Source organism: Mesorhizobium sp. B2-3-7, from assembly GCF_006442695.1.
GTDB lineage: Bacteria > Pseudomonadota > Alphaproteobacteria > Rhizobiales > Rhizobiaceae > Mesorhizobium.
In genome coordinates, this window is sequence record NZ_VFVV01000005.1 from 170,299 (window position 1) to 372,737 (window position 202,439).

The window sequence follows — 202,439 nt, forward strand, 5'->3', positions numbered from 1 at the left end:
ATTACCGTTTTCAAGCTATGATGAAAAGCGTCATTCTTGGAAACAATATGAAAAAAAACTTCAAAATTGAACCGGCGACCACTAAAGATGTCGCCGCCATCGCCCATCTGCTGAGTTGCGCCTTCGGTTTCAGCAAGGCACGATCGCAGGAATACCTCGCCAATATCGGCCTCGAAACGTTGCGGTTCATCCGCGGCGAGGACGGTCGTCCAGTGGTCTGCGCGGGGCTGCTTCAAACGGCGCATGTCTTCCATCGCAAGCCTGTGAAGGCAGCTAACATCGTGCATGTCGCGGTCGCGCCGGAGCGGCGCGGGCAGGGGCTCGCGGTCCCCTTCGTCGATTCGCTCTGCGACGAGGCGGCGAAGAACGGTGCGGCCATAGCCACGCTCTTTGCGTCGACGCGCCCGGTCTACCGCAAGGCCGGCTTCGAGCTTGCCGGCCACGAACTCGTTTACGAGGCCGAGACGGCAGCGTTGCCTTCTACGAGCCGGTTAGCCTTCGGGCGCGTCGAACTTGATGATCCGCGCCTCGTTACCGCCTACGCCGAAAAGACGTTGCGTGAAGCCGGATTGCTTGTAAGAGACGCCGCACATTGGAACGAGCTGCGGCGCGCCCCGACCGACGCGCTCGCCGCCTATCTGGCCGAAGGCGAGACCGCCTATCTCATCCTCGACATGGGCGACAAGGCGCGGCTTGTGATCCGCGACTGGTTTGCCGCTTCGTCCGAGGCCGCCCTCGGCCTGCTCTCCTTCCTTGCCCGCTTCCGCTCCGTTTATCCGGTAGTGCGCTGGCACGGCGCTCCGCATGACGATCTGGTGGCGGCGATGCCGGACAAGGGCTGGCGGCTTGCCCACCAGGAGGAGTGGCTGTTGCGGGTGCTTGACCCCGCCGCCGCCTTGCGCCAGCGCGGCTACCACGTCGACCACGCAAGGCTCACGTTCCGCATCGGCGAGGCGGCTCTTCAGGTTGAAGTGAGTGGCGGCGCAGTCGAAGTGCGCAAGGCCGGCACATCCGGCCCGGCGGTGTCAGTGCAGCCAACAGGTTTCGTTCAGCTTTTCACAGGCTTTCGCAGCGCCTCGAAACTGGCGCACTATGGCCTTCTTGCCGGCGACTCAGCTGACATACGCCGCTGTGATCAGCTCTTCGCCGGACCGCCGCCTTGGGTGGCGGAGCATTTCTGAGCACAACGCACGAACCAGGAACGGTTATGACACATGCGCTGATAGCCTCGCTGAGAGCGGCGGCCGGAGACATGACGCCGGCGCTGGCGCGAGTCGCCGAGACGGTGTTGGCGCAGCCAGACGCCACGCTGCGCCAGAGCATCACCGAGCTCGCCGAGGTGTCAGGATCGTCGGAGGCAAGCGTCATGCGCTTCTGCCGCGACCAGGGCTTTACCGGCTTCCAGGATTTCAAGCTGGCGCTGGCCAAGGAACTGGCGACCGACGAGCGGGCGCGGGACATTGGCTCGCCATCCGACGACATCCAGCGGCTGGTGGAGACCGCGATCATCTCGCTACGCGAGACCGAGCAGCTGATCGTCCGCAAAGATGTCGCTACCGCTTCGCGAAAGCTCCTCGACGCCTCCGTAGTCGAGTGTTTCGGCATCGCCGCTTCCGCCGTCACGGCGCAATACCTTGCCTACAAGATGACCCGCATCGGCAAGTTTTCCCGCGCTCTGGGCGACGCGCATCTGGCGGTCATGGCGGCGGGAACCGCCCAGTCCGGCACCGTGCAGGTGGTGATCTCGAGCTCGGGCTCGACCATCGATGCCGTGCGCGTTGCCGAGCTCGCTCGCTCGAAGGGCGCCTTCGTCATTGGGATCTCCAACCGCTCGAAGAGCCCGCTGATCGCTGCCTGCGACCTGGCGCTGATCGCTTCCTGGCCGGAGACCCCGCTCACTGGAGGCGCCTTCCCGTCAAAGATCAGCCAGCTGCTCATCGTCGATGCGCTGGTCGCCGAGATGACCAGGCAGGATCCGAAGCGGCTCGTCGAGCTCAGCCGCACAGCGGAGGTTGTGAGTGACCGTAGCTTCTGATTTGTCGGTGCTCGCAGTCGACATCGGCGGCACCAAGATAGCGGCAGCGGAAGTCAGCGGCGAAAGGATCGCCAAACGGTGGCAGGCGCCGACACCACGTACCGGCAGGGGCGACGATCTGATCGCGGCCATCGCCGAGCTTGCGCCGAAAAGCGGTTTTGGCGCGGTCGCCGTCGCCACCACCGGCATCGTGCGCGACGGCGCGCTGACGGCGCTGAACCCTCAGACCCTACCGATCGAGGACGGCTATCCGATTGCCTCAGCGATCGAGCGCGCCTTCGGCATGCCGCCGCTCGTCGTCAATGATGCGCAGGCTGCTGCCTGGGCCGAATTCAGGCTCGGCGCCGGCAGAGGTTTTCGCAACTTCGCCTTCTTCACCGTTTCGACCGGCATCGGTTGCGGTCTTGTCGTCGACGGCCGGCTGGAAAGCGGCGCCACCGGGCTCGCCGGCCATGTCGGGCACGCGATGTCGGATCCCGGCGGGATCCCGTGTGGTTGCGGCCGGCGCGGCTGCCTGGAGACGGTTGCCTCGGGTACGGCCCTGGCGCGGGTGGGCAGTCAGCGCCTTGGCCGCAAGGTCGCGGCGCCCGACCTGTTCAAGGCCGCTGCGGAAGGCAACGGCGTTGCCGCCGAAATCATCACCGCCGCAGTCGTTGCGCTAGCCAACGCCTTTGCCGACCTGACGGCTGCGGTCGATGTCGACTGCTTTGCCGTCGGCGGCGGCGTCGGTCTGGCCGATGGCTTCATCGAGGCGCTGCAAGCGCGCTCGCTCGACCTGCCGCGCGTGTATCGTCGTCCCATCGTTGCCGCGCTAGCCGGCGCCGATGCAGGCCTGCTTGGCGCCGCCTTCTTGGCTCGCCAGTAATTCTGACGAAAATTTTCATCAAAAGTAATTTATTGACAAAAACTTTCATCTGCGATTGGTTAAAGGGGTAATGCTCTTCTAGGAGATGCCCCCGGTGCAGGCCAAGCAGGGCGATTTGCTCGCCACACTCGATGGAACAATGGTCGTGTCCTGCCAGGCCGAGCCCGGCCTGCCGCTCGACGCTCCCGGCCACATCGCCGCTATGGCCCGTTCCGTCGTTCTGGGCGGCGCGTCCGGCGTGCGCATCGAGGGTGCAGCGAACATCACCGCCGTCCGCGCGGCGGTCGACGTCCCCGTTATCGGCCTGATCAAAGCAAAGCGCGCCGACACCGACGTCTATATCACGCCGACGCTGGACGACGTCGCTTCAGTCATCGTGGCTGGCGCTGACATCGTGGCAATCGACGCCACCGGCCGGCCGCGTCTCGCAGAACTGAAGGCAATGTTTTCAGCCGTCGCGGCGAGGGCACGGCTGTCGATGGGCGATGTCGCGACGCTCGACGAAGGTAGGCGCGCGCTGGATGCCGGCGCCGACCTCATCAGCACCACCATGGCCGGCTATACGGACTATTCCAGCGACCAGCACGGCCCCGCCTTCGGCCTGATGGAGGAATTCGCTCGAGCCAGCCTTCCCTTTGTCGCTGAGGGCCGCATCTGGACGCCGCAGGAGGCCGTCCGCTGCTTCGAGCTCGGCGCCCGCTTCATCGTCGTCGGGGGCGCTATCACCCGGCCCGATGCCATCACCCGCCGCTTCGCAGACGAGGTCGCCGCCTGGAGCGCCCGTCCGCAACTGAGAAGGAATCCGAGATGATCAAGCGCCGCCGTGTCGCCGTCATTGGTGCAGGCTTCATGGGCTCCATGCATGCCGGCATCTTCGCCACCATGGTCGGCTCAGAGCTCGTGGGCATCGTCGATCCCAACCGCGCGCTGGCCGAGGCCGTGGCGGCCAAGGCGCCGGGCTGTAAAGTCTATGACAGTCATCAGTCGCTGCTTGCCGCCGAGCGCGATCTCGACCTCGTCTCGATCTGCACGCCCGACAATCTGCACCTGGCGCCAGCGGTTGCGGTCGCCGAAGCCGGCATCAATGTCTTCGTCGAAAAGCCGATCTCATCCAAGGTCGAGGACGCGAAAGCGATCATCGCCGCCTGCGAAGCCGCCAAGGTCAAGCTCGGCGTTGGCTATCTGCTGCGCTTCGACCCGCGCTATGCAGCCGCGAAGGAACTGATGACGTCGGGAAGGATCGGTGAGCCGATCCACATCTATGCGAGGCGCAACAGCGCCCGTACTGAAGGCCCGAAGCGGTATGGGGGCAAGCTGCCATTGGCTTTGCATGTCACCGTCCACGACGTCGACATGGTGCTGTGGATGCTGGAAGGCCAGCAGCCGATCTCGGTCTACGCGCAGCAGACCGACAAGCTGCTTGGCGCCTCGGGCACGCAGGACAGCATCGCGGCCATCGTGCGCTTTTCCCGCGGCACAGTCGTCAATTTCGAAAGCGCCTGGTCGCTGCCGTCCGGCGCACGCCACATGATCGACGCGCGCATGGAACTCCTCGGCACGGACGGATCCTTTGAGGTCCAGTGCGGCGACAGCGGGCTCTACGTGGCAAGCAATGAGGGGTCGCGCGAGATCGACACCCAGCACTGGCCTCTGCTCAACGGCCGCATAGACGGCGACCTCGCGCGCCAGCTCAGCGGCCTCATCGACTGGCTGGACGGCGCTGCGATGCCGATCGCTACCGGCCGGGAAGCCCTTCGTTCGCTCGAACTCACCCTTGCCATGATGCAGTCGGCGGAGAGCGGCGAAATCGTGCGCCTCGGTTAGGCGCGAACTGAACGAGGCCAGACGGCCCAAGAATGGGAGACGAAAACATGCTGAATAGACGCAATCTACTGATGCTCGGTGCGGCCGCCGCTGCGCTGTCACTGCCCTCGCTGGCTTCCGCTGAGGACAAGCCCTTCAATGGCGTGCAGATATCGGTGCTGCTCGAGGGCCATCCGACCACCGACGCTATCCAGAAGATGCTGCCCGAATTCAAGGAAAAGACTGGCATCGACGTCGCGATCGAGGTCGTGCCCGAAGCCGACATCACCGCCAAGGAACTGCTTGAGTTCTCCTCCAAATCCGGCCGCTACGATGTCGTCCAGAACAACATCATCTACCTGCCGGGCTTCGTGAAGTCCGGCTATATCGTGCCGCTCGACGATTTCTTGGCCAAGCACAAGGAGAATTTCGACAAGGCCGATTTCGTGCCCGGCTACTTCAACACCAATGTGCTCGACGGCAAGGTCTACGGCCTGCCGGTCTATGGTGAGAGCACCTTCGTCATGTACCGCAAGGACCTGTTCGAGCAGTACGGGCTGGCAGCACCCAAGACCTTCGAGGATATCGAAAATGCCGCCAAGACCATCTCGGAAAAGACCAACAAGCAGGTCGCCGGCATCACCATGCGCGGCCAGCAAGGCATCCAGGGCGTCTATGTCTGGGCGGCCTATCTCTGGGGCTTCGGCGGTTCTTTCTTCGATGCTGGCGGCAAGTCGGCGCTGGCGACACCTGAAGGCATCGCCGCGCTCGACGCCTTCACCAAGGTGCTGAAGGACTACGGCCCGGTTGGCGTCGCCAACTTCGGCTGGGAGGAAAACCGGCTGCTGTTCCAGCAGGGCAAGGCGGCCATCACGCTCGATGCCACCGTCAACGGCGCCTACAACGAGGACCCCAGCGTCTCGACGGTGGTCGGCAAGGTCGGCTACGTGCCGGTGCCGATGAAGTCGGCCTCGCCCAAGGGCGGCTCGTCGTCGCTCGCCGTGCATTCCATGTATGTCTCGGCTGAATCGAAGAACCAGGAAGCGGCAACCCTCTTCGCCGCCTGGGCAACCGCCAAGGAGCAGCAGCTGAAGTCGATCGAGACCGATCCCAACTCCGGCGTGACATCGCTCTCGGCGCTCAACAGTGACAGCTTCGGCAAGCGTTACGGCGCCTTCAAGGAAGGCATGATCGCGGCCATCAACGCCGGCAATCCACAATATTTGCCGACGGTCGAGAAGGCGAATGAGATCATCAACAACACCGGCATCGCCGTCTCCAAGGCGCTTGCCGGAACCGCCAGCGCGGCCGACGCCTTGAACGAAGCCGACGAAGCCAACAACGCCGCGCTCGCCCGCTAGGGTCGAGTGGCGTGCCCTGCCGCGTGCGCTCCCTGTGCGCGGCAGGGTGAAATCCTTTGAGAATTCCCATGAGACCCATAGCTGTAGCGTCTGATCCCACCAAACATTTCTTCCAGCCGATCATCGTCTGCCTGACGGTGGCATCGGTGGCGCTGACGCTGTTCGTCATCTGGATCTCGTTGCATGATCTCTCGCTGATGCGGGCAGGGCGGGAGAAATTCGTCGGGCTCGACAACTACATCCGCTTCCTCGGCGATCCGCGCGCCATGGCCGCACTTTGGCGCACGGTGCTCTTCACCACACTGGCGACTGTGATTGAGATCGCACTTGGCCTTGCCGTCGTGCTTTTCCTGGACCGCGATTTCGCAATGAAGCGGCTGGTCAGGACGTTGCTCCTGGTGCCCATCATCATGACGCCTGTGGTCGTCGGACTCACCTGGCGCTTCCTCTTCGATCCCGCCACCGGCATGGCGAACTATCTGTTGTCGCTGGCAGGCGCTGCCCAGGTCGACTGGCTGGGGAGCCCGCAAATCGCGCTGTTTTCAGTGCTGATCGCCGACATCTGGCAGTGGACGCCTTTCGTCATCCTCCTGGTGATGGCCGCGCTTGAATCGGCGCCCACCGATCCACTCAACGCCGCCCGCGTCGACGGCGCACGCGAATGGCAGGTCACCTGGTATGTGCTTCTTCCCATGCTGCGCCGCGCGCTCGCCATCGTCGCGCTGATAAGGGCGATCGACAGCATCAAGGCTTTCGACCTGTTCTACATCATGACGCGCGGTGGGCCGGCACTGTCGACTGAGACGTTGAACTATTACGGCTACATCGTCGCCTTCACCAATTTCGACATCTCCTACGCATTGGCGATCGCCGTCATCCTGACGGTCTTCACCAATGTCGCGCTGCTGACCATGTACAGCGTGCTCTTTCCGAAGACGGGAACCCGCTGATGGCGAGGCGAGCGCTGTTCTATCTCGGACTGGTCCTGCTTCTGCTGGCGGTGCTGTTCCCGCTCTACTGGGTCGTGGTCACGTCCTTCAAGACGACGCGCGACGCCTTTGCCATTCCACCGGTCTGGCTGTTCAGCCCGACGCTCGACAATTATCGCACCGTCTTTGCCAATCGCGTCTTCCTCAACGCTTTTGCCAATTCCTTCATCGTCTCGATCCTTTCCAGCGCGCTGGCCGTCGCCGTCGGCTCCGTCGCTGCCTATGGCCTGGCGCAGCAGCCGGCGGAGCTGCGTCGAGCGCGTGAAAAATTCATCCTCAGCCTGCGCATCGCGCCGGCGCTGCTCTTCGTCATTCCGATGTATTATCTGGCGACCCGCATCGGCGCGCTGAACAAGCACTGGCTGCTGATCGCCGCCTACGCCTTCGTCAACGTGCCCTTCGCCATCTCGCTGCTCATCACCTTCTTCGACGACATCCCGAAGGAGCTGCGCGATGCCGCCCGCGTCGACGGCGCACCCGAATTTAGGGTCTTCTGGCACGTCTATCTGCCGGCCGCGCGCGGCGGCATCATAGCCACGCTGATCCTGTGCGTACTGTTCACCTGGAACGAATTTTTCGTGGCGCTTGTGCTGACCGGCCGCGACACCCAGACGCTACCGGTCTCGATCACCTCTTTCCTGACATTCCAGGGCATCCAGTGGGGCGCGCTCACCGCGGCCGCCACCCTAATCATGCTGCCGATGATCGTGCTCGGCATCCTGGTGCAGGGGCAGGTCGTGCGCGGCATGACGCTTGGCAGCGTGAAAGGCTGAAGATGGCGCAACTGTCGATAAGGTCGGTATCGAAATCCTATGGCGCGGTCAGCGTGCTCGACGACATCTCGGTCGAGGTGGAAGAGGGCTCCTTCGTCGTGCTGCTCGGGCCGTCGGGCTGCGGGAAGTCGACGCTGCTCCATGCGGTGGCCGGCCTTAACCCGATTGATTCCGGCACCATCGTCATTGGCGATCGCAACGTCACCAATCTTCCGGCGCGGGAACGAGATGTCGCGATGGTGTTCCAGTCCTACGCGCTATATCCGACGATGACGGTCGCGCAGAACATCGCCTTTCCCCTGAAGATGCGCGGCCTCGACCGCAGGACTTCCGACGAGAAGGTTACCGGCGTGGCGCGCCTGCTGCAGATCGAGCCGCTCATGTCGCGCCTGCCGCGCGAGCTTTCCGGCGGCCAGCGCCAGCGCGTCGCCATTGGCCGGGCACTGGTGCGCGACCCGCGCCTGTTCCTGTTCGACGAGCCGCTCTCCAATCTGGATGCCGCCCTGCGCACCGAGCTCAGGGCTGAGATCAAGCGCCTGCACCAGTCGATCCGCCGCACCATGGTCTATGTCACGCATGACCAGACCGAGGCGCTCACGCTCGCCGACAAGATCGTCGTGCTGAAGGCGGGCCGTAGCGAGCAAACCGGCACACCGCTGTCGCTCTACGACGACCCCGACAATGCCTTCGTCGCCGGCTTCATCGGCACGCCGCGTATGAATTTCCTGAAGGCGACGGTGGTTGATGACGGCAAGGCGCTTATCGTCGGCGAGGCAAAGGTGGACATCTCGCATTTGAACACAAAGCTGGAGAACGGCAGGGCCGTAACGCTCGGCATCCGGCCGGAACATCTCGATGAGAAGGAGGGCGTGGCGCTTCCGCTCGCCGTCGACGTCACCGAGCGCCTCGGCTCAACCTCCTATGTGCATGGCGCGCTGCCTAGTGGCGAGACCGTAGTCGCAGAACGCCGCGACGACCAGCCGCACTTCGGCGAGACTATCATGCTGCGCTTCCAACCCAAGCGCGCCCGCGTCTTCGATGGAGAAGGTAGCCGCATTCGCTGAGCCATGGCGGTGGTTTGCGGAGAGCCGATTCGCTAGAAGGGCGAGTTTCCAGTCTGACCCATCCGAAACCGGACTGTCTGCTCGCGTGATGAGTTTCGGGCGCCGGCAGGCGTACGAAAGTCCCCGAGGAAGGAACCCGCGGGCCACAGGCGATGGCTATGGGGATTTCGGATTTCGGCAGATGTCGGCGATGGCGCGACCGCCGTCGGGAAGCGGCGGGTTTGACACGGCCGGACCGCTTCGGCTCGCCTCCGCGCGGTGTTGTCCACTGGCGGTACGGCAATGCGATATGGAGCTCGATAAGCGAATCTGGGAAGCTTGTCTCCGATGGCAGTGTGCCAAACGCCTTGAGAAGATGGGCCTTACGCCCAGCTACGCAGCTATCGACATTGACCGCACTCCTTGCTTTGTCTGATTGCTATGGAACACCGCTTCACCCGCCAGGAACTATATGACCGCGTTTGGTCCAAGCCGATGTCGCATTTGGTTGCCGAGCTGGAGACGACGGTGGGAATTCTTACAACGCTACTGCGCCGTGCCGACATCCCGACGCCTTCGGCCGGGCATTGGATGCGAAAGGAGTTCGGGAAGCCAACCGAACAGCCGTCGTTGCCGCCAGCACCAGGTGGATGTGTCGAACCGCTAATTCTGGACACCGAGTCGCGAGGGACTAAGCGCAATCTTAAGCAAATCAAAACGGAGCTCGAAGTGGCTCCCGCTGCAAGGCCAGACGTCCAAGCCGCCGAGAGTGAAAATAAGCCTCCTCAACCACCGAAGCCGCGTCCGAGCAAACCGACAACGATGACGCGCGAGGATCTCTATCGCGCGGTGTGGACGACACCGATGTCGAGATTGGCCGAGGAGTATGGAATTAGCGGCAATGGCCTCGCCAAGATCTGTGGACGCGAGGACATTCCATACCCGCCCCGTGGCTATTGGGCGAAGCACGCTGTCGGCAAAGCGCCGAAGCAGACGCCGATGCCGAAATCGAACGGCGCGCGAACCATCATCATCCGTCCGACGCCGTTGCCGCCACCGCTAGTCGAATTGCCGCCTGAGGTTAAACAGCACGCAGACAGAGCGCGTGCCAATGCAATTGGACTCGCAGTGCCGGAGCGTTTGGTGAGACCGCACGCAGTGATCGCGTCATGGCTCGCTGAGCATGAGGAGAAAAAGCGGCGGGCGCGACAGGAACGCGACCCGTGGAGGCGCGATCTGTATCGGCCTAGTGAGTTCACTGAAACGGATCGTCGCAAGCATCGCATTTTGGATGCGCTGTTCAAGGCAGTCGAGCGTCAAGGCGGAGAGGTTAGGCAGGGGGAGCGGGGAATGATCCTCGCCGAAGTCTCGGGCGAGAAATTTGAGTTTCAGGTTCGCGAAAAGCAGAAGTAGGAACGCCGGCCGTTGACCGAGGATGAAAAGCGGTGGCGCTCGCCGGGAGAGAAAAACTGGAAGCAGGAGCTGGTTTCCACGGGACGGCTCGTTATTGAGGTCAAGACTTGGCAGTGGCCGACCGGTCTTTCGCGCCAATGGATTCAATCCGAAAAGCATCCGATGGACACCATGCTGCCCGACATTGTTGCAACGTTCATTGCAGCCGGACCGCTCCTTGTGCAGCAACGTAAGGATCGAGAGGCGGCTGAACGCGAGCGGCAACTTGCCGAACAGCGCCGCTACGAAGAAGAGCGACGGCGCAAGCGCGACGCGAACCGTTGGCGGCGTCTCAAGGAGATGGCGCAGGATTGGCGTGAGCTTGCAACGGTTCGTGATTTTCTTGCGACACTAAGGTCGATGAACGTCGACCCGTCTACTGAGATCGAAGGGCGGAGCGTGGCTGAATGGATTGCGTGGGGCGACAATTGGCTTGAACGTGCCGACCCCACGGTCAACGGCGTCGATAGCGTATTCAGGCAGATCGCTGCCATTACCGATTGGACCTACCGAGATTGATCAGAACGGGTGCGCAGCGAGTTCAGAAGTGATGCGCCCAGGCAGAAAGCTAGTCCCTTTCTTGATCTTTAGGTTCGCCGGGCCATACGAGAGAATACGAAGGAAATGGGTTGGCGAACCAGCTGCTAACATATTGATTTTCTGTAGAAAACGATGGCCCTCCGGGCCCACCATTGTCAAAAATATCAAATACTTACCGGGAAATCTTCTCAGGTAAGTTCATTTATATCGGCTAAGCTCAATGGCGTTCGAAAAAAAGCGCGGCAACTCTCCTTCTCATCGAAGACACTCGTCACACATAATACAGAAATTCTGGCGTCGAAAGGTTGCTCAAGTCCTGTGCGGTGATCGGCGGCAACGACGTGCAAATGGGATGGTTTGAGCGATTGATCGAGAATGCCGCGACGGCCAATTAGCTGGCGCGAAACCGCACTACCACAATCTGCATTGGCGCCTTTCGGCCGGATTGTGGTGCGGTCCTCAGCTCAATGCGTGGCCGGCCAATCCATAAACCCACGGTCCGTTTTCTTCCCGGTTCAGGAATCGGCGTCCTTTGGACATGGTCGTAACGGTCTCGGCAAGGCCAAGGCCGCACTGCTCGAGAAACATGGCAAACACGCCATCCTTTTCCCGGGTATCCACTCGGACGAAGCGTCCTGCAAGATTTCTAAGATGGACGGCAGTGAGATGGACCGCGTCCAGATCGCTGAGCGCGACCATCGGGCCGATCACATAACCACGCCCGAACTCGCGACACATGGAATAGCCGACGATCTCGCCGCCACGGCTCAAAGTTTGGATTGAGGCATTCGCCGAAAGCTGTGCGAGCAGCCTCTCGCGGTCTATCCCAAATGCACGCTTGTCGAGCGCCATGATTGCTGTCAGCCGGTCGCTCGGCAGCGCCTGCAATTCGCCCTCCATGGCCGGCATGGCCGGGAGTGCCGGAGGAACCTCCCCCTGATGCATATATACGATCGCCTCGCTCGTGAAACCGAGTGAGACATAGAGGGGATAGGCGGCATGGGTGGCATTAAGCGCCAAATTGCGATCGCCACACTGCTCAAGCACCTGGTCCATGAGCCATCGGCCCCCCCCTTGCGCTTGCGTGCGGGGCGTCGTGATCACGACGCCGATGGTGGCGAAATCGTCCCCTTGCGGAAACCACATCGCGCTGCCGAAAACCCGGCCAATGCCGTCTACGGCGACGATGCCACGGCCGGCACGGCGCAGAAACTCCCAATCCTTGGGCCGATGCGGCCAGCGGACTGAGATCGACAGCGCGTGGAGCAGCTCGACTTCGACTTCGTCGATGTCCCGCGCGACCAGTTCGAAAGACTTCAGGCGCACTGATCTCTGCATTTCAGTCGACCCGCTCCTTATCCAAGTCCCGTGCTCGCGCCCACGTCCTGACGCCGCTGACGGTTCCGCAGCCGTCTTTTGCCCTATGATTGCATCCGAAAGCCAGCAGGTTTCGCTGGTTACGGACCGATATTCGAAATCTTCGGCCAAAGCATAGCTTCATTCGGCACGGAATGCTCTCGCCTGCTGCCACACTTGTTGCATCCAGCGAACTGCGAGTGGAGCGGCGCCCTGTGAATGTCGAAGAAATTCTTGCGAGGCTGATCGCGTTCCCCTCGGTCGTGGGCTCGCCCAATGGCGCGATCGTCGACTGGGTGCGTGAATATTGCCAGGCGGCCGGAGCAGAAGCGACCGTCCTTCGCGGCCCCGAAGGCGATCGATCCAACCTGTTCGTCACAATCGGACCTCGGCGCGCCCGCGGCTACATCTTGTCGGGCCACATGGATGTGGTGCCGGCCGGGGAACGGGAATGGAACTCGGATCCCTTTGTGCTGCGCCAAGACGGCGCCAGGCTGCATGGTCGCGGCACGTCCGACATGAAGGGCTTTCTCGCTTGCGCGCTGGCCGCCCTGCCGCGGCTTGCGGCGATGGACTTGCAGCGGCCAATTCATCTCGCATTCTCCTATGACGAGGAGGCAGGTGCCCGTGGCGTGCCGCATCTCATCGCCGTCCTGCCAAGCCTGTGCGAGAGGCCGCTTGGCGCGATTATCGGTGAGCCGAGCCGGATGGAAGCCGTGCGAGGGCACAAAGGCAAGGCGGCTGCGCGGCTCGAGGTGATCGGACGGTCCGGCCATTCTTCACGGCCTGAGCTCGGGCTGAATGCCGTGCATGCAATGGCAGGTCTCGTCACGCAGGTGGTGGCCTATGGCCAGACCCTTGCGAACGGACCGTTCGACACGGATTTCGCGCCTCCATACTCGTCATTGCAGGTCGGTGTCATCGCCGGCGGCCAGGCCGTCAACATCATCCCCGATCGCTGCACCGCCGACATCGAGGTCCGTGCGGTGCCGGGCGTTTCCCCATCATCCCTGATCGAGCCGGTAAAGGCCAAGCTAGCGGCTCTACGTGACAGCGGCTTTGAGGTGGCGTGGCATGAATTGAGCGCGTATCCGGGGCTTTCGCTCGCGCAGGAGAGTGACTTGGCAGCCCTTCTGGTCGAGTTGACGGGGCGGGAGCCCCTGTCTGCAGTGAGTTATGGGACGGAGGCTGGCCTCTATCAGCAGGCCGGCATCGACGCGATCATCTGCGGTCCCGGCGATATCGGCCGGGCTCATCGTGCCAACGAATATATCGAGATCGGCGAACTTGCTGCCTGCCAGAGCATGATCGAGCGTCTCGGCTCGCGCCTTGCCGCGTAGCGGGAGAGGGTGGGGTCATGGCTTTTCTTTTCAATTCCGACCCGGTGCGCGCAGCGGTCTTCCGCAAGGTTTTCGCACGCGAGCTCCCGGACGTCGAACTGTTCCACAGCAGCGAATGTGTCGACCCGGAGAAGGTGCGCTACCTCCTGACCTGGACGGCACCAGATGACATCGCGCGCTATCGCAATCTCGAAGTGCTGTTTTCGCTTGGCGCCGGCGTCGACCAGTTCAAGCGTGAAAGCCTGCCTCGGCGGGTGAAACTGGTGCGCATGGTCGAGGACGGCATCATTCGCATGATGCAGGAATATGTCGTTCTTGGCGTGCTCAGCCTCCATCGGGATATGGTGGCGTATCGTGAACAGCAGAAGCGCCAGGCATGGCTCGGTCTTGCCGCTCCGCAGGCGACCGAACGCCGCGTAGGGTTTCTTGGCCTCGGCATGCTGGCGCAGGCGGCTATCGAGCGATTGCTGCCGTTTCGCTTTCCCCTCGCTGCCTGGAGCCGAAGCAGGAAGGAGATCGACGGCGTCACCTGCTTCCATGGCGCGGATCAGCTTGCCGGTTTTCTCGCGCAGACGGATATTCTCGTTTGCCTGCTGCCGCTGACGGAAGAAACCCGCGGCATCCTTGATGCGGAACTCTTCTCCCGGCTGCCAGCCGGGGCGAGGCTGCTGCATGTCGGCCGCGGGCCGCAGTTAGACCAAACCGCCCTGCTCCAGGCTCTCGACAACGGTCACCTCGCCGCCGCGATGCTCGATGTTACCGATCCCGAGCCGCTGCCGGACGACCATCCACTCTGGCGGCACCCGAAGGTGGCGATCACGCCGCACATCGCTTCCGTGACGCAAGCAGATTCCGCGGCGCAATCCGTCGTGGACAATATCCGGCGCCACCGCGCCGGAGAAGAACTGATCGGCCTCGTCGATCGGACACTCGGCTACTAACCAGGGAAACATGACATGTCACTTCTGATCACGATCGACACAGATCCGGCCTTCGCGCCCAAGCAGGCATTACCGGCTCCGGAGCGGCTCATCTCCGGCAATCCATCCTTCAAGACTTGGGCGCAGGACGCTTCGAAAGGCGAAAAGGTCCTGACCGGCGTCTGGGAGGCGACGCCTGGCGAAACGCATTCGATCAAGGGCACGACCTGCGAATTCTGCCACATCATTTCGGGTCTCATCGAGATCGAGGAGAAGGGCGGTGAGACCAAGACTTACCGCACCGGCGACAGTTTTGTGATGAAGCCCGGCTTTGTGGGCGTATGGCGCACGATCGAAACTGTGCGCAAGATCTACGTCAGCGTTTACGACTGAGCTCAAGGCTCAAGGTTCGGCCGAATAGCGCGCGCAGCGGTTCCAGAACAATCGACTTTCCAAGTCCCGCCCGACGCGATTCGACGCCGTCGGGCGGCTCATCCTCGACGGAAAATGCGGCGCGCTGTCGACTATTGTTCCGATGAAACCCGGTACGAGATGCCGAATGTCGCTGCCGTGTTGAGCAAGCTGCGACCTTCGGTGCCCGTCGGTCTCCAGGAGGACCTCAATGAAGGCTTACACGATAGCGCACATCCCAGGCGACGGCATCGGCAAGGAGGTGACCGAGGCGGGATGGGAGGTGCTGCAGGCTGCGGCAAAGCGAGGCGGTTTCGCCCTTGAGAATACAAGGTTCCCATGGTCGTGCGCCTACTACCTGGAAACCGGTGCGATGATGCCCCCAGACGGCGTCGAGATCCTACAGAAATTCGATGCGATCTACCTCGGCGCCGTGGGGTGGCCAGCGAAGGTGGCCGACTCCGTATCGCTTCACGGACTGCTCCTGCCGATCCGCAAAGGATTCACGCAGTATGCCAACATACGGCCGCACAGGCTGTTGCCAGGCGTACAGGGGCCCCTTCGCCGTGATGGTTTCGATATACTGTGCATCCGCGAGAACACGGAAGGCGAATATTGCGGCGCCGGTGGGCGCATTCATACCGGCACGGCCAATGAGGTCGCGATCGAGACGGCAATCTTCACGCGTACGGGTGTCGAACGAATCCTTCGTTTCGGTTTCGAACAGGCGCGGACGCGCCGCAAGAAGCTTGCATCCGTCACCAAATCCAACGCGCAGAAACATTCCATGGTTTTCTGGGATGAGGTCACGCGCGAGGTGGCGAAGGACTACGCCGATGTGGAGGTCTCGCAATACCACGTCGACGCCATTGCCGCCCGCATGGTCCTGGCGCCTGAAAGCCTCGACGTGATCGTCGCCTCCAACCTTTTTGGCGACATCCTCACGGATATTGGAGCGGCCATTCAGGGCGGGCTGGGTTACGCCGCCTCCGCCAATATCAATCCCGATCGCAGCGCGCCTTCGATGTTCGAGCCGGTCCATGGTTCGGCACCCGATATCGCAAATCTCGGTATCGCCAATCCGATCGCCGCGATCTGGTCCGGCGCCATGATGCTCGGGCATCTGGGCGAGGGGCAGGCGGCAGCCGAAGTGATGTCGGCAATCGAGTCCGCAACCGCACGCGGGATAGGCACGATTGCAGGCAAGGACAGGACTGAAGCAATCACGCAGGCCGTGCTGGCCGGATTAAGCTGAAAGAGCAGAGGAAAAGAACCATGAACGCAATAACGAAGATTGGTTTCCTGAAGGATGCGGACCTGTTTCGCCAGCGGGGACTCATTGGCGATGTCTGGCAGCATGCGCACAGCAACGCGACTGTCGATGTGATCGATCCGGCCAGTTTGGAAGTGCTTGGAACCGTACCCGACATGGGCCGGGATGAGACAAGGGCTGCAATAGATGCAGCGCAGGCAGCGTTCAAGGACTGGAAAGCAAGGACCCATGCCGAACGCGGAGCGCTTCTGGAACGCTGGCACGGTCTGATACTGGAAAATGAAGAGGACCTGGCGTTGCTGCTGACGCTGGAACAGGGCAAGCCTCTGGCGGAGGCGCGCGGTGAAATCCGCTATGGCGCCTCCTTCGTGAAATGGTTCGCCGAAGAAGCACGCCGGATCGGTGGCTCGACCATTCCGTCGCCCACGCCAGATCGCCGCATTCTGGTGCTGAAGGAGGCCGTCGGCGTCTGCGCCATCATCACGCCATGGAATTTCCCCAACGCAATGATAACGCGCAAGGTGGCGCCGGCGCTGGCCGCGGGTTGTACGGTTGTCATCAAGCCGTCGGAATTCACGCCATTCTCGGCACTAGCGCTCGGCGTTCTGGCGGAACGGGCAGGTATCCCTGCCGGCGTGATCAACATTGTCACCGGCATGCCCACTGAGATCGGCAACGAACTGATGGCCAACGAGACGGTGCGCAAGATCTCGTTCACCGGCTCGACCCGCGTCGGAGCGCTGCTCATGCGTGGCGCGGCCGATAGCATCAAGCGCCTCAGCCTCGAACTCGGCGGCAACGCGCCCTTTATCGTCTTTGACGACGCTGATCTGGGCAATGCAGTCGAGGGGGTGATCGCATCCAAGTTCCGCAATGGCGGTCAAACCTGCGTCTGCGCAAACCGGATTCTCGTGCAGGCGGGCGTTTACGACGCTTTCGCAGAAAAACTGAGCCAGCGCGTATCGCGAATGAAGGTTGGCGCAGGGACCGACGAGGGCACGGAGATCGGCCCGATGATCAATGCGGCAGCGATCGACAAGATCGAGCGTCACATCGCCGATGCACAGGCGAAAGGCGCGCGGATCATCGCCCAGAGCGAGACGGTGCCGGACGGCAAGCAATATGCACGGCCCATCGTGCTGGGAGGAGCTAAGACCGAGATGCTCCTGGCGTCGGAAGAGACCTTCGGCCCGGTGGCGCCGCTTTTTCGCTTCGAGACGGAAGAAGAGGCCATCGCGATCGCGAACGGTACGCCCTTTGGCCTTGCCGCGTACTTCTACACCGACAACCTCAACCGGTCATGGCGTGTCGCCGAAGCGCTGGAGTTCGGCATGGTAGGGCTCAACACAGGCATGATCTCGACCGAGGTTGCGCCTTTCGGCGGTGTCAAGCAGTCAGGGGTGGGGCGCGAAGGATCGCAGCTCGGCATCGAGGAATATCTCGAGGTCAAGACGCTTCATGTTGGCGGGCTTAACTAGGCAGTAGGTGGCAGCACCTGCAGCTTCCAAAGCGTTGGAACAACAAGAAAGGGGCGGTGAAAACCGCCCCTTTCTTTGTATTGCGACCAGTGATCATTAACGTGGTGGGGAGCGCCTCAGCCTGGCGCGACTGCACTGGCAATAGACGTTCAGGCGAATTCGCGAACGGGCTCCAATCCGACGGCGCCGGCCAGCCCGCCGATGTCCTTGATTTCGGTGTATTCGTAGAAGGGGTTCGCGGGTTCGTGGCCACGATTCACCCACACCTTGCTCTTGATGCCAAGATCATAGGCGGTCATGAGATCGTAGCGGAATGAGGACGACACGTGCGTGATGTCTTCCGGGCCGCAGCCGAGCTTGTCGAACATATACTCGAAGCCCTTCATATGCGGCTTGTAGGCGCCGGTCTCCTCGGCCGTTATGATCGTGTGGAAAGGTGCGCCAAGTTTCTCAACGTTCGACATGATCAGGCTCTTCATGGAGTTCGACAGGATCACCAACGGAATCTCCTTGGCGACCCTGGCCAGCCCCGCCGGGACATCCGGGTGCGGACCCCATGTCGGTATTTCTGCATGGATGCGCTGGGCATCTTCGGGGCGGAACGTCACATTGTTGCGCTTGCAGGCGCGCTCCACGGAATTGTGCACGACCTCGCTGTAGGGCTTCCAGGCGCCAAGAACCTCATCGAGGCGATAGGCCGAGAAGTCCTTGATGAACTGCGCCATCACGGTTGGGGAGAGTTGCGCACCGTAAACTCGTCTCGCCGCGCCGGCCATGTCGAAGTTGGTCAGCGTACCGTAGCAATCGAAGGTGATGTATTTCGGTCTGAAACGCGTCATTGGCGTCTATCCTTCCAATCTTGGCGGCACCGCGTGCCTTTAACGACAAGTATCATAGTGAGAGCCGGATAAGACTAGTCACCGCATTCGATGCGCCATGAAGCAGATTGTTTTGTATCGCGCGAGAGCTTTGGCAGAGAGTTGCGCCCGAGTTCGTTTCGAGCTCGGCGGGAGCGCGATCTTTCAGCCGTGCGTCCGCATAACATGCGGTGCCAGCGGCAAAGGAAAGTCAAAACGCCTATCGCTCACGTTCTGGTCGGGAGGAACTGCTGTCGGCCGCAGCTTATCTTGGGCCTAGGAAAATTCAGGCCCGGAATGAACCATGACCGCGCAGCAGATCACGCTGGAAACGATGACATGGCGCATCCGAGCGGTGCGGTCGAACTCACCCGTCGCAGGCTGACTCACCTCGGCGGTGGCATAACGATGCGACGAACCGCAGGCGAGTTGAAGGACGAAACCGCGCCACACCGAACCTATGCGCTCGTCAGTCGGGCGCTACGCTGAAATCGGAGGAAGAAATGCTTGCAAACTCCCTGATCGAACTCGATCGCGCACATCTGGTTCACCCGTTTTCATGTTATCGGAGCCACGAAGAGACGGGCGTGCGGGTGCTCAAATCCGCCAAGGGCGCGACGGTGACCGAGGCAAGTGGGAAAACATTGCTGGACGGGTTCGCGGGTCTCTGGTGTGTCAACATCGGCTACGGGCAAGAAAGCGTCGTCGAAGCAGCGGCCAAGCAGCTAAGAGAGCTTCCTTACGCGACGGGATATTTCGGGCTGGGGTCGGAGCCGGCCATTCGTCTCGCAGCGCGGCTTGCCGAACTGGCGCCTGGCGATCTGAACCATGTCTATTTCACACTGGGCGGTTCCGACGCGATAGACAGCACCATCCGTTTCATTCGCTATTACCACCATGCCAAGGGGGCGCCGCAAAAGGACCAGTTCATCTCGGTCGAGTATGGCTACCATGGATCCTCGACGGCAGGATCAGGTCTGACCGCGATCCCGGCTTTCCATGCGGGTTTCGGCGTACCATACGACTGGCAGCACAAAATTCCTTCGCACTACGCCTATCGCAATCCGGTCGGTTCCAACCCGCAGGCGATTGTCGATGCATCGGTCGCGGCGCTGCGGGCCAAAATCGCTGAACTCGGCGCCGATCGCGTCGCGGCCTTCTACGCTGAAACTATCCAGGGTTCGGGCGGTGTCCTGGTTCCGCCGGCAGGCTGGCTAAAGGCTTTGCACGCCGTGTGCAAGGAACACGACATTCTGTTCGTTGCCGACGAAGTCATCACTGCCTTTGGCCGCACTGGCCCCCTTTTCGCGTGTGAGGAAGACGAGGTCGTGCCGGATTTGATGACCACGGCGAAGGGACTGACGTCAGGCTATGTGCCGATGGGCGCCGTCTTCATGGCCGACCATGTCTACAATACGATCGCGGACGGAGCCGGCAAAGCGGCTGTCGGCCACGGTTATACCTACTCAGCCCATCCGGTGAGCGCCGCTGTCGGGCTCGAGTGCCTGCGTCTCTATGAAGATGGCTTGCTCGAGAACGGCCGGAAGGCCGGGAAGCGCCTGATGGAAGGCCTCCGCTCGCTTGCCGATCACCCGCTGGTTGGAGATGTTCGCGGTCGCGGCATGCTGGCTGCGATCGAGCTGGTCACGGACAAGGCGCGCAAAACGCCGCTGCCGGCGGCGGCCGATCCGGGGCGCCGCATCTTCGAGCGCGCCTGGGAGAACGGCCTTGTCATCCGCGCCTTCAACAGCGGCATCCTTGGCTTTGCGCCGCCGCTCTGCTGCACAGACGACGACATCGATGGTATCCTCGAACGCACCCGGATGACGCTGGATCAAACCCTCGAAGACAAGGATGTGCGGGAAGCGATGAAGGGGTGATCGTCGCCATCGCCGAAGCGAACTTGGCAATTGTCAGGTATGTGGAACGTCCTGCCGTTGCACAAGCGTGGCGAAAACTGCAAGTGGGCGCAGTTGTGTGCGGGCTCTCAGCTCCAGGACCGCGCCGCGCGCCTTTTCATCTGTCGAAAATGATGTCGAGAGGCAAATGGGATTTCACGATCGGTGACTTCAGCACGACGAAACTGAAATATTTGTCGATCCCGATATCCAATTCGAGCATGCGCTCCATGATCGTCTGATACTCGCTGATGCCCGCTGTCACGAACTTCACAAGGTAATCGTACCCGCCCGAAATCAGATGGCATTCGATGACGGAATCGACTTTCTGAATGGCGGTGAGAAATCTCGCGAAGTCGTTTTGTTGATGGTGCTTGAGCGTAACCTCGGTGAAGATCGTTAGAGTCTGTCCGAGCTTGGACACATCGATCTGGGCGGAATAGCCGGTAATGAAGCCTTCCGCCTGAAGCTTCTTCACCCGCATCAGGCAAGGGCTCGGCGAAAGGTTGACCAGGTCGGCAAGCTCGACGTTGGTAACCCGCCCGTTCTTTTGCAGTTGGGATAAGATCTTGATGTCGATCTTGTCGAGCTTCATTGGAAACCTGTCACACGTTCGAACCGCGGATCGTCCGGCAGACGGCGTCCGTCACGTCCTGCGTGGTCGCTCTGCCACCCACGTCCGGCATCAGCACGCCTTCACTCGTAACCGCTTCCACAGCGCTCATCAACCGGAGGGCGGCTGCGCTTTCGCCCAGATGTTCGAGCATCTGGGCCGCGGTCCAGAAGGTCGCGACAGGGTTGGCGATACCCTTGCCGGCAATGTCGAAAGCCGATCCGTGAATTGGCTCGAACATCGAGGGATAGCGCCGCTCGGGATCAATGTTGGCGGTCGGTGCAACGCCGAGACTGCCCGCCAGCGCGCCTGCAAGGTCCGACAAAATATCGGCGTGAAGATTGGTGGCTACGATCGTATCGAGGCTGCGAGGTTTCAGTGTCATGCGCACCGTCATAGCATCAACCAGCATCTTGTCCCACGCGACGTCAGGGAACTCTTGCGCCACCTCGGCTGCGATTTCATCCCACATTACCATGCCGTGACGCTGCGCGTTGGATTTCGTAACGACAGTCAGGAGCTTTCGCGGCCGTGACCGCGCCAGCCGGAATGCATAGCGCATGATGCGGGTGACACCGACGCGCGTGAAGATCGCGACTTCGGTTCCGACCTCCTCGGGGAGACCGCGGTGGGCGCGGCCGCCATGGCCGGAATACTCACCCTCTGAATTCTCCCTCACGATCACCCAATCCAGATCGCCGGGCCCAACGCCCGCCAGCGGCGAAACGATGCCGGGCAAAATCCTGGTCGGCCGCACGTTCGCGTATTGATCAAAGCCTTGGCAGATCGGCAGCCGGAGACCCCAGAGCGTGATGTCGTCGGGCACATCGGGAGCGCCGACCGCACCGAAGAAGATGGCATCGAAGCGCTTCAGTTGCGCTACTCCATCTTCGGGCATCATCCGACCATTGGCCTTGTAGTAGTCCGAGCCCCAGTCGAAGTGCTGGACGCGCAGCTTGAAGTCGCCGCAGCGCTGCTGCAGCGCCTCAAGCGCCTGGAGACCGGCGGCGATCACCTCTGGGCCGATCCCGTCGGCAGGAATGGCGGCAATCTCGTATTCGCGCATCGTCACTTCTCTGTTTTCAGCACTGGCTGCTCGAGCCTCAATCTCGTGTGCGACCGATTGTGCGTTGGCAAGCCGATTTTCTCAGAATTCAGCGACCTTGCCCCACGCAGCGGTCTTCAGGCGTTCGGGCCTATAAGGACGCGGATCGACAATAGGCTCGCTGCCTGTGATGATGTCGGCGATCATATGCCCCGCGCCGGGGCCAATCCCGAAGCCATGACCACTGAATCCCGCCGCCAGGATGAAGCCCGGAATCCCCTCCACTTCGCCGATCGCGGGAATGCCGTCGGGCGTGCTGTCGATATAACCCGCCCAGGCATCGGAGATCGCGACGCGCTGGAGTTCGGGGATCAATTCGCAGGCTCTTCGATATGTCAGCCGAATCTGTCCCATGTCGGGCTTCGGGTCGAGAATCCGGTTCCGTTCCATTGGCGTAATATCGTCAAGGCCCCATTTGCGCAGGCTTTCATGGCCCTGACGCCAGCCCTCGAAGGCGCCCGGGGCGAGATTGCGCCAGCGGCGGGCGAACATCGGTATAAACTCGCGGCTGAACCTGAACTGCTGCGGCGTCAGGTCAACGCGAGCCCGCCCGCTGATCGCCAGCGTGTATCCACCGTTGCTGCGCCGCGTCAGCGAGACGTTCGCGGTATGCAGGGCATCGGGCAGGCCGCTTGCGCCTGGCGCCACGGCTAGAATGGACTGACGCACGGCAGCTTGCGGGAAGCGCATACCAAGCTGGTTGCAGAAGGAGGAAGCCCACGCGCCTCCGGCCATGACCACGGTCTTCGTACGGATGGTTCCCGCTTCCGTCACGACGCCGCTGACCCTGCCGGCGCTCAACTCCAGTCCACGCGCCGCGCAATGCTGATGCACGGTACCGCCCGCCGCCATGATACCGCGCGCGGCAACCGGCACTGCCTTGGAGGGATCCGCCGTTCCGTCAGTCGGTGAGAAAACGCCGCCCTTCCATTTGCGCCCGGTCGCCTTGCCCTTCTCGGTGGCTTCCTCTGCGCTCAGAACATGCGTCGTAACGCCCGCCGTCGTGGCGAAGTCACGCCATTTCGCCCAGCCCGCCAGCTCATTTTCGTCCTGTGAGAGATAGAGGAGCCCGCAACGGCGAAATCCAGTATCCCCGCCAGTCTCCTGCGCCACCTTCTCCCAGAGATCGAGGCTCTTGGTTGCCATAGGCAACTCGCGCGCATCGCGATTCTGCTGGCGGCACCAGCCCCAGTTTCGACTGGACTGCTCGGCGGCCACCCGCCCTTTCTCGACCAGGGCGACGCTGACGCCGCGGCGCGCGAGATAATACGCCGTGAACACTCCCACGACGCCGCCGCCGATGACGACGACCTCCGCCTCGCGGGGCAGGGAAGGGCTGCACTCGATGTGCATTAGCGGCGCGCGCATCTGCGGAACTCCGGTAACTTTGAAGCATTCTAACCCGCGCCGAGAATAGACAGGCTGCGGAGTTGCGTGCCTGGACGGAATATCCTGCGGTTAGCGGCCCTTAGGATATGCAATTGTTGCGTGAAAAGTTCGCTGGCATCCTACCCACAGAGGGGAGGTAGGCTGAAGCTTCAAAGCCATCTCATGTGAAGGGGCGTTGCGTTGCGTGTGCGGCCTAAAACTCAGCGACCTTGCTCCATGCCGAGTTGTTGAAGCGTTCCGGTCTATACGGAACGGGGTCGACGATCGGTTCGGCTCCGGTGGCAAGATCCGCGATCAGGTGGCCGGCGCCGGGGCCAATCCCGAAGCCGTGCCCGGAAAAGAAGACGTTGTCGCTGCGGCATTGCGGGGCCGGGCCAAGCAAGGCTTCGGCCGGCAGCGAAGCAGACGGCCTGAAGTCGGCGTCGAGCGCGGTCATGATTGCTCCTGCGCGTTGCGCCATGATTTTACTGAAAAACCTAGCGGACGGCACCGTCGCTCCAGGCAGTCAACCGGGATCGCTCAGAGTGAGCGAGATCAGTTCCCGCGGGTGGGTAGGAGGGTAGAGCGGTTGACGTCGCCAGCAACACTTCACATCCTTCCTCGCCCAAGGCCACCGCACTGTGCTCAACGCCATATGGCACGACGATGAACTCTCCGGGTTCGATGATCTCTTCACGGTCACGAAATTTCATGAGCAGGCGTCCGCGGTGAACAAAGAACAGTTGATCGTCGTGCTGCCGAAATGACCAGTTAGAGGCTCCCTTGAACAGGGCGACCTGGATTTGCATGTTGTTGACATGCACCTCGACTTTAGGCTCCCAAGGCGCGTGCAGCCCGGCAAACTCAATTGACAAATTCTTCTTGTGAACTGGGGAAAGGTGCTTGTTCAGCGCAGCGACGTCGCGAATGATTGCATTGAGTTGGCTTGGTAGGTCATGCCCATTGGCCGGGTACTTGCCATCCAAAGCCGCAGTCCCAATCGTAAAACCAGCTGCGCCGGCGCTTTGGACGACTGCAATTCGTTCTGGGGTGTCGATCGAACCTGCAATGTAGACAGGCTTGTTGACTGCAGCGCAGACGGCCTTCATCAACTCGGGCACGTTCTCCGCCGAACGGTATGCCAACAGGTCCAGGCCATGGACCCCATCTCGCTCTGCAATCGTCTTGGCACTTTCGACAATTTCGTCGATGGCGCCTTCAAGCACGCTCGGATGACCGGCAATCCGACCCGGGAACGGGAAGTACTGGATGCCGGTGTCCCTGAGGATAGGCAGCACATCGTCGACCCGCGTGCCACCAAGAAGAACGTCAACGCCGATTGCGGCAGCTGCCTTTGCCGAAGCAATTTCGCTTTCGCGGTCCAATGACACGACTTCCAGATAGGAAGTTGCACCGCCCGTCCTGATAGCTGCATTGAGGCCTTTCAGCTGTTCCAGCGGCAAGCCGATGTCCTTGAACCCGATGTGCCGCACGCCGAGGCCGAGCGCGGTTTGAAGTTGCTGCGAGGCGTCCGAAACCGTTCGGTCGTTGCGCGTGAGCATGAAGATGAAGCGTAGCCCCATTGGTGTGGTACCTTTCGTATCTAGTTCGTCTTGGTTTGTGCCGCCACAAGGCGCTTGGCGTAGGCAAGTGCTGTTTCCAAGCTGGCCTGGTCTGCAATCCCCCGGCCCGCGATGTCGAACGCCGTGCCGTGATCTGGGCTGGTACGGACGAACGGCAGGCCAAGCGTGATGTTCACGCCCTTTTCCAGCCCGAGATACTTCACAGGGATCAGCCCCTGGTCGTGGTATTGAGCTACCACAACATCGAATCGGCCTTGACGTGCTTGCATGAAAACGGTGTCGCCCGGATAGGGACCAGTGGCATCGATCCCCTCAGCACGGCATGCGTCGATTGCAGGTCGTATGATCCGGATCTCCTCGTCGCCGAAGATGCCACCTTCACCTGCATGCGGGTTGAGACCCGCTACGGCGATACGCGGGGTCGCGAAGCCGAGAGCCTTTCCACCCTCATGGGCAAGCCGGATGGCGGATAGCTGAGCGTCGAAATCACCTTGTTCGATCGCCTTGCTCAGCGACGTGTGGATCGTGACGAGCACCGTGCGGATGTCATCGTTCGCAAGCATCATCGCCACGCGCTTGGCGCCGCCGTAGTCGGCCAGAATTTCGGTATGGCCGGGGTAGCCGATTCCCGCGCTGGCCATCGCCTCTTTATTGATCGGCGCCGTGACGATGCCGCTCACTTCTCCGGACTTCGCAGCTGCGATCGCCGCAACGATGGCGTCGAAGGCCGCCTGTCCAGAGATCGCGCTGATACGCCCGATTGGAGGAGGCTCAGTAATCCGGGTGGTGTCGATGACTTCAATTGCCTGCGGCTGAAACTGAGCTGCATGGGCCGCATTGATGCGTCGCACCTCGACGTTCAACCCGAGCCGCCGCACGATGTCCTGCATGACAACATAGCTGCCGAACACGACGACGCGTTCGCCGCCCTTCGCAAGCAGCTTCGCCACGATCTCCGGCCCAATGCCGGAGGCGTCGCCCATTGTGAGAGCAAGCGGGGGAATGTTCTTCATTGGGTTGCTCCACGTATCCGCGCGACGGCGCGCTCCAGGGCGTCGTCACTGCCAAAGCCACCCGCCTTCATAGCGAGCAAGAGCGAGCGCCCATCGCCAAGCCTGGCGAGACCAAGCGGGAATCCGGGATCGAGTTCTTGCAGGATCTCGAACTCACGGACGTTGAGAAGGTCCAGGATCGCTTCCATCGTGTCGCCGCCGGTAGCGATCAAAGCGCCGAAGCGTGGGCTTTGAAGCTCTCGCGCTGCGTCTTGTGCGATGCGGCGCAGCACTGCTGCCGAGTCCCGCTCGCGCGCCCTTGGTCCGCGCAGCAGCATGACGCCGCTGACCTCCTGGAGTTGATCTGCTTGCTGATGACTGCACATATTTGCGCTCCCAATAACCACCAAGACATCGCTACTGATGCCATCGAGCAATGGCGGTAGGGCCTTCGCCGGCACAAAATGCCGCGATAGCGCTGTAGCCATTCCAGGAGAGCCAACCCAAAGGATCGACGCTGGATCCTCGATGGCAGCAATCTGCGAGTCGAGTTCTTCCTGCGTTACTGCATCAAGCAGCGTGACATTCTTGATGCAGCTCGGGACCAGGTCGACTAGTGCCGAATGCCGCGCGGGATGCACAGGGTCATGGCCATACGAACTTTCCGAGACCGGAATGCCGTCAACAAGCTGAATGCCCCTCACTGTCGTACGACCGGCCTCCGGGAACGCCGGTGCAAACACCAGTGCTCTGCGGCCGCTCGCCGCAAAACATGCTTCAAGCTCCGCCGTTATGTGACCGCGAAGTGTGGAGTCCACCGTTTTATAGAGCACGGTATGGCCGGCAAGTCGGGCGGTTAATCGAGCGACCGCCTCGAACGCTTGCGACCGAGTCGCAGACCGCGAACCGCTATCGATTGCAATTATCGCTGCCGCTTCCGCTTGGCGCGGAAGCTGGCCCCTGCCGATTGACGCAGTCAAGCCACTGGCGACGAAAGGTGCTGCACCATCTGCCGCGCTGGTGAGGTCATCGGCGAGGACCGCTATACTGGGTTGATGATTGGTGCGCATGCATCAACTAACAAAACCTCACCAAGAATGAATAGCGATAGTTTCTGACAAAATCGGTGATAGATTGTCACGGATGGATCGCTCAGACATACCATCGCTCGACGACCTGCGAGCGTTCGAAGCAACAGCGCGGCTAGGCTCGGTCCGGCTTGCAGCAGACTCGCTTGCGCTCACGCACGGCGCCGTCAGTCGCCGTATCACCAAGCTCGCCAACGACATCGGGGTCAGGTTGTTTGAAAAGAATGGGCGAGGCCTGCGGCTCACCCCGGCCGGCGAGACACTCAACCTCACCCTCAGCAGGTTCTTCGGTGAGTTGGCCGCCACGGTACAAAGCCTGCGTGCTGCCAATGCCGGGAGGAGTGCTCTGGTGCTCTCCTGCGAGCCTTCCGTTGCCATGCGTTGGCTCATTCCGCGGCTGGGGGCGCTTCAAGTGGCGCATCCGAACATGGCCCTCCACCTTTCCGTAGGTGGAGGGCTTGTGGACTTTCGTAAGAAAGAGGTCGATCTCGCTATTCGACGGCTGGACTTCGCTGTGCCTGAGACGTGGAACGTCCGGCCCCTTTTTCCCGAAAAGGTTGGGCCTGTCATGAGGCCGGAACTAGTGCCAGCTTTCGGGCGTGGCGACTATCTCGCTCTCGGGTCGAAGACCCGACCTGACGCGTGGGCGCAATGGCTGAAGACCCATCCGTCGGCGCGTCGACCCACAGAAATCCGGTACTTCGACAATCACGCCCTGATTGTCGAAGCTGCATCTGCAGGCCTGGGTGTAGCCCTCAGTCCGCTCGTCCTCGCGATTGACGATGTGGAACGAGGAAGCCTGGAGGCACCTGCTGGCTTTGACCCTGACGGTAGTCAATATGGGTTGATATGGTTGGGGTCGAGTGAACTCCAAGGTGTGGAGTTTGAACTCGCAGAGTGGCTCCAAGCGCAGTTCAGCCGCTTGGGCCCAAATCACCTTTGAAAGAGCGCCCTGCGAGCTTCGCCTAGCTGAATGTGGCCGACCCGGCGTCGAAAAGCAGCAACTGGGCATTGATGGGCAGGGTAGAGTTCCTCGATAAGCGGCACAGTTTGCCGTGCTTGCTTCCGCACTAGCTTTTATAGGCATCCAGATGAGGCATCGCATGGGCGCATCACGGGCTTCGTGCAGGTGACGCCGGTTGTTACCTGCCTTCAACACCTGGATGGGCGCGATCCATTTCAAATGCAGAAAATTCCGGCGCGGCGGATCGTGCAAATTTCCTGTGGCAAGGAATGCCGTGCCCGCCTTGGACAGGTCGGCACGGCCGCTGGCGTCATCGCTCATTCATTTTCGGGCAATCACTCTCAGACTCTCACCTATCCCACGCTATCATCAGCAGGCCAAACAGAGTGAAATGCCAATTGAGCCGTTCTTTTCAGAAGTTCCTGCCGCCCGAGGCTCAACTTTCGAAGACTCTGCGGAAACAGAACAGTCAAACTGGCTGGAAGAACGGGGCACCCTTCCTTACGGCAGGCAAGCTCCAGAGGACCTCCGATAGGCAGAGCTTGCCCGTTTGGAGGGTTCTCCAAGAAAGGGGAACAATGTCCGGTACGGGGACCGGACTTCAAAAGGGAGCCGCCAGGATGAGTAGTATCCGTCTCTTGCAGCCTCAGGGCGCGAAGCGCCGAAATGGCCAGGCTACGGAAGCTAGGGTCACGCGTTGCTGCTCAAGGAGCGATGATGGGATCCGCAACAGGGTGGATCCGCTTCGATGGAATGGGAGGTGATCCAGATGGTCGCAAGCATCCAGGCTGTAGCCTCTCACGATGTGGCGCTTTCGGTGCGCGACCTCACGGTGAATTTGCCGAAAGGCATGGAGCGAACCTATGCGGTCGAGAACATTTCCTTCGATCTGAAACGCGGCCAGATCCTGTGCATCATTGGCGAGTCCGGATCGGGTAAGTCGGTGACGGCAAACGCGATCATGGGCCTTCTGCCAAAGGTGATCCGCGTCTCCTCGGGTGTGATCCAGCTGGAGGGAATGAACATCGTCGGGATGTCGCCCGACAAGCTGCGCAACCTGCGTGGTCGGGTCGTGTCGATGATCTTTCAGGACCCACTCTCGGCGCTCAACCCCCTGATGACGGTGGGCGCGCAGATCGACGAGGTCATGGCCGCGCATGGCTTCGGCACGTCACAAGCCTGTCGAAACCGCGCCATCGAGTTGCTCACCGAAGTGGGGTTGCCAGATCCCGAACTCATGTATCACCAATATCCTTTCCGGCTTTCGGGCGGGCAGCGGCAGCGCGTAATGATCGCCATGGCCTTGGCGCTTGAGCCAACGGTGCTGATCGCCGATGAGCCGACCACCGCCCTCGACGTCACCACCCAGGCACAGATCCTGGAACTGATCAGAGACATTCAGCGCCGCAAGGGGATGAGCGTGATGTTCATCACCCACGATTTTGGCGTGGTGGCCGAGATCGCCGACAGTGTCGTGGTGATGGAAAAGGGTCACATCGTCGAGCAGGGCAGCGCCGAACAGGTGTTGAAGGCGCCCAAGCATCCTTACACCCAGCGCCTGATCGCGGCCGTACCACATCTGATCGGCGAGGATCGCCCTCGTGCGGAGCCTGCCAGCAAGGAGCCAATCCTGAAGGTCGAGGGTCTAGTGAAGACCTATCATGGCGGCGGCGCGCTGTTCGGCGCGCAGCGAATTGTGAAAGCTGTGAACGAGGTTTCGTTCGAACTGGCGCCTGGCCGAACGCTGGGGGTCGTAGGCGAGAGCGGTTCGGGAAAATCCTCGCTGGGCCGGCTTCTGATCAAATTGCTAGACAGCGACGGCGGCGAGATTTTGTTCGAGGGATCTGACATCGCCAAGCTTTCCGAAGCGAAGTTCCGCCCGCTAAGACCACGGATCCAGATGATCTTCCAGGATCCCTTCGCGTCCCTGAACCCACGCTCAACGGTCGGCCACATCATCACGGTAGGCCCGGTGGCACACGGGATGCCTTATGCCCAGGCGCGCGAAGAAGCGCGGACGCTTCTGGCCCATGTCGGTCTCGATGCCGGCGCCTTCGACCGCTATCCGCACGAGTTTTCTGGTGGGCAACGCCAGCGAATCGGTATCGCTCGGGCTTTGATGTTCAAGCCGAAGCTTTTGATTGCCGACGAGGCGGTCTCCGCGCTCGACGTGTCGATCCAGGCGCAGATCCTGCAGCTCCTGGATCAGATCCAGCGAGAGACCGGCGTGTCGATGGTCTTCATCACGCACGATTTGCGTGTCGCCAGCCAGATCTGCGACGAAATCGCTGTGATGCAGAAAGGCCGGATCGTCGAGCGCGGACCGCCCTCGCAGATATTCCTGAACCCGCAAGCGGCCTACACGCGCCAACTCGTGGCGGCAATTCCAGGAGAGAGGCCGGGCAATGCCCGTCCAATTGCAGCAAACGCATGAAAAATAACAAGAGAGGAACTACCATGACCAAAGATTCAACGACTACATCCAACTACTCGAGACGCCAGGCGCTGCGGCTGATGGCGCTAGGTGGAGCTGCAGGCTTGATCGCGCCCAATCTGCTGGGCAAGCCCGCTTTTGCCAAGATCCCTGCCGGAGGTCCGGCCGGTCGCGTCGTCGTCGGTCTTTCACAAGAGCCGACCGTGTTCAATCCGTTGATGGCGCACATCGAAGTCGATGACGCGGTCCATTTCTCGGTTTTCGATGCGCTGGTCCGGATGGACGCCAAGGGAGTCTTTCAGCCGAATCTAGCGGCCGAGGTGCCAAGCCAGAAGAACGGCGGCATTTCGCCGGACGGTCTCAACTGGCGCATCCGGTTGCGTGACGATGTACGCTGGCACGACGGCGAGCCCTTCACGGCCGAGGACGTGAAGTACACCCTGGAACTCATCACGAACCCGAAGTTTCGCGCTTGGCGCACGAGCGGTCACACGCTCGTCCAGGACATCACAGTGGTTTCACCCACCGAGATCACATGGCGGATGAAGGAGGCTTTTGCGCCCTATCTTTCGTTCCTGGCCGAGACCTTCATGGTGCCCAAGCACATTCTGGGGAAAGAGGCCGATCCGAATGCAGCCGGGTTCAACCAGGCGCCGGTCGGCACCGGCGCATTCAAATGGAGCCAGCGCGTCGCGGGCGATCATATCGAACTAGTCGCCAATCCTGAGTATGCCGGCGAAGGTCCGTATATCGAACAGCTCATCTTCAAATACATTCCCGATATGACGGTGCTCTACACTCAGTTCAAGAGCGGCGACGTTGACCTGGTCGATCAGTCGTACATCACTCCCGACCACTACACTGAAGCCCACGAACTGCCCGACCGTTTGGTGACACTCGAGACCGGGTCGTCCCTGGAGTCGTTCTTCCTGAATTTGGGCCGCCCGCAGTTCAAGGACGTGGCCGTGCGCCAGGCGCTCTACGCGGCCCTGGACAGGAAAGCGATTGTCGACACGATCTACTACGGCGTGGGCACTCTCACCGAGAGTTTCATGCCGAAGGAGTCCTTCTATTACGACCCGAACCTGCCGGCTCAGGAGTTCAATCTGGACCGGGCGCGCCAAATCCTCGATGAGGCCGGCTGGAAGCCGGGGCCGGATGGAATCCGCGCCAAGGATGGAGTGCGGCTGGCCTTCTCCAACTCGACAACTTCTGGCAACAACCTGCGCGAGCAGACTCAGCAGTTCATGCAGCAGACGTTTGCCGAGATCGGCGTCGAGATGACGATCTCAAACTTGCCGGCTGCCGTCATGTGGGGGGATTTCTGGCTGAAGTCGCAATTCGACACCGCCATGTCGGGCGTCACCTATTTGATTGCCGCGGACCCCGACGCCACAAACCGGCTGCATACGAAGGCAATCGCGGCTCAAGGCGGACACGGTTCGAACACGGCGCAATATTCCAATCCTGAGGTCGATGCCCTGCTCGACAAGGGTGCTCGCAGCTTCGATCCGGAAGAGCGGCGTGGGATCTACAATCGCGTGCAGGAGATGGTGCGCCATGATCTGCCCTTCCTGCCGCTGTTCGCCTACACAAACGTCCTCGGGCGCAAGAAGGGGCTGGGCGGCTTCGAGCCCAATCCCAACACGCGCACCGCGTCGTGGCATGCTGCAGTCTGGCAGTGGAAGGCCTAAATCCACGCCGTTGCCGCCGCCCAGTTTCACCACGGCGGCGGCAACAAACTGAAATCGTCAACCTACAACGGAGGACTCAGAATGCGCGGCTTCCTGCTCAATCGCCTCTCGCAGAGCCTGGTGCTGCTTGTGATCGTTTCGATCATCGGCTTCGGCATTCTGAATCTTCTGCCCGGTGGCCCGATGGCACAATTCGGGCTCGATCCCGGCATGACCCAGCAGGATATCGAGCGTCTCAAGGGGCTGCTGGGCCTTGATCGCCCTATATGGGTCCAATATCTGGACTGGGCATGGCGGCTGCTGCGGGGCGACTGGGGTCACTCCTTCCGCGACGGAGCGCCGGTATTGCAGATCATTGGCAGCCATGTGTTCGCCACGCTGCTGCTGATGGGATCCTCAACCGTGATTGCGATCTCCATCGGCGCCTGGATTGGAATCCGCGGCGCCACACGCCGCTACTCGCTGTTCGACTATCTCGCAACCGTTGGCGCCATGGTCGCGTTGTCGGTTCCTACCTTCTGGTTCGGACTCGTCGGCATCTACATCTTTTCCCTGAAGTTGGGCTGGCTGCCGGCTGGCAATATGTCCGAGATCGGCGATAGCTCGATCCTGGGCTATCTCCATCATCTGATCCTGCCAAGCATCGTGCTGTCGCTGGTCCATGTCGCGATCTGGAGCCGCTACATGCGAACGGCGACCCTCGACGCCATCAGCCAGGACTTCGTCAAGACGGCTCGGGCCAAGGGCTTGAGTGAACGCCGGATTTTGATGAAGCATGTCGTGGGCAACGCTCTTTTGCCGATGATTACCTTGGCCGGGATGCAGCTTCCTAGCGTCCTGACCGGCGCGCTGGTGACCGAAACTGTCTTTACCTGGCCAGGAATGGGACGTTTGTTTCTCGATAGCCTTGGTTACAGCGACTATCCGGTTGTGATGGGGTTGCTGATGTTCTCGGCCATCCTCGTTCTGCTTGGAAACCTGATCGCCGACATTGTCGTCGCTATCGTCGATCCGCGTATTCGTCTGGCTTGAGCGCGCAACTTCCCCGACAGGAGACAGCCGATATGACCGCTCTCACCGCAAATGCAGCTCCAAGCCGATGGATAAACAACCGCGCGGCGCTTCGTTTCATGCGGCATCGCCTGGCGCTGCTCGGCTTGGCGATGATCATTTTCCTCTGCCTCGCTTGCGTCGTCGGCCCGCACCTCCTGCCTTATGACTCACTGTATATCGATCTGCGGGCCCGCTTTGCCCCCCCGCTTACGGGGCACCACTTTCTGGGCACAGATCCGCTGGGTCGGGATCTTGCGGCAAGGCTCTTGATGGCGGGACGAATCTCGTTGCTGGTAGGCTTTTTCGCAATGGTGTTGTCGACGCTGATCGGCACGCTCGTCGGGGTAATTGCTGGATACCGCGGCGGCTGGATAGGAGCGTCGCTGATGCGCATGGTAGACGGCTTTCTGGCCTTCCCGTCTATCTTCCTTGTGCTGGCCCTTGCCGCAGCGCTGAAACCCAGCCCGATAATGATTACCGTCGTCATCGCTGCGACCAGCTGGATGGAAGTAGCCCGAATTGTAGAGGCCGAGGTCCGCTCGCTCCGCGAGCGCGAATTCGTCCAGGCCGGGCGAATGCTGGGGCTGAGCGGCACACATATCATGTTTCGGGAGATCCTTCCCAACGCCATCGGTCCAATCATCGTTGCTTCGACCTTGACCGTCGCGCGTGCCATTCTCATGGAAGCCTATATCAGCTTCGTCGGCTACGGGATCCAGCCGCCACTGCCCAGCTGGGGGAACATGCTCAATGGCGCCCAGCAATATCTGGGCACCGCACCATGGCTGGCAATCATTCCCGGAGCGGCAATCACCATCGCGGTGACCAGTTTCAATTTCATCGGCGACGGACTGCGTGACGCTCTGGATGTGCGAGATGACCATATTTGAATACCGCGACCCGTCACATTCCTAAACGCTGGAACATCAAGAGAAGTCAGTCACGTGCAAGAGCCCGAAGTCGCCGAAAAGAACACGCCCTACTGGTGGGAAGCGGCGCCCGTCATGCCGCTGTCGCGGCAGCCGCTGGCAAAGAAGCTCGACGTGGTGATTGTCGGCGCCGGCTATGCCGGGCTTTCGGCCGGGCTTGTGCTGGCGCGCGAGGGGCGCTCGGTTGCCGCTTTTGATGCGATGCATCCGGGCGAGGGTGCTTCAACGCGCAACGGCGGGATTACCAGCGGGAGCATTCGGCCGGATTCTGCCACGATCACCAGGCGCTTCGGTGAAGAGAAGGCCATGGCGATCGAGGCCGAGGGCAAGGTTGCGCGCGAATTCCTCTACGAATTCATCAAGACCGAAGGGCTCGACTGCGACTTCCGCCTGGTCGGCCAGTTCAAAGGCGCTTTCGGATATGAACAGTATGAGAAGATGGCGCGCGGCGCCGAGAGGCTGGCGAAGAAACTGGGGATTGAGTCCTACGCCGTTCCGCATGCCGAGCAGCGGAACTATATCGGCACCGATTTCTACCGCGGCGGAACCGTTCGGACGGACATTGGCGGGCTACACCCGGCAAAGTTCCACGCTGAACTCCTGCGGGTGGCGCTCGCATCCGGATTGACGGTCCATTCGCATACGGCGGTCAAGTCGATCGAGAGGAATGGTTCGGGGTTTCGTGTCGTGACTTCGGCAGGGACGGTGGATGCACGGCAGGTTCTGGTCTGTACCAATGGATATACCGACGGCGCCGCTCCCTTTCTGCGCCGCCGCCTGGTTCCGGTCCGCAGCCGGATCATCGTGACAGAGGAACTCGCGCCCGATGTCATGGCGCGACTGATGCCGAGGCTGATGACGATCACCGAGGGCCGGCAACTCGGTTTCTATTATCGTCCATCGCCCGACGGAAAACGCATTCTGCTGGGAGGGCGCGACAGTTCTCGCGTCGGCGATCCGATTGCCCCGAAACTTCTCCTGCGCAAGGGCCTCGTGAACCTTTTCCCGGAATTGGAAAACGTGCGCCTCTCGCATTGCTGGTTCGGCAACGTCGCGATGAACCGCGACATGCTGCCCCGCATCTTCGAGAAGGGTGGTGTGGTCTATGCCACCGGCTTCTGCGGTTCAGGCGTGGTCTGGGCGCCATGGATCGGAATGCGTGCGGCCCACAAATTGATGGGGCATGGGGAGCAGTCGCGCACGGCGTTCGACTTTCGACCGCCCTCGGCCATCCCGCTCTATCGCGGCAATCCTTGGTTCATGCCGGCGATTATCCAGGGCTATCGGTTGCAGGACCGCATCGCCTTCTGGCGCGCCAGCCGCTGACCGGCAAAGGTGACGGGGCGCACGCCTTCGAATATGCCTGCGCCACGAACGACATCGAGCACCGTACGAGTGGGGCCAAGCATCATCGGACCAATGGACAGGTCGAGAGGATGTACCGCACGATCAAGGACGCCTCCGTCAAACGCTTGTCTACGAGAGCCACGATCAGCTCGGGTAACACCTCGTCGACTTCGTTGCCACCTACCACTTCGCACGCAGGCTCAAGACCCTCAAGCGCGATCCAACGGACTCGCGAGCAGGTTACGCCGCTCTGCGCCGAACTGGAACTCGGTCGGGCTTGAGCAGTTCGTATCGATCAAGGGATCAAAAACCCGCACATCTGGCGAAGTCCTAGATGATTTCGGCACATTCTTTCGAGCGCACGATGCGATGAAGGGCTGATCGGAACTTTGCTTCCGCATTCTTGGCAGCCGAGGTTGGTTGGAACATGTCGCCCCGAGTCGAACGTATTCACAGCGATGAGCGTCTCCCGGCCGAAGTCGACGTCGTCATCGTCGGCGGCGGCATCCTCGGCTCTACGGCCGCCTATTTCCTGGCGAAGCGTGGCCTCTCTGTGGCTCTGCTCGAGAAGGGCCACGTCGCCTGTGAACAATCGAGCCGAAACTGGGGTTGGTGCCGCCAGCAGAACCGCGATCGGCGCGAACTGGCGCTCTCGGTGATCTCCATGCGACTGTGGGACGAGCTGACGCGCGATATCAATCGCGACCTTGGATTTCGACGCTGCGGTCTCGTCTCTGCGACTCACGACGAGGCTGTGCTCGCCGGTTGGGAAAGGTGGCGCGAGGTCGCCAGGGAGTACGAGGTCGACACCCGCATGCTGAGCCGGGCGGAGGTGGCCGAGCGCGTCCCCGAAGCGCGCGACAAATGGGTCGGCGGGACCTATTCGGGCCGGGATGGCAAGGCCGAACCTGCGCTCGCCGCGCCGGCTATCGCCGAGGGGGCCAGAGCTCTGGGCGCCACCATCCACCAGGAATGCGCCGCGCGGGCGCTCGACTTGGCCAATGGCAAGATTGCGGGCGTACACACGGAGAAGGGCTACATCAGAACCAGCGCGGTGCTGTGCGCCGCTGGCGCCTGGTCCTCGCGCTTCCTTAGGCCGCTCGGGATCAGTTTCCCCCAAGCGAGCATCCGGCAGACCGCGCTGCGTTCCACCCCCACAATCAACATAGGCGAGGCGATCTCCACACCCTACTGCACGATCACGCGCCGACTGGACGGCAGCTATACGCTTGCGATCAGTGGCAAGGCGAACCTCGAAATCACGCCCCAGGCTATCCGGTATAGCCGCGAATTCATGCCGCAATTCTTGCGTCGCCTAAAGAACGTCAGGCTCGGCATCGGCCAATCGTTCCTTTCGGGGCCGGATTCTATGCCGGCGCTGCTGACCAGCGACGATCGGATCTTCGAACAGAATCGGGTGCTGGATCCTCCACCCTTAAAATGGCTGGTAAGCCAAGTGGTGGAGAGTGTCCGGAAGACCTTCCCCCAACTCGGCGATATAGAGATCGATAGTGCCTGGGGCGGCTTCGTCGATTGCACGCCGGACGCAGTGCCTGTGGTGTCGCAGGTGGACGGGGTAAAAGGCCTCGTCCTCGCGGCGGGCTGCTCGGGCCACGGCTTCGGTTTGGGCCCGGGGCTTGGTTATCTGGCCGCAGAGCTTGTCGTAAACGACACGCCTTGCGTCGATCCTACACCGCTCCGCCTGTCGCGTCTGGTCGACGGCTCGAAGCTGGACATCGCCGCTATCTGAAGATCAGCCGGAAGTCAGGCGTGACGCGCACCAACAATCGCCGCTATGGCCTGCAGGACAAGATCGCCTGGTGGCCGGCCCGACGCTGACGGCTGAGGGTGGCGGCCCATTGACCATGCAGCGCTGCGGCCCCGGCTGAACGAGCGCGCCGATAAGGAGGAGCATCACATGCACTACATCTCGACGCGCGGCCACCCCGAACGCAGGAAGTTTTGCGAGATACTGCTTGAAGGTCTGGCGCCGGATGGCGGGCTCTATGTGCCCGAGACGTACCCGCTCGTGGATGACGCCATGCTGGATCGGTGGCGGAGGCTGTCCTATCCGGACCTCGCCTTCGAGATCCTGTCGCTCTACATCGACGATATTCCGCCCGCCGATCTTAAGACCATCTGCGCGAAGACCTATACGCCCGAGGTTTTCGGGACCGCCAGGATCGCGCCGGTGCGCGCGCTTGAGACTTGTCTCCACGTTGCGGAACTGTCGAACGGCCCCACGCTGGCGTTCAAGGACATGGCGATGCAGTTGCTTGGCAATCTCCTAGGGTATGAACTGGCGCGGCGGGGTGAGGAACTGAACATCCTCGGGGCCACCAGTGGCGACACGGGCAGCGCGGCGGAATATGCCATGCGCGGCAAGAAGGGGGTGCGGGTCTTCATGATGTCGCCGCACGGACGCATGAGCACCTTTCAGCAAGCCCAGATGTTCAGCCTGCAGGACGAAAACATCCATAACATCGCCATCGAAGGGGTCTTTGACGATTGCCAGGACATCGTGAAAGCCGTGTCCAGCGATGGTGATTTCAAGAGGCGCCACCGGATAGGCGCCGTCAATTCGATCAACTGGGCCCGGCTGGTGGCTCAGGTCGTCTACTACTTCTCCGCCTACTTCCAGGTCACCGCGGGGAACACATCAGAGGTCGACTTCACTGTTCCTTCGGGGAACTTCGGAAACATCTGTGCTGGTCACGTTGCGCGCATGATGGGACTTCCCGTATCCCGTCTCGTCATTGCAACCAACGAGAACGACGTGCTCGATGAGTTTTTCCGCACCGGCGTCTATCGCGTGCGGGGCCGAGCGGACACGCATGAAACATCAAGCCCATCGATGGACATTTCCAAGGCCTCCAATCTCGAGCGTTTCGTCTTCGACCTGCTCGGTCGCGATGCGGGCCGGACGAAATCAATGTTCGACGACCAACTCAGGGAACGAGGATCGTTCGATCTCAGCGGCGATTCCGCCTTCGCTCAGGTGGCCGCTCGTTTTGGCTTCTGCAGCGGCAAGAGCACGCACGCCGACCGGTTGGAAACGATCCGTGACACTTGGCGCCGCTTCAACACGCTGGTCGACCCACACACAGCTGACGGCATCACGGTCGCACGCAGGCACTCCGTTCCGGAGATGCCGATGATCGTGCTCGAGACGGCCCTGCCGGTCAAATTTGCTGAGACCATCAGGGAGGCTTTGGGCCGCGAGCCAGATCGCCCAGAACGGTTCGATGGAATAGAAGATTTGCCGAGACGATTTAAAGTCCTTCCCGCCGATGCACAGACCGTAAAGACCCACGTCGCCGAAATCGTGCAGGGTGCGGCCTGCTGAAGAGCTGCTTCAGCAGTCGGAGACCGTTATTTTCGCCATGGCTGTATATACGGAGCTATCAGTCGACGAAGTCGCAGCGTTCTTTGGAGCGCTGGGTCTAGGCTGGCCGCGTTCTGTTCGCGGCATCACGACCGGAATTGAGAACACGAACTACTTCGTAGATACCGAAACCGGAGAGTATGTGCTCACCTTGTTTGAGCGCCTCACATTCGAACAATTGCCTTTCTACCTCCATTTCATAAAGCACCTTGCGACGCGGCGAATGCCGGTCCCGGATCCGGTTGCCAACGTCAAAGGCGAAATCCTTCATTCGCTGAAAGATCGACCTGCGGTGGTCGTCAACCGGCTCCCGGGCGAGAGCGTGACAGCGCCTTCTGCGGAGCACTGTCGCGCCATTGGGGCGATTTTGGCCCGATTGCACTTGGCCGGAAGTGACTACCCACGGCGACAAGCCAATCCGCGGGGGCTCGAATGGTGGAACGAGGTGGTGCCGGTGGTCGGCCAATACGTGTCCGATGGACAACGGTCGCTGCTCACCAGCGAACTGACCTTTCAAAACCAAATTGCTGTGTCTTCCACCTACGAACAACTCCCCAGCGGGCCGGTGCACGCCGATCTCTTTCGTGACAATGTGTTGTTTGCCGGCAGTCATCTGACCGGCGTCTTTGATTTCTACTTCGCCGGATGCGACGCCTTCCTTTTCGATATTGCCGTGTGCCTCAACGACTGGTGTGTCGATGACTGCACCGGCCGCCAAGACAGTGAGCGAGCAGCCGCTTTCTTAGGCGCTTATGAGTCCGTTCGAGTGCTTACTCCAGCCGAACGCATATTGCTTCCCGCGATGCAACGCGCTGGAGCATTTCGCTTTTGGCTATCGCGTCTGTGGGATCTGTACCAGCCTCGGGAGGCTGCAATCCTCAAAGCGCACGATCCAAGCCACTTCGAGCGCATGTTATGCGTGCACAGGGGAGAAATCGTATGAGCAAGGCTGCGAAGATCATCAGTGGAAGCGAAGACAGGATGGCATCGTCTCTCAACAACCACGTTCGCGAGCTGCTTTCGCAGATCGAGACGGAGGGCCTGTACAAACGCGAGCGCGTCATCACCTCGCCCCAGTCGTCCGAGATCGAGGTTGGCGGCCGCAAGCTGCTCAATTTCTGTGCCAACAACTATCTCGGCCTCGCCGACAGCGAAGAGCTGCGTGAGGCGGCGAAGGCGGCGCTCGACCAATACGGCTACGGCATGGCCTCGGTGCGCTTCATCTGCGGTACACAAGAGGAACACAAGCAGCTCGAGGCAAAGATATCGAGCTTCCTGGGCATGGAAGACGCGATCCTCTACGGTTCCTGCTTCGACGCCAATGGCGGCCTGTTCGAGACGCTGCTTTCCGAAGAGGATGCGATCATCTCCGACGCACTCAACCATGCCTCGATCATCGACGGCGTGCGGCTCTCCAAAGCGAAACGCTTCCGCTATGCCAACAACAACATGGAGAGCCTCGAGGAAGAACTGAAAAAGACTGAAGGCAGCCGCTTCAAGCTCATCGCCACCGACGGCGTCTTCTCGATGGACGGCATCATCGCGAATTTGGTGGGCGTCTGCGACCTCGCGGAAAAATATGATGCAATGGTGATGGTGGACGACAGCCACGCTGTCGGCTTCGTCGGTGAGCATGGCCGTGGCACGCTGGGCAAGGCGCTGGGGGGTGCCTCGGGTGGCTATACGGCGGCGAGCAGGCCGGTGGTTGACTGGCTGCGCCAGCGATCGCGGCCTTACCTCTTCTCCAACACACTGATGCCAGCGATCGCGGCAGCATCGCTCAAGGTGTTCGACATCATCGAGAGGGGCGACGGGCTGCGTGAAAGTCTCTACGAGAACGCGCAGCGCTTCCGCTCCGGCATGGAAAAGCTCGGCTTCACATTGGCCGGAGCTGACCACCCGATCATTCCGGTGATGATCGGCGATGCCGCGCTGGCTTCGCAGATGGCCGACATGCTGCTTGAGCGCGGCATCTATGTGATCGGCTTTTCCTTCCCGGTGGTGCCGAAAGGCCAAGCGCGGATCAGGACGCAGATGTCGGCCGCCCATTCGACAGCCGATATCGACCGGGCAATTGCAGCGTTCGGTGAGGTCGGCCTCGAACTCGGAGTGATTGGCTGATGTCCAACATGATGCGCGCACTCGTCAAAACTCGCGCCGAACCCGGTATCTGGATGGAAGAGGTGCCGGTGCCGGAGATCGGCCCCAACGACGTGCTGATCAAGATCAAGAAGACGGCGATCTGCGGCACAGACGTCCACATCTACAATTGGGATCAGTGGGCGCAGAAGACGGTGCCGGTGCCGATGGTCACCGGTCACGAATTTGTCGGCACGGTCGCCGATTTCGGTGCGGCGGTGACCGAATACAAGGTCGGCCAGCGTGTTTCCGGCGAAGGCCACATCGTCTGCGGCCATTGCCGCAATTGCCGCGCTGGGCGAGGGCATCTCTGCCGCAACACGCTCGGCGTCGGCGTCAACCGTCCCGGCGCCTTCGGTGAATATCTGGCGATACCGCAACACAATGTCGTGCCGATCCCCGACGATGTGCCCGACGAGATCGCCGCAATCTTCGATCCCCTGGGCAATGCCGTCCACACCGCTCTGTCCTTCGACCTTGTCGGCGAGGACGTTCTGGTCACCGGCGCGGGGCCGATCGGCATCATGGGCGCGCTCGTCGCCCAATGTGTGGGTGCGCGAAAGGTCGTCATCACCGACATCAACCCGGTGCGGCTGGCGCTGGCCAAAAAGCTCGGCGTCCAGCATGTCGTCGATGCGTCGAAGGAAAAGCTGCGCGATGTCATACCGGCGTTGGGCATGACCGAGGGTTTTGACGTCGGTCTCGAAATGTCAGGCGCAGCCCCCGCCTTCCGCGACATGATCGACGCCATGAACAATGGCGGCAAGATCGCCATTTTAGGCATCGCGCCGACCGGCTTCGAGATCGACTGGAACAAGGTCATCTTCAAGATGCTGCACTTGAAGGGCATCTATGGCCGTGAGATGTTCGAGACCTGGTACAAGATGATCGCTTTGGTACAGGGTCCGCTGGATGTGTCGGGTCTGATCACACACCGCATTGGGATCGACGATTTTCAGGTGGGGTTTGATGCGATGCGCAGCGGTAGTTCGGGTAAGGTGGTGATGGACTGGTAGGCGGCGGTCGGGACTAGCCTCGAGAGGCGCGATCTACGGCATGAACTTCCGGGGCAACGCGGTTTCCGATTCCTGAGGTGGATGATGATGTCGCTTTCCCACCCAGGGGCTGCCGTGTGTGGTTGGCGGTAGGCTGGCGGACTTGCGCTCATGCGGGGCCGCAGAGCTCCGCCGTTTGTTCCAGTGCAGCCGCACCATCGCGGCGGGGACTTGTCGCTGCGAAACTGATCAGCGGTGGGGCGTCTTGGCGCGGATCAGCGCGTCAGCCATGTAGAGGTCCTGGAGGGAGATACCGGAGCTGTCGAAGACAGTGATTTCGGTGTCGGAGAGGCGTCCGGACACACGCTTGGCAATGACGTCGCCGATTGGTGTTACTGCAAGCACGCCGGCGTCGATCTCGTCGCGCACGTGTTGGAACTCGCCGATCTGAACGGACTGGGAAAGCAGATCACAAAACAGATGTGCGTTGGGAAATAGTGCGCTCGGCAATTCGCGCTTGCCTGGAGCGTCCGACCCCATGCTGACGATATGGGTTCCGGGTCCCACCCAAGCGGCATCGAAAAGCGGTTCGCGTGAGGGTGTCGCCGTGACCACGATGTCGGCCGCACGCACGGCTTCTTCGGGCATGACAGCGCGCGCCTGCAGGCCCAATTCGCCGATCTGATCGACAAAAGCGTCGCGCCGCGGCGAAGGCGGGGCCACCACCAACACGCTTTCGATTGCGCGGATGCGTGCCAGCGCTCTCACTTCGAAGCCCGCCTGGTTGCCGGCGCCGAATATCGCCAGAACCTTGGCCTGCTTGCGCGCAAGAAGATCAGCTGCAACCGCGTCGGCTGCGGCCGTCCTGTAGGCGTTCACCTTTCCGGCCTCGATTACGGCGCGGAGCCGTCCTGTATTCTGATCAAGCAGCACGATGGTGGAGTTGTGGCGGGGAAGGCCACGTGCCGGGTTGCCCGACCAGAAGGAGCCGATTTTCACTCCGGTCAGGTCATCCGACGAGCCGGATTTGATAGAGAAGGTATTGCTCGCCTCCTGCGTGCGCCCGATGACAGCAGGGAAGACCCAGCTCTGCCCCGATGCTGCTGCCACGAGCGCCTCCCGCGCCGCCTCGAAGGCAAGTTCATGCGTGACAAGGGCGGCTGACTCGTCTTCGCTGATGTAGATCATCCGAAATTCCTTCTGAGCATCAAGTGCTCATCGCTGAGACGTGTCGCGGCTATGCCATCGTGGAGGCTGAGAACGCATCCGTTTGGATGGGTGCGGAGGACACGCCGAGCGAGGGTAATCACAAACGGGGACTCAAGCTGCCCGATATTCTTCGCCCGATTTGTGCAACTTTGCGTGCCGAGGAACTGCCGAAAACGAATGATCTCGCTTATTTGAAAGGGCAAAACAGCAGAGAAATCTGCTGTTGGAGCGCAATTCTAAGGTCCGACTTCAATTCGACAGTGATCAAGAGACGGCACCTCCCATGGCCCCCCAACTCGAGCGAGACATCGTCATCCCTAGCGAACTGATGAAATTGGAAACCCGTCATTTGCCGGGCGCGCTGAAGCTGTCGCAGGAGATGGGCTGGCCCTATCGCCTGGAGGATTGGGAATTCGCCGCCACTGTCGGCAGGGGGCTGGTTCTCGAGCAGGCAGGGCAGGTGATTGGCACCGCCATGTCGTGGATTTACGGCAAGGCTTTTGCCACCGTCGGCATGATCATCGTCACTGGCCCTGCGCAAGGCGGTGGCAACGGTTCGCGGCTGTTTGATGGATTGCTTGAGGCGGCGCAGGGTCGCAACGTGTTGCTCACGTCCACCGAAGAGGGGCTCGCGCTTTACAAGCGCCGCGGCTTCACTGCCTGGGGCACGGTGCTCCAGCACCAAGGCCTGCTGACCACTGCGGTGACGCGGGGGACCGGTGACGGTGTGCGTCAGGCGACGATCTCCGACCTCGCCGCGATCCAGGCGTTCGATGAACGGGCCACGGGCATGCCGCGACCATCGATGGTCGCGGCACTCGCCGATGTGGGCAAGGTCGTCGTAGTCGAACGCGACGGGCGGATTGCCGGCTACGCCATCAGCAGGAGGTTCGGCCGTGGCTATGTCATCGGCCCCTGTGCGGCCGAGAGTGACCAGGATGCGCGGCTTTTGATCTTGGCGCAGCTTTCTAAGCTTCATGATCAATTCGTTCGCATCGATATCTATGCCGAAGATGGATTGGGCGATTGGCTCGAGAGCCTCGGCCTTCAGCAGGTCAGCTCGGCGACCGCCATGGTCAAGGGGCAGCGGCCTGTCTCCGAGGGCTCAGCCCATATGTACGCGCTGGCAAACCAGTCGTTCACCTAGGAAACGAGATGATGAACAAGATGGCGGCAAACCTGGCAGCGAGCGAGACGACTGAGACGATCGACGCCTTGATTACCCCAGCGCTGCTTTTGGATCGCGGACGGCTCGAGCGCAACATTCAACGGCTGGCTGAGCGTGCCAAGAAGCTTGGCGTGGTGCTGCGCCCGCATATGAAGACGGCCAAAAGCATCGACGCCGCCCGATACGCTTTCCCTCGCGAGCCCGGTCCGATCACGGTCTCGACGATCGCCGAGGCGGAATATTTCGCGGACCACGGCTTTCGCGACATCACCTATGCGGTTGGCCTCTCGCCGGCTTCGGCAAGGCGCGCCATGGAGCTCTGTCGCCGTACCGGCGCTGATGTGAAGCTGTTGCTCGATACTGTGGAGCAGGCCGATGTCTTGGCCGACGCGCGCCAAACCACCGGCATGACGCCGTCGGTCTTCATCGAACTGGACTGCGATGACCATCGCGGCGGATTGAAGCCGGACGACCCGGGATTGCCCGACGTGGCCAGCAGGGTCGTCGCTGCCGGTGCCAAGCTCGTCGGGGTTCTCGCTCATGCAGGCGAATCCTATGGCTTGAACACGCCCGATGCGCTGGTCAGGGCAGCGGAGAACGAGCGTTCGGCCACCGCGCGCGCTGCTGAAATCCTGCGCGCCCATGGCCATGCCTGTCCGATCGTCAGCGTCGGCTCGACGCCAACCGCGCATTTCGCCCAGAATCTCGAGGGTGTCACGGAATTGCGCGCCGGGGTCTACATGTTCTTCGATCTCGTTCAGCACGGGGTTGGCGTCTGCAACCGCGACGACATCGCGATTTCCGTATTGGCCACGGTGATCGGCTCGAAGCCGGAAAAGGGATGGGTGCTGGTCGACGCCGGGTGGATGGCGCTTTCGCGCGATCGGGGCACCGCAAACCAGCAGATCGACCAGGGTTACGGCGTGGTCTGCGACGAAAAGGGGCGGGTGCTGGAAGATGTGATCGTGGTCCAGGCCAGTCAGGAACACGGTATCCTCGCCATTCGTGCCGGTTCTGGAAAGTCCATGCCCGACTTGCCGCTCGGCTCTCGGGTGCGGATCTTGCCCAACCACGCATGTGCGATGGCCGCCCAGCATGATTTCTATACCGTCGTTAACGGGGACAGCCCCAGGATTGAAGCGCGTTGGGAGCGGATGCGCGGCTGGTAGGCGCGCAACTATGCCTTGCATGCCGCCCCAGTCAAATCAGCATTGGTGGTCCAGAAAATGAAGTTTACCTCTTACGGGCTGGATATGTCGACGCTGATAGGCCGCACCTTGACTGATGTCATGGATGGGCGCCCCGACTTGAATCCCTGGAAGGATTTCGACTGGCAGGCGATCCCCGGCTATTTCGGGCGCCCCCGGTTCCTGCCGATTCTGGGTGCCTACTACCGCATAAAGGATCTTGTCGCGTGATGACGCCCCTCGAACATCTGTCGCGCAGCGGCCACCTGGACAAGTTCTTCATCGACGGTCAATGGGTCGAGCCGAGCGGCACCGCCAAGGGCGTCGTGGTGAACCCCTCTACCGAAGAAGTTGTCGCTCGGTTTCCGCTCGGAAACAGCCTTGACGTGGATGTGGCCGTTGCTGCGGCCCGCCATGCATTCGCCGCCTGGAGCCGGACCACGCCGGAATACCGTGCCGGTCTGCTCGATCGCCTCCAGGCGCTGCTCGAGGCGCGCGGTGAACTCCTGGCTCAATGCCTCACCCTCGAAATGGGTGCGGCGATCGGCTATGCACGAAGCGCGCAGGTGCCGCTGGCGATCGCGCATATCAAGGTCGCTCGCGATGTGCTGACAGCCTTTCCGTTCGTCAAGCAGCGGGGGCAAACTGCCGTCACCCACGAACCGATCGGTGTCTGCGCCTTGATCACTCCGTGGAACTGGCCACTTTACCAGATCACCGCCAAGGTTTCGCCGGCGCTCGCGGCAGGCTGCACGGTCGTGTTGAAGCCGAGCGAGCTTTCTCCCCTGGACGCCCTGCTGTTCGCCGAAGCGATCGAGGAAGCCGGCTTTCCTGCCGGGGTGTTCAATCTGATTCAAGGTGATGGTGCATGCGTGGGTGCTGGTCTCGCATCCCATCCGGCTGTCGATATGATCTCGATTACCGGGTCCACCCGGGCGGGCATCGCGGTGGCCCAGGCGGCAGCGCCGACGGTCAAGCGTGTGGCGCAGGAACTCGGCGGCAAGTCCCCGAACGTGATCCTGCCGGACGCCGATCTCGACCGCGCCGTTTCCCTGGGCATAGCCGCCGCCTTCCGCAATCTCGGCCAGTCATGCAGCGCCCCGACGCGCATGATCGTGCCACGCGAGCGGCTGTCCGAGATCGAGGCAATCGCCAAGAGAGTCGCGGCCCAGATCGTCGTCGGCGATCCTCTTTCGGAGGCCACCACTCACGGTGCGATCGCCAATCGTGCCCAATTCGATCGCATTCAAACCATGATCGACGTCGGCATATCGGAAGGCGCCAGGCTCATCATCGGCGGACCGGGTCGTGCACACGATCTGAACGTCGGCCTCTATGTGAAGCCGACGATCTTTTCGGACGTGCGCACCCACATGCGCATTGCCCAGGAAGAAGTTTTTGGGCCAGTCCTCTGCATCATCCCCTATGATACAGTCGAGGAGGCCGTCACCATCGCCAACGACACGGTGTACGGCTTGGGGGCCCATGTGCAGGGTGAGGACTTGGAGGTCGTCAGGGACGTCGGGTCGTGCATTCGTTCCGGTCAGGTTCACCTCAACTACCCGGCCTGGGATCCGCATGCCCCGTTTGGCGGTTTCAAGCAATCTGGAAACGGACGCGAATATGGGATCGAGGGTATGTTGGAGTATCTCGAGATCAAATCCATCCTCGGCTACTTCTAGGTGGCATCCTAGCCGTGGCGCTGAGGCCGCGGCGGCGCCATCTAGAGAAGGCCCACGAGTGTTCCATGTTAACCCAGACGAGATGACTGTTTTGCACCGCAAGTTGGTCATTGAACTTACCATGTCCGCCGTCCAGAAGCGGACATCCGAGCGGCTAGCCGCAATGGCACCTTCCCGCCCAACAGCGGCGACCCACCTCTTGATGGTGCACCCGCTTCTATTGGTTACAAGCATCGGAGCGGGCGGGACAGACTGCTACGCGCGTTAGCCGAGCTGCGAGCCTCGAACTCGATGCGGGCTTATTTGGCGAAACGGCTTCGGAATTCGGTAGTGGTGTTGCTGTGAGGGAAGGTTTCGGCCGGGATCGGCACGCTGAGAAAGGCGCACAGGTTCGGCCAGCCTTCGGCCACCTGATAGACCAGCAGGCGCGACGGCGGGAAAGCCGAGACCACTTCGGCGTTGTGGGCTGCGAGCACTTCGATAGCATGGGTTTCGTCGTCGAGCCGACCGCCGAAAATTTTCGTCTCTATGACGACGCGGCCAAAACTTTGCGGGTCGGAGGTCTCGCCCATGGTGTTGAAGATCGTGGCGCGTGCGCTCCTGTACCAGTCCTCGGGGTTGCGAACGGTGAGGATTAGCTTGGCGTCGGGGAAATACTCGGCGAGTTCGCGCCAGAAATAGGCCGTCGGCCAGTCGACTGCCGACTTGTAACCGAGATAGACGAGGTCCCAATCCACCGGCTCGCCGCGCCCGGCCGCGCGGATCAGGTCGCGGTGCTCGGGGTTAGAGTTGACGTCCTCCATGTGATGGCACGGCCCAAACCCGAGCATTTCAAGCGCCAAGTTCAGAGTGTGCGTGCCGGTGCGGCCGAACCCACCCCCGATAACAGACAATGCCATGCGATCCTCCTGTGGCGGGAGCGGATCATAGATTGCAAAGGTTGAGAAGGGAGGATGGTCTTTGCGCTCACCCTGAGAGACCGTGTCGAGCGATGCTCCGACCTCGCTCTGCCCGAAGGCTACATAGCGGGCCGGCCAGTTACAGCGTCGATAGCGATCCGAGCCGCAGGAGCTACGCGGCAGCTTTCGTTTCGAGCATCATAGCCCGACAAGGTGAAGGTCGGCAGTCGGCCCCAATCGAGACGCTCCTTGCTCGTCGAAGAACGTCGTTAATGGTGCTATCGCGACTTTCCAATGAGAGACTGAATACCGTCACGATCCTTCTTCGCGTGATAGGGCGAGTGAGGCGTTCGTCCGAAATGCAGCGTTGTAGGTGGGACAAGAACATCGAAAAACATTGGAGCAGATTTGAATGGTTTGCTGTCCCACTATTTCCTAACTGCTTGATTTAGCTTCTTTTCCATACATCCTCCGGGCCCACCATGACCATTGATTTTGCGTCGAAAAAATGCCCTAGTTGGACCGGTGACGGTACTTTTCGGGACGACTTGGGTGCGCAATCGAACGCCGCAAAGTGCAGAAAACGCCCGATTGGTCTCGATAGTTGGTGAAACCTCAAAATATTTTTTGCGGCGATTTTCCCTTTAAAATCAAAAGCGTAACTTTTTGACGGACCATGCGTCGGCTTTCGAGGGCAGCAAGAAGGAAAAAGCCCAGCTAGATCAATGACCTAGCTGGGCTAGAAACAATCGAGTGGGAATGATTCAGGCCCACTCAAACGCCGCCGAAAATACGCCAATCCGCGACTTAAGTACGTCGGAGCAATGAGGCTCGTGACGGTGTTTTTTGCCTAAGGCATAGAGGAAAAAGGAATTTCCTGCCACGAGCCTCCAAATTGTACTGACGGTACTTTTCAGGACGCAGTAGGGTTGTTGACGGATGCCGCCCTTAAGGCGCTGGAACCACAGAATATCTACAAGATTGCTGGCCGAGATGGCCTATATGTCCGGGTCATGCCCGGTGGGGCGATCTCATTTCGGCTTGATTACAGGCGCCGCCTGAACGACGCCAAGAGTTTTGGCGAGTAGCCTAGGTCATCCCGAACGCGGCAGATCCGCTATCGACCGGGTGTTCTCGCGCCTCCTGTCTGGCGTGGATATCGGCTCCGCCGGGGCCGAAAGCGTGCCGCGCCAAGCACGCGCACTCAGGCCTCTAGTGGTCGAAACGCTTCATCCATCCGAACGAATCGGTGACGGGGCGATATTCGGCGCCGAATGCACCATCATAGCCGGCGTCCGCGATTGCGCGCAGGAGCCAGCCATAGTCCACCTCGCCGTGATCGGGCTCGCTACGATCCGGTACGGCGGCGAATTGGATATGGCCGATCTTGTCGGAAAATTGCCTTACCGAGTTAAGCAAATCGCCTTGAATGATCTGCATGTGATAGCAGTCGAACATTACCTTTACCGCACCGTCTGTCGCATCGATCACACGCAATGCGGTGGAAAGGTCGGAGAGGAAATAGCCCGGCGCATCGCGCGGGTTCAGGGGCTCGATCAATATGCCGATGTTGTGCCGTGCCGCCGCCTTCGAAGCGTACCGCAAATTGCCGGTGAACGTCGCGAAGGCTTCGTCACCGATTGCCTTTCCTGCCATCACATGGATGTTGCGACAGCCTGTTACGGCTGCCCATTCAATCGCCTGGTCGATCGCCGCGCGCGCTTCCGTTTCACGGCCCGGCAGCGCGGAGAGGCCGAAATCGCCCGCCCCGACATCCCCCCGGGCCGTGTTGATGCCAAGCAGCGGAAGACCGGTTTCGGCGAGCAGCGCCGCGACCACCGATGCGTCGGTATCGTACGGCCAATGCATCTCGACCGCCGCGAAACCGCGCCGCTTGGCCGCGCGGATCGCATCCGGAAGCGCTAGGTTACGAAAGAGAAATCCCAGATTGGCCGAAAGTTGCATCAGTCGTCCCACTCCACGTCAAAGTGTTCCACCAACTCGCGAATTTGCGGAGCCGCGAGGATCTTGGGCCGCAAGCCCTGGGTGAGAAGCGTGAGCTTGGCCGTTTCCTCAAGTTCCTCCATCGCGTAGGCGGCGGCTTCGAGATCCTTGCCGGCGACGACGGGTCCGTGGTGGGCCAGCAATACGGCCGACCGTTTCCCGGCGAGTCCGCGCACGGCGTCTCCCATCGCCGGGTCGCCGGGCCGGATGTAGGGCAGCAGTTTCACCTTTCCCAGCCGCATGATCGAATAGGCCGTCAGCGGCTTGAAGACGCTGTCGGGATCGATGTCGGGCAGAAGCGAAACCGCGACGGAATGGGTCGAATGAAGATGGACGACCGCTCCGGTGCGCGCGCCGCGTGTCTCGTAGAACGCCTGATGCAGCGGCATCTCCTTCGTCGGCTTGTCGCCGTCCAGGAACCGTCCCTCGGCGTCGAAGAGCGACAGGCGGGCGGGGTCGAGCGCGCCAAAGGACGATCCTGTCGGCGTGACGAGCAGCCGACCGTCGCCGAGGCGGGCGGAGATGTTCCCCGAGCTTCCCGCAGTGAGGCCCCGCGCGAACATGGACGCAGCGATGCTGCACATCTGATCCCTGAGTCTTGTTTCATCGCTCATCGTAGAACGCCTCCCGTAAGGACGTCGGCTGCCTTTTCGAAGAACCCGGCCGAACCGAAATTGCCCGATTTAAGGGCGAGCACCATATCCGGGTCACGGGCCTTCAACGCCGGAACACCGGGGTCGATCTCGGGTCCGATCTCGAATGACGAAATGTTGAGCGCCGATACGACGGCCCCCGATGTCTCGCCGCCCGCCGTAACCAGCCGGCGTACGCCACGCGCCGAAAGCTGACGCGCCAGTTCGCCGAAAAAACCTTCAACCGCCGTCGCGACGCGCTCCTTCCCGTAGCGGTTCTGTGCGGCGGCGACGGCTTCGGGCTCGGCCGACGAGAACACCAGTGGCAAGCCGTGGTGCTGGCGGTCGATCGCCCACTCGGCATATTCAACAGGATTGGCCGTGCCGTCCACGACTGCATCCACCTCCACAACGCGCGTCGGATGGCTTTTCCGGTGCTCGGCAATCTGGCGCCGGCTCATGGTCGAGCACGAACCGCAAAGCGCGGCCGCCGGCCCCTGTATTCCCATCCAATGCGTGGCCGCCGTGCCGATCAACCCGGCCCGACGAAAGTTGGCCGGAAGTCCAAGGGCGATTCCCGAACCGCCGCTGAGCAGGATATCCGCTTCGGCAGCCTCGCCAATGGCGACAAGATCCTTGTCCAGAATGGCATCGACCACGACGTAGCGAGAGCCGCTGGCAGATGCCGCCTTCAGAGCATCCCTGATCGGGCCGCTTCCTTCCGCCACGACGCTGTAGGGGACATGACCGATCGCGCGCCTGGTCTGTCGTGCGAGCCAACGTCTCAGATCGGGATCCGTCATCGGCGTAAGCGGATGCTTCTCCATGCCGGATTCGCTCAACAGCCGATCGTTGACGAAAAGATGCCCCTGGTAGATCGACCGGCCGGTTGCGGGAAACGCCGGACAGACGATCGCGCGTGCCGCTCCCAACGCGTCGCCAAGAGCGTCCAGCACGGGACCGATATTGCCTTCGGGCGTCGAGTCGAATGTCGAGCAGTACTTGAACAGATATTGGCGGCAGCCTTGGCGTCGAAGCCACTCCAACGCCGCGAGCGACTGCTTCACCGCCTCCGAGGCGGATATCGTTCTGGTCTTCAGGGCAACGACGCCCGCGTCGACCGAGCGGTCGGAGGCGGTGTTGGGAACGCCGTTGTACTGGACCGTGCGCATGCCCCCCTTGGCAAGCGTGTTGGCCAGGTCGGAAGACCCGGTGAAATCATCGCCTATGCAGCCCAGAAGCATCGGAATTTCCCAGTTTCAACTTTCACGGAACTTTGGCGACCATGCCCTAACGGTTAAGGGATGGTCTTCGGGGCGTCGTCCGCCAGGTAAACCGCGATCAGTTCGTCGACCGTGCTTTCGGCCACAAAGCCCAGACTGGTGGCCAGCCTGGGCGTGAAGGATTTCGGCCACCCGGCAATAATGGCCTCGATCGCCTCGTCCGGCGTGCGGTCTATCAACGCCTCGGCTTCGGCCCCTGCCACGCGGCGGAGCGCGGCAATCTGGTCGGAGACCGTGGCCGCGACACCCGGCATGTTCAGCGTGCGCCGGGCGCCCAGCGCGGATGTATCGAGCATCGCGGCATGGATGAGGAAGGCTACCGCCGAGCGCGGGCTCGCCAGCCAATGCTTGACGGTCTCCTTCACCGGCAGCACGGAGCGCTGCCCGGCGAGTGGCTCGCGCAGGATGCCGGAGAAGAAGCCCGAGGCTGCCGCGTTGGGAGTGCCGGGCCGAATGACGATCGTCGGCAGGCGTATCCCGACGCCGTCGAGGAAGCCGCGGCGCGAGTAGTCGGCCAGCAACAGCTCGGATATCGCCTTCTGGGTGCCGTAGCTGGTCAGCGGGGCAAGGATGTAGTCGTCGGGAATAGGGTCGGGCAGAGGCGCGCCATAGACAGCAACCGAGGAGGTGAACACCAGCCTGGGGATATATTTCCGCCGGGTTCCTTCCAGCCGGATCGCCTCGAAAAGAGCGCGCGTGCCGTCCATATTGATGCGATAGCCCTTCTCGAAATCGCGTTCCGCTTCGCCGGACACGATGGCCGCGAGATGGAAGATCACATCCGCGCGGCGCGCGGCCAGATCCTGCGCTGCGCCGGGAGCGGAAATATCGGCGGCAATGGCTTCGACAAAACCTATGTCACCGGTTGGCACCGGCGGCTTCGTCACGTCCGCCAGCGTCATCCGGTCGATCTTTCGATCTCCAAGCGATGCTGTCCGCGAAAGCTCGGCCGCGAGTTTGCGGCCGATCATTCCACCAGCGCCAATGATGAGTATATGCATGGATGCTCCGTTCTCTTCCGGGACTGGTTTGTGATGCCGCTTCAGACCGGCCTGAGCGCGCGCACGACTGCGTAGGCTTCGAGCGACAGGGTTTGCGTTCCGTCATGCGTCAGCCGATCGAGCAGATCCGGTTGGCGCGATGCCGCGACGAAAGATGAGGCGTCAAGAATTGCAGCGCGCGCGAAGCCTTCGGGGAGGCGCACCTCCAGCGCGTTGGGCGAGGGGTTGCATAACCACAGCTCGGTGCCTTTTTCGGTAACCGCCGCGATTCCTCGCACTGCGCCAGGGACCGACGATCGCAGCGGACGGAGCGGGCAGCCTTTGAGCTTCGCCAGGCCTCGCACGATGTGCCAGACAGGATAGAGCTCGCCCTTGCCTTCGAACCAGGGCTGCGGAAATGACGTCGGCACGGAGAGGACGCCGAACGGGCCGACCGCGGCGCCGAGCGCGATGGCCGCCGCGCCGCCTTCCGCGAAGGCGGCGAAGTAGCCGAGGTTCCAGGCCGCTCCCATGACGCCCCGCTGGCGCGGATCATTGAAATTGACCGCCTGCCGGATGTTGGCGGGATTGGCGACCGGCGCTTCACCATAGGGATTGTCGCGCAACCCGATTGCGGACGGCCCAACGGAATATGGGCGGCCCTTGGCGATCGCCGGCACGGTCCTGGCAATATGCGGCAGGCATTCGAGCGTCTCCATCAAGGAGCGGTCGTCACCAGCGTGGAAGATCGCCGCCGTCGTGAATGTCACGAGGTCTATCGCCTCGGCCGGGGGACGTTTGCGGTTGAGCTCGGTGAAGAAGCTGAACATGCCTCCGCCGATGCGAGATCCGGGGAAGGCCGCGCGCGCGGCCGTATAGAGCTTCGCCGCATCCGGCGCTGGCGGCCAGATGCTGCCGGGCAGCGTGCATTTAAGATCGGGTGCGGGCGACACCAGAACCGTCGTGAAGCGATGATCGAGCCTCGCGGCCACCTTGCCCAGGGAGTCGATTTCCGCCGCGGCGCCAGCATCGTCGGCATGCTCGACCACTGCTTCGAGCCAGGGTTGGGCGCCCATTGCGATGGCGATCTCGACCTGCCTCGCCAGCGTTTCGGCATCATGGCCGAGCCGCGGATCGTAATGGCAGATGACATGGGCGACGCCGAGCTGGGCAAGCGTCTCGACATGCCGCAATGCGGCCGAAGCGTCATCGGGATGCAATCCGACGCCGAGAGGTGGAATCGCGTCCGCCGCCTCGCCGAGCGTCAGGGCGGCGATGCCTCCCGCCTGACGCGACGGACCCTTGGGAGAGCCCTTGACGGTCAGGGTGATCTTCTGTTCGACGACCTCGCCGGGCTCGATCCTGTATGGCCAGGGCAGAGCGAGGGGACGAACATAGGTCTTGTAGGAGGCGTCGGTCCAGTTCCGCTGGTCCTCCATCTCGAACGCGTCGCCCTCCATAAGGCAGCTGACCTCCAGCCCGCCGGGAGTACGGTGCGAGATTTCACGCAGATCCATCATCGGCTGCACCGGATCGATCTCCACAGGAAACCGTGTCTCGACCCTCTCGCCGCTTGTGTGCGTGATCGTGGCGGCCGCGCCGCTTATGCCCTCTATGGGATGCAGGACGACAAAGCCGGTCCGGTTCGTGAGAAGCCCGGTCGGCGTGGTTCCGCGAGCCGAATAGGTCAGAACGCCTGCCGCGGTACCAGCGATGCCCACGTCATAGCCGAAGGTCTCGCCTTTGCTGGCAACGCTTGCGCGATAGGCCACACGAAAGCGATCGTCGTCCTTTTCGACGACCAGGTCGGTGATCTTCGGAATGAGCGTCGCCCAGTCCTTGTCGCGGACCACGAACGAGATTGCGCGGATCACCTCTTCGCCATGCATGCGGCAGTCGCGCAGGTTCGCGCCGTCGAAAAGCACGCTGAGGGGCCCGGCGCTCAGTAGCCGCTCCTCTGCCGGTAGTTCTTCGGTGCCGTAGAGGCGGACGGCGCGGGAAGGATCGGACTGTGTCATAGGATTCTCCCGGTCTCAAACGCGGCGCGATTTCCAGGTGATGAGGCGCTCGGCCAGCAAGGCGAGGATGATGATGGCGCCGATGGCGGTCCCCTGCCAGAACGGCGAGACGCCGAGCAGGTTGAGGCCATTGCGGATCATCACCATGATCAGAACCCCCATCAGCGTGCCGAATATCGTGCCTCGTCCGCCGTAGAGGCTCGCGCCACCGATGACCACGGCCGCGATGGCGTCGAGTTCAAGCTGGTTCCCCCCGATCGGGTCAGCCGACATGATCTGCGCCAGCGAAAAGGTCATCGCCGTCGCCGAAAGGGCACCGGACGCCACGTAGGGAAAGATCGAGTAGAAGAGGGTGTTGAGGCCGGCCGCCCGGGCGGCTTCGATGTTCGAGCCGACCGCGTAGATGGTTCGCCCGCCCTTGGAATATGTCAGCCACGCCCAGGTGGCGAGGTAGAGCGCGATGAGGAAGATGACGTTGGCGGGGATGCCCAGCAGGTTCGTGTAGACGATATTCTGCAGCCCCATGGGCAGTCCCGAAATCGAGCGCTGTCCCGACACGATGTAGGCGAGACTGCGCCCCATCGCCATGACCCCGAGCGTCACCACGAAGGGCGCCAGGCCGAACACTGCGATGAGAACGCCGGAGAAAAGCCCGATCAGGGCGCCGCAACCTATGGCGAGCGCGATCGCCACCGGAATGGGGAATTCCTTCAGGAGTAGGGCGAGGATGATGCCGGTCACGCCCGCGACCGACCCGACGGAAAGGTCGATGCCGCCAGTCAGGATCACCAGGGTCATGCCGACGGCAACTATGCCAAGCACCACCGATTGGTCGAGTATGTTGAACATGTTCCGCTCGGTGAAGAAGTGCGGCGAGATGAACGACAGGATCACCGCAAGCACCATGGCGAGGCAGAGCATCCGGAACTCAAGCGTGCTGGCGAATCTGGGCATCGCAAAGGATCGTGTGGGCGCGTTCATGCGTCGATCTTTTCGTCTTGAGGTGTATCGAACAGGCCGGCGATCCGGGCCGACAGGGCCCCGGCGTCCGGCAGCCTGGAGCCGGCCGGCAGGCTGAGCCCGATCCATCCCAGATCGTGCCCTCGGCGATTGGACAGTGGTGCAAGCAAGGTAGAGCGGCCGTCATTCTCGGTCACGATGCCGGGTTGACGCCTTCCAAGCGCGAGGGGGATTGCCGTCTCCTGCGCAAGATAGACATGCCCGGCCGCGAGTCCCATCGTTGCACCCGGCGTGCCCTCGGCGAGGGCGAGGCAGACGAACCGGTCGTCGTCGATCAATCCCCAAAATGCCGTGCCGCCATGGCTGGCGACAAGATCGCGCAGGAATGCCGTGTTGCGCTCGGCTGAGCTTCGGGGCGCGGCGAGCAGCGTCAGGCTCTCTTCGCTCAGTCGCGAGGCGGGCAGGTCGGCGATGGTATAGCCGTCACTCACCACGACGACCCGCTCGCAGATCCCCAGTAATTCCTGGAAATCCGAGGAGATCACGACTACGGCTATCCCCCTTTCGGCCACCTCGCGCAGCAGCTCGTAGATTGCCTGGCGTGTCCCTATGTCGACGCCTTTCGTAGGCTCGTCGAGGATGAGCACTTCGGGCTCGATCAGCAGCCAGCGCGCGATAATGATCTTCTGCTGCATGCCGCCGGAGAAGTGCAGAAGGTTTGCATCCATGCGGTCGGTCGGAAGGTCGAGACGCGAAATCAGCTCGCTGGCCTGCTTGCGGCGCGCCGAATGGCCTCGCCCGAAACCCCTGTGCTTGCCCATCTGGGCGAGGAAGAGATTTTCGCCGACCGTCATGTCGGGCACGATGTTCTGGGCCCGCCGGTCCTCGGCGACCATTCCGAGACCGGCGCGGATTGCCGCGATAGGGCTGTTGGGGGCAATCTCCTTGCCGCCGACAAGGACGCGCCCGCGGCTGCGGTGGCGCAGTCCGAATATCGCTTCGGCGCTCTCCGAGCGTCCAGCTCCGACAAGCCCGCCGAGGCCGAGAATTTCACCCCTGCGCACCGTGAACGAGACGTCACGCACGAAAGGCGGGGCTTTGAGCCCAATTACCTCCAGAGCCACCGGCTGCTCGTTAGTGGTCACTCGCGAGACGGCCTTTCGATACACATTTCCGATGTCGCGTCCCACCATGTGGCGGATGACGTCGGCCTGCGTGAGCCCCGCCGTAGGCACGCTTTCGGCCACGGTCTTGCCCTCGCGCAGGATTGTGACGCGATCGGTGACTGCGAAGACCTCCTCGAGCCGATGCGACACGAAGGCGAGTGCCTTCCCGCTGTTTTTCAGCCGTCCCATGATCTCGAACAGCCGGTCAACCTCGATCGGCGAGAGGGAGGCCGTCGGCTCGTCGAAGATGACAAGATCGGCGTTGAGGGCCAACGCCTTGGCTATTTCGACGAGTTGGCGTTGCGCTGCCGAGAGCCGGCGCACCTCGATGTCGAGTGGCAGTACGTGGTGGTGGCCAAGTTCCGACAGGATGGTCTGCGCCCTGTGTCGCAACTGGCTGAAAGACAGACGGCCCGGCATCGCGTAGCTGGGTAGGAAGATATTCTCCAGCACGCTCATGTCGGGCGCCAGACTGGTTTCCTGTGCCACGAGGGCAATGCCGGAACGCAGCGCGTCGCGCGCGGATCCGACGGTCAAGGGAGCACCCTTGAAGAGTATCTCGCCCGATGAAGGCGGCAGGTGTCCGCAAACGATCCGTGACAGCGTCGATTTTCCCGCGCCGTTCGCGCCCAGCAATCCGCAGATCTCGTACCGGCAGAGCGCTATCGACGCGTTGCTGAGCGCGTAGGCGTTCCCAAACAGGCGGGTGACGCCACGAGCCACGAGAAGCGGCTCGGGAATCTTGCTGCTGTCTACCATCCGAGGACACACTCCAAGTGGTACGAATAAAGCGTCCGGGGGAGGGTGCCCCCGGACGGCCTATGTCGGCCAGGCCCCGATTACATCTCGTTGGCGAAGACCGTTTCCTTGATGGTTGGAAGCTCCTGCTCGATGTTCTTGCTGGTCACGATCTTGATCGGCACGAGGATTTTCTTTTCGGGAGTCTTGCCGCCGAGATGGTCGACCATCGCGCGTCCCGATTCCTGGCCCATCAGATACGGCTGCTGCATGCCCGAAACGACCAGTTCGCCCGACTGCAGCAACGGCACGAATTCCGGCACGCCGTCGAAACCGGCAACCAGCACGTCGCCGGTGAGGCGGGCCGCCTTGATTGCCTGCAAGGCGCCCAGCGTCGGGCCGTCGGTCTGGACGAAGAGGCCCTTCATGTCCGGATTCGCGGTCGTCATATCCTGCGTGAACTTGAAGGTTTCGTCCGCGGTGTAGGTCTGCATCTGCTGCAGCCCGGCTTCCTTGGTGATGCCAGCCTCTGTCATCGCGTCCTTGAAGCCCTTGGTGCGGGCCTGGCCGTTGAGGCGGGCCTGGCTGATGCCGACAATGCCCACGCTGCCGTCCTGCTTGCCGGCGGCCTTCATTGCCTCGGCCAGCGCTTTGCCGACGCCGTTCGCGCCCTGATAATTGTCAGAGATGATGAAGGACACATAGTCGCCGCTGTCCGTGCCGATGTCGGCGATGACCACGGGAATGTTCGCCTGCTTGGCGAGATCGAGCACGGCCGGCGCGGTTGAACTGTCTGTCGGAGAGATGATAATCCCGGCGACGCCGCGGGCGATCGCGTCCTTGGCATTTTTAAGCTGGGTCTGGGCATTGTTGCCCGAATCCAGCGCCTGATAGGTGTAGCCTCCCTTGGTTGCGACATTCTCGATGCCCTTGGAGAGGTATCGCCAGAAGGCAAGATCAAGGCCTGGAGTCAGATAGACCAACTCCTTGGATTCGGCGAGAGCGGCGGTCGCCGTCCCGGCAATGCCGGTCAGCGCGACAACGCCCGCGAGGGCTGCGGTGGCAAAAAGGCGTCTTGTCAGCATGGGAACTCCTCCTGTTGTGCTGCATGGTTGCCCGGCAATCCGCCCCTATTCTTATCCCTTTCGAGCGGATTGCGTTAAAAGCTGCTTGGTCGTGGTGTAGATGCGTGTTTCGTGGATCGCGAAGGCCCTTGCGGCCGCCTCGGAATCGCGCGCCTCAAGTCCCGCAAGAATGGCACGGTGATCGGCGATGCTCGTTGCGATGCTTGAAGGCTGGGCGACTGCTCGCCGCCGATGGTCGAGAAGGTAGGAATAGAGATCGGCGGCGATATCCGCCAGCGCGGCATTGCCGCCCGCCCGATAGATGGCCGTGTGAAATTCGCGATCGCAAATGAGGAAGCGAACGGGATCGTCGATCGCCGCTTCCTGCGCCTCGATCGACTTTTGCAGGGTCTCGAGCGTCGCGGCTTCAACCCGGACGGCCGCGGCCCGCGCCACCTGATCTTCGATCAGCAACCGCGCCTCATGCACGTCGTCAAGACTGTATCTGGAAATGTCGCGATAGCGGGCCGATTGAACCGCGAGTTCCCCGACTTCCGTCGAGGCCACCACTGTCCGCGTGCCCTGGGCGACGGAAAGGATGCCCTTTGTGGAAAGGATCAGGATCGCGCCGCGCACCGTCTCGCGGCTTACCGACAAAGCGCCCGCAAGTTCACGCTCGCTTGGCAACGGGTCCCCCACGTCAAGAATGCCGGTCGCAATGAATGTCGCGATCTTCTGGACGACGAAGTCCTTCATCGAATGCTTCGGCACGCCGCCAAGCGCACTCCCGTCGTCGGTCAGAATCGCTCGTAAGTCCATCCGTCCTTACATCCGAAGAGGTCTAGTGGTCCGGTATATGTACCAGTAGGCCTGCTTCAGCTGTGCGTCAATAGCGAGACGCGGCCGTCAAATCTCGGCTGACAAGAGATATTGCTTTGGGAGCGGTGAGAACGTTCTCAGCCCGCATACTCTCCGGCACAGCTTCGCCACTCACCTGCTTGAGCAGGATGTCGACATCAGCGTCATCCAGGTGCTGCTCGGGCACAGCAAGCTCGAACGACAGCGCTCACCGGCGGAGCGGGAGTCTTCCTTCCATCGATTTCGGGCTGCTCTTGTTCTAACCCTAATAGGGCCAATTTCCGGATAAATCGATATGAACGCCCGATACTCGTGATGGATAGGAGTGGCGGGACCATGCTAGCCACGAGGCAGACAGACCGCAGGCCTGTCGTGCTTCACTCCAGCTTAAGCGCTTCGGCTCATATCGAAGGTCGCTGCCGGATGGCGTGAGGGTTATCCGAAAGGGAGAGTTTCGATGTCTGGACACGGGTATGAGGGTGGGCGGCTCGATCTCCCCTTCGTTGGGCTTAGCACCTTCGGTAAACGGCCGATCTGCCTTGATTGGGACAAGATCGACGCGGATGTCGCCGTGCTGGGTGTGCCCTTCGACATGGGGACCCAGTACCGCTCCGGTGCACGTTTCGGCCCCCGCGCCATCCGCGAGGCCTCGACGCTGTTTTCCTTCGGTCATGCCGGCGCTTACGACCATGAGGACGACCAGATCTATCTGCCGCTCGACAAGGTGCGGATCGTCGATATAGGCGACGCGGATATCGTGCATACCGATACCGTGGCCAGCCACGCGAATACGGAAATGGCGGTCCGCAAGATTCTTGAACGCGGAGCGCTGCCCGTCGTTCTGGGCGGCGACCATGCCATCAACATTCCCTGCGTCAGGGCGTTCAGCGAACATGGCCCCATTCACATCGTGCAGATCGATGCGCATCTCGACTTTGTCGACGTGCGTCATGGCGTGCGCGAAGGACACGGCAATCCGATGCGCCGCGCGGCCGAACAGTCGCATGTCAGCGGTCTCAGCCAGATCGGCATCCGCAACGTCTCTTCGACCGCCCGCGACGGTTACGAGGATGCGCGCCAACGCGGCTCGACGATCCTTTCCGTCCGCCAGGCGCGCAAGCTCGGGGTCGAAGGTGTTCTGGCGACCATTCCGGAAGGCGTACGCTACTATGTGACGATCGACATCGACGGTTTCGATCCGTCGATTGCGCCGGGCACTGGCACGCCTAGCCATGGCGGCTTCCTGTATTATGAAGTAATGGAAATGCTCCGGGGCCTTGTGAAGCGCGGCGACGTCGTCGGCATCGACCTCGTCGAGGTGGCCCCGGCCTACGACCCTTCGGGCATCACCGGCTTTCTCGCAGCACAGGTACTCCTGAACTTTCTCGGCTATATCTTCGTCGAACACGAAGCGCGCGGACGCTGAACGAAAGGAATTCAACGATGCCAACAAACGCAAGTAACGGTCAGGTTCACGTCATTCCTGCCCGCCAGGGCGTGGCGACGCGCGTTGCCCAAGGCCAGGTGATCACCGTCATCAACACCCACGGCACCCAGGTGGTGGACACCTGGGCCTTCTGCGCCGACGATATCGCGGAATTCATGTCGATGGAGCACAGTCGTGGAGCCATGCTCAAGGTGAACCCGCAGAACGGCGACACGCTGTGCAGCAACAGGCGGCGTCCGATGCTGACTCTGATACAGGACACGTCGGGTGGCGTGCACGATACGCTGATCGCCGCCTGCGACCGCTATCGCTACCAGCAGTTGGGCCATGTCGGGCACCATGACAACTGCACCGACAATCTGGCGACGGCCCTCGGCGCGGTCGGGCTGACGCCACCCGAAACCCCTTCGCCGCTCAACCTGTTCATGAACATTCCCGTCGGCGAAGACGGTTCGGTCACCTTCGAGGCACCGGTGGCGGGACCGGGCTCCTATGTGTCGATGTGCGCGGAAATGGATTTGATCGTCGCGTTCTCAGCCTGCCCGCAGGACCTCATTCCGGTAAACGGTCAAGGCTGCGTTCCAACCGAAGCGCATTATCGGATCGACGCCAAGGCGCCGCGCCTTTAAAGCGCAGCCCTGCATCCAGACCATTGATCCCGAAAGGCGGCTCTCGCTTTTCGGGATCAATGCATAACGGAATTTTTACATGCCGCGTACCTTGGGCATCTTGTTTTTTGCGTCGGCGGCTTGCCCTTTTCCGGTCGATTTTTCGGCGCTCCCCACCCTTTTGCGCAGTTCCTGAAAAAAAATCCTCTGCGACAGCGAGGCTTTCTTGTGCTTTGGCGCGATGATGACGAAGGGCGAGCGGATCTGCGCCTCGGGAATAAGCAGCGCCTTAAGCCGGTTGTTCTGTCTAAACGTGACGGTCATGTGATCCGGCAGATAGCCGACGAAGTGGCCGCTCAGGATATACATCGCCTGCGCCTCTATATTCGAAGCATAGGCGCCGACATGCGCGTTGGGGAAATGCTGCAATTCCGACTTGTTGGCATAAGGGCGCACCACCATCTGCGATGCTTCCACATCAGCCTTTGTCACCAGCTTGCGGGAAAACAGCGGGTGGCGCTCGCTGCAGTAGAGCGAGTTGATTTCATAATGGAACTCGGTCTGCGAATAGCCGGGCAGCAATTTGATGCGGGGGGAGATCGCGAAGTCGATTCCACCCTTGGCGGTTTCCGCGATAAGCTGTTCAGGCGAGCCGATGGTGATGCGCAGATCGACTTCGCTGGCTTTCTTGATGAACTGATGAATGACGTCATCGAGGCCCAGGGCTGAATCGGTAACGGTGGCATCGACGATTCCGACGCGTAGCACACCCGTCGCCTTGGAGCGCAGTTCGCCCAGCTGCATCTCGAACGCCGACAGCGCTGAAGTCAGCGAATGGGAATATTCATAGACCGCGGTACCCCTATCGGTCAGTTCGAAGCCGCGCCTGCCGCGTTGGCATAGCGAAAACCCCAGCCGTTCCTCCAACGCGTTGATTTGGAAACTGATCGTCGATTGGCTCATCGCCAAAGCAAGCTGTGCTCCGGTAAATCCGCCATGCTCGACCACCGAGCGGAAAACCCTGAGCGCACGAATGTCGGCAACCGACAGACGCATTCTGACACTCCTCCTTGAGCCTCTCAGACGGTGTTGGGTATCAGCCTTACATCGTCAACTTCGATGTATAGTCTATTCCTTCCATGTTTATCAAAGATTCAATCCTGCCATGCTGCCCTACCAGATGGTGCCGTGCCGTCATGCCACTGGGGAAGCAAACAATCGGGCCGGCATTGCAGCCGGCTGACGACCTGGAGGTTTAAGGCTCGTCACGCATGCGAGATTCCTGAGCGCGTACAGAAGCCTCGGACTCCAAATAATCCATAATAAACGGGAACATACGAAACTGGAGGAAGTTATGCGATCCGCTTTGAAACTGTGCACTTCGACGCTGTTGGCCGCGTCGCTCTCGCTCGCCGTGGCGAGCATTGCCACCGCCTCCGATCTTCTGGATCGGATCAAGGCAAAGGGGGAAATCACCATCGCGTCCGAGGCCCGCTACCCGCCGTTCGAATATGTCGAAAACGGCAAGATCGTAGGCTACGGAGTTGACCTCTTCGAAGAAGTCATGAAGGCGCTGCCGGACGTGAAGGTGAACCGGCTCGACCTGCCGTTCCAGGGCTTGCTGCCCGGTTTGCAGACGGAGAAGTTCGATGCCATCATAACGTCCGTCACCGTTAACAAACAGCGCTATGATACCTACAGGCTGTCTCTGCCAATCGCCGACGCGTCGTTCTCCTACGTCAAGCGCAAAGGCGACACCGCCTTGAACACGCCCGAAGACCTGAGCGGCAAAAATGTCGGCACGCAGGCCGGCTCGGCACAGCTCAAGGGCACCGAGGCCTTTTCCGAGGATTTAAAGGCAAAAGGCCTAGCGCCGATCGCCAACATCCAGACCTATGTCGACTTCAATGAAGCCTATGCCGATCTCGCTGCCGGGCGCACGGATGCCGTCGTGAATTCCCTGCCCAATCTGCTCTACCTGCAGACGCAGCGCGGCGACGTCTTCGAAACCATCCGCACAACGTTCGGGGACCCGACCTATTTCAGCTGGGCCTTCCGCAAGGACGACGACAGCAAGGCGCTTGCCGACTTCATCGATGACCAGTTCCGCAAGCTCGCCGCCGATGGAACCATGGCCAAACTTCAGGAAAAGTGGTTCGGCTTCACCATGAAACTGCCGACGGACGCTCTGCCCGAACCCAAGAGCTGACGAGTCGGCATCCAACGCCCGGATAAAGGTGAGGCTTTCCAGCCTCGCCTGCCTAACAACGCACAGGCTGCAAGCCTGGCCTCAAGTCCATAAGGTCTGACGACTTGGCAATGTTCGCCCTCATCCAGAACAACCTGCCCATCATGCTCTGGGGCGCGGGCATGACCATCCTGGTGTCGGGCGTCGCCATCATCCTCGGCATGCCGCTCGGCCTCGTCCTGTGCTTCGGCGTCACCTCGAAGAAGACGTGGCTGCGCTACTTTTCGCGCATCTATCAAAGCGTGTGGCGCGGCACGCCCATCCTCGTGCAGTTGCTGATTATCTATTATCTGCTGCCGCTCATCGGCATCAATGTAGCGCCCATCCTCGCGGCCATCCTCGCGCTGACCCTGAACACGATCGCCTTCCAGGCCGAGATATTTCGCGGCGGACTTTTGGCCATTCCACCAGGGCAACTGGAGGCGGCGCGCATGGTAGGCATACGCAAATGGGCGGGGCGCCAGCATATACTCGTGCCCCAGATATTGCGCCTCGTCATCCCGTCGCTGGTCAATGAGACCATCAGCATCCTGAAAAACTCATCGCTGGTCTCCGTTATCGCGGTGACGGAACTGATGCGGGTAAGCCAGCAGATCGTCGCGACCACCTATCGCCCGTTCGAAATCTACATCACCGCCGCCGTCATCTATATCGTCATCAATTTCCTTCTGTCGCTAATCGGCCGCATGGCCGAGCAACGGCTGGCGCGGAGGGCCTGAGCCATGGCGCAATTCTTCGACCTATGGGTGCAATACGGACCGCTGATGCTGGCCGGCCTGGCGACGACGGCCTGGATCTGCGCACTTGCCACAGCCCTCGGACTGGCGATCGGCCTGTTGCTCGCCTGCCTCGAGAGCACGCCGTTCACGCCACTGCGCTGGGCCGTTCGTGCCTATATCGAGATCATGCGCGGCCTGCCGATCCTGATCCTGCTGTTCGTGCTCTATTATGGCGGCCCGAGCATAGGCCTCCGGCTGAGTGCCGAAGCGGTGGGTGTTTTCGGCCTCGGCTTCTATGGTGCCGCCTATTTCGCCGAAATCTTCCGCTCCGGTTTCCAGTCGATCTCCAAAGGCCAGATCGAGGCGGCGCGCATGGCCGGGCTCTCAGGCACGCAGATCATCCGCCATATCAAGCTGCCGCAGATGCTGGTCATGATCACGCCACCGATGGTCAACCAGATCATCATCCTCATCAAGGAATCCGCGGTGCTGTCCATCATCACCGTTGCCGAGCTGACCAAGAACACGACGCAATTCGTCAACGAGACCTACGCGGTCATCGAACCTTATCTCGCCGCCGCCCTACTGTACTGGCTGCTGGTCGAGGCAGTCGCGCAGCTCGGCAAATATGTTGAGCGCCGGGTGCGGTTCTAGGCCGCTCAACCACCAATTTGGGAATAAACGATGGCCACTGAAACCACCGAGCCCGTCATCAAGATCCGGAATCTGACCAAGGATTTCGGCACATTCGCGGCCCTGTCCGGGATCTCGCTCGACATCAACCTCTCCGAGGTCGTCTGCATCATCGGACCCTCGGGGTCGGGCAAGAGCACGTTGCTGCGTTGCGCGAGCTTCCTCGAGGAATATACGAGCGGCGAGATCGAGATCGAGGGCCGGTTGCTCGGCTACAAGCGCGGTGCCGAAGGACTGGTACGAGAAAGCGACCAGAACATCGATTCCGTGCGCCGCAACGTCGGCATGGTGTTCCAGCACTTCAACCTATGGCCGCATATGACAGTGCTGGATAACGTGACGCTGGGATTGCGTCTTTCCAAGCGCGCTCCCGCCGCCAAGGCGAAGGAAAGCGGGCGCCGTGCGCTGGCCAAGGTCGGCCTCGCGGATTTCGCCGAGCGCTACCCCTCGCAGCTTTCCGGCGGCCAGCAGCAGCGCGTCGGCATCGCCCGGGCGGTCGCGATGGAGCCGCATGTGATCCTGTTCGACGAACCGACCTCGGCGCTCGATCCCCAGCTCGTTGGCGAGGTTCTCGACACCATGAAGCAACTGGCCGTCGAGGGCATTACCATGGTGGTGGTGACGCACGAGATGGGCTTTGCCGCCCAGGTCGCCGACCGTGTCGTCTTCATGGACCGCGGCAAGGTGATCGAACAGGGCCCGCCCGCCAAACTCTTCAACGATCCGCAAAGCCCGCGCTTGCGTGAATTCCTCGACACTTGGAGACAGCGCAACATGCTGTTCCAGAGCGAGCCCACCGCCGGCCAGTAGGGCAGCGGCACAATCGACACGACAAGACGGAGGACCGTACCATGAGCGAAGGTTTGAGCCCGGCAGGTGTTCCCCGCATGTATGGCGACGTGCCACCCTTCATGGCATTTCCCTATGTGCGCGATCTGGCAGGTCTTTCCGCCGACGCTGTGGTGGTGGGCATGCCCTATGACGGCATCGCCACCTTTCGCGGCGGCGCGACCCGCCGCGCCCCGCAGGAAATCCGCAAATACTCGCTTCTTTACGGCAGCTACAGCTTCGACTGGGACCTCGACATGCTGGCCCATATCACCGTCGCCGATGCCGGCGACATCGATGTAGTGCCGGGCGACAATGCCGCCAGCTACGCCCGCCTCGAAGCGCGGCTTGCCGCGGTGCTGGTCAACGGGGCGGTGCCGCTGACCATCGGCGGCGATCACGGCATCAGCTATCCGGCGGTACGCGCGGTCTCCGACGCCGGCGACACCCCGGTCGGGCTCATCGTCTTCGACACCCATCTCGATCTCAGCGAATCCTTCGGTGGCGACCGCCTCACCCGCGCCTCGCCCCTGCTGCGCATTGCCGAACTCGACAAGGTGGCCCCCCGCCGCATCGTTGTCATCGGCGCGCGCGGCCCCCGCAACCTGCTCGAATGGACCCCGCTCTACCGCAAGCTCGGCATCACCGTGTTTTCCATGGAGGAAGTCGAGCGCCTCGGCATCGAAACGGTTGCCGAACGCGCACGCGCCATCGCCAGCGCCGACGGCGCGCGCCTCTATATCAGCCTCGACATCGACGGCGTCGATCCAGCCTTTGCCCCTGCAACCAACAGCCCCGAACCAGGCGGCCTTACCTCGCGCGAGATCATTCGCGGCGTAAGAATAGTGGCCCGCGACGGCTTTGCTGGGTTCGACCTCGTGGAGGTATCGCCGGACTTCGATGCTTCCAGCGGCACCACCAGCGTCCTGGCCGGCCGGCTGCTGGCCGAGGCCCTGTTCTGCCTCGCGGCCAAGCGCGCCGGCAAGCAGAACGCCTGGCGCGACGCCCACAGGTCCGACTTCCAACAGAAATAGCACCACCTTCGGAGTGCGCCTCGCGGTCAAGCGACCCGATGCGCCAACAGGACACAAGACCATGAGCATTACAAATTTCCAGCCACTCGATTCCGGCAGCGTTCCGCGTTTTGCCGGCCCTTCAACCTTCATGCGCCTGCCCATGGCTACCCCCGAGCAGGTCGACATCGCGCTGATCGGCGTCCCCTTCGACGGCGGCACCACCAACCGGCCGGGCGCGCGCCATGGACCGCGCGAAATCCGCAACCAATCCAGCCTGGTGCGGCGCGTCCACCATGTCACGGGCGTCTCGCCTTTCGAACAGGTGCGTGCCGGCGACTGCGGCGACGTGATTGTAAACCCGCTCGACCTGCCCGGCTCGCTGGACACGATCAGCGCCTTCTTCGAAAACGTCCACCACTCCGGCGCCCGGTCTCTGGTCGTCGGCGGCGATCATCTGATCACGCTGCCCATCCTGCGCGGCATCGCCAAGGAACCGGCCGGCCTCATTCACTTCGATGCCCATTCCGACACCTATGACGAGTTCTTCGGCAACCGCTATAATCACGGCACCCCGTTCCGCCGCGCCGTCGAGGAAGGCCTGCTCGATCCCAAGCGCATGGTCCAGATCGGCATCCGAGGAGCGATCTCCGATGTGGAAAACTACGATTTCGCCCGCGAGGCCGGCATCCGGATCATCTTCATCGAGGAATTCATGGAGCGCGGCGTGGACACGGTGATGGCCGAGGCGCGCTCGATCGTCGGCGACGCGCCGACCTACGTCTCCTTCGACATCGACGCGCTCGATCCGTCTTTTGCCCCCGGCACCGGCACCCCTGAGATCGGCGGCATAACGACGCGCGAGGCCCAGAAGATGATCCGAGCGCTGGCCGGCGTCGACATCATCGGCGCCGATCTGGTCGAAGTCTCGCCGCCGCTCGATCCTTCGGGCGTCACCGCGCTAACCGGTGCCACCCTCCTGTTCGAGCTTCTCTGCGTCATGAACGGTGCAAATGCCGGCTAAATGAGACCCATGTGTGGAGTGCGCCCCTCGGACCGGACAGGATGAACAAGCAGAATTGACTTGGAAGCCGGGCTTTCGAAGGATGGAAGCCTATGGTGACTTATCGCACGCACAGCATCGAGTTCAAACGTCAGGTAGTGCAGGAGTTCCTGTCCGGCGAGACGCTGCATGGTCTCGCCAAGCGGCACGAACTGCCGCGTAACCTGATCCGCATCTGGGTTCAGAAATACGAGGCCGGCTCCTTCGACGAAGACGTGGCGGCGGCCGACACGATGCAGACCTATGAGGCGCGGATTGCAGCGCTGGAGCGGCTGGTAGGCCGGCAGGCCTTGGAAATTGAGTTTCTAAAGGGGGCTCTGAAAAGCGCACCACGTCCGAGAAGCGGGACTACATCCGGATCAAAATTCCTCCCGCCTCCAACGCCCCTGCTACCGATTGAGCCCCGGAGGCGGGGCAAGGAAGCCATAGTTGCGTCGGGAACAAGCGGCGACACCGATCCGCCGATCTCGAATTCCCATCCGAAGAGTTCCGCGTAAAGCGGCGCAGGTTCGCAGGATCACGCCCTATTATTTCAAAGTGGATGATTGGCCTGGCCATGATGTCCAACCTTTTAGACGGTTCGCAAAACAGTCGCAGCCCGAGCGGCAGCGGCTGCTGGCTCGGCAGGTGAAACACCTCCCAGGTCGCCCGCATCTGGCCACAATCGTTCTGTGCGACAACACCGCGGGACCGTCAGATCGGGGCGACGATGCGGAGAAGGCAACGGTTCACCGACAAAAAAGGCACGAGAGAAAAGAGCGCACCTCGGATGTTGTGCGCGAGTCGATCGAGGTCGAGCGGGCGGCACGGGATGCGAAGACAGCTCGGCTCCGAGAGCAAGGGCTGATGACTGAGATTCGCAGCTCAGCACCTAAGAAGGTGCAGCCCCGATAGCTGCTTAAGGGAGGCAGCGATGCTCGATACCCATACAGACATTGCGCGGGCGGCTATTGAAGCCACCTTCCTGCCACGTCGCGCCGCATTTCCGCGCGATATTGATCACTCCCGACGCGTGCTCGCGGCATCACGCGAGCTTCTGAAACGCCTGCGCCAAAGCCATGGCGATGACACCTCCCGAGCTTGGGAGGATGCAGACCCGGTTCCCTTCGCTATCTCAGCGTTCGATGCCGATGTTCTCCGGGCAGTGTTCAAAGATTTGGTGTTGGGAACATACGCGCCCAAATGTCGATGGCGCGATCTGGCTAAGACCCTGGTACTCGAATACGCCGGGTGCGATCAGGTCGAAGTTGGCTTGCTGGATTGGATCACCAGGAAGTAAGTACCTTGTGCCAAGTCGAGTTGAGCGCGTGTTCTAGAGATCCACCAGGCGCGCCACGAGGGGGTTGCGACGTCTCGACTTCAGGAGTTTATCTCAACTGTCCGAATGGCGATTTGACATACCCAACCCGCCGCCAGCTATGGCGGAGGTCGGGTTCGTTCTAGGTCTCAGTCGTAGACTTTGACGATCTTGCGGGTGCCCGGGTCCACCAAAACTGTGCGGTTGTCGATCACCACATACCGGTATTTGACATTGGGGACCTCATGGAGCTCGACCGTGTCCGGCAGAGCCGTGCCGACATTCAGCTCAAGTCCGAGAAGGTTCACGGAAGCCAGCGGTTGCTTCTTCACGTATTTGCGCACGACGGTGTCCTGTTCCGGTGTGATGACAACTTCCTGTGCCGCAACTGCGCCGGCGCCAGCCAAAAGCAATAGCGCCGCAGCGGTGCTGGTAAGGTGGATCCTCATGGTTTTTCTCCTGTTGTTCCGGCGACAGCACAAGTCTTCTGCGCGCCAGCCAACTGAATATGTCCGCACACCAAACGTTCCTCGATCAGGCTTCAGTCGGAATCCTGACCAGACCAAAGACCGATCACAAAACGCAATGGTCTTACCTCTTGAGACTAGGCGGAACGCCTTAGGGCTAGCGTAGTTGCTTCTCCAAATCAGGAGAAAGCAGATGGATAAAAGCATTGGCCAAGCGCGTTGGTTGCTCGCGCCAACTTTCGCGGCAGCCGTCACATTTTTGGTGATCGGCATATTCCTTGGCTGACATGTCGTGGATCGGCACAGCTTACGTCCCTTCCTGTGCTGATAGGGCCCGCAAGCCGCCTCGGTGGCTGGCGGGCCCTCTATTTTCAGTATGTTTGGTGAGCAAAAGACAATGACATCGATCCAGAGAACCAATGAGAGTGGCAACGCAAACCAACCGGCAAATGACAACGATGATCATGCGCCTGCGCTACTGGACGCTGTTTCTTTGACGAACGAGGAAAACATTGCCGACCTTGTCAGGCGAACCGAGCGCGTGGCGATTTTGGTGGTATTAGGAATGGGGGGCTGGTTGATGTTAGTCCCCGCTATCTACCTTGTACTGAGCCACCGAATATGAATGAACAATTACGTCAGCATATCCTAGGATGGCGCATCTTATTGGGCTGCAGCACCTGATCTGGAACTCGAGCGCCGCCCATTGTTGACCGGCTCGCTATCGTCCATACCCGGTAGACGTAGAGCCGGAAACTTCAGCGCACCTCTGCCGCCGTCAACGCAAGCTGCGGCCGCGATGGACTGACGCGACGTGGTCCAACCTAAAACACACCACCAATGCCTATGCCGCCACTGATGTCCGGTGGGGGAGGCGCGGGACGTCTCGGGGCGGCCTGCGAGCGTTTCGCAGTCGTCCGTACGGAGCCGTTTCGTGAAGGGGCGGCGTCCGACGCTATCTTAGCCGGCTTGGCCTTCACGATGACCGGCTGCTTGCAGATTCTGCCTGAGCGCAAAAAGAGATCGCCCAGCAGTCCGACGCTCGGCTCCGTCGTCGCCGCGACTTGCTTGGTATTCTTGTAGTAGTCGGTGAGAGCACGGATTGAACCCGTGCCCCAATCTCCATCAATCTGCATCCGGTAGCAACCCAAGCGACGAAGTTCGGTCTGAACGTTGCGCGCAAGATCGGCTGTCTTGTCTTTGTCCGCCTCGCCCATAGATGCGCCGACAATGAGCGTTTCGAGACCGGAGACGACGCTTTGGCGAGCGTCCTCAACCCTTTCGGTCGGAGACAGATTGGCGACCTGTGTGCCAACCGGCTCCGGTGAACTGGCGGACGGTGCCGGAATCTCGACCGACCGCAACGTCTGTCCGACGATTAGCACGGCGGTCTGCAGGTCATTGGAGGCAAGCTCGACTTGCAATCTCTTCTTTGCCGCGGGGTCCGCAAGGATGCGTGAAAGGCTTGCGCTCAACTGTCCCGGATCGAGTACCTGTTGCTCCGTGAAATAGAACTGCTCACGCAGGTTCGATTGATCCCACGGCACTTGACGGCCAACCGTCAACGCTTCGGTTTCGTTGCGGACGCGGATCATCATATCCGAAATGCTGAGCCCGGGGATCTCGAGATTCTTCAGCAGCGCAATAGTGAACGGGCTGTTTTCGCCGCCGCCATCGGCCGTGACATTGCCTGGCTGGGTGGCAAAGGCAACGAACGTGTTTTCACCGACTTCAACTTGCGCCAGACCATTGCCGGCACCGGCACCGAGCGGATTGTTGCGGCACGCGTCCAGGAATATGAACGTCTGGCGGTCGCGGCGCGCGAATCGCGCGATCACATCATTCAGCTTGATGGCCGTGGCGGTGAGTTTTTCCAGGCTTTCAGGATCGGGCGTATCGACCGGGAGCAGGTAGTTTTCGCCGTTCAACTGCACGCCATGACCGGCGTAGATAATCAAAACTGCGCTGACGGTAGGCAGCCTTGCATCAGCTTCTCGAAAGATTCTGGAAAAATCTTGGGTCGAAAGATCGGTGCCCGTCAGGACCTCAAAATTTAGCCGCTTCAAGCTCTCTGAGAGCTTTGCGGCATCATTTGCGGCATTGGGGAGATGCTCAAGTCGGCTGCTTTGATAGTTCGAATTCCCGATGACGATCGCTAGCCGGTTGCGTGGCTGCGGCGCCGCGGTCGGCTCGACCGCGGCGCGAGCACCAGCTGAGCCAAGAAGCAGGAAAATGAGAAACAGTGGGACACGAAACAGAAGTCCGTTGCAGTGGGTCATGTCAGCACGCTCGCTCCGGCCTGCCTCAATCTTGGTCCAGCAACTTCCCAACGCACCACGACGCAACCGCAATCAGCCTGAGCGCCTGCCCCATACCGGCGAAGGTCACCAAAATTTATACCAAGAATCCTGTCAAAGATAGGGAAAAGGGATTTGTATGCGATCAGTCATTGGACTGTGGAGGACAAGATGCCGACCAAGATCAATCTTGCGCTGCCGGTTTATGGAGCAGCCTACAAAAGCGTGTTCGTTCGCAGCTTGTTCGCGGCCTTAACTCATAAGAGCCTGTCCAACTACGCCTTCACGCTGTCGGAAATCGAGTACACGGATATTCCATTTTCGCGGAACTATCTGCTCACGAATTTCTACTACAATAAACCGGATTGCAGCCACATTCTGATGATCGACAGTGACATGGGCTTTTCACCTGATCTTATCGCGGCGATGCTGGCGCTGGACAAGCAAGTCGTCGGCACCCTGTATCCGCGGCGCCGGATCGATCTGCGCAAACTCCATTCCCTCTCGACACTGCCCTTCGACAAAGCCTTTGCGCAAAGCCTGGAGTTCATCGGAACCGTCGTCGAACCTCGGCAAGAGCAAGAAGGCTTTGTCCGGGTAACGTCATGCGGCACGGGCATCTTTCTGGTCTCCCGCGACTGCGTGACGGCCATAATCGAGAAGTTACCCGAGACGGTGGACCGGTCTCGTTACAGAAAGAGCAAGTACACCGCTCAGTTCGAGAATTTCCTGACGCCGTTTGCGAAGATTGTGACGCCGGAACTGGACCTCCCTACCGACTTCTCGTTCTGTCACCGCTGGGTTGAGCAGTGTGGTGGCGAAATATGGGCAAGCTACCATCGCAAGATTGCACATGCGGGAGATCTGACTGTTTCGGCGGCCTATTCTGATCTTTAAAGATGCCTTTGAAGTTTGGCCACTGCTTTTGACAGGCTCATTTAAGTTTACGATAGTGTCCTTGTCGCCACAGATAGCCTTATAGTCTCCTGAGAACGAACGCCAAACCATTGCCGCCCAGCAACGCGACGCGTACAGTGCCGGTTAAGCAGTCAACGATCCCATGAGATGGATCGTTGATCTATTTAATTGCCTTGATTTGTGACGGTATCGATTTCTCGTAAGGTGGGGTCGAATGAGAGTGTCGCGCGAGGCCTATCAATTGACGGGAGTCTCGTTGCTCGCCTTAGCGGCGGCGTCCACGTTCCAAGTGTCTGGCGCGGCGGCCTGCTCCGCTACTGCAAACGGCGGCGGCACTCCCTTCCAGGCAACATCGGTTACCGTGAACTGCACGACGACCGGGGATTTTCAGGACGTCGATGGCGTATTCACCACCCGATTTAGCGGGTTCGAGAACTCGTCGGAAGTCATCGTCAACGACTACGACGGCAATGGCGACGACGTCGTGAGAATTTTTGGCGGCCTCCTGACCGATAAAGCGGCGACAACACCCGGTGTAGGCGGCCTGCCTGCGGGAGGGTCGACCTCCTTGCAGCCGGCGGACGGTACAATCGAACTCCTCGGCGGCAACGACCGGTTTGAGATGTTCTATGGGGATTTCTTGGGGGTTCCGTACGCCCCAACCGTCGCGGCCAATCTCAATACCGGGGCGGGGGATGACCTGGTCGTCATCCAGAGCGGCAGTATTCAGGACATTGACCTTGGAGATGGTGCCGACAGCGTCGTGATATTCGGCGACGGTACACAGGTTGGCAATGTGACCGGCGGCAGTGGTGACGACCTGTTATCGATCGGCATCCTCACTACCGAGGAGGGAATTTTTTTCAGTGCGCCGACCGTCGGCGTTCTCTCCGGGGGCGATGGCAATGATACCATCATCATTGCGGGGGGCACAGTTGATGCCCTGGATGCCGGGGCTGGCAATGACCGGGTCAGCGTCAGCGGCAGTGCCGCGGTCGACCTCGACCTCGACGGAGCGGGCGGAAACGACACGATAATGGTCGCTGGCAACGCCACCATTGGCGGCAGCATATTCGGCAATGACGGCGACGACACCGTCAACATAAACGGCGGAACCATAGGCGCCACGACAGGCGGCAACATCACCGGCGGCCTAGGCTTCGACAGCGTCTCGGTCGTCGGCGGCGACATAAAGGGCCGCATCGACGCCGAACATGTCCATTTGTCGGGTGGCACGATCGAGGGTGACATTACCGGCCTTGGACCCAACACGCTAACCATCGATCATATCGGCGCCGTCGAGCCGCTCATCCTTAGCGACGGGGTGCTATTCAGCGGTACAGGCGCCAACGGCACAGTCGTCGACACCGACCTTGCCGCCGGCGGCAAGAGCCAGAACTTTGCCGGCTTCGACAATTTTTCGGCCGACCATTCGACCCTTCGCTTCAGCGGTGGCACGCAGGGCATAAACCAACTCAACCTCGGTAACGGTTCAACGCTGTTCATCAACGGCAACGTCACTATGCCGGGTTCGATCATCGCGACAAATTCCCTGATCAACATAATGGACGGTGTCGTCGACGACGTGTTGATGCTCGGCGGCCTCGCCCTCAACAGCGCCGCCATCGGCCTCGACATCAACCAACAGACGCTACGGTCGGATCAACTCGTTGCCAATGCGTTTTCGGCCGCCGGCACCAGCACCATTATTGTCAATCTGCTGGGCACCCCCCAATTCGCCCAAGTGACCAATATCCCGATCATCGTCTCGGCCAGCGGACCGGTTGCCGGCACCTTCCGTCTCGGAAGTATTTCCGGCACGCCCGGTTCGCTTTTCAGCTATGAGATCGTAAACGGCCCGAATGGCGGCTTGTTCCTGCGTGCCACGCCGGCCAGTTTCGGCATTGCGGCGGCGCCGACCAGCGCGACCAACGCGGGCGCGGTCGAGGTGGCACTCGACGCTCTCTACGGCATAAACCGCGACGCGATAGATGCTGACCTCCACCTTTCGCCTGCATCCGGATCTGGAATGGTACCGGTTTCTTCGAGTTTCGGGGTCTTTGCTTCCGGCCAGTTCGCTCATACCGAGCATGACGGCTATAACATCAGTGGCGGCGGCTTGAATGGCCCGGGCCCGAGCTTCGATGCCAATGATTTTTCGGCCGCCATCAGCCTGGACTTCAATGCCGCCAAGCATTTCCAGTTCGACAATGAGTATGGCCTGAACATCGGTGTATTCGCCGGCTACGCCTCGACTGACGTCAATCTCGGGGCCTTCCAGGGATTTGATGCCATAGGGGAAGGTAACAACAAGGCCGGACTGTTCGGCGGCTACGCACTGTTGCGCAAGGACTACAATTACGCGCTGGTCTCGGCCTCCGGTTTCTTCGGCCGAAGCGACGTGATGAACGGGGTGCTTGACACCACCGGCAGCTATGACACCGAGGGCTACGCGGTCACGGGATCTGTCGGCCACATCTTCGCGCTGGGCGAACGCACCCGTTTCGATCTGCGTGGCGGCCTGCTTGGTGTTTCATTCCGCGGCGATCCCTACACTGACAGCGGTGGCAATCAGTTCGGCAAGAGCCGGCTTTCATTTGGCGCCATCAAGTTCGAGCCTGGCATTTATGGCGATTACACGCTGAGCAACGGTATGGTGTTCAGCCCCTATGCGCGTGGCGAATTGCAGCAGCGTTTCGGTTACAAGAACACGACCGAGATCGGTACCAGGACGATCGCCTTCGACGATGCGGATTTTTCCGTGGCGCTATCGGCGGGGTTCAACCTGAAAGTCTCGGAGTTGACGACCGTCAACGGCGAAGTCCGTGGTAAGGCGTCGTCGGATAGCTCCACTATTGGCGCCAAGCTCGGACTTAAGATAGCTTTCTAGCGGTTCCTCGATCCGCGGATCATCCGCGCCCGCGCTGAGTTCCTGACGTGTCTGGGATGGGAATAGCAGGACCTTCAAATCCCCCCGCACTCAGGCAAGGTGCGGTATCGCGATGCCGGGATCGCGGGCTGGCCAAGCACACCAACCGGGATGCTCGCCAATTGGCAGCAAGTGCTCTATGCTCTGTGGAGACACCGCATGGTCGTGATGTCGATACGGGGTTCTGTTGTCGTAGGCAGGGGGAGCCATGTTCGAAGTTCTCGGAGTCTGGCGCAAAGCACGGTCAAGAAGCAGAGTCGCCGCGAAGACGCTTGGCTTGATCGTTTCGTTGTTCGTGTTGTTTTTGCCCGGACTGGGAACGGCGAACGCGCAGACGAACTGGGCGCTCGATCCGACCGCTTCGGTCCTCACCTATCAGTCGGTCAAGAAGAACACGATCGTCGAAACCAACAAGATCAGGAATATTTCCGGCAGCCTCACTTCGACCGGCGACGCCAAGGTCTCCTTTGACCTCAACTCAGTCGATACCGGGGTCGACCTGCGCAATGTCCGGATGCGGTTCCTCTTCTTTGAGACCTACAAGTTTCCAACCGCCGAACTGACAGCGAAAGTGGATCCGGCGGCATTTGCCGACCTCGCCACCAAGCGACGTATGAAGGCGGTTCTTCCATTCCGTCTCAACCTGCATGGGGTCGACAAGGATCTTGAGGCCAATGTCGTGGTGACCATGGTCAGCGACACCATGGTGTCGGTCGCCTCGGAGGCCCCTGTCGCGGTGCATGTGGAAGACTTCGGTCTATTGCCCAATGTCGACAAACTCCAACAGGCGGCCAGTGTGACCAACATTGTTCCTACCGCATCGGTGTCGTTCGATTTCGTGTTCACGGCCGACGGAAGCAAGCCGCCCCCCGCCCAGACCGTTGCGGCAAGCACCGAGGTCGGGCCCGTCGCCACCGATGCGACGAAGACCAACTTCAACGATGAGGAATGCCTCAACAGGTTTGCGGTGCTGTCCCGTACCGGGGCGATCTATTTTCGCCCCGCGAGCGCGCGGCTCGATGCCCAAAGCCGCCCGCTCCTCGCTGAGGTCGTCGGTGTCGTCAGCAAATGCCCAGGCCTAAAGGTCGAAGTTTCCGGACACACCGATGCCGATGGACCGGTTGCAGAGAACAAGCGCTTATCGGAGCGCAGGGCCCAGGCAGTGGCCGACGCCATTGTTGGAGCGGGCATTCCGCGCACGCAGATTACGGCGACCGGCTACGGCGAGGAACGCCCAGTCGCCGGCAACGACACGCCGAAGAACAAGGCGCTCAATCGGCGGATCGAGTTTTCCGCCACCAAGCTCGTCAACTGAGGAAGGATCTGTTGTCCCGGTGGGTTTCGATCTGATCGCCCGTCGCAGTAGCCTTCTGCGCGCAATCGGGCTCGCGGCAGTTGCGCTGCTTTTCACTTTGACGGCAGCCGATGCCGAGCGCCGTACAGCGCTGGTACTTGGCAACTCCCAATATCTGCACGCCCCGGCACTCGCCAATCCGGTGCGCGACGCCAAAGCCATCGCCGAAAGCCTGAAAGATCTTGGTTTTGAAGTCGTTTCCGGCTTCGATCTGACCAAGTTGCAGACCCAGACGACAATAGCGCAGTTCGCAAAGCAGGTGCGCGGGGCGGACATCGCGCTTTTCTTCTATGCGGGCCATGGCTTGCAGGTTTCAGGCAGCAACTATCTTCTTCCGATCGATGCCGCCCTGGAGGACGAGACTTCGCTCGACTTCGAGGCGGTGCCTGTCGATTTCGTTCTGCGACAGATGTCTCGCGAGACCAGCATAAGGCTTATTTTCCTCGACGCCTGTCGCGACAATCCTCTAGCCGAGGTGCTGGCAAAGACCGCCGGCGTCAGGGGAGCAAAAAGCGGCCTTGCGGAAATCTCGATCGAGAATGGCGGTGCCGGTACGCTTGTCGCGTTCGCCACCAGTCCAAATCAGGTCGCCTACGACGGATCCGGCAAACATTCGCCGTTCACCTCGGCGTTGCTTGCGCACATTGGCGAGACAAATGTGTCCATCACTGAGGCGATGAACCGTGTTACCGCCGATGTGTTCAAGGCAACCGCTAGCAAGCAGCGCCCCTGGAGCAACGTCTCGCTGACCACCGAGGTCGTCCTGCACAAGGTTGATCTCAACGCACCGCTGATCGTCGGTGAGGCGGGCGTTCCCGGACCGCAAGGCGACTCGGATACGCGCAATGCCACTGCTAATCCGTCGAGCTCCGCCAATGACGCCCAACTCGCACTCAATGTGCTCCGTCAGAAAATCCCAAAACTCGCCTCTGACGACCCGATCTTTTTCGACGTTCCGATCGATTTCGGCGACCCCGAAATCGATGGGAAGAGTATTGCGGAGCTCATAAAAGGCGAGCCACGCTTCAGTCCGGTGGAGGGCCTCGACAATTCGGTATGGCAGGGCAAGCACTGCGACGGCTGCCATGAGTGGAACGAGACCCGACTGTGTGATCAGGCGAAGAATTTCGCCGCCAACGATGTCTCCGTTCTGCGCTTGCAGCATCCGCTTGGGACACGCTTCAAGGTGGCGCTCGCCAAATGGGCTCAAGGGGGTTGCAAGTAGGCGGGACGGAGGGCGTCCTCCAGTTCTGTGGGTGCCGGTCGTGTGGGCGAGTGCCCCTAAGATGCATCCGTTGACTGGTGGAGGGCCTCGATCTCGGCCATCTGGATACCGATTTCGACGAACGCCGACAGCACCGAGAAACGGTCCACGAGCGCCACGCGTGCCAGACCGGCCAGAATTCCGGCATTGATTGCATAGGCAGCAGGAGAATGCTGCAAATCCAGTGCCGGCATCGCGGCCACGGCTGACCGATCTTCACGCGATCCCGCAGCTAGGATAATCCAGCCGACCGGGGTTGTTGGCGATTTTGCCGCGGCGGCTCTGACGTCTGTTCGATGGCGGGGGCTGTCGGGTTCGCTCACCCAGTCGCGGACAAGACCGAGCAACCGGTGATCGGTCTCATCGAAGAGGTCGCTCAGATGGCTTAGGCATTCGTGGGCCCACCAGACTGCGGCCCGCTCGGGAAGCAGGTAGGCGCAAAATGTAATCGCTTCCTCAGGAATGCGCCCGGCGAGGAGGTCGCGGCAAAACGCGATCGAGTGCTGTTCGGTCGGAGGAGTGCGCATGTCCCTGGTGATAGCGGGACAAGCTGCGAAAAGATCCCGTGCCGTTTTGAATCGGAGCCCATGGGCCATGAACGCCGCGCTTTCATCGAGGAACTTTGGCCACTCAAGCCTCAGGCACGGCGCGGGTCAAGTCTCAAGCCGTGCCACGGCCAAAACAGTCGCGATGATCGCACCTCCAACGTTTGGCCACAGACAATTGCGCTGGAATTTGATATGTTCGCGGTCGATCAAAATCGGATACTCAAACAGGAGGAGCGCTATGCAGTGGAGTCGTTCAGCCTTTGTGTTGGCGGTCGTGTTTTTCTCGAACCATGCTTCCGCCGATCCGGCTCGGAAATCAGAAGACATCGTGAAGTTTTTTGCCGGCGCAGCCGATCTTGGCAAATCTCGAGGAATTTGTGTCGGTTCCGAAGAGGAGTGCAACAAGAGCAACACCAATGGGCAGCAGGAAGGCAGATCCAACCTCGACATGCTGATCAATTTCGGGCTGGATTCGGCCCAACTCGACGCAACCGCGCGCGCTGAGCTCGAAGAGTTTGCCAAGGCTTTGAAAGACAACCGGCTGAGCACGTTCAACTTCGTCGTCGAAGGCTACACCGATGCGACGGGCACGCTGCGCTACAACGAAGGTCTGTCACAACGAAGAGCGAAATCGGTGGCAGCTTTCCTGACGGCCAGCGGTGTCGAGGCCGCGCGCATCAACGCCGTCGGCATGGGCGAGAAGAACCCTCGCAACGCCAACCCGTACGATCCTGCCAACCGCCGCGTGGAAATGCGGATAAAAACGCAATAACCGTCGAAACTGCGCGGCAAACCGAGGGGGAACCCTTCTGCGCAAGAAACTCATGCCAGACCTGACGCTCAGAGCGTATTTGGGATCGAGCCCATGAGAGCAGTGATGGCCTGTTTGTATTTTTCGAACTCCGGCGACGTCTGACGGATTTCGGTGGTCGTTGTCTGTGACCCGGCGTCGGTTGCCAGATGAGTCAGCTTCTGGCCCATTTTTCTTTCGGCCCAGTCCACCACGTAGCTGGCTGTCTTGCCGGTGAGGAACGGGTTGGCCTGGATGACGGCCGACCCCAGGACAGCGCTCAGCTGCGCCGAACCTGATGCCGACAGAACCTGATGCGCGCCTTCCATTCCAAGGAAATGACAGAGATAGAGCCGGCCGGCCGTGATTTGGTGGCCGCGCTGGCGCAGGTAGGCCTCGCCTTCGCGCGCCAGGTTGCGCACCATCTCTCGCGAGATCGTGGCGTCGTAGCGCAGGGCGAGTAGGTCCTCGGTCGACAGCGTGCGTGCAAGCTCCGGGCGGTAGGTATTCATCATCCTGATCCAGGTCTTGGTTATGAACTGGCCGGCGCCCGTCGCGGAAGAATTAGGATTCTTGGCGCGAGCACTACCGCCACTTTCGACGTGAACGATGCGCTCGGTGAGCGTTTCGACCGCGGAATCGTTCGATGCGACCGCGGTAACCGTGCCCAAGGGGTCGATCGCCTCGCCGTTTTGGTAAAGCTCGAAATGCAGGTGAGGGCCGGTCGATAATCCGGTGGTGCCGATATAGCCGATGACGTCGCCTGCCTTGACCTTGGTGCCGACGCCGGCTTCGATTGCAAATTTCTGCATGTGCGCATAACGCGTCTCGCGGCCGTTTTTGTGCAAGATCTTGACCAGATTGCCGTAGCTTCCCCCATCGCCCTGGAAGGTGATCTCGCCATCGAAGGCGGCTGCGATCGGCGTGCCGACGGGTGCCGCCCAATCGACGCCCTTATGGATGCGCACGGTCCCCAGAATGGGGTGCTTTCGTGGTCCGAAGGTGGAGGTCATGACGCCATTCACCGGCGTGACCATGCCGTTGGTGACTGTCAGCGAGCGTACCTGATCGTCACCTGTAACACACGCAAACTGGCCGTCGCTTTGCTGGAAGACAAAACAGTCGAGGCTTTTCTCGCTCCCCTGCACGCCCACATACAGAACCCGTCCCGCGCCCTCGTCCTTGCCCCTGGGCGTCTGTGAATAGATCATCACCAGACGCTGGTCCTCGCTTGCAAAGGCGTCCAGATCCTGTCCTCTCGAAAGATACATGATCGCCTCGCCGATCACGCCGGTTGGAACATTGTTGCGGGCTGCCGTCGAATAGATGGCGTCGAGCAGACGATACTGTCGTTTATGCGTACCTTCTTCCTGTGCGCCCGAATAGTTGAACAGATCTTCGCGAACCCAGGGATCAACACCCGACACGAAGGCGCCCGCGCCGTTGCGCGTCAGCGTGCCGACGAACAGGTTCTTGGCGTAGATCGAAACCTGCATCAGGGACATTGCGCTCGTGTCGCGCGTCGGCCTGAACCCTCGCATCGCAACGACGTGACCCGCTGCCAGGCCGTCCCGGTGGAAAAGCGCGCTCAGGGCCTCGCCTGCCAGCTTGGCATCCTGCGCGGAGAAGTGCGCATCCAACGCTACGCTGTCCAGACTGCGATCATTGAGAACCTTTACGAACGTGTCTTCGGTCGCCGCGAATCGCTGGTACTCATTGGTGACGGCTACGACGCTCGTGTTGTTCTCGATCTCGGTCTTCTGGAATGCCGGCAGGGCTGCATCGCCTGCATCGATCGTCTCACCCCATCCGGCTTCGGGATCGTCGCTGTCGGCTTTCTGACCGGAAGCCGCTTCAAGTTCCCTGGCGGGAGGCGAGGGTTGAAGATCGTTCTCCAGATCGCCCGATGGCGCGGCAGCGGTTTTTCGTTGCGCTTGGAAGAATGCGAAATCCTCCTGCGTCGACGGTATCGTCGTCATGAATTTTTCGCTGGCGCTCAGCATGACGTCTGACAGGACTTCGAGCTGGGGAGAAACGTCGGCCTGATCGAGTTCTGCCGGACGCGGGACCACTCGGCCTTTGGTTGCGGCGCCGGCATCTGGCGCAAGGGTGATCCACATCGGGTCCCCCGCCAGATCGATCAGCGCTGGCACGTAGACGGATGCGTCGGCCGGCACATCGTCCGCCCCCTCGACCGCATGCAACTCCTCGTCTTCGTCGCCGAATGACCAATAGTCCGCGGTCAGGTAAAAACCGGCGGCCACGCAAAGCAGCACAGCCGAGGTCAAACCCACCATCAATCTACGCCATAGCGTGCGCCTGCGAAGGGCGGCGCGCGCCTGCTTCTTCTGTCTGAAGCTCGTGTCGATATGGTGTGTCACGGATTGCTTGCGGTCAGGAAGAAGGTCCACCGCACCTGTTCGAGGGTGTCGACTTCCAGAAACCGGGCGGTGATGTGGCCGCGCTGCCAGCATTCGTCACTGCCGCGGATCGAGAAACGTCGCCGTTCGATGCACATTTCGGTCAATCCGGCGAGGATGGCATGACCAAACACGTCAGTTGCATAGATGTAGACGTAGCGGTTGGTCAGTTCCTCCCGGATAACGTTCACGCATTGGTTTGCGCCGATGGTCCACCATCCATCGGTCTGGTCCGCATTGTCGACCTTCTGGCCGACGGCGAGATTGACGACATCGAGTGTCTGATTGCAGACCGTGAACTCGGCTCGCGCTTGGCTGGACAACAGCAGGGCGAGGGGAGCGCCCAAAATGATCGCGAGTTTCATGCGCGCCCTCGGGGCAGATAGGGCTGGAACCGGACCTGCTGCTTTTCGGGCAGGGCAGACCAAGTGGTCAAACACCAGCGGCGGCGTTCCATGCTAGGCCCACGCTATCCGCCGAGCCGGAAATACTTGGCAGTGGCTGAGAACCGAGATCCGTCGGTCTCGACTTCCTCGATGATTTTGGGCAACAGCGCCGAAGCTGGCGTGGGATCGGAGAAGGCAGCCGACTGAATGTCGCGAGGGCCCGTGATCACCAGTATTATCTGCGGCACGGACTTTCCAGCAGCCTTATCGGCCGCGCCGAGACCAATCGGGATCCTGAAGGTCGCCTTGTCCGACCCCGTGACGATGCGGTCGTCGAGATTGAACACCATGCCTTTGTGGTCGATCAGCAGAACGCTGGAGATGAGCCCTCTGCGCGTTACCAATGTACCGCTAATCGGCGTACCGTTCGGCACAGATGTTCGGTCGAGAACAAGCTGCGGCTGGTCGGCCGCGGTCTGTCCCAGAAAGCGCAGAAAATTGGTTACCTCGCATTGGCTTGGCTCAATGAGGCGGACGCTGATGTCTGGCTCGACATGGAATTTTGCCTGGAAATCGCCGAGCATGCGTTCGAATGGCTGGACGGCCGTGCCAAATCCTTCGATTGCGGCGGCCTTGTCGGTAGCAGACGTGACGGCGGCATAGAAACAGTCGCCGCCGCCGAAGGCGCGAACCCAGGCGACGCGTTGACCGATATCGTCGACCGCCGGGGGGATCGCTGGTTTGGGCACGTTCAACGCTACAACGCGTTGGTTCGGCTGCTTGCCTGTCGGCAACGCAGAAATCTGGCTGTTGGCGTTGGCATCCACCGCTGGACCTGCATTCGATTTCAGTTCCGGGATTGGGGCCGCCGGCGGGCTGGCCCGTGGTTCGGGCTTTTTGGTCTCGACAACCTCCGTCTCAGCCGGCGGCGGAGTTTGGACCGTTTCGGCTTCTGGCGGGGTTGGAGCGGTCGTAGCGGGCGAAGTCGGCTTTTGCCTATCGCCGGCCGTCGTGTCGGGCTGGATTGCCGGCGATGCCCTTTCGGGCGGCGGCGCGTTCGTCGCGATTGGCTTCGGCGGCGCCTCGGTTCGTAGAGGTATGTCGACGGGCTTGGCCGACGGCAGTCTTTGAGCTGCCACAGCATGTGGCTTATCCTCGGCGGGCGGTGTGCCGGCCTGCGTTTCCGGCTGCGCCGGCGGAACAACCTTTGGCGGCTCGGGCGCGTTCGCTACATCCTGCGTAGCGGCGGGCTGTGACGTTTGGGGCGTGGGCTTTGCTGGCTCTGCCGCGGAAAGCGACGTCTTGCCGACAGTCGGCGTCGCGGGCGTCATGACGCCGCCCAGATAAAGGCCGCCTCCAGAGGCCACGGCTAGCGCCGCCAAGGCACAGAGCGCGATCGTTCGGGTCCTTGTGGATTTGCCAGGCACCTCGGCCATGGCCGTACGTGCAGCGCCGAGGGGGGCCGGGCGCGGCGGTCCAGACAAATGCGCGGGCCGCACATGCTGGACGAAGCGCGGCCTACCTGAACCCGTCGCGTCTGCGTCGTCGTGCCGCTCGACCTCATTCTTGCTGGCTGGAGCAGCGGCTTGCCCTATCGGCGGCAAACCCGGCCGAGCGCGGGGCGCCAGGGAAGTCGGCGGGATTGTCTCCTCGTTGTCGTCACGTGTCATCCTGGCGATTTCGGCCATGCTGACGGGCCGGTCTCGCGGATCCGGTTGAAGCATGGCTTCGACAATGCCGCGAAAATCGTCATCGATATCGGAGAGATTAGGCACGGTCCGGCGCTTTTCGATGACTTCGAACTGCGAGCCGCTCATATCGACCGGCTTGCCGCGCAAGGCGGCAACCAATACCAGCCCAAGGCTGTAGATGTCGGACTGCTCTCTGACGTCGCCGCTGTAGAGCCCGAGTTGTTCGGGCGAAACATAGTTGTACTTTCCCGCGAACCTTCCGCCTATCAGGGTCTCTCCGCCCACCGTCGCCGAGCGTGCGATGCCGAAATCGATGATCTTCGCACGGTCAACCCGGTCCCCCGGCAGAATAATGTTATCCGGTGAGAGGTCGCGGTGTATTGCTCCGGCCTGGTGCACGGCGCTTAGACCGGAGGCGAGGCGATGGCACAGCTTTCGTACCTCTCCCGTCGGCATCGCCCCACGTCGCATGATGTCGAACAACGACGCTCCATCGACGAATTCCATGGCGAGGTAGGGACGACCGATCCCCGGATCGATCGTGAAGACGTGATAACGCACCACCGCGTCATGCGACAGGTGGTTCAGGATAGTTGCCTCTTTGCGAAACAGGGACAAGATCGTTTGGTCGCGCGCGAATTCCGGCAAAACGATCTTGATCGCGACATGGTCGCCGGTCTGGATGTTGTGGCCCCGGTAGACTTCGCCCATGCCCCCGAATGCGATCCGCTCGTCAAGTTCGTAGATACCGCTCAGTTGCGTGCCCACGGCAGTGTTGGCCGCGCCTGGCGATATCCGCGTCTTGTCGTCGGCGCTCATCAGCCCCGCCCCCGCGCTTTGTACAGAGCTGGACGGGGCGACTGGCTATCGTATCCGCCCGCGACCCTGACAAGCACGATGGTCACATTGTCTGTTCCGCCACGCGCCAGAACCGTTTCCAGCAGGTTTTCACACGCCGACTGAGGTGTCGCGGACACTGTCGCAGCCTTGATCTCGGCATCGGTGACATGCGCCGTCAGGCCATCGGTGCTCAGCACAAAGATGTCCCCCGGCAGGATTTCACCTTGCTGGAAATCGATGACAATCTCGTCGCTGACGCCGACTGCCTGCGTAATGACATTGCGGCGCGGCCAGGTGAGCGCTTCGGCTTCGGTGAGCATGCCTTTATCGATGAGTTCCTGAACCTCAGTATGGTCCTTCGATATTTGCGAGATCGAGGCCTCGCGGATCAGATACACGCGGCTGTCACCAGCCCAGAGGCAGGCGAACCGCCCGTCTATGGCAAGCAGGGCGGCAAAAGTTGAGCCGATTGTTATCCCGCGAGACTGGGATATGCGGCGGATCTCGGCATTAGCCCTGCTCAGCCTGTCTTCGAAGCGCGCCCGAAGATCCGGTGCGGAGCTGGCAATCCCGATCGTTGCCAGATGATTGACGATACTGGCTGAAGCGACTTCTCCGGCGTCGTGACCACCCATCCCGTCGGCGACCAACCACAGGCCAGCCTGGGGCTCGACCAGGTAGTTGTCTTCATTGAGCTCCCGCACACAGCCTCTGTGGCTCACGCCGAAGCTTTCAATGGGAAGGGCGACATTGTTCAATTTGCCACCAAACGCTTCACCCAGCGTCCTCCGCGGCGCACCTTCGGGCGCGTCCGTGCCACTTTGCCACAGGCTCAAACATTAGAGTATCGAAAACTAAAATATGTGTGTGCCTGGTTTTGCGCTTCTGGCTTACTGCCCAGGATCATCTCAATCTCAGAACGCCTTGGGACAGGTGAACCCGGAAAGGGCAGGGAGCAGGAAGGGGTTGGTGCCGGACCCTGTCTGGATCGTGTAGGTGACGTCGCGCCCGCCGATCACGAAGCGGGCCTGCATGCTGCCCTCGTTGCCCGTGATAGCCGCCTTGCTCAGAAGCCGCGTCAAGGCCCACGGCCCTTCGAACGTGATGGCGGACTGGCGCCCTGGCATTTCTGGCGTCAGGCTGAGGCTCGCGGATGGGGTAGCCGTACCGGTCGGCCAAGTCACCGTGCTCGGCCCATTTCCGGTCTGATTGCTCTGAACGGTCTGGCCATCGACATCAAGTACGGCCATGTCGGCATCGCCATGCAGCGAGAAGGGTGTAAAGGTGACGCTGACGGAGGGTACTGAAGCGCCCGATGGAAAAAAGGCAATGCGGATTTCCGCAGCCAACTGGAAGTCCTTCAAGGTCGATTTCGACAAGTTGCGTCCAAAGCGCGTATCCTGTTTCCAACGCCAGTCCTGGCCGGTCATGTCGATCAGCGAGGCCAGATTTTGTGCAAAGAACCGGTCCATCAGTCCGCCTGGGGCGAACAGCTTCGCGAAATCGGCCATGGCGACGTCCTCGGTGCTGCTCCCGTCGAAGGGGTAACGGCCGTTGATCGCTGCCTCGCAGGGGGCTGTGACCGTCTGGTCGAGTATCTGGTTCAAGTTTGTCACCGAGGTTTCGGCGACGTTACCTTCGAACTCATCTGCCGTCGTGTTGACCATCCGGCCGAGTTGCTTGGGCAGACGCGAGACATTGGCGCGAAGGGTGGCAATCTGTAGCTGCAGATTACCGTTGAGCCGCTCCACCTGCGAAGGAACTTCGGTGGCCAGTCGCAGGCTTTGATAGATGTCGCTGAAGTTCTGGGTTAGTGCGTCGATCGGGCGATGTCCGGCGGGCCCGTTCACCAGGACCTGGAATGATTTGAATCGCGCTTCAATGTTCGCGCCCGGATTCAAGTTCTGTACGTCAGCGGGCTGTGCGCCGGCGCGGATTTGCGATTTGCCGTTGGCTATGTGTATGCCGATACGGGCTAAGCCCTTGGCTAATTCTGCGGCGCTGCGTTGCTGGTTTTGAGCCGCGGATTCTGTCTCGGCGCCAGGACCGTCACCTGGGTCCCGTGTCAGCGCCGTCTCGTTGGCGATCGCCGAAAACAGCCGCTTTATCGGCGAACTGGGGGAGGCAGCGGCTGAAAGCGCGGTATAGTGCGGCTTGTCTGTCAGCATCGCCTTGAATTTCAACTGGTCGAGAACGCTGTTCCACGCCGCGGCGAACGCCTTGCCGTAGCGATCGAGAAGTTCCGGGCCGAGCCTGAGCAATTGCTGATCGATGTCGCCTTGCTCTCCGCCACCACCGAGAACCCACTGCTCGTCGACGAGCATCTGCGCAATGCGCGAGAGTTGGGCAAGGTAGAACCTGTTGAAGCCGGAACTGGTGTAGAGACCGGGAACACGAAGGTCCGCCAGCTCGCTGCCATCGATACGTTCGAACAGCAGTTGGGCTTCGGGACCACCTTGCTGGGAAACGGAGAAGTCATCCAGCGCCGCCGCGTAGATCGCCGACTTGATCAAAGCGGTCGCTCGATCGGCAAGGCTCATGCGCTCGAGAGAGCGTTGTGCGGCTTCAACAAGGGGCTGGTTCAGTTCGAAAACGGGGTCATAGGCGTCGTCCAAGGCGAGCATGGCGCGCAGGTGCTTTTCGAGGTGCGCTCGTCCCTCGCGGTTGTTTTCGCCCGGGTATCGGTTCTGTTCCCAATCTTGCTTCATCCAGGAAACGATCAGCGCGTCATCGACCTTCGGCGCCTTGCCACCAAGCATGAGGTAGATTTTCAACGGCTCGTAGAGTGCGGCGGGATCGCCCATCTTGGCTTGGATCGTTCGCTCGGCCTGGATCAGCAGGCGCGAGCGCAACATGCGTTCCAGGCCTTTCCGATAAGCGGTCCGGGACGCGGAAAGAAGTCTTTCCCGCTGACTGAGGCCGAACGTCTCCCCGATCGGTGTCGCTAGCTCAGCGGCTTCGAACCCGGCCGGCAGGTCGCGCAACTGGTCGAGCGGGCCGATGACGTTTTCAAGGTCCACATCGGTAACTGTGGCCGCCTTGAGCAGCGTTTCCGCCGTCGCGCGATACTGGCCCATAGCAACCGTTGCGGACGCGATCAGCGAGCGGTTGGCCGCGAAGCTCAGAGCGAGCGTACCGAGTGCGGCAGCAGCGATCAGCGCTATCGTACCGAGGCCGCCAAATCTGGCCACCGCCGCCCGCCTCGCAGCTGATTTGTCATACGAAACCCATCCCGATTCGGCAAAAATGACGTCCGTCAGCAGATCATGCAAAAAGAAGCTTTTGCCGGTTCCGGAAAGGTGCGGGCGGGAATTGCCCCCGAAATTGCGGCCGATTGCGCCCAGCACCTGATCGATGGGCGTTCCCTCTTGCGTGCCTGACGAAAAATAGAGTCCACGCAGGCTGGCTTTCACCTGGCTGCGGGACGGGTCGAATAGACCGGCGACAAAACTGGTAATGCGAGCCCTCAGCGCGCCGAACTGAGCCGGAAAGCCGAAGATGGAGATGCGCGTGACCGGATCAGCCTCTTCCTGGAGGCGGTCGGCCATCTCGTCCGCCAGTCGTTCCGCCAGCCCATCGAGTTCGGCAGGAGCCGCGGCGGCCATGTTCCTATCGCGCTCCCCCGTCTGGAATGTCGTGCCCCATACCTTGCGTCTGCGCGCCTCGTCGAAACCGCCGAAATAATCCGTGAACCCTGAAACCAGATCGGCCTTGGTGAAAAGCAGATAGACGGGAAACTGGATCTTCAGCGTCTCGTGAATTTCTCTCAGGCGGCTGCGTATCTCGACGATGTGGGCATCAAGCTGCTGATCATCGAAGCTCATCACATCGGCAAGGCTGATGGCCAGGATGACGCCGTTTATCGGTTGTCTGGTGCGGTACCTCTTGAGCAGTGACAGGAATGCGAGCCAGCTCTTCTTGTCAATCTCGGGATTGGAGTCCTGCGTCGTATAACGACCTGCGGTGTCGATCAGCACGGCCTGATCGGTAAACCACCAGTCGCAGGCACGTGTTCCGCCAACACCGGCCACCGGTTGGGCGTCCCCCGAACCGGCAAGCGGAAAATTCAGGCCTGAATTGACCAGAGCGGTCGTCTTGCCGGCACCCGGCGGGCCGATGACAACGTACCAGGGGATCTCATAGAGAAAGTTGCGCTTGCCGCTCGACCGTTTGAGCGCCGCCACGGCCTCATTCATCCGCGCTTCGAGCACCCGAGAATCGTCATCGCGGTCGGCATTGTGCGCAACGACGGCTTCGAGCGCTTTTTGCGCCTTCCTCGCTTTCCAGAAACGCAGCGCGTAAAAAAGCGCCAGCAGCGCGAGGATCACACCAATGATCGTCGCGCGCAGCCACCCAGGTCCGAGCGGCCGGATGTCGGCGAAGCGGATCAATGGCCCGGCAAACCACACTGCCGCGACGAAGCCGACCAGCGCGATCACGCTGAATATCCGCAACAGCCAACGCGTCATGGGTGGTTCCAGCGGGCCGTGCTCACAGTGTTTCCTCCCTGGGGATCATCACATCGACACGGCGGTTCTTGGCGCGGCCATCCGGTGTCGCATTGTCGGCGATCGGCTCGTCCTCGCCCTTACCCTCGACCGTCAGTCGCGAGGGATCGGTGAATTTCACTGCCATCAACACTTCGACTGCCTTCGCCCGGGCGACGGAAAGGTCGAAGTTGGATTTGAACGCGCTCGACTTTCGTGGTTTCACATTGTCCGTGTGGCCGACGATCCGGATTGGTCCAGGCTCGTGTTCCAGAGCCGCGGCGATGTCGGTGGCAATGGGCTGGAATTCCGGCCTCGCCTCGGCCCTGCCGGACTGAAACAGCAGGAGATTGTTGATCTCCACGACGATGAAGTCGCCCTTGGTGCCGATGGTCAGCCCGCCGCCTTCGAGATCCTTGGCCAATGCCGCACGAATACGATCAATCTGCGCGGTGGCCGCTGGTGGGGTGACTTTCGCCGGCTCAGCCAACGGCGCCACGCTGGCGCGTTCTATGACGACTGGTGTTGATGGGTCGAGCGCCAGTAATTCACCCGCGACCGCCTCGCCTTCATTGGTGATGAAGACCCGCAATGCGAAGAACGCCGCTGTCAGCAACGCGGTCGCCGCTGCCGCGACGACCCAAAGCGGCAGGCGGGCGGAGGACTGCGCCATCGTCGCCGCTAGGCCCTGCCAATGCGGCGAGATGTCTCCACCGGAACGCGGCCTGAAATAGCGAAGCGTCTCGTAAACGTCGCGACGAACGCGTTCGAGATTGTTGTCTTGTCGCGTCACGCCTCGATACTGGCCTTCGAAACCCAGCGACAGGCAGGCATGCATCAGTTCGAGCAGATCGTAGTGTTTTTCGGGACTGGCCAGGATCTTGTTCAGCGCTTCGTAGAAGCCGGTGCCGGTGGGCTCGAGGTGAAAGAATTGCCGCAGCATCCCGTGTGGCGCCCAGGCGTCATTCCTGGGCCAGGGCAGGTTACCGATGAGATCGTCGGCGGTTTCGCAGAGGGCGAATTTCGCAATCCGGGCATCCTCTTCGGCAACGCCTGACTTCTCAACTATCCGGTCGAATTTCTCAATCGCCTCGGTGATATGTTGCGCCAATGGCGCCGCCTGTCTTTCAACGGGCAAGAGCCTGAGCTGTCCGAGCAGCATCAGCAAAGGTGCCGCCGCGGCGAGAATGGGGTTTGCCGCGGCGTATTTGATGCCGCTCCCGGCGTTGAATAGGCTTTCCTGCTCGATGCCTGTCCTCGGCGCAGTCCCAGCAGAGCCTGTCGGCGCACCAACATCGCCGGGGCCACCTTGATAAATCATGGTTCCGGATGCCCAGCCTGGCGACCGCCCGCCGCCTGGATCGAACACCGTCGAATCCTTGATTGGAGAGGACTGGCCTCTGTCCGCGACGGGCAGCTCGGGAATTAGCGTCGATTTTTGCTTGCTCCGCGGATTTGCGCGAATGACCGTCTTGCCCGCCGGGCCGAAGGGGTCGTCCTTCGAACTCATCGCAGATCGTCCGTGCAGGCGGGGCGCCGGCGATGGGGTGAGATGGGCGCAGAACGGTTTCCGGCCAGGTAAAGGAAAGGCAGCCGCTGCCGGCCGTGGCAATGGCTAGAAGATGCTATCACGCAGTGACATGACATTTGCCGCAGACCCTCAGCTCAATGAGTCTTACCCGCTTGGCGAACTGTCTTATGCGATCGTAATCTCAGAAATCGTCGATTGGAACCGGACGCCGGGCGTCAGCGAGACTTTTCTTCGCCGACTGCCGTGCCATGCATTTTTGGCCATATGCTTTTTGGCCATACGTTTCCCGGGGCCGTGCCTTCCTGGGACCTCCTATTTCTGCTTGCCGGCCTTGGCGTAGGCCTCGCTGAAATAGGCCAGGAATATATCAAGCATGCCGTTTTCATGTGCCTCCTCCATGGTCCGCCATGTCGCGACATAGACGTCCCAGGCTTGGCTCTTCTTCTTCGTAAACGAGGTAGGCGGGAGTTTCCTGCCGATCGCCTCGGGCGACAGGTCGTCAAGCAGCCGGGAGAGCGCGGTTTGCATCGCGGTATAAGTGGCAAACTCGTGAGTCTTGAGATCGCGGAATGCATCTTCGATGCTGCGCCTGGCATCAAGATAGCCGGTCCTGCGCCGGGCGAACATGATTTCCAGGATGTCGTCGGTTCCTGGAACGAACTTCATCGGATTGTTGTCGGCGGCGCTGATCATCGTTCGCTGTGTGCTTTTGGCCAACATTTTCGCGGCCGCGCGTGCTTTCAGCAGCAGGGTCAGCTCCTCGACCACGTCCCGCAAGACCGCGCCGATTTCGGCGGCAACTTCATGGGGGTCGCGCGATTGAAGCAATTCCGGCGAAATGCCGGCTGCGATCGCGATCTCCCGCAGCACCTCGTCCCTGGTTGAGGGAAGGGCAGGCGACGAGAATGTCGGCGCGGAACTGCGCTGTGCGGACCGTTGCTGCGCGGGCTCGAAGAAAGGCCCATCTCCGAATTCCAGCGGCCGGCCTGTCGCGACCGGCGTTTCCCGCTGTGTCGAATCGCGGCTGGGGTGGTCTGCCGTGGCGCGCTCTTCTTCGACCGATACCAAGACGACATAGCGGCCGATCAGCATCCGGTCGCCATCGACCAGCCGATGCGGGCCGCTCATGCGCTGGCTCGATCCATTGATGAAGGTCCCGTTGCGCGAGATGTCGTACAGCCAGAACGCGCCCGCCTCGTATCGAACCTCGCAGTGCCGACCCGAGATGAACTTGTCGGGGTCGGGCAAGGTCCAGTCACAAGCATCGCGCCCGATTTCGAAGCCGCTATCACGCGCCACGTAGCTGGTCGAGGTGCCAGCGAGCAGGGCGTCGACATTGTTGATCCGCAGACTGATGTACATCCAAGATCGCCGTCGATCGTTGATCGATACTCCAACATTCTAGCAGCTTGCAGGCAAAACAGGACAGCGGCGTTTCAAGCCGACGAGTCGACGGATAAGATTCTGTCGCCCGCCTGTCCTCTTTGGTCAGCGGGAAAACATGTGGTAGGCTAAACATGGCCTGGCGTGGCGGATTTGGAAAGTTCCTGAACGTAACACCGCTAATGACACCGTTGATATAGCGGGAACTTCAAATCCATCACATTGGCGGCCGCGTCCAGGAGGGGGCTCGACCCATGCCGAATGAACGTGCCACCGTTGTCCGCACACCGGTTGGCTCCGATTTGCTGACCTTCACGCATCTTGTCGGACGCGATGAGATCAGCCGTTGCTTTGCCTACACGGTCGGGTTCGTGAGCACAGACTCCGATATCGACCCGTTGAAGATGCTGGGCGGGCCTGTCTCGATCGAAGGTGAATCCGATCCAAAGCGCTGGCTCAGTGGAATCGTATCGGAGTTTCGGCTCACCCGCATGGAGGACCGGCTAGCCTACTACGAGGCCGTCATGAGGCCGTGGCTCTGGTTTCTCGGCAACACCACAGATTGCTATATTTTCCAGAACAAGAGCGTCGTCGACATCGTCAAGGATGTCTTCAAGAAATACGGTATTTCCGAATTCGATCTACGCCTGCAAGGGTCCTATCCGGCGCGTGAATACTGCGTGCAATACGACGAGACCGATCTGGACTTTGTGCAGCGGCTGCTGGAGCACGAAGGTATCTTCTATTTCTTCGAGCACGATGACGGCAAGCATACGCTTGTCCTGGCCGATGCGATGAGCAAGCTGAAGCCTGCGCCGGGCTACGAGAAAGTGCTCTATAACTTTGAAGGTCAGGGCTCCCGGCGCGACGTCGAATACATCACCGAATGGATACCGGGCAGCTCGGTGCGCCCAGGCGCCTATGCCCACACCGATTATGATTTCAAGAAGCCGGGCGCCGACCTCATGGCCAAGTCGGCCCAGCCGTTCAGTCACAAACTGTCCGCGGGTGAGAACTACCGCCAGCCGGGCGCGCATCTCGAAGTAAGCCGGGGCGACAGCCTGGCTTCGATCCGGCGCGAGGAGATCCAGGCCTTGCACCAGCGCATCGCCGCGGCCGGCACCGTGCGCGGCTTGTATTCCGGCTGCACGTTCAAGCTGGACGGTTTTCCGCGCGAAGACCAGAACCAGGAATATCTGGTGGTCAGCGCCGAATACAGGCTGTTTGATCCCGGCTATAGAGCCCAGGCCGACGTCGAAAGCGAGAGTTTCAAAGTGGTCCTCGGTGTGGCGCCGACAGCCTTGCCCTATCGCCCGCCGCGGACCACGCCACGACCGATCATGCGCGGCCCGCAGACGGCGACGGTGGTCGGTCCATCCGGCGAGGAGATATTCACCGACAAATATGCGCGGGTGAAGGTCCAGTTTCATTGGGACCGCGTCGGCAAGAAGGACCAGAACAGTTCCTGTTTCGTACGGGTGTCGCAGAGCTGGGCCGGCAGTGGCTGGGGGTTCATCCAGATACCGCGCATCGGCCAGGAGGTCATCGTCGACTTCATCGAAGGCGACCCGGACCTGCCGATCATCACCGGCCGGGTCTACAATGCCTCGCAGATGCCGCCCTACGGCCTGCCTGGCAACGCCACACAATCGGGCTGGAAGTCGGATTCTTCCAAAGGCGGTGGCGGCTACAACGAACTGATGTTCGAGGATAAGGCCGGCTCCGAACTGGTCAATTTCCAGGCGCAGAAGGATCACAACCTTCTGATCAAGCATGACCGCACAAAGCTGGTCCAGCACGATCAGTCCGACCGCATTGACCACGACGCCAAACACTCCGTCGGCCACAACCTCGACGAGGACGTCGGCAACAACAAGACGGTCAAGATCGGCGTCGACCAGACCACCAACATCGGCTCGAACGACACCGAGACAGTGGGCGCCAACCGCTCGCTGACAGTCATGGCCAACGAGACCATTCATGTCGTGTCGAACTCGACGGAAAACATCGACGCCAATCATTCTCAGACAGTGGGGATTGTACAGACGATTACGGTGAAGGCGGCGCGTTTCGACACCGTCGGCGCCGCGGAGACCCGTAGCGTCGGCGGTTTTCAGATCAACAGCATCGGCGCGACCCGTTCTGTCAGCGTGGTGCTGGGGCAGAGCCACGACATCGGGGCTTCCGACAGTTGGACCATCAAATCCGACCAGACGGTGAAAATTAATGGAAATCAGACATTCAATGTAGACGGCGATCATGCTTCGACGATCGGCAAGGGACGGACCGCCAAGATCACCGCGGACGATGGCACCCAAATCGATGGGGCTCACGCGCTCAAAGTCGGCAAGAGCAGCGGCATCGACATTACCGAAGACAGTTCGATCAAGGTCGGCAAAAAGCTTGTGATTGATGCCGGCGACGAGATCACGCTGAAATGCGGCGATGCGACGATCAACATGAAGAAGGATGGCTCGATTTCTATTAAGGGCAAGGAAATCCGCATCCAGGGCAGCGGCGATGTCCAGGTCAAAGCTGACGGCGACGTCAAGATCAAGGGTAGCAATGTCTTCAACAACTGAACTAACTGGATGCAACGAATCGGTTGAAGGTATCGACGGGGTTGTCATCGGGCTGTTGATCGGCTTTGAGGAGGGTGCACCGCTAGTGGTGTTCGTAGGCAATCCCGGCGAGACGGCACTCAAGGCGCGCAGCCTGGCGAGACTTGACTCCTCGGCTGTGGGCGCGGAGGTAGCGCTGCTTTTCGAAGGTGGCGATCCGGGCCGCCCGCTCGTTATCGGACGCATTGTGGACCCAGCTCACACGCGCGAACAAGTGCAGGTGATCCGCGACGGTGAAACCGTAACGCTGACCGCCAAGGAACGCATCGAGCTGCGCTGCGGCCTGGCTTCCATCATTCTGGAGAAGAACGGCCGCATTTCGATCCGCGGCAGCCAGTTGAGCAGCCAGGCAAGCGGCGTCAATCGCGTGCGGGGCGCGGCTGTTCACCTCAACTGAGAAGTCCATGCAGCGGATTGCGACAATCCCGGCGATTATCGAGCAGCATGTCGAGGACGCCGCGTTCCTGTGGCACCGTCGTTCGCGCGAGATCGACGGCCCTATCATGGGCGCCTTCGACATCGGCCGCATCGACCAGCGGCTCGACGCTAATCTCGATGGGCTCTTCGCGGCAGGCCAGACGGCTTGGGACCTGGCGTCGGCGCGCTTCGCCGACTACCAGGAGCCGCCCGAACTGTTTCTGCTTGGGGCCCTAGCGTTTGAATGGCAATCCGCGTCAGCGATCAAGTTCGCGTTGGAGAGCGCGGGCCGGCTCGGGAAGTCCGGACTGTCAGCGCTGTCTGGCTCTGTTGCCCGCAGTTCGCCGGGTAAGTTGAAGCCCTTCGTGGCGCGCTGGCTAGATTCGACGGTCGCAATGGAGCGTGCGTTGGGAGTCGGCGCGCTCCACCACCATGGGGGCAATCCAGGGCCCAGGCTGACGGGATTGCTCTCTGATGGCGACGCTGAGGTACGCCGCAGAGCGCTCAAGCTCGCAGGAGCGCTGCGGCGTAGAGATGTGATCGCCAAGGTTTGGGTATGCCTGGAGGCACCCAGCGCGGAGGAGCGGCTGGAGGCGGCAGTGGCGGCCTGTCTGCTGGGGGAGGCGCCGCGGGTCCATCCCATGCTCGACAAGATGGTGGCTCGTAACCCGGAGCTTGCGGGAGCCGTATTCGAAATTCGGTTGCTCACCACGCCGTCGACTGCGGCGCGGACGTGGTGGGAGCATTTCGTATCCACCGCCGCAACGCGCGAGGCGGCTGTCGCGGCGAGCGGACTGGCGGGTGACATGGCGATTATGCCTTGGTTGATCGAGAGGATGCGGTCGCCGGAACTCGCTTATGCGGCGGGGCTCGCGCTGCGCGACCTGATTGAGATTGACTTTAATGACACCGACGTGTTCGTCACGGACCCAGCCAAACTCGGGCCGAAGTTCGAGATTATAGAGGCGACGCCGCTACCTTGCGCTTCGCGGGTACAGACTTGGTGGGACAATGGGAGGGGGCCAGCGAAGTTCGGCAAATTCCAATCGATGCGACGGCTGAGACTGGACGCTATGAGGGGCGCGCTCGCCAACGCGGAGATCGCCCTGACCAACTGGAGGCGTTCACGCTCAATTCCGGCGTGGATGTGAAGACTCCGTCCACGACGCAAAGACACGCGGTTAAGCTCTGATGACCTCACTCACAAGCGCAGCGGCGCGCATCCCGGCTTCCGATCTGGCTTCGCACATAGCGACGCGGCCCGGCGCATAGCCTTTGGTGAAGCTGTCGGCGGCAATAAGCAGTGTGAGTGCGCCGGCACCGGCACCGATGTCGCCCACCGTCATCGCGGGAAGAGCCATTGGAAGGATCTCGCGGCGCGTCCGGTAAAAGCGGGAGCGGCCGATTAGTCCCTCCCAGGCACTATAACGCTCGCCGTTGTCGTTGCTAACAATGAACTTGATGCCAGACTCAGTGGCGCCTTCACCCTCAATCGCCGCACGGCAGGCAGCGACCAATGCTCTGCCCTGACTGTAGTTTTCCGCTAGCACGGAGTTTTCCTCCAATGCAACGCCGACGCCGTGAATGGTGCATTGCGTCTGCACGTCGGGGCTTGGCGCGCGGCGCAGGCAGACGACGACGGCGCCTTCGCCTGGCACAAGGCCTTGCGCGTTGTCCTCCGCTTTCAGGCGGTTGGCCGCCTTCAGGCGAGCGAGGTCCTTGTCGTTCACCAGGCTGTCGACGCCACCCAGCAGCACTTGTTCGACTCCTGGCGTGACGAGCAGGTTAGCCGCCCGATCCAGCAGCCCTATGCACGCTGCCGCGCCTCCGTCGACAATGCGCGAGGTGGCATGGAAGGTTTCGCCCAGCGCGTCCTGCAGGCCGGTCAGGAACTCCGTGGCCGGGGTCTCCGCGAAGGCGGGGTGCTCGCGAAAAGCCTCGGGCGCTACCAAGAGCAGCGCACTTGCGCTGGCGGCAAGGCCGCCTGTCTCCAGCGCCTCAGCGACCGCTCGTGTGGCCATGCTGGTGAGCCAGACTTTCTCCGTGTGGCGCAGCGAATAGTGCGATGGAATGCGGGAGACGGTCTGTTCCGCGCCGAAGGGATCCGTGAGGGTACGCTGCTCGAAGGCGGAGAGGCTGGCCCGGATTGCCGCCAGTGTCTGGCGTGCATTGAGGCCGGCTGGCGTCACGGCACCGCCACCCACGACGTAGATCGGCGCCCTTAGGCTAGCCATGTCGCCCTCTCTGCAATGACGCCGCTGCCGCCGCGCGGGTTCAGATAGACCTTGCGTTTGCGCCGCGCGAGGAGGAAGGCCGGCGTCACATGGCCGAAAACGATCTCCCTGAGCGCTGGCGTGTTGCGCCTGGTCACTAGGAACAAACGCGATTTCAGCGTGAGGCGGCGCAAATCCGGCTCAATGACGACGGTGTCAATGTGGAACGGATGATCCTCCGCGCGGTCATCGTAAAGAAGGCGGATCGGAGCCACGACACGCGGTATGCGAAAGTTCCAGCGGCCCTCCGGCGTCATGCCGATGACGCTGACTCCCTCGCCTTCGTTCAGCCGCTGCAACTGCTGGTCGGCGGGCGCACAGAGATTGTGACGCGGATCAAAATCCCTTGGCGGAAGAGGCCACTGATTGTCGATCCACGCCTGATCGTAAGTACCTGCAAACTGTAGCCTCGGATGCCAGCCACGGCCGACCACCCCAAACCCAGCCGGGCTTGGCCGATCGGATGGGCTAAGGAACCGCTCACTCGCATAGGTGACGTTGGGTGCATGCGTCTTCACGGCCTTGTCCGCGGAGCGGGCATGATGGTAGCCGACGCCAAGCGGGTTGCGGGTGTCGGTCTTGCCGTTGTCATCGGTCCCCCCATACGCGCGTTCGTAGATTATCGGCATCTTGGCGAAGGGATGTGGTTGACTATAGCCGCCCGCGTCATACAGGCGATCGCCAGTCACGTTGAGCACCTTGCGGATATTGGCGAACCTCAACCCGACCTGCATTTCATGGACGCGCCCATCGCGCGGCGCATGTGCCTGGCCATTCAAGATCACGTCGACCCCCGGCTTCGTCCACGCGATTTCCCCCTCATAGCGGGTTGACGAATAGGCAGGATCCCCGAACGGCACGTCGCCAAAGCTTACCGGCAATTGCTCCGATGCCGGCTGAAACTGCGTCGCGTTTTTTAGCATATCAAAGCTGGCCGAGAAAACGGCGAGGAACACCTCATTGCCATCGGCATTCGTTTGCACAAACGTACCGGCAACGAACGGCGTGCGATTCTCGATCCAGACAGCGAATGTCATGGATCAGCACCAGGCCCCGTTCTCGTCCAGGCCGATCGGCCAATAAGGCATGCAGGCGATCAGCTTTGCTGGATTCGTCTCGCCAGCATCGATCAACCATTGCAGCAAAAAGGTCTCTGCCGCGACCCCTTCGGCTTCTCCGGCCTTGACATTCACCGTCACGCATTTCAGCCAGTAGCGACGCACGACCCAGACGACGTGTGGGTTGGAGGCCGCTCCAGCGACGCGAGCGTTGAAAGCTTCTTCCAGTGCCTTTTCGCGGCTACCGTGACGCTCTTCCTCCGAGACGATGATGCCTGCCCACCATGACGTGGCGATGTCGTAGGCGTCCTTAAGATCCGACAAATACTCGCCGAACAAGGTCTGATGCATGGTGCTTGCTTCGTCCAGCCCGCGGGCCACACGAATATCCCCAACTGGCGCGACATAACGCGGTTGCGTCAGCAAACGGCGCGTGCCGAGATCGTTGTCGTAAAGCGTAATCAGCGGAGCCATCAGACCACCTCGTCTTTCTCGTTGAGCGCGATCGGCAGAAAGCAGATGCCTTCCGTGACGTCGGTGAGATCAGGCGCGAATGACGGGAGATCGAAAAGAAGGACATCGGCGGGACGCACGAACCCAATTTCCTCACCCATGCTATCGATGCCCCATTTCTCAGCCGGCTCCTCTTCCGGCATTGATTGTTCGCGATTCATGTCGTCAATCTGGAGATAATATTTGCGGAAGATCCCCAGCACCCGCGGGTGCCCGGCCAGGCCGGTTGGCCAACGCTTCCAGACCACTTCGCCTTCATCGGCTTCCATCTTGTCCCACCATGCCTGCAGCGCGGGCAGCACCCGGCGAAGTTCTTCGATGTAGCGGTTACGAATATCGACAATGTCGGTCATTGTGGCGTCCCTTACAGAGCTGCTGCACTGCCGTTGAAGTTCTTCGCGTATTTACGGGCTTTCGAGCCTTGGCTGTTCGAACACTTATTGCAGTGAGGCATGACCGAATCAGCGGTGTCGAAGTGCTCCTGAAATTTTTCCAGTCCCATGTGACAACCACCCATGTGCCAAGCCAAGACCTGCGGCGGCTGATGGTCATGGGTCATGTACGGCTTGTCTTTCAACGGCTTGCCCGGCCCTGTCGGCTCTACCTTCCCGGGCTCTGAGGCTTTCCAAGTAGTGTTGCTCGTTCCACTGTCCTGCTTACACTGCCAACATTCCTGTCCGTTCACCTTGTCGCGCTGGGCAGCCGTTCGCTTTTCGGTCCGCTCAAACTTCGGATTTGGTGGGCATGGACCCAAAATGAAATTGTCCAATAGAAACGCGAGGAATTTGTTGAACGCAGCGACGTTGACGCAATTGGGCGGCGGGTCGCTCGCGGTGTTCTGGTCCATCATATCGCCATGACGGTCGACGCCCTTGCCTTCCGCCTTTACCGTGAAGGACCACAACTTGAAGACGCCCTTTCCCTTTATCTTGTGGGTCACGACCCCTGCGCCGAGGCCTTGCGTGGCGGGTTCGTCGCCGGTACTGGTCGAGATCTCCGATGCATTCTCGATAGCCGTCGGCTCGCCATCGATCTTGACACTCTTGGTGCCCTTAGTCAGATCCGACGACGACAGCATATTGACGTATGGTACCGGAACCGGGCCTGCGGGTGGGGATGGCGGCGAGAGACAGACATCGCCTGGTGCGATACCTTGGCCGTTGCTGCCCTTGTGAAAGAAGCCCATTTTCTCTGCGTAGACGCTGAGTGCCATGATCAGAATCCCCTCGGCATGGCACGCGCGGCGCGCATGGCCGGTAGGGCGTTGTTCGCGAGATCATGGATGTCGGCGAAGGCGAATTCTTGCACCTCCCAATCATCAGTCCAAAATGCAATGCGTTTGACCGTGGAGAACGAGGTGGGTGGATCGAGAGCCTGCAACGTTATGGCGACACGTTCCTGCTCCCAATAGTGCTCAACAGTCAACTTAGCGATCCGAGCCACACCCTCAAACCAAGGATCGGATGCATCGGGCGTCGCACCCAACCCCGTCACCACGAACGGATAGCGGCGGCCGATACGGTCCTGGCTCATGCGCCAGGCGCCAGCACAGGGTTGGTCGCCAAAGATCGCGTCCTGAACGACGAAGCGCCAGACTCGGTTGTCGAGGTCCTCACCTTCATCCGGCCGCGCGCGCAATTCCATCGACATCCAGCGGTCCCAGCGGTCGATAAAAGTCCGCGGCAGGTTCCAAGCGACGAAATCCCCCGTCGCCGGGATCTTGCCGTAGAAGCCGGGCGCGTTCATATCTGCGCGGGACATGTGAACTTCTTGAACATTTCGAGGTTGTAGGGGTTTTCGACGCTGGCGGCCTTGAGCTCGAAATCGGCGTACATGCCTTTCGTGCCCAGGCGCAGACTGTAGACATCCGAAAGCGAGGTTCCGGTGAATCGGCCGCTGCGCAACATCCTCAGCCATGCCCAGCTGCCGGTCTCGTTGAGCATGATTTCGGGCGATCCGTCGATCGGCTGGAAGGCGAGCGAAATGACCCCGGTGCCGTCCTTGCCGGGCCAGGTCATCGGTTGCGGCCGCGTTGCGTTGTTATAGTAGACGAGGCTCTGGCCATCGAGATTGAGCGTGACGCGCGTGAGGTTGGGAGACAGATCCTTCGGTTCGAGCGTGAAGCTCATCACCGGTCCGGCACCCCCGGGGAAAAGATCGTCGCGGATGTGCCTGGCCTGCTCGAACGCCGCCAGCGCCGAAGGGTCGAGGCCGAAATCGGCGCGCCACTTCCAAGGCTCGCCGGTCGTGTCGACATAATTGATCAGGTGGTCGTTGATGAAACCGTCGATCAGCCCGGCCGGCCCGAACAGGCGGGCGAAATCGTGCACGTTGACGTCGACCGCACTGGCTTCGCTGAAGGGATAGCGATTGTTCAGCGCCGCTTGGCAGAAAGGCAGTATGTCGGCCCGCCAGATGGCGTTGAGTTCCGAAGTGACCGCCTTTTGAGTCAAATTGCTGGTGTCGCCGGCTATCCCGCCCAACCAGCTGTTGATGGGATCGGGCAGGATCTGGGCCTGCCTTGCCACCGCGCCCGTCAGTTCGGCAAGGCCCCCCTGTTTCTTGATGGCGTCCTGTGGATTGGGGTTCGCGGTGACCGTTTGCAGGACGTTCGAAAGCGCGGTCAGTGCGACAACGGCAGCATCCAGCGCCGGTGGCTGGCCGTCGACCTCTGCGATGGTGCTCTTCAGCGGTTTGAAATGTTCGGCCACCAGATTGCCGGTCAGGTCCACCTCACTGGCGGATCCGGCGCGGGGAAGTAGTTTCGCACCCGACGTCGCCAGTTTGCCCAGCTTGCCCAGCTTGCCGAGCAGTTTCGAAGCGCCCTTGGCTGCCGCCTTGTCGTCGGCAGGCGCTTCGTCGGAACGGGTCAGTTCTGTCTCCTGAACGACCGCCGTAAGCAGCCGCTTCAGCGCTGAATCCGCACTTGAGAGGTCTTTCAGGTTTTCGCCGGCGACATTGAGATCGGTCAATGGTGCAAGCCTCATGTCGCGCAGGAAGCTATCCCATTGCGCGATGTAGTCGTCGTAGTAGAGCTTCAGAATATCCTCGGACAGCGCCGAGACGGATGTCTCGGCATTTTCCGAGCAACCGCCGGCGAAAACCGCACGATCGAGCGCCGCCTGGGCGGCGACATCGTCGATGCGGTCGAGAATGACGTCGTGAAAGCCGGAATAGGTGAAAGCGCCCGAAATGCCGACGCGTAATGTCTTGCCCGAACGCCGTGCAAACACCTTGCCGCCGTTTGGGCCGGCGAAATTGGCCGGTATCCACTCCTTCAGCCCGGCCACTGCCGGATCGGCCAACAACTGCTTGTAGCCACGCGCCGGCAACGAAATCGTGCAGACCGTTTTCAGAGCTTCGGCAACCAGGGCCTGGTCCGGCGCGACATAGCTTTCGTCGACCGTCATCCGGCGGATCGCGGCAAGCTGATGCTCTTCGGCGTCGGCTGTCGGAAATGGCGCCGCGGCCGCGAATTCGGGCAGACTGTTCACCCACCAGTTCTGGGCGTAGTCTGGATCCATCTGCGACAGGCCCGTCATCATGCGATAGGTCTTGAGCGCACCGAGCATGAAGTCGGGATCGCGGATCTGGCGCCACATCGTCGCCTCGAGCAGGGCCACCATCCGGGGCTCGAGCACGTTGCGGAGGGCGTGGTCATAAGTGTCGGCCTGTGCCCTGACCAGTTCCGCCGAGGCCGATGGGCCAAGCAGATCGTGGGCAGCGCCCGGCGGTGCTGTCCGGGCATTTGCGACCGCGTCCATCGCCTCGAGCGCGCCGTCCATGGCAGGCCGCTCCACCGATGCCGGGGTTGCGGCAGCGGAGGTCAGCGGCGTTTGCAGCGCTTCGAACTGGCCTGCCTGCGCCGAGATCGCATGGCGGTTGTCAAAATAGGACCAGGTGAACAGGCCGCCTGCCAGCAACGCCGCCGCAGCGCATGCGGCAGCGGCGCCGCGCCAGATCCAGGCTCGGCGGCGTTGCGCCAGTGGGTCAAATGTACCGAGGCCTGCTTCCTTGAAGATGACTTCAGTGAGGAGGTTCTTCAGGAAGAAGCTGCGTTTCTCGACCCGAGATGCGGGCAGGGCGCGCCGCGGTGGAAGACCGAAGGAGGAAGACAGCGCGGCGGTCAGCCGGTCGATAGGCGCCCCTTCCTGCGTCGCCGATGTCAGGTAGAGGCCGCGCAGCCAGGCAGCCTCCTCATACCGGCTTTCGCCGAACATGGCTTCGACCAGCACCTGAATCGGTTCGGACAAGCTTGTCAGTTGGGCGGGAAACCTGAAGATTTCGGCACGGGCGGCGAGTTTGTCCTCGTCCTCCAGGCGCGTCACCAGGCGCCGCTCGAGTTCGGTCGCCAGCGTCGCGATTTCTCGTTCGATGGTCTTGCCATCCACGCGCGCATCCAGCGCGAACGTCGTCCCCCACACCTGTTCGCGCGAGGCGGTCGACAGGCCGCCGAAGAAGGGCTCGAAGCCCTTGATCAGGTCGGCCTTGGTCAGCATCAGATAGACCGGCAGGCGGATTTCAAGCCGGTCGTTGAGCTCGGCCAACCGGCGGCGGATCTTGCGCCCGTGCGCCTTGATGGCCTCGTCGCCCTCGGAAAGGACGTCGATCGAAAGCGCGACGATCACGCCGTTCAGCGCACGGCGGCCGCGATGTTTCTTCAAGAGGTCGAGGAAACCGAGCCATTCGGCCGCGTCGACATCCGGCTGGCTCTCCTGCTGGACATAGCGGCCGGCGGTGTCGATTAGAACCGCGTTTTCGGAAAAGAACCAGTCACAGTTGCGCGTGCCACCGACCCCCTGCAAGTCGTCTGTGAGGTCGATCGGAAAATTCAGTCCGGACTGCCGCAAGGCGGTGGTCTTGCCGGTGGCCGGCGGCCCGACGATCACATACCAAGGCATCTCGCGCAGGAACTTGCGCCCGCCCAGCTTGCGGCGCCTCAGTTCGGTCATCACCTCGGCAAACTTGGCGCCCACGGCGGCGACGTTCTCTTCGCCTGGGCTGAGCGGCTTTTCCACCGCTGGCGCGGCAATCTCGGCGACGAACATGCGGTTGGCGCGGATCGCCCGGCGCTGGGCAACGATCAGCCAGACCAGCCAGAAGATGACCAGCAGCGCGATGATGACGATGCGCACATTTTCGGAGGCGAAGGGGTCGTAGGGACCGACCCTGACGATCGGACCGAAGATCCAGATAACCAGGGATAGCAGCGTCAGGCCGATCAGCGTCCACAGCCAGCGCGATGTCAGGACCGCCCAGAGGAAGCGCAGGATGAACATCTCACAGCCTCTTTTCGACGAGCACCTCGACGCGGCGATTCAAGGCTCGCCCCTCGCGCGTGCTGTCGCTGGCCACAGGATCGGTGGCAGCCCGGCCCTCCGAATGGACGCGATCCTGCGGCACTCCGTTTTGAACCAGCATGTCGGCAATCGTCCGGGCGCGAGCCTCGGATAGTCGCTGGTTGGTCGACAGCGGGTTGGTCTTTTGCAAAGGAACGCTGTCAGTATGGCCGACCACCGTGATGTTTCCGATCAGCTCCTGATTGGCGAGGATCACCTTGGCGATCGAACCGATCAAGGGTTCGAAACCATCGGTCAATTGTGGCCGCGATGACTGGAATAGTTCGGGGTTGGAGGCCTGGATGATCAGCTTGGCCAGTGAAACGCTCTCCGTGCCGCTGAGAGCAGATTTGAGCTCGGCCGGCGCCCCCGCCTGGAATTCCGGCAACAGCGCAAAATCCACTTTTTCCGGTGGCGGGGCGTCGACTTTGGGCGACGCGCGGGTGATGTCGCCGCGGGCAGGCGGTGGCAGGGCACGAACAAGTGCGGAAAGCTCGACCGCCTGGCTGCTCAGTCCCATCGACAGCCCGATATGGATCGCCGCGGCTGCAACCGCAGCACCGAGCGCCATGACCCAGATCGGCACGATGAAGCGCTGCGGCTGGTCGGAGGCGATGACACCTTTCCAGTTTGGCGCTAAAGGCGCGCCTTCGGCGTCGGCATTGCGCAGGAAGCGGGCCGCCGCCACGCGAACCGCATTGAGCGAGCGGTCGCCTGAGCGGCCGGGCACGCGATATTTGCCACGGAAGCCGAGCGCCAGGCAATGGTACTGCAGTTCGAGCAATTCTCGGTCCCGGTTAGGATGTCGTTCCAGTTCGTCGAGTCGCGTGAAGAATTGCGTGCCGGCATCGACATCGCCGCGCAGCATGACGACGAGCGGCTGCCGCGGCCAGGCGCTGGCCCCGCCCCAAGGCGTGTTCAGGGCCAGATCGTCGAGCAACGCAGCCACCACCCAGGCTGCCTGGTCGGCTCGCTCCATCGAGGACCCCGTCGACATAGCCGTGTCGCGTGCCCGAACCAGTTCTTCGAGCAAACGGGTGCGCAAGACTTCCGGATTGTCTGGCGGCATTGCGCTTTCGAGCTCGGGGGCGAACTCGAGCAAGGGCGCAAAGGCGTTGACAAGCGCGTTCGGGTGGGTGCGAGAGCGTTTTACCAGTGCGCCCGGCGAAAGTGGCGCCATGGGCCTTGGCATCGGCGCGCCGCTCAATCGTATGCGAGTGCGTTCGCGATCCTCCGACAGTCCGAAAGGATCATCGCGGCTCATGATCTCACCTGTTCACCGAATAGCAGTCCACCTGCGGCTCGCTTGGCAACACGCCCGAAACACCGATGACGAAGCCTGGTGCGTCGAGCAGCGAGGCCCAGTGTTCGCTTTTCTGATCCAATTCGAGGCACAGTCGATCGCCGTCGTAAGGGATTTCGCGTGGCTGGGAATGAAGCGGTTTTAGCGGAATGCCGGGCAAGCGCGATTTCCACAGGCCCTCGAACTCGTCGGCCGAGCCGACGGTCGCCTGATTGACGAAGATCTTGCGCAGGGCATCCTCCGACAGCTCCGAGCCGACCCGGATGACGATGCGGCTGGCCACCAGCAGCTTTGGGTTGTCGATGCGAATTTTCCAGACATTGGTCGAGTGCCGCATGACAGGCAGCGCACGCGATTTCGGCTCGATGTAACGAAGGCTGAGAATGAGCGAGCGCAGCGCGTCCGCCAGCGCCGAATAGGCAGGGCCGGGCGCCATGTGATCGTAAGCGGGCAACTCGCCCAGCCGCCGCGCGCTCGATCCGTAAGTTGCCATCGAACCGGCGAGCCCGGCGAGTTCCAGGTAAAGCTCGGCCGGATGGAAGACATCCTGCGCCAGCATGTGAGCCAGACGCGGACGCGCCGCATTGGCGAGATTGAGCATCAACAGATCTTCGACGCTGCGCCCAGGCCCGCCCATGACCATCTTGCCATGCGCCTCGGCGATCTGGTCGAGGCCGGTGACAACTTCCAGAAGCAATTGCCGATACCAGGCCACCGCGCCGGTAACCAGTGCCGGTGGCAGGAAGCTCTCGTCCAGAGAGACGCCGCCATCGGCTCGAACTCCGTTGAGGTCGGCTATCGGCAAGGCGGTGTAGCCACCAACCGACTTGCCAGGTGCAAGCAGCAGCGCCTGCGGACGGGCGATTTCTATTTCTTCAGGATCCGAACCGCCCTGGACAGCGTCGCGCACCGAAACGATCCGCCCGTGATATCGCGCTCCAGAGGCGGCGGCGTGTGCCGGATCGAAGCCGACACCACCGGGAGGCTCCAGCGGCAAGGCGACCAGCACCGGCCCTGCGCTCGTCTCGGGGGTGACCGGCAGCGGTCGCGGCGCGTCCATCCAATCCGGAATGGAAAAAGGTGTCCCATCCGGGAAGATGCCCCGGGCCGACAGGATCGCGACCTGGCCGGATTCCAGCAATGCCTGGTCCAGCGTCAGCTGTCGAAAGCCGAACGTATGCAGTTGTCCGGCCTGCAACGCGCCGCGCACCGTCGCCTCGAAGAAACGATCCTGCTGCTGGAAATGCTGGGTTCGCAGGAAAAGTCCTTCGGACCATAGCACCCTGTTTGCATCGCTCATGCCGCTACTCTCTGCATTGAGCTCCCTTACCTTGGCTGCTAGGCGGAGATGCCGCCGCTGCCCAACGTGACATTGATGGTGAACTTTGATCCCGGCGACACCGACTTGGTTGTCCGCCAGTTCCTGCCGCCAGGTTCGCGGATCAGTGCAACGAAGCCCAGAGCCGTCGCGTCCGGCTCGACAGTGATGGTCTTGGATGCGGATTTTCCGGGCCCGACGGCGATCTGGTCGGAACCGATAAGATCTCCTGCGAGTGCGCTGCCGGCATCCCCCTGCAGCGCAAAATAGTCGGCGGAATTGAATTTGCCGGTGCTTTTTAACCGCATCACGAGAACCGTCACCGGCCGGTCGCCGCCACCTGGCCCCGGATTCATGCCGGCCCCGCCGGTCACGTTGACGGTGATCACCGACGGCTTTGGCGGACCGCTCTGGCACGCTGCAACCAGCCCGGTCGCGCCCAGGGCAATCATCAATTCACGTCGGTCGATCATGGCTTACTCCTCCTCATATGCATCTCGAAAATCAGTGCCGATTTCGCCAAGGAAGCTTTTTTCCGCGCTTTCGGCGATTTCGCGATGGCGTTTTTGATAGAGCTCCCACAGCTTGGCGCCGCGCCCGCCCGAAAGCAGGGTGCCGATCGCCGAATTCGATTTCAGCTCGTCCTCGATCGCTGCGGGATCGAAACGATCGATCATCCGTCGCAAAGCGGCCTGTATGCCTCGCCAAGCGCGCACGTGATGTTGCGCGAGATCGCGAACTGCATCGGCGATGGCCGCCTCCCCGGCGAGAAATCCGGGGCTGCGCTCGGCGATCAGCGTCACGATGGCGTCGTCGACCGACGGCAGAAATTTGAGCGGATTGACTTCGGAGGCACCGACCATTGTCTGGGCGACGCGAGCATTTCCTTTCTCCTCGGCCCGCTTGCGCAGAAGCTGCATCAGCCCTTCCATCATCAGCCGGTATTCGCGGCCGAACTTCTCCATTTCCACGATGCTGTCGCGCCCGGGGAAATCGGCTTCCTCGACGCCCATGCCGCGCAAGAAGGCGGCGCGGAGCGCCATCTCGGCGGGCTGCGCGCTTGCCGGCGGGCGGGCAGGTTTGGAAGCAGCACCCATGCGCGCTGGAGGCAGGACATCGGCCGGTTGCGCGGGAATATCCCAGGGATTGGCGGATGGTGGCCGTTGGGCAATGCGCTCGCGCTGGCCGGTCGAGGCCGAGTTATTTGTCGAACTGGGCGAGGAGACCGGTCCGAAACCAAAATCATCGTTGAAGTCGGACAGCTTTCCCGCTGCGGATTCAGCTCCGTGGCTGGGAGGGGGGGGCCGGTCGAGGCTGAATGGATCCGCCCGGCTGCCCACCCCGCCCTGCTCGACATAAACGGCGGCGTTTTTCGACACCGGCGTTGAAACCGGATCGAGGCTGAACGGGTCGTCGAAAGCAGGCGAGTTGCGCTGGCCGGAAGACGCGCGCTCGAACGCCCCTGGGATCGGCTGCTCGAATGGGTTCGGCAGATCAGCAGGTCGAGGCCGTTGCGGCGCTTCTTCGACCTTGGCGGAAAAGAAGTCATCGCGGCCGATGCTTACCGGCGCCCGCGATGCCGCTGGCAGACGTTCTGGTACCGGCTGGATGACTGCGGGCGCTTGAGCGGCCGCGATCTGCAGGTCGACACAGACGACGTAATCGCCCAGCCTGAGCCGCATGCCGCTTTGAAGGCGTGCGGACTTGCCTGGACCAAGCGGGCTATCGGAATCGTTTATGAACAAACCGCTGCTCGATGTGTCGGTGACGAAATATCCATCTCGCCCGCCAGAGATTTTGCAGTGAGCGCGTGAAACGAACATGTCGGGATCATCGATCTGCCAGCCTGCATCGGCGCTGCGGCCGATCACCAGCTCACCTTCGTCCAGGCGAGTTTGCCGCACCGCCTGGGTGCGTGGCCCTTGCTCTAGCGTTAGCAGCAGACTCATGCCGCGCCCCCCGCCATTTCCGGCCGCCATCCGACGATTGTGCGCAGCCGCATATCATCAGCATCTCCCCTTTCAGCGGGTCGCGCAAGCCAGGCGGTTCGGCCGAGCTGCACCGCTCCAATACGGGGCGGCGGCACTGCCTCACGCGCAAGCACGATACGCAGATCGACATCGAGAGATTCTCCGACCATGTCGCGAACCGCGTGCTGGAACAGTTTGAGCCGCTGGCTGCCCGGCAGGAATGTCTTGAAATCATCATACTTCAAAGGGCCGACCCGCAGTTCGATCCTGCTTTGGCGGGTGAAAACGCGTGGGCCGATCGTCGCCCCCCGACCGAGCACAGCAAAGGATTTTGCGAGGCGGGTCTGGAGGCCTGCTGGTATGATTGTCCAGGCGGCGACGAATTCCTTGATCTTTACCGGCACCTTGAAGGCTTCCGCCAGGAACAGTGTCAGTCGTTCCGGGCCCTCGACCTGGCTGGCGAGCGAAGCCGCCTGGCGAAGCTTCACCATGTCGAGATCGATGTTTCGGGTGCCGGGAAGTCCGATACCGGCCATGGCCGCAAGCATGGCGCGAACCCGGCCACCGACCGCGCGTTCAACCTGAACGGCCGGATTCGCATCCGCCCACGCCCGATAGTAAAGGGCGATCATGCGGTGCTGCAGAATGTTGACGAAATCGACGAAAGTAGTGTCGCTGGTCAGCTGTGCGTTGGCCCCGGCGAACCACCGCTGCGACAGCCGGTCGAGCACCCAGCGCGTCAGATGCAGCGGCATTGGACCCTCGGGGCCCAAGAGACCCAGATTTGCAATCGTGACCCGGGCCGGCTTGCCGTTGTCGGCTTCGCGGAAATGGACCAGGTCCCTGGCCGAGAAGGCGAGGCGCACATGCTGGCCAAGCCTTGCCGGCTCACGGTCGGGACGGCCGGAATGGCCGAACACGGCATTTTGCTGTTCGAGACGGCGCAGCAATTCGAAAAAGTCGAACCCTTCGGACAGACCTTCAGCGGGGTTTGGGCTGGGCTTGTCTAGATCAGGGAGCGATTGCCGGGCGTCATCGGCCATGGCACATCCTCCTGCTTCTGCAGCAGCCGCGTGCGGGTCCGCACGAAACCGTTTATTCCGGCATATCGGGCGAACAGCCGCGCCAGCAAAGCCGAAAGCAGCAAAGTGCTTTGGCCAGCCAGGATGGATTCATCGACATGCAACGTAACCTCGGTGCCGCGTCCGAAGCACATCGGCCCCTCGATCTGAAGCCGCTCCACGACCGGCCGCGAGTCGATGCGGGCGATCGAATGTACATTGCGAGCCAGGCTGGGATCGCCTCGGTCGGCATAGATATCGAGAAGCGCATGCAACGGGTCGACGCCGCGGCCCTCCTTGGCAAGGCTGAGAAAGTTGAGCATGAGCTGTGCCACCAGCCGCCAGGCGAGATCGTCGGCGCGCGATTCACCCTCGGCCCCTGTGGGCAGTGCTGCGGGGATCGCCGGATGCGGTGGACGCAGGGCTCCAAGGAGCCTGACGATTTCGACCGGGTCGCCGGCCTCAAGCGTCAATGTGGGATTGTCATCGAGGATCGGCAGGTCACGATTGGTGCACAGTGCTACGACGTCGAGACGCTTCAGAGGTCGGTACGCCGGGCTAGCGAGCGGTCGCGATACGGCCAGGAAAACGTCGTCGCCGGTGTATGACGTGCGCGTTAGACCGTCGCGCCGTTCGTCTTCGGTCGCGCGCCGAGGGCGCCGCTCGGTTGAGTAGACCCACCCACTGCCGCTGTTCTGCCCCAGGCTGAACAGTTCCGGAATTTCGGCGTCGTTGCCTTCGGTGTCGGCGTCCTCAACACGAATGATCCGATAGATTTCAAAGTCGCGCGCCCGCGTGCGGTCTGCATGCAAAACCTGGCGTGTCTTACGCGCATCGATCTCGACGACGTTGCACTCACGTTCGAAAAGATTGATGATCGGCGTTGCGAAAAGTTCGAAGTCGGCCGATGTCAGATCGGCCAACTCTGGCACCGGACGCCTGAATTGGAAGACGATCTCAAGCCCTCCGTCGCATCGACGCACGACAGGCTGTAGCCCCGAAACCCGCACATAGTGGAAGCGCTCGGGCATTATGAAGTATTCTCGCAGGAGGCGATATCCTTCGAATGTCGGGCGGGTACGCGGCATCAAGGCTTCGTCGTCGCTGATGCCAACCATTTCGGGCGCTGGCAAGGGCGACAACGGGTTGGTCTTGCCCTCAGCGCGTGCGCCAACGGTTGAGCAAGTGCCGAAGATCGCGTCGAATAGCAGCGGCGCCTTGGTTCGCCCGGCAAAATAAATATCGAGCCGGTCGAGCGTCAATTCGTGGAGCTTGCCTTTTCCGGTCGGGGCCAGCGTGATGCGGAGCGCCGCCTCGCCGCGCACACCGCCGACCGTGGCCATCCCGGCCGCCGCCAACGCGCTGCGGTCCTGAAAATAGCTGACCGAAGTGATTGCTATCGGCCACAGGGTCGTCTCTTGCGCGGTCGAGAAAGTGCAGCGCGTCGAAAGGCCGGGCCGCAGGCTGGAAACCAGCCGGGTGTTGCGCCTGACGACGTGGCCGTCGAGCATGGTCTGGACCTGCTGGCCTGGTTTGAGCACCACCATCGCCGTTGCCGGCGCCGGGGTGACCAGATCGGGATAAAGAACGTCGAGCACACTGCGCGAAAATCGCGAACGCTCGGCGTCGACCTTTAGCCGGGTGCGCGCCGCGAGGAAAGCCACGCCATCCAGCAGCCGCTCAACATAGGGGTCCGGACAGGGGACCGTATCGAGGGAGAGGTTGCGCGCGACCGCTGGATGCATATCGGCAAATTCGGCCGCAAGGCCGCGGATGTGGGTCAACTCCTCCTCGTAATATTCGACGAAGACCCGATCCATCTCAGGCGTCCCTGATTTCGGTCCGCGCCGCGCCGTTATCGAGATTGATCGTAGTGCGCAGGCGCATGCGTTCCGGTGTCGGGGTTAAGATCAGCACACCGTCAATCTCGATCTTGAGGCCCGCGGTCTTGTCGCCAAGCGTCACTGTGACCTTTGTTGCGCTTTCCTTGAGGCGGGGCTCGAAGGTGGCGAGCACCGCACGGATCTCACGCGCCAGCACATCGCGATCAAAGTCGCGCGAAGACCTGCCCGAGAAGGAGGGGACGCCGTAATTGACCACGCTCCGGCGCACCTCCGGGAAATCTGCGAGCGATGGTGGGTTGTCCGATACCTGTTCATTTTCCAGATCGGACAGGAGCGGCGTGGCCTCGAAGCGCTCGGTGTTGAAGAGCGCCTCGACGTCACGCCGCACTGCTTCTCTGAGGACGCGGGCTGACACCACAACGCCGCGACTTTCGATCTCGACCCGATGCTGGGTCTGAAAGGCCAATCGATGCAGACGCCGTTTTTGCTCGGCTGTGAGTTCGGCATCAGCGTCGATGGCCCGCGCGCTGGCGCCAACGAGGGCGTCGACACGGTCGGCGCCAAGCTCGTCGAGCAAGACATGGCGCAGCTCGTCTATCTCCGAGGTCAGACCAGGCAGGTCATTGACGAGGCGATCCCAAAGCGACGGCTGGACGGCCTCGCTTTTTGCCCGCAAGCTGCCGGTACTCTGCTGCTTGCCAGCGTCGGGTCGCCGACCCTCACTTGCCGACATAGACATCCATTTCGGCTTCATCATTGCCGTCATAGACGAACTTGATCTTCTTGTAGGCGAAGCTGACCTCTTCCTGGATCAGGTCTTCCTCATCCTCGGCCTGCGACATGTCGTATTCCATGATCGAGGCGTCGGTGAGGGTGACGACCAGATAATCCTTAGTCTCGCCATCGATCGTCCGACGTGCCGAGAACACCACTTCATCGAGGGCCTTGTTCTCGAACAAGGCTTTCTTGAGATAGGGCGAAGATTTGTCGTAGTGTTTGATGAATTTGATCATGCCCATGGACACGCGGCCCCGACGTGAGAGCGAATTCGGGTCATAGGGTGCGACCATCTTGTAGTCGACGCCATGGATTTCGATCTCATCATCGTGGCCGTCGCGGGTGCTGGGGCCCTTGATATCGGGAACCTTCAGAAAACCATCAATCTTTACTGGCATTGTCTCTCTCCACCATTGTCAAAAAAAAGATTGTTGTTGCTGCAATCAAGTCTTAACGGACGGCAGTTCCGACACCAGTCGAAGCGAGGCATTGATGCCCTCCAACTGGTAATGCGGGCGCAGATAGAAGCGGGCGTTGTAGTAGCCCGGCCGCCCCTCCACGCTGTCCACTTGGACCTCGGCGGCGGCGAGCGGGCGCTTGGCGCGCGCCTTGTCGTCGGCAAAGGCCGGGTTGGCCAGCACGTAGCGGTTGATCCACTCGGTCAACCAGATCTGCATGTCGGAGCGTTCCTTAAACGACCCGACCTTGTCTCGCGCTATGGCTTTGAGATAGTGCGCAAAGCGCGAAACCGGGAACAAGTAGGGCAGGTTGGCGCTCAGCCGCTCATTAGACTGCGCATCGGGGTCCACCAGTCGGCCGGCGCGCGTTTCGTCGTCCTGTAACGAATGGGCACCGATGAAAGCCGCAAGATCCGTGTTCTTCCGGTGCAGGATCGGCATCAGGCCAAGCTTGGCGAGTTCCGCCTCACGCCGGTCATCAATGGCGACTTCCGTGGGGCATTTCATCGCTATCGACCCATCATCGGTCGGGAAGCTGTGCACCGGCAAATTAAGCACCGTTCCGCCGTTCTCGACGCCGCGGATCTGGGTACCCCAGCCAAACAACTTGTGGCTGCGGTTGATGTTGACGCCCATCGGGAAGGCGGCGTTCATCCAGACATACTTGTTGTGATCGCCCTGCACCTCTTCCTCGAAGGTGAAGCCCTTCACCGGAACGGTGTCCGTGCCATATGGCAGCCGGGCCAGGACGCGGGGCATGGTCAGCCCGATGTAGCGAGCATCCTCGCTTTCCCGCAGCGACTGCCAGGAGGCATAGGCCGGGTTGGAAACGATCTGCTGCAGATCCTGAGGGTTCGGCAATTCCTGCCAGCTATCCATACGAAACAGTCGAGGCGAGGCGGCCGCGATAAAAGGCGTGTGCGCAGAAGCGCAGATGCCGGAGATGTTGCGTAGCAGACCGACGTCGCGCGGGTGGTTGGAAAATTCGTAGGCGCCGATCACGCAGCCGATCGGCTCGCCGCCAAGCATCGAATATTCGTCTGTGTAGACTTTCTTGAAGATCGGACTCTGATCCCACATCTGGCCTTCGTAGTCTTCGAGCGTGTCGGCCAGCTGTTCCTTGGAAATGTTCATCACCCGGATTTTAAGCTTCTGGTCGGTCTCGGTGTTGTTGACGAGGTACCACAGGCCGCGCCATGTGCCTTCCATTTCGCGCACTTCCGGTGCGTGCAGGATCTCGTTGACCTGAGCCGTCAGCATCTTGTCTATACCGGCGATCAGCGACTTGATCGACTTGATGGCATTGGACGAGATGGTTGTGGTGTCGGAACGGGACTGCGCTGCGAGCGCGAGATTGCGCACGAGTTGCTGCAGCTTCTCGCTGTCGTCTTTCTTGACCTTGAAATCCTTCTCGAGGAGTCCACTGAATTCTCCAAGGTCTATGGCTTCGGCCTCGGCGGCGAGGGTGGCGGTCTTTTGCTGTTCGGCCATGGTTATTCTCCCGTCTTGTCGTCGTCAGCCAGCGCCTGGCTGGCGATCTTGCCAAGAAGTGGCTCGTTGTTCAGCAACTGCGCGATACGTTTTTCGGCGTCTACGCGGCCATCCATGAAGCCCAGCAATTCCTCGAGTTGACGACGCATCTTGAGGATCTCGGCCAGTTGCGGAACCTGCTCGGCGATCTTGTCGGGGGCGAAATCGCCCATTTTGGTGAAGGTGAGATCGAGTGCCAGTTCCTCGTCGCGCTCTTGGCCTTCGGCCTGCGGCAGCGTGTTCTTCACCCGCGCTTTGACGCGGGGTCCGAGCGCCTCCATGAACTTGGGGAAGCGGTTCGCGTCGGTCTCGACAAAGGAGCGGTCCAGAACCGACTTTGACGCTTCCTTGGTTTGCGAAGCACCGGAAAGGTCGGCCATCACGCCCATGACAAACGGCAGTTCGATCGTCGTCGGGCTGCCGTAGGTTTCCACGTCATAGGCGATCTGCACCCGTGGCGCGCGATTTCGTTCGATGACCTTGGCTTTGCTTTCGGCTGGCATGTGTCTTACCTTTCATCTTTCTGTGCCGTCTTCTTGATATCGGGAACGCCGGCAAGAAGCCGAAATTCCTTCAGTCCCGACGGGGCGAGATCTTCCATCAGTTCAACGAAATCCATATGCACCATTCGGCGCACGCGCCTTGCCAGGTGCGGGATCGGGCTGGACGGTTCGGTGCTGTCATAGAAGGCGACGACGAGATCGAGGCATTTGACGACGTCGTCGCGCGAGGAGATCCGGTCGGGCAGGCCGCTGTCGCCGGATTTTGCGTAGCTTGCCACGCTTGCCATCGTATCGGCTCCATCGCCGTTGCGAACACGTGCTGCCGGTTCTGCTGGCGTCGCGACCGGCTTTGCGAGGCCGTTCGCGGCAGTGGCACCGGTCGCGTTTCGTTCGAGGGTCGTCAGCAGACGCTGCAGAAACCGCTTTAACTCGGGAAGCGTGGCGCCAGCGCCTTCGAGGCGGGAGTTAAAGGCGGCTTCGGCGCTCTCGAGAGCGGCGATCGCGGCGCGGGCGTCGGCTATGAGCAACGTCATTTCTGGCCCGGCCTGATCAATCAGCGCCGCGCATGCGCTACGCACCCGGTTCACCAGTTGGCTGTGCTCGCTTGCCAGCTTCGCCTTCTCGGCCGCATTCAGTCCCGAAGCAGCCTCCTGCAGCATGACCCGCTCGTCAAGCGAACCCTTCTCCAGATCCGCGCCCAGGATCGGCCCAATGGCGCGCGGCGCAAAGAATGTCATTTTCCGCAAATCTTTGAGTAGACCGTCCTGGCTGTTCTGAAGGTCGGTAAGCGCATTGATGCGGCGCAAGGCTGCTTCGCGCGGCGTGGCACCGGACCGCAGGGCCGGATGCATGGTCGTCCAATGCTGATCGACAGTTTGCGCGATGAGGGTCAGGCCGGCAGCCAGGCCGGCCAACCCATGCTCGTTGGCCAGTCCACGCGTAACAATGACGAGAAGGCGCAGGTCCCGGCCGTGAGACCGCAACTCTTCAGCCCTGGTAAGCACGGTAGGCCAGTCTATCGGAACGTCGACTTCAGTGTTTTTGCTGCCTTGGAACTCGACTTTCTTCTGCTGTTCCGTCAGTCGCTCCAGCTCATGAAAGGCCGGGTCGTTGCGCAAATCCTCCCCTGACGGATTTTCACCGTCGAGCGGAGTAAGCCAAAGTGCGACATCAATCACACAGACCCCCAGCGACCGGCCCTCAACGGCACCTGACCCAAGGTTACCACACTGATGTGCCGTACGCCAATTAAAGCCGCTGCTTAAAAGCTAACGAAAGCTGACCACCGCGTGTTCGCTATGGGATGGCTTGGCGAGACTGCCGAACCCAGTCGGCAAAATACACCACACGGATGCGCGAATTCTTCTGCCGCCAGTGGTTAGGGTTTCCAAAGGCTGACGGCCCCGCGAACGGCCTTGGCGACGCCGTCCATCAGGCGCTTTGTCAAGCGACGGCTTATGTGGCAGGTTGTCGACTGGCAGATTGCAGGAGCAGGTTCGATGGAACAGCGCCGGTCGTCACAGAGCTTCAAGCGTAAGGAACTGGTCGGCAAGCTCAATCCTGTCGGCGTGCGCGCCTTCAAGGCAGCCGCGGACACCGCCAAGCTGCGCGGCAACCCTTACGTCGAACTCGTCCACTTCATCGAGCAACTGGTGCTTTCCGATCGCTCGGACGTGCAAATGATCATCGCCGATGCGGGAGTGGATGCCAGCCGGCTCACGGCCGATATGACCCGCGCCGTGGACAAGCTGCCATACGGCGCCACATCGATCGAGGAATTTTCCGACCACATCTTTCATGCCATCCAGGAGGCCTGGAACTTGGCGACGCTTGAGTTCAGCGTCGAGGAAGTCCGCAGCGCGCATATTCTGCTCGCTTGCCTGAAGACCCCGGTCCTAGAAGGCCTGCTGTCGAAGATCAGCGGCGCATTCGACGAGATCGACGCCGACGCGGTGATCGCGCGGTTCGCCGATGTCATGGAGGGCTCACTCGAAGCTGGCACCTCGACCACGGTCTCCGCAACGGAGATGCCACGGCGGGCTCCGGGTGGGGATTCGGCGCTGGCGAAATACGCCACCGACCTGACCCAGCGCGCCCGCGACGGCAAGATCGATCCCGTCGTCGGCCGCGACCCCGAGATCAGGCAGATCGTTGATGTCCTGATGCGGCGGCGGCAGAACAACCCGATCCTGACGGGCGAAGCCGGGGTAGGCAAGACCGCGGTCGTCGAGGGCTTCGCCTTGCGTATTGCCCAGGGCGATGTACCACCGATGCTACAGGGCGTCAGCGTGCGCATGCTCGATGTCGGTTTGATGCAGGCCGGGGCAAGCGTAAAGGGCGAGTTCGAAAAACGGCTTAAGGCTGTAATCGACGAGGTGCAGTCGTCCGAAACACCGGTTATCCTTTTTATCGATGAAGCTCACACCTTGATCGGCGCAGGCGGCCCTGCTGGAACCGGCGACGCGGCCAATCTCCTGAAGCCGGCGCTGGCACGCGGTGAACTGCGTACCGTCGCGGCAACGACCTGGGCTGAATACAAGCAGCACATAGAAAAAGACCCGGCGCTGACCCGTCGGTTTCAGGTGGTAAAGATCGACGAGCCTTCCGAAGCTGTGGCCGTTCTCATGTTGCGCGGGGTGGCCGGAGTTCTCGAGCAGCACCACCGGGTGCAGATACTGGATGAGGCGATCGAGGCGGCAGTGGGCCTGTCACACCGCTATATCCCGGCGCGGCAACTACCCGACAAGGCGGTGAGCCTTCTCGACACCGCTTGCGCCCGGGTCGCAATCTCGCAGCATGCCACGCCGGCCGAGCTCGAGGATATCATACGGCGTCGCCAGGCGCTGGAGGTCGAGCGCGGCATCATCGATCGTGAGGCGGCGATCGGGATCGAGGTGACCGAACGGCAGGCACGGGTCGACACCGGACTTGCCGAAACAGGGGTCGCGCTGGCTGCCGCGCAACAACGTTGGGACCGCGAAAGAGTTTTAGTTGCCGAGATACTCGAATTGCGTGCCCGGCTGCGCGGCGACGGTATGCCGCTCGATGCGATGGAAACGCCAGCGGATGCCAACGCCTCTGAGTCTGAGTTGCCTGAGATCCAAACGCCCAAGGACAAGGCATCCGATCCCAAAGTGAAAACGGCTGTTGCCGATGGACTTCCACCTGATCCGGTCGCCGATCTTACCCGGTTGCGCGAACGCATGGCTGAACTGGCCGAGGCGCAAGGCGAGGCGCCGCTGATCCTGCCCTCGGTTGATCGAAATGCCGTGGCCGCGGTGGTCCAGGACTGGACCGGCATCCCCACGGGGCGCATGCTGTCGAGCCAGACCGAAAAAGCCCTCCGGCTCGCGGCCACTCTGTGCGAGCGCGTGGTTGGCCAAGAGCATGCCATGGAGATGATCGCCAAGCGTGTGCAGACCAGCCGCGCCGGGCTCGGCGCGCCGGAAAAGCCGGTGGGGGTGTTCCTGCTTTGTGGCCCCTCCGGCGTCGGCAAGACCGAAACCGCGCTGGCCTTGGCGGAGACGCTTTATGGTGGCGAACAGAACCTGATCTCGATCAACATGTCGGAGTTTCAGGAGGCGCATACTGTCTCGACTTTAAAGGGAGCGCCCCCCGGCTATGTCGGCTACGGCAAGGGTGGCATCCTGACAGAGGCGGTTCGGCGCAAACCCTATTCGGTGATCCTGCTCGACGAGGTCGAGAAGGCGCATCCGGACGTCCACGAAATCTTCTTCCAGGTTTTCGACAAGGGCATGATGGACGACAGCGAAGGGCGGCGCATCGATTTCAAGAACACATTGATCCTGCTCACCTCGAACGTCGGCTCCGAAGTCATCATGGACCGGACGAGGAACGGCACGGTTCGGACCGGCCTCGAAGATCTGGATACGGCCTTGCGCCGGCCGTTGCTGAAGGTTTTTCCGGCGGCGTTTCTTGGACGGGTGGTAACCATTCCTTACTACCCGCTGTCGGATTCGATGATCGAGGCGATCACCCGTCATCAGTTCGCCAGGATCGCTCGCCGGCTGCGTGCAACCAGTGGCGCGGAACTGGTGATCGGCGACGGCGTCATCGATCTGGTCAGGGCACGCTGCACGGAAATCGAATCCGGCGGGCGGATGATCGATGCCATCCTAACCAACACGCTTCTGCCGGAATTAAGCCGCGGCGTGCTCAACCGGTCGCTTGACGGTGAAAAGATGACGAAGGTGACCGTTGGAACCTCCGACGGGGGCTTTACTTATTTCTTCGAGTAATTTGGGCGGATGGTACCGGCGCATCAAACGGCTTTGCATCCGCGCGGTGGATTGAAGGATGCCTTCCACGGCATGGCGCAAGAGCGCGGCGAGGCTTTTGTCCGCGCTAGCGTGCAAAAGGCAACCAAGCACGCAAATGAGTTCCTTTGGGCGGCTAGACCTCTCGCCGTCGCTTGCCGTCATAGTCCCCAGGTGTGCTCATTCTGGCCCCTGGATTATACTGAACGTGAATATGCGGAAACATAGGCCCTTGATCGTTCACCAGGACTAAATACTTGGCCTTGCCAAGTTCAGAGTTAAGTTCCTGCTGCAAAAAGTATCCTAAAAGGATTGACAACATACCGGTCCCGCGATCCGCCAGCTTTTTCGTCCTAATATCAACCGCATTGCCGGAATGATGCAGGGACCAGCGGGAATGATTATACCACTCTTTTCCAGCAGTAAGCTCAAGCTCAAGCGGCCTCGGCGCATGTTGTCTGAAAACGCGTCGAATTATCGGAATGGCCTCCTGCATTTGCGGGCTGAGGCCGCTTTCAATCGTTCTCTCCCTCATCGCAATCTCCATGAAAAGAAAGCGTCATTCCCTTACCACAACCATCACACTTACGCCTCATCCATGAATATCGCAGGGCCGAGATGGAGCTTTTTGTGAGTGCAAACGTGACGCCTCAGATCGTATGCAGCCGGTGCACCATGCCATGTTGCCGTCGTCGCCCATTTTGGCGAGCGGTTCTCTGTCATGCATCGTGGCAGGATTGTCGAGTTCGGCCCACTACCCGATCATTACTGCCCCCCACTCAAACGCCGCCGAAAATACGTCAATCTGCGGCGCAACATACTGAAAACAAAAGTAAAAAAATTCCATAGATAATCAGCGACAATCGGCACGCAGATAGCTACTTCGTCGGCAGGTAGTCGTGCCGAAACCACGTCCCAATTCGCCAAGCGCCCGATGGGCTCACGGCAATTGGGGATTGCTGGTGGATTGCGGTAATTCGTTTGGTCGTGCTGGAATTTGATACGAGTGTCATTCCAAGTACCTGGCGACCATCGGCCACGCCGCAAGTTGGCGGCTATCTGCAGCCAGCTTTAAAAGCCAATGACCATCCACGGATCGGTGTCGTATCCGAGGCGCGGCTTTTCCGGGGTTGCTCCATCCGGCATTTTGGCCGTGCCAGTCAAACCGCAGTCCAGATCTCTCACCTGCTTCTTGGTCGAATGCTTCGTAGAGCACAGGGCCGCAGCATCACCGACCACCACTTTCTTTTCCTTGGCAATGGTGCCACCAGTCGCAGCGATCATGATAGCCGCGCAAAATATAGCAACTCTCATCGTACTCCCCCACGGTTGCGCATCCTCAAGATGCCGGACATTACGTTACGTCATTTTTATATTAGCACAAGCGAATATTTAATCCTCACGCCCGCCTCCTGCCAATGGCCTCGAGGCGGGCTGCTCTTCCATTTCGCGATGGCCTTCACGCCAAGCTCGTCCGCTGGATCATCGCCACGAGCGATGCCGACAACGTGATGACCGTCGGCGGCGAGCCGCGCCGAGAGCGCGCGGCCGATGCCCTTGCTGGCGGCGGTGACGAGAAATGTTCGCTTTGTCATCATGTTTCTGCCTGTAGTGAAAGAAGGGCGGTCAGGCGCACCCAGATCCAGGATCTGCGCGGGCACAGGGCGACTCCGCCGGAACCTATGGAGGTCGTCTCGACCGGCAGGAGTGCGTGGCGCTGCGCCGGACTCCTGCTCGGCCTATCGTCGTGTCAGGCGGCCCTGCTTGCGGCGCCATTCTTCGAATAGGTGGGGAAGTCCGTGTACCCCACCTCGCCATTGCGGGTGTAATAGACGGACCGGTCCGCTACGGCCAATGGCCAGCCGCTCCGAAGACGCTCGACGAGATCCGGGTTCGCGATATACGGCCTGCCGAAGGCAATCAGGTCCACCAGCCCGGTATCGAGCGCTGCCTGGGCGCGCTCGACATCATTGAAGCCGCCGCACCAGATGAACGCGCCGGGGAACGACGCTCGCGCCTTGGCGAGCATGTCGTGGTCGAGATGCCGCGCCTCGAATGTGGCCGATTCCATGTTGCCGTCGGGCAGCAGTTCGTAGAGCAGATGGACATAGGCCACGCCACGGCGCCCGAGCTGCTCGACGATGTACAGGAACGTCTCCTCGACGAGCGGATCAGCGGGCATTGAACCATATTTGCCGAACGGTGAGAGGCGAACCCCCACGCGTCCCGCGCCGAATTCCGCCACGACCGCGTCGACGACTTCCATCAGGAAGCGCGCACGATCTTCCATGCTGCCGCCGCCGTAGCGGTCGGTACGGGTGTTGAGCACCGAGTTCATGAACTGCTCGATCAGATAGCCGTTGGCGGCATGGATCTCGATGCCGTCAAACCCGACCTCCCGCGCATTGGCGGCGGCTTTGGCGAAGGTTCCCACCATGGCCGTCACTTCCTCGGTGCTGAGCGGCCTCGGCGTCTCTGCCGCCATGAAGCGCAACCGGCCGTCCGGGCCATGGGCGAACACCTCTGAGCCGACGGCCTGTTCCGCGGTCACGCCCACTGGCGCCTGGCCGTTCGGCAGAAGCGAGGAATGCGCCAGTCGGCCGACATGCCACAGCTGCATGAAGATGGTGCCGCCCTGACGATGAACCTCTTCGGTCACCGGGCGCCAGGCCTGCTTCTGGGCTTCGGAGTGAATCCCGGGAATCCGCGCGTAGCCGTGGCTGGACTGATCCACGTCGTTGACTTCGGAGATGATCAGGCCGGCGCTAGCTCGCTGACCGTAATATTTGACGGTCAGTTCGTTCGGGAGGTCGCCATCTGTCGGAAGAGCACCCTCGGAGGTGCGGGTGCGCGTCATCGGCGGCATGACGATGCGGCCCGTGAGGTGGACGGGACCTAGATCGAAGGAATCGAATAGAGAGGGCATGGGGCGGCTCCTGTGGAGAATTAAAGCTCCAGAAGATATAAAGGGATACTCCTCAGCAGATTAGTGCCGGCCTGGTGGACTCACTATTGCGTCTGAAGCTACAATAGGCGGATGAACTCGCGTTTCGATGGCATCGCCGAATTCGTAGCCGTTATTCGGCTCGGTAGTTTCACCGCGGTTGCGGCGGAAATGGGCATGGCCAAGTCCGCGATCGGCCGGGCGGTGTCGCGTCTGGAGGCGCGCTTGGGCTCCAAGCTGCTCCACCGGACGACCCGCCGCCTGACCTTGACGCCTGCCGGAGAGGCCTGGCTGGAGCACTGCGTCGCGGCACTCGACGAACTTGAGCGTGGCGAGAGCGCCCTCGCGCTCGCGCGGGACACGCCTGGCGGCGAAGTCCGCATCGATCTCCCGACGGCGTTCGGTCGACTGCACGTCATGCCCGTACTGTTAGGGGTTGCGAAACGCTATCCAGCGCTGAACCTCAATGTCAGCTTCACCGACCGGCGGGTCGACCTGATCGGCGAAAACATCGACCTCGCCGTGCGTATCGGCAATCTTGAGGATTCGACCGACCTCGTCGCGCGACAGATTGGGGTCCAGCAGACGGTGATAGTCGGAGCACCTGGCTATCTCGCACGGCGGGGCGTTCCGCGATCCTGGAGCGATCTTGCCGGACACGATTGCATCGTCGGACGACGGCAAGGCAACCGCATCGCCTGGCTGATGAAGCAACCCGACGGCTCGACAGCGCGGCAGGCCGTCCCCGTCAAGCATGAACTGCAGGATTTCGAGACGGTGCTAATGGCCGCTAAGGCAGGACACGGTCTGACGCAACTTCCGTCATGGATGGTGGAAGGCGATCTTCAAGACGGGGCCCTTCAGATTGTCCTGGAGGGCCTGTCAGGCGGCGAACTGCCGATCAGCGTCCTGTGGCCGCAGACAAAGGCGCTGCCGGCGAAGATTCGCGTTACCATAGACGGCCTCGTTCAGTGGTCGCTTGTTTCAACGAGTGTCGCTGCCTAGCAACGTCTTACTTGGAGCAGTCTCAATCGGCTGTCCGCCGTCGATCCGCCTAATCGCCTCGAAGAGCCGATCACAGGATTTTGCCAGGTTCTTGCCCGGCGTGGTGGCGACCCCGAGCAAGAGGCCGGATTCGGCAGTGGCGGGCGACGCATACCACGCGGAGAGCGGTGCGGGCGACATCCCGAAGGCCGAAACCTCGCGCGCCACGGCAATGTCCGATATTTCCCTCGGCAGCTTCAGCAGCACGGCCAGGCCCGGCGTTGCAATCTGGTCGGCATTCACATTCGCCCAAAGCTGCTCGAGCAACGTCGCGCGCCTTGCGACATAGGCCCGCTTCGTGCGGCGGAGATGGCGAATATAGTGGCCCTCCCGCATGAATTCGGCGGTCGCGAGCTGCACTGCCGGTCCCGGGGCGGGCGCTAAGCACGCCGCGACTTCAGCGAAAGCGCATACGAGGCTGGCCGGCACGATCGCGAAACCCAGCCGAAGGGTCGGGCTGATTGTCTTGCTGAAGGACCCGATGTGAATGACGCGCCCGTCGCGGTCGAGCGACGCGAGCGCCGGCGCGGCCCTGCCGGTCAGCTGAAGCTCGCTCAGATAATCGTCTTTGATCACCCAGGCCTGGGTCGAAGCTGCCCATTCGAGCAGGCGCAGGCGCCGCTCGAGCGACAAGGTCGAGCCGAGCGGCGCATGTTGACCCGGTGTGACCAGGGCAAGCTTCGCGGTCGGATGCTGGCACAGTGCGTCATCGAGATCGATGCCGTTGCAATCGACCGGGACCGGAGCGAGAGACAAACCGGCGAGTTCGAGCCCCTTTCGGGTCCATGGGAAACTGGGCTCCTCGATCCAGGCGGTCTCCCCCGCCAGCTTCAGAACGGATAGCGCCAGGCCGAGCCCCGCACCGAAACCTCCAGTGATAATGACCTGCGACGGCAGACAGATGATGCCCCGTGCTACGGCGAGGTAGCCAGCGATTTCCCGCCTCAACTCGAGTTCGCCGCGAGGATCGGGGTAGAGGGGGCGGCAGCGGCTTCGGCGCGGATGGCGTGCGCGCGCATCCGCGCGAACAAGGTGGCGGGGAAGATATCGCTTGCGGGGATGCCCATCTGGAAGATGCCGGGACCCTGCGTCATCTCCTGATAAATCCGCATGAAGGAGCCTTCGTCCGGCACCGGCTCGGATCTCGCGACGGCGCGGGGGCGCTTTGCGACGCGCGTTCCCTCGGCTGGCGTTGCCTCGATCAACTGGGCGGCCGCGAGCTTCTCATAGGCGGTCCGGACGGTGCCGCGCGCGACACCCAGCTGCGCCGCCAGGTCCTGTCATGAGGGCAACCGTGCGCCTGATTCCAGAACGCCTTCCTCGATTGCGACGGCCACGCCCTTGCGAATTTGCTCCGCAAGGGAAGTCTTGGCGGCGCGGTCCAAATCCAGGTCCAGCGGCTTGCTCATGAAGCCTCAGTACACGATTTTTTTGCGTTGTTGGTGCTTTTTCCTGGCCCGATTCGCCGGCATCTATCCGGGCAAGGAGATGCCAATGCGAATTCGTGCCATTTTCACCGCCGCCTGCGCCGCGATTGCCATCGTCGGGCCGGCCTGGGCGCGGGACGACCAATCGGAGACGGTCACGCCGAAGTTCGAGCAGGTGATCCCGAACATCCCCGGCAAATCGATGGCCGTGGTCGAGGTCGATTATGCGCCGGGCGCCGCTTCCCAGCCGCACCGGCATGCCAGGTCCGCCTTTATCTTCGCCTATGTCGTCTCGGGCGAGATCGAGTCCAAGGTGAACGATGGCGAGACCCGCATTTACAAAGCGGGCGAGAGTTGGTCGGAGCTGCCCAACGCAACCCATTCGGTTAGCCGCAACGCCAGCAAGACCAGGCCGGCGAAGCTGCTTGCGGTCTTCGTCGTCGATTCCGACGACAAGGCCCTCACTACTCCCCTCAATTGAACGGATCGGAACGATGGCCAAGAGGCTCGACTACAACCAGATCGCCCCGAGCGGCGCCAAGGCGCTCGGCACCGTCTACGGCTATGTTCTCCAGAGCGGCTTGCCTGCCGAACTGGTCGAGCTCGTCTATCTGCGGGTCTCCCAGATCAACAACTGCGCCTATTGCCTTGACATGCACACGCGTGACCTCGTCAAGAAGGGCGTGAAGATCGAGAAGATCGCGCTGGTGCAAGCCTGGCAGGAAGGCGGCAGCCTGTTCAGCGAGAGAGAGCGCGCCGCGCTTCGCTGGGCCGAGAGCGTGACCAATGTTGCACAGACCGGGGTTCCGGACGCCGCCTATGAAGCCGTGCGTGCCGTCTTCGATGAAAAGCAGCTCGTCGACCTGACGATCGCGATCAGCCTGATGAACAGCTACAACCGAATGGCCATCAGCTTTCGGAATACGCCCCAGGCCGTTCTCGAGATTGATGGAGCAGAATAATGAATGGTAACGTGATTTCCAGGATCAAGATCCCGGACAGCAAATTGGCGCGCGAGGCGACCGAGTTCGTTCGCGACAGGAAATCGAGTTCCTTTTCAATCACTCTGTTCGCTTGCGCCTTCTGGTGATCGTAACCTGACAGATGGCGGCCCTAAGGAGAGGCGGCTCAACTCGCAAGCCGGCAGCCCCATTGTCGTCGGTCAGGAGTGTGCACGGCGATTCCGAAACCGGCCGTTCCGTATGCGGCCTGAGAAGCGGTACACTCACGTTTCAGCTTGGACTTTGCAGTTATTCCCGCTTGCATCGCGACCGAACTCGCGACCGAAGCGCTCGGAGAGGACGGCTGGAAGGCTTACGGCTCAATGACTGCGTTTCAGCGCATGGGCGATCCGGCAGAGCTCGGGGCGGCGGCACCCTTCCTCGCCTCATCGGACAGCAGCTTCATGACAGCGAGGTAGCGGTCGACGGCGGCCTAGCCCAACTCTGACAGCCGTCTTCCAAGTTCATTGAGCAGGCCTTCTCAGGTGCAAACTGGTCAAGGGTTTCAATCATTTGATCGCTGCCATCCTTGACCAGGATCCGGCCGTAAAGGGGGCGGCAGGAGAGTCATATTCCTGGCGAGCGATGATGAAGACGCCGCGGCGCAGATTGGTACGCTCGCGGAAAATCTCGGCTTTGCGCCGATAAAGCTAGGCGGGCTTTCCGAAGGCGACTGCTCGTGCAGGCGCGCAGGAACAACTGGGGCCGGCTGGTCTTCAAGGACCTGGTCAAATGATGAACATGACGTCCCCACCGGCAGGGACACGATGCACGCATCGGATCGAGCACTATCCGATGCGTGCGGCCGAGGTGATGCTTGGAAGCAAACGATGAAGTGCTCCGCCTCTCGTCAGCAGTATGATGAATACTTAGTTTTGACGGTCGACCGCAGCAGAAGCCGATCCGGTCGACGGGTTCGCCAGGATGGCGCCCGTAATGATGCGAAAGAGATGATCGGCCCGCGGCGCGAATGAGGGTTGGTCGACCGCCCAGCCGAGCGCCGTCATCAGGGCGAACAGGTCATCCCCATTCATGTCGAGCCGCGCCGCGCCTTCGGCCTGTGCGCGGAGCAGCAGTCGCGCGCTCGCCGAGTGCACCGCTGCGCATGAAGCGTAAAGAGCGGAGTTCGGATTCGTGTGGGCGGCGGCCATCATGGCGACGACGCCCCTATAGCTTTGGGCGAACGCCAACCACTCCTGGAACCAGGAGATGAGCGCTTCGTCAGGCGAATCCGAGGTTTCGAGTTCATCTGCCCTCTGAGTCAGTGCGTCCAGATTCGTACACAGCAGCGCCTCGAACAGGGCTTCTCGCGTCGGGAAATGACGAAGCAGCGTGGCTAACCCGACCTCGGCCCGACGGGCGATATCGCGCATGGACGCATTGATACCGTGCTCGGCGACGACGTCACGCGCGACCGCGAGGATATGGCTGTAATTTTTTTTTGCGTCGGCTCGCATGAGATGCCTTGATAAGCGGATCAGTGATCCGTATATGTGGATCGATGATCCGGTTACTAAGCGGATCGGTGAACCACTAAATAGAGTGCGTCTGCACAAATGGCAACAAAGGCGCCGCCCGCCCCGCAAGGAAAATGAACATGAGCACTATCAGCATCATCGGGTCAGGCGGTATGACCGCAGCGATCGGCGACCTTGCCGCCAAGGCCGGACACACCGTCGAGGTGATGAGCCGCGACGGTGCCAAGTCGCGGGCGCTGGCCGAGCAGGTCGGAGCCGGCGCGACGACCGGAACGTTTGGCGCCGCTCCGGTCGGGGACATTGTCATCCTGGCGGTTCCCTATTCGGCCGTTCTCGACGTGGTGAAGCAGTACGGCGAAAAGCTGGCAGGCAAGCTCATTGTCGACATCACCAACCCCATCAAATCCGACTTCACGGGTTTCTTGACTCCTGAAGACAGTTTCGGCGCGCAGGAGATCGCCAAGGTTGCTCCTGCCAATGCCACTATCGTCAAGGCGTTCAACACCCAGAACGCCCGGGTCTTGGCTGCCGGTCCAATCGGGGGCCATCCATTGGACGTGTTCATCGCCGGGGACGACTCTCAAGCGAAGGCGCGCGTCTCGGCGTTCATCGACAGCCTCGGACTACGTCCGATGGATACCGGGCGGCTGATTATGGCCCGAACGCTGGAGCACGCCTGCATGCTGTGGCTGGGCCTCATGACCCACTCCGTCAAACACACCAACTTCTCAATCCGCGTCAGCCTCCTCGGCTGAGCCCGCGGCACCACGTCTCGCATCACATTACCCAAGGAGCAGCAGCATGCGCGTTTTCGTTACTGGCGGGACCGGCCATATCGGTTCGTATGTCATCCCCGAGCTCATCGCGGCCGGACATGAGGTCATTGGCCTGGCCCGGTCGGACACGTCCGCGACTGCGGTATCGGCACTCGGCGCCAAGGTACGTCGCGGGGATATCACCGACCTCGATGGGCTCAAGGTCGCGGCGGCGAGTCCGACGGCGTCATCCACGTCGCGCACCGGCAAGACCTGCTGCCCTCCGGCGGGATCGACGCCGTGGCAGCCGCGGAGCTCCAGATCATGCTCGCCTACGGCGAGGCGCTGGCGGGGACCGGAAAGCCGCTCGTCGTCTCAGGGAGCATCGGCTCGCCGAGGTGGGAAGGCCTGGGCCGGCCAGCCACCGAGGAAGATCCGGCTCTTCCCGGCGGCGAAGCATACAAGGGCACCCTGCGGGTTCGCAACGCCGTGGAACTCGCCGTGATCGGCTTAGCGGGACGGGGCGTGCGGTCTTCGGTCGTCCGAATTCCTCCCATCGCGCACAGCACGACCGATGCCGGCTTCCTCCAGCTGCTGATCGGTCTCGCGAAGGAGAAGGGCGTAATCGGTTACCCCGGAGACGGCGCGAACCTCTGGCCGGCTGTGCATGCCCGCGACCTGGCCTCCCTGTTCCGCCTGGCGCTGGAGAAGGGGCCGGCTGGCAAATATTGGCACGGGATTGAGGGCGAGGGCATCCGGTTCCGCGAGATCGCTGAGGCCATTGGCAGCCGTATGGGCATGCCTGCTGTGCCCATCCCTGCGGACGTACTGATGTTGCCGGGCTTCTTCGGCTTTCTCGCGAACTTGGTCACGCTGGACCTTCCGGCGTCCAACGCCATCACCCGCCAGACGCTCGGCTGGGAGCCAGCTCAGCCGGGCCTGCTCGAGGACCTCGACAACGGCCATTACTTCCCGGCGGATCGTATCGCGATCCCGTGATCCGTCCACCCAACTCACAAGGAGACAACACATGAGCACTATCAGCATCATCGGCTCAGGAGCCATGGCCGCCGCGATCGCGGGCCGTGCCGCCAAGGCCGGACATACCGTCGAGGTTGTCAGCCGCGACCCCGCCAAGGCGCGGGTGCTCGTCGACCAACTTGGAGTCGGAGCGACCACCGGGACATACGGCGCCGCCCCCGCGGGCGACATCGTCATCCTCGCCGTGCCGTACAGCGGTGCCGCGGCGGCGGTAGCCGACTTTGGGAAAGCGCTCGATGGCAAGGTGATCGTCGACATCGCCAACCCGGTTGCCCCCGACCTCTCAGGCCTCGTCACGCCCCACGGCAGTTCCGGCGCGCAGGAGACCGCAAAGGGCCTCCCCGCCGGCGCGCATGTTGTGAAGGCATTCAACACGATCTTTGGTCACGTGCTTGCGAAGGGCGGACGCCTCGACGCGTTCATCGCAGCCGACGATGCGGAGGCGAAAGCGCGCGTCTCGACGTTTCTCGAAAGTCTCGGGCTGCGTCCGCTCGACGTGGGCGGCTTGCACATGGCCCAGACGCTGGAGGCGCTCGGTTTAATGATGATTGGCCTCGCCAAAAACGGCGCCGGCACCTGGGACTTCGCCATGAACGTCGATATCGGCTAAATCACCGACATCAGCCCTCCGCTGCACTACAGCCAAGGAATCGATCATGATCACTCCCTTCCAGATTCCCTATGATGCGGACCAGGCCGCTGACCTTCGTAGCCGCCTCGCACGGACGCGTTGGGCCGACGCGGTAACTGACGACTGGACCATGGGAACCGAGCGCGGCGTCCTCAACCAGTTCATCGATTTCTGGCGTGACGGCTATGACTGGGCGCAGCGACGAGACCGGCTTAACCAGCTTCCCCATTTCCGGACGACGGTCGACGGCCATGGCATACACTTTCTGCATTTTCGCAGCGGCCAAAGGGGATCGATCCCGCTACTGCTGATGAACGGCTGGCCGTCAAGCTTCGTGGAGTTTCAGCGTATAGCACCGCTGCTTACCCAGGGAACGCCGGCATTCGATGTCGTGATCCCCACCATGCCCGGCTTCGGCTACTCGGACAGGCCAACCCGGCCCTACGAGGCGGAGCCCAGCGACCTTTATCCGAAGCTAATGACGATGCTGGGCTATAGGCGGTTCGTCGTGGCTGGGACTGACATCGGCTCCGGCCTTGCCACGCGAATGGCGCTTCGGCATCCGGCGCGTTTGCTGGCTCTCCATGTCTCGGCGGTCGCGCCGAAGCCGATTCCAGAAGATGCGTCGCCCCTGTCGAAAGCCGAGATCGACTATGACGAGCGCCTCCAACTGTGGAGCCGGGAGGAAGGGGGCTATCAGGCGATCCAGAGCTCGAGGCCACAAACGCTCGCCTTTGGGCTTGCCGACAGTCCTGTTGGCCTAGCCTCGTGGATTGTCGAGAAATTCCGGGCCTGGACGGACTGCGATGGCGACGTCTTCTCTGTCTGGCCCCTCGAAGCCTTGATTGACACCCTGATGATCTACTGGATGACCAACACGATCGGGTCGTCTGTCCGCTACTATTACGATACCGCCCGGCTGCGGCCGCCGTTGCGGGCAGATGACTTCGTGCATGTTCCCACCGCCGTCGCGATGTGGCCACATGATCTGGCGCTCGCGCCGCGCGAGCGGGCCGAGCGGCTCTACAATGTGCGGAGTTACACCGTCTTTCCGCGTGGCGGGCATTTTCCGGCCTGGGAAACGCCGGAACTCTACGCCGACGATTTGCGAAAGATCGCGCTCGCCGCGATCTGAACGAACAAGCGTGTTCCGCTTCACCCACGAGCGGGCACGGCTCGTGGAGATTGCCCGCCAGCGGCGTGCCGAGCAGGCGGCTGGCCAAGCTCGAAGAACAGCGGGTGGAATATCTCGATCGCAAGCTCGCGCAGCCAGAGCAGCGTGATCGACTACGGACGTTTCTGATGACGCTTCCCGCTGACTCCATCTCCGAGGAAGCGTTCGGGCGAAGAAGGAAGGTTACCGCTAGAGCCATTCACGGTCCACGATCTTCGGCATACGGGATCAGTGTTTTGGTACATCTGCCCCAGACGATTTTTCCATCTCGAAGCGAGCTAGCAAGTCACTATCGTCGCCAATTGCCGGCTTGATGCTGCCTTGGCAGCCCGCTTCCAAGTTCGCGTTTCCGGCTCCTTTGGAAGCGTTCCGTGCACGAATTGCAGGCCCCTCCGGCCGTTCGCATCGCGATGGACGTGAGGGCATTGTTTCTGATCACCAGATTGGCGCTTCGCGCATTGTCTCGGGCACGACCGGTTCGAACCCTCCGATAGATCTCCGTGCCTGACATATCGCCGCGTCCGGCTGCCATGCAGCCGTATTTTCGGCGATTGCTTGCCTGTGGTCGATCACTCGGCATGGGGTTCATCGATATCTCTATTCCCACAATGAATTTGCGAGCGAAGGAAGAGAACGAAAATAAACGAAACAAACGGATATGGGGAGGCGCATGGACGCGCAGACTAATCCAGAAAGCAGGCAGTGGATCCAGGCGGTCCGTGCCGACAGTCTTCCTGTCGACGATGCGACGCGCATCGAGCACCAGGGGGTATGTATCGCCATCTTTAATCTTGCCGGCAAGTTCTACGCCACTTCAGGCATTTGCACGCACGCCCACGCCTTCCTTTCGGAAGGCTATATCGACGGCCAGACGGTGGAGTGTCCTTTGCATCAGGGACTGTTCCACATCCCCACCGGCATACCGCTTTCACCGCCCGTCACCGAGCGGCTGAAGACCTACGAAACCAAGGTGTCGGACGGCCACGTCCACATCCTGGTGGAAGGAGGAGTGACTTGAACTTGTCGGGATATATCCCGGGCTGAAACCAAAATATGGGAGGAGACCTAAAATGCTGAAATTATCACGTCGCCATCTGCTGAAGACAGCCGCGGCGCTTTCCGTTCTCGCTGCTGCACCGCTGACGACAGTTCCGGCCTTCGCCGAAGACTCCGTCCACGCCGTTCTCAATGGCCTGATCAAGAAATACTCCGACGAAGCCAAGGCGGGCATATCGAATGCCGACGTCAGTGCGCTGTTCGAAAAGGACGGTTTCCGGGACTATCTCGACGTCTATCCGGTCGGGGACCTCGCCGGCGGATTCGTCTGGAAGCCGGGCATGGGCGCCAGCTTCGTCGGCCCTTACAGCAAGCTGCAGATCAAGGCGCCTTTCACGGATTATCTGCCGTTGCCTGAAGGTCCGGTGCTCGACGCCAGCAAGAAATATCGCATCGGCCTGGTCTTCCATGGCTTCAACCATCCCTGGCTGATCAGCCTCGCCGACACCGCCGCCTGGGAAGCCAAGCGCCATCCGAATATCGAACTGGAGGTGATCGACGCCGAGTTCGACGACAACAAGATGGGCCAGGTGATCGATACGTGGATCGCTAAGCAATATGATGGCATCGTGCTGTGGCCGAACCGTGAAGCGCCGATGGGCCCGCCCGTGGACCGTGCCATAGCCGCCTTGGCGCCGGTATTGTTTCCAGGACCGAGTACCTTCCCGGACGATCGTTTGACGGCGCTTTCGATCTCGGATCACAAGCCGTTCACGCAATCCTTCGCGGCGTGTCTGAAGGTTCGCCAAACGCTACGTCCGATAGAGGCTTTCATGCAACTGGTCAGGGATCATTAGACTGACCGCGGTACTTCCGCCCTTTTAGGGCGTTGCCCAGCAACCAAGTGCCTTTTCGCGCCGCCGCATGGCATTGCTGCCGGCGCAATCGGTCAGTCCGCAGCCCAAAGCTCTACGACCAATTGCGGCCGCCGCATGGCGCACGCTTGGCCGCTCCCCGCTCTTCGAACGGCGCCCATACGCCGTCAATCCCACGCCAGCCTTCGCGACCTTGTGGTCTTCAAATATTCGGTCGCGCGCTGCTCGAAGAAGTTAGCGCGCGACCAGTTCTCGGCGTCGATCACGCGGTCGTAGATCGATTACTGCTCCTTCTTGAACAAATCCTGGAAGATGAGATGGCCCCAAGTGCGGCCGCGTGCGTGCACCAGCGCGCCACCCTCGTCGAGTTTTCCCAGCTTGACGGGTGCGAACCCGAGTTGTTTGGCCAAGGCCGCCACGGGAGCGGTCGTGTCCTCGTCGTCGCTCGACAGGAAAACCACGCGGTGGCCGCCCTCGACGATCGGATCGGCAGCCAGGGTGGCCGCAGCCAGGTGATTGAACCCTTTGACGAGCTTGGCGCCGGTGAACGCCTTCGCGACGAAGGCCGAGGACGGGAGACCGTCCAGCTCTTCGGGGAGAACTCCAAAAGTGTTCATCGCGTCGATGACCGTCTTGCCTTCCCAGTTTGGCAGGGCCTTCGCGACCTCGCGATGCTCCCAGAACGGGACCGCCAAGATGATTGTGTCGGCCTCGAGCGCATCCCGCAGCGACTTGGCGATGACCGTGGGTCCAATCGCCCGAGCCTGCGACGCCAATGCCTCGGGCGGCCGGCGGCTCGCGACGGCCACCTTGATGTTCTTACGGGCGAAGGCCTGGGCGAGGGCCTGGCCTATCTTGCCGAATCCTACAATTGCATAGCTCATAATACTTCTCCGATCCGTGTTGATGTCGATTCCCGGCCCTCAACGGCGCTGGTTAGTTGAATGGAGTGCCGGCCGGGCGTGGCGCGTCAGAGTTGCGCAAGGCCACCGTCGACGGCGACCTCGCTGGCGGTCATGAAGCTGCTGTCCGACGACGCGAGAAAGGCGGCGACGGCGCCGATCTCCGCCGGATCGGCCATTCGCTGGAGCGGCGTCATCGCGGCGAAGACCTTCTGGCCCTCCTCGCCCAGCGCTTCCTTCGCGAGTTCGGTGGCGGTCGCCCCGGGCGATAGCACGTTGACCCGGATGCCGGTGCCCTTCAGGTCCTCTGCCCAGGTCCGCGCGAGGTTGCGCACTGCCGCCTTGCTCGCGCTGTAGGCGCTCATTGCCGCGGCGCCTGTGGTGCCGGCGCTCGATCCGGTCAGGATTATCGAACCGCCCTGGCCCATCAGCGGCAGCGCCTTCTGGACAGTGAAGATCGTACCCTTCACATTGGTGTCGAAGGTTTGGTCGATGTGCTCGGCGGTGATCTCGCCGAGCGCAAGCTGGCTTCCCGCCCCGGCATTGGCGAAGACGATGTCGAGGGTTCCGCGCTCGGCCTTCACCGTCGCGTAGAGTCGGTTGAGGTCGGCCTCATCCGAGACCGAGCCCGTCACCGCGCGGGCATTGGGCCCGAGCTCGGCCAGAGCCGCGTCGAGCGTTTCCTGCCGGCGGCCGAAGATGAAGACGAAGGCGCCCTCCTCGATGAAGCGCTTTGCCGCGGCGCGGCCGATGCCGGTAGCGCCGCCGGTGATGACTGCAACCTTCCCGTTTAGCTTTCCCATGACTTTTCCTTCCAGGCTCTGCCTTTGATCGTTCGGGAAGAACCCCGAGAGCCTGGAAATAAGTCTGCAGGGGTCAGGCTTTGAGTGCGGAAGTGCGCACATCGGTGGTGCAAAATCGATCCGGTCGGACGACTGCCGCCAGCCGCGACGAATCGGTGTCCGTCGTTCGGAATTGGGCCGCGCTCGTCGACATAAGCTATGATAACCGCCCACACTGCTGTACGACTGCGTTGGATACGGGCTTTGGAAAGCGCACCGCGCGGTGCGGGATCGCGCCATGATCGACTGGGATGATGTTCGCTATTTTCTGGCCGTGGCGCGCGGAGGCTCGGTGCGGGCCGCCGGCGAGCGCCTCGGTGTGAACCACTCGACCGTGCTGCGACGCGTTGCACAGCTCGAGGAACGCCTTGGGGCGCAGATGTTCGAAAAGCTGCCTTCGGGCTACCGCCTGACGGCTGCGGGCGAGGAGGTGCTCGAGCTCGCGAACCAGATGGAAGCGTCGTCGCACCAGTTGGAGACACGCGTCTTCGGGCGCGACCAGAGCGTGCGCGGGCTTCTGCGGGTGACATTGGCTCCGACCCTTGCGACACACCTGCTCATGCCTGATTTCGCCGAGTTCGCGCGTCTGCATCCGGACATCGAGATGGACGTCTTGTCGTCCGGGGAGCTGGCAAATCTGACCAACCGAGAGGCCGACGTGGCGATCCGCGTCGTCTATGACCGCAAAACCCTGCCGCTCAATCTTCACGGCCTGAAGGGGCCAGAGTTGTTCGGCGGCGTCTATATGTCCCGCGATCGACTTGCCGCCTGGCATGCGGGCGCGCCCGATCCCGTCCGGTGGATCGTCATAAGCATTCATGGAATTCCGGACTGGGCTCGCGAGGGCGAGGTTCGCACCACGGAGGTTCCATTCAGGACCACGGACGCCGAGGCACAGATCGTTGCGGTACGGCAAGGGCTCGGGATCACGACACTGCCGTGCTTCGTCGGAGATGCCGACCCCCTGCTGGTGAGGGTGCCGGGTACCGACCTGCACATGTACGGAACGCTCTGGCTTCTCACGCAGGGGGAGACACGCAAGACGAAGCGCGTGCGGCTCTTCACGGAATTCGTATCCCGCAGGCTCGCCGCGTACGCTCCGCTTCTCGCGGGACTTTCCATATCGCGCGACTGACGCCTGGCGGGTTGACGGCCTGCCTTGCCGACGGCTTTCCGGGGGGGCTTGCCGGCTGCTTATGATCGCCGCTTTCCGGCTATCATTGGCGCCGCCTCAGGTGGAAAATGCTTCGATGGAAACTGTGCGATTTCCCAAGCTCACGACACCAAGGCTCGTGCTTCGGGCGCCGAGAAAACGGGATATCCCGGCATGGTTTGCGCGCGCGACGGATGTCGAATCCGCCTCTCTTGCCGGCGATCCTGTTCCCGACGACATAAGCGCGGGCGAGCGATGGTTCGCCCGTTCGCGTCAGCGTTTCGCTGACGGTACGGCGATCCAGTGGTCCATAGATCAAGTAGGAGTTTCGGAAGCGATCGGGACAATAACCCTGTCCTTCGGCGCAACCGACGCCAAGGCAGCCGCATTGGGATTTGTGCTCGCGCGTGCGCATTGGGGGCACGGACTGGGCAGCGAGGCGGCGCGCGAAGTTCTCCGCTACGCTTTCGAAACTCTGGCGCTTGAACGGGTGACGGGCGAAGCGGCGGCGCGCAATTTTGCCTCGGTGCGGATATTTGCGAAGCTTGGATTCAAACATGTCGAAAGCTTCATCGACGAGTCCGACGGCGAGCGTTGCGAGCGCTTTACGCTCGACCGAGACATCGGGCCGTCACTGTTGGCAAGCAACGCCATGCCGGACTGCTAGGGCTCTGAGCCATGGCAAATAGCGTTGCTCCGGCGAGTCGATACTGACCTGCGCTTGCGCGCCTCTCTCGACAAGACCAACGGCTGGACGCGATCGAGCGCAGCCAGGTTCAGTTGGTGCTGGTTGTGGCAGTGAACCCGCACTGCTTCTGTTCCATATCGATCTGCTTCGTGATGCGGACGGCGTTCTGTGCGTAGGCTTCCGTCACGGAGCCACTATTCACGGTCTTGTCCTTCAGCGGACTCACGCCTGCGCAGAGGTGGAAAACATGCGGCTCGGTGGACTTCGCGGCTCCGTTTTCGGGCGCGATCCAGTAGACGACGTCCTGACCTGCGGGGTGGCTCGCGTCTCGCGTCGCCGCCGCCACCGCGGCGGTGTCCGTGGCGATCGCCTGCGCCTGAGCGGCGACGTCGGGCGAACAGGCAGTGGTGGGCTGCCCCGACTTGATCTGGGCTGCGCATGCGTTCATATCCTGGGTGTATTGTTCGACCGACGGGGTTTTGAAGCTGATTCCCATGACCGTCGCGAGCACGGCCAGCGCAGCGCCGACGCCGCCGGCAACCTTCTTGGTCCGCGGGTCCATGTTTTTGTCGGTGAGGATGAGGAAAACCAGCGGGAGAAAGGCAATCAGCGTGATGATTGCGCCGAGCTGGTTTTGGAAGAAGAACCTGGCCGTGTCGGATGCACGGGCCGGATCATGCCTGTTCGCCGCCTTCCACAGCAAGTTGCCGGCGATTGCGAAAATCGCGATGCCGACCAGAAGGCCGATGATCAGCGGCAGGTGTGCCTGATCGAATTTGTTCTGGCGAAGCAGCATAATCCCGTAGATTTCGCCGCCAATGGCGACGATCCACGAGAGTGCGGCGAAAAGACGAAGACGCGTGGCGGAGGACTTCTGGCCCTGCGTCGCTTGCCAATCCTTGGTAACGTCTGACTTGTTGTCGGTCATTGACCAGATCCCCTGATATCGACACTTAGGCGGGCGGCGTTAGCAGCGTCATTGAACGAGCATTACTTGCCTTAGCGACGCGGGCAAAAATGTGAGCGCCACGGCAGGCTTAATCCTCATACATATTGCGCATGAGTGAATCCGTCCATACTCATTGAGGCAGACGCCTATGCAGCGATGGCTCCGTTAATCTCTGGCCCGAACTGACGACACCAGCCGAAAATCGAAATTGCCATTGCCATCTCCGTGGTTCCTTCCTCGGCGGCTTTCGCACACCCTGCGGCGCCCGAACATTCGCTTCTCGCACTGTGGGGTTATGATAGCCTGGGCGACCGAAAGATCGAATACGACGCGAATTCCACAATGACGATGACCACGACACCAACTGCGGTATTGCGTGGCATGGAGCTCAGCATCCCTCGCGAGAATGCACCCGGCAGACTATGTCCGAGCGATCACCAGGGAGGCGTGGCGTCGATGCTCGCCGCGCTCGCCCGATGAACCGTTGGCAACTTGCTCATGGACGGTATCTCGATCTTGGTGCGAGATCGTTACTGATGGGGATCTTGAACGTTACGCCGGACAGTTTTTCCGACGGTGGAGAATTCGATCGGCCGGAGCGGGCACTCGAACAGGCACGGCGTATGATCGGCGAGGGCGCGGCGATCATTGATGTCGGGGGTGAGTCCACCAGGCCCGGCGCCGGCAGCGTTTCGGCGCTTGAGGAACAATCGCGTATCCTCCCGATCATCGAGGCGCTGTCGTCGGACGGCGACTGCATCGTTTCGGTTGACACCTATCGGGCCGAGACGGCGCGTCTCGCGGTCGCGGCGGGTGCACATATCGTCAACGACGTACACGGCCTGCAGCGCGAACCCGACATTGCGCACGTCGCAGCGGAAGCCGGCGCTGGCCTCGTCATCATGCACACCGGGCGCGACCGGGAAAAATTGGCCGATGTAATCGCCGACCAGTTCCTGTTTCTGAACAGATCGCTGGAGATCGCTCGCAACGCCGGCATTCCGGACGACTGCATCGTGCTGGACCCAGGCTTCGCTTTCGCCAAGAGCGGAGAGGAGAACCTTGAACTCATGGCTCGCTTCGGCGAACTGCGCGCTCTTGGTTTTCCATGGCTCGTCGGCACCTCGCGCAAGCGGCTTGCCCATCACCTGGTCGGCGACAGCGACGAAGGGCGGGACGTTGGCACAGCTGCAACCAGCGTCATCCTGCGGTTGAAGGGTGCTTCGATTTTTCGTGTGCACAATGTCGGGATCAATCGCGATGCCCTGGCTTTCGCCGACGCAGTGCGCGAGCGCGAGAATACGGCGGAATGAAAGAACCTGTCAGGCGGGCTCGGTCACGACGCCGATACGCCGGTAGGTGAATGGTTCGTCCTCCGAAGGAACTGTCGCGGTACGCTTGGCTTCGTCGATCAGCATCGCCATGCGCGCGTGGATCGGCGACTTCGCGCAAGCCGGATCCGTTGCGGCGGCATCGCCGGCGATCACCATCGCCTGGCAGCGGCAACCGCCCCAGTCGATCTCGCGTCGTTCACAGCCGCGACAGGGTTCCTGCATCCAGTCCGTGCCGCGGAAGGCATTGAACGCCGGCGAATCGGCCCAGATCGAGGAGAGGGTGTGTGGTTTGAAACGCTCGAAGCTGAGCGACGGGATCGTCTGCGCGGCATGGCACGGCAGCACGGTGCCGTCAGGCGCCACCATGAACGCGTCACGCGCCCAGCCACCCATGCACGGTTTGGGGTAGATGGCGAAATAATCCGGTGTCACGAAATCGATGTTGATAATGCCGGCCAGCCGCTCGCGTGCTTCCGCAACGATTTCCGCCTGCCGGTCGACTGCTGCACGCTCGGGCATCAGCTGATCGCGATTGATCAAAGCCCAGCCAGCGTACTGGACGTTGGCGATCTCGAGCCTCTCCGCGTCCAGCGAAAGGGCAAGATCGATGAACTCCGGTACCTCCTCGATGTTATGGCGATGGATCGGCGCGTTGATGGTGAGAGGCAAGCCGGCAGCTCGCGCGCGGCGTGCCGTCTCCAGCTTCTTGTCGTGGCTGCCTTTGTGGTTGCCGATGCGTTCGGTGGTCTCAGGCCGTGCGCCCTGAAAGCTCAATTGCAGATGGTCGAGCCCGGCTTCGGCAAATGCTTCGATGCGGCCTTCGGCGATGCCGACGCCCGCGGTAATCAGATTTGTATAGACGCCGCGCGCTGAAAGTCCGGCGATCAATTGCTCGAGGTCGCGGCGCAGCGTCGGCTCACCGCCTGACAGATGCACCTGCAGAACACCGAGATCGGCGGCCTCCGAGAACAGGCTGAGCCAGGTCTGTGTGTCGAGTTCGCGATTGGCCTTCTGCAATTCGAGCGGGTTGGAGCAATAAGGACATTGCAGCGGGCAGCGATGTGTCAGTTCCGCCAGCATGCCGATAGGAGGGAGGAGGGGCGTGTTCATAGCTTCACCAGCAGCTTGTCCGACCACTCTTGCAGGAAGGCGATGACGTCGGCCGCCACGGCCTCCTCCTCGGCCTCATAATCCGTGGCAAGGCCGGCGATGATTTCGCCGACCGTGGACCGTCCGTCGCAGCGCCGCAATATGTCGAGGCTGATATCGTTCGGCCAGAATATTCTCTCCGGTGAAAGCACGGCGAACGCCTGCCGCACGGAATCGTACTGTATGCGCACGTGCTTCGGCAGGAAGGGTATCGATCGCAGCGACACCAAGGCTCTTTCGCGCAGCATCATGGGGCTGCCTCGGGGCGGAAGGCGCCGGGCGGTATGTTTCCCGGCTCGCCATAGGCGTGTTGAAGCGCATCAAGCATGGCCCAGAGTATATCGCATTTGAACACCAGCGCATCTATTGCCTGCTGCTGGCGTTCCGCCGTATCAGCATGGCTGAGCACGTAGGTGAGGGCGAAGTCGGCGTCGCGCGAGGCTTGTTCGGGCCGTTGCTTGAAATAGGCCAGCGTATCCTCGGTGATATAATCGTATTTGGCCAGCATCGCCGGTACGCGCTCGCCGATGATAAGCGGTGAGAACATCTCGGTCAGCGACGACGCGACCGCCTCGAACAGCGTCCGGTTGGTGCAAAAGGAGAGGTAGGCCCCCACGGCGAACCGTGTCGCCGGCAGTGCCAGCCTTTCGCTCTTCACGGCCTCGGCGTCCAGACCGAGTGAGGTTGCCAGATGCAGCCAGCGCGCGATACCGCCGCTCCAGCCGTCCTCGCCATCATGGTCTTCGATACGTTTGCGCCAGGCGGCGCGAAACGCCGGATCCTCGGCATGTGCGAGGATCATGGCATCCTTGCGCGGGATGACAGCCTGGTAGCAATAACGGTTCAGCGCCCAGGCCTTCATCTCGGCCTTCGACAGCGCGCCGCTGGTCATCCTGTGATGGAAGGGATGATGATTGTGGTAGCGCTCGGCGCCGACCTGCCTCAGCACGGCTTCGAGATCGCTCGTGGACAGGCCGCCTTTGGCCGCATCGCGGAAATCGTTCAAAATTCCATCTCCATGCCGTCGCCTGCGACTTCCCAGCCTGCCGCCTTGACCGCCGCGTGTTCGGCCGAATTCTCGTCAAGGATCGGATTGGTGTTGTTGATATGGACGAAGACGCGGCGGCCCAGCCTCACATCGGCCAGGCTGGCGATCGAACCCGCGTCTCCCGAAATCGCCAGATGCCCCATGCGCGCGCCGGTTTTCTGACCGACGCCGGCGACGATCATCTCGTCGTCGGTGTAGACAGTGCCGTCGAACAGAAGACAGGCTGCATCGCAAAGACGCGCGCGCAGCGTCGCATCGATGCGCGCGCAGCCCGGGATGTAGAAGACAGAATCGCGGCTGCCGATACCCGCAATTCGGACTCCAATCGTGTCACCGGCGTCGGAGCTGAAATTGGCATCCGGATGGTCTTTGTCCTCCAGATAGAGTGCTATCTTTCCAGGCACCGGAAAGCTCTCGATCATCACGCCGGTCTCGCTGCCTTCCGCATCGCAGATGACCAATTCTTTCGCTGTCGGCAGGATGCGCCGCGGCACGACCGCCGGATCGAGAACGTTGAAAATCGAATTCGCCTCCAGCGTCGCCAGAACCTGCGCCGTTGCATAGATGGCGAAAGGCTGCCGCTCGCGCAGGCTGAGCAGTCCGGCGATATGATCGACATCGGCATTGGTCAGCACCACCGCGCGGATAGGCGTCGAACGCAGCGGCGCGTCGCGCGCAGGTTGCAACTCTGGCGTTGCCGCGATCTGCTGGCGAATGTCGGGTGAGGCATTGAAAAGAACCCAGCCGACGCCATCCGTCGAAGCGATGACACTTGATTGGGTTCGTGAATGCACGCCAGCCATCCCGGAGCGGGCCGCACGACTGAGACGATAATTACAATTCCATTGCGGAAAGCCGCCGCCTGCCGCCGATCCGATGATCCTCAAATGCATGAAAACGCCCGCCCCGCGGCTTCTCTGACCAGCAGGCAATTTGCAGCCCTGAAAAGTGCCGCGCGCGCCCTACACGCGTCAAAACCTTTCGCCAAAACCCTTGCGGGGATGCGTGCCCCTGTTGCCAGGGACACGCACCTCTGCGGCCTACCTCTTGGGAGTAATTTCGGCAGGCAGATACCGAGAAATTTCCATGCCCGCAGCAACCTGGCACATGGTCGGTTTTTTCCAGTTCTTCTTCATGACATTTCTCCTCTTATACCAGTCCGAAGGGACCGATCCCTGTTGTTAGCCAACCATTGCAGGGCACCGAAGCAATGGCTCGTCCATCACGTCTCAAAATGGACAAACGAAAAAGTAGGTTTTGAAAAATCGAAAAGCAAAACTACCGGGAATAATAGCAAAACCTTCCTTCAATTGCTCGTTTCATATGGTCTTTTCACCTCCAGCGGAAGATTTGCACCTTCCCACCCATCAGCGCCGAGTGGATACCAGATTACCGAACTGTAGCCCCACTCGATCGCCCGTTTGGCGGCATTCCAGGACATCCAGCAATTCGTCATGCAATAGAACAGAATCGCTCGCGATTTGTCCGTGCCGGCCTTGGCTTCGAGGCCTTGGCGAAAATAGCTGGTGGTCTCTTGCGAAATAGCGCCGTATCCCACGTTGGCCAGCCATGTACTGCCTGGAATGTCCTTTCTAACCTTGTCTCTCCATATCGTTCCTGCCGGCAAATTGGTCGGCTTGGGCGTGTTCGGCATCACGTCGAAGAAGACTGCTTTCTTCGCTCGCCACAGCGCTTCAGCTTCCGCCGTCGTCACCACCCTGGCGCCTTGCAGCGTCGGCGGCACCGGCGCCCGATAGTCGTCCATCCGGTACCCCCTGGGTTCGGCGATCTCGCCAGCCCGCGTCGGTTCGGCCAGACCCATAAGGCTCGCAGCGACCAGCAAAAAAACAGCCTCCTTTCCCTTCATTGGGTGATCGGATTGTCGTGTTCATCGATCAGCGGCACGTTGTAACTCAGCAGGAGCCTGTTGATCTCCGCCTGGTTTTCCCTGATCACCCGGTTGAGCGTCCGCTTCCATTCCTGGTCGGACGGACGTACGCCCATGGTGATGCGGTAGGACATGCGCGAGCCGGTTTTTTCCTTTACCAGCGGAACAATCGCCACATCGGCTCCAAGTTGCTTGGCATAGTAGCCTGCCATCGGTCCCCACAGGACCGCCGCGTCGATCTTGTGGGCCAGCATGTCCTTGATCATGACCTCCCCCATGGAGGGGGTGACACGCGTATCCACCGCAAGCGGATAGATCTTGGCGGTCCGCAGAAGCTTGTTGGCGGCCATGTTGGCGGTTGGCGGCGTGCGCTCGACAACCCCGATCGTCTTGCCCGTGAGTTTGGGATCCTCGATCGTTTCGACGCCCTCCATATCGTTGCCCTTCGGGTAGACCAGCACATATGTGGAGCGATAATAGGCGTTGGTGTTCTGCACCAGTTCATCGCCTTGGGCATAGCCCATGATGATGTCGCATCGGTTCGCTCCCAGCGTGTTGCGAACGAAGCCGGTGACAAGTGGAAACCAGGTATAGGCGACGGACTTCCGTCCGGTTTTCGCGGCTACCAGTTCGGCGAGTTTGTTTTCGAAGCCTTCGCCGCTCTTGTCGGTGAAGGGCATATTCGAAGGATCGGCGCAGACGCGCAGAATGTCGGGATCGACCAGTTCTCCCGCCGCGCCGAGGCCGGCGCCTTGCGCCTGCGCGTTCGATGGCAACAAGGCCAGTGCGCCGAGAATCGGCAGAACGACGCGCAGCTTCAATGCACCGCAGCCGTTCATGTCATCCGCCCATGCAGGATGCTTCGGCATCCTTCGCCGCCTGCGGCTTGTCTTCGTGCTTGGGCGGCCTGCCGCGTGGCGCCGCACCATCGGCGCGCGCGCGCAGGTAGACATAGAGATCGTCCAGGTAGCAATAGACGTTCTTGTTGTCGCCAAAGGCAGGCATGACGTTTTCCTTGCCGCCGCCGACATTCTTGCGGCCCTCGGCGACGATCGAGAGGAACGTGGCGTAGTCCATGGTTTTCAAGCTGTTGACCAGGGCCGGCGCGTAGCTCGAACCTGTCGCATCCTGTCCGTGACAGACATGGCAATCGGAGTGATACCGGCGGTAGCCGCTGAACGTGTACCAGTCGACGGTTCCGTTCTCGATCTTGTAGGTCGGATTTCCATCCGCATCCAAATACTTGCCGCCTTCTTGCTTCACCGCCTTGGCTTTTTCCATGCTGTCCTCGGCCCACGCCACGCCTGAGCTTGCCAGAGGCAGCAGAGCCAGGACGAAAGCCGAAATTACAATGCGAACGGACATTCAAACGCTTCCTTCATTTGCCGTGGACACGGTTTTGCTGCCGTGGCCGGCATTGATCGGTGTGTCGGGGGTGCAACCGCATCGAGAGCCCGGCCATGGTTTCGGATGATCCGGGCTCTCGTTTTTCAAACCTCCGGTCCAACAAGACCTGAGGCGTGCTTAAGGTTCCCCGCCCGTCAGTCCGGGAGACCGAAGACGGTGAGCTGACCGCCCAGCGTCGTATAGTCCGCAAGTGCCGCGTAGCCGCCGACGGCACCCAGGCCAGCGGTACCAACGACCGCGGACTGATCGCCTTGCGCACGGCCCTGATCGACGGCGCCATGCCAGGCAGCAGCGTTGTCAGGCGAAAGCAGACCGCCTGCCAGACCGATACCTGCCCACCCACCGACGCCGGACAGAACGGCGATGTACTGCTTGCCGTCATGCTCGTACGTGGTGATGTTGCCGATGATGCCGGACGGGGTCTTGAACTTGTAAAGTTCCTTGCCGTCCTTATCGACCGCCTTGATGTAGCCTTCGAGCGTGCCGTAGAAGACGACGTCGCCATCTGTCGCCAACGCGCCCGACCACACGGAGAACTTCTCAGGCTTCGACCAGACGATCTCGCCCTTGGCCGCATCCCAGGCAATGAAGTTGCCCATGCTGCCGTCGCCGCCAGGTGCCGGGTACATCGACACTGTGGCGCCAACATAAGGCTGACCGGCGGTGTAGCTTACCTTGTACGGCTCATAGTCCATGCAGACATGGTTGGTCGGAACATAGAACAGGCCGGTTTTCGGCGAATAGGCAGCTGGCTGTTGATCCTTCGTTCCAAGCGCCGCCGGGCAAATACCCGTCGAGTTGGTGTCTTCGCCGTTCTGCTGGGTCGAATATTTCGCCACGACCTGCGGGCGACCATACTGTTCGCTCTTTGGGTCCATGACGACTTCCGTCGCCCAGTTCACCGCTGGATCGTATTTCTTGGCGACGAGAAGCTCGCCGGTGGCGCGATCCATGGTGTAGGCGAAACCATTACGATCGAAATGCACCAGCACGTCGTGTTTGGCGCCATTGACCTCCATGCCGTCGACGAGGATCATCTCGTTGATGCCGTCATAGTCCCATTCGTCATGCGGGGTCATCTGGTAGAGCCATTTGGCAACACCGGTATCGGCATCGCGGGCCATGATCGTCATTGACCAGCGGTTGTCGCCAGGCCGTTGGACCGGGTTCCATGTCGAGGGATTGCCGGTGCCGTAGTAGACCAGGTTCAGCTTGGGATCATAGGAATACCATCCCCATGTCGTGCCGCCGCCTGTCTTCCATTGCTCGCCTTCCCAGGTGTTGGTGCCGGAATCCTTGCCTACCGGCTTGCCCAGCTGGGTGGTTTTCTCGGGATCGATCAGGGTGTCGGCGTCGGGACCTTCCGAATAGGCTTTCCAGGCAAGTTTGCCGTCTTTCAGATTGTAGGCGGCCAGCCAGCCGCGAACGCCGAATTCGGCGCCGGACACGCCGATGAGTACCTTATCCTTGACCACGACGGGGGCAGCCGTGCCGGATTCGCCTTTGCCGCCGTCGGTCATGTCGCCATTCTTGACCGACCAGACGACCTTGCCGGTCTTTGCATCGAGGGCGACGACCGTGGTGTCGGCCTGATTGAGAATGATCTTGCCGTCACCATAGGCAACACCGCGATTGACCGTATCGCAACACATGATCGGAATGACATTCGGATCCTGCTTGGGCTCGTATTTCCAGAGGATCTTCCCGTCATTCTTGAGGTCGAGCGCAAAGACATTGTTTGGGAAGGGCGTATGGACATACATCACATCGCCGATGATCAGCGGTCCACCCTCATGCCCGCGCAGCACGCCGGTGGAAAAGGTCCATTTGACCTGCAGGTTCTTCACATTATCCGCAGTAATCTGGTTGAGTTTGGAATAGCGGGTGTTGGCGTAGTCACCCGTCTGCATCGCCCAGTTCTTCGCATCCGAAGCGAGCTTTGCAAGATCCTCGTTGGCCGACGCCGTATAGGCCGCGCCGAGCGACAGAAACGCCGCAGTGGTTAGAATATACGTAGCTTTCGTAAGTACACGCATCCGAATTCCTCCCGGGGTTCACAGTGATGAATCGACTGTCAGGCCCACAAGGGCTCGCCCAAGCGATTCACGGGGGGGAAATATTTCCGGCAGCGTGTCACGACCTAAGCCAGATGTGCAGAGGGCACCGTTACTGCCCATCTCACTTTGGCCTACGAAAGACTGTCGCCGCTCCCTAATGACGGTGACGCCCTTGAAGCCGGAAACAGGGAAAGGCTATGTCATCCCAAAAGGCTAGGCAAGCAAAAAAGGCCTAGTGCATTGTTGCACCGCAATATTCTAAATGATGCACTGCAATATGTAGAAATGAACAGAACTACAAACTTAATATGAAGTGTTTTACGCCTCCGTGGAGACCGAGAACGGTATTAAGATAGTCTTACGGGCGATCTTTTGATTTTAATATACACCAGGGTTATTTGCTAATGTTTATCACTGCCCATCTTGGATGGCATGTAAAAAGTCTCGCCGTTGCCCGGTATTGAGCGAGATGCGAAGCGGTCGTAGGAGCCTGGGCGCGGAGCCGGTGATCAAGTCGTCATCCATAGCTATCGCTCGTGGACAGCCCTTTCCTCCTTTGGTCGTATACGGAACCCATGGGTGCTTGACTGGCTTTACGGCGCGTTGCCAACTGGCACGCCGATCTCGTCCGGGCGCATCGAACCCGGACCAACCGGAGGTTTCTCATGATCAGATATGTTGGATTCTCGACCTTGCCGCTGCTCTTCACCGCGACACTGGCCATCGCAAACCCGGCAGGTGCTGCGGGAGACTATCCCACAGTAACGGTTGTCGACTACGTGCTCGGCTGCATGCGAACGAACGGCCAGACGCGTCAGGCGCTGGAAAGCTGTTCCTGCTCGATCGACGTCATCGCCTCGATCCTTCCCTACGACCACTATGAGACGGCCGAGACCTTCAAGAGCATGTCTTTGACGACGGGGGAAAACGCGGGGCTGTTTCGGGAAAGCGCACCGGCGAAGGCAGCCCGTACAGAGCTGAAGCGTGCGCAGTCTGAAGCCGACGTGCGTTGCTTCTAAAGATCAAGCGTGCCCATCGCGGTGGCAGTGCGGCATACCGTATTTCGAGACTTCAGAGCCCCGTTTTCTCCAGCGGCCACTGATTGCGGAATACCTTGCCATCCGTGTCGATCGCTTCGACCTGGATTTCACCATTGCCGTGCGCCGTGAAATCGAATCGGAAATTGGGGTCTTCCGAAATCGATATTCCACCTTCCATCGAGAGGATCGGCCGGCCGGCCTGCGAGATCGACAGCTTCTGAACAAAATGCGCGGGAATGAAATACTGGGTCAGTGGATCCCGCTGCAGGCCCGAATTGTTCGGGTGGCGGATCATCAACTGCAACTCCTCTGCCTTGCTCATCGTCTCTTGGGGTGGGAACTGGCGCAACTTCATCTGCCCCATCGTCGCCATGGCCTCGTCCTGGTTCTTGACCGCAGGGGCGGAGCAGCCGCCTGACGCCTTGACGAAGGTCTGAGCCATGTGGAGTTGGCCGCCTTGAGTCTCCGCTATGGCACGCAAATAGGAATAATCGTTGACGCGCACGCGTGTCGACAGATGTGTCACCCCGGCGTCCTTGCCGATCTGGAACGTTGCCGCCACCGGCGCAGGATTGGCGTCGATGATCAAGGTCACGGATTTGATGCCGTCCGGCGCCTTGGCTGGGTCGACATAGATGTCGACAGGCACGATGGCGGCATCTTGCGCCCGCTTTGGCGCTTCGATCCTGACCACGCCGGTATCGACCAGAATAGCTCGGTCGCCGAACACGTCGCCTTTCAAGTCTTCCCAGATCTTCTCCGAAGAAGCCGTTGTTTGCTGTGCGTTGGCGGCTGAGGAGACGCCGAACAGCGTACCGATGGTCAAGATGATTGCGGCCAAGAATGGTGCAAGCGACAAGGCGAACTGCCTGCTCGCGTAAGCGTGATTTTGCATTTCGATGCCTCCACCAATGCAACAGAGGTGGTGCCCAGGCTGGCGTTTAGAATATGCCTTTGACGACGCGTTGGCAAATCGCCCCACTTCATGATCTCTGGCGCATGTCGGTGTGGTCTATTCCCATTCGAGTTCAGCAAAAGCAGCCGTTGCGTTGCGCTCATTGTAGTCGTCGAACAGGTGCCATTTGCCCCGTTCGCTTCCGGCGGCGGTTTTGACGGCCTCTCGGAGCGGCGTCCCGTCGGCGATCGCCTTGCGGATATCGCGCGCCAGAATCTCGAAATAGCGCCGTTCTCCTGACAGCGCCTGCGGCCAGTCGGCCGGCACCGGACCATGACCCGGAACGACGCGCGCGGCGCTGATCGCGGCGAGCGCATCCATCTGGCGGAGCCAGCCAAGCAGCGATCCGTCGAGCGTCGGCAAGGAGCCCATGAACACGAGATCGCCGGCAAAGAGCGTGCTGGTCTCGGGGTCGAAGACGGTCAGGTCGTTGTCGGTGTGCGCAGCCTTCCATGCCCGCAGTTCGAGCATGCGCCCCCCGAGATCGAGTTCCAGGCGATCATCGACCAGCATCGCCGGCGAAACGATCTCGACTCCGTTCATAAGCGCTTCGCCGACCTGTTCGCGATAATTGTGCAGATAGAACGCACCACGCGCCTCGAGGGCACGCGGCAAATTGCGATGGCCAACAATGGTCGCGCCGATCTCCCGGAATGCCGCATTGCCGAAAATGTGATCGGGATGCATGTGGGTGTTGATCAGGAAGCGAACCGGTTTTGCGGTTATCTTTCCGATCGCGGCGAGCAAGGCGTGCGCCTCGGTCAGGCTGCCGCCACTGTCGACGACGGCAACTGCATCGGTGCCGACGACGACCCCCAGATTGCAGATCGCACCGTCGTTGGTTGTAGTCATCAATTCATCCACGCCCTGGAAGGCGAAGACGCCGTCGGCGATTTGGCGGACCGAGAACCGCAGGCCGCCGGCCGCGGCCAAGGCGGCTCGTCCGAGGCAGCACGGCAGCAAGGCAGCACTGACGGCGGTGCAGGCAAACCCACTCACAACCCTGCGTCGTAGCCGATCAATCGACATGGGGTCCTCCGATATGCATTCGCCATCAGGGCGTTCAGGTGACGCCCGGGAACCTTTGCCGGAACGACCGCAGAAGGTCGCTCATCACCTGTGAATTGCGATGTTGCCGAGGCAACCGCACGTCGAACACGCCCAGCACATGTGCTGGTCGCGGCGCGAGCACGATGATGCGATCCGACAGCATCAGCGCCTCGCGCAGATCGTGCGTTATCATTAAGGCGGTCGTAGGCCGTGCCGACCACACCGACAGAAGCAGGTGACGAAGCCGCTCGGCGGTCTGGTGGTCGAGCGAGACAAACGGTTCGTCCAGGACAAGCATCGCCGGCTCGGTAGCGAAGGCCCTGGCAAGTGCTGCCCTGCGCGCAAGGCCGAGCGACAGTTCCGCAGGATAGAGCGAGCGCATGCCGGCGAGGCCGAGAGTTTCAAACAGATCGTCGAGGTTCTTCGTTCTCAAGCTTTTCGGCAAGGCCAGCCTGACATTCTGCTCCACCGTTCGCCACGGCAGCAAGATCGGCTCCTGGAACACGGCCGCAATGCGGTTGGAGCCTCCTTGCGGCAACTGGAAGGATCCGGAAAAATCCTTGTCCAACCCAAGCAGGATACGCAGCGTCGTGGTTTTGCCGCAGCCCGACGGTCCCAGCAAGCAGGCGAATTCGCCTTGCCGGACCTCGAAGGAAAGGTCCTGAAGCGCCGTGATCGAGACGCCTTGCGCGGACCTGAAAGTCTTTTCAGCGATATCGACCCTAAGCGGGACGACGGCGCCAACGGGTTGCATGTCGTTCAACGGGTTGCACCAGAAGAAGTTCGATGACGAGCATCACCGCCACGAAAGCCAGTGTGTAGGCAAGAATGGCGGCGACGTCGAAGAGCTGGAAATAGAGATGGATCTGGAAGCCGACGCCGTTCGACCGGCCGAGCAGTTCGACGACCAGGACGATCTTCCAGATGAGGGCGATGCCGGATCGTGACGCGGCGGCAAGATAGGGTTGCAATTGCGGCAGCAGGATGTGGCGGATGCGATCGAGAGGACCGAAGCGATAGACAGTGGCCATTTCGGCGTAGCTCGGATCAAGCGCCCTGGCGCCCTCACGCATCGTCACCACGACATTCGGGATTTTGTTCACCGCTACCGCGCCGATCGCCGCCGCCTCGTTGAGGCCGAACCAGATGTAGCCGAGGACGATGACCACCAGCGCCGGGATGTTGAGGAACAGAATTACCCATGGGTTGAAAAAGCGGTCGGCGCGACGATAGCTGCCGAGCAAAACGCCGATGACCGATCCTATGATCATCGCGACGATATATGCCGCGGCGACCCGGCCGAGGGTCGCGCCGAGATGATAGAAGAGGTCGCCGCTCGCAGCCTCCCTGAGGAGCACCTGCCAGACCTGTCCCGGCCCCGGGAGGGCACGGCTCCGCCAGACACTCGCCGCAAGGCTCCACAGCAGGCAAAGCCCGAGCAAGGAAACCGCCACGGTCAGCGCGGGCATCAGCGTTGTCGCCAAGCTGGATCGCCCGGACATGCTCGTCGGGGCACCTCGCGTGCCGTTGCTGGTTTCCGGTGCGGTCATTCCGTGCGGTCCTGCCAGAATGTGCCGGGCGCCATCTCGGGCGCGCTGCCGACCAGCTTCGCGCCACCGATCGCCGCCAGCACGTGATAGAGCTTGCCGGCGTCGGCCGCTTCCTCGGCGACCGCCCGCCTGGGGATGCCTTGGCGGTAGCGGTCGCGCAGTTTTTCCAGTTCTTTGCCTTCCGCGCGAATGATCGGCGCCAGGCGCAGCCACTCCTCGTCGGATCTGGCCAGCAGGTCCTTGGCTTGCGCGGAGGCCCTGACGAAGCCCCTGGCGGCCTCCGGGTTCTCGTTCGCCCATTGGTCGTGGAAGACGTAACCGAGTGCCGACACAGGTCCCAAGGCGCCGAGCGCACGCGCCGCATCGTTCACGCCCATCAATCGACGAAAGCCGTTGGCCTCGAGACGGGCGCAAAAATGCCAGAAATTCAGCACCGCATCGAGTTCGCCCTGCATGGCCTTTTCCGAAATCAGCGGTGGCGCGCCAAAGATGATGTCGCTGGTTGCCAACAGGTCGACCCCGTAGTCGCGTCTGGTCAGAGCCTGTATCAGGAGCCAGCTCTTGTCGAGCGGGCCGCCGGCGACGCCGATCTTCCTGTGCTTGAGGTCGGCGACCGTCCGGATCGGCGACCCCTCCTTCACCATGATCGCCCCCACAGCGGTCGAATAGGGGGCTAATGTGAGGTCGCCGCCTTCCGACCGTTGGCGCGAGACCCACAACCAGTCGGAGACGATCATGTCGATCGCACCGGCCAGCAAGGCGACGTTGGTCGCGTCCTCCCCGGCGAAATCGATGATCTCCAGATCGATCCCGTTCGCCACATCGAATTTGTGTTGCCTCAACGTGTCGAGTTCCCAACTCACGGTTCCAAACTTCAGGACACCAACGCGAATCCTGGCTGCTGCAAAGACAGGCCTTGCGGCAAGAGCAGCGACCGTGCCGAGAACCGCCAGACGCAGCGTGTTGCGCCGTGAAATCATCATGACACCTCCTCCCTGGGCTCCAGGACGTCAATCAGATCGCTCGTTCCTTGCTCGGAAAGGCGCATTTCCAGCGCATGACCTTGAGGGCCGGGTGTTCCTGAGACCATTTCGCGATCTCGCTGGGTGCAAGGAACATGCATTGGAGCAGAGAGCCGCGGCTCTCGAAATAGAGGTGTTCGTCTCGGCAATTGCCCGGATTGGTGCTGAGGCACACCGTTAATATGAGATCGACCATATCCATTTAGCACCTCTTGCGCTCCGGGACGCCTGTCTCGACTGGTCCGGCCCAATGAGGAGCCTGGACAAAATCGCCAGTTGCCGGATTCCCGAGGTGCCAGTGGAGAAACCGGATGTCTTGAAGCTACGCATTCGCCCGATAGCCGTCAACAAAGACGAATACCGGTACCCTGGGTACCCAAGCCTCTATACCTTTATACGATTGACTTTCACCCCACGCCAACTAGCTTTTCGATTCGCGCGGCGCCGCTTCACAAAGGGAAAGCGGATACTCCACTCCACCGCGTAAGGTGCATGTCAATGGATGAAAGATCGGCATGCGCAAAATCGTCCAGGGCACCCAGACGATCCATGAGGAAATGCCATGCGCGCAATCGCATTTTTCGCAGTCGTGTTTGCTGTGTCCTTCATCACAAGCCAATCCCAGGCACAGGATGCCGCGGCGGGTGAGAAGGTCTTCGCCAAATGCAAGGTCTGCCATGTCGCCGACCAGGACAAGAACAAGGTCGGCCCGTCGTTGAACGGCGTCATCGGCCGGACGGCTGGCACACACCCGGGGTTCAGTTACTCCCAAGCGATGGTCGCGGCAGGCAAGTCCGGCGTCAAATGGGACGAACCCACGCTGACGACTTACCTTCGCGATCCCAAGGCCATGGTCAAAGGAACGAAGATGGCGTTCGTCGGCCTCAAGCAGGACCAAGACATCGCCAACGTCATCGCCTATTTGAAGCAATTCTCGAAATAGCGGCGCCGCCGGCCGTTCGAACTTGCGTCCGGCCGGCGTTCGCCCCGATCAAGCACCGGCTTGCAGCCCCTGCATCGCCGCAGGCAGGTCGAAAAGGCTGTCGCAAACCTGGTCGGCGCCAAGCTCTTCAACCGGAAAATGGGTGTATCCGCCGCGCAGCAGAATGACGGGCATGCCGGCGGCGCGCGCGGCGCCTGCATCGGCACCACTGTCTCCGACCAGCAGCGCGTCACAGGGGTCGACTCCAAGCTGGGCGAGCGCCAGCAGCAGAGCATCGGGCGCGGGTTTCAGGCATGTCACCGCGTCTCCGCCAATGATCGCACGGAAATATTCCGTCAGTCCGAAATGCAGCAGGATCTCGCGAGTCGCCAACTGCGGTTTGTTGGTCGCGACGCCCATGGCCATTCCCTTCGCGTAGAAGTGTGTGAGAACCTCCCTGACGCCAGGCATCAGTCTTGTCAGGCCGGTCAGATGTCGGCTGTAGATCGGCGCCATGACGCGGTTGGCCTCATCGAGCGCGTTGCCGACGAGCGGCGCTCCCGACGCCGCGAAGGCCCGCTCGATCAATTTCCTGACGCCGCCACCGATCATGGCCTTGACCTGGTCCAGGCGCAACGGCGGCAGATCGCGGCTGGCCAGCAACTCGTTGACGGCGGCCGCTATATCAGGCGCCGAATCGACCAGTGTGCCGTCGAGGTCGAACAGGATCGCCTTCGGCGGTCGAAGCGACCTACCTGCGCCGACATTCATGCAGCATCCTTCCACTTGATCGAGCAGCCGATCGAGGCGATCTGGTCGAACGGACCATCGCCGGTTCGAGCAACCTGCTTCATCGCCTCGAACAGATCGCGTCGCAGCCCGAGCGGTCCGGATTCGCGTCGCGACGCGTCCAGCCGGCCGCGATATTGCAGTCTCAGTTCGCTGTTGAACCCGAAGAAATCGGGAGTGCACACCGCTGAGTAGTCGCGCGCTACAGTCTGGGCCTCGTCGTGCAGGTAAGGGAAGCTGAAGCCGTTCGTCACGGCGAAGCGCTTCATGTGGTCGAAGGAATCGTCCGGGTAGGTGTCGGCATCGTTGGAGTTGATGGCGACGAAGCCGATACCTTCGGCCTTGAGGTCATTGGCGTCGCGCACGATGCGAGAGATCACGGCCTTCACATAAGGGCAGTGATTGCAGATGAAGGCCACGACCAGGCCATTCGGGCCGGCGTGACCGAAGATGGAATGCGACGTGCCGTCGACGCCGGGCAAAACGGCATCGATGGCGGGCCAGCCGAAATCGCATACAGGTGGGACCGCAGCCATGTTCGTCTCCCCGACAACGGTTTACGCGGCTTTCCGGATCGCGCCATCGGCCGCCTGTCTGATGGCGCCGATATTGGCACGATAGGCTGCCTCGGTGCCTCCCTTGAATACAGCCGAACCGGCGACCAGTACGTTGGCGCCAGCCGCGGTGACCAGCGGGGCGGTCTCGGCCGTGACTCCGCCGTCGATCTCGATGTCAATCGGGCGATGGCCAACCAAAGCCTTGATCCGTCTGACTTTCTCGACGACCGCTGAAATGAAAGCCTGGCCGCCGAAGCCTGGATTGACCGTCATCAGCAGCACCAGATCGAGCCGGTCGAGCACATACTCGATGACACTCTCCGGCGTCGACGGATTGAGCGACACCCCGGCCTTCTTGCCAAGATTCCTGATCGCCTGCAATGAGCGGTCGAGATGCGGTCCAGTCTCGGCATGCACCGTGATGATGTCGCAACCGGCATCGGCGAAGGCGGCCAGATAGGGGTCGGCCGGCGCGATCATCAGATGGCAGTCGAAGATCTTGTCCGTTCGACCACGGATCGCCTTGATGACCGGCGGACCGAAGGTGATGTTGGGCACGAAATGCCCGTCCATCACGTCGAGATGGATCCAGTCGGCGCCCGCCTGAACGACAGCTTCGACCTCGTCGCCGAGCCGCGAGAAATCCGCGGAAAGCACGGAGGGCGCGATGATTGTCCTGGTGACCATGGTCGTCGTCTCCAATTTCTGTCTTCCGTGTCGGGTCGCCGCCCGCCAGCCGGCTTCGCCCTCAGCGCGTCTTCGTCTCCGGTTCGCCTTCGAGCTTCCCTTCCGCGAATACGCGGCTGCCGCGGATATCGGATTCCTCGATGGTAATAAGGTCTGCCTTGGTCAGGGCACGGCTTCGCGATGCGAAAAGCCGATTGGCCTGGCGAAGCCGCGCCCGGTCCAGCCCATTGCGCACCGAGCGCGCGTTGGAGAAATGCGGCAGCCTCATTCGGATCGGAAGATACTCTTCGAGGGCCTGGGCGGCCGCCTCGCTGAGGCGATAATTCTGCTCCGCCAGCATGATCTCGGCGATCGATTTCAGCTCGCTGACGCCGTAGTCGGGAAAATCGAGGTGGTGGGCGATGCGCGAACGCATGCCGGGATTGCTGTCGAAGAAACGATCCATCTTGTTCTTGTAGCCGGCAAGGATCACGACCAGGTCGTCACGATTATTTTCCATGCATTGCAGCAGGATCTCGATCGATTCCTGGCCGTAGTCGCGTTCGTTCTCGGGCTTGTAGAGGTAATAGGCCTCGTCGATGAAAAGCACGCCGCCCATGGCACGCTTGATCACGTCGCGCGTCTTGGGTGCGGTGTGGCCCACATACTGGCCGACGAGATCGTCGCGCGTCACCGCGACCAGGTGGCCTTCGCGGACATAGCCGAGTCGATGCAGGATTTCGGCCATCCTCAGCGCCACGGTGGTCTTGCCCGTGCCCGGATTTCCCGTAAAGTTCATATGCAGCGTCGGTGCGCCCGAGGTCAGCCCGAACTTGCGGCGAAGCCGGTCGACCAGGAGAAGAGCCGCGATCTCGCGGATGCGGTTCTTGATTGGCTTCAGGCCAATGAGTTCGCGATCGAGCTTGTCCATCACCTCGTCGATGTTGGACGCTTCGAACTCGGCCTGCAGATCAACCGATTCGTCCTGAGCGCCAGCGCCCTTTGCTATCGTGTCCAGCATGGCTCAGCTAGCTCCGCTCGCCCTCGGGCCTGTCGGTCGCATAAGGCACGATCGAATAACCCTGGCTGCGGCCGTCACGCTCCTGGCGCAGCAGCCGGAACCCGGGTTCGCTGGGTGGCCGGTTGACGATGAACGACATGCGCGGCGCTTCCCATCCCTTGGTCGAATCGAAGGCGGTTACCCGGACATACATGTTCGGACAGGCTTTCCGGCAAGCGTTGACTTCGAGCAGGATGCCCGCCGGGTCTCTCAAATCGAACATCGGGTTGCCGTACATTTCCCAATAGGTGTTTCGCGGATGCGGATCGTCCGTGTACTCGACGCTGACGGCCCAGTGGTTCTTCAGCGCATATTTGATCTGCGCCGAAATCTGCTCATCGGTCAGGTCGGGCAGGAACGAGAACTGTCCCTGCGTGACCTTGTTTCCCGGATTGGTCATCATGGCGACGGTTCCTTTCTTCTAGAAGCTGGGCGTTGCGGTTGGCACGAAATCGGCCGTGTCGGTCGATTCATAGTTGAAGGTGACATCCTTCCAGGTCTCCAGGGCAGCCTTCAGCGGCGTGCACCATTTGGCCGCCTGTTCGAGGATTTTGGTCCCTTCGCGCAAATAATCGCGTCCCTCGTTGCGGGCCAGGATCATCGCTTCCAATGCAACGCGATTGGCCGTCGCGCCCGCCTGGATGCCGTCGGGATGGCCGATCGTGCCGCCACCGAACTGCAGGATGACGTCCTCGCCGAGATAATGGATCAACTGGTGCATCTGGCCGGCATGGATACCGCCCGAGGCGACGGGCATCACCTTGTTGAGCGAGGCCCAGTCCTGATCGAAGAACAGCCCGGTCTCGAGATTCTGCGGCGTGCGCTCCTCGCGCAGCGTGTCATAAAACCCCTTGATCATGAGCGGGTCGCCTTCCAGCTTGCCGACCACAGTGCCGGCGTGGATATGGTCGACGCCGGCCATGCGCATCCATTTGCAGATGACGCGAAAATTCATGCCGTGGTTCTTCTGGCGCGAATAGGTCGAATTGCCGGCGCGGTGCAGGTGCAGGATCATGTCGTTGCGGCGTGCCCACTTGGCCATCGACTGGATCGCCGTGTAGCCGATGACGAGATCGATCATGATGATGCAGGAGCCAAGCTGTTTGGCGAATTCGGCGCGCTCGTACATCTCCTCCATCGTGCCGGCGGTGACGTTGAGATAGTGGCCCTTGACCTCGCCAGTGGCAGCTGAAGCCTTGTTCACCGCCTCCATGCAGTAGAGGAAGCGGTCGCGCCAGTGCATGAAGGGCTGCGAGTTGATGTTTTCGTCGTCCTTGACGAAGTCGAGGCCGCCCTTCAGCGCCTCGTAAACGACGCGGCCATAGTTGCGGCCTGACAGGCCGAGCTTCGGCTTCGTCGTCGCGCCGAGCAGCGGACGGCCAAACTTGTCGAGCCGCTCACGCTCCACCACGATGCCGGTTGCGGGTCCCTGGAAGGTTTTGAGATACGCGACCGGGATACGCATGTCTTCCAGTCGCAGCGCCTTGACCGCCTTGAAGCCGAACACGTTGCCGATGATCGATGCGGTCAGGTTGGCGATCGAGCCCGGCTCGAACAGGTCGAGGTCGTAGGCGATGTAGGCGAAGTACTGTTGCTCGGTCTTGGTGCCGGGACCGGTGTTTGGAACCGGCTCGGATCTGAACGCCTTGGCGCGGTAGAGCTCGCAGGCTGTCAGCCTGTCGGTCCACACCACGGTCCAAGTCGCGGTTGAGGATTCACCGGCGATGGCGGCCGCTGCCTCCTCGTGGTCGACGCCGGGTTGCGGCGTGATCCGGAACATCGCGATCAGATCGGTCTCCTTGGGCCTGTAGTCCGGCTCCCAGTAGCCCATCTTCTTGTAAGGGATGACCCCTGACTTGTAGCGTTCCTTGCCTTCCTTGAGCGTACCCGCTGGCAGCATATCGATCTTGTTCATGACAGGTCTCCTGTTTGTTGCTCAGGCGGCTTTCGCGGTTGCGATATGGGGCGCGAGTTTTCCAGCGGCATAGCGTTTGGCCATCTCGTCCATGGCGATGACCTTGATCTTCGAGGCGTTGGACGCCGTGCCGAAACGCTCGAAGCGGTCTCGGCAAAGATCGTGCAAGGCGTCCATGGCGGGCTTCAGGAATTTTCGGGGATCGAACTCGCGCGGATTCTCCGTCGCGACGCGGCGGAACTGCCCGGCCATGGCCATGCGGCAATCGGTGTCGATGTTGACCTTGCGCACGCCGTAGCGGATGCCGCGCTCGATTTCCTCCACCGGGACGCCAAAGGTCTGGGGCATCTCGCCGCCATATTTGTTGATGATGTCCTGCAGTTCCTGTGGCACGGAGGAAGAGCCATGCATGACCAGATGCGTGTTGGGTAGCTTCTCGTGGATCGCCTCGATCACCTGCATGGCCAGTATGTCGCCGTCCGGCTTGCGGGTAAATTTGTAAGCGCCGTGCGAGGTGCCGCAGGCGATCGCCAGCGCGTCCACCTGGGTTGCGGCCACGAAGTCGACCGCCTGATCGGGATCGGTCAAGAGTTGGTCGTGGGAGAGCGCGCCCTCGGCGCCGTGGCCATCCTCGGCCTCGCCCTGGCCGGTTTCCAGCGATCCGAGCACGCCCAGTTCGCCTTCGACGGAAGCCCCGACCCAATGCGCCATGCGTGTGACTCGTTCGGTTACGGCGACGTTGTAGGCATAGCTTGCCGGCGTCTTGGCATCTGCCATCAGGGATCCGTCCATCATCACCGAGGTGAAGCCGTGGCGGATCGCGGAAAGGCAGGTGGCCTCGTCGTTGCCGTGGTCCTGATGGATGCACAGCGGAATGGTCGGATGCATTTCAGTCAATGCCTCCATCATTTTGGCCAGCATGACGTCGTTGGCGTAGGACCGGGCCCCACGTGAGGCCTGGATGATGACAGGCGCGTCGCAGGCTTTGGCCGCTTCCATGATTGCGAGGCCCTGTTCCATGTTGTTGATGTTGAATGCAGGGACGCCGTAGCCGTGCTCGGCGGCATGGTCGAGAAGCTGGCGAAGGGTGATGCGGGCCATTGTGGGTCCTCCTAGATGATGAGCTTCAGCGCCGCCGCAGCAACCGCTTCGGACGTTATGTTGAAATGCCGGTACAGATCGGGGGCAGGGGCGCTGGCGCCGAAACCGGCCATGCCGACGACAGCGCCCGTCTCGCCGACCCAGCGGTCCCAGCCCAGCCGGGCCGCCGCTTCGACCGCGACGCGCGGCGCGGAGCCGAGAACGGCCTTGCGGGTGGCGCTTTCCTGCTCCTCGAAAAGCTCCCAGCATGGCATCGAGACGACCGCGGCGGCGACGCCATGCTCGGTCTCCAGCCTTTCGGCGGCGGCAACCGCGATCTCGACCTCCGAGCCGGTTGCGATCAGGGTGACGGCACGGTGCCTGGCTGGCTCGCGCAGGATGTATGCGCCCTGGCTGGAGCGGTTCGCGTCGCTGTGCGCCTCACGCAGCATCGGCAGGTTCTGGCGCGACAGCACCAGCACGCTCGGCCGATCCCTGCTCTTCAGCGCAAGTTCCCAGCATTCCGCCGTTTCGATGATATCCGCTGGGCGAAAGACATTGAGGTTCGGCGTGGCACGCAGCATCGCCAGGTGCTCGACCGGCTGATGCGTCGGGCCATCCTCGCCGAGGCCGATGGAATCATGCGTCATCACGTAGATGACGCGCTGGCCCATGAGCGAGGAGAGCCGTATCGCACCACGCGCATAGTCCGCGAAGCAGAGGAACGTACCGCCATAGGGCACGAAGCCTCCATGCAATGCGATGCCGTTCATGGCGGCGGCCATGCCGTGTTCACGAATGCCGTAGTGAATGTAGCGGCCGGCATAGTCGCTCGGCGCAATGCGGTTCATGCCCTTGGTGATCGTCAGATTCGAGTGCGTCAGATCGGCCGAGCCGCCGACGGTCAATTCCGTGGCGCCGTTGATGACCTCCAGCGCCATTTCGGAAGCTTTTCGCGTTGCCACCTTGGTTGCCTTCTCGACATGCTCTCGGCGAAAGGCATCGAGCGCTTCGAAGACCGCGTCGGGCAGTCTGGCGGCGACCGCGTTCTCGAGGGCCTCTCGCTGCGGCGAGGCGGCAAGCCGCTGCTCCCACGCGCCCCGCATCGCTTCGCCGCGGCCGGCAATTTCGCGCCAGGCGAAAAGCACGTCGTCCGGCACCTCGAACGGCGCGAAGGTCCAGCCGATGTTCTCGCGGGTCGCGGCGATCTCTGCTTCGCCCAGCGGCGCGCCATGCGTCTTCTCCGAACCGCCGAGATTGGGGGCGCCCTTGCCGATTACAGTGCGGCAGGCAATCAGCGACGGTCGATCCGACTGCCGCGCCGCCTCGATAGCCGCGGCGACAGCTTCCATGTCGTGGCCGGAGACCGTTTGGACATCCCAGCCGGCGGCTTTGAAGCGCGCCGGCTGGTCCATCGACGTGGACAGGGAGGTTGGCCCGTCAATGGAGATCGCATTGTCGTCCCAGAACACGATCAGGCGGGAAAGCTTCAGGTGGCCGGCGAGGTCGATCGCCTCGTGGCTGATGCCTTCCTGCAGGCAGCCGTCGCCTGCAATCACATAGGTATGATGGTTGACCAGATCGGCACCGTAGCGGGCAGCAAGCATGCGCTCCGCCAGCGCCATTCCGACCGCCGTGGAAATGCCTTGTCCGAGCGGGCCGGTGGTGGTCTCGACACCAAGCGCGTGGCCATATTCGGGATGTCCGGCCGTGCGGCTGCCCAGTTGCCGAAACCGCTGCAACTCCTCGATCTGCATGTCTTCATAGCCGAGCAGATAGTGCAGCGCGTATTGCAGCATCGAGCCATGGCCGGCTGAAAGCACGAAACGGTCACGGTCGGGCCAGCCCGGCCTGGAAGGATCGATATTGATGAAGCGGTTGAACAGCACCGTTGCGACATCGGCCATGCCCATCGGCATGCCGGGGTGTCCCGAATTCGCTTTTTGGACGCTGTCCATCGCCAGCACGCGAATGGCGTTCGCCATGTCGAGCTCCGAGACGACGGCGGTGGCGGCAGGCTTTAGTGCTGTTTGGCTGGTCATGGCGTCCTCCTCACGACACACGGCTCTTGCGTTCGATCAATTGCAGGATGAGCGGCGTCAGGATCAGCTGCATGGCAAGGTCGAGCTTGTTGCCTGGCACCACGATGGAATTTGGCCGCGACATGAACGAGTCGTGGATCATCGACAGCAGATAGGGAAAATCGATGCCGCGTGGATTGGCGAAGCGGATAACCAGCATCGATTCGTCAGGCGTCGGAATCCAGCGCGCGATGAAGGGGTTGGACGTATCGACAATCGGCACGCGCTGGAAATTGATGGCGGTCTGCGAGAATTGCGGGACAATGTAGCGGACATAGTCGGGCATCCGGCGCAGGATCACGTCCATCACCGCCTCGGTGGAATAGCCGCGTGTCGAACGATCGCGATGGATCTTCTGGATCCATTCGAGATTGATGACCGGCACGACGCCGATCTTGAGATCCGCATGCTTCGCCAAATTGATCGTGTCGGTGACGACACAGCCGTGCAGCCCCTCGTAGAAGAGCAGGTCGCTGGGACCGAACTCTCGCCATTCGGTAAAGCTTCCCGGTGGCGTGCCGTACTGCTTTTCCTCTTCCTCGTCATGGATGTAGGTGCGGGTTCTTCCGGATCCCCGGCGGCCGTATTCCGCGAACACCTCTTCGAGAATCCCGAGTTCGTTGGCCGCGGCATGGAAGTGGGTGAAGTTCGGATTGCCGGCCTTCTCCTCTTCGGCCACCTTTGCCTTCATCGCGGCGCGGTCGTAGCGGTGGAATGCGTCGCCTTCGATGAACGCGGCCTCGATGTTCTCGCGCCGGAAGATCAGCTCGAAGATACGCTTGACCGAAGTGGTGCCGGCGCCCGACGAGCCGGTGATGGTGATGATGGGGTGCTTGGCTGACATGGTGCTGCTCAGGCTCTGAAGAGGCCACGGCGGCTGAACAGCGGCGCTCGTTCGCCGATGTTGCTCGGCTCGGTGTGGTAGCGGGTGACGCGCGCGACCTCCCGCGCCGACCCGAAGACCATCGGCACGCGCTGGTGCAGGCTGTCGGGTTCGATGTCCAGGATGCGGTTGATCGTATCGGTGGCCGCACCGGCAGCCTGTTCTATGAGATAGGCAATCGGGTTGGCCTCGTAGACCAGGCGCAGCCGTCCCTGACCGTAGCCCTTGCGCCGGTCGCCGGGGTAGAGAAACACGCCGCCGCGCATCAATATGCGGTAGCAGTCGGCGACCAGGGAGGCGATCCAGCGCATGTTGAAATCCTTCTCTCGCGGTCCTTCGGTGCCCTCCAGGCAGTCGTCGACATAGAGCCGCACGGCCTCGTCCCAGTGCCGGTAGTTGGCGGCGTTGATGGCGAACTCCTGGGTGCGTTGCGGAATGATCCGGCTCTCGTATGCCTGGACGAAGGTGCCGAGCCTGGCCGACAGGACGAAGATATGCGTACCGCTGCCGAGCGACAGGACGAGCGCCAACTGCGGCCCATAGATGAAGAAACCGGCGCCTAGCTGATTCACGCCCGCCTGCAAAAAAGAGGCGGCCGGATCGGCATCCGGCGCGCCAGTTGCGGGCAGGAGCGAGAAGATCGTTCCGATCGACACGTTGGTGTCGATGTTGGAAGAGCCGTCGAGCGGGTCGATGGCAATGGCGAGTGGTGCTTGCCTGTCGAGTAGGACCGGCTGCTCCAGCTCCTCGGAAGCGTAGAGCGCGACCGGAGCGTGGCGCATGGCGTCGAGGAAGATGTCGTCGGAGAAGACGTCGAGATCCTTCTGGACATCGCCGTCGGCGTTGGCGCCACGGGTCCCGGCAAAGGCGGCGCCGAGCACACCTTGATTGATGGTATTGCGGATCTTGCTGGCGGCCTGTGTCAGCTGACGGACAGTCGTTACGACCGCGGAGCGAAGTTCGTCCGGCTGGCCGAGATAGGAGTTCAGAAAAGCGTCGAGCGTTGCCGCTGGCATCGTAACCTCCCGATCCAGCCGCGTCTCCTCGGATCGGCTGGATCGGGGGAATGAAAACAAACGACACTTGATAAGTAAAATTCAATAACTTTACGTTGGTACTAAAAATAATTTAGCATGAGACATGAGAAACCTCACGCTCAAGCATTTCAAGACCATCCAGGCCATCATCAGGCACGGAAAAATTGTGAGTGCGGCCAAGGCGTTAGGTCTGTCTCCTTCAGCACTGACAATTCAGTTGCGGCAAATGGAGGAAGAATTCCAACTGGCTCTGTTCGACCGGACGTCGGACGGCATGCGTCCCACTGCCGCAGGTTTGGCCGTCGTTGAGGCAGCGCAAGCTATCGAGGAGCATCTCGGTCTGCTCGAAGACAAGATCGACGCCATCAAGGGCGTTCGTACGGGTAGCTTGAGGCTCGGCGTCGTTTCCACCGCCAAGTATTTCGCGCCGCGGTTGATGGCTGCGTTCATGAAGGAACATCCCGACATCGACATGCGGCTTGCCATCGGCAATCGTGCCCAGACAATCGACAACCTCAAGAATCACGACATCGACATCGCGCTGATGGGGCGCCCGGCGAAAGAGGTACCGGTGCGTGCTTCGGTCTTCGGCGACCACCCGCTGGTCATCATCGCGCCGCCCGAACACCCGCTGGCGGCGGCGCGCGATATCTCCAAAGAGCGCATTGCCGAGGAGCATTTCCTTATTCGCGAGCCCGGCTCCGGAACCCGCATCTCGCTGGAAATATTCCTGAGCGACGTGCCTGGCCGCATCGACGAACTCGGTGTCGAGATGGGCTCGAACGAAACGATCAAGCAGGCGGTGATGGCTGGTCTGGGCATCGCCTTCATTTCTGCCCACACCATCGCCGCGGAAACGGAAGCTGGCCGGCTCGTCATCCTCGACGTTGTCGGCATGCCGATCCGCCGACAATGGTTCTCGGTGATACGAACCGATCACGCAATCTCGCCGGCCATGGCTACGTTCAACGATTTCCTGATGCGCAAGGGCGCGATGTATCTGCCCCTGTTCGGTAAGCTTTATCCCGATTCCTGAGCGGGATGACCGACGGATGGCGTTCGGAATCGACCGGAGCGAGACGCCGGACGTGTCGCCTGCCAAGAGACGTGAAATCCGTCGCAAGGTCGACTGAAGGTCTATTTCTTCCGACCGAGCGTTTCCGAGACGGTCCTGGACAATTGATAGAGCCGCTGCTCGATTATCGTCGGCACGTCGCAGACATAGGTCAGCGACTGGACACGTTCGTTGAAAATGCGCGTCGCGAAATTCAACTGGTCGGTTCGCCGTTCGACTTCGTCCGGATCGGCGTCGGCTTTGGCACGTAGGGCGTCGACGTCGGATGCTTCCTTGCGCAATTCAGCCGCCATTTCGAGCTGTTTGTGGGCATAGCGGGAAATGCCGGAAATCACGTGCGAACGCTCGGCGTCCATGTGATCGAACATTCCCTGCACCAGCATCGCCATCTTTGGTGCGACCTGCTCCGCCGGCAGAGAAGCCACGAAGTCCTTGATCTCCTTCTGGGCTTCGGCAATCGGCGTCCGTCGGGCCGCCACCGCCTCGACCAGCGCGGAGACGCCCGAATCCTTCGACCAATCCTTCGCCGCCGGGGGAAGCTCCGGCCCATTCCAGATCTGGCCGAGCGAGAGCTGCGGCACCTTGCGCTGCATGCAAGGCCAGTCGGGATCGGTGTTTGCCGCCCTGGCGTCCATCGGGACAAGCATGGCGACCAGAACCAGGGTGTGCACAAGTCTCATTCGCGCCATCAGCCGTTTCCTCCCGTGTCCTGTTTGCGGGTCATCAGGCCGCGCGAAGGATCGTACGCAATGATGGCGCCGCCCAGAAACAACAGCGTGCAACCGGCGACGACGCCCAGCGACAGCCAGTCGATCTGCCCATAGAAGGCGAAGCGGATCAGTTCGACGGCATAGGTGAACGGATTGGCGAGGCAGATCTTGTAGAGCAGGGGGCTTGCCTCCTGGATACGCCACAAAGGATACAGCGCCGGAGACGCGAAATAGCCTGGAAAGATGACGAAGTTCATGATGCCGGCGAAGTTTTCGAGTTGCTTGATCATGGACGACAAAAGCATGCCGAGCGCGCAAAGCATCATGCCCGACAGAAACAGTGCCGGCAGCACGTAGAGATAGCCGAGCGGCGGCGCCCTGACGCCCCACAACCAGGCGACGATCAGAAATGCGTAGACTTGCACGATCGATACGGCCACGCCGGCCAACATCTTCGACACCAGCAGGAACCAGCGCGGAAATGGGCTGACCAGCAGGATGCGCATGTTGCCCATCTCGCGGTCGTAGACCATCGACAGTGAAGACTGCATGCCGGAAAACAGCAGGATCATGCCGCACAGACCCGGAGTGATGTAGACCTCGTAGAGCACATAGGTCTTGTAAGGAGGGATGATCGACACGCCGAGCACCTGGCGGAAGCCGGCGGCGAAGATGAACAGCCAGACGAGCGGCCGCACCAGTGAGGAAATGAACCGTTCGCGTTGGTGCAGGAAGCGCAGGCACTCGCGCAGGACGATGCCTTTCAGGCAAATGAGATAGTGGCGGAGGCCGAATGGTTCAGACCCTACCGGTTTGATGCCGACAACTTTTCCGGGCATCGCAGGAGCGCTCATGACGATGTCTCCGCCATGCCTGCCGCGTCGATGCGGCTGAGCTTCGAAAAGGCATCGCGAATGGAATTTCCTCCATTTGCCTGGACGACATCCGACACCTTGCCCCTGGCGACCAGGTCACCCCGCCGCAGCACGACGACATGATCGGTATCGTCGACTTCATCGATCAGATGCGTGGCCCAGAGCACGCCGATACCATCGGTTTCGACGAGCTTGCGGATGGTGGCGAGGATGCCAGCACGCGACTCGATGTCGAGGCCGACGGTCGCTTCGTCAAGCAGGAGCAGGGAAGGTCGGTGAAGCAGCGCCCGGGCGATCTCGATGCGCCGCATCTGACCGCCGGAGAGGCTGCGTGCCTTGTCATGCTGGCGGCCCTGCATGTCGACTGTGTCAAGCAGCGCGGCGATGCGCTGCCGGGCTTCGCGTCCGCCAATGCCATGCAGCGAGGCATGGTAGGAAAGATTCTGATAGACGCTGAGATCGAGGTCGAGCGTGCGCGCCTGGAACACGATGCCGACCCGTCTGAGAGCTTCGCCCGAAGCGCTGCGGATGTCGTGGCCGAAGATGCGGATCGAGCCGTGACGCGTGTCATAGAGGTGGCTGATCAGGGAGAACAGTGTTGTCTTGCCGGCCCCGTTGAGGCCGAGCAGGACGGTGAACGTCGCCGGCAAGATCGAGAACGAGACCTCTTTGAGTGCCCGCTTCGGTCCATAGGAGTGGCTGACGGCACTGACGTCGAGTGCCGCCGCCTCGTCTCCCGGTCCGCTTGTTCTCACATGCTGCATGCCCGGATCGCTCCTTCAGGACGCGTTGGCAGGACGCACTGCTATCTAGCGCGCCTGATTGCCTTTGGTCTCACTTGATCGTGATCTTGCCCTTCAGGCCCTTGTCGGCGAGGTCGGGAACCGACCAGGTATACTCGCCGGGGCGAACTGTGTGGAATTGCACCTGGATCGTTCCCGCGTCGTCGAATTCCAGCCAGGCCGGTCCGCCGTCCATATGCACCTCCAGATCGTCGATGACGATCTGGTCCATCCACACATTGCGGAACAGGTCGGTCACGAACTTGTATTCGAAACCGCCCTTGGAGGTGATCTTCCAGCGATAGCCTTGGCCGGCGATCAGCTCGAAATCCTTCTGATTGACGGCATAGGTGGAATCGGCCGAGCCGATAATCAATTCCGGCAGGTTCTTGCTGGCACGCGATGGTTTTGGCGTTGCGTCATCCGCGCTTGCGGCGATCGGAGCAAGCACAAATCCGGCGAGCGCGGCGAAGATAAACCTATGGCGAAATTTCATGTCGCGATCCTCCCCATGATCAATGTCTGCTATTTGGGCGAAATGGCCACACCCCAAGGCTGCTGGCCTACGGTGAGCGATTGGACCGGCTCGTCGGTCGCCGTATCGATGAACGTGATGTCGTTGGAGTTGCCATTCGTGGTGATCAGCGTTTTCTGGTCGGGTGTGAAGGCCAGGTGCCAGACGCGTTGGCCGACGAGGATGTATTTCTCGACCTCGAAGGTGTCGGTATTGACCACGGCGACATGGTTCGCCGGGCCGAGCGCGACATAGGCTTTCTTGCCGTCGGCGCTGATGGCGATGCCTACCGGCTGGATGGTCTCAGCCCGCAATCCCTGAATCGCGAACTGGATCTTCTTCACCACTTCGCGTTTGGCGTTATCGATGACGCTGACGGTGCCGCCCACTTCGGCGCTGACCCAGACCTGCGAGCCGTCCGGCTTGAATTCGGCAAAGCGCGGGCGCGTGTCGACCAGCACGTTATCGGTTACATCGTGGGTGCCAGTGTCGATGAAATGCGCCATGCTGGTGGTTTCCGAGGTGTTGACCATGGTCTTGCCATCAGGGCTGATACCCATGCCTTCCGGTTCCACGCCGACTGGAATCTCGGCCATGACCTGCTTGCTCTCGACGTCGATGGCGGTGACGAGGTTGTCGTCCTCATTGGCGACATAGAGCGTCGTGCCGTCAGGCGAGAGCACGAACAATTCGGGATCGGGGCCAGATGGCAGCGTGCCGACGATTTGCAGCGTCGCGGTGTCGATGATTTCGACCGTGTCGTCATCACTGGCGCAAAGATAAACGAATTTGCCGTCATGCGAGATGGTGATGCCGCGTGGCCTCTGGCCGACCTCGACGGTCTTCACCACTTGCATGGTGGCCGTGTCGACGACCGTCATCGTGTTGTCCTTCTCGTTGGAAACGTAGGCCGTATAGGCCGATGCCGGGCTGGCCGTGAGGCCGGCCGCGAGAATGGCCAATGCACAAGCTCGTGTCTGCACGCAAATTCCTCCCCTTTGGCCCTACTTGAGAACGCATTTCGTTTCCGGCTGATCGATACCAAGCGTATCGAGTTCGGAGAATTGGTGGAGATAGCCCTCCTGCGGCGATGTCGACACGACCGACTTGGTGTCGCCAAGCAGGATCGGCTGGCGAAGCTGGAGGTTCCATTTGCGGAAAGTGAGCTTCTGTCCCTTGAAGGCGGCAACCGAGAAATCGCCCGACCGGATGTAGTCACTGATCTTTTTGGCATCGTCGCCTTTGGTGCGCGTGGTGGCTTCGCCGACGGCACGCACTGCTGTCCACGCCGACATGTCCTTGGAAAGCATCCGCCGGCCCGTCGTCTTCAGGAAGCGGCTCTGCATCTGGATGCCGCCCCATTGCTCGCTGGCGGGATGCCACGACGATGCAACAAGCCCGGCCGTGCCGGCGACCAGCCGCGGCGTCCAGGTGCGGTAGGGCACGTAGGTGCCAAACACCTGGCTTTCGTCGGCGACAAGCACAATGTCGTGCTCCGGCAGATCCTGCGTGAATACGGAAATCTGCTGCTGTATCTGCGTGGCGCCGGTGTCGGTACGCCTGGCCGTGCCGGTGTCCTTGAATTCCTTCTCGGCGACGATCTGGCCGCCGAAACGGGTTGCCGCGCGGCGCAACGCGTCGGCGTAGAGATGGTCCTGCTCATGCGAGCCGTAGAGCAGCACCCAATTCGGCCACTTCTTCACCATGAGATACTGCGCCAGCGCATCGGCAAGCATGCTGCGCGTCGGCGCGATATGAAAAACATTGATGCGGCAGTCCTCCTCGCGCAGGCTATCGTCGGTGGCACCGATGTTGAAGATCAGCACGCCCTTGTCGCGGGCTATATCGGCGATCGACAGCAATTGTTTGGCCGAGAGGTCTGCGACGACATAGTGGTCACCTTTGGCGATCAGGTCCTCGAATGCCTGAACCGCGTCGGCTTCGGGTTTGATCTCGGTCACGTCGAGGCTGAATTTCTGGTCGGTGAATTTTCCGGTGGTGTTGTTATCGCCGATTGCCACAGTGGCGCCGGCGACACCTTCGTCACGCGGCGGCAGGTCGAGCATGGAAAGCGTCAATTGCGGCGCGTAGGCCCGCAAATACCCTATCTTGATTTCAGTGACCTTTTTTTCCGGCTTCGCCGCCGCTTCCTGGGCTATCGCGCCCGGAGCGTTGACGGTCAGGGAAAAAAAGCACAAAAAGGCGGCGAGAGTGCCCGGCACCGCGCTCGTCATCGATAGTAATTACCCATTCTTGCGCTGAGGTCCGACGGGTGTCGGAGCAGCGCCAAGTCCAGGTGCCCATGGTCAACTTAGCCGACCCGCAAAATTTATCAAACCCTATCGGACGACTTTTCGCGTCTGCCCTGGCTCGGTGTCTTTTTGACAAACATGCCATGGCGGCTGAAAAGATTGCCATCTTCGATTTCGAGGTCGTTCGCAGCTATGTCATCCGCGACGTGCGCGAGAATCAAGCGGACGAAGGACAAAAGATCTTGTCCTCCAAACTGGAGAAACTGTTCAAATGACCAGAATGCTGGCCAGCGTCACCGGCATCGAAGAGGCGGAGATCGTTCTTTCGAGCGGCGCCGACATCGTCGATCTGAAGGATCCGAAGGCGGGAGCGTTGGGCGCGGTACCCACGGAAACCATCCGCCGAACGATTTCGTTCATCGCTGGTCGGGCTCCGGTCAGCGCGGTCTGCGGCGACCTGCCGATGGAACCCGAAACGATCCGCGCCAAGGCTGAAGAGATCGCGGCGACCGGCGTCGATTATGTCAAGATCGGGTTTTTCCCATCGGCTCACATCCCTGCCTGCGCGGAGGCGCTCGAACCGCTGGCCGCGCGAACGAAGTTGATCGCTGTGCTCTTTGCCGATCTGGCGCCGGACTTCGAGCTCCTGCCGGTATTCGGCAGGCACCGCTTCCACGGCGTGATGGTTGATACCGCGCAGAAGGGAAAGGGCCGGCTGCTCGACCATTTGCCACCGGAGCGGATTCCGGGATTCGTCGATCGAGCCAAGTCGCTCGGTCTGATGGTTGGCCTGAGCGGATCGCTCGAAGCCCCGGATATTCCACGTCTATTGCCTTTCGCTCCCGATTTCCTCGGCTTTCGCGGCGCGCTGTGTGGCCATGCCGACCGCGCGGGTTCAATCAGCGCCGAGGCGGTCTCGCAGATTCGCGAATTGGTCCCGGCAGAGCCTGGGACGGGCGGTAAATCGAGCATCGACTATCGCCTGTTGGCAGCGAGAGGCTATTCGCCGGGCACCGATCCGACACTGGGCACGGACAGGATTTTCGTGCGGGATTTTGTTCTGCCGGTCCAGATCGGTGCCTACAGCTTCGAGCATGGTCATACTCAAAAGGTGCGCTTTGATGTGATCGCCGACGTGCTGCAAGTCACCGACCATCCCGAGGACATGCGCCATGTGTTCTCCTATGACATCATCATGGATGGCATTCGCACCATCGTCGCGCGGGGGCACATTCAGCTCAGCGAGGCTTTGGCCGAGCAAGTGGCGGCGCACGTTCTGGAGAACCAGCGCGTCGTGCGCGTCACGGTAAGGGTGGAAAAACTCGAGCTCGGGCCTGGCGGTGTCGGCGTCGAGATCGAACGCAAGCGCCAATCGGCAGGACGCGGTGTCGCCTCCGGCTCTGCCGGCCGAAAAGACCGAGGTAGTGTTTCCCGGCCGCGCCAGCAAGGCTCCGACGTCCTCGGGCGGGCCGTCGTCAAGCTTGGCGGCAGCACTGCCCATGCGGCGGAAATGACGAGCTGGATCGCGGCGCTGGCGGGTTCCAGGCTACCGATCGTCATCGTGCCCGGCGGCGGCCTGTTTGCCGACCAGGTGCGCGAGACGCAGACCCGCATGGATTTTTCCGACACCGCCGCACATGCCATGGCGATCCTCGCCATGGAGCAGTTCGGCCAAGTCATCCTCGATCGGGACGAAAGACTGACGCCGGCACGATCGCTGGAGGAGATTGTGCGAGCATTGGACGAAGGCAAGGTTCCGGTGTGGCTGCCGTCGTCACTTGCGTTGCCGGCACCGGACGTTCCGGCCTCTTGGGACATTACCTCCGATTCCCTGGCTGCCTGGCTTGCCGGGAAGCTTGGCGCGAACGCGCTGTTGCTTATCAAGCAGACCGATGCATTCTTCGACAACGATACCCCTGACAGCCTGAAGGCCAGGGGCATTGTCGACCCAGGCTTTGCCGCCATGCTGCCCGACGGCATCGATTTCCGTCTCGCCGGTCCGAAGGATGCCGCCGAGGCGGGCGCGCTACTCGCATCGGGCAAGCTGCCCGGCATCGGGATTGTGGCTTCGACCCGCTCGGCAAAGAAGGCAGGATAGCCGATGGTGAAGCTGCACGTGCCGCGCTGGGCGTGGGTTTTGACGGGGTCCGGGCATTTTTTCACGGAGAGCTTCGCACTTGTTCGCCAACTCGAACATTGCGATGTCTTCGTGTCGAAAGCCGCCAATGAAGTGCTGCGCATGTACAAGCTCAAACTCGATTTTCCGGAGACGACGCGCGTGCTGCACGACAAGACGGCGAGCGCCATTCCCGTCGGCGAATTTTACCACGGCGTCTACCACACGGTCGTGGTGGCGCCTGCCTCGTCCAACACGGTTGCCAAATGCGTCTGGGGTATATCCGATACGCTTGCCACCAACGTCTTTGCGCAAGCCGGAAAGTGCCGCGTGCCGATCATCGTCTTTGCCTGCGACACCGCACCCGAACTCGAAACCATGGCGCCGCATGGCCTGGTCAAAGTCTATCCGCGCAGGATTGACCTGGAAAACACCGAGCGGCTGAAGGGGTTCGAACGAACCCAGGTCGTCGAGTCGCTCGCGGACCTCAACGCGGCGGTTCAGCAACGCCGGGCCGAGCTGTCCGGCCATGGCTGAGCGGCTGGTCTTTCTCACGGGACATCTGGCCAGGGCACGGTTGGAAAAGCTGCTATCCGGTCTGGGCGAGACGGAGTTTTCGTGGGAGGTGGTCGACATAGGTGTCAAGGTCGCCGCACTGATGACCGAAGACATCATAAAGCGGCGTCTCATCGCGCCCAACGCCGTTGACCGCTTTATCCTGCCAGGGCGCTATCGCGGCGATATCGAGCAATTGTCGAACCATTTCGGCGTGCCCTTTGCGCGCGGTCCTGACGAGATCGCGGACCTGCCGGCCTTTCTCGGCCGTGTCGGCGAGCCGCCGGATCTTACGCGACACGATATGCGCATCTTCGCCGAGATCGTCGATGCGCCAATGCTGTCGATCGAAGCGCTCATGCTGCGGGCGGGGACGCTAACTGCCGCCGGCGCCGATGTCATCGATCTTGGCTGCCTGCCTGAAACGCCATTTCCGTTGCTGTCGGAGGCTGTGCGCGAGCTCAAGGCACAAGGATTTCAGGTCAGCGTCGATTCGGCCAGCGCGGACGAACTGTCGATCGGTGCGCGCGCCGGTGCGGACTATCTTCTCAGCCTCGACGAGAACACGCTGCCGTTAGTCTTCGGCCATGGGGCTACGGCAGTGTTGATCCCGTCCGCCCCCGGCGATCTGGATTCGCTTGGCCGCGCCATCGATGCGGCGCAAAGGGCTGGCATTTCCTTTATCGCCGATCCCGTGTTGGATCCGATCCACTTCGGCTTTGCCCAATCGCTCGGCCGCTTCGTCGAGGCGCGCCGCCGCTGGCCGGAGATCGAATTGCTGATGGGCACCGGCAATCTCACCGAGCTTACCGATGCCGACAGTTCCGGCGTTACGGCCGTTCTAACGGGCCTCTGCTCGGAGCTCGGGGTTCGAAACGTGCTAGCCGTGCATGTCAGCCCGCACACGGTGCGGACGATCGAGGAGCACGACATTGCCCGCCGCGTGATGTTTGCCGCCCGCAATGACGGTGCACTGCCGCGAAGCTATCACCCAGGCTTGCTGCAGATCCACGATCGCAAGCCTTTCACGGCCTCGACCGATGATATCGCTGCATTGGCGGCCGAGGTGCGCGACGCCAACTACCGTATCGCGGCAGCGGAGGACGGCATCCATATTTTCAATGGCAAAGGGCACGCGGTTGCCACGGGTGCGTTCGAATTCTTCGCCGCACTTGGCGTGGAGACCGACGGTGCGCATGCTTTCTATCTGGGCGCGGAACTGACGAAGGCCGAGATCGCGTGGCGCCTCGGCAAGCGCTATGTTCAGGACGAGCCGCTCGCATGGGGCGTTGCCGCACCGGCTCCCGAAACCGACCGTACCCGTCTTGCCGAACCGGGCGAAACGCTTCGCGCGAAGAAGGAGGGCTAGGTGCCTTACATTCGCGAGACAATCATCACCACTGTCGACAAGACAGGAAAGGTCCATATCGCGCCGATCGGCATAATCTCCGAAAAAGACGGCTGGGTCATCGCACCGTTTCGTCCCTCGGTTACGCTCGACAATCTGGCGGCGGTGCCGTTCGCCATCGCCAACTACACCGACGACGTGCGCGTCTTCGCTGGATGCCTGACCGGGCGCAAGGACTGGCCGACTGTTCCCGTTGAAGATTTTCTGGTTCCCCGGTTGGCGACTGCGCTGGCGCATTCGGTTCTCGAAGTCGAGAGCGTTGACGATGATGGCGTGCGCCCTCGCCATTTCTGCCGCGTGGTTCGAGAGGAAATGCATGCGCCCTTCACCGGCCTTAACCGCGCCAAGGCGGCTGTTCTGGAACTGGCCATCCTGGTCAGCCGGCTCGGCATGCTATCCCGCGACAAGATCGAGGCCGAGATCGCGTATCTTTCGATCTCTATCGAAAAGACAGCCGGCGCCGACGAACGGGAAGCCTGGGGTTGGCTGATGCAGCGTGTCAGCGATCACCTGGCCGCCAAAGGGTCCAGCAGCGGGGACGCGTGAGCATGACGGCGCGAGCGCCGCTACGCTGCTTGTGATCGATATCCAGCCAGCAGCGCCACCGCCGATGCTGGTGCGGCGCGGCTGGCCTCGCCGCGAACAGCGTCATGGGCGGGGACGATGTCGGCGAAATCGACAAAGCGACGTTCCATGCGCTCGGCCAGCCGCCTGATCTGCCAGCGGCCCGTTCCGGCGCCGACGATCGGAACATCTTGAGCAAGACCCCAGGCAACCAGGGATGCTGCGTCGTGGATTTTCCGCAATTGCTGCTCGCTGAACCAGCGTGCGACTTCACCCCATTCCAGCGGCGAAAGTTCAGCGGCGTCGCGCCCGATCATGCGCGCCAGTCTCGCAATTGAGCCGTGGACGGTCTTTTCCTTGCCGTCGGCGGAAGGGTGCATGTCGTCCTCCTCATCGAGCACGCCCAGGATCCGGTGCGCGTCGGCGATCGAGGCGAAATATTCGTTCATCAATGGCGTCAGCCTTCGATGGACAGGAGCAGACGAGGCTACACCGAACAGGAATGTCCTGGTAAAACCGGTATAGACCAGTTCACCAGTCAGAAGCCGTCCGGCATCGGTGTAGCCCTCATTGACGACGGCGCCATTCTTGATGGCGATAATGTCGGTGGTGGTGGAGCCCATATCGACGAACAGGGCATCGCCGGCCAGTTTTGCCACCAAAGAGGCTGTCGCGTGCCAGTTGGCGGAGGCGACATCGGTGCTCAGCCGCGCTGCCTGCTCGACCTCGACAAAGCCGGATGATCCGGCATAGATCAGCTTTTCGCCTGTGGGAAAACGGTTGGAAATCTGACCCAGCAGCGTCGTCACGCCGATATCGCGGGACGCAAAGATGTCCGATAGTTCGCCCGTCATGGTGAACGCGTTGAGATCGGCTTCCGCATAGATCGGGGCTGTTTCGTCGAGAGCCGAGGTCAGGCTGTGCAACCCTTGCCAAAGCGGCGCGGCGATCGTTACCGCGCCGACGATGCGGCCGCCTTGCGCGCGCGTCACCTTCAGATGCGCGCCGCCAATGTCGAAGCCCGCAATGATGCTCTTTCTTTTTTCCACACTTCAAGCTTTCATGACAGCAGTTGGTTGGCGAGAAAAGCGTTGCGCATCATTCCGGTTCTCGACTTGAAAGGCGGCGAGGTGGTTCGCGCCCAGCAAGGAAAACGCGATCGCTACCGGCCGATCGTTACGCCGCTCAGCCGAAGTTCCGATGTCCTCGCCGTCGCCGAAGGGTTGCGCACGCTTTATCCCTTTTCGACCTTCTACATCGCCGATCTGGACGCCATTGGAGGCGGTACTCCAAACAGTGACGCACTTGCCCGGCTGAGGGCGATGACGCAGCCGCCTGAGCTCTGGGTCGATGCCGGCGCAGCAGACAGGAAAACGCTTTTGGCGGCGCTTGCTGAACGTTCGGTGTGCCCCGTGTTGGGCTCCGAATCGCAGCAGGACGATGTGCTGCTCCGGCATTTTCGCGATCATCCCGATCTCATCCTGTCCCTTGACTTCTTTGGCGATGATTTTTGCGGACCGCGTTCTCTTTTCGCTGAGCCCGAGCTTTGGCCGCAAAAGGTGATCGTCATGACGCTGGCCAAAGTCGGTGCGGCCGCCGGCCCGGATTTCAGGCGGCTGGAGGAGGTCAAAGCCAAGGCGGGAAGTCGCGCGGTCATCGCGGCCGGCGGCGTCCGCGATGACAGCGATATCCACGCATTGTCAGCGATGGGCATCGCCGCAGCGCTGGTCGCAACCTCACTGCACAACGCCACGCTCACACCTAGTCACCTGGCGTCGCTCGGCGCCTGATCACAGTTGCTCCTTACCCCCGAAAGGCGGGCGCCCTTCGGGAGTGTCGCTTCAAAAGCCCAGAACCCTTTTCAGCCGGCGCAACAGACCATCCGTTTCGGAAGATGGCTTTTCCTGTGCGGGGCTGTCTCTTGTCTAGGCCGCGAACGGATGCTTGACGTTGTCGCGCTGAGCGGTGGCTTCGGCGGCGGTCGGGGTTCCTGCGATAGCGCGCTGGATAGCCTCCTTTGTCGCCTCATAGTTGTATTTCTGGATCTTGGCGTCGTCGGCCGCGTCCCAATGGATGAATACGCCAACGCAAATGAACACGTCGTCCGCTTCGTTTGCCGGAATTGTCCCGTCCGCGACGCTGTCCTGCACTGCCTTTGCAACGGCGTGCTGCGCTGGGCCGAACATCTGTACAGCCTGCTTGGCGCCCTTGATCGTGACCTTGTTGAACATCACCGTATTGGGCTTGCATTGAAGATTGGGCGCGATCACCGCCAAAAGCGAGGTAAAACCGTCCTTGTTGTTGGTAAGCGCGTTGCAAAATGCCGTTTCGACTGCGCTCCCTCGCGGCCCGATGAGCAGGTCGACATGCGCGACTTCGTTGCCGTCCCCGACCAGCGATTCACCGACCATTACCTTCGAGATTTTTGCCATGCCAATTTCCTCCAAGACACAATTATGATGTCCACGGACGCTGCAACCGAGCAGGCGCTCGATGGACAGCTATCCTTGTTGGCAGCGCCCGGATTGCCCGGACCGGTTGGCTAGATAGCCGCGGAAGCACAGCTCCCGCTTTTGGAAGTCAAGCACCAACGCCGCGATTATGCAAGCGAGTGCCTAGAGTGTGGACTAAAAGAGTAGCCACGGTCAGATCGGCCGAGGTGCCGGGGTTTACTTTGTCCGCCTTCAGCCGGCGGTCGAACTCCATGAGCAGGCGAATGCGTGACGGCTCGTCGCCGTTGGCATGGAGCGTCGCCTGAACGGAAAGAGCGTCCTGTCGCGCCTGATTTGCGACTTCAATTCCGTGATTGCGCACCACGTGACTGTCGGGGAAGCCTGCGAGAAACGCCATATAGGCGAACACGGTCGGCCACATGCCGCTTTCTCCGCGAGCTAGCGCCCCTACCAGCGCGGCCAGCCCTACCCCGAACACGTCGCCGAAACAGGTGTCATACTGGCGGGCGATCATATCGCGGTCGGCAGCCTCCCGCATTGCTTCCAAGAGATGAACCTTCGGCTCCTGCCGCACATCATTCGCGGCATCTCCCAGGCCGCCTGGCGCTGCCATGGCGATCGCCTCGAACACTGCCCTGGTATCGTCCATGCTCAACGCGCGCAGCAGCGAGTCGAGATTGTCCTGCAAGCTGCCACTCCTCATTTCGGCGGCGCCTATCAGAGGCCCCGCCAGGAGGATGATACCGAGATTGGTATTGGTTGCTACCGCCACACGTGTCGCACGCACCGCCTCCAGCATGCGTCGCCCGGCCGAGAAGCGAGGATCGGTCAGCGGCTCGGACGAAACCTCGGCACTTATCATGAACTGAGCGGCGGACATGCCGTGTCCGTCGGCGAACAGGTGGACATTGCCCGGCTTCAGAGCTTCGATCTCCATCCGGCAGGCATCCTTGTAGCTAGCCCGGAGGCGTTCACGCGATAACGTCATCCTGCCGCCGCTCCGTTACGAATTCGCCGGCGCGGTGAAACGGAAGGGCCGCGGCACGGCGGTCGCTTCGGTGCGGTCGGCCAGGAATTTCAGCAGGGCATCGGCGATCGCTTCGGCGATGTTCACAGCGACCACCGATTGCAGTCCTGACCAGGCGGGCATGCTGTTCACCTCGAGTACGAACAAGCTGCCATCGTCGGCTCGCACGATGTCCACGCCGGCGAAATCCGCGTCGACGGCAGCCGACGCGGCGACAGCCAGCGATGCCAGCTCAGCCTTGCCAGGTCCCGAAACCGGCTCCGGCACGCCACCCCGGTTGACGTTCGTGATCCAGTCGTCGCTGCTGCGGCTCATCATCGCCACGGTTTCGCCGGCGCAGACAAAAACGCGGAAATCCCGGAAAGGCGGGCCGGCGCGCGACACATAATGCTGGAGATAGTAGACGCTGTTCACCTCGTCTGCGGCGGGAAGGTCGGAGAGCGTACGGATCAGCCTTATCCCGCGGCCTTGCGCCCCGAACAATGGTTTCAGCACCAGCGGTCCCTTCGGAAGCTCTTGCGCCGCGATCTCCTTGGCGGCGGCAAGTCCTTCGACGGCGAATGTCGGTGGCGTTGCCAGACCGGCATTTTTCAAGAGGAAAGTCGTCATCGACTTGTCGACGCAGCGTTCGACCGCCTGCGCCGAATTCCACACGGGAACCGACAGCCGGCTCAGCGCGTGCAGTACCCCGAGGCGCCGGGTGATCGCTTCGAACGATCCGGCGGCGATCGAACGGACGAGCACGGCATCGGGCAGCGCACCGCCGAAACCGGGGATCGAAAGTCCGCCCGGGCTGCCGGTGTCGAACGCGATCGCCGCCAGCGGCACGGTTGCAACAATAGCGCCCCGTCGACCAAGCCTTGCCGCGAGGCCACTTGAGCCGGTGTCCGAATTGTCGCTGACGATCAGGATGCGAGGGATCATGTGGTGCCTCGGATATGGCGGATGACGGACGGGTCTCTTTGCGCCGCCATGCTAACCGAGGCTCCGTTCGAGCATCTTTGGATCACGCCGGCCAGCGCGAAACGTATCGCCGGTTTCGATCGCCGTCACGATCACTTCGGCCGGGCTGAACAACAGTGGATCGATGGCATAGAAATCCCCCTTGAACCGCTTGAAGATCTCGGCAAAGGGTTGACCGTAGTCCCGTGAGGCGCGGCTCGGAAGTTTCTCCGCGAGGTTGCTGGCCTCTTTTGCCGACCCTTTTACGAAGAGCTGGACGCTGCCGCCATAGATGATGGCATCGTTCGTTCTGCCCATGGCGGTCAGGAAATCCGGGTGGGGGGCGGGGATTGGCGCCGCTCCGATGCCGTCGACGACGTTCTCCAGCGGAAATTTGAGATCGTTGGCCTTGTGCAGGGCAACCTCGAGCGCGCGCGCAACGATCTGCAGGCTGCCGGCAAGGCTTTGCGTCGGCGCGTAGAGGAAGGTGAGCTTGTCGGTTGCCAGTCCGGTTGCCTTGCTCACTTTCTCGACGATTGCTGGGGGAGGCGGTTTGGCAGTCTCCAGGATAAGCACGGCGGACGATGCGGTGTCTCGATAGGAAAGCGCGTCGAACAGGGGTTCGACGCGGGCGAGTGCCCGCGCCGGTCCCGATCCCATGGCGAAATAGTCCTGGGCAGACAGGTTCCAGCCCGCATATTGACTGCCTAGGCAGGCTAGTACCGGCTGCGACGAGCGCACCTCGACGGTGAACGGCCATTTCCGCTCCGTGCGGTCCATAAACACCGAAACGCTGCCGAGACCGCCCATCGCCGCCTCCGCCATGCGCAGCCCGGCCTCGACGCTGCCGGGCGCCTTGGCGCCGACATCGATAAGGAGCTCGCCCAAGGTTCCCTTGGAAGCGGCGATCCGCAGCCGTTCGGCGTCGCTGATCATGCCGTCAGCGATGCGCTGTGCATTGTCGTTCAGGAATGCCGAACCGTCTTTCATGTCCGGTCTCCTTCCCATTGGCGTTGCAACCGGCGGGCTTGCCCCTTGATGAGCCGCCTGGTCAAATCGGCGTTCGGACCGCGCGCGAAGACGGTGCAGACGGGGTCGCCGGCAATCAGAGGGGTGCCGGGCGACTGATGGTCAGCGGTCCATTCGGGCCACGCAATCGACGGAAACCGCGCGATTGGCGTCGCGGCGTAGGTCACCATTGAAGCCATCGAATCGACGAAGCATGGCAAACGGTAAGTTCCGCCGGTTGCAGCTCGCAGATGTGCTTCGATCAGCGGCGCGTCGGCCTCGTCAAAAATGTCCAGCGTGGCGCCTGGCCGCGGATTGATCTCGATGAGCTTGTAGCCATCCGATCCGCGAATGAGATCGGCGCTGCACAATCCAACCAGGCCGGCACGGCGCGTCAGGGCTGAAAGCCAGCCGCCGATGACCGCCGCCTGCTTGCGGTCGAAGCGTCTCAGCCGCACGGCCCCGCCATAGCGGTAGGGCGCCGTGGAGACGGGGGAAGTCCATTGTTGGCTGAAGCCGACGATGCGCGCGGCCTGGCCGTCGCCGACGAACAGGGCCGAGATGCTGCGTCCGGCGACGAAACGCTGGAAATAGCGGCCGGTGGTCTGGCTTTCTCCGGCCGCCTGTCTGATATGCCCACCCCCGGCGCCGCCCACGGTCTTGGCCACCCAGCTGTCTGGCTCAGGCGGTCGATCCCACCGGAATTCCGGATGTGGGATGCCGAGTTCGGCACAATCCGCGGCCAGCAATTGCGGGTCCTTGATCCTGCTGATCGCCGCGCCGCGATTGCCGGCAAGCGGAAAATGGCGAGCGACGGCGTCGACAGTCTCCGTCATCCGCTCAAAACCCGAGCCCAGGACGACGGCGACCGGCTGGTCTTCGCCGACCAGGTCCCGAAGCGTCTCGATGATGCGCTCGCCGTCGATGCCGTCCTGTAGGTTGCCCGGCAGCTTGGTCGTTCGTTCTGCCAGCGCAACCGTATCGGTATCGCAGAAGAAATCAGCGACCAACGGACGGTAGCCCGCACGCCGCGCAGCCATGGCCAATGCCCGGCCTGAAATCGCCGCGATCAGCAGAGATCTGGCGCTATTTGGCAATCTCGCGTGCAAGGGAAAACGCTTCCTGGAAATCGAGCGCGATCGTTTTTTCGGATTCGATCATTCTTTTGAAAAGGCCAGACTCGACCTTATATTTGACGTTGCCGATGGCAAGCGGGCCAATCCCGACGACCTTTGCCGCTTCTAGCGGGTCGCCATTGGCATTGACGGCCAATCCTTCGATGCCTGCGGGCGGGACCGCGTTGACGTCGGCGGCGATAAGCAAGCCGCTTCCTCTCAACTGGGCCTTTGAAACCACCTGGACGCCGGCTTTCGCACAAGCCAGTATGACCTCACTTGCTTCGACCAGATCGGCTTTCCGGGCATCGGTCGATCCGTCAGCCGCATCGACACCGATCTTGAATCGGCTTTTGATCTCGGCAGCGATCTGCTTCACCCTTTCGATGCCGTCATGGCCGACAAGCGTGACGCGGGCGCCCTCCCTTGCCGCGATGACGGCGATGCAGAAGCCAACCACGCCGGTGGCGCCGAAAACAGCCACCCTCGTGTCCTTCAGCCCGCGCTCGAATTTCTTCTCCAACGCCTTCTCGACCTTGGCCACCATCGCCGCGGCCGTGGTGAACGAGCCGGCCGGGTCGGCAAATACCGAAACCTGGAAAGGCGGCACCATCGCCTTCTTCGCGGCATCGAACATGTCGAGCGCCAACGAAGCATCCTTCCCGGCGATAAAGATGCCGGTATCGACACCCGCATCCGGCGGGCGCGAAAAGATCGCGTCCTGAACCAGGCCTGTCACCTCACCAAGATCGACATCGACATAGGGGACCACGCTGTCGAAGCCAGCGTCGAGCGCCATGTTCACGTCGAACGGGCTCATGTGCTTCAACGGCGTCAGCATATGCAGGATATGTTTGCGGGCCATTTCTCGCCTTTCTGCTTGGAATCTGAAGCGTCAGCTGCCGACGAGACCGAGTCCGGTCGAACTGATCTTCGCGCCGGAGTTCCTGCCTTTGACGATCTTGATCTGAAGGCCGTCTTCAACGGTTATCTTCTGAACCGCGCCGACGAATTTGAGCGCGGCGTCATGCGACGGCGCGAAGGCAAACCCTGTGGGTCCCCAGGAACTCTGGCCGATCCCGACGGCGCCCGCTTTATTGAGACGGTGAGCGACCATCTCGACCCGCTTTGAGGTGAACACACCGCCCTGCGCCGGAGCGAAATGGCTGCCGATCAGCATCTGTATCGCGGTGACGGCAGCGCCGAATGCCGCAAGATCGCGCTCGACCAAGGCCGGCATGATACCCATCAGTACCCTCCGGCAGATCTCGCCGCTGCCCGCCGTCGGGAAGGGTGGCAGTGAACGGAACGCCGCGACCTCGGCCTCGCCATGCAGTCCATGCCCGGCATGGTCGAGGATGAGGATGACGCGCCATTCTTCGGGAAACGGCAGCCGCGCCACGACCGGAGGCGGTCCGCCACGCTCGTCCTTGCCCGCGTCGACAATCACGCCGCCGTCTTCGAAACTTGCGATGCCGATTCCAGATCGGCCGCCTCGTTCGAGCAGGGTCGCGTCGCCGGCGACATCGAGAGGCAGGTTGTGGAGCGTTCGCAATGCAGAGGCGACGGCAAGGGCGATCTGCGTGCCGGACCCAAGGCCGGCGTGACTCGGGATCGACTGTTCGATCACCAAATGGTGCTGGCCGCGAATGCCGAGATGCCTGCAGAGCGTCGACAAGTGCTCACCGGCGCGAACGCTCTCGGAACCTTCGACTATGGTCTCGCCGGACCGCGACAGGGTGACAACGGTTTCGGGTTCACTCAACGGAAGCCCAACGCTGCCAAAGCGACGTCCGGCATCGCCATTGAGATCGAGGAAGCCAAGGTGAAGGCGAGCGGGCACTCGTACGGTAACAAAATTCGACATCTGCCCCCCGATGGGTGCATCATGGATGCATCATGGAAGTTTAGGTGCCCGACACGATGATAACTGTTTTCGTCGAGGGAGCAAGCCAAAGAGAGTGCATTCATGTTTCTGCGTGGCCTGTCGTGTTGACGGACCGAGCAATTAGGGGAGGTCGAGATGAGCGAAACGGTCAAGGAGAAGGTCTATTCGGATGCCGAGATTGCCGACCGGCTTGAGAAAGAGCTGCCGAAATGGCGCTACGAAAACGGCTGGATCCGGCGCAAATACAAGACCCACAGCTGGAAGTCGACGCTGATGGTCATCAACACGGTTGGCCATCTCGCCGAGGCGGCGTGGCACCATCCCGATATCACCGCTTCCTATGCCTGGGTCGAGGTACGCCTGATGAATCACGCGGCGAAGGGTATCACCGACAAGGACTTCGAGTTGGCGAGAAAGATCGAGGACGTTGTCCAGTGGCAGCCGGCCAAGGAAGGCGGAGCGCTGGAGGGAACTCCGGCGACCGATCAACGCTTCGCTTACATCAAATATGATTAAGCGCGGTCGGAGTTTGTTGATAGCGTATGAAAACATTCGTTAATCTGCTGGCAAGCGGGGTTCACGGCCAATCCAGTTTCGTCTAGGATCGGGCCGGCACCAGAAAGTAGTGTAGCGAATGGCGGTTGCTTGGATAGGCAACCGGGAAGCGCTGGTCGAGCGCGCGGCTGCGCATGCCGCGTCGCTGTTATCGTCAAGCCGGTGCCCGGTTTTCAGCTTTGATACGGACATACACGGCACGAGGGCGGCGATCGCGCTGGCCGAGCGGCTTGGCGCGGCATACGATCACACCGACGGCGCGGCACTTGCCCGAGAGACCATGCTTTTTACCGACAGGGGCGCGATGACCGTCGCCCCTGGGGAGACGCGCCGGCGTGCCGATATCGTGGTGATCGTGGGCGAACTCGCACAAACCCATCATGATCTTGTTACCGAACTCGCTGGCACGGTTCCCGATCTCTCGACCAGGCCCGATCTCTCGACCGGGATTGAGCGCGAGTTCTTCCTGGTGGGATCGAACGGGGTGTCCGCGCCGCCGTTGAAAAACGGGCGCAAGGCAACGCTCCTTTCCTGTGGCCAGGCTAGCCTCGGCGCCACGCTGGCGGCGCTGAGGGCGCAGTACAAGGGGCGGCAAACATCGCGACCGGTGTCGAACTTCAACGATTTCGCCAAGGCTCTGGCGGCTGCGCATTTTCCCGTGTTCCTGTTTTCAGGCCATGCGACCGATGGGTTGGCGTTGGAGATGCTGCAGGGGCTGATCGCCGATCTCAATCGCAAATCACGTGCATCTGGTCTTCATCTGCCCGCGAGCGAAAACGGGTGGGGAAGCGTGCTCGCCTCGACCTGGATGACAGGTTTTCCATTGCGCACGGGCTTTGCGCGGGGCTTCCCGGAATTCGATCCCTGGCGTTACGATGTGGCGCGCATGATCGCCGCCGGCGAAGCCGACCTGCACCTGCGGATCTCCGCCACGGTTGCCCAACTCCCGAGAAAAAGGGGACGCATGGCACTGATTGCGCTGGCTAAAACGGAAGAGCCGGTCACAGGCGCCGCGGTCACCATCGCCATTGGCGAAGCTGGAGTCGATCACGATGCGGTTGTCTATTCCAGCCGTACCGGCTCGCTGAAGTCGACTGATACCCGCGCTGCTTCGAAATTGCCCTCCGCCGCGACGATCATTCGCCTGGTCGCCAGTCGGGTTTTCGCCGAGGCATTGCCATGCTGACGAAAATTGCCAACGGCGACATCGTCGACCCCGTCAACAGCCGTCTCGGCAAGGGCGACCTGTGGATCAAGGACGGCAAGATCGTCGCGGCGCCGGCTGAGGGGGTGGCCGACCGGACCATCGAAGCCGCCGGCTGCATCGTGATGGCGGGCGCCATCGACATCCACTCCCACATTGGCGGCGGTAACGTGAATACCGCGCGGCTTCTCTTGCCCGAACAGCATGCCGCCCATCAGGCCCGACCGGCGACCACGCCGCTCTCCAATGCCGGCTGGTCGACCTTCCAGACCGGCTGTCTCTACGCCAAGATGGGCTTCACGACGGTCGTCGAACCGGCGATGTCGCCGGGATCTGCACTCCACACCCATCTCGAGCTGGCCGACATCCCGATCATCGACAAGGCGACGCTCGCCATTCTCGGCAACGACGACTTCCTGCTGTCAATGATCCGTGACGCCGCCACACCTCAAATGATCGAGGACTATGTCGCCTGGACGGTCGCCTCGACGCGAGCGCTCGGGGTCAAGGTGATCAATGCCGGTGCAGCGGCCGCCTTCAAGGAAAACGCACGCACGTTCGCGCTGGACGATGTGGTGCCTTCCTACGGCGTCAGCTCGCGCAACATCGTCAAGACGCTGCAGGCCGCCGTCGACAATCTTGGCCTGCCGCATCCTTTGCATGTCCATTGCAACAATCTGGGCATTCCCGGATCTGCGGACACGGCGGCCGCGACGATTGCGGCGGCGGATGGGCAGCCGCTGCACCTCGCCCACCTCCAGTTCTATGGCTATGGCACGGAAGGAAAGCGAAGATTTTCCTCCGCTGCCGCGCGGCTTGCCGAGCTTATCAACACGACGCCGGAAGTCACCATCGATATCGGTCAGGTGATGTTCGGTCAGACGGTCACGGTCTCCTCCGACGTCATGCGGCAGTTCTCGGCGCGGGGCAGCGCACATCCGAAAAAGACCGTCATTCATGACGGGGATGGCAATGGCGGCGGCATCGTGCCCTACAGCTATGGCAAGGACTTTTATGGCACGATGCAGTGGGCGATCGGGCTCGAGCTTTTTCTCCTGATCGACGATCCCTGGCGTGTGTTCTTCACCACCGATCACCCCAACGGTGCACCCTTTACCGCTTATCCGGCTCTGTTCGAGCTGCTGATGAGGCGGGAAGCACGCACCGAAATGGCCGCTGGACTTTCACGATCCGCCTTAGCGCACTCTACCCTGTCCGCAATCGACCGCGAATACACGTTCGAGGAAATAGCCATCATGACGCGCGCAGCGCCGGCCAGGCTGCTTGGGTTGACGGATCGAGGCCATCTCGGCGCCGGCGCGATAGCCGATATTGCTGTCTATCGCAGGAACGAAAGTATCGCGAAAATGCTCGGACAGGCGGCATATGTTTTCAAGGATGGCGATCTCGTCGTGCAGGACGGGGAGATCATCCATTACCGCTGGGGCAAGGCCCTCAGGCTTAATCCACCTGTGGACAAGGCGATGGTGCGGCGTCTGGAGGACTATCACCAGCAGCGCTACGGCCTGTCCTTAGATTGGTTCAATTTCCCGGATTCCGCGATTGCGCGTGAACAGCCATTCGGCGAGGTGCCATGCCGAACGTGAGCGTAAATGGCGTAACGATCGACGATACTTTTGCCGAAGCCTTTGGGATGCGGGCAACCGCCATCATCATCACCGCGCCGAACCGGAAATGGGCACGGCAGGCGGCGATCACGATGACCGGCTTCGCCACCTCGGTAATCGGTTGCGGCTGCGAAGCGGCAATCGATGCCGACCTGCCGCCGTCAGCCACCCCGGATGGCCGGCCCGGCTGCCGCGTGATGATCTTCGCGATGGGAACCGATGAATTGCAGAAGCAACTGCTCAATCGCGTCGGGCAGTGTGTTTTGACTTCGCCGGGCTCCGCCTGCTTTGCCGGGCTGGAGGGCAGCGCTAAGCTCAAGCTCGGTTCGGCACTGCGTTATTTCGGCGACGGCTGGCAAATCTCCAAGAAGATCGGCGACAGGCATTTCTGGCGCATTCCCGTCATGGATGGTGAATTCCTCTGCGAGGCAACAACCGGACTGACGAAGGAAGCCGTCGGCGGCGGCAATTTCTTTGTCATGGCCGAAAGCAGCGCCAACGCATTGGTCGCGGCCGAGGCCGCGGTCGCCGCGATCGGAATGGTGCCCGGTGCCATCGTGCCGTTCCCGGGCGGCATCGCCCGTTCGGGTTCCAAGATAGGTGGCAAATACAAGGGCATGATCGCCTCGGCCAACGAAGCCTACGCGCCGACACTGCGCGGTGTGGTTGCCAGTGAGCTCGGCCCCGACATCAACGCCGTCCTGGAAATCGTCATTGATGGTGAGACCAATGATGCCGTTGCCGCGGCGATGAAGGCCGGCATCAAGGCCGTCATCCAGATCGGACCGAAGAAAGGCGCGGTTCGCATCGGCGCCGGCAATTACGGCGGCAAGCTCGGTAAGTTCATCTATTCGCTGAAGGATATGTTGCCATGAAGGCGCTGACCTTCACTCTTGTTGCCGAACCGCCTGAGCGCCTCGACCTGTCGCCGCTGACGCCGGAGCGGCTTGCTGGGAGCGAAAGACGGGATATCGAAAAAATCCGGATCGGCATGTCGAAGCACGGATCGAAGGTGGGCGACATTTTTCGCCTCGCCGGCAGCGATCCGCTAAGCATCGTCTTCGAAGGAGGAAGCGCGCGCCTCGACCGGGTGGCGCAAGGCATGGGAGGTGGATCGGTTCGCGTGATCGGCAATACTGGCGCGCAGGCCGGGCGCGCCATGCGCGGCGGCAAGCTGACGATCGAAGGCAATGCGGGGCCGCACGCCGGCTCTGGCATGCGCGGCGGCAGGCTGGAGATAACAGGTAATGCCGGCGATCACCTTGGCGCTCCGCTCGTCGGCGAACTGGCCGGCATGAATGGCGGCGTGCTGATCGTCAGGGGCAGGGCGGGCGCCTTCGCCGCAGACCGGATGCGGCGCGGTCTGATCTCGGTGCTGAAAGGCTCGGGCGACTATGCCGGCAGCCGCATGATCGCGGGCACGCTGGTGGTAGCCGGTGGCATCGGTGAAATGCCCGGCTACCTGATGCGTCGCGGTTCGATCCTTCTTGATCGCGCGCCAGGACATCTGTCGCCGAGCTTCGTCGAGTGTGGCGCGCCGGAGAGCGTTTTTGCCATCATCATCGATCGTCATCTGATCGCAGAAGGCATTTTGAAACGGCCGCTGCTGGGGAGCGCACCACATAAATATGGCGGTGACAACGCGGTGCTTGGAATGGGCGAGGTTCTCTTTCCGCGCCGATGAGGTTTCCGGCAACGAGATCGATCAAATGCTTGTGCCTGTCGAGCGGCCCTGCTCGCTGAGCTTTAGGAATGTGTCCAAACGTCGATTTGCCGCCAGGTATTGGCTTCGGTCACGTTACACCGGGCTATTGGAGACCTGTAGGGCGCGTTTCGGCGGATGCGCGGGCGGATAATTGCGCTTCCGCTGAGCGAAACATGTCCTCGAATCCAAGCTCGGTTTCAAACACGGTGCTTCCCAGGCTGATCGCCAGAACGTCCTCGGTCCCCTTGGGCGCGAAATAGACCCGCGCGACGCTTGCCCGAATGCGCTCGCCAATTTCCGCGGCCTCCGCTTCGGTCGTACCTGGAAGAAAGACTCCGAACATCGATGTTCCTATGCGACCTACCATATCCTCCTTGCGGACCGAAGACTGAATGGCCGATGCGACGAGCCGCAAGGCCTCATCGCCCCAATCTGGGCCGAAGCGAAGATTTATGGAGCGAAGGTGTTCGGCATGAATCACCAGGAAGGCGCCCGAGCGCGGCCCTGGCGCTGACGGCCTGGCCGCGCGCCGCTCGACCATCGAGGTGAAAACCGGGCCGTTCAGGCAGCCTGTCACCCTGTCATAGGTCTCGGCCCTGTTGAGCTCCCGCCGGTAGCCGCGGATCTGGGCCTGCTTCAAGCCGATCAATACGAAAAGCGGCAGACCGATGATCAGAGGCAGCAGCACCGCAGTGACCATGCTGCGCCCGAACGGCGTCAAGACATCGCTGAACAACAGCAGGTAATTGAGGCCCACTGAGAGGGCAAGGCTGCCAACGGTCCCCAGGAAGGCGAGCCACGCGACACCCTTCCATACCGGCTCGGTGGCGGTCGTTTCGGCTTGTGCCATTACCAATCTCCTGTCAGATCGGCGAGCATAGCGCCGGCATGCGCAATTTCAGTTGCGGCAAACCATACAATTTGATCGATGTGCGAATCGTGAATCGATTTCGCCTATCGCGGCGGGCCGAAAACTCCCACCTCCGCGTCCTCGGCGACTGCTTGCGCCTTGCCATAGATGCCGGTGGGCAGCGCGATCGCCCAGCCGTTGGACACAAGCCAGGCGCCGACATCCTGCTTGCCAAGGCTACACGGCGCGGCAATGGCAAAACGTTCGATCTCCGGCGGCATGAAGCACTTCAGCGCGCGCCCACGCAGCCAGGAGTTGAAGGCGGCGCGTGCGCGCTGGCCGCAGGACCAAGCGACATCGTGAAACGAGCAGGTGGCTTCCGGTTCTATGCTGGCCACACCACTGACGGCCACTTTGCGTCCCATGGATTCGAAAGTCGCCGATGACGTTGCCATTGGCCGGAAGAGCAGGGTTTCGCGCCAGTCATCTGGCATGGGCGTTTTAGGGGGCACGGCGAGGCCGAGGTCGCCGAGCGGCGGCCGGGCTTCGATCCGCTCGATCTCGGGCAGGTCAATCGACGGCAGCGCGACAATGCCCTCGGCAACCCTGCGCGCTTCTCGCCATCTTCCGTCGAGAACAGTCGTCTGCGACCGGGCTGGTTGCCCGGCATTCTCGACACGAGTCCCAAGGGCAGGCCTGTCGGTCGCAAGCAAGGCTCCGGCATGCATGATCAGGGCAATCCCGAACAGCAGTTCGAGGCCTCCGACCGTAATGACCAGGCGGGCCAGCACAGCGTTCGTTACCGGACGGTCAGAACCCCGAGGTCGATTTGGCAACCAGTTTGAGCGCACCCTTTTCTATCCGATAGAATGGCATCGATCTTTGGCTGGATCCATCGGCGCGAAAGCGGAACAGGCCGGTCGATCCGCGAAATCCACTCGGATTTTCGAGCACCTGTTTGCTGAAACCGTCAGGTCCGACCGCGCTGGCAATTCCTGCAGTCAGCGCAACCATATCATAAGCGTAGGCTACGTTGACGTCGGCGGGATAATTGTATGTCGTCCTGAAGCGATCGGCGATCGGCCCGGTTTCGCCCGGATCGAGCGTTGCGATATAGGCTCCCTCGAACGATGGTTCCATGGGATGCTCCAGCCAACGGCTGGTTCCGACGACGGAGGTCGCCTTGCCCGCAATGCCCTTTGATTTGAGAGCGGCAAGTATCGGCGACGGGCTGGCATCGCCGCTGGCAATGATGACCGCGTCGGGAGTGTCCACGAGCGAGGCCATTTCGTCGACCGCCTTGGCGGCGCCGTCGCCGGCCGAATATGGAACGGTGACGGCGAGCGTCGCGCCATAGATGCTGAGACTGTTGGCGACCCGCTTCTCGACCGTGCTGGCATTCGAGCCACCCGCGACAAACAATACGAATTTTTTTCCGCCTTTTGCGGCGATGCCCGCAGCGCCCGCCGCCGCACTGTCCGCTTCGCTGAGGCGCACGGCATAAACACCGGCGCCGCCCGCGAAATTGTCGGCAAGCGCCAGCACGGGCGGCCGCTTCGATCCCGACAATGTGGCGATATGCTGGGCTGCCGGCAGTTCGGTCGGCCCGATGACGACTTTCGTGCCGGTCGTCAGGGCTTGCAGCGCCAATTTGCCGGCCTGTGCGTTGTCGCCCCTGGTGTCCTCCACCGTCAGCGTAAGCAATCCATTGCCGATATCGGTCATCGCGAGCTTGGCGCCATCGAGCATCTTGCGGCCATTTTCCCCCGCCGTTCCCGGGGCGGATAATGGCAATAGCATGGTAATTTTCGTCGAACCGGCACCCATCGACTGGGTTGCCTGGGCCGGGCCGGCGGCCGGGGCGCCGTCCTGCCCGGCAGGCGCGGCAATCGCCGCCGGATCGAGCGCTTCGGTAACGCCCCCCTTCGACTGGCAGCCCGACAATACCGCGGCGAGCGCGAAGGCGGTTGCCCAAATCTTCAGCCCACGGACCCGTCGGCCAGCTTCCATGATTGTCCCACCCTGTTCACCGCCGGCTTATTATTCCCGGTCTGGTCTCCGACGCATGTTACGGCGAACTGGTCGTGCCGTCCTGTTTTTCCTCAGCCGCCGAAGAGCCGGGCCCTCAGCGCCCCGACCCGTCGCGCTTGCCCTGAGAAGGTATCGCGGTCCGACGAAAACGCGGAAACGCCGAACGTCGCCATCGGCAACGGCACGGTCGGCTGATAGCTCGCGAACGCCTTGAATGTCTGTCGCATACCACACTGCGGTTGCGTCACAATGGGATCGGCTGCGCCGAGCCGGACGACGGAGGTTGTGCCATGGGAGGCTGCTCCAGCCGGTCGGCGCAAGCCAGCGTGACGACTTGGCCAATGCCGGCCAGGGCGATCGTTGCGGCGATCGCCTTCAGGAGTTGATCCGTCCGCTGCCATGGTGGCCAACAGGCGCAGGTTGCCTATCCGGTCAGTGCATGTACTCGACCATGCGATCGTGGAAACACTCGCATTTGTTGAGCGTGTCTTCGTCCTTGTAGTTCGTCTTGAGATAGCCGTAAGCCATGCCGCAGGCGACCTTGGCTTCCGAGGCCCAGACGAAAACCGGCCGGGACGAATTGATCCATTCCGAGCTGTTGGCGACGGCGACCGACTCGTCCATCAGCTTCACCACCTGATCCCTGAGATCGACGATGTTGTCGTTCAGCACCAGGTTGGAGGTGCCGACGACACCGCAATAATCGCCCGTGGGTCCTTCGATGATGTCGGCGGCATTGAGGCCCGTCGACAAGATCGACAGCAGACCGGCCCCAAAAGCCACCCGCAAGATTCTGTTCATGTTGCTCACCCCGTTTCCTTTTGCCCTTAGGCCACGTCCTGCTTGGTACCATGGCTGTCGTCATAGAGTATTTTGACTGCTTCGGCCGCACTGTGGAACGTATAGTTCTCCAGCACCGCCACCGTGTGATAGTTGTCGCCGCCGCCATTGGTGTCGACCTTGACCTCGGCGTTCGCCGCGTTGGCCGAGGACTGCGCGATCTCCACGAAGCCGCCGGCTTCGAGATCGGTGACGCCGGCCAGGCCCTTCAGCAATGCCGTAAGATCGATCTGGTCGCCCTTGGCCCCGTCATGGAAGTCGGCGATCAGGTCGGTCACCTCGAGAGAGCCGATGGCGAAGGTCTTCGTGCCGTCGGAGGCGACGGTTGGCTGTGCGGGGGCACCGAGCGAGGTGTCGAGTTCGACCTCGACATAGTTGCCGGTGGTGCCGTCGGCCATCTGGAACGTGCCGTTGCCTGTCACGGTCTGCCCGTCGATTTCGCCCACGGCGGGGCTGGCCGCCGTGCTGATCGAGACGATACCGTTATCCGCGAGGTGCGACAATTCCCCGGCATCGCTGGCGCCGTTGGTATTGGCGTCCTTCCAGATCAGCAGGCTGTCGAAGGCGGCGTCATTGTGATCGATGACGCCGTCATGATTGCCGTCGAGCGAGGCGAGTGCCGCCGCCCCGCTGGCGAACTTGCCGCCGCCGAAGCTCGGCGTGAACAGCTCGGTGCCGTCGTCGATCTTGCCGTCATGGTTGAGATCCACCGCCAGCATGCCGTCATTCGAGGTGTTCCAGGCGACCTGGTCCTTCGCCCCATCGCCACTGATGTCAAACTGGACGCCGTGGCTGAGGTCGGAGAAGGTGAAGCCGTTGTGGTTCAGATCGAGGACAATGGGGTCGGTAGCGCTGTTGTAGACAACGAAGTCGGAGGCCTGCAGGCCTGCCATCTGCGCAGCGGTAACACCATTCAACGTCGCTACAAGAACTCGGCTCCCAGTGGTGCTCCAGTCTGTGTCATGCCAAATCTGTCCGACGCCGAGGGTCGAATTGAAAACAGCCATATAGGTGTTTGTAGCAGCGGCAGTTGCGGCAGCGATTTGAGCTGATGTCTGGCCGGTCGAAGAGGTAATCAGCACCAGCTGATTGTCGTCGGTAGTATCGATAGCACCGATGCTCGATCGGGCGGTAAAATTGCCATCACTGTTGGTAAGGGGTTGTCCCGCCGCTGTTCCTGAGATGCCGAAGTTGACAGCACCGGCTCCTGTGCCTTCGAGGAAGCCAATCTTGTCGATTCCGGCTTGGAAGTCGGTAATGGTATCTGTTCCTGTGTTCGTCGCTAGTCGGAACTGATCCGCCCCGCCATCGCCTGTAAGGGTGTCATTACCGCCACGTGCGTTGATGGTATCTGCGCCTGCACCACCGACGATCGTATCGATGCCCGAAGAGCCGATGATCTTGAAGCCCTCTGTCTGGTTGGACAGGTTGAGGGTTGCCGCTGCTGCTAGTGTCACATTCTCGATATTGACAAGCTGAGCGTCGCTCGAACTGGTGAAGTTCGCGTTGACACTCAAGGTATCCGTCCCGCCGCCGCCGTTGATCAACAGATCGACCTGATCCGCGATGATCGTGTCACCGGCAGAGCCGCCGAGGATGACGTCGCTGCCGCCTGCACCGTCCAGCGTGCTCGCACTATCGTTGCCAACGACGATGTCCCTGCCGCTGGTTCCCGATACGGTGCCATCTGTGTCCTGCTGGTAGGTGACTGTACCCGTATCGGTCAGCGATCCATCGCTCACTGTATAGGTAAAGGTCCCACCGGCGTTGTTGTTGTCGTTTATATTGATCTGGCCAGAGTTGTGATTGAGAGTCGTGAATCCGTTCTGTGCAGATGCGCCGGTGATGCTAAGCATGTTCCCATCTGGATCGGATGCAAACGCCAGGAAGGCAGCGTCCGCCACGGCGAATGCTCCCCCACCGTAGTTTGACACCACTGTCAAATCAGCTGCCACGGGCGCATGGTTCAGAGGAGCGATGCTGATCGTCGCCGTGTCGCTGGCGCTGAGATCTCCGCCGCCAGTGTTGCCGTTGTCATGCACGGTGAGTGTCAGTGTGGCTGTCGAAGATGGCGTGACCACATTGTCGACATAGGTGATCGTTCCGGCTGAGCCAGCACCTGTGTCCACACCGCCGAGCAGATTGTTGATTTGCGTCACAGTACCGGTGATCGTCAACGTCGAACCACTGCCCGAGACCGTCGCGCCGCTGTTGCCAGCCAACCCCGACAGCGTGCCCTCGGTGACCGACAGGGTCACCGTCATCGAACCGCTGCCGGCGTCGACGTCGGCGATAGACAATCCCGTGCCCGAAAGGGTGAGGCTCGTCTGCGCGGTGGCCGCGTAGGTTGTCGAGTCCATCGTCGCCGTCGGTGCATCGTTCACCGCCGTTACCGTGATCGTGGCCGTCGCCGGGGTGCTGTCCTGCAAGCCGTCGTTGTCAAAGGCGGCATACTGGAACGTAGCCTGCCCATTGTAGTTGGCGGTAGGGACGAAGTGGATCATCGACGTACCCGCCGGCACGGACCCGCCGAGCGCGATCGCCTGGGTATGCGCGGCGTCAAGATAGAGCGTGCCGTTGGTTGGCAGGCTGGTGATCTTGAAAGAAGTCACGGTTCCGTCGCCGTCGGAGCCCGTCAGCGTGATCGCAACATCCAATGCGTCCTCCGCGCCGCTGGCTGAAACAGCGTTTGTTTCCGGATGCACCGGGACGACCACATTAACCGTCAAGCTCGAGCTCGCCTTGTCGCCGTCGCCATCCACCAATGTGTAGTTAAGGCTCTCGGTCGTATTCGAGGCGACATTGGTCGGGCTGGTATAGGTCCATGCGCCGGTGTCGAAATGGAATGAGAAATGTCCACCAATTGCCGTGGCAATGCCCGTCACCGTCGTCTGACCGGTGATTGTGCCGGTGATCGCACCGGCCTCTGTGATTTGCGAGCCCGCCCCCGTCGCACCGTTCCAAGTGTAGGTCGTACCATTGACCGTGATCGAATAGACATGCCCGCCATCGGCGCCGAAATGGTCGTTGCCGAGGAGATTGCCGTTTACCTCACCAGGTAACGAAGCCGACAGCGTGGCCGACAATATGGTCGGATCCTTGACGATTTGCGTGCTGTCTTGGTTACGCTGCGCGACTTCGTCAAGGAAGCTCGTATTATTGATATCGCTGAAGCCGACGGCATAGACGTGATTGACCGCGGGATAGTCCGGGTCGTTCCCGCTGTCGTTGAGGAAGTTGGTCCATGCCGTCTGCTGCGCCGAGGTCAGGTGAGTGCCGCCAGTCGGGTCACCGTCGGTCAGGAAGTACAGATTGGTCTGGTCCGCCGCGGGATGGCTAAGATTGGCGTAACCATTGCCCGTCGTGCCGCTGACCAGACTCACGGCGCTCGCGTAGTTGGTGCCGGCCGAGGTCGAGTTGATCGCCGCAATGGCCGAAGCCGCCGCTGCCGGATCCGAATACTGCCCGATGAAGCTCCCGCTGATTCCGAAGGTATAAACCGTGATCTGCGTGAACGTGACGTCGTTGCTCGCGAGGAAATCCGCCACGGCCGACTTCATCAGCGCGAGGCGCGTTTGCCCCGTGCCCGGGACGGTATCGTTCATGCTCTGCGAGAAGTCGAGCACAAGGATCGCGTTCATGGTCGGCTTGGTGCCAGCCACGGCCGTCGCGGTATCCGCTGCGACAGTCGGCATATCGTCGTCGATCTTGATGCCGACCGTGCCGTTGGCGTGGTCGCCGTTGGAGTCGGTGATGGTGTAGCTAAGCGAAAGATTGATGTCGTTCTCGTCGCCGCCCTGCGGGTGATCGACCTCCTGCAGCAGCGTGAAGTTATAGGTCGCCGCTGTCTCGTCGACCTCGATCTTGAAGGCGGCGTGGCTGGCTGCGGCCGTCGCGCCAGACGTGTCGGTCGTGCCGTACAAGGTGTGTGAGGCGGTGTCGTAGTAATAGTGGAGCGCGACGCCGTCATGCTTCACTGTGAAAGCGCCGTCCATGACGGTGTCGCCATTGGCAACGTCGAAGCTGAGCGAGCCATGCCCGTCCGGCCCATAGCTGCCAAGCGACATGTTCGCAGGGTTCGAAGTCGTATCGTCGCCCGTGCTATTGGTGTTGTGGACGCCCGCGGCAAGATCGTCTTCGTCGACCACGATGCTCGACGAGGTGGCGGTCGGCTGACCGGTGCTGTCGAGCCCGACGGTCAGCGTCGCGGTCGAGGTGTCGCCGTCGCCGTCCTTCAGCGTGTAGGTGAACACGTCGCTGCCGGCCAGGCCGGAGACACGGGTATAGGCGTAGCTGCCGTCCTCCTGCAGAGCCAGCGTGCCGAATTGGCCGCTGACGACGAAGCCGCCGCCAGCCACATCGGTGTCCGATCCACCAGAGCCAGTGACGCCGCTGATCTTGGCGCCGTCGGCACCCAGGGTGTCGATACCGGTGCCGTGCAGACCTTCGTTGGTGCCGGCGCCGTCTATCACATTGCCGAGGATCGAGCTGCCTATGATGCCAGTGCCGAAGGAATCGGTGTCATTGTGGGCCGTTGGGCCATCATCGCGTATCGCGATGTCGAGCGAAGAGGTGGTGCTGCTGCCGTCGGTGTCTGTAACGACAACACCGTAGTTCGCAAACACCTGATCCTGGAGGCCACGGTCACCGGGCGTCGCATCCGCCGTTGTATTCGGATGGGTGACATTGTCGAGCAAGGTGAACTTGTAGGTCACCGTGCCGCCGGTCGCGTCTCCGACAAAGCTTGTCACCTGGAGCAATCCGTAGGCCGGGCCGCCCAAGATGGTCACCGGCGCTCCGGGCGAGGCGGCCTGTAACTCCGCCAAGGTCAGCGCCGTGGTCCCGATCGTCAGCGTGACCAGGCCGTCGGGCGATGTGAAACCGAAGGCGCCGGTGTTGCTTTCCGACGGATCGACATTGGTAGCCGGATTGTTGTCGTTTTCGCCAGATCCCGCAGGTTCGCCGCTACGGATATCCAGGCCCTTTTCATCGACGAACGTATCCCCGCCCGAAGCTTGCAGCGTCAGACCGGTAAGCGTCGTCAAGTAGTTGACGTCGACAGTGGTCGAGCCCGCCGTGACCAGATGCTCGTATTCGCTGCCCCCCGACTGCACCGACGCGATCGAATTGGAAATATTCGCCTGGTTGGTGATCTGGGCGTCCGTGTAGGTGTGGGTCACGGATCCTGTCGTAGCGCCGGTGGCGACTGTCACTGTCTCGCCATTGGCCAGCGTGAAGGTCAGTGGTGCGGTCGGTGCGACCGAACCAGGAGTACCGGTCAGCGTCACCGTGTAGAGGATCGAGCCGCCATTTTCCGAGACCGGGATTGTTGAGGACGTGAGCGTCGCCGTCACCGTGTTGGTAGTGTCGGTGACCTGCGCCGTCGCCGTTGCGGCGCCGACCACGAGATGCTCGAAATTGCCACCGCTGGTGTTGATGATGGTCGCGGTCCGGCTCGACGCGTCGAGATAGACGTCCTCGTCATTGCCTGAGGCAATCGTCAGCGTGCCGGTGGTCTGGCCGTTCGCGATCGTGATGTCGCCCTGGTTGGTTGTGATCGTGGTCACGCCCTGGGAGGCGTTCGACAGTGTTGCCGTGAAGACGTAGTTGGCCACCGCTCCTTCCGACACCGTCGAGGCGCTAAGGTTGACCGTCGTGTCGTTGGTGGTGTCGTTGATCGCAAAGCCGAAGTTGGCGGTCGACGTGTCGCCGTCGCCATCCTTTACGGTGAAGGTGCCGGTTGCGGTGCCTCCAGTAAGATAGACGTCGTCGCCTTGCGCGGTGAATGTGTAGCTGCCATTCGCCATGACCGCCATCGTGCCGTGCTCGAAGACGATTGGCTGCGAGTAGCCATCGGCGCCGAACACCAGGGTCTTGCCGTTGATCTGCGTCACCGTGGCACCATCGGCGCCGGCGACGAAGTCCAGCACGCCGGTGACCGTTGTGCCCTCGGCGACGTTTTGCGAGGCACTCACACTCGCCGTCGGCGTGTCGTCGTCGACATCGATCGACAGCGTGCCGGTGGCCGTGTCGTGGTCGCCGTCCGTGACGGTGTAGTTGACCCCGAACTGCAGATTGTTCTCGTCGTCGCCGGCAGGGTGCTCGATCGCATGAAGCTGCGTGACCGTGTAGGCGCCGGATGTGGTGTCGGCCAGATGCACCTTCAGCACATCGACGACGACGTTGTTCTGCATCTGGCTGATGATCAGGTCGGTTCCCGAGTTCGAGGTCACCGAGAACCCGCCCGCAACCGGCAGCGTTGCGCCGGTGAGCAGCGTCGTACCGGCGCCGTCGGCGCCGTAGGTGTGACCGAGCGTACCGGATGTGTGGGCGGTGTCGGGATCGACATCGCCGGTGCCATCGGGATTGCCGCCCAGCGCGTCGTCATCGAGCTGGACCTGTGCATTCATCGCTGCCGCCGGCACGTCGTCCGCGACATTGACCGTAAAGCTCTGGGTGACGGAGTCGCCGTCGCCGTCGACGGCCTTGATGGTGAAGCCGAGCGGCAGCGAGGCGTCGCTGCCGCCGGTGTGGTCGTGGTCAAGCGGCTGCCAGAGGGTGAAGACAAAGGTCGGCGTGCCCACGCCGTTCAGGGTCACCATGAAGACGGGATTGGATACGGTGTCGCCTTGCTTGAAGGCGACGAGTTCCTCATCGACGCCATTGGCGGCAAGACGGACTGTGTACTCCAGCGAAACGCCGCCCGAGGTCAGCTCTTCGGGCGCCATGAGAGTGTTGCCGGGACCGCGCGCGAATTCGAGGTGGCTCGATCCCTTGTCGTCCGCATTCCAGTCGATATTGAGATTGCCTGATGTCGGCTGTACCAGGGGCAGCAGGCTCTCCGACACATTGCCCGTACCCGCAGGGCTGGTGACGACCGGAATGTCGTCGGTGACATGCACGGTGAAGGCGGACGACGTGCTGTCGCCATCCGAATCCGTCGCGTTGAAGCCGAAGGACAGGGCCTTGTCGTTGTGGTCGGCTCCAGCCGGATGGTCGATATTGTCTTGCAGGTTGAACGAATAGTTGCCGTTAGTCTGATCGTTGATCGACACGGTGAAGATGGTGCGGATGACCGAGTTGTGCGTGGCGGTCGCCGTCAGCACGGCGTCGTTGCTGGACAGAGTGTAGGTGATGGCATCGCCATTGGACGTCAGGCCGGCCTGGACACCCGTCAGCAACGGGCTGAAGGCGACTGAGCGGTCATGCGTGCCGGTATCGGGATTGGCGTTGTCGGCTCCCCACGAGATTCCCAGCGAGCCGGTCGCGGAGGCCGCGTTGAATGCGTTTGTGGAACCCGCTGCGGTGCTTTCCGCCACGGTGGTCTCCGCCGCAACGATCACTGGCCTGTCATTTTCGACCACAATGTTCAACGTGCCGGCCAGGTTGACGCTGTCGCCGTCGAAGTCGGTCGCCTTGAAGAGCGAGCCGATGTCGATCGCCATCGTTCCGCTGTCGCCGGAATTGAGGCTATGGTCGAGGTGATCGAGCAGCGTCAGCGTAAAGGTGCCGTTGTTGTTGTCCGCAATCGTGAATACGGTGCGACCGTCCGCCGCGACACCATCGACGGCATCGACACCCACAACGAAATGAACCGCCGATCCCCCCGACGACACGCCCGCCTGAGTTCCATTCTTTTCGACGTTGAAGGAGAAAGTCGCGTCGTCATCAGCGCCGATCGAAAGCAGTGGGACGAAGGCCGATGCCCCAAACGTAACCGAGGTTGGCTGGCTGCCGCCTTCCGAATTTCCGCTCGACAGGCCGGTCAGTGTGTCTTCGTAGACGGTCGGAAGATTGGCGCTGCCGTTCAGCGCTACCGGAATGTCGTCCTCGATGCCAATGGTGAAGACGCCGCCGCTGGTGGTGGTGGTCGACGTATAGAGGAAATTTTCGGCGCGGATCTTGTCGCCGCTGTCGAGATCGAAGCGGATCACCAGATGGTCGAACGTGCCCGCCGGGTCGATCGTGACGACTGAGCCGTTGGCCGGCACAGTCATCGTTCCTGTCTGGAAACCGGAGCTCCCGGAAACCGGCACGCCGGCGCCATTGTAGGCTTCCCAGGAAATTGTGCCCGAACCGTTGCCGTTGATGGTGAAGCTCACCGCGTCGGTGCCGGGCCGCGAGAAGATGAAGCCCTCATTGTCATGGATATGATTGTCGCCGATGCCGACGCCCTGACCCGAAACGTTGAAGGAATCGCTCCCGGCGCCATTGTTGAAATCGTGAGCCAAGGCTCCATTGAACGTTAGTCCGTCGAACGTAACGCCGCCCACGGTATAGGTGCCGTAATGGCCGGAATGCAGGCTCATGCCTGTTGTGGCTGTCGTGGTCGTCGTCTCGCCGGTGATCGCGATCGTGTCGCCGTCGGCGTCGGTGAACTGGAGCGCATGTGTGAAGTCGAGCACCAGCTTCTGGTTGTCATCGTTGGCGGGGGAGTTCGGCAGGTGGTCGATCTGGTCCAGCAAGGTGAAGGTGTAGGTGCCGTTCGGCTGGACATCGAGGGTGAAGACTTTGCGGTCGCCCGCATCGAGGCCGGGTGTTCCGCTCTCGACATAGCCGGTCAGCACCGTGCCGTCGACGTGGTAGACGATCGCCTCGCCCTTCGATGTCGCCGCCGGCAAGCCAGCGGGGTTCTGGATCAGCGAGAAGGAACCGGGTTCGTCCGCCCCGGCGGAGACCAGCGAGCTCAGCGAACCGGTCGCGACCGTGCCGAGGCCATCTCCGTCGGGATTGCCGACGGAATGACCATTCGAGTTCGCCAGCAAAAGCGCGTCCTCGCCGACATTGCCGGAGACGGTGGCGCTGGTCTGCACCGGAATGTCGTCGAGGACCTGGATCAGGAAGGTCCCGGCGCCAAGGGGGATGGAGTCGCCGTCACCGTCGGTCGCGACGATATACGAGGAAAGATCGATCGGGCTCGTCAGCTGGTTTTCACCATTGTCTCCGGCCTTGCCGTCCAGCGCCGGATGATCGATCTGATCCTTGAGCGTGAAGACGTAGGAGCCGTTGGCCCCCACGGTCAGCTGGAAGATCTCGCGGTCGCCGGCCGAGAAGCCGGCGCCGTTTCCTGCCTCGGCATAACCATGCAAGGTGCTCCCATCGGATACGATGAGCACATGCGCGCCCTGCGACGTAAGGCCGGAATCCGCCGGCACGGCCGTCGAGGCAAGATGAAAGGCCTGGGCGCCCGGGCCGTCGGCGCCGAAGTCGACGAGCGCGGTCAGCGCGCCGGCAGCGCCCGTGACGGTCGCGGAAAGGCCGATCGCTCCCGTCTCACCCGGCCTGCCGGCATCTGGGTTGTGCCCGGCAAGCCCGTCTTCGTCGACATTCGCCGTGATCGAGGCGGTTCCGACGGCCTTCGGCCCGTCATCCTCGAAGACGATGGTCTGGGAGATGTCGGCGCTTTGTGTGACGTGGTCGCCGTCGCCATCGGTCGCCGTCACGGTGACCGAGACCGAGCCGGCGCCGAGCGCGATGCCCTCGTCGTTGCTGTGGGTGTCGGGATGCTGGAGCGAGACGTATTGCGCAACCGCGACCTGGCCGGTGGCGGCATCGACATGCAGGGCGAAGGCGACCTTGTCGGTGGCGGTGATGCCGTTGTTGTTGGGGTCATAGACGCCGATGATGTGGCCGTTGCCGTCGTTGAACAGCGAGATTGCGTGGCCATCGGTGGTCTTCAGGCCGGAATCCACGCCCGTATTGCTGGCAAGGGTGAGCGCATAGACGAGCGAGGCTTTCGCTGCCGGTCCGTCGGCGCCGAACAGCGCCGTGGCGTTCACGACGCCGCCGCTGCCTTGCGCATATTGGTGCAGCGGCATGTCGGGATCGGTCCCGGCATTGACGCCGATAAACAGGTCCTTGACGGCCTGATTAGTGGTGTCGTCGGAATCGGCATCGACACCTGCGGTCTCGTCGATAACGATGATGTCGCCCACCTTGATGTTGGCAAGGAAGGTGCCGGTATTGTCGCCCTTTTCGCCGATTTCACGGAACGTCAGTGAGTTGTCGCCGGCCGTCGCCGTGACGTCGATGGCGATGGTCTGCATGACGCCCGACGTGGGATCATAGGTTCCGACCGAGACGCCGTTCCACAGCACTTCGAGCTTGGCGCTGTGTGGGAGGCTGGTGTCGTTGGCGGCGCCGATCTCGAAGGAGATGCGGTATTCGCCGGCGCTGAGCAGCATGGTCTGCGAGATCTGGATGTTGCCGGGGCTGGCCTCGAGGTCGACCATAACGCTGTTGGTCGGGCTGTCTGCACCGCGATAGCCGTCACCGACCTTCTGCAATTCGATGCTGCTGGCGCCCTCGTAAGGCGAGGCCGTGACGGTCCAGGCGCCGGCGGGACCGGTCGTGGTGCCGCTGCCCGCACCCCAGGCGTCGCCATTGGGGACGAAGCCGTCCAGGAACAGGCCGTTCAAGGCACCGTTCGGCTGCGAGATGGTCAGGCTCGGACCATCGTCGTCGAAGCTGATCTGGCCCGAGACATCGGCGCTGGCGCTGGCGGTGTCGCCGTCGCCATCCGTGACGGTCACGCTCAC

At 61.4% G+C, this 202,439-nt stretch carries 177 protein-coding genes and 7 pseudogenes (1 of these 184 running past the window's edge); 83 read left to right on the forward strand and 101 right to left on the reverse strand.

Features of this window, described 5'->3' with window-relative positions; all coding sequences use genetic code 11:
- From FJ940_RS12150 to FJ940_RS12200, 11 genes are all read left to right on the forward strand, one after another.
- On the forward strand, positions 1-1,181 hold the 3' portion of the coding sequence (locus FJ940_RS12150) for a GNAT family N-acetyltransferase (protein WP_246671011.1). Its footprint begins 67 nt before the window's first position; only the last 1,181 of its 1,248 coding nucleotides appear in the window; the start codon falls outside the window, past its left edge; it ends in the stop codon at positions 1,179-1,181.
- 26 nt (positions 1,182-1,207) lie between these two features.
- Positions 1,208-2,035, forward strand: a complete 828-nt coding sequence (locus FJ940_RS12155; protein ID WP_140656667.1) for a MurR/RpiR family transcriptional regulator — start codon at positions 1,208-1,210, stop codon at positions 2,033-2,035.
- The gene (locus FJ940_RS12160) at positions 2,019-2,900 is read left to right on the forward strand and encodes an N-acetylmannosamine kinase (protein ID WP_140656668.1); all 882 of its coding nucleotides are present in this window, start codon (positions 2,019-2,021) and stop codon (positions 2,898-2,900) included. The genes FJ940_RS12155 and FJ940_RS12160 overlap by 17 nt, the downstream gene beginning before the upstream one ends.
- An 85-nt stretch (positions 2,901-2,985) precedes the next feature.
- Entirely contained in the window at positions 2,986-3,711 is a 726-nt protein-coding gene (locus FJ940_RS12165; protein WP_140656669.1) for an N-acetylmannosamine-6-phosphate 2-epimerase, read from the forward strand.
- A complete protein-coding gene (locus FJ940_RS12170) occupies positions 3,708-4,724 on the forward strand; it encodes a Gfo/Idh/MocA family oxidoreductase (protein WP_140656671.1) in 1,017 nt (338 codons plus the stop codon). The genes FJ940_RS12165 and FJ940_RS12170 overlap by 4 nt, the downstream gene beginning before the upstream one ends.
- Before the next feature lie 47 nt (positions 4,725-4,771).
- Entirely contained in the window at positions 4,772-6,064 is a 1,293-nt protein-coding gene (locus tag FJ940_RS12175; protein WP_140656672.1) for a sugar ABC transporter substrate-binding protein, read from the forward strand.
- A 68-nt stretch (positions 6,065-6,132) separates the two neighbouring features.
- Positions 6,133-7,014: a sugar ABC transporter permease gene (locus FJ940_RS12180; protein ID WP_140656673.1), complete on the forward strand. Its 882-nt coding sequence runs from the start codon at positions 6,133-6,135 to the stop codon at positions 7,012-7,014.
- Positions 7,014-7,826, forward strand: coding sequence for a carbohydrate ABC transporter permease (locus FJ940_RS12185; RefSeq protein WP_140656674.1), 813 nt, complete (start codon positions 7,014-7,016; stop codon positions 7,824-7,826). The genes FJ940_RS12180 and FJ940_RS12185 overlap by 1 nt, the downstream gene beginning before the upstream one ends.
- 2 nt (positions 7,827-7,828) lie before the next feature.
- Entirely contained in the window at positions 7,829-8,890 is a 1,062-nt protein-coding gene (locus FJ940_RS12190; protein ID WP_140656675.1) for an ABC transporter ATP-binding protein, read from the forward strand.
- 420 nt (positions 8,891-9,310) lie between these two features.
- Positions 9,311-10,282: a hypothetical protein gene (locus FJ940_RS12195; protein WP_140656677.1), complete on the forward strand. Its 972-nt coding sequence runs from the start codon at positions 9,311-9,313 to the stop codon at positions 10,280-10,282.
- Between the two features lie 12 nt (positions 10,283-10,294).
- Positions 10,295-10,840: a hypothetical protein gene (locus FJ940_RS12200; protein ID WP_140656678.1), complete on the forward strand. Its 546-nt coding sequence runs from the start codon at positions 10,295-10,297 to the stop codon at positions 10,838-10,840.
- Positions 10,841-11,320: 480 nt separating this feature from the next.
- Here FJ940_RS12200 and FJ940_RS12205 read toward each other — a convergent pair whose 3' ends face one another.
- Positions 11,321-12,199 (reverse strand): GNAT family N-acetyltransferase, encoded by an 879-nt coding sequence (locus tag FJ940_RS12205; RefSeq protein ID WP_140656679.1) that lies wholly within the window; start codon positions 12,197-12,199, stop codon positions 11,321-11,323.
- Positions 12,200-12,432: 233 nt separating this feature from the next.
- Here FJ940_RS12205 and argE point away from each other — a divergent pair, with 233 nt between their 5' ends.
- The 5 genes from argE (at position 12,433) to FJ940_RS12230 (ending at position 17,639) form a co-directional block, all read left to right on the forward strand.
- The gene (gene argE, locus FJ940_RS12210) at positions 12,433-13,557 is read left to right on the forward strand and encodes an acetylornithine deacetylase (RefSeq protein ID WP_140656759.1); all 1,125 of its coding nucleotides are present in this window, start codon (positions 12,433-12,435) and stop codon (positions 13,555-13,557) included.
- A 17-nt stretch (positions 13,558-13,574) separates the two neighbouring features.
- Positions 13,575-14,498: a glyoxylate/hydroxypyruvate reductase A gene (locus FJ940_RS12215; RefSeq protein ID WP_140656680.1), complete on the forward strand. Its 924-nt coding sequence runs from the start codon at positions 13,575-13,577 to the stop codon at positions 14,496-14,498.
- Between the two features lie 15 nt (positions 14,499-14,513).
- Positions 14,514-14,870, forward strand: coding sequence for a cupin domain-containing protein (locus FJ940_RS12220; protein ID WP_140559989.1), 357 nt, complete (start codon positions 14,514-14,516; stop codon positions 14,868-14,870).
- A 229-nt stretch (positions 14,871-15,099) separates the two neighbouring features.
- On the forward strand, positions 15,100-16,143 hold the full coding sequence (locus tag FJ940_RS12225; protein ID WP_140656682.1) for a tartrate dehydrogenase: 1,044 nt from the start codon (positions 15,100-15,102) through the stop codon (positions 16,141-16,143).
- Positions 16,144-16,163: 20 nt separating this feature from the next.
- Positions 16,164-17,639: an NAD-dependent succinate-semialdehyde dehydrogenase gene (locus FJ940_RS12230; RefSeq protein ID WP_140656683.1), complete on the forward strand. Its 1,476-nt coding sequence runs from the start codon at positions 16,164-16,166 to the stop codon at positions 17,637-17,639.
- 149 nt (positions 17,640-17,788) lie between these two features.
- Here the strand turns inward: FJ940_RS12230 and FJ940_RS12235 are convergent, their stop codons facing one another.
- Complete coding sequence (locus tag FJ940_RS12235; protein WP_140656684.1) at positions 17,789-18,478, reverse strand: haloacid dehalogenase type II; 690 nt, start codon at positions 18,476-18,478, stop codon at positions 17,789-17,791.
- A 521-nt stretch (positions 18,479-18,999) separates the two neighbouring features.
- Between FJ940_RS12235 and FJ940_RS12245 the strand changes: the two genes are divergently transcribed.
- Entirely contained in the window at positions 19,000-20,376 is a 1,377-nt protein-coding gene (locus FJ940_RS12245; protein WP_140656685.1) for an aspartate aminotransferase family protein, read from the forward strand.
- A 136-nt stretch (positions 20,377-20,512) separates the two neighbouring features.
- On the opposite strand, the gene FJ940_RS12250 is transcribed toward FJ940_RS12245, so the two are convergent.
- The 7 genes and pseudogenes from FJ940_RS12250 to FJ940_RS12280 form a co-directional block, all read right to left on the reverse strand.
- Entirely contained in the window at positions 20,513-20,989 is a 477-nt protein-coding gene (locus FJ940_RS12250) for an Lrp/AsnC family transcriptional regulator (protein WP_140656687.1), read from the reverse strand.
- Between the two features lie 10 nt (positions 20,990-20,999).
- Positions 21,000-22,073 (reverse strand): tartrate dehydrogenase, encoded by a 1,074-nt coding sequence (locus FJ940_RS12255; protein ID WP_140656688.1) that lies wholly within the window; start codon positions 22,071-22,073, stop codon positions 21,000-21,002.
- Positions 22,074-22,154: 81 nt separating this feature from the next.
- Positions 22,155-23,480 (reverse strand): FAD-binding oxidoreductase, encoded by a 1,326-nt coding sequence (locus tag FJ940_RS12260; RefSeq protein WP_140656689.1) that lies wholly within the window; start codon positions 23,478-23,480, stop codon positions 22,155-22,157.
- A 214-nt stretch (positions 23,481-23,694) separates the two neighbouring features.
- Positions 23,695-23,841, reverse strand: a pseudogene (locus FJ940_RS12265) (D-amino-acid oxidase); the annotation flags it as partial.
- A gap of 136 nt (positions 23,842-23,977) precedes the next feature.
- Positions 23,978-25,063: a cupin domain-containing protein gene (locus FJ940_RS12270; protein WP_140656690.1), complete on the reverse strand. Its 1,086-nt coding sequence runs from the start codon at positions 25,061-25,063 to the stop codon at positions 23,978-23,980.
- Between the two features lie 20 nt (positions 25,064-25,083).
- Positions 25,084-26,076: a 4-hydroxythreonine-4-phosphate dehydrogenase PdxA gene (gene pdxA / locus FJ940_RS12275; RefSeq protein WP_140656691.1), complete on the reverse strand. Its 993-nt coding sequence runs from the start codon at positions 26,074-26,076 to the stop codon at positions 25,084-25,086.
- Complete coding sequence (locus FJ940_RS12280) at positions 26,073-27,125, reverse strand: four-carbon acid sugar kinase family protein (RefSeq protein WP_140656692.1); 1,053 nt, start codon at positions 27,123-27,125, stop codon at positions 26,073-26,075. The genes pdxA and FJ940_RS12280 overlap by 4 nt, the downstream gene beginning before the upstream one ends.
- A gap of 73 nt (positions 27,126-27,198) precedes the next feature.
- Between FJ940_RS12280 and FJ940_RS12285 the strand changes: the two genes are divergently transcribed.
- The 12 genes and pseudogenes from FJ940_RS12285 to tdh all read left to right on the forward strand — a co-directional run bounded on the left by FJ940_RS12285 (position 27,199) and on the right by tdh (position 42,104).
- The gene (locus FJ940_RS12285; protein ID WP_140656694.1) at positions 27,199-28,086 is read left to right on the forward strand and encodes a LysR family transcriptional regulator; all 888 of its coding nucleotides are present in this window, start codon (positions 27,199-27,201) and stop codon (positions 28,084-28,086) included.
- 790 nt (positions 28,087-28,876) lie between these two features.
- Positions 28,877-30,541, forward strand: coding sequence for an ABC transporter ATP-binding protein (locus tag FJ940_RS12290; protein ID WP_140656760.1), 1,665 nt, complete (start codon positions 28,877-28,879; stop codon positions 30,539-30,541).
- Positions 30,542-30,564: 23 nt separating this feature from the next.
- Entirely contained in the window at positions 30,565-32,235 is a 1,671-nt protein-coding gene (locus FJ940_RS12295; RefSeq protein WP_140656695.1) for a peptide ABC transporter substrate-binding protein, read from the forward strand.
- 81 nt (positions 32,236-32,316) lie between these two features.
- Positions 32,317-33,267 (forward strand): ABC transporter permease, encoded by a 951-nt coding sequence (locus tag FJ940_RS12300; protein WP_140656696.1) that lies wholly within the window; start codon positions 32,317-32,319, stop codon positions 33,265-33,267.
- A 32-nt stretch (positions 33,268-33,299) separates the two neighbouring features.
- On the forward strand, positions 33,300-34,178 hold the full coding sequence (locus tag FJ940_RS12305) for an ABC transporter permease (protein ID WP_140656697.1): 879 nt from the start codon (positions 33,300-33,302) through the stop codon (positions 34,176-34,178).
- Positions 34,179-34,232: 54 nt separating this feature from the next.
- Entirely contained in the window at positions 34,233-35,543 is a 1,311-nt protein-coding gene (locus FJ940_RS12310; protein WP_140656698.1) for an FAD-binding oxidoreductase, read from the forward strand.
- A 47-nt stretch (positions 35,544-35,590) separates the two neighbouring features.
- Positions 35,591-35,718 (forward strand): annotated as a pseudogene (locus tag FJ940_RS28760) (IS481 family transposase); the annotation flags it as partial.
- 273 nt (positions 35,719-35,991) lie between these two features.
- The gene (locus FJ940_RS12320; RefSeq protein WP_140656699.1) at positions 35,992-37,314 is read left to right on the forward strand and encodes an FAD-binding oxidoreductase; all 1,323 of its coding nucleotides are present in this window, start codon (positions 35,992-35,994) and stop codon (positions 37,312-37,314) included.
- Between the two features lie 168 nt (positions 37,315-37,482).
- Entirely contained in the window at positions 37,483-38,910 is a 1,428-nt protein-coding gene (gene thrC, locus FJ940_RS12325; protein ID WP_140656700.1) for a threonine synthase, read from the forward strand.
- A 37-nt stretch (positions 38,911-38,947) separates the two neighbouring features.
- Positions 38,948-39,892: a homoserine kinase gene (locus FJ940_RS12330; RefSeq protein ID WP_140656702.1), complete on the forward strand. Its 945-nt coding sequence runs from the start codon at positions 38,948-38,950 to the stop codon at positions 39,890-39,892.
- Between the two features lie 38 nt (positions 39,893-39,930).
- Complete coding sequence (locus tag FJ940_RS12335; protein ID WP_140656762.1) at positions 39,931-41,070, forward strand: glycine C-acetyltransferase; 1,140 nt, start codon at positions 39,931-39,933, stop codon at positions 41,068-41,070.
- Positions 41,070-42,104 carry an L-threonine 3-dehydrogenase gene (gene tdh / locus FJ940_RS12340; RefSeq protein ID WP_140656703.1) on the forward strand — a complete coding sequence of 345 codons (1,035 nt, stop codon included), beginning with the start codon at positions 41,070-41,072 and terminating at the stop codon, positions 42,102-42,104. The genes FJ940_RS12335 and tdh overlap by 1 nt, the downstream gene beginning before the upstream one ends.
- A gap of 228 nt (positions 42,105-42,332) precedes the next feature.
- Here the strand turns inward: tdh and FJ940_RS12345 are convergent, their stop codons facing one another.
- Positions 42,333-43,271: an ornithine cyclodeaminase family protein gene (locus tag FJ940_RS12345; protein WP_127368277.1), complete on the reverse strand. Its 939-nt coding sequence runs from the start codon at positions 43,269-43,271 to the stop codon at positions 42,333-42,335.
- Between the two features lie 304 nt (positions 43,272-43,575).
- Between FJ940_RS12345 and FJ940_RS12350 the strand changes: the two genes are divergently transcribed.
- The 4 genes from FJ940_RS12350 to FJ940_RS12365 are packed head-to-tail and all read left to right on the forward strand — an operon-like array spanning position 43,576 to position 47,329.
- Positions 43,576-44,439 (forward strand): GNAT family N-acetyltransferase, encoded by an 864-nt coding sequence (locus FJ940_RS12350; protein WP_140656763.1) that lies wholly within the window; start codon positions 43,576-43,578, stop codon positions 44,437-44,439.
- Between the two features lie 11 nt (positions 44,440-44,450).
- Positions 44,451-45,629 carry an alanine racemase gene (locus FJ940_RS12355; protein ID WP_140656764.1) on the forward strand — a complete coding sequence of 393 codons (1,179 nt, stop codon included), beginning with the start codon at positions 44,451-44,453 and terminating at the stop codon, positions 45,627-45,629.
- Positions 45,630-45,686: 57 nt separating this feature from the next.
- Positions 45,687-45,878 carry a hypothetical protein gene (locus FJ940_RS12360; RefSeq protein WP_246671013.1) on the forward strand — a complete coding sequence of 64 codons (192 nt, stop codon included), beginning with the start codon at positions 45,687-45,689 and terminating at the stop codon, positions 45,876-45,878.
- A complete protein-coding gene (locus tag FJ940_RS12365; protein WP_140656704.1) occupies positions 45,875-47,329 on the forward strand; it encodes an aldehyde dehydrogenase family protein in 1,455 nt (484 codons plus the stop codon). The genes FJ940_RS12360 and FJ940_RS12365 overlap by 4 nt, the downstream gene beginning before the upstream one ends.
- A 299-nt stretch (positions 47,330-47,628) precedes the next feature.
- Here the strand turns inward: FJ940_RS12365 and FJ940_RS12370 are convergent, their stop codons facing one another.
- Positions 47,629-48,228 carry a sulfotransferase family protein gene (locus tag FJ940_RS12370; RefSeq protein ID WP_140656705.1) on the reverse strand — a complete coding sequence of 200 codons (600 nt, stop codon included), beginning with the start codon at positions 48,226-48,228 and terminating at the stop codon, positions 47,629-47,631.
- 929 nt (positions 48,229-49,157) lie between these two features.
- On the opposite strand from FJ940_RS12370, the pseudogene FJ940_RS12375 reads away from it, so the two are divergent.
- Positions 49,158-49,303, forward strand: a pseudogene (locus tag FJ940_RS12375) (Arm DNA-binding domain-containing protein); the annotation flags it as partial.
- Positions 49,304-49,440: 137 nt separating this feature from the next.
- Here the strand turns inward: FJ940_RS12375 and FJ940_RS12380 are convergent.
- The 9 genes from FJ940_RS12380 to FJ940_RS12420 all read right to left on the reverse strand — a co-directional run bounded on the left by FJ940_RS12380 (position 49,441) and on the right by FJ940_RS12420 (position 59,892).
- Positions 49,441-50,193 carry a TIM barrel protein gene (locus FJ940_RS12380; protein WP_140656706.1) on the reverse strand — a complete coding sequence of 251 codons (753 nt, stop codon included), beginning with the start codon at positions 50,191-50,193 and terminating at the stop codon, positions 49,441-49,443.
- Positions 50,193-50,846 carry a 3-oxo-tetronate 4-phosphate decarboxylase gene (gene otnC, locus FJ940_RS12385; protein WP_140566510.1) on the reverse strand — a complete coding sequence of 218 codons (654 nt, stop codon included), beginning with the start codon at positions 50,844-50,846 and terminating at the stop codon, positions 50,193-50,195. Before otnC ends, FJ940_RS12380 begins: the two co-directional genes overlap by 1 nt.
- Entirely contained in the window at positions 50,843-52,108 is a 1,266-nt protein-coding gene (gene otnK / locus FJ940_RS12390; RefSeq protein WP_140566513.1) for a 3-oxo-tetronate kinase, read from the reverse strand. The genes otnC and otnK overlap by 4 nt, the downstream gene beginning before the upstream one ends.
- A 53-nt stretch (positions 52,109-52,161) precedes the next feature.
- Positions 52,162-53,148 carry a D-erythronate dehydrogenase gene (gene denD / locus FJ940_RS12395; RefSeq protein WP_140560426.1) on the reverse strand — a complete coding sequence of 329 codons (987 nt, stop codon included), beginning with the start codon at positions 53,146-53,148 and terminating at the stop codon, positions 52,162-52,164.
- A 41-nt stretch (positions 53,149-53,189) separates the two neighbouring features.
- Positions 53,190-55,145, reverse strand: coding sequence for a hypothetical protein (locus FJ940_RS12400; protein WP_140566515.1), 1,956 nt, complete (start codon positions 55,143-55,145; stop codon positions 53,190-53,192).
- Between the two features lie 15 nt (positions 55,146-55,160).
- Positions 55,161-56,099, reverse strand: a complete 939-nt coding sequence (locus FJ940_RS12405; protein ID WP_224619126.1) for an ABC transporter permease — start codon at positions 56,097-56,099, stop codon at positions 55,161-55,163.
- A 23-nt stretch (positions 56,100-56,122) separates the two neighbouring features.
- Entirely contained in the window at positions 56,123-58,030 is a 1,908-nt protein-coding gene (locus FJ940_RS12410; RefSeq protein WP_140656708.1) for a sugar ABC transporter ATP-binding protein, read from the reverse strand.
- 80 nt (positions 58,031-58,110) lie between these two features.
- On the reverse strand, positions 58,111-59,094 hold the full coding sequence (locus FJ940_RS12415) for a substrate-binding domain-containing protein (protein ID WP_140498327.1): 984 nt from the start codon (positions 59,092-59,094) through the stop codon (positions 58,111-58,113).
- 51 nt (positions 59,095-59,145) lie between these two features.
- A complete protein-coding gene (locus FJ940_RS12420; RefSeq protein WP_140649849.1) occupies positions 59,146-59,892 on the reverse strand; it encodes an FCD domain-containing protein in 747 nt (248 codons plus the stop codon).
- Between the two features lie 97 nt (positions 59,893-59,989).
- Between FJ940_RS12420 and FJ940_RS28765 the strand changes: the two are divergent.
- The 3 genes and pseudogenes from FJ940_RS28765 to FJ940_RS12435 form a co-directional block, all read left to right on the forward strand.
- Positions 59,990-60,127 (forward strand): annotated as a pseudogene (locus FJ940_RS28765) (tyrosine-type recombinase/integrase); the annotation flags it as partial.
- 261 nt (positions 60,128-60,388) lie between these two features.
- Positions 60,389-61,357: an agmatinase gene (gene speB, locus FJ940_RS12430; RefSeq protein WP_140515080.1), complete on the forward strand. Its 969-nt coding sequence runs from the start codon at positions 60,389-60,391 to the stop codon at positions 61,355-61,357.
- A 17-nt stretch (positions 61,358-61,374) separates the two neighbouring features.
- A complete protein-coding gene (locus tag FJ940_RS12435) occupies positions 61,375-62,007 on the forward strand; it encodes an urea carboxylase-associated family protein (RefSeq protein ID WP_140656709.1) in 633 nt (210 codons plus the stop codon).
- A 75-nt stretch (positions 62,008-62,082) separates the two neighbouring features.
- Here FJ940_RS12435 and FJ940_RS12440 read toward each other — a convergent pair whose 3' ends face one another.
- A complete protein-coding gene (locus FJ940_RS12440; protein ID WP_140649846.1) occupies positions 62,083-63,042 on the reverse strand; it encodes a LysR family transcriptional regulator in 960 nt (319 codons plus the stop codon).
- Positions 63,043-63,340: 298 nt separating this feature from the next.
- On the opposite strand from FJ940_RS12440, the gene FJ940_RS12445 reads away from it, so the two are divergent.
- From FJ940_RS12445 to FJ940_RS12480, 8 genes are all read left to right on the forward strand, one after another.
- Entirely contained in the window at positions 63,341-64,195 is an 855-nt protein-coding gene (locus FJ940_RS12445; protein ID WP_140656710.1) for a transporter substrate-binding domain-containing protein, read from the forward strand.
- A 110-nt stretch (positions 64,196-64,305) separates the two neighbouring features.
- The gene (locus FJ940_RS12450; protein ID WP_140557324.1) at positions 64,306-64,953 is read left to right on the forward strand and encodes an amino acid ABC transporter permease; all 648 of its coding nucleotides are present in this window, start codon (positions 64,306-64,308) and stop codon (positions 64,951-64,953) included.
- Positions 64,954-64,956: 3 nt separating this feature from the next.
- Positions 64,957-65,607, forward strand: a complete 651-nt coding sequence (locus FJ940_RS12455) for an amino acid ABC transporter permease (RefSeq protein ID WP_140498320.1) — start codon at positions 64,957-64,959, stop codon at positions 65,605-65,607.
- Positions 65,608-65,637: 30 nt separating this feature from the next.
- Positions 65,638-66,456 (forward strand): amino acid ABC transporter ATP-binding protein, encoded by an 819-nt coding sequence (locus FJ940_RS12460; protein ID WP_140498319.1) that lies wholly within the window; start codon positions 65,638-65,640, stop codon positions 66,454-66,456.
- Between the two features lie 41 nt (positions 66,457-66,497).
- The gene (locus tag FJ940_RS12465; protein ID WP_140560434.1) at positions 66,498-67,508 is read left to right on the forward strand and encodes an agmatinase family protein; all 1,011 of its coding nucleotides are present in this window, start codon (positions 66,498-66,500) and stop codon (positions 67,506-67,508) included.
- 61 nt (positions 67,509-67,569) lie between these two features.
- Positions 67,570-68,511 (forward strand): agmatinase, encoded by a 942-nt coding sequence (gene speB / locus FJ940_RS12470; RefSeq protein ID WP_140656711.1) that lies wholly within the window; start codon positions 67,570-67,572, stop codon positions 68,509-68,511.
- Positions 68,512-68,603: 92 nt separating this feature from the next.
- Complete coding sequence (locus tag FJ940_RS12475) at positions 68,604-69,047, forward strand: transposase (protein WP_246671014.1); 444 nt, start codon at positions 68,604-68,606, stop codon at positions 69,045-69,047.
- Positions 69,048-69,463: 416 nt separating this feature from the next.
- Positions 69,464-69,829, forward strand: a complete 366-nt coding sequence (locus FJ940_RS12480; RefSeq protein WP_140656712.1) for a hypothetical protein — start codon at positions 69,464-69,466, stop codon at positions 69,827-69,829.
- Positions 69,830-69,996: 167 nt separating this feature from the next.
- Here FJ940_RS12480 and FJ940_RS12485 read toward each other — a convergent pair whose 3' ends face one another.
- Together FJ940_RS12485 and FJ940_RS12495 are read right to left on the reverse strand one after the other, a co-directional pair.
- Complete coding sequence (locus tag FJ940_RS12485) at positions 69,997-70,296, reverse strand: DUF1236 domain-containing protein (RefSeq protein ID WP_140656713.1); 300 nt, start codon at positions 70,294-70,296, stop codon at positions 69,997-69,999.
- Positions 70,297-71,138: 842 nt separating this feature from the next.
- Positions 71,139-72,593 carry a caspase family protein gene (locus tag FJ940_RS12495; protein ID WP_140498313.1) on the reverse strand — a complete coding sequence of 485 codons (1,455 nt, stop codon included), beginning with the start codon at positions 72,591-72,593 and terminating at the stop codon, positions 71,139-71,141.
- 189 nt (positions 72,594-72,782) lie between these two features.
- Between FJ940_RS12495 and FJ940_RS12500 the strand changes: the two genes are divergently transcribed.
- The 4 genes from FJ940_RS12500 to FJ940_RS12515 all read left to right on the forward strand — a co-directional run bounded on the left by FJ940_RS12500 (position 72,783) and on the right by FJ940_RS12515 (position 79,037).
- Positions 72,783-73,508 carry a hypothetical protein gene (locus FJ940_RS12500; protein WP_140498312.1) on the forward strand — a complete coding sequence of 242 codons (726 nt, stop codon included), beginning with the start codon at positions 72,783-72,785 and terminating at the stop codon, positions 73,506-73,508.
- Between the two features lie 235 nt (positions 73,509-73,743).
- On the forward strand, positions 73,744-76,419 hold the full coding sequence (locus FJ940_RS12505) for an autotransporter outer membrane beta-barrel domain-containing protein (RefSeq protein WP_140656714.1): 2,676 nt from the start codon (positions 73,744-73,746) through the stop codon (positions 76,417-76,419).
- A 247-nt stretch (positions 76,420-76,666) separates the two neighbouring features.
- Positions 76,667-77,773, forward strand: coding sequence for an OmpA family protein (locus tag FJ940_RS12510; RefSeq protein WP_140566538.1), 1,107 nt, complete (start codon positions 76,667-76,669; stop codon positions 77,771-77,773).
- A gap of 19 nt (positions 77,774-77,792) precedes the next feature.
- A complete protein-coding gene (locus tag FJ940_RS12515) occupies positions 77,793-79,037 on the forward strand; it encodes a caspase domain-containing protein (RefSeq protein ID WP_140515089.1) in 1,245 nt (414 codons plus the stop codon).
- A 56-nt stretch (positions 79,038-79,093) separates the two neighbouring features.
- Here the strand turns inward: FJ940_RS12515 and FJ940_RS12520 are convergent, their stop codons facing one another.
- Positions 79,094-79,603 (reverse strand): hypothetical protein, encoded by a 510-nt coding sequence (locus FJ940_RS12520; RefSeq protein ID WP_224519101.1) that lies wholly within the window; start codon positions 79,601-79,603, stop codon positions 79,094-79,096.
- 259 nt (positions 79,604-79,862) lie between these two features.
- On the opposite strand from FJ940_RS12520, the gene FJ940_RS12525 reads away from it, so the two are divergent.
- Positions 79,863-80,396 (forward strand): OmpA family protein, encoded by a 534-nt coding sequence (locus tag FJ940_RS12525; RefSeq protein WP_140498307.1) that lies wholly within the window; start codon positions 79,863-79,865, stop codon positions 80,394-80,396.
- Between the two features lie 68 nt (positions 80,397-80,464).
- On the opposite strand, the gene FJ940_RS12530 is transcribed toward FJ940_RS12525, so the two are convergent.
- The 7 genes from FJ940_RS12530 to tagH (FJ940_RS12560) form a co-directional block, all read right to left on the reverse strand.
- Positions 80,465-82,795 (reverse strand): M23 family metallopeptidase, encoded by a 2,331-nt coding sequence (locus FJ940_RS12530; protein ID WP_140656716.1) that lies wholly within the window; start codon positions 82,793-82,795, stop codon positions 80,465-80,467.
- Positions 82,792-83,199, reverse strand: a complete 408-nt coding sequence (locus FJ940_RS12535) for a DUF1036 domain-containing protein (RefSeq protein WP_181165311.1) — start codon at positions 83,197-83,199, stop codon at positions 82,792-82,794. Before FJ940_RS12535 ends, FJ940_RS12530 begins: the two co-directional genes overlap by 4 nt.
- A 104-nt stretch (positions 83,200-83,303) precedes the next feature.
- Positions 83,304-85,730, reverse strand: a complete 2,427-nt coding sequence (locus tag FJ940_RS12540; protein ID WP_140656717.1) for a serine/threonine-protein kinase — start codon at positions 85,728-85,730, stop codon at positions 83,304-83,306.
- Positions 85,730-86,509: a protein phosphatase 2C domain-containing protein gene (locus tag FJ940_RS12545; protein ID WP_140581123.1), complete on the reverse strand. Its 780-nt coding sequence runs from the start codon at positions 86,507-86,509 to the stop codon at positions 85,730-85,732. The genes FJ940_RS12540 and FJ940_RS12545 overlap by 1 nt, the downstream gene beginning before the upstream one ends.
- A gap of 156 nt (positions 86,510-86,665) precedes the next feature.
- Positions 86,666-90,220, reverse strand: coding sequence for a type VI secretion system membrane subunit TssM (gene tssM / locus FJ940_RS12550; protein WP_140656718.1), 3,555 nt, complete (start codon positions 90,218-90,220; stop codon positions 86,666-86,668).
- Between the two features lie 22 nt (positions 90,221-90,242).
- Complete coding sequence (tssL, locus tag FJ940_RS12555; RefSeq protein ID WP_246675711.1) at positions 90,243-91,559, reverse strand: type VI secretion system protein TssL, long form; 1,317 nt, start codon at positions 91,557-91,559, stop codon at positions 90,243-90,245.
- A gap of 522 nt (positions 91,560-92,081) precedes the next feature.
- Entirely contained in the window at positions 92,082-93,131 is a 1,050-nt protein-coding gene (gene tagH / locus FJ940_RS12560; RefSeq protein ID WP_140498302.1) for a type VI secretion system-associated FHA domain protein TagH, read from the reverse strand.
- Positions 93,132-93,406: 275 nt separating this feature from the next.
- Between tagH (FJ940_RS12560) and tssI the strand changes: the two genes are divergently transcribed.
- Genes tssI through FJ940_RS12575 form a run of 3 tightly spaced genes read left to right on the forward strand, consistent with a single transcriptional unit; the run spans position 93,407 to position 97,341 of the window.
- A complete protein-coding gene (gene tssI / locus FJ940_RS12565; RefSeq protein ID WP_140656719.1) occupies positions 93,407-95,734 on the forward strand; it encodes a type VI secretion system tip protein TssI/VgrG in 2,328 nt (775 codons plus the stop codon).
- The gene (locus FJ940_RS12570; protein WP_140524755.1) at positions 95,718-96,170 is read left to right on the forward strand and encodes a DUF6484 domain-containing protein; all 453 of its coding nucleotides are present in this window, start codon (positions 95,718-95,720) and stop codon (positions 96,168-96,170) included. The genes tssI and FJ940_RS12570 overlap by 17 nt, the downstream gene beginning before the upstream one ends.
- A gap of 7 nt (positions 96,171-96,177) precedes the next feature.
- Positions 96,178-97,341, forward strand: coding sequence for a hypothetical protein (locus FJ940_RS12575; RefSeq protein WP_140524754.1), 1,164 nt, complete (start codon positions 96,178-96,180; stop codon positions 97,339-97,341).
- A 30-nt stretch (positions 97,342-97,371) separates the two neighbouring features.
- Here FJ940_RS12575 and FJ940_RS12580 read toward each other — a convergent pair whose 3' ends face one another.
- The 18 genes from FJ940_RS12580 to tssA are packed head-to-tail and all read right to left on the reverse strand — an operon-like array spanning position 97,372 to position 117,315.
- Entirely contained in the window at positions 97,372-98,379 is a 1,008-nt protein-coding gene (locus tag FJ940_RS12580; protein WP_140524753.1) for a hypothetical protein, read from the reverse strand.
- A 32-nt stretch (positions 98,380-98,411) separates the two neighbouring features.
- The gene (locus FJ940_RS12585; RefSeq protein ID WP_140524752.1) at positions 98,412-99,500 is read right to left on the reverse strand and encodes a DUF2169 domain-containing protein; all 1,089 of its coding nucleotides are present in this window, start codon (positions 99,498-99,500) and stop codon (positions 98,412-98,414) included.
- Positions 99,501-99,503: 3 nt separating this feature from the next.
- The gene (locus tag FJ940_RS12590; protein ID WP_140524751.1) at positions 99,504-99,995 is read right to left on the reverse strand and encodes a hypothetical protein; all 492 of its coding nucleotides are present in this window, start codon (positions 99,993-99,995) and stop codon (positions 99,504-99,506) included.
- Entirely contained in the window at positions 99,995-100,387 is a 393-nt protein-coding gene (locus FJ940_RS12595; RefSeq protein ID WP_140524750.1) for a hypothetical protein, read from the reverse strand. Before FJ940_RS12595 ends, FJ940_RS12590 begins: the two co-directional genes overlap by 1 nt.
- 11 nt (positions 100,388-100,398) lie before the next feature.
- A complete protein-coding gene (locus FJ940_RS12600; protein WP_140524749.1) occupies positions 100,399-101,247 on the reverse strand; it encodes a DUF4150 domain-containing protein in 849 nt (282 codons plus the stop codon).
- A gap of 2 nt (positions 101,248-101,249) precedes the next feature.
- Positions 101,250-101,795: a type VI secretion system-associated protein TagF gene (gene tagF / locus FJ940_RS12605; RefSeq protein ID WP_140524748.1), complete on the reverse strand. Its 546-nt coding sequence runs from the start codon at positions 101,793-101,795 to the stop codon at positions 101,250-101,252.
- A complete protein-coding gene (gene tssM / locus FJ940_RS12610) occupies positions 101,777-105,313 on the reverse strand; it encodes a type VI secretion system membrane subunit TssM (protein WP_140632228.1) in 3,537 nt (1,178 codons plus the stop codon). The genes tagF and tssM (FJ940_RS12610) overlap by 19 nt, the downstream gene beginning before the upstream one ends.
- Position 105,314: 1 nt before the next feature.
- A complete protein-coding gene (gene icmH / locus FJ940_RS12615) occupies positions 105,315-106,637 on the reverse strand; it encodes a type IVB secretion system protein IcmH/DotU (protein ID WP_140623892.1) in 1,323 nt (440 codons plus the stop codon).
- A gap of 4 nt (positions 106,638-106,641) precedes the next feature.
- The gene (gene tssK, locus FJ940_RS12620) at positions 106,642-107,976 is read right to left on the reverse strand and encodes a type VI secretion system baseplate subunit TssK (RefSeq protein WP_140656720.1); all 1,335 of its coding nucleotides are present in this window, start codon (positions 107,974-107,976) and stop codon (positions 106,642-106,644) included.
- A 38-nt stretch (positions 107,977-108,014) separates the two neighbouring features.
- Entirely contained in the window at positions 108,015-108,467 is a 453-nt protein-coding gene (gene tssJ / locus FJ940_RS12625) for a type VI secretion system lipoprotein TssJ (protein ID WP_140498291.1), read from the reverse strand.
- A gap of 3 nt (positions 108,468-108,470) precedes the next feature.
- Positions 108,471-109,943: a type VI secretion system-associated FHA domain protein TagH gene (gene tagH, locus FJ940_RS12630; protein ID WP_140515106.1), complete on the reverse strand. Its 1,473-nt coding sequence runs from the start codon at positions 109,941-109,943 to the stop codon at positions 108,471-108,473.
- Positions 109,940-111,007 carry a type VI secretion system baseplate subunit TssG gene (gene tssG, locus FJ940_RS12635; RefSeq protein WP_140557374.1) on the reverse strand — a complete coding sequence of 356 codons (1,068 nt, stop codon included), beginning with the start codon at positions 111,005-111,007 and terminating at the stop codon, positions 109,940-109,942. Before tssG ends, tagH (FJ940_RS12630) begins: the two co-directional genes overlap by 4 nt.
- Positions 110,971-112,845, reverse strand: a complete 1,875-nt coding sequence (gene tssF / locus FJ940_RS12640; RefSeq protein ID WP_140656722.1) for a type VI secretion system baseplate subunit TssF — start codon at positions 112,843-112,845, stop codon at positions 110,971-110,973. The genes tssG and tssF overlap by 37 nt, the downstream gene beginning before the upstream one ends.
- A 1-nt stretch (position 112,846) precedes the next feature.
- Entirely contained in the window at positions 112,847-113,602 is a 756-nt protein-coding gene (tssE, locus tag FJ940_RS12645; RefSeq protein WP_140656765.1) for a type VI secretion system baseplate subunit TssE, read from the reverse strand.
- A complete protein-coding gene (locus FJ940_RS12650; protein ID WP_115143971.1) occupies positions 113,589-114,044 on the reverse strand; it encodes an Hcp family type VI secretion system effector in 456 nt (151 codons plus the stop codon). Before FJ940_RS12650 ends, tssE begins: the two co-directional genes overlap by 14 nt.
- Before the next feature lie 45 nt (positions 114,045-114,089).
- The gene (tssC, locus tag FJ940_RS12655; protein WP_140498288.1) at positions 114,090-115,595 is read right to left on the reverse strand and encodes a type VI secretion system contractile sheath large subunit; all 1,506 of its coding nucleotides are present in this window, start codon (positions 115,593-115,595) and stop codon (positions 114,090-114,092) included.
- A 2-nt stretch (positions 115,596-115,597) separates the two neighbouring features.
- Entirely contained in the window at positions 115,598-116,137 is a 540-nt protein-coding gene (gene tssB, locus FJ940_RS12660; protein ID WP_140524740.1) for a type VI secretion system contractile sheath small subunit, read from the reverse strand.
- Positions 116,138-116,142: 5 nt separating this feature from the next.
- Positions 116,143-117,315: a type VI secretion system protein TssA gene (gene tssA / locus FJ940_RS12665; protein ID WP_140656723.1), complete on the reverse strand. Its 1,173-nt coding sequence runs from the start codon at positions 117,313-117,315 to the stop codon at positions 116,143-116,145.
- Positions 117,316-117,636: 321 nt separating this feature from the next.
- Here tssA and tssH point away from each other — a divergent pair, with 321 nt between their 5' ends.
- Entirely contained in the window at positions 117,637-120,396 is a 2,760-nt protein-coding gene (gene tssH, locus FJ940_RS12670) for a type VI secretion system ATPase TssH (RefSeq protein ID WP_140656724.1), read from the forward strand.
- A 154-nt stretch (positions 120,397-120,550) separates the two neighbouring features.
- Here the strand turns inward: tssH and FJ940_RS12675 are convergent, their stop codons facing one another.
- The 4 genes from FJ940_RS12675 to FJ940_RS12690 all read right to left on the reverse strand — a co-directional run bounded on the left by FJ940_RS12675 (position 120,551) and on the right by FJ940_RS12690 (position 123,340).
- Positions 120,551-120,949, reverse strand: coding sequence for a hypothetical protein (locus FJ940_RS12675; RefSeq protein ID WP_140656725.1), 399 nt, complete (start codon positions 120,947-120,949; stop codon positions 120,551-120,553).
- 536 nt (positions 120,950-121,485) lie between these two features.
- Positions 121,486-121,698, reverse strand: coding sequence for a hypothetical protein (locus FJ940_RS12680; protein ID WP_181168590.1), 213 nt, complete (start codon positions 121,696-121,698; stop codon positions 121,486-121,488).
- 86 nt (positions 121,699-121,784) lie between these two features.
- Complete coding sequence (locus FJ940_RS29050; RefSeq protein WP_348641154.1) at positions 121,785-122,075, reverse strand: SDR family NAD(P)-dependent oxidoreductase; 291 nt, start codon at positions 122,073-122,075, stop codon at positions 121,785-121,787.
- Between the two features lie 89 nt (positions 122,076-122,164).
- Positions 122,165-123,340, reverse strand: coding sequence for an alkene reductase (locus tag FJ940_RS12690; protein WP_140656726.1), 1,176 nt, complete (start codon positions 123,338-123,340; stop codon positions 122,165-122,167).
- Positions 123,341-123,451: 111 nt separating this feature from the next.
- Between FJ940_RS12690 and FJ940_RS12695 the strand changes: the two genes are divergently transcribed.
- Complete coding sequence (locus tag FJ940_RS12695) at positions 123,452-124,363, forward strand: LysR family transcriptional regulator (RefSeq protein ID WP_140498281.1); 912 nt, start codon at positions 123,452-123,454, stop codon at positions 124,361-124,363.
- On the opposite strand, the pseudogene FJ940_RS12700 reads toward FJ940_RS12695, so the two are convergent.
- Positions 124,343-125,811: pseudogene (locus tag FJ940_RS12700) on the reverse strand (PLP-dependent aminotransferase family protein). The gene FJ940_RS12695 and the pseudogene FJ940_RS12700 sit on opposite strands and share 21 nt — an antisense overlap.
- An 85-nt stretch (positions 125,812-125,896) precedes the next feature.
- On the opposite strand from FJ940_RS12700, the gene FJ940_RS12705 reads away from it, so the two are divergent.
- From FJ940_RS12705 to FJ940_RS28770, 5 genes and pseudogenes are all read left to right on the forward strand, one after another.
- On the forward strand, positions 125,897-126,310 hold the full coding sequence (locus tag FJ940_RS12705) for a cupin domain-containing protein (protein ID WP_140656727.1): 414 nt from the start codon (positions 125,897-125,899) through the stop codon (positions 126,308-126,310).
- Positions 126,311-126,323: 13 nt separating this feature from the next.
- Positions 126,324-126,791: a carboxymuconolactone decarboxylase family protein gene (locus tag FJ940_RS12710; RefSeq protein WP_140656729.1), complete on the forward strand. Its 468-nt coding sequence runs from the start codon at positions 126,324-126,326 to the stop codon at positions 126,789-126,791.
- Positions 126,791-126,919, forward strand: a complete 129-nt coding sequence (locus FJ940_RS28985) for a hypothetical protein (RefSeq protein ID WP_281405515.1) — start codon at positions 126,791-126,793, stop codon at positions 126,917-126,919. Before FJ940_RS12710 ends, FJ940_RS28985 begins: the two co-directional genes overlap by 1 nt.
- 177 nt (positions 126,920-127,096) lie before the next feature.
- Positions 127,097-127,278 (forward strand): annotated as a pseudogene (locus FJ940_RS12715) (SDR family oxidoreductase); the annotation flags it as partial.
- Positions 127,279-127,566 (forward strand): annotated as a pseudogene (locus tag FJ940_RS28770) (NADP oxidoreductase coenzyme); the annotation flags it as partial. It lies immediately after the preceding pseudogene.
- A 133-nt stretch (positions 127,567-127,699) separates the two neighbouring features.
- On the opposite strand, the gene FJ940_RS12725 reads toward FJ940_RS28770, so the two are convergent.
- The gene (locus FJ940_RS12725) at positions 127,700-128,287 is read right to left on the reverse strand and encodes a TetR/AcrR family transcriptional regulator (protein WP_140560458.1); all 588 of its coding nucleotides are present in this window, start codon (positions 128,285-128,287) and stop codon (positions 127,700-127,702) included.
- Positions 128,288-128,427: 140 nt separating this feature from the next.
- Between FJ940_RS12725 and FJ940_RS12730 the strand changes: the two genes are divergently transcribed.
- From FJ940_RS12730 to FJ940_RS12755, 6 genes are all read left to right on the forward strand, one after another.
- Positions 128,428-129,063: an NADPH-dependent F420 reductase gene (locus tag FJ940_RS12730; RefSeq protein WP_140560459.1), complete on the forward strand. Its 636-nt coding sequence runs from the start codon at positions 128,428-128,430 to the stop codon at positions 129,061-129,063.
- Between the two features lie 324 nt (positions 129,064-129,387).
- On the forward strand, positions 129,388-130,062 hold the full coding sequence (locus FJ940_RS28625) for a hypothetical protein (RefSeq protein ID WP_246671016.1): 675 nt from the start codon (positions 129,388-129,390) through the stop codon (positions 130,060-130,062).
- Positions 130,063-130,093: 31 nt separating this feature from the next.
- The gene (locus FJ940_RS12740) at positions 130,094-130,714 is read left to right on the forward strand and encodes an NAD(P)-binding domain-containing protein (RefSeq protein ID WP_140557388.1); all 621 of its coding nucleotides are present in this window, start codon (positions 130,094-130,096) and stop codon (positions 130,712-130,714) included.
- A gap of 46 nt (positions 130,715-130,760) precedes the next feature.
- The gene (locus FJ940_RS12745) at positions 130,761-131,870 is read left to right on the forward strand and encodes an epoxide hydrolase family protein (RefSeq protein ID WP_140560461.1); all 1,110 of its coding nucleotides are present in this window, start codon (positions 130,761-130,763) and stop codon (positions 131,868-131,870) included.
- 709 nt (positions 131,871-132,579) lie between these two features.
- Positions 132,580-132,927 carry a non-heme iron oxygenase ferredoxin subunit gene (locus FJ940_RS12750; RefSeq protein ID WP_181171762.1) on the forward strand — a complete coding sequence of 116 codons (348 nt, stop codon included), beginning with the start codon at positions 132,580-132,582 and terminating at the stop codon, positions 132,925-132,927.
- A gap of 52 nt (positions 132,928-132,979) precedes the next feature.
- The gene (locus tag FJ940_RS12755) at positions 132,980-133,762 is read left to right on the forward strand and encodes a sugar ABC transporter substrate-binding protein (RefSeq protein WP_140656731.1); all 783 of its coding nucleotides are present in this window, start codon (positions 132,980-132,982) and stop codon (positions 133,760-133,762) included.
- 299 nt (positions 133,763-134,061) lie between these two features.
- Here FJ940_RS12755 and FJ940_RS12760 read toward each other — a convergent pair whose 3' ends face one another.
- Together FJ940_RS12760 and FJ940_RS12765 are read right to left on the reverse strand one after the other, a co-directional pair.
- Positions 134,062-134,667, reverse strand: coding sequence for an NADPH-dependent F420 reductase (locus FJ940_RS12760; protein ID WP_281405879.1), 606 nt, complete (start codon positions 134,665-134,667; stop codon positions 134,062-134,064).
- An 83-nt stretch (positions 134,668-134,750) separates the two neighbouring features.
- Positions 134,751-135,485 (reverse strand): SDR family oxidoreductase, encoded by a 735-nt coding sequence (locus FJ940_RS12765; RefSeq protein WP_140560464.1) that lies wholly within the window; start codon positions 135,483-135,485, stop codon positions 134,751-134,753.
- A 277-nt stretch (positions 135,486-135,762) separates the two neighbouring features.
- Between FJ940_RS12765 and FJ940_RS12770 the strand changes: the two genes are divergently transcribed.
- Together FJ940_RS12770 and FJ940_RS12775 are read left to right on the forward strand one after the other, a co-directional pair.
- Positions 135,763-136,659: a LysR family transcriptional regulator gene (locus FJ940_RS12770; protein WP_140656732.1), complete on the forward strand. Its 897-nt coding sequence runs from the start codon at positions 135,763-135,765 to the stop codon at positions 136,657-136,659.
- A 115-nt stretch (positions 136,660-136,774) separates the two neighbouring features.
- Positions 136,775-137,344 (forward strand): GNAT family N-acetyltransferase, encoded by a 570-nt coding sequence (locus tag FJ940_RS12775; RefSeq protein ID WP_140560466.1) that lies wholly within the window; start codon positions 136,775-136,777, stop codon positions 137,342-137,344.
- A 109-nt stretch (positions 137,345-137,453) separates the two neighbouring features.
- Here FJ940_RS12775 and FJ940_RS12780 read toward each other — a convergent pair whose 3' ends face one another.
- Positions 137,454-138,293: a hypothetical protein gene (locus tag FJ940_RS12780; RefSeq protein ID WP_140649820.1), complete on the reverse strand. Its 840-nt coding sequence runs from the start codon at positions 138,291-138,293 to the stop codon at positions 137,454-137,456.
- A gap of 557 nt (positions 138,294-138,850) precedes the next feature.
- On the opposite strand from FJ940_RS12780, the gene folP reads away from it, so the two are divergent.
- Positions 138,851-139,627 carry a dihydropteroate synthase gene (folP, locus tag FJ940_RS12785; protein WP_246671017.1) on the forward strand — a complete coding sequence of 259 codons (777 nt, stop codon included), beginning with the start codon at positions 138,851-138,853 and terminating at the stop codon, positions 139,625-139,627.
- 9 nt (positions 139,628-139,636) lie between these two features.
- Here the strand turns inward: folP and pqqE are convergent, their stop codons facing one another.
- The 8 genes from pqqE to FJ940_RS12830 form a co-directional block, all read right to left on the reverse strand.
- Complete coding sequence (gene pqqE, locus FJ940_RS12790; RefSeq protein WP_140498258.1) at positions 139,637-140,758, reverse strand: pyrroloquinoline quinone biosynthesis protein PqqE; 1,122 nt, start codon at positions 140,756-140,758, stop codon at positions 139,637-139,639.
- Positions 140,755-141,048, reverse strand: coding sequence for a pyrroloquinoline quinone biosynthesis peptide chaperone PqqD (gene pqqD / locus FJ940_RS12795; RefSeq protein ID WP_140498256.1), 294 nt, complete (start codon positions 141,046-141,048; stop codon positions 140,755-140,757). Before pqqD ends, pqqE begins: the two co-directional genes overlap by 4 nt.
- Complete coding sequence (gene pqqC, locus FJ940_RS12800; protein ID WP_140498254.1) at positions 141,045-141,803, reverse strand: pyrroloquinoline-quinone synthase PqqC; 759 nt, start codon at positions 141,801-141,803, stop codon at positions 141,045-141,047. Before pqqC ends, pqqD begins: the two co-directional genes overlap by 4 nt.
- A complete protein-coding gene (pqqB, locus tag FJ940_RS12805) occupies positions 141,800-142,738 on the reverse strand; it encodes a pyrroloquinoline quinone biosynthesis protein PqqB (protein ID WP_140498251.1) in 939 nt (312 codons plus the stop codon). Before pqqB ends, pqqC begins: the two co-directional genes overlap by 4 nt.
- A 413-nt stretch (positions 142,739-143,151) precedes the next feature.
- Positions 143,152-143,712: a PQQ-dependent catabolism-associated CXXCW motif protein gene (locus FJ940_RS12815; RefSeq protein ID WP_140581044.1), complete on the reverse strand. Its 561-nt coding sequence runs from the start codon at positions 143,710-143,712 to the stop codon at positions 143,152-143,154.
- Positions 143,709-144,602, reverse strand: coding sequence for a substrate-binding domain-containing protein (locus tag FJ940_RS12820; protein WP_140524717.1), 894 nt, complete (start codon positions 144,600-144,602; stop codon positions 143,709-143,711). Before FJ940_RS12820 ends, FJ940_RS12815 begins: the two co-directional genes overlap by 4 nt.
- On the reverse strand, positions 144,574-145,098 hold the full coding sequence (locus tag FJ940_RS12825) for a c-type cytochrome, methanol metabolism-related (protein WP_140515133.1): 525 nt from the start codon (positions 145,096-145,098) through the stop codon (positions 144,574-144,576). Before FJ940_RS12825 ends, FJ940_RS12820 begins: the two co-directional genes overlap by 29 nt.
- A gap of 176 nt (positions 145,099-145,274) precedes the next feature.
- Positions 145,275-147,176, reverse strand: a complete 1,902-nt coding sequence (locus FJ940_RS12830) for a methanol/ethanol family PQQ-dependent dehydrogenase (protein ID WP_140498243.1) — start codon at positions 147,174-147,176, stop codon at positions 145,275-145,277.
- A gap of 686 nt (positions 147,177-147,862) precedes the next feature.
- On the opposite strand from FJ940_RS12830, the gene FJ940_RS12835 reads away from it, so the two are divergent.
- Complete coding sequence (locus FJ940_RS12835) at positions 147,863-148,216, forward strand: hypothetical protein (protein WP_140498241.1); 354 nt, start codon at positions 147,863-147,865, stop codon at positions 148,214-148,216.
- A 52-nt stretch (positions 148,217-148,268) separates the two neighbouring features.
- On the opposite strand, the gene FJ940_RS12840 is transcribed toward FJ940_RS12835, so the two are convergent.
- The 6 genes from FJ940_RS12840 to FJ940_RS12865 all read right to left on the reverse strand — a co-directional run bounded on the left by FJ940_RS12840 (position 148,269) and on the right by FJ940_RS12865 (position 153,016).
- On the reverse strand, positions 148,269-149,132 hold the full coding sequence (locus FJ940_RS12840; RefSeq protein WP_140515257.1) for a quinoprotein dehydrogenase-associated SoxYZ-like carrier: 864 nt from the start codon (positions 149,130-149,132) through the stop codon (positions 148,269-148,271).
- A gap of 117 nt (positions 149,133-149,249) precedes the next feature.
- Positions 149,250-150,221 carry a quinoprotein relay system zinc metallohydrolase 2 gene (locus FJ940_RS12845; RefSeq protein ID WP_140656735.1) on the reverse strand — a complete coding sequence of 324 codons (972 nt, stop codon included), beginning with the start codon at positions 150,219-150,221 and terminating at the stop codon, positions 149,250-149,252.
- Between the two features lie 34 nt (positions 150,222-150,255).
- Positions 150,256-150,996: an ATP-binding cassette domain-containing protein gene (locus FJ940_RS12850; protein ID WP_140656766.1), complete on the reverse strand. Its 741-nt coding sequence runs from the start codon at positions 150,994-150,996 to the stop codon at positions 150,256-150,258.
- Positions 150,965-151,711: an ABC transporter permease gene (locus tag FJ940_RS12855; protein WP_224519073.1), complete on the reverse strand. Its 747-nt coding sequence runs from the start codon at positions 151,709-151,711 to the stop codon at positions 150,965-150,967. Before FJ940_RS12855 ends, FJ940_RS12850 begins: the two co-directional genes overlap by 32 nt.
- Positions 151,712-151,788: 77 nt before the next feature.
- Entirely contained in the window at positions 151,789-152,775 is a 987-nt protein-coding gene (locus FJ940_RS12860) for an ABC transporter substrate-binding protein (protein WP_140498234.1), read from the reverse strand.
- Between the two features lie 31 nt (positions 152,776-152,806).
- Positions 152,807-153,016, reverse strand: a complete 210-nt coding sequence (locus FJ940_RS12865) for a hypothetical protein (RefSeq protein ID WP_140498232.1) — start codon at positions 153,014-153,016, stop codon at positions 152,807-152,809.
- 360 nt (positions 153,017-153,376) lie between these two features.
- Here FJ940_RS12865 and FJ940_RS12870 point away from each other — a divergent pair, with 360 nt between their 5' ends.
- Entirely contained in the window at positions 153,377-153,757 is a 381-nt protein-coding gene (locus FJ940_RS12870) for a cytochrome c family protein (protein ID WP_140498230.1), read from the forward strand.
- A gap of 48 nt (positions 153,758-153,805) precedes the next feature.
- Here FJ940_RS12870 and gph read toward each other — a convergent pair whose 3' ends face one another.
- The 10 genes from gph to FJ940_RS12920 form a co-directional block, all read right to left on the reverse strand.
- Positions 153,806-154,507 carry a phosphoglycolate phosphatase gene (gene gph / locus FJ940_RS12875; RefSeq protein WP_140515137.1) on the reverse strand — a complete coding sequence of 234 codons (702 nt, stop codon included), beginning with the start codon at positions 154,505-154,507 and terminating at the stop codon, positions 153,806-153,808.
- On the reverse strand, positions 154,504-155,061 hold the full coding sequence (locus tag FJ940_RS12880; RefSeq protein ID WP_140515138.1) for a thioredoxin family protein: 558 nt from the start codon (positions 155,059-155,061) through the stop codon (positions 154,504-154,506). Before FJ940_RS12880 ends, gph begins: the two co-directional genes overlap by 4 nt.
- Before the next feature lie 21 nt (positions 155,062-155,082).
- The gene (gene rpe / locus FJ940_RS12885; RefSeq protein ID WP_140515139.1) at positions 155,083-155,769 is read right to left on the reverse strand and encodes a ribulose-phosphate 3-epimerase; all 687 of its coding nucleotides are present in this window, start codon (positions 155,767-155,769) and stop codon (positions 155,083-155,085) included.
- Between the two features lie 61 nt (positions 155,770-155,830).
- Positions 155,831-156,769 carry a CbbX protein gene (gene cbbX / locus FJ940_RS12890; RefSeq protein WP_140557415.1) on the reverse strand — a complete coding sequence of 313 codons (939 nt, stop codon included), beginning with the start codon at positions 156,767-156,769 and terminating at the stop codon, positions 155,831-155,833.
- A 7-nt stretch (positions 156,770-156,776) separates the two neighbouring features.
- Entirely contained in the window at positions 156,777-157,211 is a 435-nt protein-coding gene (locus FJ940_RS12895; protein WP_140498220.1) for a ribulose bisphosphate carboxylase small subunit, read from the reverse strand.
- An 18-nt stretch (positions 157,212-157,229) separates the two neighbouring features.
- Positions 157,230-158,723, reverse strand: coding sequence for a ribulose-bisphosphate carboxylase large subunit (locus FJ940_RS12900; RefSeq protein WP_140498217.1), 1,494 nt, complete (start codon positions 158,721-158,723; stop codon positions 157,230-157,232).
- A gap of 21 nt (positions 158,724-158,744) precedes the next feature.
- Positions 158,745-159,824 (reverse strand): class II fructose-bisphosphate aldolase, encoded by a 1,080-nt coding sequence (gene fba, locus FJ940_RS12905; RefSeq protein WP_140515142.1) that lies wholly within the window; start codon positions 159,822-159,824, stop codon positions 158,745-158,747.
- Between the two features lie 11 nt (positions 159,825-159,835).
- Positions 159,836-161,845, reverse strand: coding sequence for a transketolase (gene tkt, locus FJ940_RS12910; protein ID WP_140557417.1), 2,010 nt, complete (start codon positions 161,843-161,845; stop codon positions 159,836-159,838).
- Between the two features lie 10 nt (positions 161,846-161,855).
- The gene (locus FJ940_RS12915; RefSeq protein WP_140498210.1) at positions 161,856-162,728 is read right to left on the reverse strand and encodes a phosphoribulokinase; all 873 of its coding nucleotides are present in this window, start codon (positions 162,726-162,728) and stop codon (positions 161,856-161,858) included.
- An 8-nt stretch (positions 162,729-162,736) separates the two neighbouring features.
- A complete protein-coding gene (locus tag FJ940_RS12920) occupies positions 162,737-163,783 on the reverse strand; it encodes a class 1 fructose-bisphosphatase (protein ID WP_140515144.1) in 1,047 nt (348 codons plus the stop codon).
- Between the two features lie 124 nt (positions 163,784-163,907).
- Here FJ940_RS12920 and FJ940_RS12925 point away from each other — a divergent pair, with 124 nt between their 5' ends.
- Positions 163,908-164,840 carry a LysR family transcriptional regulator gene (locus tag FJ940_RS12925; RefSeq protein ID WP_140498205.1) on the forward strand — a complete coding sequence of 311 codons (933 nt, stop codon included), beginning with the start codon at positions 163,908-163,910 and terminating at the stop codon, positions 164,838-164,840.
- 101 nt (positions 164,841-164,941) lie between these two features.
- Here FJ940_RS12925 and FJ940_RS12930 read toward each other — a convergent pair whose 3' ends face one another.
- The 6 genes from FJ940_RS12930 to FJ940_RS12955 all read right to left on the reverse strand — a co-directional run bounded on the left by FJ940_RS12930 (position 164,942) and on the right by FJ940_RS12955 (position 169,994).
- Positions 164,942-165,568 (reverse strand): hypothetical protein, encoded by a 627-nt coding sequence (locus FJ940_RS12930; protein WP_140524706.1) that lies wholly within the window; start codon positions 165,566-165,568, stop codon positions 164,942-164,944.
- On the reverse strand, positions 165,568-166,428 hold the full coding sequence (locus FJ940_RS12935) for an ABC transporter permease (protein ID WP_181167723.1): 861 nt from the start codon (positions 166,426-166,428) through the stop codon (positions 165,568-165,570). Before FJ940_RS12935 ends, FJ940_RS12930 begins: the two co-directional genes overlap by 1 nt.
- Positions 166,429-166,439: 11 nt before the next feature.
- Complete coding sequence (locus tag FJ940_RS12940; protein ID WP_140498199.1) at positions 166,440-167,228, reverse strand: ATP-binding cassette domain-containing protein; 789 nt, start codon at positions 167,226-167,228, stop codon at positions 166,440-166,442.
- 70 nt (positions 167,229-167,298) lie between these two features.
- Positions 167,299-167,742, reverse strand: a complete 444-nt coding sequence (locus FJ940_RS12945; protein ID WP_140557423.1) for a hypothetical protein — start codon at positions 167,740-167,742, stop codon at positions 167,299-167,301.
- Positions 167,743-167,771: 29 nt separating this feature from the next.
- Positions 167,772-168,722, reverse strand: coding sequence for a PQQ-dependent catabolism-associated beta-propeller protein (locus FJ940_RS12950; RefSeq protein ID WP_246671019.1), 951 nt, complete (start codon positions 168,720-168,722; stop codon positions 167,772-167,774).
- A gap of 42 nt (positions 168,723-168,764) precedes the next feature.
- A complete protein-coding gene (locus tag FJ940_RS12955) occupies positions 168,765-169,994 on the reverse strand; it encodes an ABC transporter substrate-binding protein (RefSeq protein WP_140656737.1) in 1,230 nt (409 codons plus the stop codon).
- Positions 169,995-170,032: 38 nt separating this feature from the next.
- Between FJ940_RS12955 and FJ940_RS12960 the strand changes: the two genes are divergently transcribed.
- The 5 genes from FJ940_RS12960 to FJ940_RS12980 are packed head-to-tail and all read left to right on the forward strand — an operon-like array spanning position 170,033 to position 174,637.
- The gene (locus FJ940_RS12960; protein WP_140560484.1) at positions 170,033-170,287 is read left to right on the forward strand and encodes a hypothetical protein; all 255 of its coding nucleotides are present in this window, start codon (positions 170,033-170,035) and stop codon (positions 170,285-170,287) included.
- Positions 170,284-172,110, forward strand: a complete 1,827-nt coding sequence (locus FJ940_RS28775; protein WP_140656738.1) for a (5-formylfuran-3-yl)methyl phosphate synthase — start codon at positions 170,284-170,286, stop codon at positions 172,108-172,110. Before FJ940_RS12960 ends, FJ940_RS28775 begins: the two co-directional genes overlap by 4 nt.
- A 3-nt stretch (positions 172,111-172,113) precedes the next feature.
- Complete coding sequence (locus FJ940_RS12970; protein ID WP_140515154.1) at positions 172,114-172,665, forward strand: flavoprotein; 552 nt, start codon at positions 172,114-172,116, stop codon at positions 172,663-172,665.
- Positions 172,658-174,052 carry a DUF6513 domain-containing protein gene (locus FJ940_RS12975; protein ID WP_140656739.1) on the forward strand — a complete coding sequence of 465 codons (1,395 nt, stop codon included), beginning with the start codon at positions 172,658-172,660 and terminating at the stop codon, positions 174,050-174,052. Before FJ940_RS12970 ends, FJ940_RS12975 begins: the two co-directional genes overlap by 8 nt.
- On the forward strand, positions 174,053-174,637 hold the full coding sequence (locus FJ940_RS12980) for a DUF447 domain-containing protein (protein WP_140656741.1): 585 nt from the start codon (positions 174,053-174,055) through the stop codon (positions 174,635-174,637). It abuts the gene before it with no gap.
- Between the two features lie 20 nt (positions 174,638-174,657).
- Here the strand turns inward: FJ940_RS12980 and FJ940_RS12985 are convergent, their stop codons facing one another.
- On the reverse strand, positions 174,658-175,704 hold the full coding sequence (locus FJ940_RS12985; protein WP_140656742.1) for a hydantoinase/oxoprolinase family protein: 1,047 nt from the start codon (positions 175,702-175,704) through the stop codon (positions 174,658-174,660).
- A gap of 42 nt (positions 175,705-175,746) precedes the next feature.
- On the opposite strand from FJ940_RS12985, the gene FJ940_RS12990 reads away from it, so the two are divergent.
- Positions 175,747-176,445 carry a HisA/HisF-related TIM barrel protein gene (locus tag FJ940_RS12990; protein WP_246671020.1) on the forward strand — a complete coding sequence of 233 codons (699 nt, stop codon included), beginning with the start codon at positions 175,747-175,749 and terminating at the stop codon, positions 176,443-176,445.
- 135 nt (positions 176,446-176,580) lie between these two features.
- Here FJ940_RS12990 and fae read toward each other — a convergent pair whose 3' ends face one another.
- The 7 genes from fae to FJ940_RS13025 form a co-directional block, all read right to left on the reverse strand.
- Positions 176,581-177,087, reverse strand: coding sequence for a formaldehyde-activating enzyme (gene fae / locus FJ940_RS12995; RefSeq protein WP_140498176.1), 507 nt, complete (start codon positions 177,085-177,087; stop codon positions 176,581-176,583).
- 148 nt (positions 177,088-177,235) lie between these two features.
- The gene (locus FJ940_RS13000; protein WP_140557439.1) at positions 177,236-178,096 is read right to left on the reverse strand and encodes a triphosphoribosyl-dephospho-CoA synthase; all 861 of its coding nucleotides are present in this window, start codon (positions 178,094-178,096) and stop codon (positions 177,236-177,238) included.
- A gap of 15 nt (positions 178,097-178,111) precedes the next feature.
- Positions 178,112-179,059, reverse strand: coding sequence for a RimK family alpha-L-glutamate ligase (locus FJ940_RS13005; RefSeq protein WP_140557441.1), 948 nt, complete (start codon positions 179,057-179,059; stop codon positions 178,112-178,114).
- A gap of 51 nt (positions 179,060-179,110) precedes the next feature.
- Positions 179,111-180,067, reverse strand: a complete 957-nt coding sequence (gene mch, locus FJ940_RS13010) for a methenyltetrahydromethanopterin cyclohydrolase (protein WP_140515161.1) — start codon at positions 180,065-180,067, stop codon at positions 179,111-179,113.
- Positions 180,064-181,125, reverse strand: coding sequence for an ATP-grasp domain-containing protein (locus FJ940_RS13015; protein WP_246671021.1), 1,062 nt, complete (start codon positions 181,123-181,125; stop codon positions 180,064-180,066). Before FJ940_RS13015 ends, mch begins: the two co-directional genes overlap by 4 nt.
- Before the next feature lie 46 nt (positions 181,126-181,171).
- Positions 181,172-182,065, reverse strand: coding sequence for an NAD(P)-dependent methylenetetrahydromethanopterin dehydrogenase (locus FJ940_RS13020; protein ID WP_140656745.1), 894 nt, complete (start codon positions 182,063-182,065; stop codon positions 181,172-181,174).
- Between the two features lie 30 nt (positions 182,066-182,095).
- On the reverse strand, positions 182,096-183,067 hold the full coding sequence (locus FJ940_RS13025) for a beta-ribofuranosylaminobenzene 5'-phosphate synthase family protein (protein ID WP_140656746.1): 972 nt from the start codon (positions 183,065-183,067) through the stop codon (positions 182,096-182,098).
- A 156-nt stretch (positions 183,068-183,223) separates the two neighbouring features.
- On the opposite strand from FJ940_RS13025, the gene FJ940_RS13030 reads away from it, so the two are divergent.
- The 5 genes from FJ940_RS13030 to FJ940_RS13050 all read left to right on the forward strand — a co-directional run bounded on the left by FJ940_RS13030 (position 183,224) and on the right by FJ940_RS13050 (position 188,159).
- A complete protein-coding gene (locus tag FJ940_RS13030; protein ID WP_140498164.1) occupies positions 183,224-183,604 on the forward strand; it encodes a 4a-hydroxytetrahydrobiopterin dehydratase in 381 nt (126 codons plus the stop codon).
- Between the two features lie 118 nt (positions 183,605-183,722).
- A complete protein-coding gene (locus FJ940_RS13035; RefSeq protein WP_140498161.1) occupies positions 183,723-184,829 on the forward strand; it encodes a tungsten formylmethanofuran dehydrogenase in 1,107 nt (368 codons plus the stop codon).
- Positions 184,823-186,454 carry a formylmethanofuran dehydrogenase subunit A gene (locus tag FJ940_RS13040; RefSeq protein ID WP_140515164.1) on the forward strand — a complete coding sequence of 544 codons (1,632 nt, stop codon included), beginning with the start codon at positions 184,823-184,825 and terminating at the stop codon, positions 186,452-186,454. The genes FJ940_RS13035 and FJ940_RS13040 overlap by 7 nt, the downstream gene beginning before the upstream one ends.
- On the forward strand, positions 186,442-187,350 hold the full coding sequence (gene fhcD / locus FJ940_RS13045) for a formylmethanofuran--tetrahydromethanopterin N-formyltransferase (protein ID WP_140515165.1): 909 nt from the start codon (positions 186,442-186,444) through the stop codon (positions 187,348-187,350). Before FJ940_RS13040 ends, fhcD begins: the two co-directional genes overlap by 13 nt.
- Complete coding sequence (locus tag FJ940_RS13050; RefSeq protein ID WP_140623838.1) at positions 187,347-188,159, forward strand: formylmethanofuran dehydrogenase subunit C; 813 nt, start codon at positions 187,347-187,349, stop codon at positions 188,157-188,159. Before fhcD ends, FJ940_RS13050 begins: the two co-directional genes overlap by 4 nt.
- A 124-nt stretch (positions 188,160-188,283) precedes the next feature.
- Here the strand turns inward: FJ940_RS13050 and FJ940_RS13055 are convergent, their stop codons facing one another.
- The 5 genes from FJ940_RS13055 to FJ940_RS13075 all read right to left on the reverse strand — a co-directional run bounded on the left by FJ940_RS13055 (position 188,284) and on the right by FJ940_RS13075 (position 202,433).
- Positions 188,284-189,030, reverse strand: a complete 747-nt coding sequence (locus FJ940_RS13055) for a GGDEF domain-containing protein (RefSeq protein ID WP_140623836.1) — start codon at positions 189,028-189,030, stop codon at positions 188,284-188,286.
- A gap of 104 nt (positions 189,031-189,134) precedes the next feature.
- Positions 189,135-189,821, reverse strand: coding sequence for a thermonuclease family protein (locus FJ940_RS13060; RefSeq protein WP_140524689.1), 687 nt, complete (start codon positions 189,819-189,821; stop codon positions 189,135-189,137).
- Positions 189,822-189,840: 19 nt separating this feature from the next.
- Complete coding sequence (locus tag FJ940_RS13065; protein ID WP_140524688.1) at positions 189,841-191,040, reverse strand: ABC transporter substrate-binding protein; 1,200 nt, start codon at positions 191,038-191,040, stop codon at positions 189,841-189,843.
- 453 nt (positions 191,041-191,493) lie between these two features.
- Complete coding sequence (locus FJ940_RS13070) at positions 191,494-191,862, reverse strand: hypothetical protein (RefSeq protein ID WP_140498145.1); 369 nt, start codon at positions 191,860-191,862, stop codon at positions 191,494-191,496.
- A 26-nt stretch (positions 191,863-191,888) separates the two neighbouring features.
- Positions 191,889-202,433 carry a DUF5801 repeats-in-toxin domain-containing protein gene (locus tag FJ940_RS13075; RefSeq protein ID WP_210243512.1) on the reverse strand — a complete coding sequence of 3,515 codons (10,545 nt, stop codon included), beginning with the start codon at positions 202,431-202,433 and terminating at the stop codon, positions 191,889-191,891.
- Positions 202,434-202,439 lie beyond the last annotated feature (6 nt).

Excerpts from the sequence above, each read along its gene's own strand:
- FJ940_RS13000 (WP_140557439.1), bottom strand. The coding sequence starts at position 178,096 with ATGACGTTATCGCGTGAACGCCTCCGGGCTAGCTACAAGGATGCCTGC.
- FJ940_RS12205 (WP_140656679.1), bottom strand. The coding sequence starts at position 12,199 with ATGCAGAGATCAGTGCGCCTGAAGTCTTTCGAACTGGTCGCGCGGGAC.
- FJ940_RS12525 (WP_140498307.1), top strand. The coding sequence starts at position 79,863 with ATGCAGTGGAGTCGTTCAGCCTTTGTGTTGGCGGTCGTGTTTTTCTCG.
- FJ940_RS12500 (WP_140498312.1), top strand. The coding sequence starts at position 72,783 with ATGCCGACCAAGATCAATCTTGCGCTGCCGGTTTATGGAGCAGCCTAC.
- FJ940_RS12280 (WP_140656692.1), bottom strand. The coding sequence starts at position 27,125 with ATGCGCACCAATCATCAACCCAGTATAGCGGTCCTCGCCGATGACCTC.
- FJ940_RS13020 (WP_140656745.1), bottom strand. The coding sequence starts at position 182,065 with ATGGCCCGCAAACATATCCTGCATATGCTGACGCCGTTGAAGCACATG.
- gph (WP_140515137.1), bottom strand. The coding sequence starts at position 154,507 with ATGAATGTCGGCGCAGGTAGGTCGCTTCGACCGCCGAAGGCGATCCTG.
- rpe (WP_140515139.1), bottom strand. The coding sequence starts at position 155,769 with ATGGTCACCAGGACAATCATCGCGCCCTCCGTGCTTTCCGCGGATTTC.
- FJ940_RS12830 (WP_140498243.1), bottom strand. The coding sequence starts at position 147,176 with ATGCGTGTACTTACGAAAGCTACGTATATTCTAACCACTGCGGCGTTT.
- FJ940_RS12270 (WP_140656690.1), bottom strand. The coding sequence starts at position 25,063 with ATGGGGCTACGCTTCATCTTCATGCTCACGCGCAACGACCGAACGGTT.
- FJ940_RS13040 (WP_140515164.1), top strand. The coding sequence starts at position 184,823 with ATGCTGACGAAAATTGCCAACGGCGACATCGTCGACCCCGTCAACAGC.
- FJ940_RS12255 (WP_140656688.1), bottom strand. The coding sequence starts at position 22,073 with ATGCGCGAATACGAGATTGCCGCCATTCCTGCCGACGGGATCGGCCCA.
- FJ940_RS13055 (WP_140623836.1), bottom strand. The coding sequence starts at position 189,030 with ATGGCACAAGCCGAAACGACCGCCACCGAGCCGGTATGGAAGGGTGTC.
- FJ940_RS12260 (WP_140656689.1), bottom strand. The coding sequence starts at position 23,480 with ATGCGCGCGCCGCTAATGCACATCGAGTGCAGCCCTTCCCTGCCCCGC.
- FJ940_RS12410 (WP_140656708.1), bottom strand. The coding sequence starts at position 58,030 with ATGGTAGACAGCAGCAAGATTCCCGAGCCGCTTCTCGTGGCTCGTGGC.
- otnC (WP_140566510.1), bottom strand. The coding sequence starts at position 50,846 with ATGAGCGATGAAACAAGACTCAGGGATCAGATGTGCAGCATCGCTGCG.
- tssH (WP_140656724.1), top strand. The coding sequence starts at position 117,637 with ATGGAACAGCGCCGGTCGTCACAGAGCTTCAAGCGTAAGGAACTGGTC.
- FJ940_RS12445 (WP_140656710.1), top strand. The coding sequence starts at position 63,341 with ATGCGATCCGCTTTGAAACTGTGCACTTCGACGCTGTTGGCCGCGTCG.
- tssJ (WP_140498291.1), bottom strand. The coding sequence starts at position 108,467 with ATGATCGACCGACGTGAATTGATGATTGCCCTGGGCGCGACCGGGCTG.
- FJ940_RS12225 (WP_140656682.1), top strand. The coding sequence starts at position 15,100 with ATGAAGGCTTACACGATAGCGCACATCCCAGGCGACGGCATCGGCAAG.
- FJ940_RS12420 (WP_140649849.1), bottom strand. The coding sequence starts at position 59,892 with ATGGACTTACGAGCGATTCTGACCGACGACGGGAGTGCGCTTGGCGGC.
- FJ940_RS12245 (WP_140656685.1), top strand. The coding sequence starts at position 19,000 with ATGCTTGCAAACTCCCTGATCGAACTCGATCGCGCACATCTGGTTCAC.
- FJ940_RS12170 (WP_140656671.1), top strand. The coding sequence starts at position 3,708 with ATGATCAAGCGCCGCCGTGTCGCCGTCATTGGTGCAGGCTTCATGGGC.
- speB (WP_140656711.1), top strand. The coding sequence starts at position 67,570 with ATGAGCATTACAAATTTCCAGCCACTCGATTCCGGCAGCGTTCCGCGT.
- FJ940_RS12230 (WP_140656683.1), top strand. The coding sequence starts at position 16,164 with ATGAACGCAATAACGAAGATTGGTTTCCTGAAGGATGCGGACCTGTTT.
- FJ940_RS12710 (WP_140656729.1), top strand. The coding sequence starts at position 126,324 with ATGGCCAAGAGGCTCGACTACAACCAGATCGCCCCGAGCGGCGCCAAG.
- tdh (WP_140656703.1), top strand. The coding sequence starts at position 41,070 with ATGTCCAACATGATGCGCGCACTCGTCAAAACTCGCGCCGAACCCGGT.
- tkt (WP_140557417.1), bottom strand. The coding sequence starts at position 161,845 with ATGACCAGCCAAACAGCACTAAAGCCTGCCGCCACCGCCGTCGTCTCG.
- FJ940_RS12415 (WP_140498327.1), bottom strand. The coding sequence starts at position 59,094 with ATGCTGACAAGACGCCTTTTTGCCACCGCAGCCCTCGCGGGCGTTGTC.
- pqqB (WP_140498251.1), bottom strand. The coding sequence starts at position 142,738 with ATGCATTTGAGGATCATCGGATCGGCGGCAGGCGGCGGCTTTCCGCAA.
- FJ940_RS12650 (WP_115143971.1), bottom strand. The coding sequence starts at position 114,044 with ATGCCAGTAAAGATTGATGGTTTTCTGAAGGTTCCCGATATCAAGGGC.
- FJ940_RS12870 (WP_140498230.1), top strand. The coding sequence starts at position 153,377 with ATGCGCGCAATCGCATTTTTCGCAGTCGTGTTTGCTGTGTCCTTCATC.
- FJ940_RS12180 (WP_140656673.1), top strand. The coding sequence starts at position 6,133 with ATGAGACCCATAGCTGTAGCGTCTGATCCCACCAAACATTTCTTCCAG.
- FJ940_RS12925 (WP_140498205.1), top strand. The coding sequence starts at position 163,908 with ATGAGAAACCTCACGCTCAAGCATTTCAAGACCATCCAGGCCATCATC.
- FJ940_RS12855 (WP_224519073.1), bottom strand. The coding sequence starts at position 151,711 with ATGCCCGCGCTGACCGTGGCGGTTTCCTTGCTCGGGCTTTGCCTGCTG.
- FJ940_RS12585 (WP_140524752.1), bottom strand. The coding sequence starts at position 99,500 with ATGACATTCGCTGTCTGGATCGAGAATCGCACGCCGTTCGTTGCCGGT.
- FJ940_RS12825 (WP_140515133.1), bottom strand. The coding sequence starts at position 145,098 with ATGTCCGTTCGCATTGTAATTTCGGCTTTCGTCCTGGCTCTGCTGCCT.
- pqqE (WP_140498258.1), bottom strand. The coding sequence starts at position 140,758 with ATGAACACGCCCCTCCTCCCTCCTATCGGCATGCTGGCGGAACTGACA.
- mch (WP_140515161.1), bottom strand. The coding sequence starts at position 180,067 with ATGAAAGACGGTTCGGCATTCCTGAACGACAATGCACAGCGCATCGCT.
- FJ940_RS12405 (WP_224619126.1), bottom strand. The coding sequence starts at position 56,099 with ATGCCCAGATTCGCCAGCACGCTTGAGTTCCGGATGCTCTGCCTCGCC.
- tssF (WP_140656722.1), bottom strand. The coding sequence starts at position 112,845 with ATGGATCGGGTCTTCGTCGAATATTACGAGGAGGAGTTGACCCACATC.
- FJ940_RS12220 (WP_140559989.1), top strand. The coding sequence starts at position 14,514 with ATGTCACTTCTGATCACGATCGACACAGATCCGGCCTTCGCGCCCAAG.
- FJ940_RS12320 (WP_140656699.1), top strand. The coding sequence starts at position 35,992 with ATGTCGCCCCGAGTCGAACGTATTCACAGCGATGAGCGTCTCCCGGCC.
- FJ940_RS13005 (WP_140557441.1), bottom strand. The coding sequence starts at position 179,059 with ATGATCCCTCGCATCCTGATCGTCAGCGACAATTCGGACACCGGCTCA.
- FJ940_RS12815 (WP_140581044.1), bottom strand. The coding sequence starts at position 143,712 with ATGAAGGGAAAGGAGGCTGTTTTTTTGCTGGTCGCTGCGAGCCTTATG.
- FJ940_RS13065 (WP_140524688.1), bottom strand. The coding sequence starts at position 191,040 with ATGGAAGCTGGCCGACGGGTCCGTGGGCTGAAGATTTGGGCAACCGCC.
- FJ940_RS12455 (WP_140498320.1), top strand. The coding sequence starts at position 64,957 with ATGGCGCAATTCTTCGACCTATGGGTGCAATACGGACCGCTGATGCTG.
- FJ940_RS12730 (WP_140560459.1), top strand. The coding sequence starts at position 128,428 with ATGAGCACTATCAGCATCATCGGGTCAGGCGGTATGACCGCAGCGATC.
- FJ940_RS12595 (WP_140524750.1), bottom strand. The coding sequence starts at position 100,387 with ATGACCGACATTGTCGATATTCGTAACCGCTACATCGAAGAACTTCGC.
- FJ940_RS12215 (WP_140656680.1), top strand. The coding sequence starts at position 13,575 with ATGGCTTTTCTTTTCAATTCCGACCCGGTGCGCGCAGCGGTCTTCCGC.
- fae (WP_140498176.1), bottom strand. The coding sequence starts at position 177,087 with ATGGCAAAAATCTCGAAGGTAATGGTCGGTGAATCGCTGGTCGGGGAC.
- FJ940_RS12305 (WP_140656697.1), top strand. The coding sequence starts at position 33,300 with ATGACCGCTCTCACCGCAAATGCAGCTCCAAGCCGATGGATAAACAAC.
- FJ940_RS12850 (WP_140656766.1), bottom strand. The coding sequence starts at position 150,996 with ATGCAACCCGTTGGCGCCGTCGTCCCGCTTAGGGTCGATATCGCTGAA.
- FJ940_RS12350 (WP_140656763.1), top strand. The coding sequence starts at position 43,576 with ATGGCCCCCCAACTCGAGCGAGACATCGTCATCCCTAGCGAACTGATG.
- FJ940_RS12930 (WP_140524706.1), bottom strand. The coding sequence starts at position 165,568 with ATGGCGCGAATGAGACTTGTGCACACCCTGGTTCTGGTCGCCATGCTT.
- tssI (WP_140656719.1), top strand. The coding sequence starts at position 93,407 with ATGCCGAATGAACGTGCCACCGTTGTCCGCACACCGGTTGGCTCCGAT.
- FJ940_RS12955 (WP_140656737.1), bottom strand. The coding sequence starts at position 169,994 with ATGACGAGCGCGGTGCCGGGCACTCTCGCCGCCTTTTTGTGCTTTTTT.
- FJ940_RS12185 (WP_140656674.1), top strand. The coding sequence starts at position 7,014 with ATGGCGAGGCGAGCGCTGTTCTATCTCGGACTGGTCCTGCTTCTGCTG.
- tagF (WP_140524748.1), bottom strand. The coding sequence starts at position 101,795 with ATGTCCCGCGCAGATATGAACGCGCCCGGCTTCTACGGCAAGATCCCG.
- tssE (WP_140656765.1), bottom strand. The coding sequence starts at position 113,602 with ATGTCGGCAAGTGAGGGTCGGCGACCCGACGCTGGCAAGCAGCAGAGT.
- FJ940_RS13025 (WP_140656746.1), bottom strand. The coding sequence starts at position 183,067 with ATGTCGAATTTTGTTACCGTACGAGTGCCCGCTCGCCTTCACCTTGGC.
- tagH (WP_140515106.1), bottom strand. The coding sequence starts at position 109,943 with ATGAGTCTGCTGCTAACGCTAGAGCAAGGGCCACGCACCCAGGCGGTG.
- FJ940_RS12840 (WP_140515257.1), bottom strand. The coding sequence starts at position 149,132 with ATGCAAAATCACGCTTACGCGAGCAGGCAGTTCGCCTTGTCGCTTGCA.
- FJ940_RS12370 (WP_140656705.1), bottom strand. The coding sequence starts at position 48,228 with ATGGCATTGTCTGTTATCGGGGGTGGGTTCGGCCGCACCGGCACGCAC.
- FJ940_RS12485 (WP_140656713.1), bottom strand. The coding sequence starts at position 70,296 with ATGAGGATCCACCTTACCAGCACCGCTGCGGCGCTATTGCTTTTGGCT.
- FJ940_RS12675 (WP_140656725.1), bottom strand. The coding sequence starts at position 120,949 with ATGAGGGAGAGAACGATTGAAAGCGGCCTCAGCCCGCAAATGCAGGAG.
- FJ940_RS12750 (WP_181171762.1), top strand. The coding sequence starts at position 132,580 with ATGGACGCGCAGACTAATCCAGAAAGCAGGCAGTGGATCCAGGCGGTC.
- FJ940_RS12680 (WP_181168590.1), bottom strand. The coding sequence starts at position 121,698 with ATGATCGCTGCGACTGGTGGCACCATTGCCAAGGAAAAGAAAGTGGTG.
- FJ940_RS12920 (WP_140515144.1), bottom strand. The coding sequence starts at position 163,783 with ATGCCAGCGGCAACGCTCGACGCTTTTCTGAACTCCTATCTCGGCCAG.
- FJ940_RS12690 (WP_140656726.1), bottom strand. The coding sequence starts at position 123,340 with ATGCCCTCTCTATTCGATTCCTTCGATCTAGGTCCCGTCCACCTCACG.
- speB (WP_140515080.1), top strand. The coding sequence starts at position 60,389 with ATGTCTGGACACGGGTATGAGGGTGGGCGGCTCGATCTCCCCTTCGTT.
- FJ940_RS12460 (WP_140498319.1), top strand. The coding sequence starts at position 65,638 with ATGGCCACTGAAACCACCGAGCCCGTCATCAAGATCCGGAATCTGACC.
- FJ940_RS12475 (WP_246671014.1), top strand. The coding sequence starts at position 68,604 with ATGGTGACTTATCGCACGCACAGCATCGAGTTCAAACGTCAGGTAGTG.
- FJ940_RS12295 (WP_140656695.1), top strand. The coding sequence starts at position 30,565 with ATGACCAAAGATTCAACGACTACATCCAACTACTCGAGACGCCAGGCG.
- FJ940_RS12915 (WP_140498210.1), bottom strand. The coding sequence starts at position 162,728 with ATGTCAGCCAAGCACCCCATCATCACCATCACCGGCTCGTCGGGCGCC.
- FJ940_RS12975 (WP_140656739.1), top strand. The coding sequence starts at position 172,658 with ATGGCTGAGCGGCTGGTCTTTCTCACGGGACATCTGGCCAGGGCACGG.
- FJ940_RS28775 (WP_140656738.1), top strand. The coding sequence starts at position 170,284 with ATGACCAGAATGCTGGCCAGCGTCACCGGCATCGAAGAGGCGGAGATC.
- icmH (WP_140623892.1), bottom strand. The coding sequence starts at position 106,637 with ATGAGCCGCGATGATCCTTTCGGACTGTCGGAGGATCGCGAACGCACT.
- FJ940_RS12755 (WP_140656731.1), top strand. The coding sequence starts at position 132,980 with ATGCTGAAATTATCACGTCGCCATCTGCTGAAGACAGCCGCGGCGCTT.
- FJ940_RS13035 (WP_140498161.1), top strand. The coding sequence starts at position 183,723 with ATGGCGGTTGCTTGGATAGGCAACCGGGAAGCGCTGGTCGAGCGCGCG.
- FJ940_RS12780 (WP_140649820.1), bottom strand. The coding sequence starts at position 138,293 with ATGACCGACAACAAGTCAGACGTTACCAAGGATTGGCAAGCGACGCAG.
- FJ940_RS12480 (WP_140656712.1), top strand. The coding sequence starts at position 69,464 with ATGCTCGATACCCATACAGACATTGCGCGGGCGGCTATTGAAGCCACC.
- tssC (WP_140498288.1), bottom strand. The coding sequence starts at position 115,595 with ATGGCCGAACAGCAAAAGACCGCCACCCTCGCCGCCGAGGCCGAAGCC.
- FJ940_RS12705 (WP_140656727.1), top strand. The coding sequence starts at position 125,897 with ATGCGAATTCGTGCCATTTTCACCGCCGCCTGCGCCGCGATTGCCATC.
- FJ940_RS12250 (WP_140656687.1), bottom strand. The coding sequence starts at position 20,989 with ATGAAGCTCGACAAGATCGACATCAAGATCTTATCCCAACTGCAAAAG.
- tssL (WP_246675711.1), bottom strand. The coding sequence starts at position 91,559 with ATGATTTATCAAGGTGGCCCCGGCGATGTTGGTGCGCCGACAGGCTCT.
- FJ940_RS12440 (WP_140649846.1), bottom strand. The coding sequence starts at position 63,042 with ATGCGTCTGTCGGTTGCCGACATTCGTGCGCTCAGGGTTTTCCGCTCG.
- otnK (WP_140566513.1), bottom strand. The coding sequence starts at position 52,108 with ATGCTTCTGGGCTGCATAGGCGATGATTTCACCGGGTCTTCCGACCTG.
- FJ940_RS12845 (WP_140656735.1), bottom strand. The coding sequence starts at position 150,221 with ATGTCGATTGATCGGCTACGACGCAGGGTTGTGAGTGGGTTTGCCTGC.
- denD (WP_140560426.1), bottom strand. The coding sequence starts at position 53,148 with ATGCATATACTCATCATTGGCGCTGGTGGAATGATCGGCCGCAAACTC.
- FJ940_RS12695 (WP_140498281.1), top strand. The coding sequence starts at position 123,452 with ATGAACTCGCGTTTCGATGGCATCGCCGAATTCGTAGCCGTTATTCGG.
- FJ940_RS12510 (WP_140566538.1), top strand. The coding sequence starts at position 76,667 with ATGTTCGAAGTTCTCGGAGTCTGGCGCAAAGCACGGTCAAGAAGCAGA.
- FJ940_RS12590 (WP_140524751.1), bottom strand. The coding sequence starts at position 99,995 with ATGGCTCCGCTGATTACGCTTTACGACAACGATCTCGGCACGCGCCGT.
- FJ940_RS12725 (WP_140560458.1), bottom strand. The coding sequence starts at position 128,287 with ATGCGAGCCGACGCAAAAAAAAATTACAGCCATATCCTCGCGGTCGCG.
- FJ940_RS12330 (WP_140656702.1), top strand. The coding sequence starts at position 38,948 with ATGGCTGTATATACGGAGCTATCAGTCGACGAAGTCGCAGCGTTCTTT.
- FJ940_RS12570 (WP_140524755.1), top strand. The coding sequence starts at position 95,718 with ATGTCTTCAACAACTGAACTAACTGGATGCAACGAATCGGTTGAAGGT.
- FJ940_RS12155 (WP_140656667.1), top strand. The coding sequence starts at position 1,208 with ATGACACATGCGCTGATAGCCTCGCTGAGAGCGGCGGCCGGAGACATG.
- fhcD (WP_140515165.1), top strand. The coding sequence starts at position 186,442 with ATGCCGAACGTGAGCGTAAATGGCGTAACGATCGACGATACTTTTGCC.
- FJ940_RS12300 (WP_140656696.1), top strand. The coding sequence starts at position 32,317 with ATGCGCGGCTTCCTGCTCAATCGCCTCTCGCAGAGCCTGGTGCTGCTT.
- FJ940_RS12970 (WP_140515154.1), top strand. The coding sequence starts at position 172,114 with ATGGTGAAGCTGCACGTGCCGCGCTGGGCGTGGGTTTTGACGGGGTCC.
- FJ940_RS12600 (WP_140524749.1), bottom strand. The coding sequence starts at position 101,247 with ATGGCACTCAGCGTCTACGCAGAGAAAATGGGCTTCTTTCACAAGGGC.
- FJ940_RS12835 (WP_140498241.1), top strand. The coding sequence starts at position 147,863 with ATGATCAGATATGTTGGATTCTCGACCTTGCCGCTGCTCTTCACCGCG.
- FJ940_RS12935 (WP_181167723.1), bottom strand. The coding sequence starts at position 166,428 with ATGCCCGGAAAAGTTGTCGGCATCAAACCGGTAGGGTCTGAACCATTC.
- FJ940_RS13030 (WP_140498164.1), top strand. The coding sequence starts at position 183,224 with ATGAGCGAAACGGTCAAGGAGAAGGTCTATTCGGATGCCGAGATTGCC.
- FJ940_RS12770 (WP_140656732.1), top strand. The coding sequence starts at position 135,763 with ATGATCGACTGGGATGATGTTCGCTATTTTCTGGCCGTGGCGCGCGGA.
- FJ940_RS12945 (WP_140557423.1), bottom strand. The coding sequence starts at position 167,742 with ATGAAATTTCGCCATAGGTTTATCTTCGCCGCGCTCGCCGGATTTGTG.
- tssB (WP_140524740.1), bottom strand. The coding sequence starts at position 116,137 with ATGCCAGCCGAAAGCAAAGCCAAGGTCATCGAACGAAATCGCGCGCCA.
- FJ940_RS12175 (WP_140656672.1), top strand. The coding sequence starts at position 4,772 with ATGCTGAATAGACGCAATCTACTGATGCTCGGTGCGGCCGCCGCTGCG.
- FJ940_RS12900 (WP_140498217.1), bottom strand. The coding sequence starts at position 158,723 with ATGAACAAGATCGATATGCTGCCAGCGGGTACGCTCAAGGAAGGCAAG.
- tssK (WP_140656720.1), bottom strand. The coding sequence starts at position 107,976 with ATGAGCGATGCAAACAGGGTGCTATGGTCCGAAGGACTTTTCCTGCGA.
- cbbX (WP_140557415.1), bottom strand. The coding sequence starts at position 156,769 with ATGCTGGACACGATAGCAAAGGGCGCTGGCGCTCAGGACGAATCGGTT.
- FJ940_RS12520 (WP_224519101.1), bottom strand. The coding sequence starts at position 79,603 with ATGCGCACTCCTCCGACCGAACAGCACTCGATCGCGTTTTGCCGCGAC.
- FJ940_RS12380 (WP_140656706.1), bottom strand. The coding sequence starts at position 50,193 with ATGCAACTTTCGGCCAATCTGGGATTTCTCTTTCGTAACCTAGCGCTT.
- FJ940_RS12865 (WP_140498232.1), bottom strand. The coding sequence starts at position 153,016 with ATGGATATGGTCGATCTCATATTAACGGTGTGCCTCAGCACCAATCCG.
- FJ940_RS12740 (WP_140557388.1), top strand. The coding sequence starts at position 130,094 with ATGAGCACTATCAGCATCATCGGCTCAGGAGCCATGGCCGCCGCGATC.
- fba (WP_140515142.1), bottom strand. The coding sequence starts at position 159,824 with ATGGCCCGCATCACCCTTCGCCAGCTTCTCGACCATGCCGCCGAGCAC.
- FJ940_RS12165 (WP_140656669.1), top strand. The coding sequence starts at position 2,986 with ATGCCCCCGGTGCAGGCCAAGCAGGGCGATTTGCTCGCCACACTCGAT.
- FJ940_RS12355 (WP_140656764.1), top strand. The coding sequence starts at position 44,451 with ATGAACAAGATGGCGGCAAACCTGGCAGCGAGCGAGACGACTGAGACG.
- FJ940_RS12360 (WP_246671013.1), top strand. The coding sequence starts at position 45,687 with ATGAAGTTTACCTCTTACGGGCTGGATATGTCGACGCTGATAGGCCGC.
- FJ940_RS12400 (WP_140566515.1), bottom strand. The coding sequence starts at position 55,145 with ATGACACAGTCCGATCCTTCCCGCGCCGTCCGCCTCTACGGCACCGAA.
- tssG (WP_140557374.1), bottom strand. The coding sequence starts at position 111,007 with ATGGCCGATGACGCCCGGCAATCGCTCCCTGATCTAGACAAGCCCAGC.
- FJ940_RS12895 (WP_140498220.1), bottom strand. The coding sequence starts at position 157,211 with ATGATGACCAATCCGGGAAACAAGGTCACGCAGGGACAGTTCTCGTTC.
- FJ940_RS12775 (WP_140560466.1), top strand. The coding sequence starts at position 136,775 with ATGGAAACTGTGCGATTTCCCAAGCTCACGACACCAAGGCTCGTGCTT.
- FJ940_RS12495 (WP_140498313.1), bottom strand. The coding sequence starts at position 72,593 with ATGACCCACTGCAACGGACTTCTGTTTCGTGTCCCACTGTTTCTCATT.
- thrC (WP_140656700.1), top strand. The coding sequence starts at position 37,483 with ATGCACTACATCTCGACGCGCGGCCACCCCGAACGCAGGAAGTTTTGC.
- FJ940_RS12860 (WP_140498234.1), bottom strand. The coding sequence starts at position 152,775 with ATGATGATTTCACGGCGCAACACGCTGCGTCTGGCGGTTCTCGGCACG.
- FJ940_RS12335 (WP_140656762.1), top strand. The coding sequence starts at position 39,931 with ATGGCATCGTCTCTCAACAACCACGTTCGCGAGCTGCTTTCGCAGATC.
- FJ940_RS13070 (WP_140498145.1), bottom strand. The coding sequence starts at position 191,862 with ATGAACAGAATCTTGCGGGTGGCTTTTGGGGCCGGTCTGCTGTCGATC.
- FJ940_RS12465 (WP_140560434.1), top strand. The coding sequence starts at position 66,498 with ATGAGCGAAGGTTTGAGCCCGGCAGGTGTTCCCCGCATGTATGGCGAC.
- FJ940_RS12195 (WP_140656677.1), top strand. The coding sequence starts at position 9,311 with ATGGAACACCGCTTCACCCGCCAGGAACTATATGACCGCGTTTGGTCC.
- FJ940_RS12345 (WP_127368277.1), bottom strand. The coding sequence starts at position 43,271 with ATGATCTACATCAGCGAAGACGAGTCAGCCGCCCTTGTCACGCATGAA.
- FJ940_RS12505 (WP_140656714.1), top strand. The coding sequence starts at position 73,744 with ATGAGAGTGTCGCGCGAGGCCTATCAATTGACGGGAGTCTCGTTGCTC.
- FJ940_RS13050 (WP_140623838.1), top strand. The coding sequence starts at position 187,347 with ATGAAGGCGCTGACCTTCACTCTTGTTGCCGAACCGCCTGAGCGCCTC.
- FJ940_RS12765 (WP_140560464.1), bottom strand. The coding sequence starts at position 135,485 with ATGGGAAAGCTAAACGGGAAGGTTGCAGTCATCACCGGCGGCGCTACC.
- FJ940_RS12235 (WP_140656684.1), bottom strand. The coding sequence starts at position 18,478 with ATGACGCGTTTCAGACCGAAATACATCACCTTCGATTGCTACGGTACG.
- pqqD (WP_140498256.1), bottom strand. The coding sequence starts at position 141,048 with ATGATGCTGCGCGAAAGAGCCTTGGTGTCGCTGCGATCGATACCCTTC.
- FJ940_RS12880 (WP_140515138.1), bottom strand. The coding sequence starts at position 155,061 with ATGGCTGCGGTCCCACCTGTATGCGATTTCGGCTGGCCCGCCATCGAT.
- FJ940_RS12745 (WP_140560461.1), top strand. The coding sequence starts at position 130,761 with ATGATCACTCCCTTCCAGATTCCCTATGATGCGGACCAGGCCGCTGAC.
- FJ940_RS12540 (WP_140656717.1), bottom strand. The coding sequence starts at position 85,730 with ATGAGCGCCGACGACAAGACGCGGATATCGCCAGGCGCGGCCAACACT.
- tssM (WP_140632228.1), bottom strand. The coding sequence starts at position 105,313 with ATGTTCATCCTGCGCTTCCTCTGGGCGGTCCTGACATCGCGCTGGCTG.
- FJ940_RS12190 (WP_140656675.1), top strand. The coding sequence starts at position 7,829 with ATGGCGCAACTGTCGATAAGGTCGGTATCGAAATCCTATGGCGCGGTC.
- FJ940_RS12435 (WP_140656709.1), top strand. The coding sequence starts at position 61,375 with ATGCCAACAAACGCAAGTAACGGTCAGGTTCACGTCATTCCTGCCCGC.
- tssM (WP_140656718.1), bottom strand. The coding sequence starts at position 90,220 with ATGACGCGTTGGCTGTTGCGGATATTCAGCGTGATCGCGCTGGTCGGC.
- folP (WP_246671017.1), top strand. The coding sequence starts at position 138,851 with ATGGGGATCTTGAACGTTACGCCGGACAGTTTTTCCGACGGTGGAGAA.
- FJ940_RS28625 (WP_246671016.1), top strand. The coding sequence starts at position 129,388 with ATGCTCGCCTACGGCGAGGCGCTGGCGGGGACCGGAAAGCCGCTCGTC.
- FJ940_RS12285 (WP_140656694.1), top strand. The coding sequence starts at position 27,199 with ATGGATCGCTCAGACATACCATCGCTCGACGACCTGCGAGCGTTCGAA.
- tagH (WP_140498302.1), bottom strand. The coding sequence starts at position 93,131 with ATGTACATCAGTCTGCGGATCAACAATGTCGACGCCCTGCTCGCTGGC.
- FJ940_RS12820 (WP_140524717.1), bottom strand. The coding sequence starts at position 144,602 with ATGCCGAAGCATCCTGCATGGGCGGATGACATGAACGGCTGCGGTGCA.
- FJ940_RS28985 (WP_281405515.1), top strand. The coding sequence starts at position 126,791 with ATGAATGGTAACGTGATTTCCAGGATCAAGATCCCGGACAGCAAATTG.
- FJ940_RS13015 (WP_246671021.1), bottom strand. The coding sequence starts at position 181,125 with ATGGCTGCGCGGCGTGCGGGCTACCGTCCGTTGGTCGCTGATTTCTTC.
- FJ940_RS12535 (WP_181165311.1), bottom strand. The coding sequence starts at position 83,199 with ATGAAACTCGCGATCATTTTGGGCGCTCCCCTCGCCCTGCTGTTGTCC.
- FJ940_RS12940 (WP_140498199.1), bottom strand. The coding sequence starts at position 167,228 with ATGCAGCATGTGAGAACAAGCGGACCGGGAGACGAGGCGGCGGCACTC.
- FJ940_RS12290 (WP_140656760.1), top strand. The coding sequence starts at position 28,877 with ATGGTCGCAAGCATCCAGGCTGTAGCCTCTCACGATGTGGCGCTTTCG.
- FJ940_RS12450 (WP_140557324.1), top strand. The coding sequence starts at position 64,306 with ATGTTCGCCCTCATCCAGAACAACCTGCCCATCATGCTCTGGGGCGCG.
- pdxA (WP_140656691.1), bottom strand. The coding sequence starts at position 26,076 with ATGAAGAACATTCCCCCGCTTGCTCTCACAATGGGCGACGCCTCCGGC.
- FJ940_RS12575 (WP_140524754.1), top strand. The coding sequence starts at position 96,178 with ATGCAGCGGATTGCGACAATCCCGGCGATTATCGAGCAGCATGTCGAG.